The organism is Natrinema sp. CBA1119 (assembly GCF_002572525.1).
Taxonomy (GTDB): Archaea; Halobacteriota; Halobacteria; order Halobacteriales; family Natrialbaceae; genus Natrinema.
This window is the reverse complement of record NZ_PDBS01000001.1, coordinates 566,614-793,914: the sequence shown is the minus strand read 5'-3', so window position 1 is coordinate 793,914 and position 227,301 is coordinate 566,614. Positions and strand designations below refer to the sequence as shown.

The following is a 227,301-nucleotide window of genomic DNA, read 5'->3' as shown; positions in this document are numbered from 1 at the left end:
TGGTTTCACCCTCGTTCGCCCCGATGACGACCGGCTCTCGGATCTCGAGGGCCGTCTCGAACTCGTCCTCGCGGTCCGTTCGCCGACCGATCCGCAGCAACTGCTCCTCGTGTGCCCGGCGGATGGCGGACAGTTCGCGGTCGGTCACGTCGATCTCGTCGCCGATCTCCTCCCAGTGGCCCCAGTCGACGAGAAAAATCTCGAGGTCGTCGCCCGCGTACAGCCGTTCGTACTCCCGGCGGTAGCGCTCGAGGCTCGGTCCCAGCGCGACCTGCGCGCGCTCGATCAGGTCGGGTAGTCGGGTACCCGGAACGCTCGCCTTGGCGGCGGTGAGGAGGAGTACCTGTCCCTCGATCGGTTCGCCCGCCATTCACCCACCCGCGCGCATCGCCTTCTGTGCGAACCGCTCGACGAGCGGTTCGAGGGTGTCGTCGTCGCCCTCGAAGACGATCGTCACCTCGGTCAGTTGTAACGAGGGGCCGATGCCGACTGTCTCCGACGAGAACGTTGCCGTCCAGTCGTCGCCCGCGACGGTGTCCTCGGCGACCTGCTCGCCGCCGAGATTCGTCAGATACCGGATCACGAGCCGTTCGGAGATGCCGCGAAAGGAGCGCTCGACATGCGTTACCATACCCGTGATTCGACCGCCGAACGGATAAAATCGCGTTCGGCGGTACCGGGAGAGCGGACCCGTCAGATGAGTGTGCGAAACAACACGACGGCTCCGACGCCGCCACACAGCGATAGCAGGATGCTCTCCGTTCGCCACATAACCAGCAGGACGACGCCGGCCGCGCCCCACTCCGCCGGCCCGCCGGCCGCCAGCTCCGGTCCGAGGATCGCGATCACGATCGCGCCCGGCAGGACCGAGAGCCCGGCCTCGAGTCGCTCGCTCACGTCGATCCGCCGCAGGAGCCAGAAGCCACCGACTTTCGTAACGGCGGTCACGAGTGCCATCGCGAGGATGGTCCCGACGATGAGGGGGTCGAGCGCGAACGCTCCCTCACCGATCATAGCGGACCACCTCCACCGCGGCAGCCGCGAAGCCGCCGAGCAGGATATACCACTGGCCCGGAACGAGTTCCGCGGCGAGGACGGCGGTCGCGAGCGCGACGAGCCACGGCACAAGCGTCGAGCGCCCCTCCCAGAGTTCGGCCGCGAGCGCGACGAAGACCGCCGCGAGGACGAAGTCGATGCCGTACCGCGTCGGATCACCGATCGCGCCGCCGGCGGCCGCGCCGACGATCGTCGCCCCAACCCAGAAGACCCACATCGCGATGCCCGTCCCCAGCAGGAACGCGCCGCGACCGCTGCCGGATTTGAGTTCGCGCATCGTCAGCGCCCAGTTCTCGTCGGCCATGACCAGGAGGCTCCCGTAGCTTCGGCCTGCCGAGAGTCGCTCGAGCCACGGTCCCAGCGCCGCGCCCATCAGCGAGTAGCGCAGGTTGACTGCGAGCGTCGCGAGGACGATCGTCGCGACCGGGATCGGCTCCGCCCAGAGTTCGACGGCGACGATCTGGGCGGCACCGGCGAGCACGGTCGCGCTCATCAGCGTCGCTTCCGCGACGCTCAGCCCGGCCCGGCGGGCGAGCATCCCGAACGCGATCCCGTAGCCGCCGACGCCGATCGCGACCGGGAGACAGGTGAGAAAGCCGGCGCGGACCCCCTCCCGATCGAACGTCACGGCCTCGCTCTCGTCGTCTGCGGTGATCCGCGTCTCCTCGGCTCGCCCGTCCGACGACCGGGCAGCGGATTCGCTGCGGCCAGGGCCGGAACTGGAACCGCGATCAGGGGCGCTACCGTCGATTTCCGTCACGGTCGTCTCGAGGCGAACGAGGCGTAAAGCGTTCTCGAAATTGCCCGCGGACGCCGTGATTCTCGCCAGCGCTTCGCACGAATGACCGGCGGCTCACCGTCCGTAGACGATCAGTGCGACGCCGACGAGAGCCGCGGCGAGTCCGTACCACGGGCCGCCGGTGACCGCGAGGGCGACCGCGAGTAGGACGACCACGACGCCGACGAAGAGACAGCACTGCTGGGCCGTCGTCCGGTCGTCGCCGCTACCGACGAATCGGTCGAACCCTAACTCGAGTAGCAGTTCGGCGACGACATCGAGCATACGCGATACTCTTACTACTCTGATAAAAAAGTGTAGGGGTGCTCTCAGCCTCCCCTGAGGGTCTCCACGCTGTTACCCGCCGGCGACCGGCGGAAACACCGACACCACGTCGCCCGCTTCCAGCGACGTGTCCACTCCCGCCATGTGCACCACGTTGCGGCCGTTTTTCAGCACGCTCAACTGCGGCCGGATCGCTCCGTCCTCGAGTAACTGCCCCTCGAGGCCGTCGTACTCGGTCTCGAGGTCGGTGAGCACGTCGCCGACGGTCGCGTTGTCGTCGACGGTTCGCGTTCGCTCTTTCGCGCCGACGGCTTCCCGAAAGGTGGCGAAAAATCGGAGATCGATGTCCATACCACATACTCGTGTTCGGACGCCATAAGTGCGGGCGGTGGGTCCGATCAGGCGGCCGAGGTCGACGGCGACGACGTGTACGTAACCGACCCGATGTCGGCGTTCGCGAGCGCGTCGTCGATGGCCCTCGCGCCGCGCTCGCTCGCCGCGTCGGCGTCGTCGGCCTCGACGGTGACCGTCACCGAAAACTTGAGGGTGATCGTGTACGGGTCGAACGGGGCGTTCGGATGTTCGTACACGTCCGCGTCGGCGATTTCCCAGTCCGTGATCGTCCCCGCGGCCGCGAGAGACTCGAGGGTATCGGCGAGCGTCGACGTTGCCTCGTCGCAGGCGGTGGTATCGGATCCGCCGTGTAGCGTCACGAGCGTCGTCCCCGACCGAGAGACAGCGAACTCCATACTCCCTCTAGTCTGGCCCGGAATTTCAACGCTTGGGATGGGTGTGCGCCGGCCGTGGCTGGGGAGACGCTGGCCGTGGCGTGGGCGACGGCGACCGATCCGTCCCGCTGTCGAGTCGGTCTGTTGGTACCCCAGTTCATCGCCCGCTATTCGATTCGGAACGGGACGCCGTGGGTCGAGAGCATCGCCCGCATCCGTTCGACGCCGCCGCGGCCGTCCCACCCCGCCTGCGTATAGTGTTTGTACGGGTGGCGCAGCCACGAGTACTCGCGATGGGCGAACACCTCGACGGTTCCCTCGCCGGTTCGAAACAGCGTGACGTGCAGTTGCCACGGTGCCAACGTCGACTCGCGCCGGACCCAGCTCCCCGCCGAGCGTCGCCCGTCGTCGTGGACCTTCAGGGAGGCGATCGGCTCCGGTTCGAACGTCAGTTCCTCGAGGATCGATCGGACCGCGTCCAGCCCGCGCTTGACGATACCGACGTACTCCTCGGGATGTTGCCGACAGATGGCGTAGCCGCCCAAGGGCTCCTTGACTCGGTGAAGCGCCGGCAGGAGCCGACGGCGCACGCGGGTGGTCAGGTCGATCGCGTCCGTCCCGTCCGGTGTCGTCGAGTCGGTCGTCGACACACGGTTCACTCTCGAATACAGCCTCAAAATCGTTACTATAAGATATATTTTGTTTATATTGGTGAAGGGAGGAGAAGCTGGTGTCTGGACGGTATTAGGCGACAATAGGGGGATATACCACTATATACCAAACTGATAGATGTCGCTTCTGGCGGATCGATCGGCGGCCTCGCCGCCGGCCGTCACAGATCCTGTAACCGAATGCCGTCCGCCACCAATCGCGCGTTTCGCTCCCGATCGAGGTGGTCGCCGAGTTCGTCGTGCTCGTGCAGCTGGGCGATCACGTCGGCGTACAGCGTCCGCCACGCGATCGCGTAGATCGGCGACTGCCCCCACGCTCGCAGTTCGGGGACGAACGCGTCGTACGTCTCGTAGCGCTCCTCGAAGCGGTCGATCGCCTCGAGCACTTTGCCGGCGGCCTCACGCTCGTCGTCGTCCTCCGCGATGACCCGGTTGAGTTGCTCTTCCCAGCCCGCAACGGCCTTCTGCATGTCCGCGGCCGCGCTCTCGTCGTCTTCCGGCAGTCGCTCGAGGATCGGTTCCGGCACGCCGAGGGATATTTCGTCCATGTGACGCTGTATGCAGTCGACTGGCAAGAACGTGGTCCCCGATTCGGTGGCACTGATCCGGATACGTTTGCCAGTTCACACTGTGTCTGTGCCGGTCGTCCGACGAACAGCAGACCGACTCATTGGGAAATCAACGTCTCTGCCTGACCGATCAACCGACATGCGGTGGCGCGCGCTGTCAGCGAGGCGCGACCAGCGGGAGCGCCTCGAAAGCGAACGGAGAGCGAAGCGATCCGTGAGCAGGTCGTCCGAGTGATAACGAGGGCGAGCGACGACTCCGTGCGAGGGATGAGCGAGTGAGTCCTGCGAACGAGCGAATCGGCTGGGGAGGGCGTGGCGATTCCTTGTTGCCACGATAGCAGGACATTTCTCGTCTCTACGGCTGTTTTTACACTCTCCGAAACAGGCCTCGCGACTAGGGCCACGTTGCCAGCATGATCTCGTCGACGAACTCGCCCTCGAGACAGTACTGCCCCTCGTGTTCTCCCTCGCGCTGCCAGCCGTTCTCCTCGAGGAACTCGATCGCGGCCTCGTTGGTCGCCGGCAGGTTCTGGTAGAGCTTCTGGTAACCGGCGTCGGACGCCCACTCGAGGCCGTACTCGAGCAGCGACGAGCCGATCCCCTGCCGCCGATACCGGGGATCGACTCCGACGGTCACTTCGGCCGTGTGTCGGAGCGGTTGGAGCTCGGGAGCGTCGAGATGGAGCCAGCCGACGACCTCGCGGTCCGCTGTCGATGCGTCCTCTTCCGGCTCGGTGCTCACCGCCGATTCGTCGTCCTCGTCCGCCTTGACATTGTCTGTAACTGATTCTTGCCCGCGGACCGCGACGAACACGATCCGAGAGCCCTCCTCGTTGGCCCGGACGAGCGCCCGCTCGCGCTCGAGTTCCGTCGCGACGTTCTCGGCGACGACGTACGTTCCGTCGTCGGCGACCGTCCGCATCGTCTCGACGACGCCCGCCCGGTCCTCCTCGCGCGCCGGTCGGATCGCGACGATTTCGTCCTCGCACTCGAGACTCGTGGTCGTGGCCGAGAGCGCGACTCGAAGCTTGCCGTCAGTTTCGGTCAGATACCCGTCTGCTCGCAGCGCCTCGAGCGCCGCTTGGAGGTCGTCCGGTGCGGGCGGTACCGTTTCGGTATACGCACCCGATCGGGCGGGTTTCGAGTGGGCTCGACCGCCGTCGATCTCGATCGACCTGACCAACTCGGCCGGCGTGACGGCACCGTTCCGCTCGACGTACTCGTACACCCGCCGCTGGATATCGCTCTCGAACGAGTCCGTCGGATACATGCTCATACGGACGACCCCGCCGACTGACGGCATTAGTATGCGATCCGTATCGATCGCCGCCCGCGAGCACCCGCCGCGAAGTGACCCATTGATCGTCAGCTCGAGTCGTTTCGACGCTTCCTCACGCCGGCCACGTCGGGCCAATCTCGCGTTAGCCGTCCCGGTCTCTTCGACCGAGGGTGACGGTCGAGCAGAGCGATTTGATATAGCTGTATAAAGTTCATCGATGGTGAGAGACCGGGTAGTACTGGACTCGAGTCACAGCTGGACGACCGGTAGGAGACCGCAACAGGTTCGTCGATTCCGGGAACGGTCCGTCCGAGCACCGAACCGAGCGCTCGAGCGCCTGTCTCCGAGACGGATGCTGTGTTCCGTCCGACCGAGATTGCCCCAACCCGATATCGGCCGTTCGCGTTCGATGGTCCAGTGAGTATTCGCCTCGAGCCGGCGTCACCGACTCCCACCTCTCGAGGGTGGTACTCGGGCTCAACACGAGGAACGGTTCCCGTCTCGTGCGGGTGAACATTCGTTCTCGTTTTCATTCCTCGAGAACGGATCGCAGTGACGCAGTCGACTGATAGTCATCCCCTCACACGGCTGTCGATTTCAGAGGACGGCGTCGCGACTGGCCGGCGGCGCGCTCGAGTATCGTCTCACTGCGAGGCATCCACAGTCGAGACCCCGTATCCGTGCCCGAGAACCCGGCACTTTCACGGCCACAAACCGGGGGTATACGCGATCAACAACCTGTTCGCGATCGGCTGATCAGTCGGTTATCGCTCGTTCCGGCTCGGTTTCGGCTCCAAGCGATTCGCGATGGTCCCGTTCTATTCTCGGATACCTACCCGCGACCGACCGATAGCGTGGACACTCGTCGGGCTCGCAGTTCGTTCCGCTCTCGCGTCTCGTCCCGATCTGGCAACGCGAGCATTCGGAGTGATCGGATACCATTTCGACCGTGAGATCGTTCCCACTCGTCGACTCACCGTATCATCGGTGACCGGTCTGTCTGTTCGTCGGAGAACGTATCGGATTTCGACGACCGCCGCTTTGGCAACCGCCATTCCGGTGACCGCAAACTCCGGTGTCGATCGATGAACGAACTCGCTTTGTTTCCGATACGACGGCCCACCAGGGTGACGCGCCGAGGTTCCCAGCACCGTTTAGGATGGTGCCGAGTTCGTGACGGACGGACGGCAACGCGGCGACAATCCGCTGATTCAGGCCCGTACACGCGGTGTATCCGCAGTGTACCGCCAGCTCCCACGCGTGCTACCGTTTACGCGATCCCCTCGCTATAAATGATATACTGCGATACCGAATCGGGGCCGGTTTCGGAAGTTTCGGAACCGGCCCGGCGTCGTTTAATATCCTCGAGACCCAACCGATTCGCTGTGATCGTCGACGGCCGCGTCCTGCGCGAGGATTTCGTGCCGAGCGAGGTGGTCCACCGCCACGACGAGGTGAACCTCCTCTCGGAAACCCTCGAGCCGCTGCTGTCCGACGGCCGACCGGATCCGGCCTTCCTCTTCGGGCCGACGGGCGTCGGCAAGACCTGTATCGCCCGGTACACGCTGGCCCAGTTGCGCGAACAGGAGCCGGCGGTGCGGGTCGCCTACGTCAACTGCTGGCAGGAGTATACGCGGTTTCGAGTCCTCTACCGGATCCTCGAGGGGGTCGATCGAGCCGTCGACGTCCACCGCTCGACGCCGAAAGACGAGCTGTTCGAGCGGCTCTCTCGGACCGACGACGAGCCGATCGTCGTTATTCTGGACGAGGTCGACCAGTTAGAGGAGACGGCCGCGTTGTACGATCTCCACCGATTGGGCCACGTCTCGCCCGTGTTGATCGCCAACCGCGAGGAGGAACTGTTCGCGAGCTTCGACGATCGGGTGCGCTCGCGGTTTCACGCCGGTACTCGGGTCCGCTTCGACCGGTACGGCACCGACGAACTCGCGGCGATCCTCGCCGAACGAGCCGAGAAGGCCCTCGAGCCGGGCGTGGTGACCGACTCCCAGCTACGGACGGTCGCCGACGCCGCCTCGGGCGACGCCCGCGTTGGGATCGGCGTGTTGCGATCGGCTGCCCGCCGCGCGGAGCGCCAGGGCCTGGCGTCGATCACCGATGACGCGCTCGAGGCGGCGATCCCGGATGCGCGGACGGCGATCCGCCGGAAGACCGTCGAGGGGCTGATCGAACATCAGCGGGTGCTCTACGACGTGATCGCTGACGCGGGCGAGATCGAGCCCGGTGACCTATACGAGGAGTATGAGCGCCGGGTCGACGAGCCGAAGACGAACCGCACCCTGCGGAACTACCTGACGAAGATGGTCCACTACGATCTGGTCGAGGCCGTCGGCAAGCGCCGGGGCCGGACCTATCGGCTCGTCGATGAGGATACTGAGGACGACGAGAACGACGAGTGACGGGTACGGATGAACGACGACGAGTAGACGGCGGTGAACGACCGACAGAGGTGGACCGATCGCAGGTCGACGGCGGCCGATTCGGTGTCAGCAGTCCAAAGCGCCACTCACGGGGATCGCTCCCGACGAGGTATCTGAGCGGTTTCGGAAATCGTAACGGAAACTGAACCTTCCCTCGAGCAGCCCGAACGCCGCCGTTTGGGGCAGTCGACGGAGTATCGGAACTATCGGAAACGGTGTTCCGCCGCTTATGGGGCGCTCGCTCGAGGCTGCACGTATGCACCGACTCGAACTCGAGCCCGGCGTAACGCTGTTACAGGTTCCGTCACCGCGGTCGGGGATCGTTCACCGACTGGTCTGCGATCAGCTGGCCGACGGCGCGACTGGCGGCGACCGCCCCGGGCGGGCCTACTGGATCGACGCGCGAAACGCGGCCTCGACCCACGCACTGTACGACGCCGCGTCGAGTCCGCGCGTCCTCGATGGGCTGCGTGTCGCGCGGGCGTTTACCGCCTACCAGCACCACTCGCTGGTGCGGACCGTCGCGCGGCGGGCGGCGCCGACGACCGAGTTGCTCGTCGCGCCGAACGTCGCCGCCCTCTACCGGGACGATGACCTCGCGGCGTGGGAGCGCGAGGACCTGCTGGCCGCGACCCTCGAGATCCTCTCCGAACTCGGGGCCGTTCTCGACTGCCCGGTGCTCCTGACGAGCGCCGGCCACGGGAGCGATCGCGACGGTGCCGCCGCCTCGGAGACGGTCGCCGACTACGCCGACACGGAACTCGAGTGTACGCGCACGCGCGAAGGGCTCCGACTCGAGGCCGCGGGCGACGGTTCGAACGCGGCGAGTGCGACGGCGGGCTACTGGCACGGCGACGTCTGGCAGACGACGATCCCCTACTGGGTCGAACTTTGTGGTGCCGTCGACGCGATCGACCCCGTCGTCGCCGCCCACGATCGGGGGCTGCTCGAGGTGAGTCCCTGATGGGGCGAACGAACCCGACCTACCGCGACGCGCTCCGGCGACTCGAGTCGGAGTGGGAGCCGATGGGCCGCGCGCTGCGCCGGGAGCACCAGGGGGACTTCGACCGGCTGTTCGACCGGGCCCGGGCGTTCGCCGACGCGGCGGGGTACGCCAACCCGCCCGAGCCCGAGCGGGCGTTCGTCCTGTCGCTGTTGCTCGCCCACGAGGCCGAACTGCGTCGGTTGCGCGAGGAGCTCGCGGCGCTCGAGGACGAGCCGGATCGCGACCCTCGCGAGCCACGAGCGCGTGATGCCACCGGGGAATCCGACGAATGAGCCCCTACACCGTCGAGTTTGAGGACGGCATCGTCCGCGAGTGGACCCTGACCGAGTCGGGTGCCGAGCCCGCGGTTGTCGAGGACTACGCCCCGTCGGTGTTCGCCTCCGGTCCGAACGACGCGCTCGCGGACCTGCGAGAGCGTCTCGAGGCGGATCCCAAAGTCGTCGCGACCCATTCCGAGCGGCGGCCGACGAGCCTCCACGAGGCCCACGCGGGCGAGCGAAGTCGGGTCCTGCGAGCCGACCTCGAGCGCGTCGGCGAGGTCCGGACGCTGGCCCGCGAAATTCGGGGCGTCCACGCGCGCGAGGCCCACGCCCCCGGCGCAGTTCGGCTGTTCGACGTGGACCTCGCGCCGGGGTTTCGCTATTGCCTCGACCGCGGGCTCGATCCGACGCCGACGCGCGACTTGCGGACGCTCCGACTCGCCCTCGACGAGGCCGCGCTGGCCGACGACGACGTGTCGGCGCTGGAAGTCGGGGGCGAGTCCGTCGACGGCGATGCGACGCGCGCGCTACGGACGTGCCAGCGCCGCCTCGAGCAGCGAGACCCCGACGTCCTCGTCGTGAACCACGCCGATTTGATTCCGCTGCTCGAGCGCCATGCCGAGGCGCTGGGGCTCGCGGACGTTCACCTCGGACGGCTACCGGGGTGGACCGCGCTCGCGGGCGAGAACACGTACGCGAGCTACGGGAAAGTGGGTCACTCGCCCGCGCGGTACCGGATTCCGGGGCGGGCGATCGTTGATACGTCGAACAGCTTCCTCTGGCACCAGTCGGGGCTGGCGGGGATCCGCTACATGGTCGAGCGGACGGGTCGCCCGCTACAGGAAGCCGCGTGGGGAAGCATCGGCACGTTATTGACCTCGAGACAGGTCCGGCTGGCCCGGCAAAAGCGGGACGTGCTCGCGCCGTGGAACAAGTGGGAACCCGAGCGCTTTACCGACGTCGAGACGCTGCACGCGGCCGACCGCGGCGGCTTCACGTTCGCTCCTGAGGTCGGCTTCCACGAGAACGTCCACGAGATCGACTTCGCGTCGCTGTATCCGCGAATCATCTGCGAGCACAACGTCAGTCCAGAGACGGTCGGCTGTGACTGCGGGGCCGCCGACGGGACGGCTGCGACCGACGAGTCCGCCGACGGGACGCATCGCGTTCCCGAACTCGAGTACGAGATCTGCGAGACCGACGGATTTCTCCCCGCCGTCCTCGAGCCCCTGATTGCCGACCGAGCCGAGAGCAAGCGGCGACTCGAGACCGATCTCCCCGAGGAGGAGGCCGCGCGACTCCGGGCCGAGTCGGGCGCGATTAAGTGGGTCCTCGTCTCCTGTTTCGGCTATCAGGGCTACCGAAACGCCAAGTTCGGTCGGATCGAGTGCCACGAGGCGATCAACGCCTACGCTCGGGAGATCGCCCTGACTGCCAAACGCCGGCTCGAGGACGCGGGCTGGCGGATCGTCCACGGCATCGTCGACAGCCTCTGGGTGACGCCGCGGGTCGACGAGCCGGAGCCGCTCGAGGCCGTGATTGGCACGGTTTCCGAGACGACCGGGATCCCCCTCGAGCACGACGGCAGTTACGAGTGGGTGTGTTTCGTGCCGTTGCGCGACTCGATCGGGGGCGTCGGCTCCGGCGAGGGGTCCAGCCCCGATTCGACGCGTGCTGGTGAGGGGACGAGGACACGCGCACGAGGTGCGTCCGCGGGCGCGTTGACGAAATACTTCGGCAAGCGAACGAGCGGCGAGTACAAATTCCGCGGGATCGAACTGCGCCAGCGGAGTACGTCGGCGGTCGTCGCGGACGGGCAGCGCGCGTTCGTCGAGGCGCTCGACCGCGAGCGCGATCCCGAGGCAGTCTGTGACGTGCTCGGCCGACGATTGAACGAACTTCGGGAGGGACGCGTCGATCCGGCGGCGCTCGCGATCACGAACCGCGTCTCGAAGTCCCTCACCGACTACGACCGACGGACCCACACCGTGGCTGCGCTCGAGCGGTACGACCGCCGCGGGATCGATCGCCACCCCGGCCAGTCGGTCGAGTACGTCGTCGCGGACGACGATTCGCGCGGCCCCGAGCGCGTCCGACTCGCGCTCGAGGAGCCCTCGGAGTACGACGCCGACTACTACGCGACGCTGCTCGTGCGGGCCTGCGAGAGCGTCATCTCGCCGCTGGGTTGGGACCGCGCCCGGATCCGGCGGTCGTTGCGCGACGGCCGGACGGTCCGGCTGTCGACGTTCGTCGACTGACCGCGGGAACCGGCGAGTGCCGACTGCGGAGACCGACGGCTATCGATCATCTATACGGATTTCACTAAAACGTGAGAAAACGACTCGAGATGAGTTTCAGCGCTAGGTTTACACCGTCTGCCCGTGTGTTGATCGTACATGGTTGTTTCCGATTCTACAGCAGATGTTCTCCGTTCCCCCGTCTGCCGGCAGGCCCCCCTCGCGGAACTCGGTCAGCGGGCCCTCGAGTCGACCGATCTCGACGGGCTGCTGGCCGACGACCTCGAGGTACGGATCAACGAGGCCGACGCCGAGATCAGCGTCGACTCGCTGCTGCGGGTCTACGGTGATCCTGGACAGCTCCGCCAGCTGTTCCAGAACCTACTCGATAACTCGATTACATATTCTGGCGATAGAGCCCCACGTATATCCGTATTCGACGAGAATACTGGGGCTATATGGAGGGGTTCAGTTCACGGTCGGGGGATCGACTCGAGCGACACGGATCGCATCTTTCAGGTGTTCGATCGACACCTCAGTCGCGAGGAGTACGACGGCACCGATATCGGACTCGCGCTCTGTCAGCGAATCACCGAGCGCCACGGCGTCCGGCCGAACAGCGTGAGGCCGGGCTCGACGTTTACGATCGAGCTGCCGACGGTGCCCGACGCGGACGACGCGGTGGAACGCGCGCCGGCCAGCGAGGCCGACACCGAGACCGATTCGACGACGGAACCAGTGACCGATGAGTAAGCCAGAGCGACCCGGGTCCGAGCCGGCACAGATCCTGTTGGTCGAGGACAATCCCGGCGACGTCCGGCTGACCAAGGAGGCGTTCAAACAGGGTCGGATCGAGAACGACCTCCACGTCGTCTCCGACGGCATCGAAGCGCTGGCGTTTCTCTCCCAGGAGGGCGAGTACGCCGACGCACCGCGCCCGGACCTCATCCTCCTGGATCTCAATCTGCCCGGCAAGGGCGGTGCAGAGGTTCTGGAGGAACTCAAGGAGGATCCAGTGCTGCGATCGATCCCGGTGATCGTGCTGACGAGTTCGCGCGCGGAGGAGGATGTCGTCAAGTCCTACGAACTCCACGCCAACGCCTACCTCACGAAACCGGTCGATCCGGACGAATTCATTCAGACGGTCCGCGCCTTCGAGAAGTTCTGGTTCTCGGTCGTCCGACTCCCACCGGAGGTCGACAACTGATGACCGAGACGAACACCCGGACCGCCGATGCGGAGAGCGCGGACCCCGAGGACGCACTTCACATCCTCCTAATCGAGGACAACCCCGGTGACGCCCGTCTCATACAGGAGATGCTCCGCGGAACCGAGGAACTCGCCCAGCGGGTCAGCCCCACCGAGACGGCAAGTCAGACGCCCGAGATCACCCGAAAAACCCGTCTCGAGGAGGGCCTTGAGACGATCGAATCGGCGTCCACCGATATCGTCCTGCTCGACCTGAACCTCCCCGATAGCGAGGGGCTCGACACCCTCGAGACGGTCCACGAGGAGGCGGGAGAGACGCCGATCGTCGTCCTGACCGGCGTCCGGGACCAGCAGGTCGGCGTGGAGGCGATCCAGCGCGGTGCCCAGGACTTCCTCGTCAAAGACGAGGTGACCAGTGAACTCCTGGTGCGAACGATCCACCACGCGATCGAGCGCGCCCGCCAGCAGCGCGAACGCCGCCAGCAGCGCGAGCAACTCGAAGCGCTCAACCGGCTCAACCGGATCGGCCACGACATCACCCACGCGGTGATCACGACCGAGACGCGCGCGGAACTCGAACAGGAGGTCTGTGACCGACTCGCCGAGTCCGACGCCTATCGATTCGCGTGGATCGGCAGCGTCAACCCCGGCAGCGACCGCGTCGTCCCGAACGCGGCGGCCGGCGTCGAGGACGGATACCTCGAGGAGATCGACGTCACCGTCGACGAGGACGACGAGAGCGGACGGGGGCCGGCGGGAACAGCGATCCGAACCGGGGAGGTTCAGGTGATGAACGACGCCGGCGCGGATCCCGAGTTCGGACCGTGGCGGGAGGCGGCACGCGCCCGCGACTACCGATCGTCGGTCGCGATTCCGATCACCCACGAGGATCTCGTCTACGGCGTGTTGAACGTTTACTCGTCGTCACCGCGATCGTTCGAGGGGCCCGAAACCGACGTTCTCGGCCGGATCGGCGACGTCATCGCCCACGCGATCACCGCGATCGAACGCCGGGACGCACTCGTCAGCGACGCCGTCATCGAACTCGAGTTCCGCGTCGAGGCGATGGCCGAGGAACTGATCGAACTCTCGACGACCGAGTCGTGCACGATCGAGTTCGAGCAACTGGTCGGCAGCGACGAGACGCTCCTGGCCTACGGCTCGGCACACGGCGTCTCCCAGGAAGCGTTTCTCGAGGCCACCGACCGGACCGACGGCATCCGCGACGTTCGGTTGCTCGCGGCCCGACGCGACGAGTTCGAGTTCGAACTCGTCGCACCCGCCGCCGTCAGCCTGTTCGAGACGATCGCCACCCACGGCGGCCGCGTCGCTGAGGCGACGATCGCCGACGGGGAGTTCCGGTTCGTCGTCGAACTTCCGCGCGGCCGGGACACCCGCCAGATGATCGAACTCATCAGGACCCAGCGCGACGACGTCACCTATCTCGCACAGCGGACCACCGAACGCAGCGAGCGCAGCGACAGCGGCTCGTCGTCCGTCCTCGAGGACGAACTGACCGAGAAACAGCGGGCGGCCCTCGAGACGGCCTACTTCGCGGGCTATTTCGACTGGCCGCGGGGCAGCACCGGCGAGGAGATTGCCGAGCGCCTCGGCATCGCGCCCGCCACCTTCAACCAGCACCTCCGAACGGCGGAACGGAAGTTCTTCAATTCGATGTTCGGCGAATAGGAGTCGGGGTCTCATTCGACGAGCGGGTATCACAAGAGGCCGTAATTTCGGAGCGGTTTCCGCTGTCTCGCTCAGTACAGGCGGAGCAGGTGCCGAATCCGTTCTTCATCGCAGATACTGCCGATCAGGTTTCAAACGGAAGGGCTCCCAAGAAATCGTCACTCTGGTAATCGAGGTGATCCAGTCGAGGGCCGAGCAGTTCACGGACGAGGACCACCAGGGGATTGGTCGTTCCCTCACCGGTCATCGCGATCTCCGTTTTCGTCCCGTCCGCGTCTTCGTCCCAGAGACCGACGACGACCGTCTCTCGATCGGCGACGATCAGTCGACTCACCCTGGGGTGGCTCGACTGTTCGTACATCCAGTCCATCTGTGGCTCCCATATCGTCGCGTCGGGAAGCCGATCCCGAAAGAACTCTCGGGTCTCCCGGTCTTTCGTTCCGGCGTGTAACGAGACTCCTCGATCGATGGCATTCTCTGCGTGCGGGAGACACTCTTCGTCGAGTAACTCGTCAGAGGCATAGATCAGAAACAGTTCGTCCGTCGCTCTATCGGCCAATTTCCGACAATACTCGTACACGGATTCGCGACCCTCGAGTCGTCCAACAGTCCGCTCGTCTGCTCCGCGTCCCGTTCCACACTGTGAGAGCAGTTCGTCGAGCACGTCGACGTTCATCCATTCGGTATCGGCCGCCGAGTAGCTCCCCTCGGTGACGACGTTTTCGTCGCGATCGTACTCGATCAATCCCGCTTCGTCGAGGCGGGGGAGATAGTTGTGATGGAGCGAGATGACCGTCTGGTCGAATTCCCCCTCGTCCTCCGAAACGAGTCGTTCGGAAAGTTTGGTCACAGAGAGCCCGTGAGAAGCGTTAGCGAGAACGGTCAAAATCGCTCGATTAGCGGTGTCCGTAAGCAGCCGAATAAGTGTTTCCTCCTGCAAATCCATTACCGACTAATACCCCCGTGGAGTAATAAATAGAATGTATCAGTCCATACACACAGTTCCCGAATTGTAATCTATTTCCCCCCGTTGAATGTCGGTTCTTCCCACCGTTCACTTCGCGCACGGACACTTCGGGGCGATCCGCCGAAACTCGAGTGACACTCCCGTCCGAGTGTGGCTCGCATCAGTCCGTTCGAACGGGCAAAACGGATTACGCGCCGCGAGGCTCGGTTGCGGGCGGGGTCACGTCGTCCATCGGACGACGAGCGGCCATCGCGACGGCCACCATCGAGAGCCCGGTCACGAGGAGGTTCGCGCCCACGAGCAGGCCGACGGCCCACGCCGCGGTGGCCGGGAAGCCGATCCAGAGGAATCCGGCCAGGACGAGCGCGATAACGCCGCTGACGGCGACCGATGTTCGACCGCGGGACCCGGACATTCGTGCGGCCGTCGCGAGCTCCGCGATCCCGTCGATCGCCAGGTACGCCACGAGCGCGAGCGTCAGCGTAACGAGCGCGATCGCGGGGGCCGCGAGGACGGCCAGTCCGGCGAGCACCGAGACGGCCGCGAGCGTCGTCTGCCAGATCGATCCGCGCCAGCCGCGCGCCGTGAACGCGTGGACGCCGTGGACGATTCCGCTGACGACGAGGAGCGCTCCGAGCGCGATCGATACCGAGAGCCCGGTGACGGCCGGGGCGGCCATCGCGAGGATCCCGATCAGCCCGACGATCCCGCCCGCGATCGCGAGGGGTCGCCAGTCGTTCTCGAGGGCGTAGCCCCCGTCGGTTCCGGTGGTTGCTGTGATACTGTTCATCTGCGTCACCGGTACTACGTACGTCGTGTAGGTATATAATACAACTATACGATTTGACAGTCGGTCGCGGAAACGGACCGGTCCGAAACCGGGATGAACGGCGTCTTGGGTCTCCTCGAGGCCGTACCGAACGCCGCTCACACGACGGAGCCCGGACGAAGCACGACAGTTATTCCGATGAGGATGAAACCACTGATCGTGACCGACGATCGCGATGGCGGTGACCGCGAGTGTGACCTCTGCGGGGAACGGGTCCCGGCGGCCGCCTATCACGAGCACCTGCTCAAGTCGTGTCCCGGCCGTTCCGGGGAGTGACCCGTCTCGAGCGACTCGGCTTTCCGGCACGGCTCCGGGTCGAAGGCGCACGATGGCGGCGTTTTCGAGAGTGCGATCTTAGACGCCGGCGTTCGAGGACGACTCCGTGTCGCGCTCGAGACGTTCGTAGAGATAGTACGAGTACGCGGTAGTGATCGCGGCCGTCAGGAGCGCGGGCACCACGAGGAAGTAGACGGCGTACTCCCCGAAGAAGAGGCCGATCAGCGAAACGACCGCGGTGAGCTTGAACAGCCGGCCGCCGAGTTCGTGCGTGCGCTCCCAGACTGCCTCGCTACTGAGCGTCCACGGCGTGCGGATACCGACGAACCAGTTGGGCTCCGCGCGGGTGAGCAACGCGCCGACGCCGTAGAAGAGGACGGCGACCGAACCGAGGACGAGGAGCGTAAAATCGAACTCGTAGCCGAGGTTGAACGCGAGGATGCCGGCGTGGAGGACGAACATGAACCCCGCGAAGGCGACGACGAACCAGTCGTACGCGGCTCGGAACGCGTCGACGTTCTCACCGAGCGGGTCGATGCGAGGGACCGCTGCGAGGAGCGCCACCAGCGCCGCCGAGAGGACGGGAACGAACGCGAGACCGAGCGTCTTCGACATCGTCCCGTCCGGCTCACCGGCGGCGTTCCAGCGGGTCACGAGCGGGTCGGACAGCTCCGGTGCAGCGAGAAGACTGGCGACGCCGGCGAGGACGACGAACGCGCCCGCGAGCGTCAGTCGGTGCGTCGTCTTCACACTCGTTACTACGGCGCCGCTCCGTATCAATGAACGGGGCCGAGCGGCGGAACGAGACCGGCGGGGCCGTCCGTCGCTACCGACGACTTCGGCGTTGGATCGTTTCTCTCGAGCTGAGACGATGGGAAACACCTTTGCGTCTCGTCGGAATCAGGGTCCGACAGTGACGGGAACGTCGAATTCCAGCATCTGGGAGTGTCCGGAGTGTGGCCGTTCCGTCAACCGATTCGTGAACGGCTGTCGGTGTCCGTCCTGTCGAGAGAACGTCTCCGAGCGCTGTGGCTGCGGGTCCGACGCGACGAACCGCTAATCCACCGCTGGCTCAGGAGGAGTATCGGAGACGGGCAGAGAGTCGGCAGATAGGTCCGAGAGAGACGACCGAGTCGAGAATCACGAACCGCTCGGGTGGCGACGATATTCTCTCGTTCACTTCTCCTCGACGTGGCGGATTTCGGAGGCGATACCGCGCGTGCTCTCGACCATTTCGCGGCCGAACATCTCGGCGCGGCCGACGGCGAACGCCTTCGGTCCCTCGACGACCACCTCGTCGCCGACGCGGATGTCCTCGTCGGCGTCGACGACGCCCGGCGCGAGCACGCTGCCGTGTGGGACGAAGCCGTCGATCTCGACGCGCTTCGTCGGCGCATCGCTCTCGAGCCACCGCCTCGCCCCCGCGAGCGTAAAGGACAGGGTGCCGTACTGGGGAACCATCGTCGCGAGCTGGGTCTCCTCGCGATCGCGAACCTGGATCTTGGGGTAGCGACCGGTCGTCTGGATGTCCTCGAAGAGGTCGTCGCCGGCACCGTCGCCCAGCAGGTAGTCCGCGAGGGCGCGGACGGTGTTGTGCTCGCGCTCGCGCTTCGGGTACTTCAGTTCGCCCGACAGCGCTTGCGAGAGGTTCGCGAGCGACTCGTCGTCGGTCGGGTGTTCGGCGACCGTGTAGGTGATATTGAGGTCGAGTCGGTCCTCGACGCGTTCGACGATGTCGCGGTAGCCCTCGTCGGGAACGTGGGCGATGATCTCCGGATACTCGTTGCGCTCGAGGTAGCGCTGCAGGACATCGGCGACGAATTGCTTTTCGTCTTCGGACCAGCGGCCGGTCACGACAGTGTCGTAGTGCTGGGCGGGGTAGGTCGTCTCGAGTTCCTGCGGGACGACGCCGATGGGGCTGGTCATCGAGACGAGGTGGGCGCGCCACTGAATCGCGTCGTGGAACTGGCGGTGGCTCTGGGACTCGCTGTAGGGTTTGGCGGCCGAACACGGGACCAGCACGAGCGGATTCTGGAAGCGGTTCCGGTACCGCGTCGTCACTCGATCGGCGAAGCGCTGGATCTCCACCCGGCGAAGGGTGTCCGCGGACGCGGCGTCGATCTGGGCATCGCGGAGGATGGGCGTGCGCTCCTCGAGATACCCCCACTGCGAGTCGAGTTCGCGCATCGCGGCAGTGAGCCACTGGTCGTGGCGGGCCTGTCCCTCGACGTAATCCCGGAGGCGGCCGTCCCGGATCCGACGGCGGACGATCGCCAGTTCTGCCTCGAGGACGTTGCCGTTGTGGTCCGCACAGTCCTCGCGCGTAAACTCCTCGCGGGGCTGTTGGCAGGCGGGACACGAACAGGGGAGCTCCTCGAGGTCCTCGAGGAAGTACGCCTCGTCGGTCGTCAGATAGCGGCCCTCGGTGCCTCTCACGACCGCGGCGGTCTCGTCGAACAGATCGACGCCGGCGTAGGCCAGCAGGGCGACGTTCCGCGGCGTCGCGACGCCGGAAAACAGCAGGGCGGTGTCGGCGGGGATCGCCTCGCGGGCGGCCACGACGGCCTCGACTAGCGCAGCGCCGTGACCCATCACCGACTGGACGTTCGAGAGGGCGTAGGCGTCCGTCCCCTGGGATTCGACGCTCTCGCTCGAGACGACAGCGACGCTGGGATACTCGACGTCGGGGGCGTCGACGGCGAAGGATTCCTGGACTTCCTCGGCGGTGCCGCCGGGGAACGCCCGGTGGGGAAGCACCGTGAGCCGCGACTCGTCGCCCGCGGGAATCTCGCGATCCTCGCTCCAGAGCGAACCCGCGTCCTCGAGGACGTCGTCTACGAGTGCGGGCGTCGTCACCGGCGAAGAGAGGCGGAGTTCGCCCACGCGCGCGGCCCCGTCACGCTCGTGTACTTCGAAATAATCGGTCATACTCGATATGACCGCGGCGAGCGAAAGAGGTTGTCGATAGCGAGCGGTCCCCACGGCCGGATTCCGAGCGCGCTCGAACTGCCGGCGAACGCCTCGAGGCGACGGATCTGGGTACTCCTACGAGCGATTCACGGGCCACATACCCGTCGTTTATCGTGAGAATTTTGGTGCGGATTACTGATAGCGAGAGCTGAATCCATCGATGCATGGTTTAGAAAATTAACCTTTAAGCACTTCCAGTTGGAGGTCTACCTATATGTCATCGGAAACAAAGCTGCGATCGACGGACGGGTTCAGAGCGTTTCTGGCCGTGTTTCTGGTCGCAGTCGTTGGGGTAGCGACGATCGGGCTGCCGATCGTCTTCGGGGGAATGACGACGACCGTCGAAGCGACCGAGCCGGAGCCCGAATTCGAATCGTACGACTCGATCTCGCAAGCCGAATCGCAACTCGGTTCGGCCGACGAGATCTACCTCGGGGAGAACGACAGCGCCGTCCTTCGCTACGACGATGAAACGGACGTCGACACGCTCGAGATGGGCATGGACGTCAGCGAAGGACTGGTCCACATGCTGGTGGTCGACGACATCGAGAACCCCGACGACGAGCTGGAATCGGCGAACGTCTCGGCGATCCTCGATCAGCAGGGTCTCTCCGGGAGCGGTTCGATGGTCATGCAGCAACCCGAGGACCTCGAGAACTTCGAACTCGACGTCTCCGGCGAAGTCTCCGAAGAGACGAACGAGTTCGAGGGATCCGCGTCCGGTACGTTCGACAGCGAGGCGACGACGACCGGAGCGGTCAGTACGAACGGTCACGTCACCGCGACGGCGGACCGACTCGAAACGAGCGGGAACGTGTCGGTCGACTCGCCCGGAGCGTCGGGTGCCGACGGGGCTGACGAGTATCTCGACGCCTCACTGCAGGAGACGAACAACGGCTACGAAGTCGGTGTCAGCCAGGAACGAACCGTTACCAGCTGGACGGCTGATCAGTGGGAGACGCGCGAACAGGCCGAGCAGACGCTTCAACAGCAATACGGCGTCTACGCCGCGATGCTGGGCGGGACCAGCAACATCGAGCTCACGAGCTACGACTTCGAAGAACGATCCGACGGCCAACACCGACTCGACATCGCATTCACCGTCGAGTACACTGGCATCGACGACGGCATCGAAGAGCAGCTCACGGATCAGCTGGCGAACGATCCGACAACCGATCTCAGCCGATCGGACGCACAGGAGGTCGCAACCAGCGTCACCGATCTCGAGATCGAGACCCTCTCGTTCACGATGGACGCGAGCGGTAGTTCGATGGATGTCGAGTGGGACGTCGCGCTCGAGAACTACAACGAACTCACGGTCGCGATGTTCGACCTCGCGGAAGCGACCGCCACGGACGACCAGCTACCGGAGGACCAACTCGAGAACGCACGAACGGCTATCGAAGCCCAGCAGGCGGCGGATCTCGATACGAAACTCACCTGGGACGGCTCGATCGAACAGACGTCGTCCGACGAGATGACGCTCGACGCCTCACTGACGAGCGACACCGATAATTGGGACGCCTACATCGACGAACTCGAGTCTCGAGGCGTCGACCGTCCGAACGACGTCACGTTCGACCTGTCGGCCGAAACCGACGGTGACCAGCTCGCGATCGACGGCGAGTTCGAACTCGGGGCCGAGGATCTGGCCAGTCAGGCGGTCAAAAACTGGGCGCAGTCGGCCCAGACCGGACCGACGTCGCCGACGTCCCCGGAAGCCGACCAGTTCGTTTCGGCGCTGGCAGAATCCGAACTCGAGGTCGCCCGCGTCGATGCGGGTATCGACGACGGCACGGTGCGCGTCGAAGGCGGGGCGCGGTTCGACGACATGAGTACGCTCACCGAGACGGTCAGCGAGAGCATGGCTATCAGCGGAATCGCGACCGAACAGGACGGAGACACCGCGTCGATGTACGTTCACGTCGACGATATGGGCGAAGTCGACACCGCGTCGGCGTCGAAATCCGATCTCGAGCAGTTCGACGTGGTCGACTCCGAGACCACCGTCCACCGGGCCGGCGAGTGGGACGACGAGCTGCCGACGATCGAGACCGACGAAATGAGCGAGTTCCTCGAGACGCAGGACGACGAAAACACGGCGGAAAGCGGCGACGAGGACGAAGACGACGGTTCCGATAGCGTTCCCGGCTTCGGAATCGGGATCGGACTCGCGTCGATCGCCGGGTTGCTAACGGCGCTCGTGCTTCGACGGCGAGCGTAACGCATCGGCGATCAGTGTGTGAACCGTTTCAGTTGGCACTTTAGGCGGTCTCGAGGAACGTCGCGGTCGCCGACGTGTGCCCGCGGTTGAACGAGAGGACTTTGATCCGGATCACGTCGGTCGGCTCGCAGCCCCCGGGAACGTCCTCGACGAAGACGACGAACCCTTCGATCTTGCCGACCGCTTGTCGCTCGCCGGAGTGGTGGTCGGTAAACTCGCTGATAGCGACGGTCTCGACGTCGCCGATCTCGACCGGTGGGTCGCGTTTCTGGGCCGCTTTGTGACGGTCCCGAGATTGCCGCTCGTCCGCGGAGCCACCGCGGATCCGTTTGACTACCCACGAGCCGATCACGAGGACGACGAGCAGGCCGATACCGAGCACCGCTTGATCGAGCATACTGAAACGGGCCGGCGCGTGGGGCTTCCATGTTCCGATTCCGCCGGTGCGTCGGTGACCGGGGGCGATCACCGCGTGTCGGAAACGCTTTTCCCCGACGGCGCGACGGACGAGCACGGCTCTCGAATCGCCGCTGCCCTTTTATCTCCCCGTCCGTTCGAATACGTCGTGACTTCCTCATTCAGCGGATCGACCGGCGACGACATCGACGAGCCGCTACACATCGCCGTCATTCACGCTGTTGCAGCGCACCGGGGCGCGGATCCGATCGAGTTGCCGCCCCTCTACGAGTGGATCGACCCCGATTCGCTGGACGCCCTCTTCGAGCCGACCCGACGCGGCGGCCCCCGACGCGGCCGGCTCGAGTTCACCTACGACGGCCACGCGGTCGCCGTGGACTGCGCCGACGACGTCACGATTTCGGTCGACGGCTCGCCAGCCGTCGAGGCGATCACGGCCGGATCCGACCGCGGGTCTCCCACCGGCGCGTAACTCGAGTTGTCGGTCATCCCCGCGTCAGACTGACGGACGACGATTTTCATTTTGCACCGGAATCCGCCCGACTGGAATGGGTTTTTCCGCCGCGTGATTCGATCCGAGCGCTGCGCTCAGCTCGCTTCGAGCGATGCCGATCGACCGAACGACGACTGACGCTGTATCCGTCACCGTACCGACGGAAGTTTGGCAGTGGGAACCCGTCGCCACCGGCCGTCGTCGTCACCGGCCGTCGGTACTCCGGAGATCGACTAGGTCGACGGAGTCCGGAACGCGCTCGAGGACGCCCGCGGGCCATCCCCGATGTGCGAGCGTGAGCGCAGCGTCCGGATTCACCTCGACGAGCCGAGCGACGCCGTCGGCCGCGGCCTCGAGCGCCGCCCGATCGGTCCGCTCGGGGACTTCCGCGGTGAGGGGATAGCTCCTCGAGAGCGCCCGGGGGAACGGTCCGAACGGCGGCTCGACGCGCCAGGAATCGTCGAACTCGTCGCTTCGCGGGGAATCTCCCTCCGTGAGTAGCAGGGAGTCGGGGACGGACAGCCGCTCGAGGCGCTCGTGGTGGCGGACGACTTCCGGGCGGCGCGCGCTCTCGTGGGAGGTGTAGAAAAACGAGCCCTTCGAGACGGGATCCGAGCGCTCGAGTTGGGCGGCGTGGTCGAGTAGCGTGCGGTAGCCGTCGAGCATCGTCGGGTGGGCGCGGGCGCGCTGCTCGACGAGTTCGAGCAGGTTGCCGGCGCGGATCGCCTCCTTGATCCGGCGGATTTCGGCGAAGGTGACGTGGAGGTTGTGGGCGGCCAGTTCCGACTCGCGTTCGTCGTCGGGCAGCGCGCGGAGTTCGTCGGGCGAGTGAGCGGTACAGACGGCACACGAACAGGGGAGATACTCGAGATCCGCGAGCTGGCGGGTTCCCCGCACCGTCAGATAGCGGTCGTCGCGGGCGTAGAGCGCGTAGGCCGCCGAGTCGAACAGGTCACAGCCCGCGGCGACGGCGAGCGCGAACATCATGGGGTGGCCGGCACCGAAGAGGTGGACCGGCGCGTCGGCACCGAGCCCGCGCTTGGCGGCGGCGACGACGTCGATCATGTCGTCGTACCGGTAGTCGTTCAGCAGCGGGACGACCGCGCCGACCGGAAAGACGTCGAGATCGGTCCCGTCGGCGTGTCGACCGGCGCGCTCGCGGAGGTCCGGATAGGTCGACCCCTGCACCGGCGCGCTGATGAGCATCTCGCCGGTGTCGGCGGCCTCGGCGATCTCGAGTCGCTTCTGCGTGGTCTCGAGGTCGGTTTCAGCTCGTTCGTGGGAGACGTCCGGTGGGGTCGGAATGTCGACCGGCGTGGCGATATCGGAGCCGATCTCGTGCTGGAAGGCGAGGATCTCCTCGGTCGTCACGTCGATGGAGCCGTATTCCGACAGCTGAAAGGAGCCGGAGTCGGTCATGATCGCACCCGGGAAATCCAGGAGGGCGTGCAGACCCTCCTCGAGGGCGCGTTCGTGAAGGGTATCGTCGCCGTGGATGATGTAGGAGTTCGTGATCAGGATCTCCGCGCCGAACTCCGTGGCGAGCCGGCGAGGGCTGATCGTATCCAGATTCGGATTAATCACCGGCAGCAGCGCCGGGGTCTCGACGGTGACGTCGGCACGGGGGACGGTGAGTTCCCCGATGCGACCGCCAGCGTCGGTGTCCCGGACTTCGAAAGACTCGCGCATTATCTGCGGGTTGGACCGTCGGACGTAAGTCGTGACGGTTTTTGCCTGACTGACCGGAGCGGCGCGACTCGTTTCGGACCGTTTGCGCGAGGCTTCCGAGACGAAGAGAGCCGAGAGCGATCCCGTGATCAGTGAGGAGGGGAGACGAAGGCGCTTTACGCTGCGGGCCGCTTTCGTCCCCTAATGAGTAAACCCACGCCCGACGTCTACGAGCAGGGCAAGGGCATGGACGCCCACAATCAGGCGATGCGGGAGATCCGCTCTCGCAAGGAGGCCAGCTACGATCCCCACGAGCCCACGCGCGTCTGGCTCGACGAGGACAACACTCCCGACGGCGTCAAGACGAGTCTAACGATCATTCTCAACACCGGCGGCTGCCGGTGGGCCCGCGCCGGCGGCTGTACGATGTGTGGCTACGTCGCCGAGAGCGTCGACGGCGGCTCCGTGAGCCACGAGGCCCTGATGGACCAGATCGATATCTGTCTGGAACACGAGGAAGACAACGCCGACGAGACGGCCGATCTCATCAAAATCTACACCTCCGGATCCTTCCTCGACGAGCGCGAGGTCGGCGCGGAGAGCCGACGGGCGATCGCCGACACCTTCGCCGACCGGGAACGCATCGTCCTCGAGTCCCTGCCCGACTTCGTCGACCGCGAGAAGATCGGCGACTTCACGCAACACGGCATCCACACGGATATCGCGATCGGCCTCGAGACGGCCACCGACCGCGTGCGACACGACTGCGTGAACAAGTACTTCGACTTCGCGGACTTCGAGGACGCCTGTGCGGAAGCCGCCGTTGCAGATGAGAACGCTGTCGGCGACACGGCGGCCGGGATCAAGGCCTACCTGCTGATGAAGCCGCCCTTCCTCACCGAGTCCGAAGCCGTCGCGGATATGATCTCGTCGGTCGAGCGCTGTGCCGATGTCGACGGCTGCCACACCGTCTCGATGAACCCGTGTAACGTCCAGCGCTACACGATGGTCGACGACCTCTATTTCAACGATGGGTACCGCCCGCCGTGGCTCTGGTCGGTGGCACACGTGCTCGAGGAGACGGCGGCCGTCGACGCCATCGTCGTCTCGGATCCGGTCGGCCACGGCTCCGATCGCGGCCCGCACAACTGCACGGAGTGCGACGACCGCGTCCAGAAGGCGATCAAGGACTTCGACCTGCGGCAGGATCCGTCGGTGTTCGAGCAGGTCTCCTGTGAGTGCGAACTGACGTGGGAGACCGTCATCGAGCGCGAGCGGAGCTTCAATCAGCCGCTGACTCGATAGCGAAAACACCGACAGTTGCCGACCTGATGGCTTCAGGTTGTGGAAGCCGGGTGCACTTATTTCACTCCCGTCCCGGTACCGTTGCGTATGGCACTTCCGTCGTTCTCGGACTACTGGAACGAGATCGAGCCCACGCTGTTGATCCTCGTCGGATTCCTCCTGTTCGTCTTTCCCGAGCCCGCGACCTCCGCGCTGGGTGCGGGGCTCATGCTACTCGGTGTCAGCTGGTGGTTCTACGAGTGGGGCCGCTGAGCCCTAATCGCCGGTCGCCGGTTCGTCCACTAACGCCCGAACCGATTCCGTGTCGGCGCGGGGCACCTCGAGCGTGACGACGGTGCCGCGAGGGTCGTTGTCCGCAAAGGAGAGCCGCCCGCCGGCCTGTCTGACGATCCAGTTGACCAGCCAGAGCCCGAGGCCGCTCCCGTGGCGAAGCTGCGTGATCTCCCGGTCGCCCTCGAGCAGTTCTCGCTCCTCGCTTGGCATGCCGGGACCGTCGTCTGCGATCGACACGGTCACGGTCTCGTCGTCCGGTCGATCCCGGAGCGTTACGTCGATCGCCGGTCGCGCCCGATCGCTGTGCTCGACGGCGTTTTCCAGGATCTGGAAGACGGCCGTCTGGAGGTACTCGTCGGCCCGGGCGAACGTTCGGTCCGGCAGCGAGCAGTCGATGTCCACCTCGTGGGCGCGCTCGAGGCGGTCGGCTGCTCGTTCGACGGCCGCGGAGAGATCGATCGGTCCGGCCGGGGTCTCCTCGCGGTCGAGCACCCGCTCGACGGCGCGAGTCTTCTCCGCGAGGCCGGTGAGTTCGCTCGCACGATTTCGGATGGTCTCGACGTACTCGTGGTCCGCGCCGTCGATGCTGTCGGTGAGCATCTCGGCGCAGCCGTTGATAATGTTCATCCCGTTGCGCAGGTCGTGGCGGAGAACGCGATTGAGGATCTCGAGGCGCTTTTGGCGCTGCTTCTGGGCGGTAATATCGGTATAGAGCCCGAAGGCGCGATCCGACGATCCGTCCATCTCCATCGGAACGACGCGAAGCCTGAAGTCGCGCAGTCCGTTCGCGGTTCGCCGTTTGACCTCGGCGTCGCCGATCTCGCCTCGACTTCCGCGGCGATTGAGCGTGTCGGCGTCGGCCGTTCTCTCGGTTGGAACGACGTACTGATCGAGCGGGCTACCGACGAGTTCATCCTCCTCATAGCCGAAGATTCGCTCGAACGCCGGGTTGACTTCCTCGACCACGGGGCCGTCCTCGAGTTGCGTAACGCTGACGACGGCGTCGGGGACGTTCTCGAACAGCGCCGCGAACCGGTCGCGCTCCGTTCGGAGACGCTCTTCGAACGCGATCCGATCGAGCGAGTCGGTGACGTGCGAGAGCAACAGCTCCGCCAGTTCTTCGTCGGCCGGCGTGAACGAGTCCGGCTCCGTCGAGGCGGCCAGAAATACGCCCCGCTCGGTGATTGGAACGCACAGGACCGACTGGCAGTCATCCGCGTTCGGAATCGAGTCGGCCGCGTCGATCTCATCGATCCGTGCGGGTCGCTGTGTGCGGTAGGTCCTCCCGGCGACGGTATCGTCGAGCGGTATCCGCGCGTCGAGATCGATCTCGAGGGTCGACGAAACTGCCTTTGGAACGAGTGATTCCCCTTGAGACAGCGCGACCCAGCAGGCGTCGAAGTCGAGGACGTCTTCGGCCGCTTCGACAGTCAGGTCGTAGATCTCCGCGTGGCTCTCGCAGCTGTCGAGCCGGGAAGCAACGTCGTGGAGCCCTTCGATCTTCGACTTGCGATCGACGAGCTTCCGTTCCATGCGTTTGCGGTCGCTGATATCGCGTGCGATCCCGACCGTCCCCCCGACCTCGCCGTCGGAGCGCAACAGCGCCATGTTGACCTCGCTCGGGATCCGCTCGTCGTCGGGACCAGTCAGCGTGACCTCGTAGGTCGCGACGCGTCGGGAATCGTCGGACAGGAGCGCCCGAGCGTGTCGTCTGCCGCGCTCGATGCTGGCGTCCGTGAGGATTTTCGAGACGTGCTCGCCGATCAGTTCGTCGCGGTCGTAACCGGTCGCGCCCATCATCGTCTCGTTGACGGTGACCAGATACCCCTCGGTATCGAGCTGGTAGACGCAGTCACCGACCGTCTCGACGACGGTCTTCGTCCGCTCGAGTTCGCGCTCGCGAGCCGCCCGGTCGAGCGCCGCTTCGGCGGTCGTGGCGAGGACGCGGATGAGGTGTCTCTCGGCGTCGTCGAGTTCGTCGCCGCCCGAGGACGCGACCGTCAATAGCCCGTGCTCGCCGAGCGGCTGGATGACCGCGTTTCCGACGCTGGCCTCGATGTCGTACGGGATACGGCCCGTCGAGACGGTGTCGACGACAGCCGGCTCGCCATCGGTGTAGGCGTTCCAGAGGGTGGTGTACTCCGGACCGATCGTCGAGATGTCGTCGGTGGACTCGTCGAGCGCCGCCGTCGTCCCGGCGAGTTCGAGCGTCTCCGTCTCCTCGTCGTAGAACCTGATCGCGGCCAGGGACCGATCGATCACGTCCTCGGTCGCCGTCATCACGATGTCGGCGATTTCGTCGGTCGATTCCGCTCGCAGCAGCTCGTGAGTGGTCTCCTGGAGCGCCTCGAGCGCGTTCGCGCGCTTGCGCTCCGCGGTGACGTCCTGTCCGAACGAGAGGACGCCGACGATTTCCCCGTCCTCGACGAGCGGCGTGTTGACCCACTCGCAGGTTATCGGCGTCCCGTCCCTGTCGACGTTGCGATTCACCTGTCGGGACGGCAGTCCGTCGGTGTCGCCGCCGGTGAGGGCGTCCCAGTACTCGAGTACCTCTCGACGTTCGTCGTCTCGAACGAGCAACTCCATTGCCGATTTACCCCTGGCCTCGTCGGCGGTGTAGCCGAACAGTTCGGTCGCCGCGGGGTTCCAGTTGCGGACTTCGAACGCGAGGTTCCACTCGATGATCGCAAGCGGCGACTGCTCGACGAGTAGTTCGAGGCGGCTCGAGGGGTCCTCCGCCAGCTCCGGCATGGTGGTATCAACCGCGTCGATTGTCGATCGCGTCCCGGATAACCGGTCGTCGAGTACCGCTTCCAGCCGCGTCACGAGCGTTTCGACGCCCTGATCGCGAGGAACGTAGCCGTCGGCCCCCGCGGCGACGACCGCGCCCGCGAGCGCTTCGCTGCCGTCGGCGGGAAACACGACGATCGGAACGTCGGATCGCTCTCGGACCGCCCGACAGCACTCGACGGGGTCAGCGTCGCGGGCCGATCCGGCGATCACGACGCAGTCGACGCGCTCGAGGCGCGCCAGACACGCATCGGTCGACCGAACTGTTTCGGTCGCGACGCCGCGCTCCTCGAGGGCGCGTTCGACGGTGGCTCCCGCATCGGCAGTAGCGCCGATAATGCGGGCGCTCGGTCGGCTATCCCGTCCCATTCCCTGTATTCCAGTCGACTCTAACGAACGCCGACACTATTACTGTTCGACTCGACTCAGATTCTGAGTCGTCGTTCGCTACCTACGGTGTGTATATCGAAAATAGGCTCCTCAGTGGTTCTCTACCGTGTTATGGAGATTCAAAACCCCGGAGGACTCCCTGTCCGTCGGTCGGACCGATGTCGGGAAGAGTCGCGCGCTCGGGGTGGGGCATCAACACTGCGACGGACTTGCGCTCGCCGAGGATGCCGGCGACGTTGTGTTTGGACCCGTTCGGGTTCACGTCGGAGCCCGTTTCACCGTTTTCGTCGCAGTACCGAAAGAGGATTCGTCCCTCGTCCTCGAGTTCGGCTAGCCGATCGTCGTCGATTTCGTAGCGCCCCTCACCGTGGGCGATGGGAACTTCGATGACCTCGCCCTCGTCGTAGGCGGCGGTCCAGGGCGTGTCGTTGCGTTCGACGCGCAGGGAGACGTGTTCGCACTGGAAGCGAGCGCTCTCATTGGTCGTGAACGCTCCCTCGGTCAGGCCGGACTCGCAGCCGATCTGTGCGCCGTTACAGACGCCGAGCACGGGAACACCCTCGGCTGCGGCCTCGCGGACCTCGGCCATAATCGGCGAGCGGGCCGCCATCGCCCCCGCACGGAGGTAGTCGCCGTAGGAGAACCCGCCCGGAAGGACGATCCCGGTTGTGTCCGCAGGGAGACCGTCCTCGTGCCAGACGATCTCGGCGTCGATCTCGAGGTGTGCGAGGGCGCGTTCGGCGTCGCGGTCGCAGTTCGAGCCGCCGAACCGAAGTATTGTGACGGTCATCTACCGCTCGTCGACCTCCACGTCGTAATCGTGGATCGTCGGGTTCGCAAGCAGCCGTTCGGCCATCTCGTCCGCTCGCTCGCGCGCGCCGTCCGCCGAGTCGGCCTCGAGGTCGACCTCGAACCGGTCGGCCGCCCGCAGCTCCTCGAGTTCGAAGCCCAGCCGCTCGAGGGCTTGCTTCGTGGTCTCGGCCTCGGGATCGAGAACGCCCCGTTTGAGTCGAACCGTCACCGTCGCGGTGTAGGCGGTCATTATCTGATACCCCGTAACCGTGCTCAAAAACGCTTTCGCCTTGGCACCGCAATACACGTTCGTGGATACCGATGAGCCGCTGACGGCGAACGGGTGGCGTCGCCGGTTTCCGGTCGGCAGTCGCACGGCGGCCGATGGGAGTCGCCCGACGGCCGCGCTACGTTACTCGCGCGACGACGATGTCTCCCGTCGCGTGAACGGTGACCGTGTACGCGTCCAGCTGGAACGATACCTGTCCGGTGTTGCGGCCCGCGGTTCCGTTCGTCGGCTGGAAGAGCGTCTCGAGACTTTCCGGGTTGATCCGGTCGTAGAGCCGTTCGACCTCCGTCGGGTCGATTTCCGAAAGCTCCGCGACTGTTGAGACGATCGTGTTGGTAAGCGAGTCCGTTCCCGTCCAGTCGTGTGAGACGAACGCCGTCTCCCGGTCGCGATCGATACGTGATCGGCCGTGGTCGTGTGGTGTTACCGTCATTGTGTTCACCCTTCGGCTGGCGACTGTCACTAAGAGTGACTGGAAAATCGTTCCACAGTAACCGGCATAAAACCCTGTCAGACATGTTACAGCGCGTTGTACGACAAAATAAACGAATTCAGGAGACGGGCGAGGGACTGATAGCGACCGTCCGTCATACGTCTGACGAACGCGATGTCGTAACCGAGAACCGTGCCTCCCGTGGCGAGTCGTCCGGGGTGAACCGGTGCGATGACCGGCCGCTCGATGACCGGCCGCTGATCCGTGTCTGACGACCGTTTCACCGCTCGAGCGGTCGGAATCGATTGTCGACACGCTGACGACACGGTGCTCGGGGCCCGTTGTCGACACCTCGCTACCGCACTGTCCGCAATCGAACCCCGTCAGCGTCACGGACTCTCCGCATCATTACAGGGACGATTGTGCCGTCCGAAGCACGCCTCGCGGGCGATTCTCACGGACCTCCACGGAAAGCAGGACTTTTAGCCGCTCGTGGACTGAGTTTCGTCGTGATGACGCGACACTCGCTCGAGCGGAGGTGGCAGCGGTGACGACCGACGTGACTGAAATCACGGTAATCGGAGACGACGACACCGGGCTCATTGCCCGGGTGACCAGCCTCCTGTTCGAGCGCGGGATCAACATCGAGGACCTCGATCAGGCGGTTCGCGACGACGTCTTCCGGATGTATCTCGCCGTCGACACCGCTGACATGGTCTGTACGGAGGACACGCTTCGGGACGACCTCCGCGACCTCGGCGACGACCTCGGACTCGACGTGCAGGTCCGATTCCCCGCCGACCGCGAGAACCAGCAGATCGCCGTCCTCGTCACGAAGGAGAGCCACTGCCTCGAGGCGCTGTTCGAGGCGTGGGCCAACGACGAACTCGGCGCGGACATCGGCGTCGTCATCGGCAACCACGACGACCTCCAGCCGCTGGCCGAGCACTACGACGTGCCGTTCCACGACATCGGCGACGAGGGCGGCCAGCAAAACGAAGACCAGTTGCTCGAACTCCTCGCGGAGTACGATGTCGACCTGATCGTGCTCGCGCGATACATGCGGATTCTCAGCCCGAACGTCGTCTTCCGCTACGAGGATCGAATCATCAACGTCCACCCCTCGCTACTGCCGGCGTTCCCCGGCGCGGAAGCCTACCGGCAGGCCGTCGAGGAGGGCGTCCGGGTCGCGGGCGTCACCGGTCACTACGTGACGACCGACCTCGATCAGGGGCCGATCATCACCCAGCGCGCGTTCGACGTCCCCGACGACGCCGACCTCGAGGAGATGAAACGCCGCGGCCAGCCCCTCGAGGCCGACGCCCTGCTCGAGGCCGTCCAGCTTCACCTGAACGGCGACGTCTCGGTCCACCGCGGCCGAACGTCGGTCCGGGAGAACGGCACCGACTACCAGCTCGGTCTCCCCGAGGAGATCAAGGAGTTCACACCCGACAGGCCGGTCGACGGGATCGGTAGCGTGGTCGCGAAGGATCAGTAGCTGAGCGGGGATACCGCCGGTCGTCCGCCGGTGTCCCGAATTTCTCTCTCGTTCTCCGCGACTGCGACGACGAGCGCTGGCTGATCGTCTCGGGGCTCATCGATAGTCGCACACGAGGCGGATAGCTGATCACGTCCCAGCGGTAAAGCCCTGTTCGCGACACGACGCTCGAGGGGACGTGTGACGGTGACGGGACTCGGAATCGGCGTCCGAGGATCAGGCGCCGGACGACGCCTCCCAGATATCCCGGCAGTCGTCGCTGCAGAAGTGTTTGTAGACGGTCGTCCCGTCTTCGACCGTCGTTATCACGCGCTGTTCGGCGGACGATCCAACGGAATCGCCGCAGTGTCGACATTCGGGTGTGTCCTCGTCCGTCGAGTCAGTCATCGGTTGACAGGTGGGACGTGACACACTTTAACGAATCCATTTCGGCCGTATCGGCCACGGGCGGCCAAATTTGCCGGTGCAGGTTCCGCGTGAGCGGACCCCGTCCGATCGCGTGGTTCGCTTTCGGCGTCGCGACGCGTTCTCCAGATCGATCGCCACAAGCCCCGGTTCGGCCACCTCGCGATCGGTGACGAGGGCTCGAGTCGTCGGGCCATCACAACTATTTTCGTTCCGTACTATCGGTCGTTCGAGACTGTACAGGCGCTTGTAGTCGGTTCCGGGAGCAGTACGCTTATCGCCGGCAACGGCATACATTGGTATGTTATGGCACAGCAAAACGTCGACCAGGAATTGTTCGTCGACCAGTACACGCTCGGCCTCGTCGGTCCCGATCAGGAATGGGCGGGGACCGTCGCGGACGGCGGGACGATCGAGACGTACACGCCGCCGGGTTGCTGGGGGCCGATGGTCACGCCCGAGTTCCACGGCGGTCACGAGGTCACTCGACCGATCCGCGTCGAGGGGGCGTCCGTCGGCGACGCCGTCGCGCTTCACATCCGGGACATGTCGGTGACGAGCATGGCGACGAGCACGGGGTCGATGGCCGAGCGGGAGGGTGCGTTCGGCGACGACCCGTTCGTCGATCACCGCTGTCCGGAGTGTGGCACCGAGTGGCCCGAGACGATCGTCGAGGGTACGGGGGAAGACGCGATCAAGTGCGCCGAGTGCGGCGCGAACGCCTCCTCCTTCGGCTTCGAGTACGGCTACACCGTCGCCTTCGACGACGATCACACCGTCGGAATCACCCTCGACGAGGACGCTGCCCACGAACTCGCGAACGACGCCAGCGAGGTGATGGACATCCCCGAGAATTCCCGGCAACACCCCATCTTGCTGTACGAACCCGACGAGATGCCCGGTACCCTGGGACGGCTACGTCCGTTCATCGGAAACATCGGAACGACCCCGCCGATCACGATGCCCGACTCGCACAACGCCGGCGACTTCGGCCAGTACCTCATCGGTGCCGAGCACGATTACGGCGTCGAGAGCGAGGGCGATCTCGAGGATCGAACCGACGGTCACATGGACATCCCGCAGGTCCGACCGGGTGCGACGCTGATCTGCCCGGTCAAAATCGACGGAGCCGGCGTCTACGTCGGCGATCTGCACGCGAACCAGGGCGACGGCGAACTCTCCTTGCACACGACAGACGTGAGCGGGACCGTCACGATGGACGTCGAGGTCATCGAGGGCCTCGAACTCGACGGGCCGGTCCTCCTTCCCAACGAGGACGAACTGCCGTTTATCAGCAAACCCTACAGCGACGAAGAGCGCGAGGCGGGCCGCGAACTCGGCGCGGAACACGGCGTCGACGTCGAGGACGATATGGGCCCGATTCAGGTCGTCGGCTCCGGTGCGACGGTCAACGACGCCACGCAGAACGCCTTCGACCGCGCGACGAAACTGCTGGACATGAGCGAGGGCGAGGTCCGCTCGCGGTGTACGTTCACCGGCGGCGTCCAGATCGGCCGCCTTCCCGGCGTCGTCCAACTCGACATGCTCGCGCCGATGGCCGTCCTCGAGGACCGCGGCATCGACCACCTGGTGCGCGAGCAGTACGATCTATAGGCTCACCGAATTCCTTCTTTTGCGGTGGCGCGCGCTGTGGCGCGGTGAGCCGACGGCGAGCCGCGCAACGAAATTGTGCGAGGGATGAGCGAGCGGTGCGAGGCGCGAACGGAGCGAGCGCCTCGGAAAGCGAACGGCGACCAGCGGGAGCCGTGAGCAGCGAGCGAATCGGCTGGGGAGGGCGTGGCGATTCCGTGTCGCCACGATAGCAGCGAACTCTGACCGTATCGTCCACTACACCGTATGCCTGTTGGGCAGCCCGATATGATCATCGTTCGTCTATATTTCGCGTCCATCGTAGGCCGCGAGCAACTCCTGCAGATGCGCTTTGACCGCCGTTGCTCGAGCGACCGTCTCGCAAGGCAGTGCCGGTGGCGGATTGTACAGTTTCTCCCCGATCCACGAGAGCAGCTTCCCCACGGCATCGTCCGGTAGGTCTCCCGGCTCCCAGGCGAGCGCGAGCACCGTCCCGTCCTCCTCGAGCGTCGCCCGCTCGAGATTCGTCAGCCCGTAGCACGTCGCTTTCCGGCCGTCGAGCGTCTCGATGCAGAGCGACCCGCCCTGTATTCTCCACCGCCGATCCTCGGCGGCCCACTCGAAGTAGGTCTCTGTGGGAACCAGACACGCGTCGTGCCCGTTCAGCCCGACGATTTCACCGGGCTGGATCTCCGCTCCGAGCAGCGTCGCATCGACTCCTGCATCCGAGTGATGGGGGATCGCCTCGAGTACGGGCGTTCCGCCGGCGTGGCACTCGAGTTGAAACACGAAGTGTGCGCCGACGATGCCGTCCGTAAGCGACGCCAACTCGAACAGGACCGCTCGTCCGGCTTCGGTCGTCGTTGGAACGCGCCACGCGGTAGTCTCGTTTCGATCCTTCTCCGGGAGTCGTTCCAGTCGATCCCGAACGCCATCCCACACTCGCCGACAGTCGTCGCCGTCCGGGTCCATCCCCATCTCCTCCTCTCGAACTCGGACGACCGCAGCCGTCGTGTCGGGAAGGACCAGCTCGAGGAGGGCTCGGAACTCCGCGGCGAAGCCCTCGCACTCGAGGTGGTGTGTTCGGCTCAGCTCGGCGGACATATCCTGACGTCTATTTCCGGCTGAAATATGGCTTGTTCGGACTCTCGGCTCGTTCGGACTCTCGGCTCGTTCGGACTCTCGGCTCGTTCGGACTCTCGGTTCGTGTCTCCCCGCTCCGCAGATCCACCCTGTACGGCGGGAACCAACGACAGCGATGCTCCCTCCGGAACCCGATCCTCGAACTCCGCGCGCTCGCCGTCGATCGAGACCCTGACGCTCGCCCGAATCTCCTCGCGGTCGTAGAGGTGTGGCTCCGCTCGCGGGTACGACTCGACGAGGGCCGCGATGGCGTCGGCGACAGTGTCGCCCGACCACTCGAGGGTTACCGTCTTGTCGCCGGTCGCGCTCCGGACGGGCCCATACACGGTAACTACCGTCTCCATGGTTGATCAGCGGTACGACGGGAGAAGAACCTGACTACTGGGTCGCCGTCGAGGGATGAAAAACGAGCCGCTCGAGACTCAGTCGTCGCTCGGTTCGTCACTGCGCGCGGCAGTCGAGGCCGCGTCTTGGTCCCCGATCCACTTCGAGGAGTAAAGCGGTGCGACGGCGAACCCGACCAGCGCGAACACGAACAGTGCCAGCATGAGGCCTGCGACGGCCGTGATCCCGGTTGTGAGAGTGAATAGGACGATACTCGCTGTGATTCCGCCGGCGATAGCGGGGGTCATTTGCTGTCATCCGGTCCTAGCTTGGCCCCCAATATGAGGGTTACTCTGTCCGACCGGTTTGTGGATCGATACCACCGTTCGCGGTTCGACGGGGCTGGATTCGCGGTTCGAATCTCGGAACGGGGTCCGCATCACTCAGAGTCGGCGCACTGCACCGATCGCGCTCGAGAGCGGCGGCGCGTCGAAGAACTCCTGACCGGTGTAAGCGTTGGCACCGGCACAGTACAGGTCGCTGGCGGTCTCGAGGACGTCCGAATCGAGCGGCTCGGGGGCTTCGTCACAGAGGGACTTCCAGTCAGCGACGTCTTCTTGCTTCGCTTGCGCCTTGGCGGCGTCGACGGCTTGCACCCACTCGGGCTGGGTTCGCTTGTGGTACTGGCGGAGCACTTCCTTCGAGAGCTGGGTACCCTCGTAGCTAAAGCGGTTCTCGTCGAAGGTGCCGACGACGTCGGCGACGCGGATCTCGCCGTTCGCGGGCCCGCTGGCCCGCTCACCATCGGCGGCGGTCGCCGCCCCATAGTACAGACACTCGATCTTGCCGTCCTCGTGGACCAGTCCGGCGGAGTCGGCCTGCTCGGTGACGATCCGGTTGACCTCGCGGGCGAGCGACTCGAGGTCCTCGATCGACGCCGTCCCGGCGATCGAATCGGCTTCCTCGCGCTCGAGGTGGCGGTCCCCCTCCTCGTACTTCGTGGTGAACTCGACGATCGGCTCGTCGAGGTCGACGGCCTCGTCGGGCCAGCTATCGAGCGCGAGGCCGTGATCGGCGGGCTCGGTCCGACTGCGCAAGCTCGAGCCGACGGGGACCCGGTTGCGGAAGACGATCTCGAGGGGGATCAGGTAGTTCTCGCCGGCCGCGTCGTGGTAGCGCTCGTAGTCGTACTCCCGACCGTCGTTGGGGAGGTCGGGCACCTGCGTGAGGTCGATGGCCATCTCCCAGGGCGGGTGGGTCGCGTCCTCGAGCCCGACGACATCACCGTTCTCGACCACGCCGCGGTAGTGAGTGGGAACGCCTTCGGCCTCGAGCAGTTCGAAGTTGAACGCGCCCATCGTACAGAGACTCGCGCCCTTCCGGGGAATCTGGTCGGGCATCTTCCCCCAGTCGAACACGGAGTAGTCGTCGGTGAAGACGAACGACCCGCGACCGAGCTCCTCGTCGGTCGCGTCTTCCTCGATGCGGAACTCTTTGACGCTCGTCACGCGAGACACCTCAGGACGTGTTCGCCGCCGTCGATCATACTCCAGTTGCCGTGTCCGGACCGTAAGAAGGTTTCAGTATCTGGTCGATGGCCCGTGAGCGGTGACGCTCTCTCTCGTTCAGACCTCGGTTTTCGCACACTCTCAACCGTCTTCGACGGTCGCGAGCAGTTCTTCGGCCTCCTGATGCAACGGCCCCTCGAGCGGGTCGTCGTGGACGAGTTCCCGGAGGGTCGAGTCGCACTGGGGCGTCGCTAACTCCTCGAGGGCCTGGCGACGATACCGCTCGCCGATGCGCTCCGTTCGGACGAGCGCCTCGAGTTCGTCGCACTCGTTCGCGGTTCTCAGTTCCCGAATTGCGCCCACCCGCTTTTCCTCGGCGGCTTCCTCGTCGTGGGCGAGATCGACGCATTCCTCCGGCGTCCGTGAACTCATGCGTGAGCGTTCGCGGTCCACGCCGATAATTCCGGGACCTGCGTTCGACGGACGGGCGGACCGTGACCGAAGCGGCGGTTCGACGGCAGGGAGCGTCCGGTCGGTGTATTTTCCGACTCGAGACCGAACGCGATTGCGTGCAGATACCGATTTCGGCCCGGGACGCTGCGTCCGACCGCCGCTCATCCGCGGGCCGACGATCGCGACGAATCGGCGACTCGTTCGGTCTCGAGGTGGCGACGAGATGAATCCGATCCTGTTCGGTCTCGGGATACTCCTGCTCGCCGCCGTCGTCGCGGATCTCCTGTGGACGACGCTCTGGGTCGAGGGGGGTGCCGGGCCGCTCACCTCGTGGCTGATGGCGGCGACGTGGAGCGGGTTCCGGCGGGTCGGCGATCGGGGCTCTCGCTTGCTCACCCTCTCGGGGCCGTCGATCCTCGTCGTCGGTCTCGTCACTTGGCTCGTCCTCCTCTGGGCCGGTTGGACGCTCGTCTTCGCGAGCGCCGAATACCCCCTCATCGATACGGTCGACGGGAGTCCGATCTCCTGGTCGGACCGGATTTACTACACCGGCTACACGATATTCACCCTGGGAATCGGCGACCTCGTTCCGCGCGAGGGACCGTGGCAGATCGCGACGACGCTCGCGACGGCCAGCGGGATGCTCTTCGTCACCCTGAGCGTCACCTACGTCCTCTCCGTTCTCGACGCCGTCACGCAAAAGCGGTCGTTCGCGAGCAGCGTGAGCGGTCTCGGGGACCAAAGCGACGGGATCCTCCGAACCAGTTGGAACGGCGAGGAGTTCGACGGACTGGCGCTGTCCCTGAACGAACTCACGTCGCAGCTGAACACGCTCACGGCGAACCACAAGGCGTACCCGATTCTCCACTACTTCCACAGCGGGCAGACCGAACGAGCGCCGGTGACGAGCGTCGCTCTCCTCGACGAGACGCTCACGCTGTTGCGGTTCGGGGTTCCCGAGCGGGACCGTCCCAGCGACACGATCGTCAGAAACGCGCGGGCGAGCGTCGATAGCTATCTCGGAACGCTCGACGACGCGTTCATCGACCCCGCCGATCGGTCTCCGCCGGCCCCGTCGCTCGAGCCGCTGCGCGATGCGGACGTGCCGACCGTTTCCGACGGGGCGTTCGACGCGTCCGTGGCGGACCTGCGCGAGCGCCGCCGACTGCTGCTCGCGCTCGTCGAATCGGACGTCCGACAGTGGCCGACCGCGGAATCGGCGTGACCGTCGTCTCGCCTCGAGACCGATCCCGGACAGTTCGTCGGGTCCGCTCCATGGCCGACCTGACGGTGCGCCTCGAGCGACGGCTGTATCGTCGTCCCCGCGATTCCGCATTCACCATGCTTTTCTCGCTGTACGAGTATCGTTTCCTCGATGGAGCGACCGGTGACCGAGGCCGACTTGACGTTCGATCACGTTCCCGAGACCGACCAGTCGTTCGAGAACGCACTGACAAAGGCACGCGACGGCGACCGGCTCACGGTCGACGACGCGATCGAGTTACTCACGACGGGAACCGAGAGCGAGGGGATCGATCGAAAACGCAAGGAGCGCGTGCTCGAGGCGGCCGACCGACGCCGCGCCGAGCAGGTCGGCGAGGAGGTCACCTTCATCGCGAACCTGAACAACAACGTCACGACGGCCTGTAACGTGGGCTGTCTCTTCTGTAACTTCAAGGACGCCGCCCACACCTTCGAGCGCGAGACGGAGATCGAGACCGCCGGGTTCACGAAGACGCCCGCGGAGTCACGCGAGATCGTCGCCGACGCCGTCGATCGCGGTATTTACGAGGTTACGTCGGTCTCCGGGCTTCACCCCGCGTTCGCGCTCGACGAGGAACACCGGGAGATCCTCGACGATCACCCGAACCCGAAGGAAGTCAACTACAAGCCCCCGAACTGTACGACACCAGTCCCGGCACCTACGCGGACCAGCTGTCGGCGATGAGCGTCGACGGGGTGCACGTTCACTCGATGACGCCCGAGGAGGCCTACCACGCCCGCCGCGGTACCGACTGGTCCTACGAGGAGGTCTACCGACGGCTGAAGGAGGCGGGGCTAGATACCGTTCCCGGAACCGCAGCGGAAATCCTCGTCGAGGAGGTCCGCGACGTAATCTGCCCCGGCAAAATCGGTACGGACGACTGGCTCGAGGCCATGGAGGCGGCCGCGAACGTCGGCCTCGGGATGACGGCGACGATCATGTACGGCCACGTCGAGAACGAGGCCCACCGCGCGATGCACCTGAAGCGGATCCGGGAGCTGCAGGATCGGACCGGAAACATCACCGAGTTCGTCCCGCTCTCCTTTATCCATCAGAACACGCCGCTGTTCGAACACGATGTCGTCTCGGGCGGCGCGAGCATCGACGAGGACGAACTGATGATCGCCGTCTCGAGGCTGTTCCTCGATAACATTGACCACATCCAGTCCTCGTGGGTCAAGTACGGCGACGAACAGGGGCTGAAACTGCTCAACTGTGGGGCCGACGACTACATGGGAACGATCCTCTCCGAGGAGATTACGACCCGTGCCGGCGGCGAGCACGGCGAGTTCCGCTCCTTTTCGGACTACGTCGAGATGATCGCTTCGATCGGTCGAGTCCCGGTCGAGCGCTCGACCGACTACGAGCAACGCCGCGTCATCGACCCCGACGACCCGCCCTTCGGCCCCCGGCTCGGGCCGAAAGCCGACGGGACGGCGCTGCTGACTCGCGAAGAACGGGACGAACGCGATACCGTCCCCGCAGACGACTGATCGGAGAGCCGCGTCGATTGGTCTCGAACAGCTCTCTGACGCTCTAAAGCCGTTGCTTCTGTACCGAAGTGCGAATTTAGCACGGCAGGGATCGGTGCAGACAAGCGGCGTATCGCTCGAGACTGATCAACCGCTATGTGGTGGCGCGCGCTGTCGGCCGTCCGAGCGTCGCGAGGTGCGAACACAGTGAGCACCTCGGAAAGCGAACGGTGACCGGAGGGAACCGTGAGCCAAGCGAGGGCGGCCGATGACACTGCGCGAGGTTGTCGCGAGTGGAACGAGTGACAGCTTGGAAGACGCTTTGCGTCTTCCAGTGGATGAACGAGAGAGCGGAGTGATCGAGCGTTAGCGCGGGACCAGAGGTCCCGCGAACCATGCGAATAGTGCGAGACCGGAGGTCTCGCATACCATGCGAACGGCGGCGGAGCCGCCGTGAGCAGACGGGCGCTGCGCGCCCGTGAGCAGCAATCGGCTGGGGAGGGCGTGGCGATTCCCTGGTGCCACGATAGCAGGACATCCTTCCTGTTCACAGTTACTCGTGACTCATTCCTGATCTACTCAAGCCCGGAATCACACACGGTCGCGCTCTTCATTCATGTCCGTGACGCCGACGGCCCGAACCGGTGCACCATCCCCCTCGAGCGCTAGCGGATACGCCCGGAGCTCGAACCGCTCCCCGACCGCTTCGAGTCCGATCAGATTCTCGAGGATCAGCAACTCGTCGCCCAGCAGCGCGTGGTGGGCTTGGACTCCCTCAGGCTCGTCCGTACTCGCATTTTCCGTCGGCGTCGGATCCGGATTGAGCGCGTCCACGGCGACATCGAACCCCCGTTCGACGCAGATCTCGGCCGCCGCCGGTGAGAGATAGGGGTGCTCAAGGTAGCGGTCGGTCCCCCAGTGTGCGTCCCAGCCGGTCCAGTACGCGACGAGATCGGCGTCGCTGTCGGGCACTCGCGATGCGGGAATCGGCTCGCGAGCCTCGAGGTCGCGACAATCGACCCGGACGGCGTCGAAGACGAACCGCTCGAGGGGTAGCCGTCGAGCGTCTTTCCGTCGGGTTCGGTGTGGGCGGGCGCGTCGACGTGGGTCCCGGTGTGGCTGCCGCACTCGAGGGCCGAGACGCGAGCGCCGTCTGCCGCGTGGGTCGAATGGGGGCGGACGGCGACCTCGGGGTCACCGGGATAGGTCTGCATCCCCGTCTCGATCGGCTGGGTGAGATCGACGTGCATACGTGATCGCCGTCGCCGGACGGATATAACGCTGTGCGAACGCGTTCACCGAGCGGCGACCGTTCCCGACCCTGGACGGCCGAACGCGGGTCACCGGATCATATATCATGATTTATGCCACCGCTCGACAATGTATGGGCATGCGACTCAAAGGCAAGACAGCATTTATCACGGGTGCAGGTTCCGGCCTCGGCCGGGAAGCAGCGCAGTTGTTCGCCGAGGAGGGCGCGACGATCGTCGCGGCCGATATCGACCTCGAGGGGGCCGAGGAGACGATCGACCGGGTCGAGAGCGCGGGTCAATCGGGGACCGCACTCGAGTTAGACGTTCGAGACGCCGATGCGGTCCACGCGGCCGTCGACGAGGCGGTCTCGGAGTTCGGCCTCGATATCATGGTGAACAACGCGGGCGTGAGCCACGAGCGCGCGACGGTCGAGGAGATCGACGAGGGCGAGCGTGATCGAGTGATCGACGTCAACGTCAAGGGCGTCTGGAACGGCTGTCACGCCGCGATTCCACACTTCAGGGGGCAGGGGTCGGGAGCCATCGTCAACACGGCGTCGCTGGCCGGCGTCATCGGCGCGCCGCAGTTGGGAGCCTACTCGCTGTCGAAGGGTGCAGTCGTCAACTTCACGCGGACGGTCGCGGCGGAGGTCGGGCCGGCCGGCGTTCGGGCGAACGCGGTCTGTCCGGGCGTGACGGACACCGCGATGCCCCGGAAGAACCGGACCGAGGAGGAGTGGGAGGCGACCAAAACGGAGATGTCCCGCCACTATCCGCTGAAGCGTCTCGGGGAGCCCGAAGATATCGCGAACGCGATGTTGTTCTTGGCGAGCGACGAGGCCGACTGGATCACCGGCCAGGCGCTGGTCGTCGACGGCGGCTTCTCCTGTACATAGACGGTGCGTTCGAACTCTCCTGCGAGGCGGTCGTCGGTCCAACTGGGGAGAACTTCACGAAGATACCGTCTCGTCGACGACGGCAGCCGAGCGGTTTCGGCAGTCGGTTTGAGGCCGATCCCGTGGGCTATAGTCACCACTGAAACGGATTACATACTGATCGCAACGCCATCGTCACTGCTGAATATTATTTGATACAAAGCGTCCTGCTATCGTGGCGGCAGGGAATCGCCACGCCCTCCCCAGCCGATTCACTCGTTCCCTTCGGTCACTCGTTCATCCCTTGCACGGCATCGACGCCCGCCCTCACTGTCGTTCGGACGGCCGACAGCGCGCGCCACCGCACGCCGGCTGCCCAGTCTGAACGAGACCGAGATCTCTGCTACTGAATTGGTATCAGACCACATCGAGGCCACACCGTGTGCCGACGCCGCGTCTAGTCCGCCGCGGGAGCCGTCCCGTCTCGAAGCACCGACCGATAGCGCTCGCCAGCCGAGTCCTCGGCCTCGAGCGCGTCCCGGATCGTCGGCGAGATCCACTTCCGGTCGTCGTCCGCGCCGTCGGCCAGCCGGCCGTCGAAGCCGTCGGTCCGGAGGTCGGACGGCAGGAACCGCTCGTAGACCGGCAGCCGCTCTCCCAGTGGAACGCCCGCGTGGGCCGCGATCTCCTCGAGTTCGCGCAGCGCGGGCCACTTGTATTCGGGGTTGATGTGGTCGTCAGTAACTGGCGAGACGCCGCCGAGGTCGTCGACGCCGCAGTCGATCAGGTCTTTCGCGGGGGCGAGATTCGGCGGCACCTGGACCGAGATTTCCTCGGGCAGGGCGACGCGGGCCATCGCCGTGACCTGCCGCATGGTCGCGAGGTCGGGCGAGCCCCCCGACCAGCGTTCGTTTTCCACCACCGGCTGGACGATCACCTCCTGGATGTGGTCGTACCGGTCGTGCAGTTCGCGGATCGCGAGCAGGCTCTCCGCGCGATCCCGCCAGTCTTCGCCGATTCCCACCAGAATCCCGGTCGTGAAGGCCACGTCCAGTTCGCCGGCGTTTTTCAGGGTCCGCAGTCGCTGGCCGGGAACCTTGCGCCGCGGACCGGCGTGGGCCCCGACTTCCGCGGTCGTCTCGAGCATCACGCCCATGCTGGCGTTGACGTCTGCAACGGTCGCCAGCTGCTCGCGGGTCTGGTCGCCCGGGTTCGCGTGGGGGAGCAGCCCTTCCTCGAGCGCCACCTCGCAGGCCTCGCGCAGATAGGTGTGAATGGAGTCGTGGCCCCACTCCTCGAGCTGGTCGTGTATCTCCGTGTAGCGGTCGTCGGGATCGTCGCCGAACGTGAACAGCGCTTCCGTACAGCCCGCGTCGGCCCCGCGCCGGCAGATATCACGGATCTCCTCGAGCGAGAGCAGGGAGGCCTGCCCCGGCGGATCGAAGTAGGTGCAGTACGTACAGGTGTAGCGACAGGCCGTGGTGAGCGGGATGAACACGTTTCGCGAAAACGTCAGCGCCGGCGGTGCCTCGACATCGTTCGGGCTGACCTGCAGGAGCTCCTTGACGGCCCCGTCGTCGACCGCGATATCGACGCCGTACTCGCTCGCCCCGGGAAACATTACCTCTGGATGTCGTCCCTTGGCACATAAGGACTGCCTTCCTGTACGGCGGGCTGGCGGGCAACCACCGCGTTACTTCGTTGTGACGTTCTCGTCGCGAACGATGTCGACGCGTCCGTCACGATCGTCGAGTTCGAACCCGAACGCCCGGAGACGGGCGGGTGCGCGATTCGTCTCGAGCCCGTGGACGAGTACCTCGACGAGATCCGTCGGTTCGTCGATGTCGGTCGCGAGTCGGAACGAGTCGACCGTTTCGAGGCTGGCACCGACGTCGCGAGCGATCTCGCGATGGTCGAGATAGGAGGTTCCGTGGTAATCCACAAGGAATTCGGGATGTCGAACGACGAGCGCGTTCGTCCCGCCGCCGCGTCCCGGCGCGATCGCGATATCGGCCTCGGTGGAGAGGAGCGTCTCGAGCGCGTCGGGGGTCGCCAGCGCGAGGTCGGCCATGACGACGGCGACGGCGTCGGGACCGTCGTCCGCACGGTCGCAGCGCTCACTTCCCGGGAGTCGCGCGTTGACCGCGTCCGTCAGCGATCGATCGTCGACCGTACCCGATACCGACGCGGCGACCTCGCCCGGGAGATCGAACTCCTCGAGATCGAGTGGCGCAGTCGAGACGATCCTCGGTTCGTGTCCCGCGCCGACGATCGCACAGAGGACGTCTGCGAGCATGGCGCGGGAAAGCGCCCCGCGCTCGGCCGGCGTGAGCACGGACTCGAGGCGAGTCTTCGGCATCTCGGCGGCGAACGGGACCAGAACGCGCATCTGAATCTGGTTGCGGTAGTTCGGGCACGCTCAAAAACACGTCGGAGTGTACCCGTTTGCCGTCGCGGAATACACGTCGAAAAACACACACCGCGAACAGTCCGCACTGCGAGCGCGAGTGTGCTCCCGGCCTCGTGCCCCCCGACACGAATCCGGTCGCTCGCGAGTTTTGAACGAACGACGGCCTAGAACAGCGGCTCGAGTTCGTCCTCGTCGTCCTCGACGAGTTCCTCGAGGTTCTCGCTGCTGTCCTGCTGGATGTCGTCGATGTTGTCCTGGGCCTCGATCGCGACCTGTTGCAGCCGTTTGATCCGCGGGACGTTCGTCACGCCGGAAAGCAAGATCGCCGCAGCCACTTCGGGCTCCCCGCGCGGGAAGTCGCCGCCGCGAACTTCCATGCTTCCCGTTTCCTCCTCGAGCCACTTCCGCCCGCGCTCGATGCCTTTCCGGTTCAGATACTCCGAGGGTCCGGAGAGCACGAGCAGGGCGCGCTCGGTGCCTTCGATCTCACACGGGAGCGTGAGTCGGCCGAGTGCGGCCTTGCGGACGAGGCTCGTGATTCGGTTCGTCGTGTTCGCGGCGTCGAGATTGTCGTCGCCGCCGTCGTCGCCGGTGAACCGGGAGAGCAGGCCGCCGCTCGAGTTCACCTCGACGTCCTCCGAGGCGAAGCCGACGGTGGAGACACCACCGCCGGAGAGCGTGTTGATGATCTCGGAGGAGTCGACGACGCTCTCGGCGACTTCCTGCCCCTCTCCGACCTCGCCGGCGCCGAAGAGGATGCCGAAGCGGCGGACGATTTCCTCGTTGATCTGGTCGTAGCCGCCTTCCATGGACTCGCCAGTCTGTCGCCACGAGTCGTTGTCGAAGACGAGCAGGTTGTCGACCTCGCGGACGAACGTCTGAAACGATCTGGCCGCGTTGAGCGTGTAGATCCCGCCTTCGTCCGTCCCCGGCAGGACGCCGAGGCCGTAGACCGGGATCGTGTAGATCCGTTTGAGGTGTTTGGCGAGGACGGGCGCGCCACCGGAACCGGTGCCGCCGCCCATGCCGGCGACGATCAGAAAGGCGTCGACCTCGTGGGTCGGGATCGAGTCGATGGCGTTCTGTACCTCGTCGATGTCCTCCTCGGCGACTTCCGCGCCGAGTTCGTTGTCAGCACCCACGCCGTGGCCCTTGACGCGGGCCTGGCCGATGAGTACGCGATTCTCCTGTGGTATATTATCGAGACCGATGAGGTCCGCCTTCGCGGAGTTGACGGCAATCGCCGCGCGGACGATTCCGCTACCCGTCCGATCGTCGTAATCGAGGAATCGATCGACGATTTTGCCACCGGCCTGTCCGAATCCGATCATCGCCAGCTTCATTGTTTGTTTGGGGGCTCCGTTGAATTGGTACCAGTGCAATGGAGGATATAAGTCTTGTGCTGAACTGAATTTCACGTCTTCTTTACTATTCCTCCATATCGGATGACTGGAGTGGTATTTGCGCCGATTCTCCGAACTCGAAAACGCCGCGTACTGCGTCCCGTACTGTTTTTTAAGTTAGGTGTTTTCTCGACCCCGGTCGCGACGTAATCAGTTGCTATGGGCGACGACGACTCCGATCTGGAAGTCAGATCGTTTTCGCCGATCGTTCCTGACGGTCCGTCCCGTTGTGGCCGAGATACGCGCCGAGTGTCGTCATCGATGCCGGAACCCGGCCAAAGACGGTCACGTCGTTATCGTCGACGGTGTTGTCGAACTCGAGCGATCGAGCCTGATCGAGGCCGAACGGAACGAACGGCAGCGGACCGATCGCCCAGAGCCCGAGCTTGGCCACTCCCATCGGGATCGTTCCGATTCTGACGTCTTTTCCTTCGGCGCCGTAAGCGAGCTCCGTCACGTCCGCGAGCGTGACGATCTGCGGGCCGGCGAGCTCGTAGGTCTCGCCGATATGGGCGTCGTCTTCGAGCGCGTCGGCCAGCATGGGGACGAGATCGCCGACCCAGATGGGTTGAAACCGCGTCTTTCCGCCGCCCGGCAACGCCGTCAGGTACGGTGTCGTCAGCGTCTTCGTGAAACCGACGAACTCGTCGCCGTCGCCGAAAACGACCGACGGCCGAACGATCGTCCACTCGAGCGCGGAGTCGCGGACCACCGCCTCCGCCTCGCCCTTGGCGCGAATGAACGCGGTCGCGCCGTTCGGATCGGCCCCGAGCCCGCTCATCTGTAGGAATCGGTCGACGCCGCCGGCTTCGGCGGCGCGAACGAGGTTCTCCGTGCCCCGGAGGTGGACTTCCCGGTGGCTCGTCCCGCGGGGCGGGTCGAACAGCGGCGAGAGCGAGACGAGGTTGACGACGGCGTCGTGGCTCGCGACGGTGTCGACGATCGAGTCGTAGGCGCCGACGTCGCCCAGCGCCGATTCGACGCCGTCGGGGAGCCCGTCGTCGTCAACCGGTGACCGGGAGAGCGCCGTCACCTCGTGGCCGCGCTCGACCAGTTCCGCACACAGGTTCGTGCCGATGAAGCCGGTGCCGCCGGCGACGAGGATCTTCATGGCCGAAACGTGACTTCGCAGCGATAAATAGATGGGCGGCGACACCGCGTGGCCCGTTCGCGGCTCTCGACAGATTGTAGTAGCCGTCACGACGAGGGGCGACCATGCTCGTCACGCTCGAGGGACTGGACGGCAGCGGCAAGACGACGGTCTGGGAGGCCCTGCGCGAGCGGTATCCCCAGGCCACGTTCACGCGCGAACCCACGGACGATTCCTGGTACGGCGAGGCCGTCTACCGCTCGATCGAGGACGACGACGCCGACCCGCTGGCGGAACTCTTCCTCTACACCGCCGATCACGCCGATCACCTCTCGCGGGTGATCGAACCCGCCCTCGAGTGCGGCGACCTCGTGGTCTCCGATCGCTACTCTGACTCGCGCTTCGCCTATCAGGGCGCGACACTCGAAGCGGCCGAGGGCTACGACCTCGAGGACCCACTCGAGTACGTCGTCGACGTCCATCGGCCGTTCTCGATCGATCCCGATCTGACGATCTATCTCGATATCGACCCCGAAACCGCCGCCGCTCGCGCGGGGACGACGAACAAGTTCGAACATGCCGAGTACCTCGCGTCGGTTCGGGACAACTACGAGCGGCTGCTCGAGCGCGACCCCGATCGGTTCGTCTGCGTCGACGCGACGCAGTCGCCCGAGGCGGTGCTCGAGGCGGTGACGGACGCGCTGGCCCAAGCGGTCGACGAGTCGCGCTGACCTCGTCCATCGATTCGTCCCTCCACCGTTCCACCGCGACAATTCCCGTCGGAGACGGCGGCTTCGGGCAAAGGCTTTAGTCGTGCCAGAGTGTACCACACTGGCGATGGTCCACGCGTTCATCATGGTGAAGACCGCCGCCGGGAAGTCCGAGGGCCTGCTCGCGGAGATTGCCGATCTGGAGTCGGTCGCCGGCGCCCACATCGTCGCGGGCAACTACGACATCATCGCGGAGGTCGACGCGTCCGAGGTCTACGAGGTGCTCCAGACCGTTTCCTCGAGCATGCAGGGACTCGACGGCGTCACCGAGACGAAGACGTACATCGCGATGGGCTAACGGTACCGGATCTGGTGCGCATTCTCCGCAATCTCCGTTGTCTCGCGTGTTCTCGCGGACCCGTTAGCCGCCGGACGCGACCATCGTGGAAATTCACTCGAGTCTCCGAACTCGAGCGTCACGCCGAACTCGAGCGTCGGTCGACTCTCGACCGAACGAATACCATGCTAGTCGGGGGCAAACTTATTCACCGGGGCGAGCGTACCCCTGTCCATGCGGTTCGTCATTATCGGGGCCGGACGGGTTGGGCTGCGGACGGCGCGTGTCCTGCGCGACGAGGACCACGAGGTAACGGTGGTCGAACGCGACGAGCCGACGCTCAAACGCGCCCGCGATCAAGGGTTTCCCACCGTCGAGGGCGACGGCTCTCGCGAGGATATCCTCGAGGAGGCCGGTATCGCGGCGGCCGACGCCGTCGGTGCGCTGACCAGCGATCTCAACGTCAACTTCACCGCCTGCATGATTGCCAACCACTACGGCTGTCGGACGGTCATGCGGATCGACGAGGCCTACCGCGAGGGGATCTACCGGAAGTACGCCGACCAGGTCGACGAGATCATCTACCCCGAGCGGCTGGGCGCGATCGGCGCGAAAAACGCCCTGCTCGGCGGGACGATCCGCGCCATCGCCGACATCGCACCGCACCTGCAGGTCGTCGAACTCACGATCACCGACGCGGCCCCCGTCAACGGCTACACGATCAGCGAACTGCAACTGCCCGCGGACGCGACCGTCCTCGCCTTCGGCAAGCGCGATCAGGCGCTCGGGATCCCCGACGAGGACCTCTCGCTCGACGACGGCGACCGACTCGTCGTCCTCGCGGACTTCGACGTCCTGAGCGAGGTCCGCCAGCTTCTGGTCGGCGAGACGCCGAACCGGGCGGCCGCCAACGCCGACGGCGGCTCGAGTTCGGCGGCGACGAAGCTCCAGCGCGGGACGGAGACGGATTCGGATTCGGGAGGTGTCAACTGATGGTTACAGCATTCGTCATGATCAAAGCGAACACGGGCGAGGCGGATCGACTCAGAGACAGCATCGAATCGATCGACGGCGTTCGATCGGCCCACATCGTCGCCGGCGACGTCGACCTCATCGCGAAAGCGCAGGTCGAGTCGCCGGCCGCAGTCAAGGAAATCGCGGCGACCCGCATTCAGGCTATCGAGGGCGTTGAGGATACGCAGACGTATATTGCGATGGACTAAGAACGAAGTTTTGCGCTGTCGTTCGAGAGAGCGAAGCTCTCTCGTGACTGAGCGAATCGGAGATTCGCGAGGTCCGCAAGACCAAAGGTCTCGCTTGATGACGAAAGGCGCTACGCGCCTTTCGAACTACGGGCGCGGCAAAGCCGCCCCCTCGGCAAAAACTCGATTAAAAGCACTCCTTCTTCCATTCCGCTCACTTCGTTCGCTCGCGGCGACTGTCGGTGAATCGCCTGCCCTCCCCCGAGTCGCGCGGCTCTCGCATCTGCTCGAGCCGCGCTCCCGGCCACCGCAGTCGCGTCTCTCTGGTATGGTTGCGCTCGGACGCGATCGATATCGATCGAATTTATCACTCAAGTAGACTATCGGACGATATGGCCCAGAAACGACACAAAGCGATCATCGGGGTCGCGATGATCCTCCTGGGACTCGTTCAGGTGGGTTCCTACGCCGTGCAAAGCGACTTGGTATTCGCGATCTTCGGACTTCTCTACTCCTGTCTCGGAATCGGGTATCTCTGGGCCGAGGTCTATACCGCGGATCAGTGATTGCAGAACGGCCGATCGGGTGGATACGATCCCATCTCCAGTGAAGCAAACGGTACCGCAATTACAGTGGCATGCCGCCACTGTTCCCGTCTCCGTCCCCGTTCGCAGCCTGCTGGCCCCTGCTCTGGGCGTTCTCGAGCAGCGTCGCCGCTTCGCCGCGATAGTCGTAGCCGGGGATGATCCCCTGGGCGAAGGTGCCTTCGACGAACTCGATCAGTGCCTTGGCGTCGTCGGCACCCTCGCCGGCGTCCCACGCGGTGTACTCGAGGCGAACCCGGACCTCGTCGGCGTCGCGTTCGATGACGGGTTCCTCGTGCGTGCTCGTTCGGGCGACCGTGAAGACGTCCTCGAGACGGCGCTCGAGGGTCTCGAACCAGCCGTTTTCGACGGGGGCCGCGACGACCTCGTCGGCGACGGCGGCGTCGAGCGTGGGGAGGACGACGGTGACCAGAAAGCGGCCGTCGCGCTTTCCCTCGGCGTCGTCGGCCGCGACGGTCGTCTCGAAGACGGTCGTCGTGAGGTCGTAGCCGTCGTCGGTCCGGGCGAAGGCGTCATGGGACTCGAGTTCGCGTTCGACGGGAGTCGGGAGATCAGTCATTGTCCGTATCACGGGCGTGGCGGAAAAGGATGTTACGTTGTGGTGATCGCACTGGCCGAACGAGAAGTCACTGTGCAGTGCCTGGCGTCGGCAACTCCAGTAGTCGTTGGAACCGTTTCACGGGAAGTAATCCGTTGTTGTCGAAAATGAACTGCATAACTACAGGGGAAACCGGATACTGTCCGGGGTATGAGTCTGGATAAACACGCGGCAGAACGTCGTCGCTTCGCTCATCTCCTCGGCACGGACGGCGACCGCGGCTCCGGCCTGCCGATCGGTGGCCGAGACGCCGACGACGAGCCCGAGGCGGACGACGATGACGACCGCGATCTCGAGCGCTCGAGCGACGGCGACGCTACGAAATCTCGCGCTCGTTGAGGAACGCGTCCAATGCCGTCGCGACCTCTTCGAAGTCTTTGACCGTCAGTCCGTCAGTGGTGACGAAGACGCCCTCGCTGTCGTTCGTCACGCGGATCAGAAAGCCGTTCTCGAACACGCGGATGGTGTAGTCGTACGCACCGAGCTCCGAGCCCTCGTAGGCGGTCTGGGTGGTCTTGAACCCGCGCCACTCGTGGCCGATAAACGTCGAGAGGTCGGCGTCGCGCTCGAGGTCCTCGCGGAGGTAAACCTGCTCGTAGTCGTCGCGCGTGAAGTAGGTGACCGAACGGAGGCTGTCGCCGATGGCCGTTCGGCAGGTCGCGACGATCTGCTCCGACGCCTCTGACGTGAGTATTCCGGTCGGCATAGCTGACCAGTCGATCCCCGCGACCTTAACGACGAGGGATAGTCACAACGAGGTGAAACCGGCGGCGGCTCCGTCCTACACCTGTTCGATCGCCCGATCGAGGTCCGCGATCACGTCGTCGACGTCCTCGATCCCGACCGAGAGGCGCACGAGGTCGTCGGTGACGCCGCCGGCCAGCTTCTCCTCCTCGGTGAGCTGTTGGTGGGTCGTGCTCGCGGGGTGGATGATCAGCGTTTTCGCGTCGCCGACGTTCGCCAGCAGGCTCGCGAGGTCGACCTCGTTACAGACCGTCTCGGCGGCGTCGTAGCCCCCCTCGAGGCCGAACGTGATCATGCCACCGTAGCCTCCCTCGAGGTACTCGCTGGCTTCCTCGTGGGTCTCATGGCTCTCGAGGCCGGGGTAGTTGACCCAGTCGACCGCCGAATGTTCCTCGAGGTACTCCGCGACGGCCATCGCGTTGTCGCAGTGCTTTTCCATCCGCAGGGGTAGCGACTCGAGTTTCTGCAGGGTCGTCCAGGCGTCGAACGGCGACTGCTGGTTGCCCAAATCCCGAAGCCCGCGGGTCCGGGCGACGACCGAGAAGGCCATATCGCCGAACGTCTCGCGGAAGTTGACGCCGTGATAGGCCGGGTTCGGCTCGGTGATCTCGGGGTAGTCGCCCTCCTCCCAGGGGAACGAGCCGCCGTCGACAAGGATCCCGCCGACGGTCGAGCCCGCGCCGTGGATCCACTTCGTCGTCGAGTTCCAGACGAGGTCCGCGCCGTGCTCGAGCGGCCGGCACAGATACGGCGTCGCGAACGTGTTGTCGACGAACAGCGGCACGTCGTGCTCGTGAGCGATATCGGCGATCCGCTCGATGTCCGGCGTGATGAGCGCGGGGTTGCCGATCGTCTCGAGGTGGACGAACGCGGTGTCGTCGTCGATGGCCTCCGCGTAGGCGTCGTAGTCGAGCGTGTCGACGAACTTCGTCTCGATGCCGCGCTTGGCGACGGTGTGGGTGAGGTAGGTGTACGTCCCGCCGTACAGCGCCGACGAGGAGACGATGTTATCGCCGACCTCCGCGAGGATGAAGGTCGCGAGGTCGAACGCGGCCATTCCCGACGAGGTCGCGAGCGCGCCGACGCCGCCCTCGAGCGTCGCGATGCGTTCCTCTAACATCGCGTTCGTCGGGTTCATGATCCGCGAGTAGATGTTGCCCATCTCCTCGAGACCGAACAGCGCGGCGGCGTGGTCCGTGTCGTCGAAGACGTAGGACGTGGTCTGATAGATCGGCGGCGCGCGGGCACCCGTGGCCGAGTCCGGTTCCTGGCCGGCGTGGACGCTGTTCGTTGCGAAGCGGTGCGTGTCCGAATCGGGATCGTCGCTCATACCGGGTATAGAAACCGGTATACGGTAAAGTTACTGGACGAACTGGTTCGGTGAACCCCCCTTTCGGTGGGGTGCTTTGCGTCCCGGCCGGCGAATCGGGCGCTCGATCGAACGGACGAGACCGATCGCTTTCGGCGTCTCGAACGGCGTTCAGCAAACGAACCGATCGAGGGACGTCAGCGAGACCGTGCGAGCAGGGCGGCCGCCAGAACGGCCAACGCACCGATCGCCGATCCGGCGGCGAAGCCGGGAACCGGTTCCGACGAATCCGATCTATCGGATTCGTCTGCTCCATCGGATGCAGTTTCGTCCGCCGATCCGGTTCCCTCACTCTGTGCCGAGGCGGCTTCCGGTCCGTCCTCGCCGACGGTGAGCGTCCCCGACTCGAGCGTCGGCTCGACGCGGCTGCCGTCGTCGGCGTCGACCTGGGACTCCGCCACTCGCAGCGTCGTCGAACCGGTCGCGGTCTCGGTGGCGTTCACCTCGACGGTCGCGAGGGTGACATCGGTCGCGCCCGACGTCACTTCGTCGGTGAGGTCGGCGGCCTCGACGGTCACCGATCGGCCGTCGGCGCTCGTGATCGGGTCGGTCGTCAGCCCGTACGCGTCGGGATAGCTGGCGTTCGAGACCGTCGCGGCGTCGCCGGACAGCTCGAGCGTGAACTCGAAGCCGGCGAGGCCGTCCGGCGCGTCGGTGAGCGCGATCCGGTGCGTCGCGGTGGTCCCGGGCTCGACTGTCGAATCGCTGACGACGAGCGTGCTCTCGGCCGCTGTCGTCGCTGTGGTGTCCACACCGGAGACGGACGGCGGGCCCTCGCTGGCGGCCGCGATCGGAGCCGGAAGGGCTGCCAGACAGACCACGAGCCCGACGACGAGCGCCGTCACCGTCCGTCGCCGTGATCTCGGCCACCTGATCGAAGCCGACTCGTCAGTTCGGCCCCGCCGTGCGGTCGTGGCCGAATCGGTGTCCGGTCGTTCCATCCGCCTCACAGCTCGTCGTACAGTTCGTCGATGTCGTCGTAGTCGATGCGGCCGTTCTCGTTGAAGTCGTAGGCGTCGGCGTTGAGCGTCACCGAGTCGTCCTCGATGTGATCGAACAGCAAGACGACGTCGTTGTAGTCGAGTCGGCCGTTGCCGTTGACGTCCTCGAATCGGCCGTCGCCGTCCGGATCTGTCGGTGCCCTGCTGGAACCGCCCGGCCCGCCGATCGGTGGTGGCCCGGTAACCACCACGCCGGGACGGCGCTGAGGTTCGATAGCGACTCCGTCGTCGTCTAGCGCCTGCACGTCGACCGTGATATCCGTCGTTCCGGTCCCGACCCCCTCGAGTTCGACGCTCGCCAGCGTCACGTCCATCGCGCCGGGTTCGATCTCCTCGTCGAGATCGGCGAACTTGAACGCGACCGCCGATCCGTCGTCGCTGATCGTCGGGCCGGCGGTGAGTTCGAGCGCGTCGTGGTACGTTGCACCCGCGATTTCGGCGACGTCGGTGTGCTCGAGCGAGACGGTGACGCGACCGCCGGCGAGGCCGTCCGGAACCGACGAGAGCGTCAGATCGACGGCTCCTGTCTCCCCCTGACCGACGGCGACGGAGTCGACGTGCAGCGACGTCGGCGGCTCGTAGACCCACAGCGCGTCGTTGGGATACGAGCGGCCGAAGCTCCCCTTGTCCTCACAGAGGAGGACGCGGCCGTCCGCGAGGACCATCACGTTATCGACGTTGATCGGCGCGGCGTCGAGCACCGACGCCGAGTCGGTCGCATCGGGACCGACGACCGCCGGTTCGAGCGTCGACACGTCGTAGTCGGACTCGAGTTCGGCCCGGTAGACGACGCCGCCGTCGACGCGGTCCAGCCGAATATCGCCCTCGTCGTCGGTCATGCCGTCGTTGAGCTCCGAGATACCGATGTAGAGGAAATCACCGGGCTCGGCGTCGTCGAGCGAGTCGATCCCCTCGGCCTTGCGGAACTCGATGGTGGCACCGATCTCCTTGGCAGCCGCACGCGTCTCGAGGAAGGGGACGCGGCGCAGGTCCTCGTCGACGCCGTCGGGGCCGCGTTCCTCGTACTGTCGAGCCCACTCGAGAACGTCCTCGTCGGTGATGTAGTCCCGATTACCCTCGATCGCGACCGTCTCGTCGGCCTCGGCGAGAGCGGTCTCGAGATCGTCTTCCCAGTCGGTCTCGGCGTGGGTCTCGAGGTAGTCGATCTGCGTGACGTCGTCGTAGTCGGCGATCCAGGACTCGACCTCGGCGTTGCTCGCGGTGCCGAGTTCGACCCACTCGATCTCGAGGTCGACCTCGGCCGGCGGGCGATTCTTCGCGGCCTCGTCGTTGGTCACGCGGGCGGCGGACAGCGTCCCGCGGACGTCCATCCGGTCGTCGTAGCTCGTGATCGGGTCCTCGGCGACGAATTTGTAGAGGCCCTTGTTCGCGCCGTCGGACGAGAGGTAGACGGTCCGCTCGTCGGGCATGAACTCGGGACACTCGAAGGCGGCCCGGCCCATGACGTGGTGTTTGACAGGCGTCGGTTCGTCGTTCGCGGGTTCGGTGATCTCGACGATGTGTCCGTACCGGTAGCGGTTCGGGTAGCCCTCCCCGATCGGCTCGAGCGTGTTCATGTCGCCGTCCTGATCGACCGGATCCGCCCCGAGGTAGTAGGCCAGCATTTCGACGCCACTGAGGGCCCAACTTCCCTGCGGACTCCACCCGTCGTCGAACAACTCGTCCAGTTCGCCCGCGATCTCCGTCGGGTTCGGTCGGTTCCAGAACGGCGCTGCACCGCGAATCCCGACGCCGCTCTCCGCGTCGACGACATCGCTCACGGTCGCCGGTCCCGACACGCGCGGGTGACTGTAGTCCTCCTCCGCTGACATCGGGGTCTCCCAGGGGCTCAGATCGCCGTAGCAGTTGATCCGAGTCCCGCCGATCTCGCGGAACGCCTCGAGGTTCTCGAGGTTCGTGGCGTTCTCGGGATCGGCCTCCCAGCCGTCGTCGTCGCGGCTGATCGGCGTCCGCGTGATCGCGCCGGGACTCGTCTCGTTGTTCGTGAAGAGGTATCCCTCGAGTTCCTCGCCGTCGGTCGGAACGAAGAAGTTCATGTCGGGGTTGTAGCCGACGTCGCCGTACCGGCTGCCGGCGAACTCGGCGATGTCCGTCCCGTCGGGGGTTTCGGGATGGCCCCATTTCGCGTCGCCGTCGCCGATCGGCTCTCCCTCCTGGACGAGGATGTCGTACTCGCCGCCGGCGACCTGTACCCGCCCCCGTGCGTCCGCAGATCGGGGTGGCTCGAGTTCGTCGAACTCGTCGTTTTTCCCGTTGAACTCGAAGCGGTGTCCCGCGAGGACGCCAACAGCGGCCGTGTCGTACGGACCCGGGTTGTCCCGGCTCGGATGCTGGAGGCTGAACAGCACTTCGCCGTTCTCGAAAACGAACGGACCGGTGACCTCGGCTCCGCGAGCCGTGGTCGCGAGCCGTTTGAGATCTCCGCGTATCGTCGGCGCACCCGGGGTGTCGCCGTCGGCCCCGCTCGCCGTTCCGATCGCTCCGATGCCGATCGCAGTCGCCGCTGACGTCGCCATCAGCTTCCGTCTGGTAAATTCGACCATGCGAGTGGCGCAACTCACCGTCGCATAGTCAGATTTTATAATAGTAATATGGTGGTGAACTAACGGATTTTATATAATACTATATCTAGGAGTACTACGAATAGTATGTGGGTCTATTGATTCATATAGTGACGATCGGACGGTGCTGGTAGCTTCGGTAACCGTCCTCGTCCGTCGGGAGCGGTGGGACCCAGCCGCTATGAACGCGATCGATCCGTCGCTCGAACGATCGGTACCCATACCACTGATTCGAGGACGAGTCTCCGACGGCATCGCGGCGAGAAACGTAAGGATCGATTCGCAGTCGGGACGACTCGAGGCGGCGCCTACTCGAGACCGTGTTCTTCGGCCTGCGCTCGGATCTCGTCGGCACGGTCGCGAACCCACGAGCAGTAGCGCTCGATGTCGTCCGGCGTGGTGCCGTAAAACGAGGCGACCCAGTTGACGTCCGCCCAGGCGCAGGTGACGAGGTACGCGGCGAGGGTGTCCTTACCGGCCTGGACGACTTCCGGCGGGACGCCGCGCTCGCCGGTGCCCTCCTCGACGAAGCCGTTGACGTCGAAGTAGACGTCGGCGTAGAGGCGGGCCGTCTCGAGGTCATCGAACGCGATCTCGGTGTGGTCGGGTGCCTCGAATCGGTACCGCGGCCCGTCGTCGGCCGGCTCGGACTCGATGATGCGAACGCCGAGAACGTACGTGTCGACAACTGACTCGTCCGCGTCGGTGGTGGAAGTACTCTGGGACATCTGAAGCGGTTCGGACGGAACAACTCCGATCTGAATAGTGAATCTTCGTATGTGTGGTATATACCACTCGTGACTCCATCGGTCCGGTACCGAGACCCACGGTCGGTCGGCGACGACCGCGGCCGGGTCAGGCAAATCGGTCGTCCGACACCACCGCCTCGGATCGATCCGCCGCTTCCGCTGACTGCCCTTCTGTGGCCCCCGGGACGCGAACGGCGACGGTCGTCCCGTCCTCGTCCGTCTCAAACGTGAGCTCTCCGCCCAGCGCCGTGATAGCCCAGGAAACGATCCACAGTCCGAGCCCGCTGCCGTGTTCCAGCGACGTCTCCTCGCCGCGCTCGAGGACGGCGAGTTCGTGGTCCGGGATTCCGGGTCCGTCGTCACTGACGGTGAGAACGGCCGTTCGGTCCGGCCCGATGCCGTCGAACTCGACCCGAACGAGTGGGTCTGCGGCGTCGCTGTGATCGATCCCGTTCTCGATGAGGTTCGCGAACGCGAGGACGAACAGGTCCTCGTTCGCCCGTACCGCGAGGTCTTCGGGGACGTCGATCTCGACGCGTCCCTCCCGCTCGGCCTCGAGGTCGGTTGCGATCGATTCGAGCGCGTCGCGGACGGAGAGCGATGGGGGCGAATGGCCCGTCGTCTCGATCGCCCGTTCGAAGTTGCGGGCCTTTTCGCTCGTTTCGATCACACCGTTGACGGTGTTGCGAGCCGTTTCGAGCATGTCTCCGAGTTCGTCGTCGTCGGTCCGGTCGGCGACGATGCCGACGTAGCCCCGGACGGCCGTCAGGTCGTTTCGGAGGTTGTGACGCAACACGCGGTTCAGGATCTCGAGGCGCTGTTCGCGTCGCCGCTGGTCGGTGATATCCTGCAGGAGGAGGGAGTGTCCAACGACCCGTTCCGACTCGTCTCGGAGCGGGGACGTCGAGACCGCGAGCTCCCGTCGGTCGCCGCGATCGGCGTGCGTGCGGACGGTCGTCCCCCCGTCGTCGATGGTCAAGCCGGTCGCGGACTCGAGCGGCTCGCCGAGGACGGCGGGTTCCGCCACGTCGAACAGGGCCTCGCCCGCCGGGTTACAGTCGACGATCCGCTCGTCCGGATCGACGACGAGAAACGGGTTCTCGAGGTCTTCGACGGCCGATTGGTCCGCCGTGCGCCGGACCGACGGGCTGTAGGTAAACATGCTGCCGCCGACGAACGCGTAGGCGTCGAGGACCACGTGCGGGAGGAACAGAACGGCGGAGAGGTTGAGCTGGGGAACGGGGCCGAGTTCGAAGAGCCAGACGAGCAAGGCGACGCCCGGCGGCAGCGTGCTGAGACCGACGGCGAGGGCCTCCCGTCGGTAGAGCGGGCCGTAGCTGACGACCGTATCGAACAGGAGCATGGTCCCCGACGCCGCGAAGACCGCGCCGATCATAATCGCGAAGAACGCCCACGCGTTGGGTTCGTACGCGACCGTCGCCGCACCGAAGACCGGGTCGATCCGAAACCCGCTCCAGACGAGTTCGTGCAGCGGGTTCGTGACGACCAGCCCCGTCGTGAGCGCCGGGACGAGTACCAGCAGGCCGAACCACGGGCTTCTGACGAGGCTCCCGCGACCGGTGTACTCGAGGCCGAAGGCCAGAAACGGCACGCCGGTCCAGACGATCCCGATCCACGTCAGGACCTCGAAGACCCAGCGGAGCGCGGGGTCGAAGACGAACAGTCCGATCCCGTAGGCGAAACACCACAGCGCCTGTGCGACGAGCGCCAGCAGAAACCAGTTCGCCCCGGGTTTTCCGCGGTGCTCGCGGAGATACCAGAGCAACAGCAGGGTTCCGATTCCCGACAGGAGAGAGCCGGCTGCCGGCCACGGAACCGTCCACATCTACTCGAGAGTACGAGTACAGCGCCTTCGGTGTTTCGGCCAGTCGGTTCCGCGAGCCGCGCTCGTTTCGCGTCGAACCGGAAGCGATCGATGCGCCCGCTCCGCTCACTCGAGCAGCGACTCGCCGGTCATCTCGGGGGGCTGGTCGAGGTCGATGACCTCGAGCATCGTCGGCGCGATGTCTGCGAGGGTGCCGCCCTCGCGGACCGTCCGCCCCCCTGCGGTGCCGTCGGGAGCGAGGTAAACCAGTGGAACCTCGTTGTACGTGTGCGCGGTGTGGGGATCCTCCTCGGTTCCCATATCGTCGGCGTTGCCGTGGTCTGCGGTGATGAGGACGTGTGCGCCGGCGTCCTCGAGCGCCTCCACCAGGCGACCCAGTTGCGCGTCGACGGCTTCGACGGCCTCGATCGCGGCCTCGTAGTCGCCGGTGTGGCCGACCATGTCCGGATTGGCGTAGTTGAGAACGAGCACGTCGGGGTTGTCCGACTCGATAGTCTCAACGGCCGTGTCCGTCACTTCGGGCGCGCTCATCTCCGGCTGCAGGTCGTAGGTCGGCACATCGGGGCTCTTGACGATTTTCCGGATTTCGCCGTCGAACTCGACCTCGCGGCCGCCGTTGAGGAAGTAGGTGACGTGGGCGTACTTCTCGGATTCGGCGATCCGGAGCTGGGTCCGGCCCGCGTCGGCCAGCACCTCGCCCAGCACCTGGTCGGGCTGGTTCGGCGGGTAGGCCACGGGGAGGTCGAACGTCTCGTCGTACTGGGTCAGCATCACGACTTCTGCGTCCGGCGGGTGCGTCTCGAGTTCGTCGGCCCAGTCTTCGGGCCGGATATCGGCGAGCATCCGAGTCAATTGCCGCGCCCGATCGGAGCGAAAGTTGAACCAGACGACCGAATCGCCGTCCTCGAGCGCCGGCCCGCCCTGCTCACGGCTTCGCCGTTCGCTCTCCGAGGCGCGTAGCGCCTCGCTCTCTATCACGGTGGGCTCGACGAACTCGTCGGTCTCGCCGCGGTCATACGATTCCTCGACGGCGTCGACGGCCGACTCGGCGGTCCACTCGGCCTCGCGGTTCACGATGGCGTCGTAGGCCCGCTTCGTCCGCTCCCAGTTCTGGTCGCGGTCCATCGCGTAGTAGCGGCCGGAGACCGTCGCGACGTCGCCCGTGCCGTGGTCGGCGACGACCTCCTCGAGCGTCTCGAGATACTCTCGACCGCCGGTCGGCGAGGTGTCCCGCCCGTCGGTGATCGCGTGGGTGACCGCCTCGACGTCCCGGTCGGCCGCCAGTTCGATCAGCGCGTGGAGGTGCTCGTGATCGGAGTGGACGCCGCCGTCGCTGACGAGCCCGACGAAGTGGACGCGCCCGTTATTCTCGCGAGCCCGCTCGAACGCCCCGTTTATCGCGTCGTTCTCCCGAAAGGAGCCGTCCGCGATCGAGTCCGAAATCCGGGTGTACTCCTGATAGACGACGCGCCCCGCACCGATGTTGAGGTGGCCGACCTCGCTGTTGCCCATCTGGCCCTCGGGCAGTCCGACGCGTCGGCCCGCGACCTCGAGCCGTCCGTACGCGCCCGATTCCGACAGTCGATCGAAGACCGGCGTCTCGGCCGCGGCGACCGCATCTCTGCCACCGTTACCGAGCCCCCAGCCGTCGAGGACGATCAGCGCAGCTTCCATGTCTGTTCGGATTCCGGCGCGGCCTAACTAGCTGTCGTTGTCCGCAAGATGGCAGTCAGTCGTTCTGAATGAACTCGCCCGAGCAGTCGTACTCGAGCAGTTCGTACTTCGCGATGTCCGGGTCTTCGGACGGGCCGGCTCGATCGGTCAGTCCGTAGATGGTGAGCCGATCGACGCCGGTCTCGTGGGTGGCGTTCCAGCGCCCGCACAGGTGGTTGGCGAAGTACGAGCGGTGGTTCTCGTTGCTGGTGTAGCGCATCGTCGCGATATACTTGCGCCACCGCGAAGTCTCGTAGGTCTCGTCGACCGACGGCGGTCTGTCCCAGTCGACGGCCGACCCGTGGAGGACGTCGGTTTCCGTCCCGTCCTCGAGTTCGCCCGGTACGACGAGCCACCGGGCGTTGGAGATCGGGTCCGGGGCGAACATCCGCCAGCTCTGCTCGGCGTGGGTCGTCTCGAGGACCTGTTCGGCGGGGTCCGGCACCTCGGTGTAGTCGACCGCCTGGGCGTTGGCGAGGACGACGAGAACGAGGAAGAGCCACGGCACGACCGTCGAGAACAGGACCCGACCGCGAGACGTGATCGCGGCGGGGGAGGGGACGATCTCCCGAACCGATCGGAGCAGTGGGAGCGAGAACTGCGGGAAATCTCGCTGGAGCCGGATCAGGCCGCCGTGGAGTCGCGGCGTGATCCCGACTCGAGTCGCGATCGCGGTCAGGTCGTCCCAGACGGCGGACGGATAGAACAGGAGGAGTCCGGCGACGGAGATCAGTGGGAAGAGGCCGACCTGAATCGTGACGAACATGCCGAGGTGCATGCTGACGAAGAGCGACGCGAACACCGCCCGCCGGTAGCCGACCAGTACGATGAGCAAGGGCGAGAGCAGGATGAGTACCATCCAGAGGTGGGTGAACGCGCGCAACAGCGGCACCTGATCCGCGATGGCGTTACCGAGCAAGATCGTGAACTGATCGGCCTGAAAGATTTCGACGACCGCGTTCCCCGACATCCACGCGTCGCTTCTGCTCTTGTGAATGGCGTTGGTCGCGTACATGAGCAACACCTGCGTGAGGACGGCCATCGTTCCGACCGAAGACACCGTCGCCCGGTCCCGTTCGATCCGGCGAGCGTCGATCGACCACCGTTCTCCGAGCGGGAGGAAGACTCCCCAGAGGAGGAGCATCCGCAACATGATGTCGCCGCCGTTGAGGATCATCGGATTTCGGACGTGCAACGAGATCAACAGGAGCCACGAGACGATCGTCGCGAGCCTGGTCCGATAGCCGACGAGCACGGCGAGCGCGAACGCGCCCGCGACGAAAAACAGGAGAATCTGTGCCCACGCCTCGCCGGAAATCGCGTGGAGGGAGTAGACCGACGAGTAATCGGAGAACAGCGCCTCTCGAGGAAGGACGCCGTTGTCGGTATAGAACGCCGTGAGGCTCCGTGAGCGCAACAATAGATCGACGATCAGCAGCGTCCCGACCGCGATCCGGAACGCGGCTATCGCTCGGAGATCGATCTCGAATCGCCGCTCGATCGCACCTGCGGCCCGATCCAGTGTATCCGTCACTCGATCACGCGCGTTCGTAGAGGAGGCCTGAGACATCGTCTACTATTGACCGTTCGCTCTCGGGTCTCGTACCGACCGGCATAAGTTTGTTGTTAACTGAAACTTCGATTCTGGTCGCCGTCACGCTCGCCGCTGTCGGTCGAAGACCGAAAATAGTCCGGCCGCCGTGTTCCGTTAGTGCGACGACCGAGTTGCGTCCTCGTCGTGTTCGAACGTCGCACCGCAGTCGCCACATGTCGTTCCGTTTCCGGGCTTTACTCGCTGTGCGAACACGCCACCGCACTCGTCACAGATCATGTACAGCCGGTGTTCCGGCGTGATGCCGGCTTCGAAGTCGGCGCGGATCCAGGCGTCGCGATTCCCTTCTTCGTAGAGAGTGACGCCGGAACTATCCTGTCGCCAGTTGGTCGCGCGATCGTCGCGGGTGACGGCTGCCGGTTCTCGCTCGGACATCGAGATAGTTCCGGACTCGATGCGCCCATACATACGTTTTCTGATAGTAATTTACTCGGTCTCGAGTTCCCGTTCGCTCGAGCGGCGACCACTGGCTTTTTGCGGGTCGGGTGGGAGCCACCTGTCATGACGCTCGATCCGGTCCACTTCGACGGCATCGCGCGGCTCGCAGGGCGGATCGATCACGGGACCGACGAGCGCGACCGCCGCGCATTCGCCGAGACGGTCTGGGCGGAGTTCCTCGACCCCCTAGTTTATGACGGACGGACGGTCCTTGAGCCGGTCGACGAGCAGGCGCGACGGCGGGTCGACTGCGAGGCGGTCGCATTGCGCGACCGTGAGTTCCCGACCGAACACGGCCTCGATGCGGGGACGATCAACCCGACGACGTTCAAGAACGGACTCGTCATCGACATCGCGCAGGCGGCGATGAGCACAACCCCGAGCGATCTCGACTGCCACCGGTCGCGAACGACCGTGATGACGGTCCACTCCAACGACGAGACGATGACCGTCGACGAGACGTGGGGGAAGTTCGACGAGGGGTATAGCCGAAGCCGCGCGGTCAAGATCCCGCCGCTGCCCCGCTTTGCCGAGGGCGTCGTCCACGCGCTGGCGCTGTACCTCGCCGAGAGCACCCACGCTCTCGATCACGCCGAAGCGGTCTCGGACCTGCTGGTCCTCGACGGCCCGCTGTACCCGCGGGGCCTGCTGCGCTGGGCGGACCAGCACCCCGACCTCGCCGACTTCCTCCTCGACGATCCGCGACCGACAACGGTCCTCGAGAACTACGTCCGGCTGGTCGAGAACTTCGTCGAACGCGGCGTCCCGCTCGTCGGCTTCGTCAAGAACCCCGCGACGCGCGTCCTCACGCGGACCCTGAAGTCCAAACGCGATATCGATGTGAGCGTCCCGTGGAGCGACGACTCGGCGCTGTTCACTCGCCTGCTCGAGCGCGGCGAGTACGTCGACGATATCGAGGGAGATCGCTGGGAGCGGGATACCTCGGCACTCACGTATACGAACTGGTTCCGGTCTCGAGGCGGCGTCGACCGGCCGCTGTCGGCCGAAGGCGACGCGCTGGGCGTCGAGCGACGCCTCGAGCGCGAGGCCTACGAGGTCACCTTCTTCGTCCTCTACGATCCTCGCGACGATCTCTGCTATCGGATCGAGGCACCCTATGCGTTCACGAAGGATCCGGAGATACGCGAGCGGCTGACGATGCAACTGTTACAGAACGTTGCCGTCGCCCACGGGCCACCGACGATCGTCGCGAAAGCCGACGAACTCGCCCGGATCAGCAACGCCGAGAAGGCGTCGCTCCGCGAGACGCTCGAGGAGCGCTTCGACGCGGCACAGGATCGGACCTACGACGATCATCGGTGGGACGAACAGCCCTACTGAACGACGCGGGTTCTGCGATCGGCGTTCAGTTCGACCCGACCGATCGAGTACCGAAAAAGCGGACGGGCCACTAGGTCTCGGTGTTCCCGCCGGTTTCCGCCGTCCGAGACTCGGATTGCACTCCCCGGAAAGCGAGTGCGGCCCCCGCCACGAACACGATCGTCGCGAGGTAGATCGGCCCGAGGTGCGTCACCCAGTCGTGGGCGAAGAGATCGGCGTAGTGCATCGGGAGCGCCAGGGTCAGCCCGACCACCGCGGCGACGATCGCCGTCGCCCACGCCCACAGTTGCCCGCTCCGGACGCCGTACCACGCGAGCGCCGCGATGGCGATCCCGGTGGCGATGATAAACGCCGCGGTCGCGACGTGAAGGTGGTTGATGTAGTGCATGATCGCGGGATCGATCGCGTCGAGCTCCGCCGGGGTTACTCCGTTCAACGTCGCGACGCCGAGTTCGAACCCGGTGCCGAAGAACGTCCTGGCGAGGAAGACGACTCCGTACCCGACGAACGCGACGCCCGCGAGCGCCATCATGAGGGACCCGATCCGTAGCCCTCGTCCGGGCACGTAGTCGGTCCCGTGTCGCTCAGTCGTTGTTCGTTTCAGACTCATTCGTCTCCCCCATCTCGAGTTCGACCGCGACCTCGTTCACGTGTTGGTCGTCGATCTCCTCGAGCGAGTACGTTTTCCCGTGCTGTTCTTTCACGTGCTCTCGCGTGATTTCGAGCAAGCGTTCCCTGTCGTCCGCCTCGGTACGCATGCGGAAGACACAGCCCGAAACCGTCGTGTCACACGCTACTTCTAGTGCTGTCGTCCCGTCTTCCGTTTGCAGATCGTTTGCCATAGTCTCGTTTCGCCTCCCGGCGAGAGAGACTACGATGCGGAGGGTCGTGTAGGCATCCGATGGGTTTTTCGCAACCGGTGACCGCCGCGCGGACGCTGACCGGCGGTCACTCCGCGGTCGGTTCGGGAACGAGCGGCCGAGAGTCGCGCCGGTAGGACTCGTACGTCGATTCCGCCCATTCGAACGTTTCCGGTGCGTCGGTATCGATCAACGCCCGAACCGTCCCGCTGACGGGATTGTGGCCACTGATCCCGATTCGCTGATCGAAGAGAGCGGTTCCGTACGGCGGCACGTCGTCGTGGACTCGAACCGCGAGATCCCCGCTCTCGAGCGGCTCGGAACAGTGCTCCGGGTAGGTCGAGAGGATATGTCTGGCGGCACGCGGCGGATCGATGATCCGAGCGCGCGAGAAACTCGATATCGTCGAGCGGCGAGTTTTCGCCTCTACTAATTGGCATTTATACGCACGCGAGTGGCAGAGCTATGGCCCTCGATACGCAAGCGACGGTATCACTCTGGAACACCACGCATCGCTCGAGGACGCCGCCAGGAGACGAAAATCGGACTCCACGGCCGAGTATTAGTCGTCGTTTTTCTCGACCTCGAGGGTGACGTCGTCGGGGTCGATTCCGATTCGGGCGAACTGCGTCCGGACGTGTTCCTTGGCACCCTCGACGGCGCGTTCGCGGGTGTCGAAGCCGCGGGGCATGGGTGACTCGAAGGCGAGATTCACCTCCCGGCCGTCGACCAGCTGGGTCGACCCCCCGCTGTCGACCTCGTAGAACTCGTCACAGACCCAGACGTACGCGGCGTCTTCGTCGGGTGCGCCGCGGAACGAGGGGGCTCGTTCGCCCCGTTCGTACAGCGTACCGGTGAGCTCCGTCCCGCCGGCACAACCGCGTATCATAAGCATACGTTAGTGTACGGCTCGCGGGCGCAAAAACACCGTGCTATCACTCGAGCGACGAGAATCATCGCGGCGGCCGAACGGCGGCACACACCCGTCGTACAGCTGTCGGTCGATCAGGCGTGCAATGACTTTCAGTAGCTACTATATCTGTAATCGGTGTCTCCAGCCGACAGCGAGGGTTCTACGGGGTAGCCGACCCGCGGTCGTTCGCTCGGTTCGGTCAGGACTCCCTCGGAACCGGTCACGATGATCGAAGCACCCGACTATGCGCTCGGATTTCCGATGGCGGTCGACGCCGAGTGGTCGGTATCCTGATCGTACTCTACGGTACAAGACGACGGGAGCGGTATTCGAACGTATGTGTATTCCTATAGTATAAAATAACTCATAAAATGCCGTTTACGTAACCAATGGAAATTTCCTTTGTTTGCTGTTGACGGGCAGTTCACTGCGTTACCCAGTTGTTAAGCGAGTAACCGTCGATTTCCGACCCAAATTGTTTTGGAAAGGATCTTATGCCCATTGCAGAGGTTGGTAGGGTAATGAGTTCGGACGCACACCTCGGCGGCGACACCGTGCCCGATCCACTCTCTGACGTTCCGACGGAGTGTTACGAGATTCTTCGCCATCCCCGCCGACTTCGGATCCTCGAGGTCCTCGGAACCCGGGGAGCGCGGCTCTCCCTGCCGGAACTGACGACTGAACTGATCGACCGAACGGACCCCGCTCGCTCGAATGGACGGGCGCGACACGACGTTCGCATTACCCTCGTCCACAATCACCTGCCGCGACTCGCGGACGACGAGATCGTTGACTGGGACGACGACGGCGTCGCGCTCGTGGACGAATCGCCGGTTCACCCCGCGGACCTCTCCGTCCTCCTCGAGCTATGTGAGACGGACCGCGCCGAGGGGCTGCTCGAGACGATCGTCGACCCCGTCCGGATGCGCCTGCTGGCCGCCCTCGAGGACGACGGCCGCCCGCTCTCGCTCGAGCAGCTCGCGGCTCGTCTCAGCGCACACGATGGGGGGCCGTTTCGCGATCCCGATCGGGCGGCGGTCGCGCTGCACCACTCCCACCTCCCCGCACTGTCGGACGTCGGTGTCGTCGACTACGATCACGAGTCGAAGCTAGTCACACGGTCCGACGACATCATCTCGATCGTTCAGTAGCCGTCGACTTCGGGAACCTCGACCGTTCGATCTTCTCCCGCTGTGACTCGAGCCGCCAGTCTGCACGCTGGTCGGGGGTCGGTCGCCAGAACGGTACAATGTTCCCGTTCCCCCGCGTAGGAAGAATGCAAAATGGCTCCCGAAGGCGAGGCCAGTGACCGCGATCTCCCGACGAGCGTGGCTTGCATCGCTGTCAGTATCGGTCTCGCCGTCCTGCTCGTTCTCTCGCTGACGGGGGTCGCGGGAACGGCTGCCGCGATCGATCAGGTCGCGATCCTCTCGCCGGAGCAGCGGACGGTCGAGACCGCGCCCGGCGAGACGATCGAGATCGACGTTATCCTCCGGAGTCAGGGCGGCCACGGTGGCGAGGGCGTTTCGGGAGTCGCGCTGGTCGCTCAGTACCATCCCGACTACGTCGAGATCACCGGTGTCGAACGGGGACCGTGGCTCGAGGGCGACGGGACCGAAATCCGGACGACGGAACGGATCGCTCACGAACGGGGGACGGCGGTCCTCGAGCAGCGCCGCGATCCGGCCGCGGGCGGGACGACCGGAGCGGGGACGATCGTGACCCTGACCGTCCGAGTCGCCGACGACGCACCCGCCGGCGAGACGACGATTTCCTTCGACGAGACCGACGTCACTCTCACGGGCGACTGGCCGATCGCCGTCGTCGACGAATCCGTGACCGTCTCGATCGACGGTGGCGACGAACCGCTCGAGACGTTCGACCACCCCGATCCCGACGAGCTGAACCTCGAGGCCGAGGGGGGTGAGAGTGAGAACGACTCGAGTGGCGGCGCTGAAGCGGCCGATAGCGGGGATGATCTGCCCGTTTCCGGCTTTACGATCGCGATCACGCTGCTAGCCATTGCGCTCGCGGTGCTCCGGTTGACAGCCGCTCGTGACGGTCCCCCCAAATAAACACTCCGCCCAGCTGGAGGGAAACGGGTTTCAGTGATGGGCCGGATGGAGTCCATATGAGCGATCTGGGAGACTTCGGCGATTTCAACGGCGACGTCGACTCCGGAGACGGCGCGGCAGCCGACGGAGCCGGCTCGTCGACGTCGTCTTCGGGATCCGTCGAATCCGGAAGCACGAGTTCGACCGTCGACGAGACGGTCGACGAGTTCGAACCGACGACCGTCGAACCGAGCGGCGACGACGTCGGTATCGGCGCGATCTGCGTCTCCCAGGGGTTGCGCGTCGACGAGGACGGCGAGGAGACGACGCTACGCGCCTACGTCACCCGGGGCAACCGCTCGTCGATTCGTATCGGAAGCTACCTGCTCGCACCCTATCCCGACGGTGAGACGCTGTTCTGTCGCATTACGGGCCTTGAGTATTCCCAGCAGTACCACGCCGACGACGCGACGGAGATCCACGCCCGACGGGCGATGCGTACCGACGAAATCGACGAATCCGATTACAAGTTCGTCGCGAGCCTCGAGCCCGTGGCAGTGCTCTACGACGATGATGGCGAACTCAAACGACGGATGACCGACCGCGTGCCGAAACCGCAGACGGTGATCCGGCAGGCCGACGACACCGAGGAGATCAAGACCGGGCTGAAGATGCCCGACGACGGCGTCTTTCTGGGCCACCTCTCTGTCGGCGGCGAGAAGGTGCGGACCGCGGCCACCCCACCGACCATCGATTACCGGCTGAAAGACGATTACGACGCGGGCGATCCCCTCGTCTTCCGGCACTCCCTGATCGCCGGCGGGACCGGCTCGGGGAAGACCCACGGCGCGAAGAACATTCTCCGTCAGTACCTCGACGACGAGCGGACCTATCCGATGGACGACGGCCGCGAGGTCACCCCCGCCGTCGTCCAGTTCGATCCGCAGGACGAGTACGCCCAGATGCACGACGACAACCCCGATCTGGACGACGAGTTCGCGCGTCGCCTCGAGCGCGAGGACATCGCCTACGGCGGCCACGACGACACGACCGCCTTCGTTCCGAAGGTCAGTTCGGCGTCGTACGCCGCGGGCCACCACCGCGCCCAGCAGGTCGAGTTCACGATTCCGTTCGCGATGGTCCACGACAATCCGTGGCTGGTCGCGGGCAGCGGCTTGAACGATAACCAGTACGGCGCGCTCGTCAGCGTGCTCCTGCCGCGGTTCCGCAAGCAGTACGGCCCCGAGGGAACGTACGAGGAGTTCACCACCTTCCTCGACGACCCCGCGCTGCGCGAGGAGCTCGACGAGTCCGGTCGGGTCCACGAGGCGACCTTCGACGCGGTCCGGCGGCGCGTGCTCGGCTTCGGCCACGTCTTCGATCAGGACGCCCGGCCGATCACCGACCTGGTCCACGAGTTCGTCCGTCCCGGCGGACTCACCGTGGTCCCGACCTATCACATCAACGATACTCGAGCCACGGAGGCCATCGTCCTCGCGGTCTCCTCGCTCATCATCGACCAGAAGCTCTCGAACGACCCGGACCACGACCGGATCAAGGAGACGCCGCTCGTCCTCGGGATGGATGAGGCCCACAACTTCCTGACCGACGCCGACTCCGTGCAGGCGGGGAAGGTCATCAACAAGTTCACCGAGGCCGCCAAACAGGGCCGGAAAGAGCGTCTCGGCCTCTTTCTCATCACGCAGGACCCGCAGGATATCCACGACGCGGTCTTCAAGCAGATCAACACCACCGTCGTGTTGAACCTCGGCGACAAGGAGGCCATCAAGAGCGTAAACATTCCCAGCAACCTCGAGTCCAAAGTTCCCTACATGGAGAAGGGGCAGATGGTCGTCTACTCGCCCGATAATTCGGAACCGGTCGAACTGATCGGGCTTCCGAAGTGTCTGACCCGGCACGGCCGGGACTGAGTGTGTCGGCGCTGTCGAGAGATCCTTCGGACGAACACTCTCCAAACGGCCGCTCACAACGGCTGGTCGTTGACAACCCAGCTTCAGCCCGCTCCGGGATGTAGTCTCGGAGTAGCAAATACACCATCCAACTCTCGTGAACGCTCCCGTTTCGCTGGTCGATCAATATGTGAATACCGTCAGAATGCTTTTCGCCGCCTGAATTGTATACGCGAATATGGGTCAGGAAACGAATCTCTTGTCATCGTCCAGAACGGCCTCCGACAGGGATATCGCGCTATCGGGGGCGGTAGCGCTCGTCCTGTCACTGCTGATCAACTGGCTCATCGTGTTTGGAGCGAACACCGGCGGCATTGCCCCGGAGCTGATGGCACTGAATTACGCCCCCGTCTCGCTGTTCACGACCCTCGGCGTCGTCGGTGCGACCGTGACCTATGGTGTCCTCACGCGAGTCGCCGACGATCCCAATCGACTGTTCGCAGCCGTCGCGGCAATCGTCCTTCTCCTCTCGCTGGTACCCGATTTCACCGTTATTCCCAGTGAGCCCGGTGGCAGCCTCGTTGCCGGTGCGATCCTCGGCGCGATGCACGTCGCGACGGCAGTCGTTTGCGTAGGAGCGCTAACCGATCTCCGGAACTAACGGTACTCTCACCGTTCACCCACCCGAGTCGCTCTCCCGACTGCGGCTGCTACTACTACTCGAGCCAGGTCGCCACTCCCTCGAGGACGGGGAATAACGTTCAGTAAGTGACCGGTCGTCGCGCCGTCACGCCGACTCGAGCAGCGTCCGCTCGAAAAACCCACCGACTGCGCCCGCGATTTCGTCGTGCTCGCCGCCGAAGAAGTGATCGCCCGATAGCGCGGTGACCGCGTCGCCGCGCTCTCGCGCCCGTTCGACGATCGGTTCCCAGTCGACGGTCGCGTCCCGTTCGCCGTAGCAAACGTGGACGGGGGCCTCGAGCGACTCGAGTGCCGCGAGCGCGTCGAGGTCGGCGGCGAGTCGCGCGGTCGGCGCGAGGACGGCGACGGCGTCGGGGTCAGTGTCGGCCGCGGCGAGCAGGGCCAGGGACGCGCCGAAGCTGTAGCCGAAGAGCCCGACCGGAAGCCCGTCGTCGCCACCGTTGTACTCCTCGCGGGCCCACCGGACGGCGTTGCGAACGTCTTCCCGCTCGCCGTAGCCCTCGTCCCACGAACCGTAATCGAACCGCAGGCAGACGATGCCCACCTCGGAAAGCGCCCCCGAGACCGCACGGAGCCGCTCGTCGCTCCGCGAGCCGCCCTGTTGGGGATGAGGCGGACAGGCGACGACGATCGCCCGCGGCTCGTCGGTCGGTTCCTCGAGCGTCCCCCGGACGTCGCGACCGCCGGGTATTAGGACGTCGCTCATGTCTGGTCGTTCCGAACCGGCGCTAATCAATCCCCGCCGTCGGGGGCGGACTCGAGCCGGCGGCCCGAGCCGCGTTCAGGTCCGGACCCGAACGGTCGGGAACGACTCGCGCATGCGGTGCCGTTCGTACTCGCCGAGGACGGCGTAGGCGACGAAGCCGGCGAGGAGAGCGAGGGCACCGAGCGTCTGGGTTCCGATCTCGAGGGACGCTCCGGCCCCGGTGAACCGGACGGTCGCCGCGACGAGCCCGAGGCCAATCGCGATGCCGAGGCCGCCGGGACGCCGCTCGGCGGCGTTCCAGCGGACTGCGACCCAGCCGCGCCAGCCAACCGCGAGCGCGACCCCGGCGACCAGCAGGAGCGCAACGGCGGACCGGGACACGAAGATCGGCCCCAGGACGGCGACGGCGCCGCCGACGCAGGCTCCGAACGCGGCGCGTTGCGTTGCGGCGAGTCGCCCGCCGCTACCAGCGGTCGATTGCGCTGCGTCGCTCTCGGCCGTGATATCGAGTGTGTCGTCCCGCTCCGGACTCGAGGCCCCGTCGGTCGGTTCGACGTGTGCGACGCGTTGGCCGGCCGTGAGGGACGTGCGGCCGGCGTCGGGGGCGTCCTCGAGTGGAGCGTTAGTAGTGTCGCCAGCCCCGCTGGGCTGCGGGTCGTCGATCGCCGCTTTCGCGCCCGGCCACTCGGCGTCGACGCCGTCGAAGGCGATCGGGAGCCCCGCCGCGAGTTCGAAGCGGGGGTGGTCCTGTAGCTGGAAGTGGAGATGTGGCTCCGAGGAGTTCCCGGAGTGGCCACAGCGGCCGATCTCCCGTCCGCGTTCGACGCGGTCCCCGGTGGAGACCGCCACGCTGCCGGGGACCAGATGGGCGAGACAGCTGTACTCGTCGGGGGCGTGCTGGATCACGACGTAGCTCCCGCGGATGTCCCGTTTCAGCGGATGGGAGAGGCCGCCGCCACGGGGCGACTCGAAGTCGGTATCGAAGACGTCGACCACGACGCCGTCGGCGGGAGCGAGGATCGGTTCGTCGTAGCAGTAGTACGAGTCCACCGCCGATCCGGAGCTGTCGGGGGAGGTCCGCCGGTCCGCGTCGGTGATCACGAAGTCGTAGGCGTAGCGCTGGGTCACCGGGAGCCACGAGTGGGAGTAGTCGTGGTCGTAGCTCCCGTTGACGACGGTCCAGGTGCCGTCGAACGGGAGCCGGTAGGACACCTGCTGATCGTAGCTTTCGACGTCGGGGAACGTCCCGCGGTGGCGGACGAACGCGACGGCGGTCCCGAGCCACTGCGAGAGGTCCTGTGCCAGTACGAGCGGGTTGAGAATCGTCAGCGGCATCGTCAGGAACCACGCCGCGTACTCCCGCCAACTCCCCATGTGGAGCCAGTCGGTCGGCTCCTCGCGCCCCTCGTCGGTCCCGCGTCGCAGCGCCAGATCCAGCAGCGGCGAGACGAACGGCCAGAGGAAAAAGAGGAAGAAGATTTCGAAGACCTCGAGTACGGCCAGCGAGTCGAAGACGTAGCTAGGAAGGGCCAGCACCCCCAGTAGTGCGAGGTATATCGGCTCGAACGAGCGGAGGCGGCCCCGAAGCCGAGAGGCGAGCGTTGATTCGGCTATCGTCCTCCGTTCGGTCATTGATACAACCATGGGGCGAAAGGCACGTAATCGCTTTGTGAACTGCAGTTCACCAGCTATGTTAGCACACCTCTATTGTCGCACGCCCGTCCGGAACGATCAATGGGCCGTCGGGACTACGGTACCGCATGGAACCGGACGACCGGACGGAGGCCGCAGTTCGGGAGGCGTTCTCGCTGCTCGACCACGAGATCCGTCTCGAGATCCTCCTGGCGTTGCTCGAGGACTGGCACGCGGTGTACACGGCCCCGAAATCGTACGCGGAGCTGATGGACGCGGTCGGGATGCGCGACAGCGGGAAGTTCAACTACCACCTCGACAAGCTCCGCGGCGTGTACGTTCGGCAGGTCGAGGACGGCTACGTTCCGACGGCGAGCGTGACGGCGCTGTACCGGGCCGTGCTCGCGCATCGCCCGACCGAATCCCTCGAGTACGAACCGACGGCGATCGACTCGACGTGTCCGCGGTGCGACTCGGCGGCGATCCTGCGGTACGACCGGGGATTTGTCTCCGTCGAGTGTACGGCGTGTGATGACTGGCCCGGCTTCACGTATCCGTTCCCGAAAAACGGGTTCGCGGGGCGAAGCGCTCGGGCAGTCGCTCGAGCGACTGCCCGCCGCGCCAGATACCATATCGGACTGGCTCGCGACGGTCAGTGTCCGTTCTGTGCGGGAACGACAACCGTCGACGTTCCTCTCGACGACATTGCAGACGATACTCCAGTCGAGATCGCGTGCGACACCTGCACGTTTCTGGTCGGCGTGGAACCGCTCTCACCGTTGCTGTTCGAGGATCGCGTCGCCAGTGCACTCGGCGATATCGGCGTCGATCTCGAGCGTCCAGACTGGGAGTTGCCGACGCCGACGACGTGGGTCGAATCCCGGGACCCCGTTCGGCTCGCGCTCGAAGTCGAGGACGAAGCGGGAACGGCCACGATCGTCGTCGACGAGGCGCTTGCCGTTCGGTCGGTCGCCGTTGACTGATAACTATAGTCGCCACTGAAACGATACACACTGATCGCAGCGCAGTCGTGCGATTAGGTGTGCAGTAACTTTCAGTGGCGACTATATCACCTCGAGCGCGACGTGAGTCGCCAGCGTCTCAGGTGCTTCGGAGACGAGATCGAACCGGGACAGCGCCGGGCTCTCACTGCGGGGTTCGTTCCGTTCGTCGCGGACTGTTACCGAAGTGATGTTTTTAAGGCCGGGGAACGATACGTTGCGAGTATGGGCATCCTCTCTCGGACTTCCTACGTCATCCGGTCGAAGCTCAACTCGGTGCTCAACCGGGCGGAGGATCCGACCGAAACGCTCGACTACTCCTACGAGCAGATGCGCGACCAGCTCCAGCAGGTCAAACGGGGCATCGCCGATCTGACCACGCAGAAAAAGCGCCTCGAGATGCAAAAACGCCGCCTCGAGGAAAACGTCGAGAAACACAACGGACAGGCTCGAACGGCGGTCCAGCAGGGCCGGGAGGATCTGGCGCGACAGGCCCTCGAGAAGAAGAAGACGAAGATGAACCAGATCGAGGACCTGGAGCGCCAGATCTCGGACCTGCAGAACCAGCAAGATCGCCTGATCGAACAGAAAGACGAACTCCAGAGCCGTATCGAGGAGTTCCGGACGAAAAAGGAGACGATGAAAGCCCGCCACGAGGCTGCCAAGGCGAGTTCAACGGTTTCCGAGGCGATGACGGCTACCGGCGAGGAGTTCGAGGACGTTGGCCGCGCCATCGAGCGCGCCGAGGAGCAGACCGAGGATATGGAGGCCCGCGCCGCCGCGATGGACGAACTCCACGAGTCCGGCGCGTTCGAGGACGTCCTCTCCGACAAGGACACCATCGACCGCGAACTCGAGCAGCTCTCGACCGACAGCGGCGTCGAAGCCGAACTCGAGACGCTCAAATCCGAGGTCGGAGCGGGCGAGTCCGAAGCCGCCGGCGAGACCGACGCGGCGGTCGAATCCGAGGGTGGGTCCGACGCCGCGGCCGATTCCGATGCCGGAGGAGAGGTCGACGAGGAGGAACTCACGGAACTCGAGGGCGAGGATCGGGAAGACGTCGAGGCCGAACTCGCGGAGTTACAGGACGAAGAGAACGCCTGAACGGGATTCGTTGACGATGCTGATCCCGCGGACGGGCCGAGAATCGATCCGCCGGACACCGGGGCGTACACCCGTTCTCGACTGGGAACTGCGATTCTGTCTCTTTGGGAGGGAGAGAAACGGTTACCATCGTTCATGATATAGTGTGCACTATGAGCAACGAGTCGCCGTTCGAATCAGTCTCGCTGACCAATCAGATAATCCTGCTCGCGGTCACCGAACTCGCCAGCGAGAACGAGACGCCGGTTCAGACGCACGAACTGCGACAGCACTGCCAGCGGCACCTCCCCGAGGTCGACACGGAGGTCGTCGGGACGATCACCGAGGCCGACGTGATCCGATCGCTGTACCGTCTCGAGGACGAGGGCCTCGTCGACGAGGTCAGTCCGGCGGAAACGTCGCCGACGGGGAAGGGGCGACCAGCGTACACGCTCGCTGTCAGCGCCGAAATGGTCTACGAGGAAGTCGCCGACGAACTACTGAACGGGTCGCCCGAGTGATCCGATTCGGGCCCCTCGTGCGCGATAGCTCAATGAGACCGTCCCGCTGTGGGCGACTCGAGGCCCGGCTCAGGGCCGTCAGGAGGGCGTTCCCAGAACGGTAATATCGTAGCTGGCGACGTCTGACGGTGCCTCGAGGACGATCACCTGAAACTCCCAGGTCGAGCCGCCGTTGAGGTCGCCGGTGCTGGCGAGATAGCGGCCGAGCATGTTGCCGCCGTCGTCGTAGACGCGCGTTCGTACTTCGACGGTCTGGATCCGATCGGTTCCCGTGTTTTCGACGGTTCCCTGAATCGTCGAGCCGAGATAGCCGTTCTCGACGACGAACTCGTGGCCGCGCAGCGAGATTGGATTGAGCGGTGTCACCGCGCTGCTGGGCTGTTGTTGGGCGAGCGACGCTGCCGTGGACATCTCGCTCGCCGACCGATTGGAGACGTTGCTCTCGTTGATCCCGCTAACGGTGCCGTCCTCGTAGGTCGGTTGGCCGCCGAGACCGCCGTTACCGCCGAGACAGCCCGCGGCCGCGGCCGCGATACCTGACCCCAGTGTCGCGAGTACTCGCCGCCTGCTCGTCGGTTCCGCCCCGGTCATCGCCGCCGAGCGCTCGTCCGCGAGTTCGTTCCGTCACCGTGCATGTATCGGTTCGACACCGTGGACGCATTTCAGTGTAGGCCTTGAAGCGCTCGAGTCACCAGCCGTCGATACCGGACCGGTCGTTCACGGATACTGCGCGTCTCGTATCGAGCCGACGAAGCGTGTCCCGCTGGCGGTGTCTGCAACGACGGCTCTTATTGTCGGGTCGGTTGAACGTGTCGCTATGGGGTCCTCCGAGACCGATGAGACGCTCGAGTCCTACGGTGCCGATATCGGGACGCAGTCGGGGTTGTTGACACGGTTCCGCGAGTGGTTTCTGGTCGAGGGCAATCGGTTAACCGTCGCGGCGACAGTTTTGATCGGTATCTTCGTTCTCCTCGTCGGGTTGTACGAACTCGGCGTCATTACCTTTGTCAACCCGAACTCCGTGACGCGCGTCGCGAGCGGGATGATCGCGGGGACGTTCTCGCTCGTGACGCTGGTCGTCTCGGTCAACCAGCTCATCCTCTCTCAGGAGTTCAGCGCGGCGGGCAAGGCCCGCGAGCGACTCGACGCGGTCATCGAGTTCCGGCAGGCCGTTGCGGACGACGCGGCCGTTCCCGCGAGCCCAGCGTCGCCCACGCGGGTGCTCGAGTTGATCGTCGAATCGATCCATCACGACGCTGCCGGGTTCGCCGACGCCGTCGCGACGCACGATGACGATGAGCTGCGCGAAACGGTCGTTCGATACACGAACGGCGTTCGGGAACGGACGGACCGGATCGAGGACCGAATAGAGAAATCCAAATTCGACACGTTCTCGGCCGTCTCGGCGGCGATCACGTACGACGAGTCCTGGCATCTGTACGTCGGAACCCACCTGCGCGGCGAGTACGCGGACTCGCTGTCGCCGGCCGCGATGGCGCAACTCGACGACCTGATCGAGTCCCTGGAGCTGTTCCACGTGGCTCGAGAGCAGTTCAAAACGACCTACCTGCAACAGGAACTCACCCGGTTCTCGCAGCTCACGGTGTACTGTGGCGTGCCGTCGATCCTGTCGGCGATCCTCGTCGGCTTCCTCTACGCCGACGTGACCGGACCGAGCGTCAGCGCCGTCGTGCTCCCCTACGTCGTGAGCGCGCTGATTCTCATCGTGCTCTCGCCGCTCGCCTTGCTCGTCTCCTACATTCTCCGGACCGCGACCATCACGCGCCGGACCGCGTCGGTCGGCCCGATGGTCCCCCAGAAGGATCCCGATGAGGGACCGTTCGACGTGAGTCACGGTGACCAGCGATAGCCGCTGTTCGGCCCGTCGCCGTCGTGCGACACGCTTTTGTCCACCGTTGTGGTCGATTCCGATCGCCGGATGGATACTTCGGATTCGAACGTCGACGAGAGCGGCGTATCGGGCGAACACGATCAGTTGAACGGTCCGCGCCTCTATCTCCTGTTGCGTCTGAACCGCTGGCTGTTCACGGGGATCGTGCTCGCGATCGTCTACGGCGTCCTCGTCGGACTCAGTCAGGTCGGCCTCACGCCGCTGCGCGTGATCGTCGCGTCCAGCAACGGCACCTTCTGGATCTTCTCGGCGTTCATCGGCGCGATCATCACCGGCACGTCGATCGTCGTCACGATCAATCAGCTGGTGCTCTCCCAGGAACTCGGCGCGGTCGGCGACCAGCGCGAGCGCATGGAGGAGGCGATGACCTTCCGCCGGGATACGGAGGACAAGCTCGAGGAAGACGTGACGCCGCCGGAGCCCGCCGGATTCCTCTACGAGCTCGTCGATGGCATCGAGGATGAAGCGACCGACTTCGAGTCGGCGGTGGCGGGCGACACCGACCTCAGCGACGAACTGCAGGAACGGATCCGCGACTACGCCGACGACGTGATCGGCAACGCCCGGACGGTCAAGGAGAACCTCGAGGACGCCCAGTTCGGCACCTTCGAGGTGATCTGGAACGCGCTCGCGTTCAACTACTCGCGGAAGATCTACGACGCCCGCCGGATCCGTGCCGATCACGGCGAGGTGCTCTCGGACGAAGCCGACGAGGAGATCGACGAGATGATCACCGTACTCAAGCTCTTCGGCCCGGCGCGCGAGCACTTCAAGACGCTGTACTTCCAGTGGGAGCTGATCAACCTCTCGCGAGCGCTGCTGTACGTGGCGGTGCCGGCGCTGACGGTGATGGGGGTCATGCTGATGTACGTCGACGCCAACGCGCTTCCGGGGACGACGCTGGGGGTCGACAACCTCGTCTGGCTGACCAGCGCGGGCTTCGTCGTCGGGATCGCGCCCTTCGTGATCTTCATCGTCTACATTCTCCGGATCGCGACCGTCGCCAAGCGGACGCTCGCGATGGGGCCGTTCATTCTCCGGGAGTCCGCGCGCGACGATGATCTCGGGTGAGGCCGACGATCCGTATCGAGCACGCTTGCACACGGTAGCCCAGCGGCTATCCCCCTCCAGCCCTAAGCGGCAGGTATGGCCACTTCATCCGAACAGACGAAGCGACAGCGGTGTTCGGTCTGCGGGACCGAAAACGATTCCTTCTACTCGTACTGCCAGCAGTGTCTCGCGGACCTCGAGGCCAAGACCACGGGTTCGTCGATCGTCTGAGGGTTCCGGGCGGTCTCTCCGCCGCGAATCCCACGACGGATATAGCCCCGGCCGCTACCGGCGTGCGTGATCGTCGCCATCTGCGGGCCGCCGGGGGCCGGAAAGACCACCGTCGCGACCCGCGTTCGCCGCCGACTCGAGGAGCGGGATCGCCCGGTTCGGCTGTTCCACTCCGACGACTTCTCGAGTCGGACCTACGAGCAACTGGCCGAACGAGTCGACGAGGCTCCCGCGGACGCGATCACGCTCGTCGACGGCACGTTCTACCGCCGGGAGTGGCAGACGCGGTTTCGGACGCTCGGTACCGTTCGGTTCGTCCTCATAACTGCGAGTCTCGAGACCTGCCTCGAGCGCAACCGGGAGCGGGCGGATGCGATCGACGAACAGGGCGTTCACGTCGTCTTCCGGGAGTTCGAGGAACCCGACCCCGACCTCGAGATCGATACCGAGCGGTGCGGACCCGACGAGACTGTCGATCTGGTGATGGCCGGCCTCGAGTCGTGGCTGAACTGACGGCTCCTCGCGGCCGAGTGCGCCACTGTCCGCGGGAGTCCTCGACGGCTCGCTGCGTCGCTACGGTTTTCGACCGACGCTCACAGCCCGAGATCGATGCCGAAGGGAGCGGGCAGGGAGAACTCGTCGGGGGTTCGCTCGGGGACGAGGCCGTTCGGAAGCACGTCCCAGCCGAGTTCGTCCTCCCCGGGGACGGCGTCGGTGTCGAACTCGGGATCGGCGGCCGGTGACAGCTCGCGATTCTCCTGTGGCGGCGCGTCGTGTGCGTAGACGCTCTCGGGGTGATCGACGGTCCAGACGTGGAGCATACAGGGCGTTCGACAGGGGAACTCGAGGTCGCCGTCCGCGAACTCGCGTTCGTAGGCCTGCTTGTAGTACCACCAGCCGAATCGCCCCGGAAGCCCGGTGTGGGTGTGCCACGGCGAACACCGGTCTGTGGACTCGTCCTCGCCGTAGGCCGCCGGCGGCTCGACCGGCTCTCCGCCGCGCGTCGCGATGAACATGACGCCCATCGAGCGCCACGATTCGTTGTCGACGAGGACCGATTCCGGCCGCTCCGGGTTCAGAATATCGTCGTCACCGATGAACTCCGGACTGAGCCAGTGCGACCAGCTGTCGTCTCCCGTCTCGAGCGTGTCGAAGTACGGCTTGAACCCCCCGTCGATCAGCGCGTTCACGTCGGGAAACCGGCTCTCGAGGCTCTCGGCGACCCCCGACCGGAGTTCGGTCGTCGCCGGATGATCGTCCGCACACCCTTCCATACTCGTCCCCTCGCAGTGGGTCATCCCGGGCTCGAGGGTCGCGTCCGGGCATCCCCGATCGAACCGCGGTGCGACCGCTGGCTCACCACCACCATCCCCACCGGCTTGTGCACTCCCAACCGCCGAGAGCCCCATTGTCCCGGCCGACGCCCGCAATAGCGCCCGACGGGATACGGGTCGATCGCCGTCGCTGTCGTGCATACCAGCACCTCCCACACCGACGACCGATATGAAACCCCGTCGGTGGTCGCGCTGACAGTCGTCAGGAGTGACCACTCGATCGGTCTCGGAGGCGGCCGCGCGGACTCCAGAACTCAGTCGAATTCGGACTCGAGGACGGCACCTGTCCCCGGTCGCTCGAGGCCGGCGATATCGATCCGGCCGTCGGGCATCGGGACGCCGTCCGCGGGGTCGTCGGCCAGCAACAGCGAGCCGTCGAGGTCGGCGTAATCCAGCAGCGGCGCGAGGTGACAGGCCGCCGCGATCGAGGCGTTCGATTCGGTCATACAGCCGCACATAACCTCGAGGCCGTGGGCGCGGGCCGCGTGGATCATCCGTTTGGCCTCCAGCAGCCCGCCGCACTTCATGAGTTTCAGGTTCGCGATGTCACAGCGGTCGGCGATCCGCGGGATATCCGCGAGCGTCACGCAGGACTCGTCGGCGGCGATCGGCAGCGCCGAGTGCTCGTAGACGAACCGGAGCCCCTCGGGGTTCTCCGCGGGAACCGGCTGTTCGACGAACGAGAGATCGAACTCGGCGAGCCGTTCGATCTTCGCGACCGCCTCGCGGGGCGTCCAGGCCTCGTTCGCGTCGACGAACAGGTCGACGTCTGGGGCGACCGACCGAATCGTCCGGACGATCTCGAGATCGCGGTCGGTGCCGAGTTTGACCTTCAGCGTGCCGTACCCGCGTTCGAGCGCCGTCTCGGTCTTCTCGCGCATCGTCTCGCGGTTGTCGAGGCCGATGGTGTACGACGTCTCGAGCGTCTCCGCCGGATCGAGTCCCCAGTAGCGATACAGCGGCTCCTCGAGTCGTTTCGCGACGAGGTCGTGAAGCGCGATGCTCACCGCGGTGCGGGCCGACGAATTCCGCCGAACGGTCTCGCGCAGCTCCCGCTCGATTCGCTCGAGTTGGTGTGGATCGCCGACCGACTCGACGACTGCCAGCAGGTCGGGCAGGACGGCTTCGACCGTCGCGGCGGTCTCGCCGTAGTGAGCGGACGGCGCGGCAGCGCCGATGCCAGTCAGACCGTCGTCGGCCGCGTCTCCGATCCGAACGAAGACGACGTCGGTCTCGGTCGTCGTCCCGCGGGCGATCCCGAAGGGGTACTCGAGGGGCAGCGAGCGCCGTTCGAACGAGGTCTCGAGGGTCATCTCAGCAGAGCTCCTCGAGTAGGTCGTCCGTCCCAAAGCGGATCACGTCGCTCGCGGGCGCGCCGAGCGCGTCGGCGTACGCTGCGACCGCCTCGCGGGCGGCATCGTCGCCCTCGAGAGCGGACGTGTTGAGCGCACCGGCGACGACCGTACTCTCCGCGACTGGCTGAGCGACGCTCTCGTAGAGATCGACGTAGGTGGGGATCGACGGCAGCGAGAACGACTCGTAGCCGTGGATTTCCTCCCGGCCGGCCTCGTGACAGAGCACGAGCGAATCCGCCATCGAGCCGTGGAGGATTCCGAGGGTGACCGGCGAGTACGCCGGATGGACGATGCTACCCTGGCCCTCGACGAAGAGGTAGTCGTGGTCGTTGCCCTTTTCGAGAATCATCTCCTCGACCGCGCCCGCGGTGAAGTCGCTGACGACGCGGTCGATCGGATTGCCCCAGCCCTCGATCATGATTCCGGTCTGGCCCGTCGGGATCACAGCTGCGTCGTGGCCGGCCGCGCGGGCGTCGCGGGCCAGTTCCATCGTGGCCGTCATCTTGCCGACCGAGCAGTCGGTGCCGACGGTGAGGATCACTTCGGCGTCGACCTCGCTCGCGACGCTCTGACTGACCGTGAGATCCGCCGGCGGCTTCCGAACGTCTCGAATCTCGCAATCGTTTTCGGCCGCCAATCGGGCGAACTCCTCGTCGTCGGCGAGGAACGTGTGCAGTCCGGATATCACGTCACAGCCGTCCTCGAGGGCCGTCCGAACGTCTTCGCGCCAGCTCTCGTCGAAGCCGCCGCCGATCGGGGCGATGCCGATCAGCAGGGCGTCGACGGCGGCCGATTCGATGTCGGCCATCCCGGCGACGATCGGGGCGTCCTGCACGTCCGCGACGAAGTCGGAGACGCGCCGACCGCCGTTCTCCCGGTCGAGGACGGCGACGATGTCGTGGTCGGCGTATCGGAGGACGCCGAGGGCGGTCTTGGCCCGGTCAGGGAACTTCTCGTGGGCGAGGATCGCGATTCGCATACCCAGAAATGGACGAGGGAGTACTTGAACGTCCGGCTGACGGCTCCGAAAGCGGTGGGTCGAATCGACGCCGGGCGGGATCGACGACCGCCACAACTTACCTGTTCGCGTCCAAGAGACGCGTCATGGCGGATCGCTGGCTCGGCGCGTGGGGACTCGGCTCGGTCGCGTTCGGCGGCGCGTCCCTCCTGGTACCGCTCTACATCGTGGAACTCGGTGCATCGCCGATCCAGCTGGGAGTGCTGGCGGCGACGGCCGCCGGCGTCGCCGCGCCCGGGGCGATCGCGTTCGGCCGCCTCGCAAACCGGGTCGCCCACCGCCGACTGCTGGTGCTCGCGACCCTGATCGGCGTCGCGGTTTCGCTGGCCGCGATCCCTTTTCTCACCTCGATTTCGGCGGTTATCGCCGCAAACGCGATCCTCTGGCTGTTCGCCTCGTCGATCGGGCCGGTCCTGACCATGCTCGTCGTCGACGACGTCCCGGAATCCCAGTGGAACGAACGGATCGGTCTCGTGAACAAGTATCAGGGCTACGGCTGGGCCGGCGGCCTCGTCATCGGCACGGTCTGGCCGGCCGTCGGGAGTCGACTGCTCGCGGCCGACGAGATCACGCGGACGCTGTACTGGGTGCTCGCGGCTTGCGCCGGTGTGAGTGCGATTCTGGCCGCGCGAACGCTCCCGCGTCCCGCACCGTCGACTCACGTCACGGACGGGCGCGCCGCTCGTCGGATCGGTCGGCTCCTCGCGAGTTCCAGCCGCGGTATCAGGGGGGCCACGGTCGCGTTCTCACCAACTCGGCTCTACTGGTCGACGCGCGGAATCGATCCCCGACGACTCGCGACCCACCTCGAGCCGGCGATGGCCACGTACTTCGTCGCCGGGGCGTTCTTTTTCACCGGCTCGGCCGCCTTCTGGGCACCGCTCCCGCTGTTTCTGACCGACGCCGGCTTCGATTCGGGACAGGTGTTCGCGCTCTATCTGGCCTCGAGCCTCGGCTCCGCGGTCTGTTACGAGGCCGCCGGACGGCTTTCCGGGCGGTACGACGTTCGGTTCCTGCAGACGGGCGTTCTCGCCGCGAGAGGGGTGCTGTTCCCGGCAACCGTCGCCGTGGCGGGGCTGGCTGCGACCGTCGCTTTCGGCGCTGCTGGGCTCGTGCTCGCCCTAATAGGTATCACGTGGGCGGGGATCGCCGTCATCGGGACGGCGATCGTCACCCGGCTCGCGCCGCCGGGCCTCCGCGGGGAGGTACTCGGGGCCTACGTCGCGCTGGGGGCACTGGGCGGCGCGCTCGGCGGCGTCCTCGGCGGGTGGACCGCCACCCTCGGCTACGCCGTGGCGTTCGGCGTCGCCGGCGGGCTCGTTATAATCGGCGCGGCGCTGGTCGTCTCGCTCGAGGCGCTTTCGGGCGGCGGTCGCGCCGTGACAGCGCCGCCGGAACCCGAGGGCGGGACCGAGACGGGTGGCGAGGAGATTCCGACGCGGGCGGCGAACCGCGACGAGTAGCGGGTCGATAGTCGCTACGCTGCCGGTGAGACAGCTCGGTCACGCCGCGGCTCACGGAAAGGGGGGCGACGTTCGTCGGCGGTCAGTTCGCCTCGAGAGCACAGGCGGGACGACAGAAACCGCGCTGGGCGGCGTTGGCGTCGGGGTACGCCCTGAACGCGTCGCCACACTGTTCGCACGTGACGGTTTCGAAGTCGGACATTCTCGGTTCGAACGGACGTTCGCAGTGCAGAAAACGTCTCGGATCGACACGACCTCTCACGTCGCTATCGCGATGTATCGGACCGCTCTCGTCCGATTGTTTCGCCCTCGCCATCTCTTGGCGGTACTGTTTCACTGCCCGCAACGACTACCGGGAGCCGACCGACCCGAGAGACCGAAATCAACGGTCGGTGCGCTTATGTGGCCGCCCCGTGTTAATCGATACCATGAATGGTGTCCTGAACGAGACGACGAACAAGATTCACCAACACGAATCCGGCCGTTCCGACTTCCAAACGACCTGCGGGGCGACCTCTCACGTCGCTCACGACAACCTCCGACTGGTTCCCGTCGAGCGCGCGGTCAGTGACGCGGACGCGAACAGATGCGGTCGCTGTTTCGACGACGGCGGCAGCTACTGACGGGCCGCTATCGTCCGAAGCGCGAACTCATACGGTCTCCTGTAAGTCATTGCCGGTGCGACCGCAGGGCGGTCGCGGTCGCACCGGTAAATCGTTACAGCAAACCGTATCACAGCACCCGGAGCTCCGTCGTCCAGAACGAGCGGACGGCGTCCGCGAGCGCCGCCTTCGGTTCGCCGGTCGCGTCGACGGCGGCCGTCGCGGTCGGCTCGAGCCCCGATTCGTCGACGAGCGTGTCGACGGTGCCGCGCTGGCCGACGAGATAGAGCGGCGTGTCGGCCCGTTCGCCCCCTGGTTCGTACGCCGCCAGCGCGTCGCGACAGCGCTCGAGGTGGTCGTCGATCTGCCCGTCGCGAATCCGCTCGAACCTGGCCTGCGAGAACCCGCCCTTCGAGTGGCTCCCCTTGACGTCGCTCTCGAAGCCGCGATAATCGACGCGCTCGTCGTCCTCGTAGACGCCGAGGGCGAACAGATCGGTCCGGACCAGCGCAACGGCGTGTCGGCCGGTCGGCAGGAACCACTCGCGCTCGAGGGCGAACCGATCGCGCCAGGCCGCGTCGACGTCCGGCGTGAGCGGCGGCTCGAGCGTCACGGCGAGCAATCCGGCGTCGTCGACGCAACACAGACACGGCGCGGCCTCGTCGACGAGCGCGACCCGATCGCCGAGCACGTCGTCCAGATCCGCACGGACTGAATCTGGCACCGCGTCGTCCACGCTGGCGGTCAGCGCACCCTCGGCTCCCGTTCGGAGGGACGCCAGCCGGTCGAGGACCGCCTCGAGCCGGGGGCCGCGCAGCTGGTCTCGGCGGCGAACTGTCAGCGCGCTTTCGTTCGCATCCACTCGCTCGAGTTCACCCTCGAGTTGGGCGATCCGATCCTCGAGCCGGTTGACCCGCTCTTCGGCGTCCTGTCGTGCCGTAGCGGCGTCAGCTCGGCGCTCGGATTCGGCCTCATAGCGCTTTCGCAACCGCTCGTTTTCCGCTTCGAGTTCGTCGATGCGTGCGTTGAGCGAGGCGCGGCCGAGCAACCTATCGAGCATCCGGCCGAAATCGGGAAGCGAGGCTACTTCTAGGTTCCGGCGTTCGGCGGCTCGTCACCGGTCGGCCCCGCGTCGTCGGCTCGCAAGCCGCCGGCAAACGAGAGCAGCTGACGGGCGCGCTCGCGCCTGGCCAGAAACACCTCTCGGAGCGATGGCGGGTTCCGGACGTCGATCCCCTCGAGCATCGATTCCGGCAACGCGAGCGTGTTCGTCGGGACGGCGTCCGCCCCGTGAACCGGGAAGTGACTGGTCTCGAGTTTCATCACCAGCGGCGCGTCGAGTCGCTCGACGCCGTCGCCGGTGGCGTACACTTCCTCGTTGATGCGTTCGTGCTGGTCGCTGTGCATGAGTGCGTGCTCCCCGTTGGTCGGGGTCACATAGAGACGTCCGAGATAGTAGCTTCGCGAGAACACCTCGAACATGGTACTTGATACCATGGCTCGAAGTGATATAACTGTTGGCAGGTAGGTTTAAGACGACCCGCTATCAGCGTGTTCTCCGATCGGCGGTCGCTCGTGCGATGTTCGGAACGATCGATCCCGGATCGATCCTATTAGATCTCAGATACTGTCCGGTCAGCGGCCGCTTCGCGCGAGTCCTCACCACAACGGGGGAGATGTCACGATTGTCCCCGTTGCAGTAGCGGTGATTGTGACATCTCTCCGATCACGGTATCGGCGCTCATGACGCCTCGCCGGACGCAGTAGCGACCAATCGTGAGACACCTCCGACCGGAGTAGCGAGTGATTGACACCCCGCTCTCCGAGTGAAACGATTTGAACCGTCCGCTAAACACCGGTGAACCGGGCCCGTAAACCGTCAGCTGATCGAGTCCGCTGACGGATACTCCAGCCGCCTTGAACGCTCAAAACGAATCTCAGTGCTCGGCCGGGGCGATTAAACGATTCGAACGAAGCTCCGTCTTTTTAGTACATTCACGCGGAGAAGAAAGACGATGAGACGCACGCGATCGGTTGCTCTCCTGGTGAGCCTCACCGTCGTCGCTCTGACTGTTACGCTGCTCGCGAGCGGTGCCGTCGCGAACACGTTCGCGGCCGACGCCGGCGGTGCCCAGTCCGACTCGACGAACGCGTCCGTCGGGACGGTCATGCAGGCGAGCGCAGCCGATACGGAAAACGGGGTCGAGTCGGGGATGTTCGATGCGGCCTACGAGCGCGCTGACAACGAGAGTCGGGCAGCGGTCGTCAGCGAGCGGACCGACGATCTCGAGGCGAAAGTAACTGCACTCGAGAACGAACGCGAGACGCTCGAGTCTCGACGCGAGGAGCTCTCCACTGGGGCCTACCGATCGCAAATGGCCCGACTGACGGTTCAAATCGCTAGCCTCGAGCGGACGATCGAACGAACGGAGTCCCGTGCCGACGAGGCCGGCATCGGCAGGGATCGGCTCGCGGAACTACGAGGGAACGCGACTGCGATCCGCCAGGCCGCTTCGGAGCACGCCGGACCGGATGTCGCGGCGGTCGCCCGGGGCGTGGCCGGCGGCGGACCCCCCGACGGTGATGCAGGGCCACCGGCCGATCGCGGCGGCCCCGATGACGACGTGTCGCCGAACCCCGGTCCCGAGACCGGCTCGCCGGGATCCGCACCCGGTGAGACGGCGACGGGAAACGGTTCTGACGCATCGAACAGTTCGGATGCGGGAACCGATCCCAACGGTCGCTCGTCGGGAAACGGCGCTGATGAGCGCTCGCCCGGCGCGACGTCGACCGACCCTGACGAACCGGACGGCGAATCGAACGATGGGTCGGATACCGACTCAGGGACGCCCAGCGGGGCCGACGCCGACAGCTGATCCACTTCACCCGGGCTCAAACCACGTCGATCAGTCGCGTATTGCGAGCAGACACGCTTTTCAGCGCCGATCACTAACGCTGTCTCGATGGATTCCGCCGCCCTGTTGGATTTACTCGGGAACGAAAACCGGAGGCGAATTCTCCAGTTACTCGCCCGGAAGCCGTGTTATGTTACTGAAATTTCTGAATACCTCGGCGTGAGTCCCAAGGCGGTCATCGAGCACCTGCGAAAACTCGAGGAGGCAGGGCTGATCGAGAGCCGCGTCGACGACCAGCGGCGGAAGTACTTCCATATCGCCCGGAACGTCCGACTCGAGGTGAACGTCTCGCCGTACGGGTTCGCGAGCAAGAGCGCCTATCCGGCCAACAGTAGTTTCGATATCACGACCTGTCGACACCTCTCTCTCGATATCTCGTGGGACGAAACCGAGAATCTCGACGAGTTACTCGCCGTGTTAGAAGATCTGGAACGGCTCGAAAACGAGCTGTCGCTGGCCCAGCGATGGGTGCAGGGCCGGCTCTACGACGTGCTCGAGAACATTTCCGAGACCGTCGGTGCCGGCCCGGAGAGTCGAATCTACGCCGACCTGCTCGCCAGCGTCCGCTCGGAACCGAAATCGGTCGGCGAACTCAGCGAAGACATCGACGCTCCCCGCGAAGTCGTCGCTGACTTACTCGAGGTGATGGCCGACAACGGGGTCGTTCGCCGGACGGAACGCGGCTGGGAACTGACGACGAACGGCTAACTCAGTCGATATCCTGCGAGAGCCCGTCGCGGAGGTCGCGACCGAAGTAGTAGCCCACGACGGACGCGAGGAGTCCGACGGTCGCGCCGACAGCGATGAGCGGCTGTCCGGAGCCGACGGCGATGAGGACGGTGTTGCTGATGACCGCTGCGACGCCGCCGACCGAGACGCCGGCCGCGCTCATCTCGAGATAGCGCCGCTTCGACGCGAGGAGCCCGATTATGAAGGCGACGGCGAACATGCCGATCATGCGGCCGGCAAACGGCAGTACGGTCGCCCCGGCCAGGACGCCGGCGCTGAGCACGCCGACGAGCGCGACGTACTCCTTCGGCGAGAAGTATCGCCCGAGCGAGAGTCGCGACGTGATCGGTGAGAGCCACGATCGCGACGAGTCGGTGTCGGACCCGGAGTCGGCTGTACTGTCGCCTTCGAGGCCTGCGTCTTGCGTCGGATCGAACCCCCTGAGAGGATCCACGTCGGTGTCGCCGCCCGCTGTGCTCCCCGCGGTCTCGGACGGCCCGTCGTCGGCCGTGGAGGCCGACTCCGAGAGCAGGCGATCCGTCTCCTCGAGGAGGTCGTCGGTCGCGGGGGCGTCCGGCTCCCGACTCTCGGTCACCTCGTCCGAACGGTCGCTCATACTCGAATCCAGGCCGGCCTCCATCATGGACCTTTCCCCGTCCGGACGCAGACTATTCCCTGCCCGGCCGCAGGCTATACGAGGGCGGCACCCCCATCGATCCTATGACCTGGGCTGTGACAGCTACGTTCGGCCTCTGTTCCATCGGGGCCGGCGCGTTCATCTACGTGCTCGTGGCGAACCTCGAGCCCCAGCCCGAGTATCCGGAACTGATGACGGACCTGCTTCGACTCCTCGGTCTCGCGATCGCGGTTGCGGCACTCGGGATCGGTCTGGTCTTTCTCGTCGCCGCCGGCTCTGCATACACGTGGTGACAGTGTGTGAGCATGTAGCGACAGTATATGCACATGTGGCGACAGCATGTGTACACGTGGCGACAGCGTCGAACGCTGCTCGTCCGAAAAATCAGTGAACGCGACCGTTAGCGAACCGAGTCGAGCAGGAGCTTCTGTTCGACCCGTTTGACCTCGTGTTGGACGTCGCGGACGGCGTCGATGTTCGCCGAGATCGAACTGATCCCTTCGTTGACGAGGAACCGGGCCATCTCGGGTTTAGAGCCGGCCTGTCCGCAGATGCTCGTATCGACGTCGTGTTCGCGACACGTCTCGATGACGTTACCGATGAGTCGGAGGATGGCGGGGTGAAGCTCGTCGAAGCGGTCGGCGACGTGCTCGTTGTTGCGGTCGACCGCGAGCGTGTACTGGGTCAGGTCGTTGGTCCCGAAGGAGGCGAAGTCGATGCCCGCTTCGGCCATTCCCTCGACGGACAGCGCGGCGGCCGGCGTCTCGATCATGGCGCCCCAGCGGCGCCTCTCGGGATCGATTCCCGCCTCCTTCATCAGCTCCTTGGTCTGGTAGATGTCCTCGGCGTCGTTGACCAGCGGGAGCATGATCTCGACGTTGTCGTAGCCCAGCTCGTAGAGGCGACGGAACGCCTCGAGTTCGTGGGCGAAGACGCCCGGCCGGTCGAGCGAGCGGCGGATGCCCCGGTACCCGAGCATCGGATTGTGCTCGTCGGGCTCGTCCTCGCCGCCCTCGAGCTGGCGGAACTCGTCCGTCGGCGCGTCGAGCGTGCGGACGCGGACGGGCCGCGGATAGAACTCGTCGGCGACGCCGCGAATTCCCTCGACGAGTTCCGTAATGTAGGCGTCCTCGCCGTTCTCCGCGATGAATTTCGCGGGCGTCTGGTTCAGCGAGAGGATCATGTGCTCCATACGGAGCAGGCCGACGCCGTCGGCACCTGTCGCGGCCGCTCGTTCGGCGGCTTCCGGGATGGAGACGTTGACCTTGACCTCCGTCGCGGTCATCGGTTTGACCGGCGACTGCGGGCGAACCTCCTCGACCGGTTCGGTTTCCTCATCGGGTTCGACTTCGGATCCCTCGAGCACCGCGCCCTTGTCACCGTCGAGCGTGACGACCTGACCGTCCTCGAGGGTGGTCGTGGCGTTGGTCGTCCCGACGATGGCGGGGACGCCCAGTTCGCGCGAGACGATGGCGGCGTGGCTGGTCATGCCGCCCTCATCGGTGATGATGCCCGAGGCCCGCTTCATCGCGGGCACCATGTCAGGCATCGTCATTTCGGTGACGATGATGTCGCCCTCGCTGACCTTATCGAGGTCGTCGAGCTTGATGACGATCCGCGCGGGACCGCTGACCGTCCCCGGACTCGAGCCGAGCCCGTCGACGAGCACGTCGCCAGTGCTACTCGAGTCGGTCCCGTCAGTACTGCCGCCTTCGGCGGCCTGCACGCTCCCGCTGCCGTCGGTCAGGCCCTTCGCGGCGTCGACGCTCCCGGTCGGATCCGCGACATCGCTTCCGTCCTCGTCGATCGTCGTGATCGGCCGCGACTGGAGCATGTAGACGTCACCGTCGACGATCGCCCACTCGACGTCCTGGGGTTCGCCGTAGTGGTCCTCGACGCGCTCGCCGAGGTCCATGAGCGCGTCGATCTCGTCGTCGGAGACGACTCGTTGGGTCCGCTTGTCCTCGGGCACTTCGCGCTCGATGGTCTGGCCGGTCGCCTCGTCTTTCTCGTGCATCACCTTCTTCTCGGCGATGGTGACGTCCATGGACCGGTCATCGCGATCGATGACGTAGTTATCCGGCGAGACGGCACCGGAGACGACGGCCTCGCCCAGCCCCCACGCGGCCTCGATGATCATCGTCGCGTCGCCCGTCGAGGGGTGGCTCGTAAACATCACACCCGACTTCTCGGCGTCGACCATCTGCTGGACGACGACCGCGATGTTCACTGCGGAGTGATCGAACCCCTGTTCTTGCCGGTAGTAGATCGCTCGCTGGGTGAACAGCGAGGCCCAACACTCCCGGACGCGGTCCAGCAGGGCTTCCTCGGTCACGTTGAGGAACGTCTCCTGTTGGCCCGCGAATGAGGCGTCCGGCAGGTCCTCGGCCGTCGCCGACGACCGAACGGCGACGAACGCCTCACCGTTGCCGACCTCGTGGTAGCTCTCGAGGATTTCCGTCTGCAACTCGTCGGGGAACGGCGTCTCGAGGATGAGTTCCTGTGCGCGGTCGGCCGCGTCGGCCAGCGCGGCCGAGTCGTCGACGTCGACGTCGACGGCCGCGAACAGCTCCTCGTCGATTTCGGCCTCTTCGATAAACGATCGATAGGTCCCAGCGGTGACGACGAATCCCGGTGGAACGGGCAGCCCCGCGCCCGTGAGCTCGCCCAGGGAGGCACCTTTACCGCCGACCGTCTCGAGGTCGCCGGCACTGATCTCGTCCAGCCAGAGTACAGCCATCTCTAGTGAGGTGGTCACTGGAACGAATAAAGAAGGTTGCGAACGGCCGCTATCAATTCTAACTCGAAACTGAATGATCCTTTCTCGTTTCTATCGTCAGACGGGTCGTTCCGATCGGGGTCGGCTGCTCGCGAATCGCTTGATTTTTCGAGATGGCGGCCTCGTACATCCAGATTCGATCGTCATACTCCGGTACCGCCGACTGACCTGTTTCTTGTGGCGAATATACGGTCTCGGAGACGGTCACCGCTGTCAGTCTCTCTCTCTCTCTCCGTCTCTCTGTTTCCCTGTCTGCCTGTGAAATCCGTTCCCGCAGCTACTCGGCTCCCGAGCGAGTATGGACTGGTGATCCGTCGCACGATCGAGGAAGCCGATATCAAGCCTCGAGAATCTCGTCCTCGGCGTCTTCGGGGACGACGATCGAGCCGTCGAGGACGGTGACGCCCCGGCCGCCGACCCGTACCGCGTCGTCGAGCCGAACGCGAACCAGACCCGGCCGGTCGACGTAGTGGCCCTGCTCGAGCCGGAGTTCATCGGGCAGGTCGTCGTCGAACGCCCCGAAGCGATCGAGGTACGCACAGACCGCCCCGCTGGCGGTGCCGGTGACCGGATCTTCCGGGACGCCGGCTCCCGGCGCGAACATGCGACCGTGGAGCGTCGACTCGGGCTCGAGCGCGTCGAACGAAAAGAGGTAGACGCCCGCGGCGTCGACCGCGTCGGTGAGGTCCTCGATCGCGGCCATGTCGGGCTCTGCATTCCCGACGTCCGAGAGGTACGTGATCGGCGCGATCAGGAACGGGAGGCCGGTCGAGGACACCGCGAGCGGAATGTCGGCGCTCGCGCCCTCGAGCGCGGCCGCATCGACGCCCAGCGCGTCCGCGACGCGGTCGTAGCCCACGTCGACTTCGCGGATCAACGGCTCGTCCTGCGTCATCCAAACCGTGCCGTCTGCCGCGACCTCAATGTCGAGGACACCGACGTTCGTCTCGAGCGTCGTCGCTCCGGGCTCGAGGCCCTCGTCGTGAAGGTGAGCGAAGCTCCCGATCGTCGCGTGACCGCAGAGATCGACCTCCTGGGTGGGCGTAAAGTACCGCACGCGACGGTCGGCGTCCTCGCTCGAGCGGAGGAACGCCGTCTCGCTGACGGCCATTTCGGCGGCGATCGCTTGCATCTGGTCGTCCGAGAGCCCGTCCGCGTTCGGAACGACGCCCGCCGGGTTCCCGGTGAGCGGTTCGTCGGTGAAGGCGTCGACCTGCAAGACTCGAATCGTCTCCATACGACGTGCGTGGTGCGACCGGCGTATGAATCCTCGGTCCCGCCGTCGGCGGACGGCCTACTCACAGCTCGCCGATCCACGAGGCGATGTCGTCGACGACCTCCTCAGCGACGTTGTTTCGAACGGCGTACGCGAACGCCAGCGACTCCCCTTTGCCCGGCATGAACAGGTGGTTGAGTCCCTCGTACGTCTCGAACGTCGTCGCCGACTTCCCGTCGAGTTCGCGCTCCCACCGCTCGAGGTCATCGGTCACGGTCACCTGAAAGTCGCGCTCGCCCTGCAGGAACCGGAACGGAACGTCGACCTCGGCCGCAGTCTGGACGTGGTCGTACGCCGTGATGCTGTCCCAGAAGGCCCCTGGTTTCCCGAGCAGCTGTTCGTCGGGCTCGTACTCGCCCTCTCGGACCCGGTCGCTCTCGTCGACCCAGGTCTCGTACGTGGCGCGCATATCTTCCCACTCGTGGCTTCCGACCGTCGCCTTGTGCTCGAGTTGCTCGAGGGTCAGTTCGAGATACGGCCGCGCCGGTGCGGCCAGCCCGACGACGCCGGCGAGATCACCGTCTCGAGCGGCGATCCTTGGCGCGGCTCGGCCGCCGAGTCCGTGCCCGACGACGACGATCCGGTCCGGGTCGACGCCATCGACGGCCCGGAGCCGCTCGATCGCGACCGCGGCGTCGTCGACGGTGACGCGATCGAGCGTGTACTCGTCGAGCGCGACCTCGCAGGCAGTATCGCGTTTGTCGTATCTGAGGGACGCAACGCCCCGCGTGGCGAGCCCCTCGGCGAGGTCCGCGAACGTCCTCGTGGCGCCTCGAGGAGTGTCCGCGGTCATCGGACCGTCATCGTGAACGAGGACGATGCCGGGAACCCCATTGCCGTCCGTGGGCGTCGCGACGGTCCCCGACAGCGAGCAGTCCGGAACCGAGAGCGAGACGTCTCTCTCGTCGAACGCGTTTGAATCGACGTACGTCGGTCGTTCGTACTCGTCGGCGATGCCACAGTTGCGGATCCGCGACTCGGTATCGACGATGACGCCGCAGTCGTGGTCGTCGCGGTCGAACGCCAGCGTCACGGTGACCACCTTGCCCCGGTTGCTCGCGGTCACGCTCGTCTCAACGACTTCCTCGAACGCGCCGCCGACCGTCTCGAAGGCCAGCCAGACTCGTTCGAGCCGACCGGGATCGCCGTACCGGTCCCGTTCGTTCTCCACGAATCGTTCACTGGCCCGTTCGAACCGCCCGTTCGCGAGGTCGTCGACGAACGCCGTCGCTACCTCGTCGGCGGACGTTGAGCCGTCGGTTTCGTCGTCAGCGCCGGTCCCGAGCAGATTGGTACAGCCGGCTGCCGCCGTTGCTGTCGCCGTCGATACCGCTGCCAGAACGGTCCGTCGTCGAGGTGCCATCGATACCGACTCGACCACGGTCTGTCAGATAAAGACGAGGTCGATTCTCTGTGACTGTGTTTGGGTTTGATATACGAAGGGGCCGCTTTAGGCGCGGCGCTCGATCAATCGTCGCTCGCTTCCTCGAGTGGACCGCCGTGCTCGTGGTCGGCCATCGGCGGCAGGTCGCCGGACTCGTGGGTCCCCACGGGCGGCCGGTTCACGTCCGCAGCGGGCGAGGACTCGAGGTCCGTCCGCTCGTTCCCCTCGATGGCCGTCATCTCGCCGCCTTCCCTCGCATCTTGATCGATCCGCATCGAGCAGAACTCCGCGCCGCACATCGAGCAGAATCGGGCTTCTTTGTAGTTATCCTCGGGGAGCGTCTGATCGTGGAACGACCGGGCGCGGTCGGGATCGAGCGCGAGGTCGAACTGCTCGCGCCACTCGAACTCGTAGCGGGCCTCCGAGAGGGCGTCGTCCCAGTCGCGAGCGCCGGGGCGTTCGTTCCCCACGTCGCCGGCGTGGGCGGCGATCCGGTAAGCCGCGAGACCGTCGCGGACGTCTTCCTCCTCGGGGAGGCCGAGGTGTTCCTTCGGGGTGACGTAACACAACATCGCGGCACCGGCCTGGGCAGCCATCGCGGCTCCGATGGCACTGGTGATGTGGTCGTAGCCCGGCGCGATATCAGTGACGAGCGGCCCGAGCACGTAGAAGGGCGCGCCGTCGCAGACTTCCTGCTGGCGCTCGACGTTCTCTGCAACTCTGTGCATCGGAACGTGGCCCGGCCCTTCGACCATCACCTGGACGCCGCGGTCCCAGCCGATGCGAGTGAGTTCGCCCAGCGTGTCGAGTTCGGCGTACTGGGCTTCGTCGCAGGCGTCGGCCAGACAGCCGGGGCGCAGGCTGTCCCCGAGGCTGAAGGTAACGTCGTGCTCGGCGAATATCTCGCAGATCTCCGGGAATATCTGGTACAGCGGGTTCTGCTCGCCGTTCTCTTCCATCCACTTGGCCATGATCGAGCCGCCCCGCGAGACGATTCCCGTCTTCCGCCCGTCGGTCAGCGGCAGGTGCTCTGCGAGAATTCCCGCGTGGATCGTCATGTAGTCGACGCCCTGCTCGGCCTGCTTTGCGATGATCTCGAGCAGCAGTTCTTTCGTCACATCTTCGGGGCTCCCGGCCTGCTTGACCGCTTCGTACAGCGGCACCGTCCCGATCGGGACCGGCGAGTGCTCGACGTGGGCTTCTCGGATCTCGTCGAGATCGCTCCCGGTACCCAGATCCATCACCGTATCCGCGCCGTAGTGGACCGCGGTGTGGAGCTTCTCGAGTTCCGTCTCGAGGTCGCTGGTCGTCTCGCTGTTGCCGATGTTGGCGTTGACTTTCGTCGCGAACTCGCGGCCGATGATCATCGCGTCGAGCGCGTCGTGGTTGACGTTCGCCGGAACGACGGCCTGTCCCTCGGCGACCTGCTCGCGGACGAACGCCGGATCGCGGTTCTCTCGTTCGGCGACGCGTTCCATCTCGGGCGTCACCGTCCCCTCGCGGGCGGCTTGAATCTGTGTCTGCGGCATCGATAACTAGGTTGTACTACTTGATTATAAATTGCCGGATGCCGGTCCCTCGCCAGTGACGGCGAGTTCGCTGGACGAGGACTTGCTCCCCTCGCTCGAGGTGTGCGAATCGTTTCAGCCGACTTAAGGGGGCCGCGCTCGAGAGACCGGGTAGGTGGCCATCAGATGTCCGACCTACCGGACGATTTCGACTGTACGATAACCAACTGGGAGTATATTTACGGCCTGTGTCGGGATGTCGCCGACGACGTGCGCGACGACGCGTTCGAGCCGGACGTCGTCGTCGCGCTGGCCCGGGGCGGCTGGTTCGCGGGGCGGTGTCTCTGTGACTTCCTCGGACTGAACGACCTGACGAGCCTGAAGATGGAACACTACGTCGGCGCCGCCGAGAAGACCGGCGAGCCGACCGTTCGCTACCCGATGCCCGAGGGCAGCGTCGAGGGCAAGGACGTCCTCATCATCGACGACATCGCCGACACCGGCGGCTCGATCGAGCGCGCATACGAGTACGTCGACGACCGCGACGCCGGCGAGGTCCGCACCGCGACCCTCCAGCTGCTCGGCACCAGCGAGTTCCAGCCCGACTACGTCGGCGAACGCCTCGAGGAGTGGACCTGGGTCGTCTACCCGTGGAACTTCATCGAGGACATGGTGGACCTGATCACCAGTGCGATGGAGAAGGCCGACCAAGAGAGCTTCACGAACGACGAGATCCGTCACTTCCTCACCGAACACCACGGTATCGAGCGCATCGAGATGGAAATCGCCCAGCCCGACCGGCTGTCGGAAGTCCTCAGCGAGATGGAACGCCGCGAGGTGCTCGAGTCGGCCGATTCGGACGAGTGGGCGCTCGTCGAGAACTGACCGTCCGACTCGTTCTCCGCTCGAGGTAGCTCCTCGTCTCCCCATCCGCTTGTCACTCCGACGTGGACTCGGTATCCGCCGTTTTCGTCGCCCCCTCAGTCGATCCCTCGGTTTCGTCGTCCCCATCGACCAGCGCGCCCTTCCACGTGCCGCGCGAAAACCACGCGACGGCGGCGATCGCACCGACGATATCGCCGATTACGACGCCCGTCCAGATACCGGTCGGTCCCCAGTCGGCGACGAAGACTAGGTAGGCGGTAACGGGGACGCGCACGATCCAGAGCCCGAGCACGGCGAACGCGAGCGCCGTCTTCGTGTTGCCGGCCCCGCGGAACGCGCCCTGGACGACCTGTAGGACGCCCATGAAGGCGAAGCCGACCGCGGCGAACCGGAGGTAGGTCACGCCGTAGTCGATCGTCGCCGCTTTCCCCGCCGCGTCGGCGGTGACGAACACCGAAACGAACGGCTCCGGAAAGAGGAACGCGAATATACTGGCCGTGAACATGACCGCGCCGATCACGCTCGCGGCGATCCGGACCGCCCTCGCCGCCCGATCGGGGTTCCCCGCACCCAGATTCTGGCCGACGATCGAGTCAGTCGCCTGTCCCAATCCCAGCGCCGGCAGAAAGGCCAGCGAGATCAGTCGATTTCCCAGGCCGTAGGCCGCGACGACCGCCGGCGGGAAGGTCACGACGATCGCCGTCATCGCGACCAGGGCCAGGGCCGTCATCGACTGCTCGAGCGCCGTCGGGACCCCCAAGCGGGTGATCTTCGCGACGTACTCCCATCGCGGCCGGAGGTGGCTCGGCTGGATGTCCGGACCCACGTCGGTGTAGTACAGCAAGTAGAAGCCGATCGCCGTCGCGAGCCCCCGCGAGATGAGGGTCGCGACGGCGGCTCCCTCGACCTCGAGGCGGGGGAACGGACCGACGCCGAAGATGAACAGCGGATCGAGCGCGAGATTGAGGACGACGCTGACGAGCATCACGCGCATCGGCGCTCGAGTGGTGCCGTAGCCGCGCATGAGCGCGACGAAGACGAAAAAGCCAAACAGGAAGGGAAGCCCGAGGAAGAAGATCCGGAGGTAGCCGGCCGCGAGCGGGATGATCTCGGCTTGCGTCGCGGCGTCGGCGGGCAGGGCGGCGAGGAGCGGCCCCGTGGCGAAAAAGCCCAGCGTACTCAGTCCGACAGCGACCAGCGAGACGAACGACAGCGTCTGGCCGGCGATCAGTCCGGCGTCGCCGCTTTTCGCGCCGGTGTGCTGGGCGATCAGGATCGCGCCGGCCGTCGTGAAGCCGCCGCCGATCGCGATCAGCAAGAAGAGGATCGGAAACGCGAGGCTCACGGCCCCCACCGCGTCGGGCGAGAGCGCCCCCAGCCAGAAGGTGTCGCCCACGTTGTAGGCGACCTGTAACAGCTGAATGACCACGAGCGGCCACGCGAGCCGGATCATCGGTCGAACGAGAGGGCCGTCCGTGAGCGTTCCATCGTCCGATTCCGCAACCATAGCGAAACATGACGGCGGCGCTACTTGGGTTCTCGTGAGCCGTGGTAGCGACAGCCATCAGTTTCGACTACCGGCACGGATCACCGCTTCGCGACGAGCCCGGGAGGAACCAGTCCGTTTACGGTTCTGCTCGGCCCATCTCTCGCCATGACGATCGGCGTAATCGGCGGCAGCGGCATCTACGACGCACTGCCACTCGAGAACACCCGCAAAGAGGAAATCTCGACACCGTACGGCGAGCCGAGCGAGGCGGTCACCCGCGGTGAACTCGCTGGGCGAGACGTCGCGTTCCTCCCGCGTCACGGCGAGAACCATCAGCATCCGCCGACCGACGCGGCCTATCGGGCGAACATCTACGCGCTCAAATCGGTCGGCGTCGACCGTGTCATCGCCACGAACGCGGTCGGGAGCCTGCGCGAGGACCTGCCGCCGCGAACGCTGGTTATTCCCGACCAGATCTTCGACCGAACCAAACACCGCACGCCCACCTTCTTCGGCGACGGCATGGTCGTCCACATGGGCTTTGCCGATCCGTACTGTCCCGAACTGGTCTCCCACCTCGCGGAATCGGCACGGGAAGCGACCGACGGCGGAACGAAAACCCAGGAAGACGGCACGTACGTCTGCATCGAAGGCCCGCAGTACTCTACCCGGGCCGAGAGCGAGTTCTACCGCGACCAGGGCTGGGACATCGTCGGTATGACCGCCATCCCGGAGGCCAAACTCGCCCGCGAGGCCGAGCTGAGCTACGCCACCGTCGCCGGCGTCACCGATTACGACGTCTGGAAGCAAGACAGCGAGGTCACCCTCGAGGAGGTCCTCGAGAACGCCGCGGCCAATCAGGACGCGATCAACGCAGTCGTCGAACGCGCCATCCGAACGATGCCCGAGGACTTCGAGAGCGAGGCCTGGAGTGCCCTCGAGGGGACGATCAACACGCCACAGGAGGCGATCCCCGAAGAGACGCTCGAGCGCGTCTACCTGCTGGCCGGCGACTACCTCGAGTGAGTCTAGTCGAACGCGCGCCTGAGCTCCAGCGCGGTCGTCTCGTCGCTTCGGTCGATGCGCTGGGCCCGCTCGAGGCGCGGCGGTTCTTCGTCCGACCGCATCCCGTCGCCTGACGGCGATCCCGTTGCTCGTTCTCGTTCCCGTTCCCGTTCCTGTTCTGCATTTCGACTTCGGCCCGGTTCACGCGCCGTCGATTGGGTCGGCGACGGATCCGGTACCGCGGTTCGCTCGGCCTCGGGACGCGAGTCGATGGCGTCCCCGAGCGCGACGCAGTCGCCACAGAAGTCGTTGCTCCCCCACTCGAGGGTGTGAAGCGGCACGCCGAGGACGACGATCTGTCGAGCGTAGCGGCGGTGCGTGCCGGATTCGGCCAGCACGCCACAGCGGACGCACTGTCGCCGACCGGTGTCGAACGGCTCCTCCTCGAATCGGTACTCGATCCCGAAGGTGTGAGCCGGATACAGCGGGAGGCGGCTTACGAGGAGGAGACCGACAAGGACCACCAGGAAACTCACGGCAGAAATCCACATCGCGACCGTCGGCTCGAACCGGTACAGCGGCCCGACCAGGGCCCCCGCGAGGAGGGCGATTGGCAGCAGCTTCCGAACCAGCGCGAACGTCTCGACGCGACTCCGAAAGAGGACATCGTCCGGCCTCGTCATCGACTCGAGGTTTCGCCGGTGCGGGCTAAACGCTTGTGGGCGCTCGAGGAGACCGAATCGGGAGTCAGTACGACTGCCGGTCGATAGCCGAGCGCGGTATCGAATATCCGGCGTTCAATGGGGTACGAACCGTCGAAGTCACGAACTGACGCTCTTTCACTCACTCGACCCAGAACGCTCGTTGCCGGTCTTCGATTTCCGCGAGTACCATCGAGAGGATATCGCGCCAATCTGGCGGGTGTGACGAGTCGGTCCCCGGTGTCGGCGCGTCGGGACCTGGGTGCACGTGGTCACGTGCGTTGTGGTCGGACGGATGTCGATCCCACCGATGATCGAACGTTCCCTCGTCATGCGTTTCGTGGTACTGAAGCGAACAGTCCCCGTTCTCGAACCACACGATCTCCAGGCGGGCCGTGTGAACGCTGCGCGGGTAGAAACTGGAATCGTATACGCCCACCACCCGATCCGGTGCGAACGACGGCTGTACCCTAATCTCGTCGAATCGTTCGTCAGTAGACAACCGTTCCGCGATGACCTCGAGCCGGTCGAAATCAACCGGTGCTCCGCCGCTGTCTTCAGGTGTTCCCATCCCGTCGTTTCGGTCGGTCATACGGCGGTTCGTTCCGTAGCTGAATCGCCGGAATCAGTCGTCAACGCCCGCTCGAGAAGGCTGATCCGACGACGAGTCGTCTTCCACGCGGAAACGTCTTCCCAGACCTCCTCGACCGAGCGACCGGTCTCCGAGGCGCGAGCGGCGATCGAAACCGCGTTCGGGGAGTCGACCTTGAACATCTCACCGTACTCCTCGTCGCGCTCCGTCTCCGCGGCCAGGTAGTCCAGGAGTTCATCAGTCGTGTGTCGATCCCGGAGTCGCTGGACGCGCCGCCAGTTCAGGTACTCCTGATTCCGCTCATACGTCGCTGGCGACTCGGTGACCCGTGTGACGATTCCCATCCGGTGGAACCACTCCAAGTACTCCCGTGCCGCGTCTACCCCGTGACCGGCGTACTCGGCGACATCACCGACCGTCGCTGGACTATCCAGTCCGAGAACCGCATCAAAGAAGTCGTCGCGCGTGCGATCACCGTGAACGACTTCCGCAGTCGGCGTCAGCGAATCGAACTCCGGCGATTCTGCGCGTTCCTCAGCACTCGCCGTCAGTTCCGAGTTCGGTTCGTCCATAGCTACTGCGTCGAGCCGAAGCGGAATAAATCTTCTCTCGACGGAATATCTCTCGACCTTCACGGTCGGTGAACGGACGCACGGTATCATCACCTGCGGAACAGCCGATCGGTTCCGACGGTCACTCGTGGACGGCGCGCTCGTGATTCAGCTAAATCGGTATCGCCTGCACGAACGGCGTCTACAGATGCGGCGACCGTATCGGACCGCTCCCGACTATCCCGGTCTCCGATCATCGTCCCGATTCATCGAGCGGACAGTTGAGCGGCCGGCAGACGTGGCGCTGTGACAACCGTCACGTAGCGCTACTCGAGCCGAACAACGAACCGGTTCAGAACACTCAGTCGGCGATCGCTTCGCTTGCCTCCGCCTCCACTGTAGCCTCCTTGACCCAGAGGTCGCCGAACAGTTCGTCCTGCTCGAGCGTCACCGTCCCCCGATGGGCCAGAAAGAGCAGCGCGAGGTAGGTCATGACGCGCGTCCCGCCGACACCGTCGATTTCGGCGTACAGCACCTCGTCGCGGCCTCGCTCGTAGCGGTCTTCGAGTTCCGTCTCGACGTCGTCGATGACCGCCTCAATGTCCTCCTCGTGGGTCGTGTGGGTCACGTCGTCGCTGGTCGGCTCGTCGTCGACCCGGAAGTCGTCGCCCGAGTGGTAGTTCAGCTCCTGCACGCCACGATCGTACCCCTTCGGCGAGTCGCTCGTATCGTAACTTCGCGACTCCTTCCACCAGGTGTCGCGCTCGGCGGTCCGAAGCTCGCGGACCAGTTCGTCCAGCGTCTCCGGCTTCCCGCGGGCGTGCTTTCGCTCGAGGCGGCGCTCCATCTCCTCCTCGAGGTTCTCGACGGGATCGAATCCCGGCGGATACTCCCGTCCGTCATCGTCTGCCGGGTCCATCGGCCCGTCGTCGGCGAAGGGCGCTTCCCACGGCGGGAGCTCCTCCTCGTCGGGCTCGTCGGTGGCGAACAGCTCGTCGCTTTTCATCCGCAGGAGGACGCTCGCGTAGAACAGCGCCCGCCCGGAGGTTCGCAGGTCGACCTCGTCGATCGCCTCGAGGAACTTGTCGGTGACCGCGACGATGTCGATGTCCCACGGGTCGATGTCGCCGTCCTTCGCGAGCTGAACGAGCAATTCGACGGGCTCGACCGTCTCCTCCTCTTCGCCGTTTTCGTCGCCTTCGGACGTCTCCGTGGCCGTTTCGACGTCCGCGAACTCGAGGACGGAACCGTCGGCCCCGACCGGTGGGCTCTCGTCGTCGGAATCGTCGTCCGTGCTCGAGTCCGCGTCCCCGGGGCGCTCGCGGTCCTCGTGGCCCGCGATGTCGAGGGGGATCTCGTCCCCCCCATCAGTATAAAAGTCGTCGTGATTAGTCACTGACCGGCACCTCCTCCCCGCTGCCGTCGCCGCCGTCGCTCAGATCGATTCCAGTAACAGCGCTCACGTTATCCTGTTGCATCGTCACACCGATCGCCCGCTCGGAGCGATCGAGCATCGCCGACCGGTGGGAGACGACGACGAACTGGGCCTTGTCGGAGAGTTCGTCGACCATCTCGCCGATCCGATCGGCGTTGACGGCGTCGAGGAAGGCGTCGACCTCGTCGAGCGCGTAGAACGGGGCCGGGTTGTGCCGCTGGATCGCGAAGATGAAGGCGAGCGCGGTCAGCGACTTCTCGCCGCCGGACATCGCGTCCAGGCGCTGGATCGGCTTGTCCCCCGGCTGTGCCTTCATCGTCAGCCCGCCGTCGAACGGATCGTCCTCGTCCTCGAGGTGGAGCGTCCCCGTCCCCTCCGACAGCTTCTCGAAGATCTCGGTGAAGTGGGCGGCGATCGCGTCGTAGGCGTCCATGAACGTCTGCTTCTTCTGGGTCTCGTACTGCTCGATCCGCTCGCGAATGCCGTCGGCCTCTTCGACCAGCGTTTCCCTGCCCTCCTCGAGCGTCTCGAGATCGCTCCGGACCTCGTCGTACTCGTCGATCGCGAGCATGTTCACCGGCTCCATCGCCTCCATATCCGCCTGCAGGTAGTCGATCATCTCGAGGACGGTGTCGTGATCCGGCACGTCCTCGGGGTCGTAGTCGCCGACCTCCGATTCGAGGGACTCGATCTCCCACTCGAGGCTGCTCGCGCGCTCGCCGGCGTCCTCGAGTTTGCTTTCGACGGTGTTGACCCGATCCTGCTGTTTGTCGCGGTCCGTCCGAGCCTCGGACAGTTCCTCCTTGAGGTCGCTGCGCTCGGATTTCAGTTCCGTGAGCTCTGCTTCGAGTTCCGCGACGGCCTCGTGTTTCGCCTCGAGCGTCTCGCGTTTCCCGTCGATTTCCGCCTCGTACTCATCGATTCGGTCTTCGTGCTCGGCCGTCCGGTTTTGCGCGGCCTCGATGTCGTCGTGGAGGTCCTCGATGGCGTCCTCGGCGTACTCCTTCTCGAGGCTCAGCTCGTTGAGTTCATTGTCGAGTTCCTGAATGCGGTCCTCGCGCTCGTCGATCTCGGCCTCGAGCGCCTCGATCTGGTCGGTCAGCTCGGGGATCTTCGAGTCCGCGAGCTCGCGCTCGAGATCGGAAATATCCGCCTCGAGTTCCTCGACCGTCGCCGTCTTCGCGTCGATATCGTCGGAGATCTCGTTCATCCGCTCGTCGACCGATTCGCGCTCCTCGCGGAGCTCCTCGAGGTCCGACTCGAGGGATTCGATCTCCGTCTCGATCGCCTCGCGTTTCTCCTCGAGGCCCTCGAGTTCGGACTCGATCGACCGAACTTCGTCGGCCGCGTCGCTCTTGCGGTCGCGGGCGTCGTCGAGTCGCTCCTCGACGCCGCGGGAGTCCTCGCGAAGCGACTTCCGTTCTTCCTGCAGTTCCGTGATCTGTTTTGCGACGCGCTCGAGTTGGCCCTCGCCGCCGCCGGTAAAGGAGTAGCGCGAGCCGCCGCCGGAGCCGCCGGTCATCGCCCCGCTCTTCTCGACTAAGTCGCCGTCGAGCGTGACCATCCGATAGTCGCCCATGTACGAGCGGGCGGTCTCGATGTCCTCGACGACCAGCGTGTCACCGAGGACGTAGGAGAAGACCCCCGAGTACTCATCATCGAAGTCGACGAGGTTGTACGCGAAGTCGACGATCCCCGGATCGCTCGGCGCGTTGGGGAGTCGACGCTGGCTCATGTCCGTCAGCGGCAGGAAGGTCGCTCTCCCCGCGTTTCGGGACTTGAGGTGCTCGATACATTGCTGGCCGATGACGTCGTCGTCGACGATCACGTTCGCCAGCCGACCGCCGGCGGCGGTCTCGCAGGCGACCGCGTACTCGCCGGGGACGGTCCCCAACTGGGCGACCGCGCCGTGAACGCCATCGATCCCCGAGTTGAGGATCGTCGTCACCGCGCGACCGAACGAGGAGTCGCCGCTCTCGCCCGCGTTGGCCTCGAGTTCGGCGTACTCCTGTTGTTTGGCCTGGATCTCGTCGTCGAGCTCGTCGATATCGGACTGCAGCCGTCGCTTCTCGCTCTTGAGGTCGTCGACGACCTCCGCGATGTTCGCGCGGTTCCGCTCGGCCTTCTCGAGTTCCCGCTCGAGGTCGCCGCGCTGGCTCTCGAGTTCGGGGAGCTCCTCGCGTCTCTCCTCGATCGTCTGCGCTTTCTCGCTGATGTTGTTCGACCGTCGCCGGGCCTCGTCGAGCAGGCGGTCCTGTTCGCGCTGGAGGTCGTTCCGCTCCATCTTCACGTCCTCCAGTTGCTCCTTGCGCTCGGCCAGATCAGTCTTGAGTTCGTCGAACTCGGTATCGACGGCATCGATTTCGGCCTCGAGTTCGTCGCGTTCGGCCTCGCGTTCCTGAATCTCGCTCTTGATCGAGGCCTTCTCGAGTTTGTGCTCGCGCATCTCGTCGGTGAGGTCGTCGATCGTCTCCTGCTTGCGGTCGATCTGGACGAACGCCTCGCGGCGCTTGGATTCGGCCTCCTCGATCGCCTCCTCGCTGGCCTCGATCTTGTCCTCGAGCCGCGAGATGTCGCCTTTGATCTCCTCGATCTCGCTTTTGATCCGGAGCTGTTCGTCCTCGCCCTTGCGCTCGATGTCCGCGTTCAGGTCCTCGAGGTCTTCCTGGAGGCGGACGACCGTCCCCTCGCGCTCGTCGAGTTCGCGCTGGAGCTCCCGGAGTTCGTCCTCGAGGTCGTCGACCTCGCGCTCGACCGACGCGAGTTCGGCGCGTTTCTCCTCGAGTTCGCTGGCTTTCTTGTAGCCCTCGTACTCCTCTTTTTCGCGGCGGAGCCGGCGGTATCGCATGGCCTCCCGGCGTTCGTCCGCGAGTTGGTCGAGGCGGTCGCGTTTCTCCTCGATGCGGAGTTCGGCCTCGTCGATCCGTTCCTGGACCGTCTCGAGTTCGCCGAAGGCGTCTTCCTTCTTGGCGTCGAACTCCGCGACGCCCGCGATCTCGTCGATGATCTCTCGGCGGGCGTGAGGCGTCATGTTGATGATCTCGGTGACGTCGCCCTGCATGACGACGTTGTACCCCTCCGGGGTGATCCCGGCCTGTGCGAGCAGGTCCTGAATGTCAGAGAGGTTGACCGAGCGGTCGTTGAGGTAGTAGTAGGAGTAGTAGTTGTCCTCGGTCTCTTTCACTCGCCGGCGGATGCGAATCTCGTCGACGTCGCCGACGTCGTCGCTGCCCGCGGCGTTGACGACCTGCGATCGATCGAGGGTGCCCTCGGAGTTGTCGAGAATCACCTCGACGGTGGCTTCGCGGGGGCCGCTCGCGGTCTCCTCGCCCTCGTGACCGGGGTTGTAGATGAGGTCCGTCAGCTTCTCGGCGCGAATCCCGCGGGTGCGGGCCAGTCCGAGCGCGAAGAGGACGGCGTCGATGATGTTCGACTTCCCGGAGCCGTTCGGACCCGTAACGACGGTGAAATCCTCGTAGAACGGGATCTTCGTCTTTCTACCGAAACTCTTGAAATTGTCGAGGACGATCGCTTTGATATACATTCTCTTTACGCGACCTCCATACCGTCAGTAGCTGCCGAAACGAGGGAATCAATCCCTCCGCAGCACCCCCTTCCGTTGTGTCGGCCGCAGTTATGCGACGATAATGTCGTCGCTACCTGAGTCTTCCGCTTCGTCATCGGTCGCTTCTTCCTCGACCTTCCCTTCGGCGTCTGCCGCCGCTTCGGCGACCTCGTCGGGTTCCGCTTCGGGCGTCTCGTCTGCCGTCGCTGCAGTCTCCTCGCTGCGACGTTCGGGGACGCGCGTCGGCGTGTCGGCGTCCAGCTCGGCCTCGAGGACGCGGATCCGCTCTTTCGCCTCGATAAGTTCGTCCGTCAGACCCTCTACCGTCGACTCGAGTTCCGCAACCGTCGATTCGAGCGTCTCGACGCGGTTGTTCGACATATCAACTAGGGGCCCGTCCGGCCACATAAACGTACGTCAGACGTACATAATAAATTTTACATATATCGGCCATGCCGCGTTTGCACTGGCTGCAGATCCGGTACCGACCGCCCGCTGAAAGGGATGACTGTAGAGACTGTGACGGCCAGTGTGAGAGGTAGACAGACTGTGGCGGCGGGAAGGGACGTGACGAATCGCGAGTGAAAACGAGACGATCGGTGGACTTACGGCTCGAAATCGTCCGCCGCGGGAAGCGTGAAGGAGAACGTCGCGCCCTCACCCGGTTCGGAGTCGACCCAGATCTCGCCGCCGTGGCGTTCGATGATTCGCTGACAGAGCGCGAGGCCGATCCCCGTCCCGGAATACTTCTCGCGGCTGTGGAGGCGCTGGAAGACCTCGAACACGCGCTCTTGATCGTCGGGATCGATCCCGATGCCCTCGTCGTGCACCGAAATCACCCACTCTCGTCCCCGGCGTTCGGCGTCGACGGAAACCTGCGGCGGCTCGTCGCCGCTGTACTCGAGGGCGTTACTCAGCAGGTTCTGGAACACCTGTCGCAACTGGGCCGCGTCGCCCTCGGCGCGGGGGAGCGTGTCGGTCGTTATTTCGGCGTCCGTCTCCTCGATCTGGAGCTGGAGATCCGCGAGCACGCTCTCGAGGACCGAATCGAGGTCGACGGGTTCGATCGGATCCCCTTGCGTCTCGACTCGAGAGTACGCCAGCAGTCCATCGATCATGTCGCGCATTCGGTCGGCACCGTCGACCGCGAACGCGAGGAACTCTTCGCCGTCCTCGTCGAGTTCGTCGGCGTAGCGGCTCTCGATGAGCTGGAGGTAACTCGAGACCATCCGCAGGGGCTCTTGCAGGTCGTGGGAGGCCGCGTAGGCGAACTGTTCCAACCGACGGTTGGACTCCTCGAGCCGGTCGATCGTCTCCTCGAGCCTGCGCTGGTACTCCTTGCGTTCGGTAATGTCGTGGGCCATCGTCACGCCGGCGAAAACGTCTCCTCGGGTGTCGGTGATCGGAACCGAGTAGATCACCCACTCCCGGCCGGCGTACTCGAGTTCGACCGTTCGCTCCTCTCCCTCGAGTGCGGCCCGAAGCGCGGGCTCGAGCATCTCGCTCGTTTCTTCGGGCCAGACGTCGTCGAACTGTTCCCCCTCGGCTTCTGCCGGATCCACGGGTATCTTGTCGAAGCCCTGCCCCGCGACCAGCGTGTACTCGAGGTCGTGGTCGAAGAGGGTGACGACGCCGTTCGGGAAGTGCTCGGCGAGGGTACGGTAGCGCTGCTCGGACTCCTCGAGTTCGCGTTCGCGCTTCTTTCGCTCCGTGACGTCGCGGTCCGAGACGACGATCGACACGACGTCACCCTCGTCGTTCGTGACGGGCCTGAAGACGCCGTTGAGCGTGTACTGTTCGCCGTCCGGTCGCGTGAGGTCGGCCTCGAAGTTGACGTATTCGCCGGCCGCCGCGCGCTCGGTCCACTCCCTGACCGAAGACCGAACGTCCTCGCCCTCTCCCCACCACGGCGTCTCCCAGAACGGCTCGCCGGTCACGTCCGCGAGGTCGGCGTCGATGTACTCCATCGCCGTCCCGTTGATATCCAGCACAGTCCCGTCGGGCTCGAGCAGCCCGACGAGGATGTTCGGATCTTCGAAGATCGCTTCGAAGCGCCGCTCCGTCTGCTCGAGTTCCTGCTCGCGCTCTCTGCGTTCGGTGACGTCGCGGAAGTACACCGAGATCCCGGTCTCGGAGGGGTAGAGGTTCGCTTCGACACGGAAGTCAAGCGTGTCGTAGTACAGTTCGTAGCTGGTCGGCTCCTGCGTCTCCAGTGCCGTGTGGAAGGCGTCCCAGACCTCGTCGAGGTCACGGAGATCCGGAAACACCTCCCAGAGCTGTTCGCCGAGTAGCTCCTCCTCGGTATGCTGGAGGAGTTCGGCGGCGCGCTCGTTGACGTGCGTGAATCGGAACTCGTCATCGACCGCGTAGAAGGCGTCGGAGATCCGCCCGAGAATGCGCTGGAGCTCGCTCTCGAGTTCCTGCTCGCGCTCCCAGCGGTCCGTCATATCGCGAGTTACCTTCAGATAGCCCCGATGGGTGCCGTCACCGTCCCGAACCGGCGTGATCGTCACGTTCGCCCAGAACCGCGTCCCGTCCTCTCGGACGCGCCACCCTTCGTCCTCGGCGGAGCCGGTCTCGAGCGCTCGCTCGAGGTTTCGTTCGGGAACGTTCGCCGCTCGATCCGCATCGGTGTAAAACGTCGAGAAGTGCTCGCCGACGATCTCCTCGCGGTCGTAGCCCTTGAGAGTCCGCGCACCCCTGTTCCAGGTGAGGACGTGACCATCCGCGTCCAGCCGAAAGATCGCGTACTCCTCGACGGCGTCGACCAGGGACTGAAACGCTTCCCTGTTCTCTTCTAAGTCCTCCTCGGACTGCTTCTGATCGGTGATATCGTAGTAAAATTCAACTCTGCCGCCGGAGAACTCCCCCGATTCGATCGGTTTACTCTGGTATCGGAGCCATCGGTCCTCGAGGTCGGTCCCGTCGTCCACGACCCGACACTCGAGGCGGTCGACGTAGTGATCGTCGTCGTACGACGAGAGGACAGTCTCGGCGAACGAATCGGCATCGGCAAACCTGTGTTTGAGGGTCTCGTCGATGACCGTCCGGTTGTTTCGCCCGATGAGACGCTCGTGATCGAGAGCGAAGTACTGCTCGATGGTCTCGTCGGCCCACGTGATCTCGCAGTTCTCGTCGAGGATACAGACGCCGATATCTGCTTTGTCGATGATGCTCGTGATCGAATCGTACGATTCCACCGCCGATGCGAGCGACTCCTGTCGGCACTGTTCCTCGGTACGGTTGCGGGCGACGCCGATGGAGCCCCGGAACGTGCCGTCTTCCAGAAGGAGGTTGATCCGCAGTTCGTAGGGTATCGTGTCACCGTCGACAGTTCTGACGGTGATATCGAACGTCGCGATGTCGTCGTCGTTGGGTGCGTCGATTCGGCTCGAAATCTCGCGCTCGATTCGTTCGATATCGCTATCGGCGAGCACGAGCGAGACGTGCTCGCCAAGGAGTTCGTCGCGCGTATAGCCGGTCGCCTCGACGATGACGTCGTTGACCGCGACGAAGCGTCCGTCCGTATCGACCTGGTAAATGCCGTCGTCGATCGTGTTGACGAGTGTCCGATACCGGTGGAGCGCAACGTCGTCGTCGGCATCCCCCCAGAATGCCCCGCCGTCCGCGCCCGCTCGAGTACTCATGACTTTTCGATAAGCACTGAGAAAGAAAAAACCCCTCGTCGCTCTGGGGTGGTTATACACGCCACGGTCACACCGCCGCTCTGTCACCGAGTGTCACCACCGACCCTCTCGCGACTATCCCGGTGCGACAGCACGTCGATTCGAAGCGCCGTCGTGATTCGTGGACCTATAGTCGCCACTGAAACGATTCACACACAGATCGGACAGCTGTCGGTCGATCAGGCGTGCAATGACTTTCAGTGGCTACTATATTGAGTTCGATATGACAGCTGCGTTGTTAACATGTACACATTCGCCTATTTGGATTGGTAGTGAGTGTCATATGTATGGCGCAACAGCCAGTGAACGGTGTATACTAGCTATGATAAGTAGATCAACCGCAGGTACGGAGTCGGGTGGTATCGATAGACGAACGCTACTGAAAACCGTCGGCGGCTCGGCGCTCGCGGTCGCACTGGCCGGCTGTACGGAACTGCTCGAGGGCGAGGACGATTCGCTGGCGAACGCGGACGTTCCGGACGAACCGGTCGAATCCGGGCTACAGACGTTCACCGAGGGCGCACCGGCGGTTCTCGGTGTCCAGGCCCGGTATGGAGCCGAAACCGCGGTTCGTCGGATCAACGAGAACGACGGGATCGCCGGCCGCGAAATGAATCTCGATGTCGTTGAGGAGGGCGGGGCGTACCTCACGAACTACCAGCAGTTCGTTGACGAGGGGAAAGACGTTACCTTCGGCCCGATCTCGAGCAGCGGCCACGCGGAGATGGTCCCGGAGATCGAGGCTCAGGAGGTCATCAACGTCTCGACGGACGGGACGGTGACGACCCTCTACGAGGAGGACTTCCCGGACGTGACCTACTCGTTCCGGTTCCAGAACCACGACGTGATGGAGGCGCTCGCGGCGGTCGAGCAGGCGGTCGAAGTCCTCGGTGCGGACTCCATCGACACGTACGCGGGCATCAACCCCAACTACGCGTTTGGGCAGGACGAGATGAAGCTGTTCTCGCAGGGGATCGAGAAGCTTACCGGGGCGGAACAGGTGTACAGCGGGTTCCCGGAGCTGGGTGCCAGCGACATGTCCACTCACATCACCGAGGTCAACGGGCAGGCACCCGACGTCGTCTTCTCGAGTTGCTGGGGCGGCGACGCGACGCTGCTGCTCGAGCAGGGTCACGCCAACGACATTTTCGACAACGTCGACCTGCTGGTCGGGCCGGTCCTCTACGGCTCGGCCAACGACATGAGCGAAGACCTGGTTCAGGGGCCGATCTACTCGGGATCGCGGAACTTCTACTGGGGCGAACCGTCGACCGACCGGTGGAGTCCGGCCGCGGACCTGGTCGACGAGGTTCAGAGCGAGTACGGCGTCGTTCCGACGGCCCACTTCATGAGCGGCTACGGCGCGGTGACGGCGTGGGCGACGGCCGCCGAGAAGGCCGTCCGTCTCCTCGGCCGCTGGCCGGAACAGGAGGAACTCGCGACGATCCTCGAGAATCACGGCTTCTTCACGCCGGCGGGGTACCACACCATCGGCGCAGACCATCAGGGCTATTCCAACGCCCACTTCGGCGAACTGGCCTGGTCGGACGAACACGACGCGGCGGCGCTCTCTGACGTGAGCGTCTTCGCGGCGAAGAACGTCTCGCCGCCGCCGGGCGAGGTCTCTGCCGACTGGATCGGGAGCTGGTGAACGCCGTGCGAAACCGCTTTCAGTAACTATGCTCGAACACGTACTCAACGGGCTCTACTACGGCTCGGTGCTGTTCATGATCGCGTCGGGGATGACGATCATCTTCGGCGTCCTCGGCATCCTCAACCTCGCACACGGTGAACTGTATGCACTGGGTGCGTTCTGTGCCTTCAGTATCGTCGGCTTCTTCGCCGGACAGGTCGCGGCCCCGACCGGCCCCGCGACCGCGATCGTCTTCGGGCTCGTCGTCCTCGCCGGCTCGCTCGCGGCCGCGGCCGTGTTATTGCCGGTCGGCGGCGCGCTCGAGGCGACGTTCATTAGACCGATCTACGATCGGAACGAGGTCTATCAGCTCCTGCTGACGTACGGACTGCTGCTTGTCCTCACCGACGTGATGAAGTTCGTCTGGGGACCGTCGCCGGTCGACATGGGGGTCTTCAGCGGCATCAACAAGATTCCGACGACGGAACTCGTCGGCTTCAGCTACCCCTCGTACAACGTCCTCGTCATTCTAGTCGGCGTCGCGGTGTTCGTCTGGCTCGTCTGGTTCTTCGATCGGACGAAGACCGGTCGCATCGTGCGGGCGACCGCCATCAACCGGGAGATGTCGACGGCGATCGGCGTCAGCACGGACCGCATGTTCACGCTCGTGTTCGCCATCGGCGCGTTCTTCGCCGGCTTCGGCGGCGCGATGGTCAGTATCGGGCCGAGTAGCGCCTCTCTCGGGATGGGCCTCAACTGGCTTGTACTGTCGTTCGTCGTGATCGTTATCGGCGGGCTCGGGAGCCTGAAGGGGGCGTTCGTCGGCGCGATTCTGGTCGGCGTCTCCAGCCGCGTCGTGACGTCGGAATACCCGCAACTCGAGTTGGCGGTGCCGTTCCTCCTGATGGTGCTCGTCCTGTTGGTCAGGCCCGAGGGCCTGTACGGAACATGGGGTGAGATCCAGTGAGTCGCTTCTTCGTCGAGCGGGACGGTGAGACCCGCGTGCGCCTCTCGGAGGGCATGGAACTGACGAAAAGTCAGTCGATCCTTGCGGTCGTCGGACTCGCAGTCCTCTTTGTGGTCCCGGACATCGCGCGGTTGACCAGCCTCTCGTTCCAGGCGATTCACCGCGGGATCCTGTTCGGTCTCGCGGCGGTCGGACTGAACCTGCTGCTTCGCCACACCGAACTCGTTTCGTTCGGTCACGCGGCGTTCTTCGGCGTCGGTGCCTACGGCGCCGCGGTGCTGGCGTCGCACTTCAACGTCTCGAGCGGCCTCCTGTTGCTCCTCGGGGGCGTTCTCGCGGCGACGACGATCTCGGTACTGATCGGCTACTTCGTGGCCGGCTACCTCGATATCTACTTCGCGCTGCTGACGCTCGCGTTCAACCAAGTGCTGTACGCGTTCGTCCTGCAGAGCGGCTACTTCAACTTCAGCGACGGGCTCAGCGTCCGTCCCGACGGGCTGAACCCGCCGACGCTGTTCGGCCTCCAGTGGACGTCGACGGGGTACGACCTGATCCTGTACTACTTCACGGTGGTCGTGCTCGTCGTCTCGCTGCTCGTGATGTGGAAGCTCGTTAACTCGCCGTTCGGCCGGGCGCTGGACGCCATCGGACAGAACCGCACGCGAGCCAGATTCGTCGGCATCCCGGTCGAGAAGTACGTCTGGGTTGCGTTCGTGATCTCGGGTATCTACGGCGGGCTCGCCGGCGGACTGTTCGCGCTCCTGCAGTTGCACGTCAGTCCGGAGCCGACCCTCTACGCGTTCGTGTCGGGGGAGATCCTGTTCATGGCGATCCTCGGCGGATTCGGAACGCTCGTCGGCCCGGTCGTCGGCGGGGTCGTGCTCGTCTACATGCTCGTTCAGGCCCCGTTCTACGTGGAGTACTACAACGCGCTGACCGGGCTGTTGTTGCTCGCGGTCGTGCTCTTCCTGCCGGAGGGGATCCTCGGATCGATCCCGAAAATCGGCACCGGATTGGCGCGACGGCGTCGCGAGCCCGAACTGTTCCGAGAAGACGTCGCGACGATCGGCTCGTCGCTTCGACAGGGCGTGACTCGCGCCGTAACTACCGTTCGAATCATCGTTTTCGGGGTCAACTGATATGCTCGAAGCACGAGATCTTCGCAAGGAATTCGGAGAACTGCGCGCTACGGACGACGTCTCGCTGACGTTCGGCGAGACCGCCGGCGAGATGGTGTTCATCGTCGGCCCGAACGGGGCCGGCAAGACGACGCTCATCAATCTGCTGACCGGACTGCTCGAACCCGATCAGGGGTCGGTTGTCGTCCACGGGAGAGAGAACGGCTCGAGCGTCGAGGAGGACATCACGGAGATGGCCACCGAGGACCGCGTCGAGGCGGGGCTGGTCAGGAGCTTCCAGATCGTCCACGTCTTCGAGGAGATGACCGTCCGCGAGAACCTTCGTATCGCGGTCCTCTCCCGACACGGCAAGACGCTGAGCATGCGCTCCGTCGACGACGGTCACGAGGACGTCGAACGCGAAATCGACGACCTCCTCGCACAGTTCCGCCTGACGGACGTCCAGCACGAGATCGCCGAGACGCTCCCTCACGGCGACCGGAAACTGCTCGACGTGGCGATGTCGTTCGGACTCGACCCGACGTACCTGCTACTCGACGAGCCGACGGCCGGCGTCGCCACTCGCGAGAAGGAGTACGTAATCGAGACGATCGTCGAGGCCGGCGAGGCCGACGACGTGACGACGGTGACGATCGAACACGACATGGACCTCGTCAAGGAGTACGCGGATCGTCTCGTGGTCCTCCACGAGGGGGCGGTCTTTCGAGAAGGCGACCCCTCCCTACTCGAGACCGACTCGGAACTCAGACGAGTCCTGTTGGGGGTGGACGAATGAGCACACTCGGACCCGGGTCCGACGCCGGTGACGGCGCGTCGGGTCCGTTGCTCGAGGTGTCGGACCTCTCTGCGACGGTCGAGGGGTTCGAGGTCACTCGCGGCGTCGATCTCGAGGTCAATGAGGGCGAGGCCGTTGCCCTTGTCGGCCGTAACGGTGCCGGCAAGACATCGACGTTCCGGTCGATAATGGGGCTCACGCCGGTTACGAACGGCTCGATTCGGTTGAACGGGAAAGAATTACTCGAGATGCGGCCCGAACTGATTCCCAAGCGGGGAATCGGCTACCAGCCGGAGAACCGAGATCTATTCACCGGGATGACCGTCGAAGAGAACTTTCGGCTTCCGATCTGGACCGCCGGGGACGCACGCGGGGTCGAAGACGAGGACGCCGTCGTGGAGGACATCTTCGACCTCTTCGACGAACTCGAGCATCGGCGCGACGCCGAGGTGCAGAACCTGAGCGGCGGTCAGGGGAAGATGACCGCGATCGGGCGGGCGCTCGCGCTTAAGCCGGATCTGCTCATCCTCGACGAACCGCTCGAGGGGCTGGCTCCGGTGGTCGTCGAGAACGTTAAATCCTACATTCGCGAGATCATCGATCGGGACATCTCGGTGTTGATCGCCGAGTCGAATGCGAGTCACGTCCCGGAGATCGTCGACCGGATGTACGTGATCGAACGCGGCGAGATAGTCGCCAGCGGCGATCCCGCGGAACTCTCGTCGGACGAAGAAATCCAGATGCTCATGCAGGGCGGCGGCGAGTAATCGGTCCCGTCGACCGCGACTTCTTTTCTCGAACATCACCCGGCGTCTGAGACGCCAGCCGCATTCCCGTGGAGGCGCGTTCCCGGAACTCGGAGGTTTTCGGTAGCGTAAGAGAGTTTCACTCTCACGGATGTCGCTGAAAAAGGGCCGTAGTCGCGCGGTTTCACCTCGCTCTGGTGGAGAACGCCTCACTGCGCTTGCGGATAGGTACTTGGTAGCAGTCGTTCCGTCCGTGGAGAGAACAGCCGCGTACGAAATGCGGCCGAAGAATAAGAGTATAGAGCACCGATTCGTCGTTCTACCCGCCGATCTCAGAGTTGGTCGTCGTCCTCCATTCGATCGATCGCCCCCAGTGCCGCCCGAAGGACCTTTCGCTCGCTCCGGCGCAGATTCATCGAAACGGCTGTCTTCGAGATATCGAAGTGATCCGCGAGTTCGTCGAGCGTCGTCGCCCGTGGCGTCTCGTAGTAGCCGTTCCGTGACGCGACCTCGAACGTTTCGCGTTCGGTTTCGGTCAGCGACCGACAGCCTTCGAGAAGTTGCGTTGCGCTCTCGGAGTTCTCGAGGAGATCAAACAACGTCGATGGGCCGAACTGATCGCGGTCCTCGACGCTGAAATCGTTGTGTCGCTCGAGTTCGGCGAGTGCGTGATCCTCGTCCTCGTCCTCGTCGAAGCCGATGTGCCACCGTTCGCGGCCGTTCTCGATTCGGAACGGGCCGGTGATGTAGCCGCCGTTCCGCTGGATCGACTGCATCGCGTTCGTCTGCTCGATTTTCGTCCCAATCTCGGCGACGCCGTCTCGCTTCGAGAGGATGTAGCAGTCCCGCATGTTGGGATGCTCCCGAAGGACCCGCAGGCCATCGTCGAGCGTGCCTCTCGAGTCCGCTCTGGCGATGAGCCTCGTCTCGAGCTTTTCAGCGCCGGTATCGAGCTGCCACTGGACAGCCGAAAACGCGATATCGACGTCGTCGGTCGTATCGATAAAGGGACAATCGTACTGTCGCATATCGATATCGAGGTCGATCATCGCTACTGAGAGGAACACTGCCATACAATGTATTAATAGTTGTTATTATACATGGGCTGTATAGGTAGACATACTGGGTATCTGATTGTTCGGTACGACCGGCGAAACGAGCGCACAGCCGCTCTCTCGCACTCTCACTCGTGCTCTGTCGGTCGAGGTAGATGTCGCCGTTTATATGTTAATAGAGACGTTTTAGGGCGTCTCTACCGAACGAGTACCCGAAGGAGAATGTCTCAGAACAACGTCACGCCACCGACGGTGGCACGCGACGACATCTATCCGTTCCCGGACGACTCGTTTACCGATCGCAACGTCTGTCTTGTGACGGGCGCCGCCTCCGGCATCGGCCGGGCGACCGCGCTGGCCGCCGCCGGCAACGGACTGACCGTCGCGGCCACGGACATCGACGAGGACGGTCTCGCGGGGACCGTCGACCGCGGCGAGGAACTCGGCCTCGAGGGGGCAATCGAGCTGATCCCCGGAAACCTGACCGACGACGACGACATAGAGCGGGTTGTCGAGGAGGGCGCCGAACTGGGTGATATCAAGTACCTCGCGAACGTCGCTGGGATGCAACACATCGATCCGATCGACGAGTTCCCGATGGAGACGTACGATACGATGCACCGGATTATGCTCCGGGCACCGCTCTATCTCTCGAAGCTCTGTATTCCTCACTTTCGGGAGACCGAGGACGGCGCGGGCTGCGTCGGAAACATGGCCTCGGTCCACGGCCACTACGTCACGAGCGACAAGGTCGCCTACAACGTCTCGAAGTTCGGCCTGCGCGGGCTAACACAGTCGATCGCCGCCGAGGGCAACGGGCAGATCCGCGCGTTCTCGATCAGCACCGGTTACGTGAAGACACCGCTGGTGACGGCCCAGCTCGAGGACACCGCCGAACAGCGCGGTATCAGCGTTAACGAGGTGATCGAGGACGTGATGCTCGGCCAGTCCCGCGTCAAGGAAATGATGGAACCGATTGACGTCGCTAACCTCTACCTGCTCGGCTTCTCCGATCTCGGCCGACACCTCGACGGCGGCGACCTGTTGTTTGATGGTGGTATGACGCTTACCTACGAGTAACAATGCCCGGAAACACCAGCCCGAGTCTCGAGGATATCGACGAGATCGCTCACGAACCGAGCCAGGAGTTCGTCGAATCGACCAACGTCGCCGAGTTCATGCAGACGTACGGGATCGACGACTACGACGACCTCATCGAACGGACGACGACCGAACTCGAGGGGGAACCCGAGAGCGGCGTCGACTGGTTCTGGGACGAACTGGTCGACTACCTCGGGATCGAGTTTGACGAGGAGTACGACGAGGTCCGCGATAATAGCGACGGGCCGCAGTTCACCGACTGGTACCCCGGCGGCGAACTCAACATCGCCCACAACGTCGTCGATCGCCACGCGGCCGTCGACGAGGAGCGCCGGAACAAAGTCGCCACCATCTGGGAGGGCGAGCATGGCGAGGTCCGGGAGGTGACCTACCACGAACTCCACCGGCAAGCGAACCGGGTCGCGAACGCGCTCGAGGAACGCGGTATCGGAACGGACGATACCGTGGGGCTCTACATGCCGATGGTCCCCGAAGTCGTCTCGATCCTCTATGGCTGTTTCAAGGTCGGTGCGATCGCCGTGCCGATCTTCTCCGGATTTGGCGTCGACGCAGCCGCTACCCGGATCGCGGATTCCGAGTGTTCCGTGCTCTTTACCGGCGACGGCTTCTACCGTCGCGGCGACCCGGTCTTCCTCAAATCCGCCGCCGACGAGGCGATCGAGGAGGCCGGGCACGTCGAACACACGATCGTCTTCGACAGATTAGGGGCCAGCTCCGCGACCAGCGAACCTGAAATTCCCTGGATCGACGATCGCGACGAGTGGTGGGCCGACGCCGTCGAGAGTCAGGACGACGAGTACGAGACGAAATCGCTCGACTCGAGTCAGGAGTCGATGCTCCTCTATTCGTCGGGGACGACGGGGAAGCCGAAAGGAATTGTGCATACGCACGCGGGTGTCCAGGTCCAGTGTCCGAAGGAGGTCTACTTCGGCATGGACCTCAAGCCCGCCGACCGCTTCTTCTGGGTGTCCGATATCGGCTGGATGATGGGGCCCTGGAGTCTGATCGGGACCCACACCTTCGGCGGCACCGTCTTCATGTACGAGGGCGCGCCGGACTATCCCGACCCGGATCGGTTCTGGGAGATGATCGACCGCCACAAGCTCACCCAGTTCGGCATCTCACCGACCGCCATTCGGGCACTCCGCAAGCACGGGGACGAGTGGCTCTCCGGCCACGACCTCTCTTCGCTCCGGATCCTCGGCTCGACGGGCGAGCCCTGGGACCCCGAGTCCTGGCACTGGTTCTACGAGAACGTGGGCGGCGGCGAGTCGCCGATCATCAACATCTCCGGGGGGACCGAGATCTGCGGCTGTTTCCTGACGCCGCTGCCCACTGAACCGCTGAAACCCTGCACGCTCGGTGGCCCCGGCCTCGGCATGGACATCGACATCGTCGATCGCGAGGGGAACTCCGTCCGGGAGGACAACGAGCGGGGCTATCTCGTCGCCCGCGACTCCTGTCCGTCGATGACCAAATCGCTCTGGTCGGGCGACGAGCGCTACCTCGAGGAGTACTGGTCGACGTTCCGGGACCCGCCCATGTGGGACCACGGCGACTGGGCCCAGAAGGACGACGACGGCTTCTGGTTCCTCCACGGCCGCGCCGACGACGCCCTCAACGTGGCCGGCCGCAAGGTCGGTCCGGCGGAGGTCGAAGGCGCGCTCATCGACCACGAGGCAGTCAATCAGGCCGCCGCGATCGGCGCGCCCGACGACACCACCGGCACCGCCGTCGTCGCCTACGTCGTCCTCGAGGCGGGCGTCGAGGAAACGGACGACCTCCGCGAGGAACTGCGCGCCCAGGTCGGCGAGGAGCTGGGCAAACCGTTCCGCCCGCGCGAGGTGCTGTTCGTCGACGAGTTCCCCAAGACCCAGTCGGGCAAGATTATCCGACGGGCCATTCAGGCGGCCTACACCGGGGAAGATCTCGGCGACATGAGTAGCATCGAGAATCCGGCAGCGCTCGAGGAACTCGAGGACGCGCGGTAGTCAGCGCGGGTCGTACGGATTGGTCGCCGTCTCGAGGCGAGTGATGTCGTCGATGCGATCGAAATCGTCGTCGAACGCGTACAGATATTCGATGTCGTTGGCTTGCATATACGCGACGATGCACGCGTCGACGAACGAAAGGCCTCTGTGCCGGCGAAACAACGATTTTGTTATCGGCAACGTATCCGCTGCTGGCGAGACGATGTGGAATCTGTCGTTTTCTTCTATGCGGTCGAGAAAATCAACGGACGGATCGTGACCAGCGTACGTCGTCAGTCCGTTGAGCGTCTCTGCGAGAACGAAATCGAGTATGACGGCTTCGGGTAAGGACTGATCGTCCATCCCGCGAAGAATCGGAAGCGCGTCTTCGTATGCCCCGTCCCGACGGTAACTCGCAGTGAACAGTACCGACGTATCGACGACCGCACGCGGCATTTATTCGACTCCCCATGCGTCGTGATCCGTCGTTGCGTCAGTCTCCTCGTCACCGTCGTATCCCGTGAAATCCGCGAACGAACCGCCACGACGGTGAACGACCTCTACCCGGACCGTTCCATCGTCCTCGACGTTCCATCGAAGTCGGTCGCCGTCATCGATGTCGAGTCGCCGCCGGATTCGCGCGGGAATATTGGCCTGATTTCCGGAGACCTTGCTTTCGGCGTCGATCCGATCGGTACTCATACTCGACGGTAGGTGTCGAAGATACAAATATAGTGTAGTGGCACACTATTTGGTTGAGACCAAACGAGCGCGTCCCGTTACGTTTTACCCCCGCGGGGCCGAATCGGTCTTCAATGACTGCCCAGACCGTCCAGCAGGGCGACCTCGTGACCGTCATCGGGCTCGAGGTCCACGTCCAGCTGGAGACCGACACGAAGATCTTCTGTGGCTGTTCGACCGAGCCGAGCGACGAGCCCAACGACAACGTCTGCCCGGTCTGTCTCGGCCTGCCGGGGGCGCTGCCGGTGCTCAACGAGGGAGCCGTCGAGGCCGCCGTCAAGATCGGCAAGGCGATCGACGCCGAGATCCCCGAAGAGACCCGCTTCCACCGGAAGAACTACTACTACCCCGACCTGCCCAAGAACTTCCAGATCACCCAGTACGACGAGCCGATCTGTCAGGAGGGCGAACTCGAGATTTCCGTCGAGGGTCAGCGCCGAACCGTCGCGATCGAGCGCGCCCACCTCGAGGAGGACCCGGGAAGCCTCCAGCACGTCGGCGGCGGTGGCGGCATCGATTCGGCGGAGTACACCCTCGTCGACTACAATCGCGCGGGGACGCCGCTGATGGAAATCGTCACCGCGCCGGACTTCCGCAGTCCCGGCGAGGTGCGCGCGTTTCTGGCCGAACTCGAGGAGGTCCTCGAGTACCTGGGCGTCTTCGACGCCGAACGCGACGGCAGCCTGCGGATCGACGCCAACCTCTCGATCATCCCCGACGAAGCGATCGACGGCGACGATACCGACGAGATCGGGACGGACGCGCTCGAGGCAGCCAACCGGACCGAGGTCAAGAATATCTCGAGTCACAAGGGCGCGGAGAAGGCCCTGGCCTATGAGGAGACTCGCCAGAAGAACGCCATCCAGCGCGGGCGCGCGGTCGAACAGGAGACCCGCCACTGGGACGAGTCGCGGGGAATCACCGTCTCGATGCGCTCGAAGGAAGAGGAGAAGGACTACCGCTACTTCGAGGAGGCGGACCTCCCGCCGCTGCGGGTCTCGGACTGGAAAGACGAAATCGAGATTCCCGAACTCCCCTCGGCCCGCCGCGAGCGGTTTCAGGCGGAGTACGATCTGAGCGAGGAGGCCGCCTCGAAGCTCACCTCGACGAAACAGGTCGCGGACTTCTACGAGGACGTCGCCGGCGAGTTCGATCCCGACCTCGCCGCCACGTGGGTCGCGGACAACCTGCTGGGCGAACTCAACTACCGCGACATCGAGATCACCGAGATCGAGGGCCGCCTCGAGGAGATCAAACGGCTCGTCGAACTCGTCGCGGAGGACGAGATCACGGCGAAGAACGCCCGCGAGACGGTTCTGCGATCGATGCTGGACGACGGCCGAACGCCGGAGGAAGTCGTCGCCGAGGAGGGACTGGGCAAGACCGGCGAGGACGAAGTCCAACAGGCCGTCGTCGACGCAATCGACGAGAACCCGGACGCCGTCGACGACTACGAGTCGGGCGACGACGGCGCGATCAACTTCCTCGTCGGCCAGGTTATGCAGAAGACCGGCGGGAGCGCGGACCCCGGTGACGTGAATCAGTTGCTGCGGGCCGAACTCGAGAGCTAATTGGCGGTTTCGTGGTCACGTTCCGCTTTTGCTCTCTCGCTCAGCCTGACCAACCGACGTGCGGTGGCGCGCGCTGTCGGCTGGCCGAACGAGAGTGAGGTCAGCTGACGATATTGCGCGTGGGATGAGCGAGCGACTGCAGGGAGTGAGTGAATCGGCTGGGGAGGGCGTGGCGATTCCGTGGTGCCACGATAGCAGGATATTTCTTCTCACTCCTTTCCATCAGAACTCTCTCTATCCGCACTGTACTTGAGCAGTTACTGACGTTTTATCGAGCCGAGCGGGACCGTCCCTTCGCCTCGTCCAGTTCCGCTATCGCGCGAATTATTAGCGGACAACATGTGGGTAGCCGATATGGACCGCATCGTACTCGGAAACGAGGAGTTCGAGGGCCGGAACAACGCCTACGTCCTCGCCGACGACGACGCCGACGAACTCGCACTCGTCGATACCGGCATCGCCACCGACGACATCCGCCGAGACCTCCGCGAGGGGCTCGCCGAGCGCGGCTACGAGTTCACCGACGTCGACGACATCGTCCTCACCCACTTCCACGTCGACCACGCCGGACTGGCCGGCGAAATTCAGGCCGAAAGCGACGCGACCGTCTACGTCCACGAGGCCGACGCCCCGCTGGTCGCACAGGATCCCGCCGCCGTCGCCGCCGTCGAGGAGCGGCGTCGGGAACTCCTCGAGGAGTGGGGCGTCCCCGACGATGCACGAGCCGAACTCCTCGCCTTCTTCGAGTCCGCGGAGATCGAGGGATCACCGGCCGACCCGACCCCGATCGAGGACGGGGAGAGACTCGCGGTCGGCGGTCGAACGCTCGAGACGGTGCACGCGCCGGGACACGCGGCGGGGCTGTGCTGTTTCGAAACCGAGAGCGGCGACGAGGCGTTCGTCGGCGACGCTATCCTGCCGGTGTACACGCCGAACGTCGGCGGCGCGGACGTCCGGGTCGAGCGCCCGCTCGAGCGCTACGTCGCGACGTTGGATCGACTCATCGACCGCGACTACGAGCGGGTCTGGCCCGGCCACCGTGATCCGATCGCGGAGCCGACCGCCCGCGCCGAGGCGATCCTCGAGCACCACCGCGAGCGAACGGACACGATCCTCGCGTTTCTGGATGACCACGGCCCGGCCGACGCCTGGACGGTCAGCGCCCACCTGTTCGGCGACCTCGAGGGGATCCATATCGTCCACGGACCGGGGGAGGCCTTCGCCCATCTCGATCACCTCCGCCACGACGGCGTCGTCGCGTTCGAACGCGGCGAGTATCGACTCCTCGAGGAGCCGGCCGGGATCGAGGACGAAGTCCGTTGAACGGCAGTTGATGGCCGCTCGGGCTCGAGCGGCGCATTCCTCCGTCACCTGTTCCTCCGCGTAACTCGAGAGAGAAGTAAAACACAACACTCGTGTATAGTTCACGAGATCCTTGCTAACTTCCCTCACCTTTATTACGGGTGACTCAAAACTGGAGACTGAGAATCGGTAACTCACTGATACACAATGGCTAACGAAGATAATAATAATCTTAACTTGGGTAGGAATGGTAAGGGCACACTCGGACGCCGAACGTTTCTCGGAGCGGCCGGTGCCGGTGCCGTGACGACGACGCTGGCCGGCTGCCTCGGCGGCGTCGGCGGCGATGACGATGATGGAATATTCAAAATCGGTCACCTCGCACCGACCGGTATGGCGATGGGGGTCGGCTCGGAACGAAGTGCCGAGCTCGCCGTCGATGAAGTCGGAAAGGTCCGCGACCAGGAGATCGAACTGATCTCGGAGAACACCGAAACGGATCCGGGCGGAACGTCCGAGATCGTCGAACGGATGATCGTAGAGGACAACGTCGATCTGATCGTCGGCACGTTCTCGAGCGAGGTCACTCAGCGGATCACCGGGACCATCGCCGACGAGGACGTTCCGTTCATTATCACGGGATCAGCGGACCAGAGTACGATGGCGAACACGACCGGTGATGACTACGAACACAACAAGAATATCTTCCGAACGGGACCGATCAACTCCGAACTGCAGGCCGAAGCGATGGCCGATTACGCGGAGTTCCTCTCCGACGAACACGGCTGGAACACGTTCGGTCATCTGTCCGAGGAAGCTGCTTGGACCAAGTCGTTTCAGGAACTGCTTCCGGATGAACTCAGGAGCCGCGGATTCGATGTCCCCTACGACGATACCGTGAGCCTCAGCACGGATAATTACACGTCGATCCTGGACGATCTCGAGAGTGCAGGAGTGGACGCAGTCCTCCGTTTCTTCGCGTCCGGTGGACAGGGGAAGCTACTCAAGCCGTGGATCACGAACCGGTACCCCTTCGCAGTGGAAGGTACGCACGTCGCATCGATGAATCCGGAGTTCTGGGGACAGACGCAGGGAATTTGTCGCTTCGAGACGACGGCCCAGTCCGGCGGTGGCGGGGTTACAGATATCACTGACAAGACGCTGGAGTTCGTTGAAGCCTACGAGGACGAGTACGGTGACGATGGTGCGCCGACCAAGCCCATGTACATGGGGTTCAACACCTACGACGCGATCCACTTCTACAGCAAGGTCGCCGAAGAGGCTGGCACCATCAATTACAACGACGACCTCGACGACATCGTCGAAGCGATGCACAGTGTCGAGTACACCGGTGCTGCCGCAGAGATTTCGCTCTACGGCGAGGACTCGGATTATCCGAACGACGCCAAGGAGACACGAACCGACGGAAAGATCTCGAACTATCCGGTCACCCAGTGGCAGGCAAACGAGGACGACGAGGGTGGACATCAGGAACTCGTCTATCCCGCGGCCAATTCGTCTGGCGACCACATCGCGCCCCCCTGGATGTAGCAAGACATGCTCGATCAAATTCTATCAGTCTTGCTCCTGGGGGCAGTGGTAAGTGCGATCTATGCACTGGTCGCGATCGGATTTACGATGATATTCGGCGTTGGCGGAGTCCTGAACCTCGCCCACGGCGGGCTGATCATGTTCGGTGCATACGCCTACATGGTCCTCACCTCGTCGTCGGTTGTCGGCGCGATTGCGGTTCCGCCAGCCGCGGGGTTCGTCATCGCGGTTGTCGGTACTGCACTGGCCTCGTACGCGCTGTACGCGGGTCTCGTCAGATACATCGAAGACAACGTCGTCATCACGTTCCTCTCGACCGTGATGGTCGCGCTCCTGTTGACGAATCTCATTCACTATCGATTCGGGGCGAATCCGCAGGGGACTCCGAGCGTTCTGAGCGGCAGTCTTCATCTGGAAGGGTTCGGAACGCGAATCGGCTACATGTACATCCTCGGGTTCGTTCTCTCGTGGATTACGATCGGATTACTATGGTACTACGTCACGCAAACCGACGAAGGGCGGTCGATCCTCGCGACGTCGATGAGCGAACGCGGTGCACAGTTGACCGGTGTCAATCTGCTGTCCGTCAAGTCTCGCACGTGGCTGATTGCCGGCGCGTTCGCCGGTATCGCCGGTGTCATTCTAGGGACAGTCGAACCGACGACGCCGCAGATGTGGCTCAATCCGCTCGCGAACGCGTTCATTATCGTCGTGATCGGCGGCATCGGCAGCATCAAGGGCTCCGTCGTCGCCGCCTACCTGATCGGCTATCTCCAGCAGTTTACGACCGAGTTCATCGGACAGGGATACGTCGGAATTCCGTCACTGATCGTCCTCGTGGCGGTCTTGCTCCTCTTACCGGAGGGCCTCTACGGGAGGGAGTTCGCCCATGAGTAGCGAAACCGGCCGCCCGAGCGGAATCGCTTCCCGAATCAGCGGTGCAGCCGGCCGCGCCGGCGGCGCCGCTCTCGATCGGCTCACGACCGTCACCGGACCGATAAACCGCGCGTTGCAGCCGCTCGCCAACGTCTACAACCGTCTGATCGGCGGTTACTTCGGCGAGATGAACGGCCTGCAGTTCGTGTTGGTCATCGGCACGCTCGTCGGGCTGCTGACCGCGCCGTTCTGGGGGAATTACGCCCTCATTCAGGCGATGATCGCGGCCAGCATCTGGGCCATCCTCGCGATGGGATGGGACATTCAGAGCGGATACACCGGCTACATCAGCTTCGGTCACTCCGTTCTCTCCGGCGGTGCTGGATATACGACAGCGATGCTGATACACAACGTTAACCCGGAGTTGCCGATGCTGGTGACGATACCCGTCTCGGTGCTCGCAGCGTTGGGAATCGGGCTGCTCATCGCGTTGCCGTCGCTCCGATTGAGCGGTCCGTACTTCTCGTTGATCACGTTCGTCGCCGTGTTGATCTTCTACCGGATGATGAACCCGCTCAGCGAATACACGGGCGGTGAAACCGGTCTCGCCGGGGTCGAGAAGATCTTCGACATCACTGAACCGGTCCAGAGCTACTACCTCTTCTTGCTCCCGATGCTCGCGGTCGCAGTCGCCCTTTTGATCGTCGCACGATCGAACATCGGACTCATCCTGTTGGCGATCAGAGAGAACGAGTCAGCGGTGGAAGCCGCCGGCATCAACGCGACCAAGTTCAAGATCTGGTCGTTCATGCTCAGTTCGATCCCGATGGGGATCGGCGGCGTTCTCCTCGCACATCGATTCGGCGGCGTCGATCCCGGCTCGTTCATCGTCGTCGATAACAGCATCGAGATGATCGCGATGGCCGTCGTCGGCGGGATGGGTTCGATACTTGGCCCGCTCGGCGGCGCGTTCTTCATCATCCTGATGGAGGACATCGTGTTGCACGCGTTCGGACTCGATGCCCAGCTCCGGTGGGCGATCCTCTGGATAATCGTCCTGCTGATCCTCGTCTTCGCCCGCCAGGGCCTGTTCCGCAAACTGTGGTACGGGCTCGAGCGGCTCGGAGGTGATCGCCGATGAGCGTGCTAGAAGTCGACGGACTCACGAAGAAGTTCGGCGGCCTCGTCGCCGTCGACGACTTCTCGTTCGAGGTCGACGAGGGCGAAATCGTCGGCCTGATCGGCCCGAACGGCTCGGGCAAGTCCACGGTGTTCAACTGCATCATGGGCATCTACGGCGTCACCGAGGGGTCGATCCGGTTCAACGGTGACGACATCACCGACGATTCGACCCACCAGGTCGTCAACAAGGGACTCTCGCGAGTCTCACAGGAATCGAACCCGATCGACTCGATGTCGGTCGCCGGAAACATCAAGCTGTTCACGCTGCCGAACAGCATCGTCTCGCTGCGCGGCGGTGCCACGCAGGAGGAGATATACGACTACGCATCCCGCATCGATATCGAAGACGATCTCCAGGAAATGCCGGACGAACTACCCCACGCGGACGTTCGCCGCCTCGAGATCGCCAAGGCGCTGGCGACCGAGCCCGAGCTCCTGTTGCTTGACGAGCCCTTCGCCGGGATGAACCAGGCGGAGATCGGGGAGCTTGCCGCCCAGATCGAACGCTTCCGCGAGGAAGGCATGACGATGGTCGTCGTCGACCACAACATGGGCGGGTTGATGGAGCTCGTCGACCGCGTCGTCGTCCTCAACAACGGCGACTTCCTCGCGTCGGGAACGCCCGAGGAGATCGCCGAGGACGACGCGGTCCAGGAGGCGTATCTCGCTGGGGAGGGACTATAATGACTGATCCGATACTCGAGGTCGAGGACCTCAACGTCTACTACGGCAAGTCACACGCACTGAAAGGCGTCTCGCTGTCGATCAACGAGGGCGAAATCTACGGCGTGATCGGCCCGAATGGGGCTGGGAAGACGACCATGCTCAACGCCATCGCGGGGTTCGTCGAGTACGACGGCACGATCCGCTACGACGGAACGGATCTCGCCACCGTGAAGCCACAGCAGATCGTCAGGGACGGCCTGATCTACTGCACCGAGGATCGGGACCTGTTCCCGTACTTCTCGGTCCACGAGAATCTGTTGATGGGCGCTCAGTTCCGCACCGATCGCGACGAGGTCACAGACGACCTCGACATGGTCTACGACCTGTTCCCGCGGCTGGACGAACGCCGCGAGCAGGAGGCTGAGACCATGAGCGGCGGCGAACAGCAGATGCTCGCCGTCGGTCGCGCGCTGATGAGCGACCCCGACGTGTTGATGCTCGACGAACCGACGCTCGGGCTCGCACCGGTCATCATCCAGGACATCGGGGACGCCCTCGAGAAACTCCAGGCGGAGACGGGGCTGACGATCCTGCTCGCCGAGCAGAACTCGACGTTCGCCCTGACTCACGCCGAACGGCTCTCGCTGATCGAGACCGGCGAGATCGAGCTCTCGGGGACGCACGATGAGTTCCACGACAACGAGTACGTCCGCGAGGCGTACGTCGGCGTCCACTAAGCGACGATCTCGGTTCGCATTTTTCGGTGCCGAACTGACCGCCGGAGCCGCGGCGCTACTCGCCGGACTCGAGGCCTCCCTGAAACGCCGCGACGGCGTCGCGGAACTCGTCGGGGATTCGAGTCGGTTCCTCGGTTTCGAGATCGACAGCGACCTGCGTGACGGTGCCGTCGGCCAGGATCTCGTCGTCACCCTTCCGCGTGGCTCGATACTCGTACTCGAGACTCGCCGTTCCGATGTCGGCGACCCGCAGCTCGTTGACGATCACGTCTTCGAACGCCGCGCCGGTGTAGTAGTTCAGTTCCGTGTTGACGACGTGGATCTGCCAGCCGTCCTCGAGCATGTCGTCGTAGCCGTAGTCCACTTCTCGGAAGAACGCGGAGACGGCCTCGTCCTGAAACGTGAAGTACTCGCCGTAGAAGACGATCCCTTGCTGGTCGGTCTCGGCAAAGCGGACGCGATTCTCGAAGACGGGCCGGAAGGTGGGGCCGTCGGAGTCGCGTTCGGAATCGCTCGGAGCGTGGTCTCCCATACCGACACCGTTACCGCGACGAGCAAAACCGTACCGGCCACGGCAAGCGGTCGCGCTCCGACCACGGCCGCCGGTCAAATTGCTGTGAATGCCTGCCGACGCGGTATGTCTCGAGCTATCGGCCACGGTGCATGGTCCGAGTATCGACGGTGGTGATGATCGTCGGCGTCGGATTGCTCCTCGTCCCGATTCCACCGCTCGCGACCGGGGATACCGGTGATTCTCCTCGGTATCGGTCTTCGACTTTTCGCGAACCTGTGACGGCGAGAGTCGACGCGGAATCCAAAGGTACGGCCGGTCGAACGACCGCTATCCGTTCGGATCGCGGGGGGAGCGGGGATCGCGGGATGGGTGTGAAAGCCGTGACGGTTTCCGTTCGGCTGTCGTGACTCACGGCACGGGTGAACGAATGCCGGTCCTCCAATCGCTCATCGATAACGAACGGGTGAACGCGGCGCTCGCCTGGCCGATCGTGTGCTCGATCGCCGTCGTGGCCGTCCTGACCGCCAGCCGGGGATCGTTTCTCTGGGCTGCCCTCGCGACGGCGATCGTCGTCCTCGCGTTCGTGCCAACGATCGTTCGGTGGGATGCGCTGGTCATGCTCCCGTGGGAACTGCTGGCGCTCGCCGCTGCGCCGATCTGGGCGCGGTTGTTCGGAACGCTTCCCATCGCCGGCTTCCTCACGGTCGCGACGATCGCGTTACTGATCACTGTCGAACTCGACGCCTACACGCCGATCGAGATGTCGCCGCGCTTTGCCGTCGCGTTCGTCGTGCTCGCGACGATGGCCGTCGCCGGGCTCTGGGTGATCGCCCAGTGGCTCTCCGATACCCTCCTCGCGACGTCGTTTCTCACGACGAAGGGTGAACTGATGTGGGATCTGGTCTACGCGACCGCGTTCGGCGGGCTCGCCGCCGCGCTCTTCGTCGTGTACTTCTATCGCCACGATACCGCAAGCGTCGGTCGCCGCGAACGCTCGGGTGATCCGTCGTGACGGAAGACAGCGACACCGTTCTGGGGCTCTCCGAGCGCCGGTGCTGGCACGCCGTTCGAGTAATTCAGGGGCTGCTGGCGCTTGTCGTCGGCTACGCGCTCGTCACGGTCGATTTCGGTCTGGTCGTAAACGCCGGCATTCCGCTGGCTCTCACCTTCCTCCCCCGTCTCGTTCGTCGCGAGTTCGGCCACGAGATGGGGGGTGGACTCGCCCTCTGGATCGCGGCGGCGGCGTTGCTCCACGCGGTCGGCACGCTCGGACCCTACGAACGGTTCGGCTGGTATGACTCGGTAACGCATACGGTCTCGGCGACGCTCGTTGCCGGCGTCGGCTACGCCGTCGTCGACGCGCTCGATCAGTCCGCCGAGTCGGTCGACGTTCCCAGCGAATTCCGCTTCCTGTTCATCCTCATATTCGTCCTCGCGTTCGGCGTCCTCTGGGAGATCAGCGAGTTCGCCTCCGCCGGTCTGGCGAGCGTCGTGGGCGGCGAACCGGTGTTGGCCCAGTACGGGACGAGCGACATCGTCTTCGATCTCCTCTACAACGCGTTCGGTGCGCTGCTCGTCGCGCTGTGGGGGACCGGCTACTTCGACGGCGTCTCGAGGCTCGTCGGCCGTCGGGTCGACCGAAGCGACGGGACGTCGTGAGCGCCCCCGTCGGTGCCGGCGTCCCGGCCGCTGCCGTTGCTCCCGTCGCCGTTAGGTCCGCCACTTTAGTCGCTTCCGCTCGAGCAGCCACTATGCCCTCGCCCCCGCACGTCCTCGTCGTCGGCGGTGGTCTCGCCGGTCTCGTCGCCGCCCGTCACCTCGCCGGCGGCGGTATCGATGTCGCGCTACTCGAGCGCCGCGACACGGTCGGCGGCCGCGTCCGCACGCTCGAGTGGGACGGCTATCGATTCGATCGCGGCTTTCAGGTGCTGTTCACCGCCTATCCCGCGGTACAGCGCGAACTCGATCGCGAGGCGCTCGAGTTGCGCCGGTTCTCCCCGGGTGCCACCGTCGCCGGTCCCGACGGCCGATCGACGCTCGCGGACCCGCTCCGCGAGCCCGGAACGATCCCGTCGACGCTGTCCAATCCCTCCGTCTCCGTCGGTGACGCTCTGCGGATCGCGCGACTCTGGTGGGATCTCCGGCGAACGGATCCATCGGCGTTGTTCGCCGGCGATGACGCGACCATCGCCGAGTTCCTCCGCGAGCGTGGCTTCTCGAGGCGATTCGTCGAGGAGTTCGTCGCCCCCTTCTACGGTGGGATCACCCTCGATCGGTCGCTGTCGACCTCGAGCCGCGTCTTCGAGTACACCTTCAAGACGCTCGCAGCGGGCGAGATCGCCGTTCCCGCAGCGGGGATGGAAGCGATTCCGACGCAACTCGCCGACCGCGTTCGCGAGGTCGGCGGCCGGATCGAGACCGGGGTCACGGTCGAGTCGGTCTCGGGGGCTGCCGGAGACTCGAGCGGCGGTGGCGAGTGCGGATCGGACGCCGGCGGTGGCAAGCGCGGACCGGACGGAGGCGTCGGCGGGCGCGGATCGGACGCGAGCGTCACAGTCGAGACCGACGCCGGAAGCGTCGCGGCCGACGCGGTCGTCGTCGCGACCGATCCGCCGTCCGCTCGCGAGTTGACCGGCGTCGACGCGATCCCCACCGAAGCGCGCGGCTGTGTCACCCAGTACTACGCGCTGCCGGCTGGCTTCGACCTCGAGACGGGACGCCGGCTGCTGCTGAACGCGACCGAGCAGGGGCCCAACCACGTCGTTCCCCACAGCGCGGTTGCGCCGGAGTACGCGCCGAGCGGAACGACCCTCATCAGCGCGACCTATCTCGGCGAGCGGACGGAGCACGATGCGGAACTCGCTGCGCTAACGCGACGAACGCTCGAGTCGTGGTATCCGAATAAGGGGTTCGACGGGCTCGATGCGGTACACACTGCACGGGTTCCGTTCGCCCAGTTCGCGCAGCCGCCGGGGTTTTTCGAGGAGCTGCCCGATGTCCGCGATCCCGCGGGACCGGTCTATCTCGCCGGTGACTACACGCGGTGGTCGTCCATTCAGGGTGCCATGGAGAGCGGCCGGCAAGCCGCGAAGGCGGTCATCGACGATCTGTCGGAATGAGTCGTTTTCTCGGGTCGTGATTCGGTCTCTCGAGTCGTTCGTGCGTTCAGTAGACGTTCGAATGGTGCAGTGGCCGCTGATGGGAATGCGCAGAAGAAGTGTCCTGCTACCGTGGCAACGAGGGATCGCCACGCCCTCCCCAGCCGATTCGCTCGTTCGCTCCGCTCACTCGCTCATCCCTCGCACAATGTCGTCGGCCGCTCTCGCTAGCGCTCGTCCGGCCGACAGCGCGCGCCACGGCACGTCGATCGATCAGTCTGAGTGATACGTAGATCACTGTTACTGAACTCGTAGACGGCAATCACAACAACCGGCGCAACTCGCCCAGCGGCGGGAACCAGAGCGTTTCGCCGCTCGAGTCGTCCCTGACCGCGGGGTAGAACCCGTCGACGTTCCGGACGAGCGGCGTCTGGAAGTCGCGGCCGTCCATTCCGTTGACGGTCGAACCGGCGGCCAGCCGGGTGAATGCCGGGAGCACGAGCACGTCCGCTCCCTCGAAGGCGTCGGGACCGTAGAGGAAACACGGCCGTTTGCGCCCCTCGATCGCCAGCGCGGGGTGGTCGTGACCGACGATGTATCGCTCGGCCGTCGCGTCGGGTCGCTCGTGGCCGTGACAGACCACCGTCTCGCCGTCGGCCAGTTCGCATTCGACGGCCGTCTCGCCGCCGAAGGCCTCCTCGAGCATCGTATCGTGGTTGCCCGGCGTGACGATCAGATCGGCACCGGCGGCGTCGACCGCTTCGAGCAGCCGGTCGAGATCCCGCTCGACGCCGCGCGGGAGTCGCGAAAACGAGTGCAGGAGGTCGCCGGCGACGACGACCGTCGCCGGCTCGGTCGCCTCGAGCAATCGCTGCAGTCGCTCGCGGACGTCGCTCCCGTCGTTGATCGGGGCGTCGACGCTCGAGGCAGCCGCTTTGCCGAGGTGAACGTCCGAGAGTACGAGCGTCTCCGCGGCGGGAACGTAGACGGACCGATCGCGGACATCGAACGGGACGTCGATGTCGACGTCAGTCATCGTTCGGTTCCGATCCCGACGTGGACTCGGGATCGACATCGGGGTCGGTGACACCAGGATCGGGCGTGTCACCGGTGTCCGAAGCCGATTCGGACGTGGCGACCGCGTCTGAGCCACCGACGGGACGCGATTCCGTGCCGAGCGCGTCCGCGAGGTCGTACTCCGTGCCCGTCAGGATGTAGAGGACCTCCTCGAGGGGCTCGAAGACCTCGGGGAGGAGGCGAACGACCAGGTAGGTGATCCCCAGCAGCGCGACGATCGACAGCGACTGGGCGATGAAGTTGTGGGCGACGATGTAGGAGGTCCGGTCGGCTGGCGCGCCCATGAACTCCGTGGCGACGTAAACGAGGACATCCTGCTGGAACCAGCCCCATGGCGACGCAAGGCCGATGAAGACGTTGCGGACGAGATTCAGGAACCAGATGACCCCGATGGCGAGCGCGAACGGGACGACCTTCCGTTTGAGCGGTGCCTTGACCGACGCGATCAACCCGCCGAAGATGGCCATGCTGCCGATCCCGGTACAGGACATGATGATGTAGGTCGTCCGCCCGGTGACCGTCTCGTCGGGATCGAAGGCGAAGCGGCTCTGGTAGCCGTTCGAGCCCTCCTCGATGCCGGGGCTGTGCCCCAGCAGTTCCATCCCGAAGTGGGTCTGGGACGCGGTCGTCTCGATCAGCCAGGTGCGAACGAACGGGATCGTCTCGGCCGGCAGATAGATGAGTCCCATAAACGCGATCGCTTTCGAAAGCAAGAGCAGCGACTCGCGGCCCTGAACGAGCAGGTAGCCGGCGTAGGCACACAGCGGCAACGCGGCGACCGTCAGCAGCGTCTGGATGGGGCTCTTGACCTCGAGGTAGTAGTGGGGGGTCATCGTCAGCCAGAAGACGCCGAAGACGACCCAGGCGCCCGCGGCGAGGTATCGCGCGGGGTCGACGGCGCCGTACCACTCGAGGACCATCGCCACGACGAACGCGCCGATCGCGATCCACGCGAGCGAGTCCGCGAACGGAATGGATCCGGCGGTCGAAGCGAGGATTGTCGCAGGTCCCGTCGCAACGGGATCGGCGACCCCCGTGCTCGCGACGGTCGTCGCTGGTAGGGCCGGCATACTCACGTGAACCCGACGGACTCTCCCGCTATCAACTTGACGCCTCGGCCCGAGGGCCGCGATCGCCGCCGTCGGATCGTCCCGGACTCGACGCCGGTTCTCGCTGGACTATGCGATCGTGCGATCGCGTACCTTTTTGCCGTTCTCACGAAACACTAGCCGTATGGTCGACGTCCTCGACAACAAACGGGCCGCAACGCGGTTTCGGATCCTCGTGCAGATCGCCGAGCGACAGCCCGCGGTCAGCCAGGGGGAGATCGCCGAGGAAGTCGGCGTGACGAGCCAAGCCGTCAGCGAGTACATCCGCGATCTCGTCGACGAGGGGTTCGTCGAGAAGGAAGGCAGGTCCAGATATCGCGTCACCAACGAAGGTGTCGATTGGCTCTTTCGAACCGCGGACGACGTTCGCCGCTTTGCCGACCACGTCACCGGCGACGTTCTTGGCGCGATGAGCGAGGCCGCCTATATCGCGACCGACGACATCGACGACGGGGAGACCGTCTCGCTTTCGGTCGAGGACGGATTACTCCACGCGACTCCCGGTGATGAGGGACCGGCCACCGGCGTCGCGACCACCGACGCCGAGGCCGGTACCGACGTCGGCGTCACGAGTTTCGAGGGCGTCATGGAACTCGAGCCCGGTTCGGTGACGGTACTGCAGGTACCTGCGGTACGCACCGGTGGCAGCCGAGCGGTCGATTCGACGCTCGTCTCCGAGCACTGCGAGGACGCCGATCTCGTCGTCGCAGCCGGTGTCGAGGCAGTCGTCGCCTGCCGAGAGGTCGGAACCGATCCGGCGGTCACGTTTGCGGCCGGTGCAGTCGCCGCCGACGGCGCTGAACGCGGCCTCGAAGTGACCGCAGTTGCCACGACGAACGAGGTCGGCCGAGTCACGGACGCGCTCCGAGACGCCGACGTCTCCTACGAAGTACTCGAGGGCTGATACGGTCCGCTGTCACTGGATTGACCGACCGCCGACGGACGGGAGCGACCGCTGACGGAACTTGATCGTAACCGAGTGCAACTTCGATAGAAAGCGGGGCCGTTAGCCGATGTAGCGCAGATCGTCGTCCGTCGGCACGTCCATCTGCTGTTGCTGTTCCATCTCCTGGATCTTGCCGATGACCTCCTCCATCTCGTCGGCCCGTTCGTCCAGGGACTCGTACTCGAGGTCGAAGCCGAGCACCGCTTCGAGCACTTCGAGCACCGCTCGCGCGCTCTTGGGATCGACCAGATAACCGCTGGTTTCGCCCATCAAGCAACTCGCCTCGAAGCCGCGGCGTTCGCCCAGCCCGAGCAGGAGCCCGGAGACGCCGACGATACCCCCCGCCGGCTCGTCTTCGCGGAACTCGACGCCCGCGTCCTCGAGCGTCTCGAGCATCGATTCGTCGCTGACGGCCCCGACGACGGCGTACTCGTCGATGAGTTCGCCGGTCGGAACGCCGCCGAGTGCGTACACGTCGGTCGCGCCGAACTCCTCGGCGATATCGAGGAAGGCGTCCGTGAGCGTGTAGTGGCCGTCGTTACTCTGGGCCTGATGATCTCCGGTCAGAAGCAGCAGATCGCGACCCTCGGGAACATCGACGGCGTAGATCTCGGCACAGGTCAGTTCCGAGATGCCGTCCTCGACGCTCACCTGCGGCGGGAACTCACGGGAGTAGATGCGCCGCACGAGCGTGCTCTCGCCCTCGAGTTCCTCGAGCAAGTGCTCGACAGCGAGGGTGCCGACGTGTCCCACTCCCGGCAACCCCTCGACGAGAACGGGGTCGTCCAGTTCGACCTCGGCGACGACGTCGATCTCGAGTTCGTCCATACCGTATCAGCGGTTGCGACGTTTAAGAGCGCGTCGGTACTCGCCGTGTGGATCCGTCGGATCGAACGGCGCTGGCGCGCTGTTTACCGTCTCGGCACCGCAGTCGGGGCAGCTGTCAGAAAGGGTATACACCGGGCGGTCGTGGACCTCGCGCCACGCCGAACACACCCGGATATCGGATTTCATCGGTCCTTATTCGTCGTCAGTTCGGCGCTCGCGGTGGTACTGACCGGTCCCACCGTGGCCTTCGATCGCGGTGACCGCTCGCTGTGCGCTCTCCTCGAGGTGGGATTCGGCGGTCTTGTAGTTCGGTGCCTTCACTTTGATCCGGTACTCGGGTGCGCCGACGTAGCTCACCTCGAGATCGACCTCTTCGGGGATCTCGCCGTTGCCTTCGGCCGCTTCGAGTGCCTCGCGGATCCCGTCGACGCCGGTGTCGGTGGGGTTCGAGAGGTCGACGTAGCCGGTGACGTTGACGTACGGCACCGAGACGTTCTCGCGGGCCGTCTCGACGATCGATTCGATCTCGTCGTCGTCCAGATCGGTGTCCTCGAGCGCCGCTTCGCCGTGGATCGCGGCCTGCTTGAAGCCCTCGTAGAGCCCCCCGTGGATGGCGATCAGTTCGTTGGCGATCGCGGTGTAGTCTTCGTCCTCGATCTCCTCGCCGAAGGCCAGTTCCATCCAATTGTCGGCCTTCTGCTCGTTTTTCCACTCCTGAATCTTGTCGGAGCGCTGGTGGTCGTTGACGTCTTTGAGCGAGAGATCGATCTGCTGGGAGCTCTTGTCGACGTCGAGGACCTTGCAGACGGCGATCTGACCCTCGCGGACGTGATCGCGGACGTTTTTGATCCAGCCGCTCGCGACCTCGGAGATGTGGATCAGTCCGCGCTTGTCCTCGTACTCCTCGAGATCGACGAAGACGCCGAAGTCTTCGATTTCGTCGATCTTGCCGACGACGAGTTCGCCGGGGTCGGGCCAGCCGCTGTACTTCATCGTGACTCGACTGTTTCGAGGATCTCGTGTTCGATCTCGGCTTTGCCGCCGGTCGGTCGCACGAGCGTCGTGCCACAGACGGCACAGGCGACCTCCGAGGAGGCCTTGCCGAAGACGGTCTGTTCGTTCTCGCAGTCACTGCATCGAACGCTGTAGAAATTTCCTGCCATTGGTATCACTCCTGGAACTCGAGTCGGCCGGCGCGCCATCCCTCGCGGAGGTGGGCCTTGCCGCACTCGCTGCATCGGTATTTGAGGTCGGTCTTCTTGGTCGGCTTCTCGCCACCGGGTACCTTCGAGAACCGGCCGGAGTTCCCGATCGAGGAACTGTTCCGTCGGGTACGGCGAGCGTCCCACTTCATGCCGCTCGAGCGGCCCGTTCGGGACTTCTCGACTTCGTGTTCGTGATGTTCGTTGCAGTGCGGACAGTACGTATTGAATCGGCGTGGCATCTGCATAGTTATCTCACTTGCCGTGGCCTAAGATAGCGCCGTTTATAACCCGTTTGGTTCGCCGTCGTTCGGACGGCCAGTTGTCGTCCCAGAGGCCTCCGAAGCGTTTAATCCGCTCTCCTGTGAAGCTGAGCGCATGAAGCAGCTCATCATCCACGGGGACCCCGGGATCCGAAACGGGGCCATCGTTCGATACCAGGGAGACGACGGGGACGGGGAATCGGAGGTCGTCTGTTTCGGTATCAATCGCAACGGCGAGTACCACGGTCCCGATGAGGTCCAGCTCTGGTGTACCGTCGGTGCCGAGGACGAGTACGAGGACTACGAGAAACGGAACTTCACGCCGCACTTCCTCGACGTCGACCGCGTCGACGCCGAGGACGTCGAGGTCGTCCGAGCGAAGAGCGATCTCGCGATCTAACGGTATTCCGTCTTCGTAATGGTGCAATCGTGGGCTCGTATCCGAACGCTTTGTGACTCCTGTCAGTACCGGACGAACGAGTCGGACATGCAAATTGACTATCTAGGATTGATATCAGCGTGTTGTCTGCTTGAGACGGCGACCGGAAGATGGAAACCGGTGCCCTCGTCAGTCATCGGTACGCTCGAGATCGAACACGACGATGAGTAATTCTCTGTCAGAGGCCGTCCGAATGCGAATTCGCGCGCTCTGGTCGACGACGCGGTTCGGCCAGTTCGTCGGCGTCGGTACCGTCGGTGCGACCGTCGATAACGTGGTCCTCGTGTTACTGGTTGAGGCGACGGTTCTCGGCCCGATCGTCGCGAAGGTGCTCTCTTGGGAGCTCGGAATTGTGGTTATCTTCGCGATCAACGAACGGTGGACGTTTTCGGAGTACGGAAAGGTCGGACTTCGACCGTTAGGACGGCGGTTTCTGCGTTCGAATCTGGTCCGGCTCGGCGGGTTTCTGGTGACGCTCGCGGTACTGGCGATCCTTGTCCGCCGGTTCGACGTCTGGTACGTGGCGGCGAACGTGGTCGGGATCGGCGTCGGCTTCTTCGTCAACTACACCTGTGAGAGCCTCTACACGTGGCAGGTCCATCAGGAGTAGCGGTAGAAACCCGCATACGGCAACCGAATCACAACCCTTAACTAGCGCACTCGGATATGATGTGATAGCGGGATGGGATAGCCAGGAGATTCCGGCGGGCTCATAACCCGCAGACCGGTAGTTCAAATCTACCTCCCGCTACTTTTCACGGATTCAACGACGACCGACGAGTGTGACGAGAAGGGAGTACTGAATCCGTGAAATAGTTTAGTGGTAATTTGAACCAGACGGCACCCGAGCGTAGCGAGGGTGACGGCGTGGTTCAAATCTACCTCCCGCTACTTTTCGACATGAACAAGCCCGTGAGCGAAGCGAGCAGCCGTCGCGTGGGTCAGCAGAGACGAGAGCGGATAGCTAGTTCAGATCAGCTCGTTCGAAGCGCCGATAGCCGATCGCGATCGGGACGACGATCCACGCGAGCAGGATGACGGCGGCGAACCACTCCGTCAGGTAGAACGGGACGTCCCCGGCGATGCGGTTCGACACCATGAGCGACTCCTGTCCCTGAAACGCCGACGCCGGAACGTCTTCGACGATGTTCTCCCACCCGACAAGCGCCGGCACGAACCCGTCGATCAGCAGGCTCATAGCCTGCCTGTACGCCTCGAGCGGGTTCAGCCGGAGCGCAAAGAGGTACCACGCCGGTGCCTCGAGTCCGACGAGTTCTCCCGCAAGCAGGTAGTGGACGCCGGCGACCAGCGGGTGCCACACCATGGTAAACAGGATGTAGCTGCCGATCGCGCCGCCCATCGCCCGCATTCGGGTGTCGGTCATCGCCGAGACGCCGACGGCGATGGCGGTGAAGGCGGCTCCGAGCAGGAGCGTCAGGGCGACGAATCCCAGCACCGTTCGGACGGGCAGCGAGCCGAACAGGGCGACCATGAGGGCTACAGCGAACGCACAGGCCACGAGCGTCGCGACGACGATGACACCGGTCCGACTCGCGAGTTTTCCGAAGAGCACGTCGCGGCGGTTGTGCGAGAGCCCGAACAGGATCCGGAGGCTGCCGGACTGGCGCTCCCCGACGATCGCCATGTAGCCGACGACCAGCGCGATGATGGGGACGAATATCTGTCCGCCGACGTTCGTGAAGAAGAAGATGACGTCCGTCGCGCTCGGGTCCTCGATCTGGGCCGACGCGCCGAGCGTCACGATCCCCATCAGGAACAGGAAGACCGCAATGATTCCCCAGACCATCCGCGAGCGCACGACGTCCTCGAAGTCCTTGCGCGCGATCGCGACCCAGGTCATCGGTCCACCTCCTCCGATTCGGCCTCGAGCGCGGGCCCATCATCCCCGGTTTCGATCCGCACGTCCCGCTCGGCTCGGTGATCGGCCTCGCGGCTCGAGTCCGATCCGGTAAACGCCGCGAACAGGTCCTCGAGCGTCGCTTCCTCGATGTCAAAGTCCAGCACCGCCGCGTCTGAATCGACGAGTCGGTGGACGACCGTCGCCTTGGCGCGCGGATCAGTGTAGGAGACGTGCACTCCGTCTTCGGCGCGGCTGACGTCGGTGACGCCCTCGATCGTCGTCAGATCGGTGACCGGCTCTCCGGGTTCGCCGGCGACCTCGACGACGAGTCGCGATCCTACGCCCGCCGCGTCGCGAAGCCCCTCGATGGTGTCGACGGTGACCAGTTCGCCGTCGTCGAGAATGCCGACCCGGTCGCAGACCGCCGCCACCTGCCCGAGGATGTGACTCGAGAAGAAGACGGTCGTTCCGGTCTCGGCCTCCTCGCGGACGATCTCCTGCATCGTCCGAATCCCGTTCGGGTCGAGCCCGCCCGACGGCTCGTCGAGGATGAGCACGTCGGGGTCGCCCGCGAGCGCCATCGCCATCGCGAGTCGCTGGAGCATTCCCTTCGAGTAGTCCCCGACCGGCCGTTGCCCGTCGTTCCGATCGAGTCCGACCCGCTCGAGCAGGGCGTCCGGCTCCCGCTCACCGTCCTGGGACTCGATCGCGAACTCGAGGTGGCGATAGCCCGACGAGCGGTCCCAGAGATCGAATCCTTCCGGCAGTACGCCGACGCGGTCGCGGACCGCGTCCGTCTCGTCCTGTGCGTCGTAGCCGAGGACGGTCGCTGATCCATCGCTTGGCCGGACGAAATCCAGTAACAGGTCGATCGTGGTCGTCTTTCCGGCGCCGTTCGGTCCGAGAAAGCCGAACACCTCCCCCTCCGCGACCTCGAGGTCGAGCTCCTCGAGCGCAACGACGGCCTCGTCGCCGGCACCGTAGCGTTTCGTGAGTCCCCGCGTTCGTATTGCCGGCATGTGCCTGACTCACACGAAGAGACGGAAATAACGTTCGGGTTATCAGATCGTCTGAACGTGTTCTAGAGGTATTATAGGTACCTCTCATACCGCTATTTTCGGTCCTCGGAAGCAACCGCTCGAGAAACGCGTATTGGGGATCGACGCGCGTCCGGAGCGGCGCGTTAGCCCTCGATTTCGATCGCGGTTCGATCGACGAGACCGCGGGCTGCAGCGTCCGCGCAATTGAGCCGCACCTCGATCGCGTACGTGCCCGCGTCGACCGGCTTCCACTCGTCGTCGGAAACCCGAATTCGCTGGGACCACCGTCGGCGGAAGCGTTTGCGCTCGCGCCGGGCGAAGGAGAACGCGGCGGGCCGGTCGGGAACCGTCCGCGGTACCTGCGAGGCCTCCCTGTAGCCGTCGACGGCCCAGACCCAGCGCTTTGGCGACTCGGTCCGGATCCGAATCGGGAGCGGGAGCCGGTTGCGAAACTCGACGGTGATCTCGACCGGCTCGCCGTGCTCGTATCGGCGGTTATCCGTCGAGACGCTGATGTCGATCGCGCGGTGACGCAACGCCCGCGGCGTGAACGCGTGGCTGAACGCTGTCCAGTCGATCGTGCGCCCGCCCCCGCCCCCGCCCCCGCCCCCGTTACCGCTCTCCCGCCCGGGCGCGAACGGATCGTCGGTCGACCGCTCGAGCGCGTCGAAGTCGTCGTTTCCCGTCATCGGTCGGTCCCTCGCATACGGCGTTTCGTTCCGGCGATCGGTTCGGGTTCGCCCTCGAGTCGATCATCGAACCGGTGGCAGGCGATCGGATGGTCGGCCGTCCCCGGTTCGAGCGCCGGCTTAGTCGTCTCGCAGGGCGTCTCGAACGCCGACGCGAGCCGATCCCGTGCGGCCTCGAAATCGCCGGCCGAAGCGACCTCGAGCGCGTCCGCGAGAGCCGCCTCCGCGTCCGGATCGGAGAGCTGGTGGGGGATCCCGTTGGCGTCCCGGATCGCCGCGGTGGCGTCCCCGCTGGCGTCGGTTCGCGGGAGGAGCGCCTCGAGTCCCGCGTCGGCGTCCGCCTCGGCGAGTCGCGTTCGAAGCGCCATGATCGAGCGGAACGAGTCCGTCTCGAGGTCGTACTCGGCGGGCGGGATGACTTTCGGACAGCGCGTGTGAAATCGACAGCCAGAGGGCGGATCGGTGGGGGAGGGAACCGATCCCTCGAGGACGATCCGATCGCCCGCCCAGCAGGGGTCGGGTTCGGGGATCGCCGACAGCAGCGCTTCGGTGTAGGGGTGAGAGGGCGCGTCGAAGACCTCGGTAGTCGTCCCGGTTTCGACGAGTCCCCCGAGATACATCACGGCGACCCGGTCGGCGACGTGCTCGACCACCGAGAGGTCGTGGGTGATAATGAGATAGGAAAGCCCGAACTCCTTCTGGAGGTCGGCGAGCAGATTGATGATCCCGGCCTGTACGGAGACGTCGAGCGAGGACACCGGCTCGTCGCAGACGAGGAACTCGGGTTCGACCGCGAGCGCGCGTGCGATGCCGATCCGCTGGCGCTGGCCGCCCGAAAACTCGTGGGGGTACCGGCTCGCGTGATTGGGTTGCAGCCCGACCGTCTCGAGCAACTCCCGAACGCGCTCGTCGCGGTGCTCCGGCGGAACGACGTCGTGAACCGCGAGCGCCTCGCCGACGATGTCGGCGACGGTCAGCTGCGGGTTCAGGCTGGCGAGAGGATCCTGAAAGACGTACTGAATCTCGGATCGCAGCGCCCGGAGTTCGGACCGGGAGCACTCGGTCAGTTCGGTGTCGCGGTAGGTGATCGAGCCCGCAGTCGGCTCGAGCAGTCGGACGAGCGCCCGGCCGAGCGTCGTCTTGCCGCAGCCGCTCTCGCCGACCAGCCCGAGCGTCTCGCCGGCGCGAATCTCGAGGTCGACGCCGTCGACCGCCCGAACCGTTTCGCGCCGCCCGAGCAGTCGATCGAGAAAGCCGTCAGCCGTCGTGTAGCGTTTCTCGAGCCCCTCGGCGCGAATCAGTGGGTCGTCGGTCGTCGTCATCGCGGCTCACCCCTCCGGTCGCGTTCGCGGGTCGGTTCTTCGCCGTCGTCCCCGCCGAGATGGCGTTCGTCCGGTTCGTTCGACTCGGTCGATTCGTCCGCTCCGTCCCGAACCTGCACCTCGTAGTCCAGCCCCTCCTCGAGGTCGCCGGTGTACTCGAGACAGGCGGCGACGTGGGTCTCGGGGTGGCCGTCGTCCGGAGCTCCCGATTCCGTCTCGACGAGCGGCGGGCGACGTCTGGCACAGACGCCCTCCGCGTACGGGCAGCGCGGGTGGAACCGGCAGCCGGTTGGCGGATCGACGAGGTCGGGGGTCGTCCCGGGGACGGTCGCGAGGCGCTCACGCCCGTCGCCTACTCGGGGAATCGAGGCCAGTAACCCCACGGTATAGGGGTGTTTCGGGTCGTAGTACAGCTCCTCGACCGGCGCGCGCTCGACGATTTCGCCCGCGTACTGCACCAGTACCCGATCGCAGATCTCGGCGACGACGCCGAGGTCGTGGGTGACCAGCTGGATCGCCGTCTCTGACTCCCGCGCGAGATCCGCGAGTAACTCGAGGATCCCTGCCTGAACAGTGACGTCGAGGTCGGTCGTCGGCTCGTCGCAGACGAGCAGGGCGGGATCGCAGGACAGCCCCATCGCGATGACGGCCCGCTGTTGCATTCCACCGGAGAACTCGTGGGGGTAGTCCGAATATCGGGCGGCCGGGTCAGAGATTCCGACCCGCTCGAGGAGCGCAATCGCGCGGTCGCGAGCCGTCTCGTCGGTGACGGCCTCGTGTGTACGGATCGCCTCCGATATCTGTTCGCCGACGGTGTAGACTGGGTTGAGCGCCGCGCCCGCGTCCTGAAAGACCATCGCGATCTCGTCGCCTCTGAGCCCGCGCATCTCGTCGGCCGATAGCTCGAGAACGTCCCGCCCGCGAAACCTGATCTCGCCGCCGACGATCTCGCCGGGGGAGTCGATTAGCCGGAGCAACGCGAGGCTGGCGACGCTCTTGCCGGCTCCGCTCTCGCCGACGAGTCCGAGCGTCTCGCCCGCGCGGATCTCGTAACTGATGCCGTCGACCGCCCGGACGACGCCGTTTTCGGTATAGAACTGGACGACGAGATCATCCACCTCGAGCAGCGACATCAGCGCAGCCGCCTCCGTTCGTCGCTCACGTCCCGGTGGGGGTCCAGCGCGTCGTTGATCCCGTCACCGACGAGGTTGATCGCCAGCACGAACAGGAAGATCGCGAGCCCGGGAAAGACGGTGATGTGCCAGCGGCCCTGTACGAGCGAACTCCGGCCCTGGGAGAGCATCGCACCCCACTCGGCGCTCCCGGGCTCGAGGCCGAGGCCGAGGAAGCCGAGCGCCGCCGCGGTGAGGACGACCGTGCCGACGTTGAGCGTCGCCTGGACGACGACGGGGGCGACGGCGTTCGGGACGACGTGTCTGCGGATGACAGTCCGATCGGGGACGCCGAGCGCTCTCGCGGCCGTGACGTACTCGCGTTCTCGGACCGAGAGAACCTCGCCGCGCAACAGGCGAGCGTAGCCGATCCAGCCGGTGACGGCCAGCGCCAGCACCACCGTCCAGAAGCCGCCGCCGAGGATCGGCACCGGCTCGAGGATCGGGACGATCGCGATCGCCAGCACCAGAAACGGGAAGGCGTACAGCACGTCGACGAGTCGCATGATCGCCTCGTCGATCCAGCCGCCGAAGTAGCCTGCGATCGCCCCGAGGGGGACGCCGACGCAAAGCGCCAGTGCGACGGCGACGAGCCCGATTCCCAGCGTGTACCGGCCGCCGACGAGGACCCGCGAGAGCTGGTCGCGGCCCGCCCAGTCCGTGCCGAAGGGATGCGCTCGAGAGGGCGGCGCGTTCGCCGGGCCGACGAACATCGCGGACGGATCGTACGGTGCCAGCGAGAACGGCTGGAGCGTGATCGTGACTTCCGCCGTCGACACCTCGATCGGTCTGGCGAAGACGGCCAGCACCGCCATGACGACGATCACTCCCAGCCCGGCCATCGCCGTTCGGTTCCGTCGGAACCGACGCCACGCGTCCTCGAGGCGACGTCTCGGCCGATCGGGTTCTGACTCTGTCTCCGTTGTGGTCTCCTCGGGCGTCGTCGAACTGGCGATGGATCCCGCCGCTGTTGTGGCGTCGATATCGTCGTCGTCGTCCCGATCACCCGCTTGCTGGTCCGCGACGGCGTCGTCGAAGCCGACGATGCGAATCCGGCCGCGCTGGGTGGTGGGATGTCGGTCGCTCATTGGTCAGTATCGAATTCGCGGATCGAGGATCGCGTAGACGATGTCGACGAGCAGGGTCGCGAACACGATCGCGACGCCGATGACGAGGACGGTCGCCTGGATGACGGTGTAGTCGCGCCGGAGGATCGACCGGACAAGTAGCCGCCCCATGCCCGGCCAGGAGAATATCTGTTCGACGACGACGGCACCGTCGACGAGAAAGGCGAGCTGGAGGCCGGCGACGGTGACGACCGGAAGCAGGGCGTTTCGCAGGACGTGTTTCAGAATCACCGTTCGTTCGGAGAGCCCCTTCGCGCGTGCGGTCCGGACGTAGGCCGCCTCGAGTTCCCGGCGCATCGACGACCGCAACAGGCGCGTGATCAGTGCGGCCGACGCGGTCCCGAGCGTGATCGTCGGCAGGAGCATGAACTTCGCCATCGCGAGGCTGGCGAGCGGCGCGTCCGGCGGGATGACGCGAAACCAGCCCAGCCGGACGCTGAAGACGAACAACAGGATGAGGCCGAGCCAGAAGTTCGGCGTCGCGATCCCGGCAAGCGCCGCGATCCGCCCGAGTTCGTCGGCCGGCTCGCCCGCCCTCACGGCGGCGACGATTCCCGCGGGGATCCCGACCGCGAGCGCGAGCAGCCACGCGGCCCCGCCGAGCGCGAGCGTCGCTGGGAGTCGCCGACCGATCGTCGCCGAGACGTCGCGACCGGTGATCGGCGACTCGCCGAACTCGAGGGTCGCCGCGTCGCCCAGCCATAGCACGTACTGTTTCCAGACCGGCTGGTCGAGGTGGTACTCGGCCCGGATCGACGCCTCGACCGCCGGGCTGACGTCCTGAAAGCCGATTATCGCGTCGACCGCGTCGCCCGGCAACAGGTGGACGAACGAAAAGGTCAGTGCGGTGACGCCGAAGAGGACCGGCGCGGTGACCAACAACCGCGTCCAGACGTATCGGCCGAGCGTCATTGGTAGGAGTAGAGTGTGATGTTAGTTCGGACGGACGTACTCGTCGGCGACCATCTCCTGAAACGATCCGCTCGCATAGTCCTCGAGCAGCGGTGAGATCGGCGTATACGCCAGTTGGCCGATGCCTCGGTAGACGTTCTCGAGGATTCGTTCGCGCGGAATCAACATGTTACAGCCGCGACGGACCGACCGCTCGGAAAACGGCGCGCGGTAGGTGGGGTAGATCACCATATCGAACCCGCCGCCGACGTGGCGACCGACGTCGTAGGCCGCGTCGCTCTCGAAGTCGGCGATGCTCGCCGACGGTACGCCGTAACTGAAGTGGATGTTCCCGGCCTCGAGTGCGCCCTGTCGGGACGACTTTTCGGTGATAATCTCGAGCGTGACGGTTTCGATCGGTGCCGTGTCGGGGACCGCTTTGGTGCCGCCCTCGTACCAGTACTCGTCGAAGCGCTCCATGCGCCAGTGGTCGTCGCTCTCGTGTTCGACGAACCGGTAGGGGCCGGTTCCGATCGGTTCCGACTCGAGGTCGTGTTCGCCGTCGATTACCGCCATCGGAACGATCGAGACGTTGAACAGCGCGCTCTCGAAGGGGCCGTACTCCCGCGAGCAACTGATCTCGATCGTCTGATCGTCGATAACCTCGCTGCTCTCATACCAGTCGTAGACATCGTTCTCTCGCGGCGTTCCCTCGTAGCGCTCGAGCGAGCCGTTGACGTGGGCCGCGGTGAGTCGCTCGCCGTTGTGAAATCGGACGCCCTCGCGGAGGGAGAATCGATAGGTCATCTCGTCAGTTTGCTCGTCATCGATTCGCTCCCAGTCGGTGGCGAGCATCGGTCGAATCTCGCCGTCGAAGTCGACGCCGACGAGTTGCTCGTAGAGCAGCGCCGTCGCCTGACTGGAGACGGTCCCGGTTATCGTGACGGGATCGTAGTTCGTGACATCGCTCCCGAGGTCGCCGACGAACTCGGACTCCTCCTCGAGTTCGGTGTAGACGCCGGCCCAGGGCGCGTATATCGCGTAGTACGTCCCCGGTCGAAGCGGATACGTCTGCCAGCCACCGACGACGTCGTCGTCCCAGACGTGGGTCGCTTCGCGGAAGCGAACGAACGACGCCGGCGAATCGGCGACCAGTTCTTCCTGAAGATTCTGGTAAATCTCGACGCGGTCCTCGTGATCGGTTTCGGTGAGGCCGGCGTCGATATACTCGTCGACGGTCTCACTGGAGTAGTGGCCGATGTTGGACCCGTTCGGCGTGTGATCGTCCGAGTGAAAGAGCATGTCGACGTAGTTGCTCGGATCCCAGCCGCCGGTCCAACTCGAGACGAACATGGCGTTTTCGTTCCGCTCGGCCGCGGCGAACATCATATCGATATGGGAGCCGAAATCCTGAGCGGTGATCGAGACGTCGAAAAAGCCGGTTCCGTTGAGTTCGCTCCGGAGAAGCTGTGCGACCTTGTTCCGTTCCTCGTCTTCGGTAATAGCGATCGTGGTTTCGAACGGCGGCTCGACGCCCGCCGCCTCGAACCCCTCCTGTATTAGCTCCTCGGCCGGGCCGTCGGCCGTGACGCTGTTGAACCTGATACAGCCCGCAAGTCCCGCAACCCCGGCCGCCCCCGCACCCTTCAGGAGTGAACGCCGTCGCAGACGACCGCGTTCACTCGGCCCGATACTATTCCCTGACATAGTCGTAGAGTTCTGATCCGGCGAACATATTCCTTGTGTTGGGGAGACACGCAGGGGCTCGAAACCCCGAACACGAGTCCCCGGTCCCGGCCGCAATTTGTTGGCCGGCCGTCGGTATCGAGATTCGACGGACCGTCGCGAGCGATCGGACGAAGACGGTCAGCAGGACACTTCACTCGATTCCGTTCAATTCGTATGATACGGGCCGTTCGACGACCCGCCCGCCGGCGGTCGCTTACTGATCGCCTTCCTCGTCGACGATGACGACCTCGCCGTCGACGACGTCGACATTAATGAGCGTCTTGACGTCGTAGCCGGCGTCGTCGACCTTGTTCTCGCCGCCGACCTTCTTGATCACGGCGACCGTATCGACGACCTCCGCACCGATTTCGTGGAGCGCCGTGAGCACCGAGGCGAGCGTACCGCCCGTCGAGAGGACGTCGTCGAGGACGAGGACGCGCTCGCCCTCGCGGACGTCGTTGATGTACATCTCGTTTTCCGAGTAGCCGGTCTTCTGGGAGATCGCGACCTCGTCCTCGAGGCCGTACTCGCGCTTTCGGATGACGGTCAGCGGGATATCGGTCATCAGCGAGACGGCGGTGGAGATGTGAATGCCCATCGCCGCGGGGGTGACGATCCGATCGACCTCCTCGAGTTCGGCTTTCCGGATGATTCGGATGACGATCTCGCGGAGTAGCCCCGGATCGAGTTTCGGGAGCCCGTCGCTGATCGGGTGCACGAAGTAATGATAGCCGTTCTTCTCGATGATCGGCGCCTCGAGGAGGGACTGCTTCAGCTGATCCATGCTGTGGGTCGAACCGTCGCGGAGTAAAAGTTGACGATCCGAACGAGTGAGCCGCGATATTTCTTGACCGGACGATTGCCGCCCGTTTCGGGCTGCCAGACCGTTCGAGGACCGATCAGTCGTCGGCGCTGTAGCTCAGTTCCGGTGGCTGGTCGCCGTGACCGAGACGCATGTTTCGCTCGTGGTAGATGTGGACGACCGCAGTGAGCGTGAACGTCCCCGCGATGGCGGCAGTCCAGGTCAGTTCCGAGAGATGCGTTAGCGGATAGATCTCCAGCCACAGTGCGGCGACCAGCGCACAGCTGATCGCGCCCAGCGAGAGGTACAGCTCGCGCCACGCGAACTCCCGGCCGGGGACGATCTCGAGGTAGACGCTGATGTCTCCGGTTCGCTCGGTCCCCTCGATGACGCCTCGATCGGCGTCGAAGCAGAGAATGCCGGTTGCGTCCATCTTCGGAAGATGGGTCTGTTGCAGCGTCGTGTAGACCCGCTTTCGCTGCTCGGGGGTGACACCCTCAAGGGTCGTGTCGTACTCCCAGGCGGCGATCTGCTGGGCGAGATCGCCGAGTTCGACGGGTCGATCGTCCTGTTTGAGGTACTGCAGGATATAGCGACGCCGCTGATTCCGCAACACCTCGAAGACCTCGCCTTTGGAGAGCGGTTCGTCAGGCGCGTCGTGATCGTCGTCGGACGCGTCATCGCCGTCGGTGTCGTCGGTGGTGGGGGTGTCGTCGGTTCGGTGTATTTGCGCCACGTCGGTCACCTCGGGGGCCCGGACGACTCCGGTCGTTCGATCGCGTTCAAACCAGGTCGAATACCCATTAGTTCGGTCGGATGAACCCCACCCATATAATTCTCCTGACGGGCGCGCTGAACGCTCAGTCCGTTGTCGGCCTCGCCCCGAGCACCGCCGCGATCGAATCGGCGATCTCGCCACCCAGCCCGGCTTTCGTCCCCTCGTAGCGTGCAACGTCGCTAGCGTGGACGAGCAGCGCGCTCGTCGTCTCCGCCCCCATCACGCTCGCGTCGTTGGCGACGACGAACGCGAGATCGGCTCGCTCGAGGGTTGTTCTGGCCTGCTCGATCATCGCCCCGTCGTCACCGGAGGTCTCGGTCTTGAAGCCGACGATCGGCAGGTCGGGGTATTCGGTACGAATCTCGTCGATGAGCTTCGGCGTGGGCTCGAGTTCGAGCGTGAGCTCCCGGCCCGAGCGGATCTTCTCGTCGCTCCCCTCGACAGTGTAGTCGCTGATCGCGGCCGCCGAGACGAGCGCGTCGGCGTCCGTACAGGCCTCGCGCGTGGCCGCGAGCATCTCGCTTGCGCTCTCGACCTCGCAAACGTCGGCGTAGGGGACGTCGGTCCCGTCGTGAACGAGCGTCGCGTCGGCTCCGCGGACGTAGCAGGCTTTCGCGACCGCTCGCCCCATCTTGCCCGACGACCGGTTCGTGATAACCCGGACGGGGTCGATCGACTCGCTCGTCGCGCCGCTCGTGACGACGACGTGCTCGCCCTCGAGCGGCCGGTCGCCGGCCGCGCGGGCCACATCACAGACGATCGCTTCCTCGCTCGCGATCTTGGCTTTCCCCTCCTCGATGCGGGGATCGACGAAGTCAACGCCCCACTCGGTGACGGTGTCGATGGCCTCGAGCACGCCGGGGTGGTCGTACATCGGTTCGTGCATCGCGGGCGCGATGACGACTGGTGTGTCGGCACCGAGCGCGGTCGTGGCACAGGTCGTGACGGGCGTGTCGTCGACGGCACCCGCGATCTTGCCGACGGTGTTCGCCGTCGCGGGTGCGATCAAGAATACGTCGGCCCAGCCCTCGTAGCCGCAGAGATCGACGTGTTCGACGCCGCCCGTGATCTCCGTGACGACCTCGTTTTCGGTGGCAAATTCGACCGCCCAGGGGTGGACGATCCCCTGTGCGCTGCCGGTCATCACGCCGCGAACCGCCGCACCGTGGCGTCGCAGCTCGTGGGCCAGTTCGACCGTCTTCACGGCCGCGATCGACCCCGTGATCCCGAGCGCGACGTTGACTCCCTCGAGCATTCGTCTGCTAGTCTCTCTCGGGGTATGTTAAGCGTAGCGAGGCGTCGTCGCGGGTCGGGTTCGCTCACTCGCTCACGTCGAGGTCGACTCGTTCGGCGAGCCACTCGAGCGCCGCGTCGACGGTCTCGGGATCGGTGCCGGTCACCTTCAGCCGGTTTCGCCGCTCCGTGTCGGGGTAGCTGCCGATCGTCACGTCGAACCGCTCGCGGACGCCATCGATAGCCGCGGCCATCGAACCCTCCGGCTGGGGCGTGTACGCCACCCGCGAGACGGCGTCGCCGCTGAACTCCGCGTCGACGCGCTCGAACAGCGCCCGCATCTCCGCGGGCACGCCCGGGAACGCGTAGACGTTCTCGAGCACGCAGCCGGGACAGAGCCCCTCGGGATTGAGTACCGGCCGACTGCCCTCGGGCAGCGCCGCCCAGGCGTCGACGTCGAAGTCCAGATCGTCGGCCGTGACCGTCTCCGGATCGAGGTCCCGGTAGTCCGCGACGGTCTCGAGGACATCCCGGCGGACGGGCTCGTCGACGGTCAGCTCGCGGTCGAAGGCATCCGCGAGCGCGTCGGCAGTGACGTCGTCGTGGGTGCCGCCGAGCCCGCCGGTCACGATCGCGGCGTCGAGGGCGGTCGTCCACTTGCCGAGCGTCGCCGCGATTCGCTCGCGGTCGTCCGGGATCGTCAAGATCCGATCGACGGTTGCACCGCTGTCGGTCAGCCGGGTCGCGAGCCACTGGGCGTTCGCGTTCGCGATGTCTCCGGCGAGCACTTCGTCGCCGACGGTGAGGATGGCGACCTCCATCGACTGACTCGACGCGGGCAGCCGGCAAAAGGATACGGCCCGGTGCTCCTCCCCCTGACACAGCCGTATTGGTAGCGCGTTTTTATGCAGACTGACCGTGTGGCGGGCGCTTGATGAAGAAGATTAACGCATCACTCCAGACCAGTAAACCGGCGGGCGGTGGCGCGCGCTGTCGATCGGTCGAACGAGAGTGAGGCCGGTCGATGACACTGCGCGAGGGATGAGTGAGCGACGCCAGGAGCGAGCGAATTGGCTGGGGAGGGTGTGGCGATTCCGTGTTGCCACGGTAGCAGGACGTTTCGTCTCACTTGACTCAGCCCGGATACACCGTTCCATTCGCGGGAAAAATGAACAAAACTGCCACTTTCCGTTCGGGTTGTTGGTCACCGACTGTCGGTCGGGAACTACCTACTGCTAGTCTTCCGCGACGCTCGGGTGCATCGTCGGCACCTCGTCGAGTGGTTCCTCGAAGGCCTCGAGCATACGATTTCTCGCCGTTTCGTCGCGCTCGAGTCGTTCCCCGTCGCCGATCTCCTCACACCCCGGCGGCACCTCGCGGTCGCGGCCGGTGAAGTATCCCTCCGGCGCGACCCAGTCGTGATAGAAGTTCGCGTCCGAATCGTGGATCACGGCGAGGGCGACCTTCGCGCCGTGGCCCGCGGCAACGATCGCCTGATGGGGCTCTTCTGCGAGTCGGCCCGCGGCGTAGACGCCGTCGACGGCCGTCCGGCCGGCCTCGTCGGTATCGACGAAATGCTTGCTCCCGCGCTGGATGCGCCCTACATCGAGCGGGACGAGATACTCGCTGTCCGACCACGAGGCCGCGATCACCCGCCGCGCCTCGAGGGGCTCGCCGCCCTCGGTCTCGAGGACGAAGCCGGCCTCGAGGTCCGTCTCGTCGACCAGTTCCGTGCTCGTGACCCGACCGAGTTCGAACTCGACGCCCGCGTTGCGGGCCTGTTCGTGGCTCAGTCGCAGATACCTGCGGGCGTCGACGCCCTCGGGAAAGCCGGGGTAGTTCTCGAGGCTGGCGTTGCGCGCGAGGATCGATTCGCCCCCGTCGTCGCCGGACTGCGTCCGGCTGCTCGAGGGACTTGGTCCCTCGCTGATGACGAGGGTATCCAGTCCCGCGCGTGCGGTGAAGATCGAGGCGGCGAGGCCGGCGACGCCGCCGCCGACAATACAGACGTCTCGCATGCTCGCTCGTTGGCGGCCGCGGGTATAGAAGGTTGCCGTCTTCCGTCTGTTCGTGCACGGGCAGTTGTGAATGGAGCAGTGGATTTTGGCGAGAATGAGTGAGACGAATCGTCCTGCTACCGTGGCAACAGGGAATCGCCACGCCCTCCCCAGCCGATTCGTTCGCTCCTATTGTCGCTCACTCATCCCTCGCGCAGTTCCGTGCCGCGGTTCACAGTGGTTCGCGGCTCCCTCCGGTCACCGCTCACACCATCGAGGCCTTCACTTCGTTCATGCCTCGCAGTTCACCGCGGCCCAGCGCGCGCCACCGCTGCCGGGTGACCGGTCTGGAGCAATACGTAGATTACCTCTACTGAGCGGATGTCGCCGACAGATTCTGGCTACAGACCCACAGCAGGGATTACGGTTCCAAGTCGTGTATGAATCCCAACACTATTTTGATCCGTGATATCGAATTGATGACTATGCTCGTCGGTGCCGCATTCGTCCTCGTCCTCGCAGTCGGGCCGTTCCTCGGGTTTCGGGCATACGCCCGCCGCGTCGAGGCGATGGACGAACCGATCGAAGACCGCTTGCACCGACTCAATCGAGTTCAGCAGGTCGGCGGATTCGGACTGCCGGTCGTCGCCGTTCTGGTCGGCTACACTCTCGGGCTGATAGACCGATCGACTGCCGCCGTCGAAACGGGCGGCGTCGAACTGTTCGGCATCGCGATCCTCGAGTTCGCAGTCCTCATCCTGGTTATCTTCGGAATCGTCACCGTCCCGATCGTGTCGATGGCGCTCGGCACCTACCCCGCGGTTCGATCGCTGCGGGAGACGTCGGCATCGATGTGGCGGGTCGCGAAAGGTGTGCTCACCGTGATGGCGGTCGCCGTCGGCTCGGCCATGATCGGGGTCGGGGGCTTCCTCGCGGTCATTTCGGTCGTCGGGTCGTCGACCCTCGTGCTCGTCGCCACCCTCGGTGCGATCGTCTTCGCCAGCTTCGGTCTCTCGCCGTATCTGATCGTGGTTTTTCGGGATCGCGTCCCGCTCGAGGGGCAGCGCCGCGAGCGCGTCGAACGGCTCTGTACGGAGTTGGGCTACAGACCCCGCGGACTCTTCGTGCTCGAGGGCGAGTCCACCAAGACCGCGAACGCGCTCGTCGCGGGCACGGTCCCCGGCCTGCGATACGTCTTCCTGACCGACTACCTGCTCGCGGAGTGCGACGACGACGAACTGCGCGCGATCCTCGCTCACGAGTTCGGCCACGTCGCCGGCCGCCACCTCTGGCAGCGCGGCCTGCTGACGGTCGCCGTCTTCGGTGCCTGGATCCTCGTCGTCCAGCGGTTCGGACTCGGCGGGCTCGAGGAGCGCTATGGTTTCGTCGGCTTCTTCGTGCCGTTCATGGCGCTGTACGCGCTTTACCACGTCGTCTTGCTGGGCGGGCTCGCGCGCTGGCAGGAGTTCCGTGCGGACGCGTACGCGGCCCGGGAAGCCGGTCGCGAGGCGATCAGCAAGGCCCTCGAGACGCTGGCCGACGCGAACGACACTCGCCGCGAGGCGGGCCTGCTCTACAGCCTCGCGACCCAGCACCCGCCGATCGCCGACCGAATCGATGCGCTTCGGGGCGACTCCGAGGGGGAGGGAGTGCGGGCGACGCCGAGCGATTGAGCGGCAATCGGTGGGATGGAAATCCTTACTTTCGGATCCGTCGTACGGCGGGTGTGGACAGGATTCTCCTCAGTACGCTCGCCCATCGGTCGCCCGAGGAGGTGTTTCCGTACGTACAGTCGTTTGCCGACTACCCGCGGTACACGGACCACCTGAAGGAGGTTCGCGTCAACGGGGACGGGGGTGTCGGCTCCGTCTACGACCTCAAACTGGCGTGGTGGAAGCTCAGCTACACCGCCCGCTCGAGGGTGACCGATATTTCCGCGCCCGAGTCGATCGCGTGGGAACTGATCAACGATCTCGACGCTCGCGGCGAGTGGCGCGTTGAACCGGAGGCCGAATCCGCGCCGACGGACGTGGAGACGGCGAGCCGGATCTACTTCGAGGCCGTCTACGATCCCCACTCGGCGGACGAGAACGCGATCTCGTTACCGCGGCTCGTCTCGCTGGACTGGGTCGTTCGGACGGTGGAACCCAAACTGCTCGCCGAGGCCGAGACCGTCGTCGAGCGGCTGGTCGCGGACATCGAGGGGCGGCCGCGGGACGTGGAGTTGACGGTTCACGAAATGCCGTAGACGTACCTTTTTGCGCCTCGGGATTCCTCGTAGTTCGAGAGACCGAAGGTCTCTTGTCACTGAGCCGAGCTTCGCTCGGCGAGGTCCAAAAGAGCGCAAGCGCTCTTTTGAAGGGCACGAAAGACGCTTTACGTCTTTCGAACGACTTCGCTCGGAACCGCTCTCTGCTCGCGGGCCTTCGGCCCGCTCGGACGGCTCGAGGGACGCCTCTCGTCCCTCGTAAGCCGCAAAAATCTACGCTACAAAGGGCGCGCTCCCGTTGGTCGCTCGCGGATGCACTCTTTCCGATCCCGAAGCGGTCATTCCTTGGTCCGTACCGTCCAATCCGCTACGTCGGGCTCATTCGCTCGAGGACCCGCTAACGACACCCCTGCCTTACTCATGCCAAACCCACTTACTGCTCGGTGACGACACAAGTGATATGAGTAGCGGGAGCGTCAGGTCGCGTCCGCGACCCTCGCGGGTGGTCCGCCGGTGCGAGTGATCATCGTCGGTGCGGGCCAAGTCGGCTCGAACATCGCTGCCAGCCTCGACGACGAGCACGATGTCGTCGTGGTCGACACGGATCCCGATCGGGTCGAGTCGGTCACCTACTCTCACGATGTGCTGGCGATCCAGGGCGACGGGACCGCCATCGGGACGCTCGAGGAGGCCGGCATCGAGGAGGCAGGTCTGGTCATCGCGAGCACCGACATCGACGAAACGAACATCGTCATCTGTGGGGCGGCGAAGGCCGTCGCCGAGCCGTTCACGATCGCTCGCGTCACGAAGACGAATCTGTTGCGGACGTGGGAGCAATCCATGGGGGCGTTCGGCGTCGATTTCATGGTTTGTACGGATCTCCAGACCGCAGAGACGATCGTCCGGATCGCCGGCTTGCCTGGCGCTCATGACGTGGAGACGTTCGCCGACGGCCTCGTCCAGATGGCGGAGTTCGAAGTCGGTCCAGACAGTCCGATTGCCGGTGAGACGGTCTCCGAGGCCGACCGCTTCGAGTCGCTGACCTTCGCGGCGCTGTTGCGCGACGACGACATCATCGTCCCACACGGTGAGACGGTCATCGAGGCTGGCGACGCCGCCGTCGTCATCGGTTCCGTTGAGAACGTCCGCGAGTTTGCGGGCACCCTGACGCCGGAACCGGGCCTCGAGGACGCCGAAGAGATCGTTATCGTCGGCGGCACCGAGATCGGCTACCAGACGGCGCGGCTCTTCGAGGCCGAAGGGCTCGAGCCGCGGCTCGTCGAACGGGATCCCGAACGGGCACGGGAGCTGGCCGAGAAACTGCCGAGGACGCTGGTACTGCAAAGCGACGCGACGGACATCGACTTCCTCGTCCGCGAACACGTCGATGAGTCCGACATCGTCGTTGCTGCGGTCGAGGGCGACGAGAGGAACCTGCTGATCTCACTGCTCGCGAAACGGATCGGCGTCGAGCGAACCATCGGCATCGTCGAGGCCGGCGAGTACGTCGACCTCTTCGAGACCGTTGGTATCGACGTCGGGGTCAACCCGCGGCTCGTCACCGCCGAGGAAATCACCCGCTTTACCCGCAAGCGACAGACCGAGAACGTCGCCATGCTCGAGTCCGACCGCGCCGAGGTCCTCGAGATCGAGGTCGGTTCCGAGAGCGTGCTCGCCGGAGCGCGGATCCGCGACGCGATGGCCGGCCTCCCCGACGGGATCGTCATCGGGGCGATCACCCGCGACGGGGAGTTGATTACCCCGCGGGGGGAGACCAGAGTCGAGAGCGGCGATCACGTGGTCGTCTTCGTCGATACTGCGGTACTGAACGAGGCCACTTCGGCCCTGTAACCGCCCGTCTCACCCGGCGTCGGCGACTCGATCGCCGACCGCGAGCCCATTGCGAAGCGCCGCGTGGAGTCGGGCCTCGCCGGCGACCCAGTCGCCGAGACAGTACAGCCCCTCGCGCTCGGCGCGGTCCAGCGCTTCGCCGGGGACGCCGGCCTCCGGGAGCGCGTTCCGCCATCCCTGAAAGTCGGTCCAGTCGGGTTCGCACAGGCGATCGTCCCCGACGAGGTCAGCGGTCATCGCCGCGAGTCGCTCGCAGTTCTCCGCTGGGCGTTCGTCGTAGCGGTCGACCGACCACTCGTGGTTAGCCTGAACGATCAGCACCGACTCGCCGTCGGGGACGTGGCCGGGTTTGCACTCCTCGCGGGCGACCCACCCGATCTCGTGGGCCTTGTCCGTGTTGACCAGCGCGTAGTAGGGGCGCTCGAGTTCGAACGGATAGTGGAAGATCCCGGTCCAGATCGTCCGGAAGGGGACCGCGTCGACGGCGTCTGCGAGCGATTCCAACACGTCGGTGTCACCGGCCCAGTCGGCCGACCGCAGTAGGTCGGCCGTCTGGGGTGCCGGCGGATTCAGGAGCACGGCGTCGAAGGGACCCCAGCGGGCTCCGGACGCGTCCTCGAGCCACCAGCTCTCGTCCCCGCCGTCGGGTTCACGAATCAGCGTTTCCACTCGCGTCTCCCGGTGGACGCTCGCGTCGGTGCGGGCGAAGAGTCGCTTCGCGATCTGGGTCAGCCCCTGTCGGTAGGTCCACTTGTGATCGTCGCGGTCGTCTCCCGGTGATACCGTCCCCGCGCGACCGAACGTCCAGATCGGGTCGGTCACGTCCACCAGTCCCTCGGTATCGAGCGTCTCCGTCAGTAGTTCGACCACCCGCTCATCGTCCGAGGTAACGTAGTTCGCGCCGTACTCGTAGACGACGTCGTCGCGACGCCTCGTCGCAGCCCGCCCGCCGAGTCCGCGGGACTTCTCGAGGACCGTAATCTCCGTCTCGGTCGGCGTTCCGTCGATGGTGTGGGCCGCGGCCGCGGCGGCTGCCCCGGCACCGACGATCCCGATTTGCATCACGCTCGCAGTTCGGTCTCGAGGGATCAAGTAATCCGGCCCAAACTGCGGTGGTCCGAACGCTCGACGGCCCGTCGACCACGCCGCTCGCCGGTCATCGATGTCGGCCGACGTGTGGAAGTTACCGCCTCGTCTCGAGCGATCGAACGGTCACGCGAACCGTCGGATCGAACGGCTTTTGCAACGTCGGCAGGTAGGGGCGGGCGATGGACGTACTGATCGTCGGCGCGGGGTCGATGGGGACGTGGTTCGGGGACGGGATCGACGCCCGGGTCACGTTCGCCGATCTCGACCGAGACGCGGCGGCGACCGCGGCCGAGACGGTCGGAGGGGATGTCACCGACCTCGAGGGGGAGACGACGTTCGACGTCGTCTGTCTCGCGGTGCCGATGGCCTACGTGACCGATGCGATCGCCGCGCAGGCCGACCGCGCCGAGCGAGCGATCGTCGATGTGTCGGGTGTGATGGAGCCCGCGATCACGGCGATGGAACGTCACGCTCCGGAGCTGGAACGCGTGAGCCTGCACCCGCTGTTCGCACCCGAGCGGGCACCCGGCTCGATCGCCGTCGTCCGGGCTCGCTCGGGGCCGGTAACCGACGAGCTACTTACGGCCCTCGAACAACGGGGGAACGAACTGCTCGAGACGACGGCCGTGGAACACGACGAGGCTATGGAAACCGTCCAGGCGGCGACCCACGCCGCGGTTCTCTCTTTCGCCCTCGTGGCGGAGTCGGTCCCCGACGGGTTCGAAACGCCGATCTACGAGGAGTTGCGGCGACTCGCCCGCCAGATGACCGCGGGCACGCCGCGTGTCTACGCCGATATTCAGGACACGTTCGACGGCGCGGATGCCGTCGCCGACGCCGCCGCCGAAATCGCCGCTGCCGGACCCGAGGAGCTCGAGGCGCTGTATCGGGAGGCGGCCGCGAACTGGCACGACGAACGCGACGAACGCGACGAACACGACGAAGGTGACGAACGCGACGAACGACGCGATACCGGAGGGAACACCACGTGAGCGACCATCGAGACGCCGTTCGATCGAACGCGAAGTATCTGCGCAACGTCCGGCCGATCGACCCCGAGGAGATCTGCGAGTACGTCGAGGGGGCGCCCCATCCGGCAGTGGTCAGACAACTCCTCCGCGAGGAGGCCGCCGACCTCGGACTCCTCGAGCGGGACGACGGGCTGTTCGTTCCGGTCGACGACGAGCCGGTTCAGCCCCTGGGGGGACCGATCGAACGGCTTCCAGCCGACTACGAACGCCGGCTCGAGGACCTGCTCGCCGATCGGTATGGCCCGAACTGGGAGGGCGGCGCGTCGGGGGACCTGCTCCGCTCGACGATCCGTCGGTTCAAAGCGAGCTACCTCGACGGGCGACCGGTCGAGTACGACGACGACGTGGCCGCGGGGTACGCGATCTACCACCTTCCGGCCTATTACGCGGCGGTGCAGTACGCGCTCGACGATCTCGCGGAACGGGGGCTACTGGGCCGGAAGCTTCGGGTCCTCGATATCGGCGCTGGCGTCGGCGGCCCCGCGCTCGGCCTCTGTGACTACCTCCCCGACGATTCCCTGCTCGAGTATCACGCGATCGAGCCGAGCGCGGCCGCGGACGTGCTCGAGGAACTGCTCGCGGAGACGGGGCGGAACGTCCACACGACGATTCACCGGACCACCGCGGAGGCGTTCGATCCGAGCGAGGCCGTGAACGGTGGCGGTTCCGGCGATGGGTTCGATCCCACCGCACCGGACGACGGCTTCGATCTCGTCCTCGCCTGCAACGTCCTGAGCGAACTCGAGGATCCCGCCGAAGTCACGCGATCGTTCCTCGAGACGCTCGCGCCGGAGGGGGCGCTGCTCGCGATGGCGCCTGCGGACAAGAACACCAGCGTGGGACTGCGCGAGGTGGAACGGGACCTCGAGGGTGAGCGTCTCTGGGACCGAGCGGCCGTAGACATCGACGCGTCTGGCGATTCCGACTCGGCAGCCTATCGTCGCGGAGCGGTGACCGTTTACGGTCCCGCCGTCAGGCTCTGGCCCGGTGAAACCCCGTCGGACCGGGGCTGGTCGTTCGACGTCCGCCCGGATCTCGCCGTTCCGGACTTCCAGCGGCGTCTCGACGAGGCCGCGCCGGCCGACGACGACGATCACGCACCCGGCGAGTTCGTCAACGTCGACGTCCAGTTTTCCTACTCGCTCCTGCGCCTCGACGGTCGTCGACGGATCGATATGGCGCTCGAGACGAACAAGTGGGCGAAGATGGCCGAGATGGGACGCCACGTCACGAACCGGATCGATATCGTGGCGGCGAAGCTTAGCCGGTCGTTAAGCGGGGACGGCGACGGGAACGGCGGCCGCGGCGGCCGGTCGAATCCGCTGTTCAAGATCAGCGACGGCAGCGAAGCCGTCGATCACTACGCCGTCGTGACGAACGAAACGTCGCTCAACAGACCGCTACTCGAGGCCGACTATGGCGAGGTCTGCACGTTCGAACGCATCCTCGCGCTCTGGAACGACGACGAGGAAGCCTACAATCTGGTCGTCGACGAGGAGACGGTCGTCGATCGAATCGGCTGAGGCGGTTACTGGTAGTCTGTTTCGGCGCGCCCGTCTGGCAGGTCGCGGTGCGCCGGGACACGGTGACAGCGGATCGCCTAAAACGGTCGACCAACCCACCCGAGACAGCCGACCGAATCGCACGAGACGGAAAAGCGGTGGGCTTTTCGTACCGCCGACCGACCGGCGTGACATGAGCGACGACCTCGAGATCCTGTTGACCAACGACGACGGGATCGACAGCACCGGTATCAGGGCGCTGTACGACGCCCTCTCCGAGCACGCCAACGTGACCGTCGTCGCGCCGGCCGACGACCGAAGCGCCTGCGGCCGGTCGCTTTCCCACGAAGTCGAGGTCGACGACCACGAACTGGGCTATGCGGTCTACGGGACCCCTGCTGACTGCGTCGTCGCCGGCCTCGCCGAACTCGGCCCGTTTCCGGACCTCGTCGTCGCCGGCTGTAACAAGGGAGCGAACCTCGGCGAGTACGTCCTCGGTCGTTCGGGAACGATCAGTGCGGCCGTCGAGGCCGCCTTCTTCGACGTCCCCGCGATCGCGACCTCGCTGTACGTCCCCGTCGACGACACGCCGTTCGCGGAGACCGAGGTATCCGACGACGACTACGCCGAAGCGACCCGCGTCACGAGCTATCTCGCCGAGCGCGCGCTCGAGGCCGGCGTCTTCGACCACGCCGCCTATCTCAACGTCAACGTTCCGCTGCCGGACGGCGAACCCGCCCCGATCGATGTCACGCGCCCCTCGAAACGCTACGAGATGGACGCCGAACGCGACGGCGCACACGTTACCCTTCACGACCGCGTCTGGGAGGACATGACCCCCGACGGGCTTCCCGATCCCGAGGGCACCGACCGCCGCGCGGTCGTCGAGGGCCGTATCAGCGTCTCGCCGCTGACCGCGCCTCACTCGACGAACCACCACGAGGCGCTCGACGCGCTCGCTGACACCTACAGCAGTCTCTGAGACGGCTACATTCGCTTCTCCTGGCAGCGCGTGATCGGATACAGCGACGGTCACGTCTCGGCTCGCTTGGGGGTAAGGCGACGCCGCTGACAACTGTCGGCGCGTCACTCGGTGCGAGCGAGTCGCGTCGACACCCGCTCGAACGGACGGCGCGAACCGCGTGTCGCAAGTGGTAACAGTGTTCCCGTGTTACGACCGGTAACAGGGCTCGAGACGCGGAAATCGGTGACTACCGCAGTATCGACCGAGTGGTAGATGAGCGCCTCGGTCGGAATCGCGTTGTCGGCGAGCCTGTCGGTCGCTCAAAGTGATAACTGGCTTGCGGGTCGCAAGGAAGCGGCTATTCGACGACGGAACCGTCACGATAGTCACGCCGTAATCGCCGGCTTGCAACCATGTCATTTCCAAAACATAAAACCAAGGTAGGTGGGCGTTCAACTTATGATAGTTCCAATGGAGCGTGATCAATAGATGGTATTCAATACACTCTGGACTCGCATCTCGTCTCTCTGGAGCGGGTCGTCCGACGAGTCCCGAGCGAGCGAGTCTGCATCGACATCGAGCGAGAAAACGAGCGAGGAATCCGACGACGAAACGTTAAGTTATGCCGAAGAAATCGAGTACGGCGTCGACGAACACGACCTCCCGGACGAGGACAAAATTCTCCGATTGCTCGTCAAACGCGGCGGTCGCGTCGACCAATCGACCATTCGCGAGGAAACGGGGTGGTCGACGGATCGACTCGAAGACGTTATCGACCGGATGGAGGACGACGACCAGGTCAGCGCCATCACCGTCGGTCGCAAGCGCGTGATCTGCCGACGCGGGTTCGAACCGAAAGGCTATCGCGGTCACCTCAACGAATAACAGCCCGGTCTCCCGCCCCAAACGACGGCACAGTTCCCCTCCCCCGAAACGACGGCGACGTTCGATCCCCACCGAGCCGGCCTTCGACTCGAGAGCGGCGGGTTCGATCAGTACGTGTCATCCGTTCTCCGTTCCGACGAACGCTGTCACCCAGCCATCTCCCGCCCCATCTTTATACGCGGCGTCGGCGTACGCGGAGCCGATTCCGATGGATCTCACGATCGAAGACGCACGGGTCGTCGTCGACTACGAGGGAACCGACTACGCTTTCGAGGTCGTCGGCGACACCGAACTCGAGTACGCGGAGACGAGCGCGCCGGAGGCGACGGTCCCCGACGAGGTGCTCGAGGAACTCGAGGCGCAGGGGTACATCGTTTATCGGGACTGATGCCCCATAGCGTCGGCCCGGTGTGTAACCGGTCCGCTTTCGTGACACTTCCCCTCGAGTGGAAACCTTGATTCCGGTGTTTTTCCTACGTCACGATGGGGATGGCGCACAAAGACGATGTAACGAGGGTGCTCGCAGCGTGTACGGCGTGTGGATCCGCCTACGCGGCGCGACGGTGGCCGGACGGCGAGATTCAGATCATCGGGCAGGACGGCTGTTCGTGCGGTTCGACCGACTTCGAACCGGTTGACGATTCGAATGACGGTCTCGGGCCCGACCCCGACGGCGACTGATCCGAGTAGTGCTGCCGGGGAGAAATACGCGCAGGGCGACAGTGGCTACTCTGGTCGTCGTTCAGGGTACTCGAACTCACGGGATCCCACGGTGTTCGAAACGGTATCACCGGTCCGAATCAACGGCGACGCTCCTCGTCATTCAGGCTCTGAGCGGGGGCATTTGTCCCATTGAAACGGCTTTATGATCCGTATAGTGAACCGCCGAACAGCGAAAGTATCGCGTAATGAAATCTCGCATACTCGTCCGCGACGAGCGGTACGACCAGTACAACGCCTCCAACGGCCGTCTGAATCGACAGTCGACCGAGAGCGTGGTCGTTTCGACAGCGGAAACTGATCGCTCGAGGGCGGAGACGACCGACTGGCCGCCCGCGGCCCGACGACGACTGACGGTCGCAGCGGTCAGCGAGACGACGAGTGCGTAACCCACTGATCACCGGATTGCAATCCCTCAATTACCGATAATGAGCCGCAACACCCAACAACACGGCACGAAGACCCGATCGATTCAGCGCAGCGTCCAGGTTTTACTCACTATCAGTGGCATCGTCTTCCTCCTGGCCGGACTGGTACTCGCTGCGAGCGGGGCATCCGTCAGCAGCGCCATCGGATCGGTCACCGACCGATTTGACGACTCGAGCCAACCGGCCGACGATATCGACTCGTCGGACGGCGACGCCGCGGACGCTGGCAGTGGGAACGAAACCGATGATACCGACGGCAGTGACGGCGATACCGGCGATAGTGGTGATGGCGATACCGACAGTGGTGACAGCGATACCGGCGACGGTGGGGACGACAGCGACGGCGATGGCGATAGTGATGATGGCAATACTGACGGCGATGACAGCGACGGTGGTGACAACGGAGATAGTAACGACGGCGACGACAGAACACACGCGTTGACAGTGTCCGTGATAGACCAAGACGGTAACGCGATCGACGGGGCCGACGTGAGCCTCGATGACGCCTCCAGCGACGAGAAAACGACCGGCGGAGACGGCGAGGTCGAGTGGGAGGTCGAGGACGGCACCTACAGCGTCACCGCGAACACGGACGGATACCAGTCCGCTGAAGACAGCGTCGAGATCGACGGCGACGACGAATCGATCGAGCTGACGCTCGAGGAAGAAGACGACAGCTCGGACGATGGCGACGGCTCGGACGGTGACGAGTCGAGCGACGATAGTAGCACGGTGACGTTCATCGTGCAAGACCAGAACGGCGACACGCTCGACAATGCGACCGTTGCGCTCGAGCGGGAAACGTTTGGAGACGTTCGAGGGAAAGAGGAGAAAACCGTCGACCAGAACGGCGAGGTCGACTTCGAGCGCGAGAACGGCGAGTATTCGTTGACCGTGACTGTGGACGGGAACGAGTCGGAGGAACAGACAGTCGAGTTCGATGGTGACGACACAATGCGGTTGGAATACGAGATAGCTGACAACTAGCACCGATTCGGTTCAGCTACGATTTTATCATTCGTTTTCACCGTTTCTCAGAATCGATCGCACCGGTACGTTCGCCGATCGACTGGTTGTTCGAGCGTCGACGTGACCCGGACTCTTTCTCGTGCCGGTAGGGACACCGCTCAGCGACTCGCTCGCTGATCGGACCTCAAACGCGAACAGAGCCACGAAGCGTGCAAAGCCCTTCGACACTCGTTTTACGATTCCGTACTATCGGCCTCGGTTCATCATCCGATCACCTGTCCCACCATCGATCACCGTGTTCACTGGAATCGATGGCAGGGAGCAGTGCAAATGCGGTGGCAACGAGCGTCCCTCTCCTCGAGGAATGCCCGTGATCGATCGGATATCGGAGTCACGTGAAACGACTACTCGTGACTACTCGAGAGGAGTGGTATCCTGTACCTGGCGCGTACCACGCCTGCTGCGGCGTAGTTCCGGAGATCACCGACGTATTCGGGTGAGAACGGAGTGAGCGAGGACGGGATCGTTCCGCCATATCGCCTCGATACTCGGCTCGACAGCACGTCGAGTATCGCTCGTCTCGCTGCGGGCGATCGTGGCTGCCAACGCTCGAACCTCGGCAGTCCGAGTGTCCGTGATCGCTCAGCGTTTCGGGTGTGTATGGCTGCCTGCTGTTATCGGTGTGCGTGACCGCTCGATGTCCAGGTTCGTGTGGTCTCTGCCGTCGTCTCTCGATCGCTCGAGCGGACGGACGAGCCCTGTGATCCCGTCGCTCCGAGCGATGTGGCTCACCGTTCGCTGGATACACGCGACCGGTTCCGTCCGGTATCGGTTCGAGAACTGCCGCAGTCGGTGTCGAACGGACGCGTCGAAAAGACGTTACTCGAGAAACGAGACGATCATTCGACTGTGACGCTCTTCGCGAGGTTGCGCGGTTTGTCGATCGGGCGGTCGAGTTGTCTCGCGGCGTAGTAGGAGAGCAACTGGAGTTGGACGTTGGCGAGCAGGCCGGCCCAGACGGGGTGGGTGTCGGGCACCGACAGGTGGTCGTCGGCGACGTCGACGAGGGACTGATCGTCCGGTCCGACGGCGACGATCGGCGCGCCGCGGGACTGGGCCTCGATCGCGTTCGTCTTCGTCTTACTATCACTGTCACTACCTGTCGAGACGGCGAACACCGGCGTCTCATCGGTGACGAGGGCGAGCGGGCCGTGTTTGAGTTGGCCGGCAGCGAACCCTTCCGCGTGCTCGTAGGTGATCTCCTTGAACTTCAACGCGCCCTCGAGGGCCACCGAGTGGCCGAGTCCGTGACCGATAAAGAAGTACGACTTGCTATCGAACACGTCTTGGGCGAGCGCTTCCGCCTGACTCGTCTCCAGGACGGCCTCGACGTGTTCCGGGAGGTCCTTGAGCGCCTCGAGCATCCCCGCTCGATCGTCGGCGGGAGTCCCCTCCGGGACGTCCGCCGCGATTCGCTGGGTGAGCAGCGCGAGCGTGACCGCCTGCGAGGAGTACGTCTTCGTCGCTGCGACGCCGACTTCCGGGCCGGCGCGGATGTAGACCGCATCGTCGGCTTCGCGCGCGGCTGTCGAACCGACGACGTTCGTGACGGCGAGCGACCGAGCACCGCGCTCGGCCGCTTTCCGGACCGCATCGAGGGTGTCGGCGGTCTCGCCGCTCTGGGTGACCGCGATGACGAGCGTGTTCTCGTCGACCGGCCCGGACGTGGACCCGTACTCGCTCGCGCGGAGCACCTCGGTTCGGAGGCCGGCCTCTCGCACTAGCTGTGCGCCGTACATCGCCGCGTGATAGGACGTCCCGCAGGCGACGAACTGGACGGTGTCGATATCGGCGAACGAGCCGGGCGGGAGACTCTCGAAGGCGACGTCGCCGTCTTCGATCCGTCCCTCGATCGTATTGGCGAGGGAGGTCGGCTGGTTGTTGATCTCCTTGAGCATGTAATGGTCGTACTCGCCTTTGCCCGCGTCCTCCGGATCCCAGTCGACGGTGTCGGTCGATCGCTCGATCGGGGTGCCGTCGAGATCGGAAATCTGGTAGGAGTCCGGGTCGAGAACCACGATATCGCCGTCCTCGAGGTAGATCACCTCGTCGGTGTGTTCGAGAAACGCCGGCACGTCGCTCGCGAGGTACCACTCCTCGTCGTCGAGGCCAAGGACGAGCGGCGAGCCCTTCCGTGCGGCGTAGACCGCTTCCTCGCCGTCGACGATCGCGGCGATCGCGTAGCTCCCCTCGAGCGTGTCGACGGCCCGGCGGACCGCCTGTTCGGTGTCACCGGTTTCCTCTCGGTATTCGTCGATGAGGTGCGGGATGACCTCCGAGTCGGTGTCGCTGTCGAACTCGTGGCCCTTCGCCCGGAGTTCAGCCTTGAGTTCGTCGTAGTTATCGATGACCCCGTTGTGGACGACCGCGACGTCACCCGCCGTATCCGTATGCGGATGGGCGTTTTCGTCGGTCGGCGGCCCGTGGGTGCTCCATCGGGTGTGGCCGATCCCCATGTTTCCGTGCGGTTGTCCGTTCAGGCTCGATTTGAGGCGGGACACCTCACCTGAACACTTGTGGACCTTGACCCCGGAGCCGTTCTGGACGGCGATCCCCGCCGAGTCGTATCCCCTGTACTCGAGGTTCTCGAGCCCCGTGAGGAGCGACTCCGCCGCGTTTCCGTGACCGATCCGCGCGATAATACCGCACATCAGCCGATCACCGCCGTTTGAGCGGTGGCCAGTGACCACGCTACACTATCAGAACGGTGGTCGGCGGAGCGATCGGCGGTTGTGACGGCTGTCGCAAGTCGGTTCGAGACCGCTGCCTTCCGTGGAGGACTGTTTCGTGTCATTGGTATCATCGAGCCCATCCGTTCACTGCCGACGGATCGGGCGCTACTCCTACCACGGGCAACAGCGGGCATTACTATACCACGAATAAGACCGTACTGCGAATATCATGCGAACTATCGAGTGCATAACACCCCATTCGTTTTTCCAACTTCGGCTTCACGTCTCACTCCGCCCGTTGTCACAACAGAGCATGACATTCGTACAGTTTTCCCGTGCCGCGGTGAGAGATCGCTTCGAGACGGGTAAACCGAGTGCACTGTCGGCCGTCGTCGGTCGAATGGGTGACCGAGACCGGTCCGCTGATACGATGCACTGACTTGCAGCCACGGCCCTGTCGAAGTACAAACTGCCACGCGAGACACTCTCGTAGCCATTGAACGATTCACATATCGATCGCACAGCCTGCGGTTCTCGCTCACGGCTCGCTTCGCTCACCGTTCGCATTCCCGCGGCTCAAAACCCGCGTCGTTCGGGGACCGAGTTCGAAACCGGATCGCTACGGCAGCGATGCAGTCGGTGGAAACTGATTCGGTCCGTGAAACAACGATATCCCCGGTCGAACACCGCTATAGTCGCCAAGAACACTGCTGTAGTCGTCACGGATACTGCTGTGGTCGTCAGGTGCTTACGGGTGTGGGTTCCCAATCTCAGTAGACCGCGTCTCGTCGTCGGGCAGTGGTTCGGAGAAGACGATGACGTTCTCTCGACCGACCGATTGCTTTTCGATCGTCCCGTCAGCGTGCATCTGCGAGCAGATCCTGCTGACTTTTGACTTCGACCAGCCCGTTTCGTCCGCGATCTGGTGCTGGCGAATGCGACCGTCGTTTGCGACGAGCAGCCGGACGACCTTGCCCTCGTCGCTCAGGAGCTTCGGCGGCGTTTCGGGCGACAGATACGATTCGGACGCCCAGTGATCGTCCGCATGCGTGTGGACTGATTCGTCCGTGTTACCCGCTGCGTTCACGACGAACGGGAGCGACGACATCTCGAGTTCGCGTTTCGACAGCACGTCGCCCATTCGAATCCCGATGAGTGCGCTGATCAGCAGGAATAGAACCGCGATCAGGGCCGTTTCCCAGAACGACGACACGCGAAGCAGTTGTATCGCGGACAACGGTCCATCGGGGTGATCGCCAGCCCCGGGGACAATCGCCCTCGAGGGAATCGCGTAGGCACCCTGGTGGTGAGTCGAAGCCGGACCCGTTCCGATCGAGACGGCGCTGTGAATCGATGCGAGCTGGGCTCCGACTCCGATCTGGGGATTGGACACCATGATTACGCGGTTCTGTGGCGGCCGGTGCGTGATCCGAGTCACGATGACGTGAACTCGCCGACCGTACTGATACTCCGGCTTTGGGGACCTTCATTATGAGTTCGTATAGGAGCGTTTAACAACGGTTTAAGCTCTCATCCTGGCACCGAGCCGTTGACTGGCCATTGCCGTCGATAGCGCCCGCCCGTTCCCGGTTTCACTGCGTGGAACGCTTGCAATCGTTTATCCGGGGTATAGTAAACCCCCGACGGCGGCTTCTCGATTATTACGGCGCGCCCCGCCGATGGCGGGCGTCCACTTTCGAACAGTCACCGTCGCACTCGGTCGTGTGACGGTCACGCGATAACGATCACTCATGACCACGATAATTGGCGATACGGAAGAGCGAGCGGACGAGCGAGCGAGCGGTCAGTACGCGCTCGAATCGAGCGGTGAGGGAACCACCCTCGAGCACACAACGGAGCAATCGACCCGCGAGGCGACGATCTGCGTCGTCGGACTGGGATACGTCGGCCTCCCGCTCGCGGTCGGATTCGCGCAGTCGGACTACCGCGTGATCGGCTACGACGTCGACGACGTGACGGTCGACCGACTACAGGAGGGTATCGACACGACCGGTGACCTCACGGACGACGCCATACAGGACGGCGATATCTCCTATACGACCGACGCGACCACGATCACCGAGGCCGACTACGTCATCATCGCGATTCCGACGCCGATCGACGACGACGAGCAGCCGGACCTCGGCTACGTGGAGAGCGCGGCGACGACCGTCGGGTCGAAACTGGATCCCGGAACCACCGTCGTCCTCGAGTCGACCGTCTACCCGGGCTCGACGCGCGAGATCCTCGTCCCGGCGCTCGAGGACGCGTCCGGGCTGAGCGCGGGCGAGGATTTCTTCGTCGGCTACTCGCCCGAACGCGCGACGCCGGCCGACAACGACCACGGGCTCGAGGACGTCGTCAAGGTGGTCGGTGCGCAAAACGACACGGTCCTCGAGGACGTCGCGACGCTGTACGAATCGGTCGTCGACGCGGGCGTCCACCCCGCCCCGTCGATCGAGGTTGCCGAGGCCTGCAAGGTCATCGAAAACATCCAGCGCGACGTCAACATCGCGCTCGTCAACGAGCTATCGATGGCCTTCGAACAGATGGGGCTCGACACGCGAGAGGTGCTCGAGGCGGCGCGGACGAAGTGGAACTTCCACGACTACCGGCCGGGGCTCGTCGGCGGGCACTGCATTCCGGTCGATCCGTACTTCTTCGCGCATCGCGCGAAGCGAGACGGTGTGGATCCGGAACTGATGCTCACGAGCCGGAAGGTCAACGAGTCGATGCCGAACCACGTCGCCGAGTTGACGATCAAGGCGCTCAACGAGTGTCATAAGACACTGCGAGAGAGCCGCGTGCTGGTGCTCGGACTCGCGTACAAGTCGGACGTGGGTGACATCCGCAGTTCGAAGGTCGCGAACGTCGTCGACCACCTCCACGAGTTCGATATCGATGTCGCGGGATACGATCCGTACGCCGACCACGACGAGATCCGAAACTCGTTCGACATCGACATTCAGGAATCGCTCTCGTTCGACGGATTCGACGCCGTCCTCCTCACGACCTCGCACTCGGAGTTCGAGGATATCGAACTCGACGATGTCGCGGCAGACCTCGACGACGACGCCGCACTGATCGACATCGCGGGCGCGTTCGAACCGAACGATGCAGCCGACGCCGAACTCGTCTATCGCAGTTTATAATGTACCGAAGACACACGATCGGCGTGATCGTCCCGGCGTACAACGAGGAAGATCACGTCGGTGACGTCCTCGCGACGATGCCCGACTTCGTCGACCGCATCTACGCCGTCGACGACGACTCGACGGACGACACCTGGCGGATCATTCAGACGTACGCGGCCGCCTCGAGGGAGGGAGATCGAGTCGAAAGCGACGCGCTCGAAAGCGGCCGTCCCGAGACTGGGGCGTCCGAGAACGATGCGCTCGAGGACGAGAGCGAGCAACTCCGCGCGTCCCTCCCGGACGGCGGTGCAGTCGTGGACCCGGAAATCGTCCCCATTCGGCACGCGGAGAATCAGGGTGCCGGCGGCGCGTTGCGAACCGGTTATGTTCGCGCACGCGACGACGACGACATCGATATCACGGTCACGATGGACGCTGATGGACAGATGGATCCGGATCAGCTCCCGACGCTCCTGGATCCGATCGTGGAGGGCGACGCCGACTACGCGAAGGGGAACCGACTCGCCGATCGGGCCTCGCGTCGGGAGATGCCACCGTTCCGGTTGTTCGGTAACTGGGTCCTGACCCAGCTCACGAAGATCGCGAGCGGCTACTGGCGCTTGCAGGACCCCCAGAACGGGTACACTGCGATCTCTCACGACGCGCTGTCGGCGATCGATATCGAGGCGCTTCCGGACGATCACGAGTATCCCAACGACCTGCTCGTCCGACTGAACATCGCGGAGATGCGCGTCGCTGACGTGTCGATGCCGGCCGTCTACGCCGACGAGGAGAGTACGATCGAGTACAAGACCTTTATCCCGGTCACCTCGATCACGCTCCTGCGTGGCTTCTGTCAGCGGATGACGGCTCAGTTCGCCGTCGATAGACTGCACCCCACCGTCCTCTGTTACGCGGCGGGGATGGCCGTGCTGGCGGCCGCAGCCGCGATCGCGACCCTCGGTGGCGTGAACGCAGTCGACGGCGAGGCGTCGGTGCGCGAACCGACCGCGGCCGCGTTCGCGTTCCTCACCAGCGTCGGGCTGTTCCTAGTCGCGATGCGAACCGACGCGAGGGACAACGCCGAACTGGGGGTGCGTCGCTGATGCGTGCGATCGTGACGATCCAGCATCCGGGTCACGTCCACTTCTTCAAGCACGCGATCCGGGAGCTCCAGTCGCAGGGCCACGAGCTCCACATCTTCGCCCGCGAAAACGAGGTGACGGTCGAACTGCTCGAGCGCGCGGGAATCGACCACGAGGTGCTGGCCGGCGAGTCGAACTCGCTGTTCTCGCTGGCGGCCGTGCAGGCGACCTACGAGACGCGGCTCCTGCGACGGGCGCGACGGATAGAGCCGGACGTGATCACGGCGATCGGCGGCGTCGCCGCGGCTCACGTCGCGTCGGTGGTCGGTGCGAAGAGCGTCGTCTTCTACGACACGGAACACGCGACGATCATCACGAAACTCGCGTATCCGTTCGCCGATGCCGTCTGTACGCCCGAGTGCTATCAGGGAGACATCGGCTCGAAGCACCGCACGTACCCCGGCTATCACGAACTCGCGTACCTGCACCCCGACCGGTTCGACCCCGATCCCGCCGTCCTCGCGGACGCCGGGCTCGAACCGGACGACACCCTGGTGGTGATGCGGTTGAGCAGCTGGGACTCCTCGCACGACGTCGGGCAGGGCGGATTCGACGATCCCGTCGACGCCGTCGACCGTCTCGAGGACGCCGGCGCGACCGTCTTGCTCACGTCGGAAGTCGATCTTCCGGCCGAACTCGAGTCCCACCGGTACGCGCTGGCGCCGGACCGAATGCACGATCTGCTCGCCTACGCGGACTGTTTCGTCGGCGAGGGTGCGACGATGGCCGCCGAGGCGGCGGTCCTCGGGACGCCGGCGGTGTACGTGAACTCGCTCGCGCTCGGGTACGTGACCGAACTCGACGAGGAGTACGATCTCGTCTTCAGCTACAACGGCGAGGATCGCCACGTTCGATCGCTCGAGCGGGCGGTATCGATCGTCGAAGACGGCGATCGATCGACGTGGCAGCGCCGACGCGACCGGCTCCTCGCCGACCGGACTGACGTCACCGACGTCATCGTCCGCGAGGTCGAGACGGCCGGCTCCGGAACCGATCCGAACAAATCGACGCTCGCGTCGAATCCTGGCTAACTATGCACGTCCTTCATCTCATCACCTCCACGCGATCGTTCTTCGAACAGCAGATATCGGTCCTCGAGGACCGCGGTATCGAGTGTACCGTCGTCGGCGTTCCCGGGGAGTACAGTGCCGACTCTCCACGGACGCCGCTGGATTACCTCCGCTTTTACCCGCGCGTTCTCTCCCACGTCCTGTCGGACGAGTACGATCTCGTCCACGGCCACTACGGCCTCGTCGCGCCGTTCCTCCTCGCTCAGCCGACCCGTCCCGTCGTGTTGAGCCTCTGGGGAACGGACCTGATGAGCGACATGGGGTGGCTCCGTCGGATCAGCCGGTACGGCGCTCGGTTCGCCGACGCGACGATCGTCCCGAGCCCGGCGATGTCCCGCGAACTCGACGCCGAACACGTCGAGATCCCGTTCGGCATCGACACGGAGCTGTTCAGACCGATCCCGCGCGAGGAGGCTCGCAATCGAATCGGGTGGGACACCGACGCGCGGGTCGCGCTGTTTCCGTACGACCGGAGTCGGGACGTCAAGGACTTCCCGCGAGCCGAACGCGTCGCCGACCGCGCCGACGTCGACCTCGAGGTACGGACGATCGACGACGTCCCCTACGAAGAAATGCCCTACTACATGAACGCGAGCGACGTCCTCCTCGTGACATCGACGCGTGAAAGCGGGCCGCTGGTCGTCAAGGAGGCCGCCGCCTGTACCGTCCCGATCGTCTCGACCGACGTCGGCTTCGTCCGCGAGACGATCGGCGACGTCGATGACTGCGTCGTGGGGACGACCGACGACGAACTCGCCGCCGGCCTCGAGCGCGTCCTCGACGGCGCTCGTCGGTCGAACGGGCGCGACGCGATCGACGGGCTCGGGCTCGAGGCGATGGGCGACCAGCTCCTCGACGTGTATCGTCGCGTCCTCGAGCGGCCGACCGGGACGACCCATCGAGCGGGGGTCAGTCATGAAGTTTAGCTCGTTGTCGGAACTGCGGCCGCTGCGACTCGACACGCTCGCGGCGATCGCTGGGTTCCTGTTCGCAGCGCTGCTGTTCCCGCTCCGATTCCTCACGTCGCAGCTGTACATCAATACCGTCCCGCTGGTACTCGGAACCGCGTGTGCGCTGTATCTTCTCTCCTTGTACCAGCAGCGGGACGACGCGCAGACGTTCCCGACCCTCCCGTCCGCGGTGACGATGGCGCTCCCGAGTGTCGTGCTGGTCGGACTCGCCGCGCTCGTGACGCTCACTGTCATACAGGGGGAGCGAACCCTCCTCTTCTTCGGACTGGCGAGCGTCGTCGGGACGCTCGTTATCGGCCAGGTCCTCTTCGCGAGCGACCGCGACCTCCATCCCGGACTGCTGGTGTTTCAGATCGTCTGCTTCGCGTTCGTCTTCCGGTTTACCGCACTGTACGCGACGCCGGGGTACGTCGGGATCGATATCTGGACGCACCAGGGGTTCGTCGACGCGATTCTAACGGAGGAGTCCCTGAGCGCGATCTCTCACGACAAACACTACGGATCGCCGTTCTACCACCTGCTGGTGGCCACCTCGTCACTGCTGTACGACGTTCCGATTCGCGCCGCGTTGTACCTCTCCGTCGGAATCGTGATGCCCCTGGCAGCCCTGCTCGTCTACTCGACGACGAACCTGCTCGTCCCGGTGCGGTGGGCGGTGCTGGCGACGGCGCTCTACGCGTTCTCGAGTCACGTCGCGAGGTGGGGAATGCATATCATCCCGACGAGTCTGGGCTTGGTCTTCTTCCTCGGGATGCTGTACGCGCTGATCCGGGTGATGCGGATCGAGTACACGATCCGGGACTTCTCCCTCCTCCTCCTGATGAGCGTCGCCGTCATCCTCACGCACCAGGTGTCGACGTTCATCATGCTCGTCTTGCTGCTCGCGGCGTTTCTCGCACAGGTCGTGTTCGTGATCGGTCCGCTGGGGCTGACGCGGCTCGATACGAGCGTCTTCCGGACGAAGAAACCGGTCAACCTCGTCGGGCTCGTCGTCTTCAATCTGGGGCTGACGATCTTCGTCTGGTCGCTCACGCCGTACCGACAGGAGTCGTTCCTGGCCACGGTTCTGAGCTACTTCTCACAGACACTCGAGGAGAGCGCCGGCTTCCTCAATATCGCGAGCGCGTCCTCGTCCGACGGCGGTGAGGCAGGGGCCGAGGCCGCACCGTCGCTGATCGATCAGGTGGTTCCCTACGTGGACGCGCTCGGCTTCCTACTCTTGCTCGGAGTAACGTTCGTCGGCTGTCTGTACGTTGTCCACAGGCGACGCGCCGAACAGTCGGTGTTCACCCTCCTGCTTGCGGCGGCGTTCATGCTCGTGTTCGTCCTCGGATTGCCGATGTTCGGCATCCGGAACTTCATCCCCACGCGCTGGTTCGCGTTCCTCTACGCGCCGATGGCCATCCTCGGTGCGATCGGACTGCAGACGCTTCGGGGGAGCCTGACGCCGGCACTCGCCGTCACCGTGTTGATCCTGTTCTCGCTCGTTTTTCCCGGCGCGATGGTCCTCGCTCCCGGGAGCAACGCCGACAACCCGGTTTTCTCGGATCACCACGAGCGCCTCGCGTACGACCAGACGGAACTCGCCGCGGCCCAGGCGATCGGCGAACTGACTGGCTCACCCTCGGGTGATGAAATTCGGAGGGATCAGCAACTTCACACTGACCACCCGTATCAGACGCTGATCGATCGGACTGGTGCCTATCCATCGACGACGACCGCGACGGTTCCTGAAGGCGGTGCAACGAATCACAGCTACACGGTCTACCGAACGGAGCAATCGACCGACGCGGTGTTCTTCCCGGACGCCAACGGGAACGCGCAGATAATGAACCCCTCTCGAGCGCAACTCTGCCGTCCGGATCAGGGGACGGTCTACACGAACGGTGATGTAACGTTCTGTACGCCGTCTCCGGCTGGAAACTGATCCTCGCTCTCGTCGGCGGTTTCAGTTCGCTGGCGTTCGAATCATCGAAAGTATAGTAGCCACTGAAATGATTCACACACTGATCATACAACTGTCGGTCGATTAGGCGTGCAATGACGTTCAGTGGCTACTATAGATCTGACGACGAATCGACCCAATCGCTTCTTTCTGTCGCGTCTCACCGGTATCGGAACGGTCAGTACCGCTTGTTCGACCAGCCCGCGTATTTACCCCGCATCGTTTCGAGGGCGAGAAGCCACGCTGCCGCGGCCACTGTGTCGACCAGCGGTTCGCTCGAGCGAACACGTAGCGGCACAACTGCGACCCGTGGTCACGGCTGACGGTTCGGGTACTTGCTCGTCGTTCGCCCGGTCGACTAACGGACAACGCGGCCAAGAGAACAGCTGCAGTAGTGAACGCAGCGTCTCGAGAACGAACACTGTCGAATATGTCGTGGCTCGCTCGAGACACTTCCGACGCCGTTTGATTGCCGCTCACTGCTGTCTTTGGGCGTGCACCCCTCGCCAGATGTCAGCAGCGACCGGCGCACCGTCGAACAGCCAGAGTGCCAGAACGGCGAGAGCGAGCAGCGACTGAAAGACGACCTGCAGCGTCAATCCGCCGGCGACGATCGCGTTCACGTACTGGATGAAGTAGCGGGCAAAATGATCGATGAACCCGCCCTGCGTGGCCGGTGGCGGCGATTCGATCGGCCAGAGAACGATCCGCAGGTCGACTGCTCGTCCGCTGAGTATGCGGTTGAGCAGATCGGCAACCGGGTGCGAGAGGTGTGCGAACGCGAACGCACCCGCGAGGATTCGGTCCCCTCGACGAGCGGCCACCGCGTACGCTACAAGAATGATGAACGGCGCGGCAAAGATCGAGTGGCCGACAGCGTATCCGGTCTCCATAACTCCGAACGTCCAGGCGAGCGGTTTGTCGAGCAGATCCGGAAACTGTGAGCCGACAGCGACGGCGATCGTTTCCTGGGTCGAGGGTGCTGTCCGAGAGAGCACGTTCCTGGTCAGCGAGTACAGGACGTACGCGAACGCGAGATGCTCCCACGGCCACATCTATGAGACCTCGATCGGCAAGTGAAGTTTGCGATAGGCGTTCTCAGCCGTCGGCTCCGCCGGCGCTTCGCCGTCATAGAGTAACAGGGTCAGTCGAAGGTCGTCGCCTCGCATCGTCGGCGTGACCTCGAGGGTCTGCTGGTGAGAGTCGCCATCGGAAACTGTCGCGCTCTGCCTGTCCATCTCGACCGACTCGTTGACGGTCACGGTCTCACCGTCGGAACTCACCCGCTGGAGCAGTACCACGGTCGTGTACTGTCGCTCTTCGTGTTCCTGATTCGTGATCGTCGCCTGCAGCTCCTGGCTCTCCCCCGCGGTATACGTCGAGTCGTAGATCGTGTCGGTGTCACCGGTGACGTTGTCCGTTTCCACGGAAATCTCCGTATATCCATCGTGCTGTGGTGGGTTTGCGAGGGCGAACCCGGCGCTCGCGAGCAACAGGCCGATTCCGATCACGATGGCGATGTTGTACGGGCGAACGTTAACTCGCTCGTACGGACTCGGTCGTCCCCGGGAAAAGAACGGGGATATCGACGAAACGGCGGGAACGAACCGTCTATCGGGCGGACAGCGATATCGAGAACCAATCGCAAGCAGTGCCAGGGCGACGGTGACAACTGCCAGTCCGAGGAGCACCGGCTCGAGCGTCAAACCCCTAGGGGTTACGCTTGCAAAAAGGGTAATCGCGGGGACGAGTGCAACGCTAAAAACCACTGACAGGATGGTTCGTTCGATCGCCTCGAGTCCGCCACTAACTAACAGCGGATTCCCGAGCCCGGTTTTCTCCTGATCGAAGGAGCGATAGTCGTCGTTGGGCTTGTCCGGAAAGAGGGCAGAGACAAGCGCATACCCGGGAAGAAAGAGAATAAGCGGAATCGATACTACAATTCGTATCGCGCCGGATACTCCTGAAAGAATTCCGAGCGTGAGGGCGCCAGTGACTGCGACGACGGCTGCCAGATCCAGATACCACAACTGGTTGTCGCTCATTGTCTCGTCACGAGGGGACGGTGGCGGTTTATTATCGCCAATATAAGCCCGATATAACGGGTTGGTCTGACGGTCGTCTGACGCTGAGTTATAACGATCTCGACAACAAATCCCCTCAGTTTTCGTGCGCCGATTCTTGCGCGCCATAGGAGCGTGAATGATCTGAAAATCGGGATAAGTTTCCGAAATCCACATAGAGTGTGTCCTCGAAATAAATACCCTATCCCCTATTCAAATATGGCTATTTAGGAGCTCTACGCCTGTTTATGTGGGTATAAAAATAACTAAAAGATAGATCGGCGGTTGTGAAATCACGTGAATCAAGTAATTCTCAGATACACGATTTCTATCCTTTATTACCCTCTCCTGAATAGGGATGATTGTCGAAATGAAAGCGAAACATATCAGCTCCGATGGGAATGATGAGCAGGGTGTGATCGATGACGCTCAGGTCGAGGTTGACGAAGCTGATTGTCCCTCCGAGGAGCAGACGTTTTCGAAAGACGATGTCTTTCATCTTCTCCAAAACGAACGGCGTCGGATGGTTCTCCGCTACCTCCGCGGCTCTGACGGCCCCGTACGCATGCGCGACGTTGCAGAACAGGTCGCAGCGTGGGAGCACGATACGACCGTCGAAGAACTCACGTCCACGCAGCGCCAGCGCGTCTACATCCCGCTCTATCAGTCGCATCTCTCGAAGCTCGACGAAGCTGGCCTGATCGACTACCAGCAGAACCGTGGCATCGTCGAGCGAAAGCCCCTCGCTGATCGAGTCGACAAATACCTCGAATTGGATTCGACCGACGAATCGGTCGACGAAACGGGCGTTGAGAGCCCGGAGTGGGAGGACTACTATATCGGCGCAACGGTGCTCTCCTATGCGATCCTCCTCGGTGCAGTGATCGAGCTGCCGTTTACCTCGTTCCTCTCGGGGATCGGCCTGAGCGCACTCATCCTCTCGCTCTTTACGGTGCTCACGATCAGTCGGCTCGTCAACTGACGACAGTTAGTGAACTGTTCTGCGACAGCGTGACCGATACAGGAACGAGGCTCGTGGCTCTCTCCGTTATGCAATGAGAACAAACGCCGAGACGAACACGATGAGCACGAGCAGTATCCCGACCGAGATCACTGCAAGCTTCGCTCGTGAGAGTGACCGACCTACGCCCGATTGATCCGTGGACCGTTCGATCAACCCCTGTGTTTCGTCGAACTCGATGGCACCCTTCGCGTCGAGTGCCGGCAAGCGGTTCTGATGGAGTCGTTCGTGGATAGTCGCCCACGTTTCGATCGATGGGCGAGCCGGTTCGACCAGCGTATCGGTGACTTCATCGACGGTCACTGGGGTACTCATCTCGTCAAGGACGGCGACGAGGGCGGCATCGGATTCCGGAATGAAGTCCCCGATACGGGTGTCGATCGTACCGTCCCCCGAAAAATCGCTTTCCGGAGCATAGACCATCGTCACTCCGGAAAGCGCATCAGAATCCTCGAACTGCTCTTCGGCGGAATCCCCCGACGAAGAGCGCAGCCAAGACGGCGTCAGACGCATATTCCGCGCTAAAACCCCGTGGTATATAAGGCTTCTCACGATTTAACGGTTGGGAACGGAATAAAGGGGTGTTAGAGCGTTTTCAACGGTGGCTGTTAGAGTCGAAATCTATTCGTCCCCGTCACTCGTCGGGGCGAGTCGAACGGTTACGCGACTACCGGAGCCGGTGGTCGGAGCCACGGGAGTAGTTGCTCCCGTAACTCCGACTTGCACTCGAGCCACCCGTGGAGATCAGTGAGCCTGAGTTTGTGTCTGGCTGGCAGGCCGTGGACGTGCTCGAGGTCGCCCAGTAGCCGCCGATCGAAGTCGTGGCGTTCGAAGAGCGTTTTTCGGTCCGGCCAGGGCGGTTCGAATGACGAGAGAAACGGCGTCTTCCGGCGAACGAACCCTTCGACCTCGTTGAGTAGCGTCGCATCGTACGGTCGATCGGGGGGTCTGTGTCGCAGGATATCGTTGTCGACCCGCTCGCACGCGCGGAGGAACGTTTCCGTCGTTCGGTGTTCCGGCGGCGTCCGGAGATGCCAGTCGATCAGTTCGCGATCCGTCGCCAGAAACGACGTCACGAAGTGATCGGAGAGGTGGTTGTGAAACGGTATCGACGGCTGGTTCGCGATGCCACAACAGGACAGCGCGTTCTGTATTTGATCCGCACGCGACCGTCTCGAGTCGAATTCGTCGGCGATGGCCGCCCTGACGAACGCGTCCGGATCGACATCGAAGGACGTTCTGTCGGCCAACTCGAGGCTGGCGTCGTGGTTGTACCCGAACTTCTCGAGGAACACCTCGACGGGGTCGGGATCGGACTCGAGTCCGCCGGTCGGGATACGCTTGTCGAGGACATCGACGGTCTTCGAGGCGGTGAAATGCCCCCGGAAGAACGTGTCACAGAGGAGGCCGTGATACATCGTATCGACGCCGATCTCGTCCGTATAGCCGGCGTGGTGGATGTGCAATGATTCCTTGATTCCCTGTGAGTACGGGATCTTCGACTCGTCGGGCCGGAGATACCGCTCGTCCGGTGGGAAGGCGGTGTGACTCGTGCCGTACTGAGCAGCGAGCGATCTCGCAGCCTGGACCTCCTGTGCGTCCAGTGAGCCGACCGTGTAACTGCAGTCGATATCGTCGACCTGTGAGAGGACGATCCGCGAGTCGTAGCCCGCCGAGAGGAGAATGCCCTTTTGTCCGGGCAGCGACGACCGCCGTTCGATCGCTCGTTCGAGGCGATCGGCGAGTTCGTCGACCACGTTGAATTCCGAAGACGACTGTGGGTCGTAGACGAACCGTTCGAGCGAGTCGACCGACGCGGGCGCGAGTCGACTGTCGATCGGGAGTCGGTGTAGTCCCGTGACGGCCGTCTTTTCGCCGAGCGTCACTCCCAGGTGCAGGAACTCGAGAATTCCGTTCCGATGCAGCGTCGGATCCGTAATCGTGCGTGCGACTTCGGCGGAATCGGTTCCGAAAACGCGAGTTCCGGACTCGTCGGTGTAAAAGCACTCTCGGGATCGAATCGGATCCGTCGCGACGAATGCCTCATCGCTCGCTTCGGTGTCGATCACGGCCAGATACGATCCGTTGAGGCGCTCTAGTGCGTCGATTCCCGCCGACTCGTAGTGTTCGAGGAGCCAGCGAGCGGTGTTGGGCTCGTCGTCGGGAACGTACGCTTCCCCCCAGATGAGGCAGTAGCCGTCGTCGCGAGAGTATGTCGCGCTCCAACCGGGCGTCCCGAGATCGGAATCCCTGATTCCGACCGTGACGGTCGATCCGGTGAGTACTTCGTCGAAGTCATCACTGGATCTGAACCGTTCGAACGCGTCAATACCGCCGAATACACCGAAGAGTTCCCTGTTCATCGTCGAAGACCACCGCGTAGACGGCGTCCGGTCGGAGCGTGGAATACGCCTCTCCCCACACCCCCATGTACGGACGCCTTCGTAATCTCCTCCGCAGGTGTTCTCAATAACTATGCGACTGTTAAGTACTGAAACGGCCGTCGAGCGCCGATACGAGCGGCCCCCGATCCCGACTATTAGATCTATAATAATAGGATTGCTGGCAGTACCATCGGATCGCTAATGTCACGGAAACGCGCGACACGACGACGGTTCCTCGCACTGTCGGGTGCAGCCGGTCTCACCGGAATGGCGGGCTGTGCAGATCAGATCAGGTCTGCGACCGGCACGGGGAACGGGGACTCATCGGACGAAACGACGGACGATTCGGACGACTCGGTACCGGGATTGGCTGACGGCGTTCCGCCGCTCGAAACGGAATTCAACAGCAGAGAACGGCTTCGCCAACCCGGAAAGTCGTTCGACGACTTCAGCGATCTCGAGCCCTGGACCGTCGAGCAGGGGTCGGGCGAAGCGGACACGGACACCGTCTTCGCCGGCGAGCAGAGCTTCAAGCTCCAGTCGAACGGTAGCGAGAATGTCGTCGCCCAGCGAAGTCTCGGGGGCGAGGACATGACGGAGACGGACCTGTCTTTCGCCATCCGGACGACGACGCCAGAGAGCATCACGGTCAACCTGCGTCTCGTCGACCGGTTCGGAAGCTCGAAAGTGTACTCGCTCCGCGAAATCACGTACCGTTCGCCCGACATCGGCTGGTTCCGGGCGAGCCCCGGGGTATTCCAGCAGAGCGAGTACGAACCCGACCTCGATAACCTCGATCGGCTCGAGATTCAGTTGCTTCACTCCATGCCGGAGGCCGAGGTCTGGATCGACGACCTGCGCACGCACGAGACGCCCGATCAGGGGTACGTCATGCTGAGCTGGGACGACGGGATGCTCGACTACTACGAGACGGCCGCGCCGCTCCACGACGAGTACGGGTTCCAGACGGTGCAGGCACCGGTTCCGCGGTGGGTTGAACAGGGCGAAGACGGAACCATGTCGCGCTCGGAGCTCATAGAGCGCCAGGAGGCGGGCGATCAGATCGTCGTCCACGGGACACACGATCCGATAGCTGAAACCGACGGATCGGAAATCGAAGGCAGACTCAAGGCGGACAAGCAGTGGTACATCGACAACGGGTTCGAAGGGGCGAACTACATCGTCTACCCGCACAACAGCTACGATAAGACGAGCCTCGAGCAAACCGCTAAATACCACTACTGCGGCGGCTTCAATCAGGCCGGCGACGTCAACACGACGAACGTCTACGGCTTCGATCCGCTCGCGTTACCGCGGACGATCGGGCACGACCTCGAGATCTCGAAACGGTGCGTCGATCTCGCCGCAGCGCACAACCAGTGTACGATCCTGAACTTCCACGCCTTCGATGCCAACAACACGATGCCAGAGGGCGACTACGAGACATTACTCGAGCACATCGATAGCGCCGACGTCGAGGTCATCACCTTCGACGATCTCTGGAAGATGCGAACAAGCAATCGCTGATCGGCGACGATCGGTTCACCCGCTCGGTGCGCGCGGACTACTTCTCGAAACGGATGGTGTCAGGGAGAGATTGCCGCTGTTTCCGAGCCGGAAGCAACGGTGCTCCGGCCGTGGCCGCCATCGGTGCGGTCGGCCCGACACCCAGCGGCTCAGCAGTTCGTCGCGAGCGTAATCCGGTCAGTGTCAGTCGAGCCGCCGCCGTCGACGACGCGCAACACGACCGGGTGTTCGCCGGGTGCGCTGACCGTCACCTCGATCGTCTCGCCGGTCTCGTCGAACGAGCCGTCGTTGCCGACGCACCACTCGTAGTCAACGAGTTCGCCGTCCGGATCGGACGACCTCGACGCGTCGAGCGTGACCGTCTGACCCGGCTCGAGCGCCGTTTCGCTGGTCCACGTCGGACGGACCTCGATCTTCGCGGTCGGTGACTCATTGCTTGTGCTCGCACTATCGTCGCCCGAGGACTCGTCGCCGTCCTCGTTCGAGGCCTCATCGTCGGCCTCGTTTCCGGACGCTTCGGTATCGTCGTCAACGTCGTTGTCCACGGGCTCGGGTTCAGGTTCGGGCTCGGGTTTGGACTCCGCCGGCTCCTCGTCAATCGGCGCTTCAGGAGGACTGCCGCTGTCGGAGTCCTCGAGGAGCAATTCGCCCTCCAAAAGCCGCTCGACGATAGCCGTGTGCCACTGGACACGGGTCTCGAGTTCCACATCGGTTGAAACGGTCTCGGCGAGGAACCCGTCGGCGTTCAGATCACGCGCGGCCTTGTGAGCGAGCAAGCCGCTCGGGTCGGTGTCGGGCATGGAGAACGGGCCGGTCTGGAACGCGCGAGTGGGGTTGTCTACGTAGTTCCGAGTGACGTAGTCGGCCGCATCCGCGGCGGCAGCCGCCTCATCACCGCTGGAGTGGAAAATCGCTTGCCCGACCCCGTCCATGGGGTCGCCCGCGTAGATCCCCGTCGATTCGTGGAGATCGATCAGGATGTCCGGGTCGTACTCGCTGACGACCTCCCAGATAGCGCGTGCGAGTGCCGTCCCCGGCGTCTCCCCCTCGGAGAACTGCCGATTGAGGTTGTTCCCCTCGTCGTCGTTCCTGGTCCCGCGCTCGATCGCAACGGCGTTCGCCTCGGGGATCGCCACGAGCGTGCCGGCGTCGATCGTCCAGTCGGCGATCCGGCCCGCGGCCGTATAGCCCGCAGTCTCGTTTCCGTGCATTCCGCCGACGACGATCGCTGTCGGCCCGTCGGTATCCGCAGTCGTCACGTACGCCGTCGTCTCCTCGTCCGTTCCCTCCCGGATGACGATGGAGTCTCGACTGACGCTTCCCTCCTCGTTTTGGATCGCACCGCCGACGACGCCGGCAGCACTTGCACTCGCGAGTGCAAAACCGGCTGTCGCGCCCAGTACAGATCTTCGTGAAAGTGAATCGCGTCTCATCCGTCCGGCCCGTCGGTTGCGGTCGGCTTTACTACAGGTGCGATAACCGATGAAAACGGATCCGTTTCGGTTCTGCAATGGTTCGCGTCGAGAGAACGCGCACGCTGCGCTCGTCCCGAATCGAAAACGATCGGCCGCGAACGGGCGCGTTCACTGAGAACGTGCGCGCTGACCGAATATGAGAGCGACAAGCAGGAAGCCGAGGGTGAAAACGACTGGAAGCGGTCGCCGTCGAACCCCGGTGCCGGTGACCCAGCAGATACCGGGGTACGACCGCGGCGACGTGGCGGCGTTCCGCAAGTGCCACGCCCCTCGCAGGAATCGTCCCTCTGCGAGGTATCGCTTCGCGAGGATGAGTTCGTGGCTCGAGCGAATCTCATACCCCTCGTTCTCGAAGCGTTCGACCTCGTCTTCGTACGCCGAGAGATACTGCCTGCTCGCGTTTTTAATGACGTCGGCTGATGGGTGGCCGGTATCGTCACGGTGGACGAGAACGTCGTCGACACAGGCGAGCTTCCCCTGCTCGAGAACGCGTAGACAGAACTCCGGGTCCTGAAACCGATCCAGTTCCTCGTCGAAACCGCCGGCGTCCCTGGCGACCGCCGTGCGGACGAGCAGCGTCGAACCGGCTCCGGGCTGGACATTGTCCGCAAGGATCTCACCGACCAGCTCCTCGCCGCCCTCTTTCGTGGGATCGTCGTCCCCTCGAGCGAGCGCGGACGCGGCGGTCGACCGGAGCCAGCCGCTCGTTCCCGACAGATCGTACGTCGTGTCACAGTAGGCCCCGACCCAGATGCTCGAGCGGTCTTCGAGGGCCGCGAGCTGGCGCTCGAGTTTCGCGGGGTGCCAGACGTCGTCCGAGTCGAGGAAGGCGACGTACTCCCCGCGTACGTGTTCGAGTCCCGTGTTCCGGGCGACGTTTGCACCCTGGTTGGTCGCGTGGATGATCGTCCGAACTCGCGGATCCTCGTACCCGGCCAGCACTGACTCGGTGTCGTCGGTCGAACCGTCGTCGACCACGACGACCTCGAGGTCGTCGATTGTCTGTTCGAGCGCGCTGTCGATCGCGCGTCCAAGCGTCGCCGCTCTGTTGTACGTCGGGATGATGACGCTGACTCGAGTCATTTACCGGTCGTACCTCTCCCGATCGGTTTATTATCACGTGGATAAACGCCGTTGGCCGTCGGTATCGTCTCTCGCGGTGGCGTGCACGCAGCGCCGTCGGTACCGACACGCTGAGGCGAATCGGTAGAGCTGCAGCAACCGGTCGTCGTCCGGGGACAGCCGATCGGTCTCATCGGTTGACAGGGGCCGGCTAACAACTGTATAAGAAAGATCAAACGATCCGTCGACGTGGGTGATGACGAACAGAAACCGACGATCGTTTGTGACGACCGTTGCAGCGGCTGGAACGCTCGGACTCTCCGGTTGTCTCTCTCAGTTGCGGGAGTGGCGTGGCAACGATACCTCGTCGCCGGCGGGGTCGACGCCGAACGGAGACGACGGTCAGTCGGGCACTGACGGACTGCCGGCGCTTCCTGGGGAATCGATCGATGACTTCGAGTCCCTCAACGACTGGATCGCGATGATCGACGGCGGCACCCTCGAGGCCGGGACCGACGATCCGTACGGCGGATCGCAGTCGGCTCGCCTCACCGCGAGCGAGGACACGGAGCACGCGGCGATCTACAAGGCCGTCGACGGATTGGACCTGCGCGGTTCGAACCTCTCGCTCGCCGTGAAGTTCACCGGCCGCGAACAGCTCCGGCTCTCGCTCGAGCTGTTCGCACCGAACTCGCGAAACGCGTACGTGCTGCAACGAACGCTCATCGGACCGTCCGATCGATGGGTACGCGTCGACTTCGGCACCGGTCAGATCGAGGGGGAGCCGGATTTGACGGACGTCAGTGAGATTCGACTGACCGCTCGCCGGCGCGGTGACACGTCCGGCTCGATCGACTGCCAGGTCGATGACCTTCGCGTCGTCGATCGTCCGGCAACGGGCAAGGTAATGCTCCTGTTCGACGGGATGTTCGAGAGCCACTACGCGGAGGCCTTCGAACGGATGGATACCTACGGCTACGCGGGCGTCGAAGCGGTCATGCCCGAAGCAGTCGGGCAGGGCGATCGGCTCACGATCGACAGGCTCGAGGAACTGAGCGACGCGGGCTGGGACATGGCGGCCCGGCCGCGAACCGGCGCTCACTTCCTCCACGAATACCCCTCTAAAGAGCAAGCGCGGATGATTCGAGACACGAAACTGTATCTCGAGAGCCGCGGCTTCGAGGACGGCGCGAAGCACTTTATCACCCCGCGGAACGTGCTCAGCCCGACCGCTCGCGACCTCGTCGAGGAACACCACGAACAGGCGTTTCGGTTCGGCGGCGGTCCGAACGGGCTGGCGCTCACCGACCCCTACAACGTGGGATTCTTCGCCGGCGGTGCCGGAGACGAGACGAAAACGTACGTCGACTACGCCGCCAAGTACGGCCAGCTCGCGGTGTTGCAGTTCGATTATATCGGGACCGAAGACGGCATCAGTGAACGCGAGTTCGAACGCGTCCTCGAGTACATCGACGGGCAGAACGTCGAGGTCGTGAGCGCGACCGACCTGTTAGAATCGTAACGTGGACCGATGGTGGCTCGAGGAGTGTCTCCATCGACCGCTGAACAGCCCGAAGTTCTGCTTGTGTTGCCAGTCAGTCACATTGACATCCTCTCCGCCCTTCTGGACGGGGTTTTCTCCTCGCATTTCCGTAACACAGCCACGGCTCACTGTGAGACGAGCGAGAAGCCCTTGTAGATGACGCTCACGGGGGTTACAGAGTTGGAACTCTTTCTTTGCGTTCACCAAACCGAAGGTCTCGGGCAGCCGGTTGGAACCGACGAGTCTGGAGACGACGACTGACTGGTATTCTCCATGAGGGGACGCCTCGCAGTCGTCGGGCTACGCTCGACTGCGTGAGGGAGCATTGCTCCCTCCGTTTACGGCGAGGAGACTGTCACATTCCGGGATCAAGGATCCCGAACGCGAGCCCCGAGAGTAACAACGACAGTCCAGCGAGGAACAGCAGACTCTGCAACCAGTTACGGCCCGAGCCGTCGGTCTCTCTGTTCACGAGACGGGTGGTAATGCCGTCCGCTTTCGCGCCGATCGGATCGGGAAATAGGGACAGTATCTCGAACGGTTCTGCTATATCGATCGCTCCGACCAGCAAGGCGAACGTGATGAAGATTCCGAACCCGACGGGTGGAACGACTGCGAGCGCAATCCACGGATTCGTGATTGCCGTCGAGAGGGCAACGATAGGGACGGCTGCCAGGAGCGTTGTCAGTGCTGCCCGACTGAGCCGGGCATCCGCGAGTGGGTCGAAGCCGACGAGTCGGGCGCTCCAGCAGTGGAAGACGAACATCGACCCGTATCCGATGCTGGTCGCGACGGCCGCGCCTCGCATTCCAAACGGTGGAATAAGGGCGAGGTTGAGCACCAGGTTGACCAGAGCCGCGCCGCCGGTGGCTATGACCGGATACCGAAGCGTTCCTTCCCCCTGTGAGACCGCGAGAATCGGTCGCGCGATCGCGAACCCGAGCGCGCCGGGGAGCAACAGCAACAGGGGCGTGATCGCCGGTTCGGCCTCAGCACCGAAGTAGATCGGGACGGCGACGTCTGCCAGCGCCGCGAGTCCGACGGCCATGACGGCCGTCAGCAGAAACGTATAGCGCGTCGTCCGAGAGACGAGTTCCGAAATCTTTTGATAGCGGTTCTGCGACCACAGCTCTGATGTCGAGTGGACGAACACCGTCTGGATCGCCATCGGGACGAACCAGAGGAACTCGGCGATCGTCAGCGCTGCCTTGTAGTTACCGACCGCCGAATCCGACTGAAACCGGTTGAGCATGATGATATCGATGTGATAGAGCGACATCATCAGGAAAATCAGCGCAATGCTCATCGAGTTGAACGTGAGCATCTCCGTCCGGGGAAACCGTTCTGTCGGGCTAGAGAAGACGGACGACAGCGAAATCCGTCGGTGAACGAGGAGGAGTCCGACCACGCCGACGAGGAGACTCGCGAACAGATGCCCTGCGAGCGCGCCCATCACACCGACGCCGAGGTAGGTTAGCGGGATTGCGACTGCGACGAAGCCAACTTTGTCGAGAACCTTGAGCGGTTCCGAGTATCGCTCGAGGCCGAACCCCATGAGCGTCTTCCGTCCGAAGTCACGGAACTGTGCCGTAATAACGAGCGCCGCGAGGACGTAGAAGTAGATCGTCAGCTCGGAGCCGAAGGCGAAGCCGACGAGCCCGAACTTGGTCGCGAGTACCAGCAGGAGCGCCCCGAGACCGGCCAGCAAGATCGCCAGCCGGAAATAAAAGCCGACGACGTGTTCGCTCCAGTTCGCCACAGTGCGGTCCTCGGCGAGGAACTTTCGGACACCGTCCGTGATCCCCGAACTGACGAAGATCATGTAGATCGCGAAGATGGACAGCAAAAACGCGTACTCGCCGAACGCCGACGCACCGAGAAATCGGTACAGCAGCGGCGTCGAAAGCGCAGTGACGACCAGTGCGACGATTTTCGCGCTGACGACCGAGACGACGCCGCTCGTAATACTCCTGTTCACGGTTTCCCCCTGATTCCTTCGAGCTGCCAATCGACAGCCATCCCTGCCGACGATCGGTCACGATCCGACGTACTCACTGTACGAAGACGGTGTCCACAGCGTGGCGTTATTATACGGGGGCTAAATGGCCTCGAGAGCCGTATTCACGGAGATATAGTTGTGGATGCGCAACGGAGAAATGGCGAGAGTCAGCGATGAAGAAACGGGAGAACGGGGAGAAGAATCGACGGAAAACGGATACCAATAGCGGCCGCGCGTCGCCGACTACTGGTACGTGTTCTTCCAGGTCGTGACGTCGCTCGCACCGAAGTTACGGATCCCGTTGACCAGTCTGTTGTCCTTGAACGCCGGGCTATCACACGACGCGTAGAGACAGGCGGCCTCGAGACCGGACGACGATTCGAGGTCCGAATCGAGAACGAGGGATCCGGAGCCGATATCGATGTACGGATACTTGCTGGCACGCAGGTTGGATCGGTAGACCGTCAGGTCCGCACTCGTGTTGACGATCGCGTTCCGGTCCACACCGGCGCGACCCTGTTGCTTGATGTCGACGACGTTGAATCGGCAGTTGTCCCGTTCGCAGCGAATTCCGTCGCGGAAACCGCCGTCCTCGCCCGCCTGCCCGTCGATCGTGAGGTACTCGGCGAGAACCCGTCCGCTGCTGTCACTGTCCTGTATCCACAGCGGATAGCCGCCCGAGGCCTCGTGGGTGATCGTCGTGTCGACGATCGTCGTGTCTCCAGAGACGGGTGAGCAGACGATCCCGTGGTTCACGTCTTCGCCACGGATATCGAGCGTTGTTCTCTCGATACGGGCGCTCTCACAGGTGTTCATTACCGAAATCGCGTGACTGGACGGCATGGGGGAGGTGATATTGACGGCTGCACCATGAATCTTGAAATCGCGACCGTTTTCGACCCGAATCCCCCGCTGGATCGTGTCCTCCGGTCGACTCGATTTGATTTCGACTGTCGGCCACCGAATTTCGCTGTGGGTGCCGCCGACGCGAACGTTTGCCCCGTTACTGTCCCAGTACCAGCCGCCCTCGACGATGATCTTGCCGTTGCCGCCCGACGCGTAGAGTCCGTTGCTCGGGAACGGCCCGACCCAACAATTCTTGAACGTGAGCGTCCCCTCGTTCAGCGTGGCCTCGATACCGATCGGTCCACGCCAGTTGTTACCCGCGTTCGGGGTGTTGTTGATCCACGCGGCGCCGTCCGGAACGCGGAATCGTTCGACGATACCTCGGCCGTCGGGATCGGTAATGTTGAACAGTCCGGGTCCCCAGGTCCCGCTATCGTGTTGGCCGTGGACGGTGATGTCCCGCACTTCGAGGCGCTCGGAGGCGTACGTCTCGATCGTTCGGATCCCCGTGTCGGGGGCCCGCTGGTCGACGTCGAACCCTTCGAATCGAACGCGACCACCGGGTCTTGACGACACGCCGAGCCGGAAGAGACGATACCGCGGGCCATTGAACTCGTGAAAGTCCGCCGGAACCAGCGTCGCGTTCTCGCCGACGACGCCGAAGTTATCGAAACCGGTGAATCTGAACTGCTCGTCCATGAAGTATTCCCCTTCGGGAAACACGAGCAGTGTATCGTCATCTCGGAGTTTCTCGAGCACGGGCGTGATCGATTCCGAGCCGGTATCGTCCGCGCCGGCCTCGGTCACGTCCACGACGGTCGCGTAGTCGTCGTAGTAGTGTCCATACCGATCTGCGGACGCGGTGGCTGTTGACGTCAGTCCGATTCCGGCGGCACATGCCGCCACTGTTCCTCCCAGAAACCGACGTCTCGACTGTGTTTTCGAAGGTCCTCCCTCGGAAGACGGCTGACCGTCATTCCCCTCGACTAACCGAGAGCCACGAGAAACGTCACGATTCGAGCGCTGCATACCACTTCTATCCGACATTGAAAGTCACTTCGTTGTGAGTGATGATGGGGTCCAGTATCTATGGATTCGGATAGCAAGCTTTTAAGTAAGAATGTGATTCCTGTTATCGATAGGGGCATACAAGTCCTATTTTTGAAATGGTTGACCAACATACAATTAGGAACGGGAATTAGCTGGGTGCAGACGACTCTTCGCCGTTAGATGGACTTTAACAGCTCTTTAAATGCCGATATCGGACCTGATCATTATACTGTACTGCAGTTATTTATCGTGAATTATCAATTATCAGTATATTTAGTGTCGACCGATCTATCCGTATTCGTCTGGCGCGCGATCGTTCTCGAGCGTCGCGGCGATCAGTTCGGAAACGGCGCGCCGTATCCGCTGGGAGACCGCCGAATCCGAGATATCGAGCCGACCAGCGAGATCGTCCTGCGTCGCCCCGCGTGGGACCTCAAAGTAGCCGGCGTAGTAGGCCATCGTGAGGATCTCGTGTTGTCGTTCGGTCAAGAAGTAGGTCTGCTCGTCGGAGACCGACGAGTCGTACAGGTGGTTCACGTGAAACGAGATGCCCCGATCGAGACACTGGCTCCGGAACGCCGACAGCACGTCGCGATCGGGGAGATGAACCCGTGCGCACCAGCCACCCTCAGCGCTCGTGATTCGAAAGGCGAACAGGCCGGCTTCGGCACAGCGATCGGGAACGATCTCGAGATCGGTCTCGACGACGACGCGATAGATCGACCGATTCTCGAACGTCGCGACGCACGTCGCATTCGCGATGGTCGGATCCGCAGCCATTACCTCCTCGAGGGCCTCGTGCTCGTCGCCGAATGCGGAGACGAACTGGAGGCGTTGCTCGCCGGTCATCGCTCCGTACTCGTAGCGGAGCGTCACGCCCGATCGGTGCTCGATCGTCGGCACTAACGGAAGCTCGTCGTGGACGAGGCGGATCGCTGCGATAAATCCCATTGAGAGATCGATGTCGTACACCGATATTGGCCCCAGTAACCCATACTTATAACGCGGGTAAGTGGGTTGTCGTAGGCCAAATCGACCCGCTCGGCTCGGTAGAGCAGACGAATTCTGCCAGTCAGTGCCGGCGCACCTGCGACTCACCGTGCGGGTGCGTCAGTACACCGTTCCAGCGGACCGTTCCGTGACATCATCCCGCCGTAAACGGCGGGATTCTCTCGCTGTTTAAAGATAGGAAGTATCGGCGCCGTTCAGAGCGTCGGCATACAGGACCGAGAGACGCGACCGAGTCGACAATCACGAACCGTCCGGGTGGCGAACTCCGTCTCAGTTCATGTATCCGAGATCGGCCAGCCGGTCCGTCACGTCTCCGTCAGCTGCCGGTCTGTTCGTCTCCTCGCCCTCCTCGTACTCCGGATAGGACGTCGACTCGCCCGAATCGACGACGGGGACGACGGTGCCGTCCATGCGGTCGCTGTAGGGGACCCCCATCGCAGCCATGATCGTCGGCGCGACATCGAAGAGGTGCGCCCGCTCGAGCGCGGCGTCTTCGTCGATTCCCTCGCCCGCCGCGATGAAGACCCCGTCGAGCTTGTGGTTCCAGGGTTCGGCCGGGCTGAAGTAATCGCCCTCGCCCAGCTGCTCGGAGAGCATGTGTTCGAAGTCAGCGGGGATCGTGACGACGTCGACCGTCTCGTCGATTTCGTCACCGTGGAAGTACTGCTCGCGCGGCGCGACCGTCTCGAAGAACGGCTCGCCATCGGGCGTCTCGACGGCCTGTAGCATTCGAATGAGGCTCTCTCGGAGTTCCTCGTACTCCTCCTGTGGAACGACGCCGTTTGGCTCCCGACCCTCGAGATTGATCCGAACGCCGAGTTCGGTCCGGGCACGAACGTAGGCCTCCGATTCGGCAAAGTCGACCTGTTCGTTCGCCGTTCGAGTGATTCCACCCGGCGCGTGCTCGATGGCGACGTCCGCAAGCCCGACCCGCTCGAGCGCGGTCCTGACCCGCCGGGCGGTAACGCCGAATCGCGCGGCGACAGACGCCGCGCGTGCGACCGTTCCCGGCTCCCACGTGTCGTACTCCTCGCCCTCGCGCAGGCGTCTGCGCATCGGCGTCCAGGACGGCATTCCCTTGCCGCCAGTCGTCGTCTCGAGGAATCCCACGTCGCGAAGGTACTCGTTGATCCGGAACTCGTAGCCGTCGTACGACCCCATCCCGTGGTCGCTCACGAGGAAGACGCGGTCCGGATCGCAGGCCCTGAGGATCGACGCGATCTGTTCGTCAGCCGCCTCGTAGACGGGATCGATGTGCCGTTTCTCGCCGCTGAGCTCGTGGAAGACCGTGTCCGTCTTCTGGAACTGGACGAACCCGAAGTCCGGGTCGAACTCGTCGGTGAGATAGCGAAACGCCTCCCCGCGCATTCGGATGAGATTCCGATACTCCTCGATCTTCGCGTCGTCCGAAAGCGAGTCGTCGTCACGCGTGTAGTTCGGATAGACGCGATACTCTCCGATCGCGTCGCGGACCTCCTCGAGGAGCCCGTCGGGATGGCACGGCGGGTCCTCGGGGCCGAGGAATCCCGGGATGACCGCACCGTCGAACTCGTCCGGCGGGTGGGTGACCGGGGCGTTGACGACGACGCTCGAGCGGTCGTGTCGATCCAGCAGCGTCCACAGCGGATGCTCGTGGACGTCGTCGTTGCTCGTCACGTGCCAGTCGTACCCGTCGTACCCGACGAAGCCGACCACGCCGTGTTTGCCGGGATTGACGCCGGTATAGATCGACGGCCAGGCGCTCGGCGTCCACGGCGGGATCTGCGACTCGAGGGGCGCGGCCACTCCCGCCGAGCAGAGCCCCTCGATGGCCGGAATTCGATCGTCTTCGAACAGCCGTTCGAACACCGATAGACAGCCCGCATCGATGCCGATGAGCAGCGTGTCCAGCCCGTCCGATTCGCTCACGGTACTCCCCGTCGATGTCGCGTCGTCACGACGAAACGCCCGAGTCATCGTTTCTGTTGTCCGTTTATAACCAATAGTTTCGTTCGACCGCTGCCGTCGTCCCACGGCAGCAGTGTTGTTCGTTGCACCACGTATCTACACTCGACATAGGATACAGCACACTTCATTATCGATGCGTTAAACCCGACACAGAGGCCTGAATGCAGCGTATTTGACAACTTAACTAATCGATAGTCACGATCGGATTCCGGCCATGGTCGCGATCGCGGTCTCGAGGATGCCGACGGCATCGGCTTCCAGTCGTTCGGCTCTTGACTCGTCCCGTGCTTCGACCGTGAGCCGGACGACCGGTTCGGTACCGCTCGCGCGCAAGAGGATCCAGCCGTCGTCGACATCGACGTAGACGCCGTCGAGCGTGTCGACATCGTCGTATCGTTCACTGACGCGATCGCGAACCTGATTCATCACCGCGATTTTCTCCTCGACGGAAACCGACGCGCGGCGGATCGGGTACGTCTCGACGCCGTCAACGAGCGACGAGAGCGGCCCGAGATCGGCAACGAGTTCCACGAGCTTGCACGCGGCGAGGGGACCGTCCGGACACAGCGTTTCGTCCGGCCAGATCCAGGCGCCGCTCGGTTCGCCGCCGAAGACCACGTTCGGCTGCGTCGCGCGGTCGGCAACGAACGTGTCGCCGACCCGCGTTCGGCTCACCGACGCGCCGACGGCCGCCAGCGCGTCGTCGACCGCCATGCTCGTATCGACCGGCGCGGCGACCACGTCGCCGTCCGTCGCGGTCTCGCGTGCGAACAGGGCCAGGAGCACGTCTTTCGGGACGAACGAGCCGGTCTCGTCGACGGCCAGCATCCGATCGGCGTCGCCGTCGTGAGCGATCCCGACGCTGGCGTCCGTCGCTTCGACGAGCGCGGAGAGGTCGCCGAGGGTCTCTCGAGTCGGTTCGCTCGGTCTCCCGGGGAAACGTCCGTCCCGCTGTCCGTTCAGCGTGACGACATCACAGCCCAGCTCCGAGAGCACGCGTGCGGTTATCCCCCCGGTCCCGTTCCCGATGTCGACGGCGACGCTCGGCGGGTCGTCGATCGACACGGACTCGGTTATCGCCGTCGCGTGTTGATCCGTCGAATCCTCGAGCGACTCGAGCGAGCCGTGTCCGTCCCAGGGCCGCAGGTCGTACTCGTCGGACTCGACTCGCGTCGCGATCGCGTCCCGCTGGTCGGAATCGAACGCCTTGCCCGACGCGGCCCAGAGTTTGATCCCGTTGTCCGGCGCGGGATTGTGCGAGGCCGTGACGACGATCCCCGCGTCCGCGTTCTCCCGCGGGACCGCCCTCGCGATCGTCGGCGTCGGCGCAACCCCCGTCTCGAGCACGTCCGCGCCACACTCGCGCAATCCAGCGGTCAATGCACCGGTCAGGACCCTGCCACTCTCTCGAGCGTCCCGCCCGACGACGACCCGATCGTAGCCGTCGGACGCGACGGCCCGACCGACCTCGAGCGCGAGCTCGGCCGTTACCTCCTCACCGACGGTTCCGCGGATACCACTCGTTCCGAACATAGTGACTATCCTCGAGACAGGAGGGATTACTATAGAGGTGTTAGACGAGTACGGTGTGTTCCCGTAAACGTTCTTGAACAATATCGTCTCTCGGTATACTATCGACGCGATGTCTGTGACGACGGCGATATACAGTCAGTCGTGTGGTGGACTGAGAAGGTATCCATGTGACTCCCGGTCAAATAAATATAAAATATATGTCATAGTCCCGGGCGGATTCGAACCGCCGTCATGGGCTTGCTTCCGTGACGGAGCGTACCGAACACGTCCAAAGGCCCATATGATTGGCCACTACACCACGGGACTCCTCGTTTCACTCGTCGTCCCGTGTCGTTCGCGAACCCAAAGGATTCGCTTACCACCACGGGACTTCTCACTGCGTTTGAAGCCCCGTGAGGATCGCAGTTCCAGAGGAACTGCTCACCACCACGGGACTTCTCACTGCGTTTGAAGCCCCGTGAGGATCGCAGTTCCAGAGGAACTGCTCACCACCACGGGACTTCCTGATAGGGAATAGACGACGGCATCACAATAGTGTTACTTTTCGGCGTGAGGGGAAACGGCTATCTGTCCCTCCTCGGCTCGTCGATGACAGCTCCGGCAGAGGGAAATCACGTTCTCCATCGTGTGTGCGTCCTCAGGGTCGTCGAACGACCGAACGGGCTGGGGATGATGCACATCCGGGTTCCGCTCGAGTTCCGCCTTCTCTGCGCCACAATGCTGACACGTGTACGCGTCCCGCTCGAGTGCTCGCCGGCGAATACGCCACCACGTACGGCCGTATTCGATCCTCCCGCCCTCCCACTGATGGTGGTCCGGGCCGACGACGTTCTCCGAAAGCCAGTCTCCATAACAGTCCAACGTACAGAAGAAGCCCCGTTTCTGTTCGTCGACCCTCGCCGGACGAACCTCGAGGCCGTTCCCACAAGACTGGCACCGTACCGTTATTCTATCGCCTTTTACAGCGTAGTTGTCCGGGAGGAGGCCCTCGGCAGCTTCGACACACTCCGAACAGTAGACGCCTTTCTTGGACGACGGATAGTACGAAAACGTCGAGCCACAGCGTTTACAGTCCGCAGTTTCCGTGGCATCGCTCCAGTTTCCGTTGTGTTCGCCACCGTTCGGATTACAGCTCTCGCAGTAGTCTCGCTGTGCTTTCGGATCGTAGAATTCGGTTTCACAGCCGCTACACGTTCGGTTCGGAAGCGGATCACCGTGTACCTTCGTGTGATGCTGTCGCATTCCTTGCGTCGTCCGGAGAGATTTCCCACACGTCGGACAATCCATGCAGGGGGTGGCCCCGGTATTGAATATAAACCTGCGGCTGGTCGTAATTGTGACGGCGCGCTGCGGCAGCGAAAACACGGGATACCGGAAGTGACGATACTGCCGATAACTGCCGGAAATCGGTTACAGGTAGCCTTCCTCGGCCAGCCGCTCGAGCCCCTCCTCGAGCCGCTCCTCGCTCGCCGCGTACGAAATTCGCGCATAGCCGGGCGTCCCGAACGCGCTCCCTGGCACGGTCGCGACGTGGGCGTCCTCGATCGCGCCCTCGCACCACGCCTGATCGTCATCAGCAACGGGGAGCATCATGTAGAACGCGCCCTCCGGCACTGCGACATCGACATCGTGCTCGGCGAGCAAGTCGACGACCAGATCGCGGCGCTCTTCGAACGCGTCGGTCATCTCCGTGACGGCGTCCTCGGTCTCGAGGGCCTCGAGACCGGCGTGCTGGACGAAGTTCACCGCGGAGGAGACCGAGTGGCTGTGGAGCTTCCCGGCCTGGTCGATCAGTTTCTCGGGGCCGGCGAAGTAGCCGAGCCGCCAGCCGGTCATCGAGTAGGCCTTCGAGAAGCCGTTGACCGTGACCGTGCGGTCGGCCATCCCCTCGAGCGTGCCGAGGCTCGTCGGGTCGACGCCGTAGGTGATCTCCTTGTAGATCTCGTCGGAGATGACGGTGATGTCGTGTTCGACGGCGAGGTCGCGGACGCCCTCGAGCGCGGCGTCTGAGTAGACCGCGCCGGTGGGGTTCGACGGCGAGTTGACGATCAGCAGTTCTGTTTCGTCGGAGACCGCGGCCGCGAGGTCGTCGAGTGCGGGCTCGAGCTGGAAGTCGGAGTCCGAAAGGTCGACGCGCGTGAGATCCCCACCGGCCATTTTCACCATCGCCTCGTAGGAGACCCAGGCGGGATCGAGCAGGGCGACTTCGTCGCCCTCGCCGACGAGCGCCTGGACGATTTCGTACAGTGCCTGCTTCGCGCCGGGCGTGACGATGATCTCGTCCGAGTCGTGATCGAGGCCGTCGTCGGCCAGCTTGTCGGCGATCGCCTCGCGCAGTTCGAGGATGCCGGCGGAGGTGGTGTAGCCGGTGTGGCCGGCATCCATCGCGTCCTTGCCGGCCTCGACGATGTTCTCGGGTGTGGGGAAGTCGGGTTCGCCGACGCTCAGGTCGACGACGTCTGCGCCGTCGGCCTCGAGTTCGGTGGCGAGCGCGGAGATGGCAAGCGTTGCGGACGGTTCGACTCGGCTGACGCGGTCGGTGAATTCCATCGTCATTGTGGATCTAGTCTGAATCGGCAGCGGGACTGGGGTCGGGGAGTTCGTCGACGAGATCGAGCGCGCCGTCGACGGCTTTCGCCGCGTTTGCGACGCGTTCGCGCGCCTCGGCGGCGGACATCCCGGGCCCGGTCACGCCGAGGGTCACGGGCGTATCGCGCTCGAGACTCACGTCGGTGAGTCCCTGGGCGGTGGCGTCCGTGATCACCTGGTCGTGGTCGGTATCGCCGGTGATGACCGTCCCGATGACGGCCACGGCGTCGACGTCCTCGCGGCGCGCGAGCCGGTCGGCCGCCAGCGGCGCGTCGTAGACTCCCGGGACGCGGACCGTCTCGTACACCTCGGCGCCCGCGGCGGTGGCTGCCTCGAGCGCTTCCTGCTCCATCTGCTCGGTGATCGGACGGTTGAATTCCGCGACCACCAGTCCGAGCGCGGTCATAAGCGAGCGGTGGAGAGGGCGGGTAAAAGAGGTACCGTTCTCGGGTGGCCGCGTGCCGACACGCCGCCACCGGATGAGTGTTCAGTCCGTTCAATTGCGATGTCGGCTTCCTCCCGTTTGGCGACCTCACCCGCCGTTTTCGCTCTGCACCACGACGTCGCCGTTGGTCGTGTCGACTCGCAGCCGACGTGTCCCGTCACCGAGCGTCACCTCGATCGAATCCTCGCTCGTGGCCTCCGAATCGTCGAACCCCTCGAGCGAGACCTCTCCGTTCGTCGTCGAGAGGCTGACGGTCGCGTCGAGCGAGGGAGGTGCGCGAACGGTGACCGCGCCGTTGGTGCTCTCGGCCGTCAAATCGCCGTCGCCATCCGCGACCGTGATGTCGATATCGCCGTTGGTCGTGTCCGCGCGAACGTCGCCGTCGACGCCGGTCACCCGAACCGATCCGTTGGTACTGTCGGCGACCAGTGCCCCGTCGACCCCCTGGACGTCGATCTCTCCGTTGGTCGTGTCAGCCGTCAGCTCGCCGGTCACGTCTCGCACCTCGACATCACCGTTCGTCGTCGCCGCACGAGTCACCCGAACGCCGTCGGGAACCGTCGCCTCGAGATCAAGTTTCGGGTCGGGACCGAACAGGAACGGGACGTCCTCCTGTCGCGTTTCGACCGCGAGACGTCCGTCGTCGCGACTGGTCTCGATCGACAGCGACTCGAGGGCGTCCTCGGTGGGGGCCGCTTTGTGACCCCGAAGTTCGACTGTGTCACCCTGTTCACCCTCGACGGTGACCGAACCGTTCTCGGCCGAGAGCGAGAGCGAACTGAGATCCTCGGTCTCGTACGTTTCCGTTACGGTCTCCGTTTCACCTCGTCCCGTCGCGAGGCAGCCGGCGAGCGACGCGAGTACACTCAGTCCCCCTCCGGCGAGCACACGACGTCGCGAGACGCTCGGTTTCATATTCCTCTCTGTAGCTTGCCACATAGATATATAATACCGTCCGATTTCCGAGGTGGGCACTCTGCACGAAGGTTTTTATAGGAAAACGAAGCCGCTACACCGTCTCTCGAGCGACGGCCCATTTGAGAATTCTTAAGCGCGGGCGACGAGAACCGGCGCGCATGACGACGCTACGGACGCCGGGACCCACGATCGGCGTAGTCGGCGGAGGACAGCTCGGGCGGATGCTCGCCGAAGCGGCCGCGCCGCTGGGCATCGAGGTGGTCGTGCTCGATCCAACGCCGGACTGTCCCGCCGCGCCGGTGGCTCGCGACCAGATCGTCGCCGGGTTCGACGACGAGGCGGGAATCCGCGAACTCGCCGCGCGCGCCGACGTCCTCACGTTCGAAATCGAACTCGCGGATCAGGACGTGATGGACCGTGTGAGCGACGACACTGACACACCCGTTCACCCGAAGCCGTCGACGCTCGAGACCATTCACGACAAACTCGTTCAGAAACGCGACCTCGAGGACGCCGGCGTTCCGGTGCCGCCGTTCCGCGCGGTCGAGGACGCCGACGACGTCCGCGAGGCGATCGACGACTACGGCGCGCCGGTGATGCTCAAGGCCCGCACCGGGGGCTACGACGGGCGCGGGAACGTCCCCGTCGAGTCGAAATCCGACGCCGAAGACGCCCTCGAGTCGGTTGCCGGCCCCGCGATGGTCGAGTCGTTCGTCGACTTCGAGCGCGAGGTGTCCGTCATCGCGGTCAAGGGCGAGGGCGAAATCGCGACCTTCCCGATCGGGGAAAACATCCACGAGGACGAGATCCTTCGGGAGACCGTCGTTCCGACGCGCTCGAGCGAGGCCGTGACCGAGCGCGCTCACGCGGTCGCGCGCGACGTGCTCGAGGTGATGGACGGACGGGGCGTGTACGGGATCGAGCTCTTTGAGACGCGCGAGGGAGACGTTTTACTCAACGAGATCGCGCCGCGCCCGCACAACTCGGGCCACTGGACGATCGAGGGCGCCCAGAGTTCGCAGTTCGAACAGCACGCGCGGGCGGTGCTGGGGTGGCCGCTCGGGTCGACCGAGCTGCGTTCGCCGACCGTTCTGACGAACCTGCTGGCCGACGTCGACGAGGAACGGCGCGCGGAGTTGAGCGACATCGACCGCGTCCTCGAGACGCCCGCGGCGCATCTCCACTGGTACGGCAAGCGGCAGGCCCGACCGCTGCGCAAGATGGGCCACGTCACCGTCTCGGGCGAGACCGAGGGCGCCGACGTCGAAGCGTTACTGGAGGCCGCCCGCGACCTCGAGGAGCGCGTGACGTTCCGGACGTAGCCAGCCGACTGCAGGTCGTCCCGGTCGCTCGGTCCGTTTGCCACTGTTTCAAGTCGCTCGCCCGCCCACCACTTGCCATGAGCGACAGCGTCAGCGAACTGATCGAGCGCCTGGACCGCGAGGCCGAACAGGATCGCCCGTCCGAGGAAACTCCGGACGTCGGGATCGTCATGGGTAGCGACTCCGACCTCGAGACGATGATGACCGGCGGGACGCGCCGGGGTGCCTACGACGCGTTCGTCGACGAACTCGGCTTTGCCGAGCAGACCGACTTCGAGAACCCGCCCGCCGAACGGTTCACGTTCGAGACCTACGTGACCTCGGCTCACCGAACGCCGGACTTAATGACGACTTACGCGGAGACGGCCGAAGAGCGGGGCCTCGACGTAATCATCGCCGGTGCGGGCGGGAAATCCGCGGATCTCCCGAACATGACCGCATCGATCGCGTATCCGCTGCCGGTGATCGGCGTTCCGGTCCAGGAGAAGTCCGTCGACAGCGTCATCGGGATGCCCACGGGGGCGCCGCTGGTCGCGGTCGACGCCGGCAAGTCCTTTAACGCCGCGCTGTCGGCCGCCCAGATTCTCGCCCGCCAGCACGAGTCGGTTCGTGACCGACTCGTCGCCTACCACGAAGAGCTGCGCGAGGGCGTCGGAGACGTCTCTCGAGAACTTCACGACTCCGGGACGCCGGCGTTCCGGGACCGAGATCGGTAAGCCTCGGGACCGGTATCGGTGAACTCCGAGACCGGGATCAGTACCGTCGCCCGTACCGAGGGGAGGATATTCCGCGTGTCTCTGCCACTGTGAGCGGTGCTCCCGGTCGTGCTTCCAGTCGAGCGACACTCGGCTGTATGGCAGAAATCACCGCCGTACGCGGCGCGTCGTGGTCGATTTCGGCCTCGAGTAATGCTGTATTACCGATCCGTTCACTCTACACATAGCTATATATAGTATAAGGTGATTATTTACGAGGATCTATTCGCTCTGAACCCCCTCTCTGGCCCGTGTTTCCCCGAAAAACGAAGAATCAACCCTTATGTGCGTGCGGTTTGAAGCCTCGAACGTTACCGAGATGAATGATTGGATCGCTATCGGGGCGCTGGCACTCGTCGGAGTACTGATACCGTTCAGCATGATGGCGGTATCGTACCTCCTGCGACCCACCGTGCCCGAAACGAGCAAACGCGCCACCTACGAGAGTGGCGAGATTCCGACCGGCGGAACGCGCATCCGGTTCAATATTCAGTACTACATGGTTGCGCTTCTGTTCGTCATCTTCGATATCGAGGCCGTCCTCCTGTTCCCGTGGGCGGTCGCCTATCAGGATGCGCTCGCGGCGGAGGAAATCTCGCTCGTCAGTGCGCTCGGGCCGATGCTGTTGTTCGTCGCCATCCTGCTCGTCGGACTCGCGTGGGCATGGCGCAACGGCGCAGTACAGTGGGCACAGACCGCTCGCCAGCTGGAAACTGACAGACAATGAGTAGCGAACAACCACGCCAGCAAATCTACGACAGCACCGCACCGTCGTCGGACACCCGCGACTCGCGGATCGGTGAGGGTGCCGACGACCGCTTCAACTCCAAACTTCGCGAGGCCTTCGGTTCGACTCCGTTTATCCTCACGAAGTTCGACAAGTTCATGAACTGGGTGCGGGGCAACTCCATGTTCATGCTCCAGTTCGGAATCGCGTGCTGCAGCATCGAGATGATGCACACGTACGCGATCAAACACGATCTGGATCGCTTCGGAGCCGGCGTTCCCCGCGCCTCGCCGCGGCAGGCCGACGTGATGATCGTTCCGGGGACGATCGTCTCGAAGTTCGGCCCCCGAATGAAGCGGGTCTACGACCAGATGCCCGAACCCAAGTTCGTGGTCGGCATGGGCTCGTGTACCATCTCCGGCGGCCCCTTCCAGGAGGGCTACAACGTCGTCAAGGGTGCCGAGGAGATAATTCCCATCGACATCCACGTCCCCGGCTGCCCGCCACGGCCGGAGGCCCTCGTCTACGGCATCGTCAAACTCCAGGAGCGGATCCGCAACGGCGAGTCGACACCAGTCGTCGTCAAACCGTACGAACTCGAGGAGTTCGGGGACCTGCCGGAGGACGAACTCGTCCAGAAACTGGCAAGCGAGATCGACGAGGACGACCTCGTCATGCGCTACAACTGGGCTGATTCGCCATGAGCACGGGACTCGAGCGAGGACAGCAGCCGCCGGTCGAGGTGTCGGAAGACGACCTCGCGGCGCTGATCGGTGACCGCGCGCTCGCACGCGACGATCACCTGAACGCGCCGGGATTCGTCATCCGGCCGGACGACGTCCAGAGCGTCCTGAGCGACCTCCGGGACGAGGCGGGGTTCGATCACCTCGCAAATCTCACCGCACAGGAGTACGCCGATCGGTACGAATCGATCTACCACCTCCGGAAGTATGCGGATCCGACCCAGGAGGTCTCGATCGTCGTCCCGACGACCACCGATAACCCGGTCAGTCAGACCGCCGAACCGGTCTTCCGGACGGCCGACTGGCACGAGCGGGAAGCCTTCGACCTCGTCGGCATCGACTACGAGGGCCACCCCGATCCGCGTCGGATCCTCCTGCCCGAAACCTGGCAGGGCCATCCGCTGGGGCGGGACTACGATCAGGAGAAACCGCAGCTGGTGACTCTCTCGGAACACGCCAACCCGGTCCAGCCGGACCACCACGACGACGAGTCGGATACGATGTTCCTCAACATCGGTCCACACCACCCGGCGACCCACGGCGTGCTCCACATCGAGACGGTGCTAGACGGCGAAACGGTCGTCGACGTCGACCCTGACATCGGCTATCTGCACCGCTGCGAGGAACAGATGTGCCAGCAGGGGACCTATCGTCACCAGATCATGCCCTACCCGGACCGCTGGGACTACGTCTCGGCGGGCCTGCTCAACGAGTGGGCCTACGCGCGCACGGCCGAGGACCTCGCGGATATCGAGGTCCCCGAGTACGCCCAGGTCATCCGGACGATGAGCGCCGAGATGTGCCGGATCGCCGCGCACATGCTCGCGCTGGCCACGTTTGCGCTGGACGTCTACGGCGACTTCACCGCCATCTTCCAATACGGCATGCGCGACCGCGAGGTCATTCAGGACATCCTCGAGGACCTGACCGGCCAGCGGCTCATGTTCAACTACTTCCGACTGGGAGGGGTCGCCTGGGACCTTCCGGAACCACGCGAGGAGTTCTTCGAGAAGACGCGAGACTTCCTCGACGGGCTCCCCGCGAAGGTCGACGAGTACAACGACCTGCTGACCGGCAACGAAATCTTCCAGATACGGTGCCACGACACCGGTATTCTCGAGCCAGAGGTCGCCAAACAGTACGGCTGTACGGGTCCAGTCGCGCGGGGCTCGGGCATCGATTACGACCTCCGTCGCGACGACCCCTACGGCTACTACGAGAACCTCGAGTGGGACGTCGTCACCGAGGACGGCTGCGACAACTACAGTCGCGTCCTCGTGCGGATGCAGGAGGTCGAGGAGTCCGCGAAGATCATCGAGCAGTGTGTCGACCTGCTCGAGGACTGGCCCGAAGACGAGCGGACGGTCCAGAGCAACGTCCCGCGGACGCTGAAACCCGACGCGGACACGGAGGTGTATCGCGCCGTCGAAGGGGCGAAGGGCGAACTCGGCATTTACATTCGCTCGGACGGGACGGACAAGCCGGGCCGGTTCAAGATCCGGAGTCCGTGCTTTCACAACCTCTCGGCGCTGCCCGAGATGTCTGAAGGCGAGTACGTTCCCGACCTGATCGCGTCGCTGGGCAGCCTCGATATCGTGCTCGGGGAGGTGGACCGGTAAGATGTCCGGCGTGGCGTCCGTCCCGCTGCAGGATACGGTCTTGCTTCCCGAGCGGTTGGGGAACCTGACGGGGCTCGACCAGTTCGGGCTCGCCGGCGAACTGCTGGCGACCCTCGTCGGGGCGATATTCGTCGGCTCCCTGATGCTCACGATGACCGCCCTCGCTGGCCCGTGGGCGAAGCGGAAGATTACCGCCTCCTTCACGGATCGAATCTCGATCAATCAGATCGGTCCCGCCGGAATCGGGATCATCATCGCCGACGCCGTTCGGATGCTCTCGAAGGAGTTGATCGTTCCCGAGAACGCGGATCGACCAGCGTGGGATCTCGCGCCGATCGTCGTCGTCTCCTCGGCCCTGCTTGGCTTTGCCGTCATTCCGATGGGCAACGGGATCCAACTCGCGGACCCCGAAGTCGGACTCGCGTACGTCTTCGCGATCTCGGGAATCGCGAGCCTCGGACTGGTGATGGCCGGCTACGCGTCGGCGAACAAGTACTCCCTGATCGGGGGACTCCGGGCGGTGGCACAGAACATCGCCTACGAGATCCCGCTGGTCGTCACCGGGATGTCGGTCGTGATCTTCGCCGGCACGCTGCAGATGGGCGAAATCGTCGCGGCCCAACACGAGACGCTGATCGAGATCGCCGGGATATCGATTCCGACGTGGTACGCGTTCGTCAACCCCTTCGCGTTCGTCCTGTTCCTCGTCGCGAACTTCGCGGAAGTCGGCCGTAATCCCTTCGACACGCCGGAGGCACCGACCGAGATCGTCGCTGGCTACCAGACCGAGTACTCCTCGGTCTACTTCGTGCTGATCTACCTCGGGGAGTTCCTCCACATCTTCCTCGGCGGCGCGATCATCGCGACGATCTTCCTCGGTGGACCCGCCGGACCGATCCTCCCGGGCATCGTCTGGTTCCTCATCAAGATCTGGGCGGTGTTCTTCGCCACGCAGTGGCTTCGTTCGGCGGTGCCACGCGTTCGGATCGACCAACTGATCGAGATCGGCTGGAAGGGGCTGTTGGTCCTCTCTTTCGCCAATCTCGTCCTGACCGCGGTAATCGTGGGGCTGCTAGCATGATCGGGATACTCAAATCGATGGCAACGACAATGAAGCACGCATTGGACGGCTCCACCTTTACGGTGGAGTACCCGGAGACCGCACCCGACGTTTCGCCGCGCTTTCGGGGCGTTCACAAGTTCAGTCAGGAACGGTGTATCTGGTGTCGCCAGTGCGAGAACGTCTGTCCGAACGACACGATTCAGATCGTGATGGACGACCAGCGAAACGGTGAACAGTACAACCTCCACATCGGGCAGTGCATCTACTGCCGGCTCTGCGAGGAGGTCTGTCCCGTCGACGCCATCCTGCTCACGGAGAACTTCGAGTTCACCGCGGACACGAAACACGATTTCGTCTACAACAAAGAGCAGCTGAAAGCGGTACCGTGGTACAAGGACATCGACCCGCTCGCCGCACGCGAACCCGACCGGGGCGCGTGGGTCGGCGAGGGTGAGGGGGAGGTCGACTACCAGTAACGGGTCCGCCCGTCCCGCAAACGGGCACTATCAACAACCATGAACTACGAGCTGATCGCGTTCGCGCTGTTCGCCATCGTGACGCTGGCCAGCGCGGTGGGTGTCGTGCTCATGCAGGACCCGTGGCATTCGGCGCTCCTGCTTGGCGTAGCGTTGCTCAGCGTGGCGGTCCACTACGTGATGCTGGCGGCCGAATTCGTCGCCATGATGCAGATCCTCGTCTACGTGGGCGGGGTCCTCGTCCTCATCACGTTCGCCGTCATGCTGACCGAGCGCGACGACGCCGACGCAGACGAGGTGGTACAGGCATGACGACCGGTCCGAAACTTCGACTCGGCAAGACGCTGGTTCCGGGGTTGCTCGCTGTCGGTCTATTCGGCGTGATGGCGCTCATCACGCTGAACACGGCCTTCGAGCCGATGACCCAGGCCGCGGGGGCCGGCTTCCCCGACGACGTCTCGATCACGGCCGAACTCGGCTACGCGCTGTTCGGCTTCGACTCGCTACAAGAAATCGGCGGCACGGAACCGTTCCTCGCCGCCGTCTTGCTCGTCGCGATCGCACTCGACGCCGCGCTCGACGCCTCGCTCGTCCTCGCGAAACGCGAAGAAGAGGGCGAGCCCGTCGCCGCGCTCTCGAGCACCGGCGAGGCCTCGAGCAGCGAGACGGGACCGGAGCCGGCCGTCGCCGACGGTGGCGCTGACGCCGGCTCAGCCGAGACGGGAGGTGCAGATCGATGACCGTCGACGTGCAGTACTACGTGCTGCTGTCGATGGCAGTGTTCTGTATCGGTCTCTTCGGCGTGCTGACGCGTCGCAACGCACTGTTGTTCCTGATGTCCGTCGAACTCATGTTGAACGCGGCGAATATCAATTTGATCGCGTTCGCGTTCTATCACGGCAACCTCACGGGGCAGTTGTTCGCGCTCTTTACGATGGCGCTCGCCGCCGCCGAGGTAGCCGTCGGACTCGGGATCATTCTGGTGTTGTACCGTAACTTCCGTGACGTCGACGTCACGGTTCCGACGACCATGAGGTGGTAAGATGGCCGCAATAGCAACAGATCCGTTCGGATTCGCACCGGCGATCGCAGTGTTCCCGCTCGTGGCCTTCGCGGTCACGCTCGTCTTCGGGAAGTACATGCCGAAGAAGGGCGCGTTCGCGGGCATCATCGCGACGGCGGGCTCGCTCGTCGTGTCGCTCGTCATGTTCGCAGCCGTCGCGGGCGGCGACGTCCATCAGGCGACGCTGTACGAGTGGACGGCCGGCGCGGCCGCGAGCGCGACCGGTGCCGAGGAGATTGCTTTCACGTTCGGGATCCTGATCGATCCGCTCTCGGCGCTCATGCTGGTGATCGTCTCGCTCGTCGCCTTGCTCGTCCACGTCTTCAGTCTCGGGTATATGAACGCCGAAGGGGAGACCGGGCTCCGGCGGTACTACGCCGAACTCGGCCTCTTTACCTTCAGCATGCTCGCGTTTGTCTTCGCGGACAACCTGCTGATGGCGTTCATGTTCTTCGAGCTCGTCGGGCTCTGCTCGTACCTGCTGATCGGGTTCTGGTTCCGCACGGAATCGGCCCCCTCGGCCGCGAAGAAGGCGTTCCTGGTCACCCGCTTCGGTGACTACTTCTTCCTGGTCGGGGTCGTCGCCATCGCCGCGACGTTCGGCACGGTCGGCTTCGCCGGCGAGGAGTCGTTCGTCACCGCCGCCGAGACGGCGATCGACGACGGCGCGACGCTGTTCGGCTTCGACGCCGAGACCTGGGTGACGATCACCGGACTGCTCGTGCTCGGCGGGGTGCTGGGCAAGTCCGCGCAGTTCCCCTTCCACACCTGGCTGCCCGACGCCATGGAGGGCCCGACGACCGTCTCCGCGCTCATTCACGCAGCGACGATGGTCGCGGCTGGCGTCTATCTGGTCGCTCGCATGTTCGGATACTACGCGCTTTCCCCGACCGCGCTGGCGATCATCGCCTTCGTCGGCGGCTTCACCGCCTTGTTCGCCGCGACGATGGCCGTCGTCAAAGACGACATCAAGCAGGTGCTGGCGTACTCGACGATCAGCCAGTACGGCTATATGATGCTCGGACTGGGCGTCGGTGGCTACGTCGCCGGGGTCTTCCACCTCATGAACCACGCCTTCTTCAAGGCGCTCCTGTTCCTCGGTGCCGGTGCTGTCATCATCCTCATGCACCACGAACAGGACATGTGGGAGATGGGCGGGCTGAAGGACAAAGCGCCCGTCGTCTACTACACCTTCCTCGCTGGCGCGCTCGCGCTCGCGGGGATCGTCCCCTTCTCGGGCTTCTGGTCGAAAGACGAGGTGCTGTTCGACGCATTGGCAGTCGGCCTGGCGGAGCCGGTCATCCTCGCGGCCTACGCGATGGGACTGCTCGCCGTCTTCTTCACCGGCTTCTACACCTTCCGGATGGTCTTCCTGACCTTCCACGGCGAGCCCCGCTCCGAGACGGCTGAGGAGCCTCACGCGGTCGGCTGGGCCGTCAAGGTCCCGCTGCTCGTACTCGGGACGCTCGCGGCCGTCGTCGGCTTCGCGAACCTCGCGCCCGTCGCGAACCTGCTCGACGTCAATATCACCTATCTCGAGTTCTGGCTCGACGGCGAGTACGGCTCCATCGAGGGGCTGACCTACCACGCCTACCACGAGACGGTGGCCTTCGAGGAGAGCTACGTCGGCTCCGAGACGACGACCATGCTGTTGAGCGCTGGCCTGTCGCTCGGCCTCGCGCTGGCTGGCGCGTTCACGGCACACACGCTGTACAACGTCCCCGAACCGTCGCGTCACACGCAGAAGCTCGGCGGCGCGTACCGCGTCCTCAAGAGCAACTACTACCAAGACGAGTACCAGGTCTGGCTCGCCGAAGGCTTCACGCTCCAACTGGCTCGAGCGGCCGATCGGTTCGACCAGACCGTCATCGACGGGGTCGTCAACGGGACCTCGACGATCAGTCTGTTCGGCAGCGATCGGATGAAACGGCTCCAGACGGGTATCGTGACTAACTACGCGGCGCTGTTGGTGGGCGGGTTCATCGGCTTACTACTCGTCCTCGGCTATCTCGGAGGGTGGTTCGCATGATGATCGAAACACTGATCGCAGTCGCACTGATCGGCGCGCTGGTGACGTTCGTCGCGCCGAATCGCATCGCCGGCAAACTCGCCTTCGCCATCAGCCTCGTGCCGGCGGCTCTGTCCCTGTGGCTGTTCGCCGCCTTTGACGGGAGCGGGAACGCCCTGCTCGACGGGGAACTGGCGTTCGAATCGCAGGCGGCGTGGCTCGAGATCGGCGGACGGTCGATCTCGTGGTTCGTTGGCGTCGACGGGATCAGCATGCCGCTGGTCGTCCTGACGACGATCCTCTGTACGCTGGCGATCGTGAGTTCGTGGACGCCGATCGACGAGCGCGAGTCCCAGTTTTACGGGCTTATCCTCTTCATCGAGGCGATGCTGCTCGGCGTCTTCACCGCGCTCGACTTCTTCCTCTGGTTCGTCTTCTGGGAGGCGGTCCTGATCCCGATGTACCTGCTGATCGGGATCTGGGGCGGCCCGCGCCGGAAGTACGCCGCGATCAAGTTCTTCGTCTACACGAACGTGGCGTCGCTGGTGATGTTCGGTGCGTTCATCGCGCTCGTCTTCGGGCTCGGTGACTCGGTCACCTCCTTCGCGCTGCCCGAAATCGCGACGGCGATGCTCGAGGGCGGTCCCGAGGGGCTCTTCGGCCTCGGCGGGACGGCGCTCGCCTCGGTCGTCTTCGTCGCGATGTTCCTCGGTTTCGCGGTGAAAGTTCCGATCGTGCCGTTCCACACGTGGCTGCCCGACGCCCACGTGGAAGCGCCGACACCGGCCTCGATACTGCTGGCTGGCGTTCTGCTGAAGATGGGAACCTACGCCCTGCTCCGATTCAACTTCACGATGTTCCCGGAGCAAGTCGAGATCTACGCGGTCCCGATCGCTGCGATCGCCGTGATCAGCGTCATCTACGGCGCGATGCTCGCACTGGCCCAGACGGACCTGAAGCGGATCGTCGCCTACTCCTCCGTCTCGTCGATGGGCTACGTCATCCTCGGCCTGGTCGCGTACACCCAGTTCGGGGTCGGCGGGGCGACGTTCCAGATGGTCTCCCACGGCCTGATCTCCGGGCTGATGTTCATGGCCGTCGGCGTCATCTACAATGCGACACACACTCGCATGGTCACCGACATGTCCGGGATGGCCGACCGGATGCCGATCGCGGTCGGCATCCTCATCGCCGGTGCCTTCGGCTACATGGGATTGCCGCTGATGAGCGGCTTCGCCGCGGAATACTTCATCTTCTTCGGCTCTTTCGGCTCCGAACTGCTCGAGTACTCGGCCGTTTTCACGTCGCTCGCGATGTTCGGCATCGTCCTCGTCGCGGGCTACCTGCTATTCGCGCTCCAGCGGACGGTGTTCGGCCCGTATCAACTCGAGACCGACTACGAGGTCGGCCGCGCACCGGTCCACGACGTCGCGTCGATGGTCGTCCTGCTGGGACTCATCATCGCCCTCGGCGTGGCCCCCGACCTGATCTTCGATATGATAACCGACGCAATCGATCCGATCGTCCAGGGAGGTGATCTCTGATGGCGGTCCTCGAACTTCCCGAGTGGACCGCGCTCGCACCGGCACTGATCCTGGCGGGGACGGCGCTCGTCTTGTTCCTGTTCGACAGCATCAACCCGCGCTCGACGAACCGGACGCTGCTCGCCGGCACCGCCGTCGCCGGCTCGCTGTCGTCGCTGGCCGTCGCCGTCTGGTTCACCGCCGCCGGCGTCGGGGCGACCGGGATCGACAACTACGGCGTCATCGATATCATGGACGGCCAGTTCGTCGTCGATCAGCTGGCGCTGTACTTCATGATTATCATCGCGGTCGTCACCGCCCTCGTCACGGTGGCGAGCTACGATTACCTGCGAGATCACACCTATCAGGCCGAGTACTACTCGCTGATCATCCTCGCGGCGACCGGGATGTCGATGATGGCCGCGTCGAACAGTCTCGTGACGATCTTCATCGCGCTCGAGCTGACGAGCCTGCCGTCGTACGCGCTCGTCGCGATCTTGAAGGACAACCGCGGCAGCATCGAAGCGGGCCTGAAGTACTTCCTGATCGGGGCGCTCTCGTCGGCGATCTTCGTCTACGGCGTCTCGCTGGTCTACGGCGCGACCGGCTCGCTGCAACTCGAGGCGATCGCGGCCAACCTCGGTGATGCCGGCGAGATGGGCGGCCTGCTCGGACTGGGTATCCTCATGCTGATCGGCGGGATCGCGTTCAAGACCGCGAGCGTTCCCTTCCACTTCTGGGCACCCGAAGCCTACGAGGGCGCGCCAGCACCGATCTCGGCGTTCCTTTCCTCGGCCTCGAAGGCCGCCGGCTTCGTGCTCGCCTTCCGCGTGTTCACGACGGCGTTCCCGCTCGAGGCGACGACCGCCGTCATCGGCGTCGACTGGACGTGGGCGTTCGTTATCCTCGCGATCGTCACGATGACGGTCGGAAACTTCGCGGCGGCGACCCAGGAGAACGTCAAGCGGATGCTCGCCTACTCCTCGATCGGTCACGCCGGCTACGTGCTGATCGGATTGGCGGCCCTCTCGACCGGGGCCGGCGAACGAGTCATGGGCGCGGCCATGATGCACCTGCTGGTCTATGGCTTCATGAACACGGGGGCGTTCCTGTTCGTCGGCTTGGCGGAGTACTGGGGCGTCGGCCGCACCTTCGAGGACTACAGCGGCCTCGCGAAACAGGCGCCGTTCGCCTGCGCCGCGATGGCGGTCTTCATGTTCAGCCTCGCGGGCATCCCGCTGTTCGGCGGCTTCTGGAGCAAGTACCTCCTGTACACCGCGACGATCGAGGCGGCCGCGGACAACACGGCACTGCTCCTCGTCGCCGCTGCGCTCGTCGTCAACAGCGCGCTCTCGCTGTACTACTACTCGCGGCTGGTCAAGGTGCTCTGGATCGAGGACCCGATCGTCGATCGGGATCGACTCGCCCAGCCGACCGGGCTCTACGCGGCGATCATCGTCGCCGCAGTGATCACAGTTCTCATCCTGCCGGCGTTCGACCCGATCGCCGACGCTGCGACCGAGGCGGCGGCCGCGGTCATCGCGTAGTCGCCCGACGGGAGACCCGGTAGCTTTTAGCCCTCGGGGTTGCAAGCCGCGGCAAATGGTTTTTCGGCTCGTGCTCGGCTGCGGAACCGTCTGCCGTCAGGTGACCGATCAGGTCGCCGAGCGCGACGGCCGCATGCTCGTCATCACCAACGACGAGAGCGTCGTCGAGACGTTGCGCGACGAGAGCGTACCGTCTCGGAGCGCGGATCCGGCCGATCCCGACACTATCGCGAACGTCGACACGCCGGACGTGATCTTCGTTGGGAGCGACCGAACCGACGTCAATCGGGCCGCGCTCGAGGCCGCGCGCGAGCGATTTCCCGATACCATGATCGTGGCCTATCTGGGCGGTAACGCGACGGCCGCCGACCGCGACTGGTTTGCGGCCCGCGCGGATCGGATCATCGATCCCACGGACGCGATGGCCGACCGCGCGGTCGACGGGACGGCGAGCCCGTCCGCCGAAGCGGCGATCGAACTCCGGGAGCAATTGGGGCGGATCGACGGTCGGCTGGCGGTCGTGGCCCACGACAATCCGGACCCGGACGCGATCGCGAGCGCGGTCGCGCTCGTCGGCGTCGCCGAGTCCGTCGGCGTCACTGCCGACGCCTGCTACTTCGGCGACATCTCCCACCAGGAGAACCGGGCCATGGTCAACTTGCTCGAGTTGGATCTGCGAAACATGGCTCCCGACGACTCCCTCGCGGAGTATTCGGCGTTCGCGCTGGTCGATCACTCCCGTCCCGGCGTCAACGATCAGCTTCCGACGGACCTCCACGTCGATATCGTCATTGACCACCATCCGCCGCGCGGGCCGGTCCCCGGCGAGTTCGTCGACCTCCGAGAGGGTGCGGGTGCGACCAGCACCGTCCTGACGGAGTACGTCGATCGCTTCGATCTCGCGTTCGACCCCTCGACGGCGACGGCGCTGTTGTACGGCATCCGAGTCGACACGAACGATTTCACGCGGCAAGTCTCGCCCGCCGACTTCAGGGCCGCCTCCACCCTGTCTCCCCACGTCGATACGTCGATCCTGCGCCAGATTGAACAGCCCTCGCTCGAGGGCGAAACCCTCGAGACGATCGCGCGGGCGATCAAGAACCGCGTCCAGCGCGATTCGGTGGCCGTCGCCAGCGTCGGGCGGATCGGGGATCGGGACGCGTTACCTCAGGCGGCCGATCAGCTGCTCGCGATGGAAGGCGTCGAGACGACGCTCGTGTTCGGGTTCGACGACGAGATGGTGTTCCTGTCGGCCCGCTCGCGAGCCGCCGACGTCGACCTCGGCGAAACGCTCCGGGACGGGTTCGATCGGATCGGCAGCGCCGGCGGCCACGCGGACATGGCCGGCGCGCAACTCGAGATCGGGATTCTGGGCAGCGCCGACCACGAAGTGGAGGTCGAATCGATCGTCAGCGTGGTCGAGGAGGTGATCACGAACCGGTTCTTCGAGGCGATCCAGACGCGACCCGGGGTCCCGGTGGGCGCCTACACGCAGACAAGCGAGTGGCTGTTCACCCAGCGAGGCGAGCCGGAAGGCGGCGAGTCGGCGTGAGCGGTGTCGAGGGCCGAGAGTAGAAATTCGGCGGGCGGCGTCAGTACCAGTACTTTTGCGCGCGGCTCTCGTGTCTCCGTGTATGGATGTCGTGTCGGACCGGACGAAACCCAAGGTCAAAGAGTATATGACGCGCGACGTGGCGACGGTGTCGCCGGACGAGACCGTCAGCGAGGTCGCGACGCGGATCGCCGAGAGCGAGGAGCACAGCGGCTTTCCGGTCTGCGAGCGACGTCGCGTCGAGGGCTTCATCAGCGCTCGCGACCTGCTGCTCGCCGGGGACGACGACCTGATCTTCAAGGTTATGGCGACCGATCTGCTGGTCGCCCACCCCGACATGAAGATCAATGACGCTGCTCGAGTCATCCTCCGCTCGGGCATCCAGAAACTCCCCGTCGTCGACGACGCGGGCAATCTGGTGGGAATCATCTCCAACGCGGATGTCATCCGCAGTCAGATCGAGCGCGCGACCCCCGAGAAGGTCGGCAAGCTGATGCGAACCCTCGAGCAGATCCACGAGATCGACTTGGCGGAGGAGCGTCGGACCGTTCCGCTCTCGGACCTGACGCCCACGCAGGGACGGGTCTACGCCGACGAACTCGAGGGCAGACGCTACGAACTCGAGCGGGGGCTGGCCGAGCCGCTGGTCGTTATCGACAACGACGGCACCCTCCTGCTGGCGGACGGCCACCACCGCGTGCTCGCGGCTGACCGGCTTGGAATCGACGAGATGGACGCCTACGTTATCGTCGTCGACACCGAAATCGATCTGGGGATGGCACGCACGGCCGAAAAGGAGGGCCTCGAGCGGATCGACGACATCGATGTCGTCGACTATGCCCGCCATCCGCTGGTTCAGACGACGAAGCGGCTGCAGTCCGAGGGCGGTGACGGCAGGGAAACGGAGTAACGCCGTCGGTAGCCCGCCGTTCGCGACGGTGTCTTACACTCGTCGGACGCTGCCGGTCGGAGCCAGCGGTCGTCTGACGATCGGCCCCTTCTCCCGTCAAATCGACTCGTGGCGGTCCCCGAACACTGGCCGTCTCTCCCACCGACCCGTTTCTCTCTTCGATTCGTTTCGCACGCCGATCCGTCCTTCCCGAACCTTCATTGCGCCGTCGGCAAATATTACGATCATGTACGACGACGAGGATCTCGAGGAGATCCGCGAGGAAGGCCGACGATGGGAAACGGAGTCGCTCGATCCGGTTCTCGAGCGCCACGGCGAGCGGAAGGACCGGTTCGCGACGGTTTCGAACCACGAGGTGGATCGGCTCTATACCCCCGAAGACGTCTCGGAACTCGACTATCTCGAGGATCTGGGGTTCCCGGGCGAGGAACCCTACACTCGAGGCCCGTACCCGACGATGTACCGCGGGCGGACGTGGACGATGCGCCAGTTCGCCGGATTCGGCACCGCCGAGGAGACCAACGAGCGCTTTCACTACCTGATCGACGAGGGCCAGACCGGTCTCTCGGTGGCGTTCGACATGCCGTCGCTGATGGGACTCGATTCGGACGACCCCATGAGCGAGGGCGAGATCGGTCGGGAGGGGGTCGCCGTCGACACGCTCCGGGACATGGAGATCCTCTTCGACGGGATCGACCTCGCGGACATCTCCACGTCCTTTACGATCAACCCCTCCGCGCCGGTGATCTACGCGATGTACGTCGCGCTGGCTGATCAGCGGGACGTTCCCCGCGCGGAGCTTCGCGGGACCCTCCAGAACGACATGTTCAAGGAGTTCATCGCCCAGAAGGAGTGGGTGATTCCGCCGGAGCCGTCGCTCGATCTCGTGACGGACGTCCTCGAGTTCAGCACGCGGGAGACGCCGAAATTCCACCCGATTTCGGTGTCGGGCTATCACATCCGCGAGGCGGGCTCGACGGCGGTTCAGGAACTCGCCTTCACCCTCGCGGACGGCTTCGGCTACGCCGAGGATGCGCTCGAGCGCGGGCTCGACATCGACGAGTTCGCGCCGCGACTGTCCTTTTTCTTTAACTGTCACAACTCCTTCTTCGAGGAGATCGCGAAGTTCCGGGCGGCCCGGCGAATCTACGCGCGGGTGATGGACGAGTGGTACGACGCCGAGGCCGACGAGTCAAAGCGGCTCAAGTTCCACACCCAGACGGCGGGCCAGTCGCTGACGGCCCAGCAGCCGCTGAACAACGTCGCCCGAGTGACGATGCAGGCACTGGCCGGCGTCCTCGGGGGTACCCAGTCGCTCCACACCAATAGCTTCGACGAGGCGCTCGCGCTCCCGGGCGAGGACGCGGTCCGCGTCGCGCTGCGAACCCAACAGATCATCGCCGAGGAGTCCGGCGCGGCGGACATCGTCGACCCGATGGGCGGCTCCTTCGCCGTCGAGACGCTCACGAACGAGATCGAAGAGCGGACGATGCGCTACATCGAGGAGATCCGGGCGATGGGCGACGGCTCGGTCCGCGACGGCATCCTGACGGGGATCGAGGACGGTTACTTCCTCCGGGAGATTCAGGACGCCTCCTACGAGTATCAGGAGCGCGTCGAGCGCGGCGAGGAGGTCGTCGTCGGCGTCAACGAGTACACGCTCGAGGAGGACACCAGTCCCGACATCCTCCAGATCGACGAGACCACGGCCGAACGCCAGCTCGGCCGCCTCGAGGACGTGAAATCTGACCGGGACGACGCGGCGGTCGCGGACGCGCTCGAGGCCCTGCGCGAGGCCAGCGAACGCGGTGAGAACGCGATGCCGTACATCGTCGACGCGGTGAAAGCCTACGCGACGATGGGCGAGATCATGGCGGTTTTCGAGGACCAGTACGGCGCGTACAGCGAGAACATCGGGCTGGCCTGAGACGGTCTGACGGACCGATTCCGGTAGCGGGGGAATGGCTGGGACGACGACTACACGGCGTCGTCGTCGAACTGAGAGAGGATGCCGACGACGACCCCGAGCGATACCAGCAGAAGACTGACGGCGACGGCACCGTAGGCGGCGAGTGAGAGCGGCGAGACGGCCACCGCGACCGTCCCGATAGTGATCGTCTCGAGCCCGGTGTAGTCGGGGAGGGTCGCACCGAGCAGCGCCCCGAAGGCGGCGGTCGCGATGACCAGTGCGAGGCCGAGGCTGGCGACGGCTTCCCTGCCGGCGATCGTTCGATCGTCGGTCACGGCTCCCGATACATCGTCCCGGATGGTGGAGTTTGTGCTGTGGTGATGGCCGGTCGACGATCGAACCCACGCTCGGACGGATACTGATGGAACGGACACACTATCGTTTCAACTAACAAATTTGAAACGGAGTCTGTCGATGACACAAGACGCGTATTCTCCGGTGTCTCCTATCGACGGGGCAGAGCCGCAAAACATATAGCCCCTTTCTTGTCTTATTGGTGTATGGTTCGATATCCTGATGGAAACTGTCCTGATTGCGGTGAACGGCTGTTCGATCGGATCGACGGTCCCGCTCGGTGCTCAAACTGCGTCACCCCCCGCTCTGGGGCGCGGACCGATCGGGAGCCGTCGACGATCTCGCAGTAGTTTTCAAGGGAGACCGCGTCTGCAGTGGTGATACCGCCCGGTGTGTTCTTCCATCGTTTCGGCCAGCGCGGACCTCGACTCACTCCGTGCCCGAGTCTCGGTCGGTGGCACCTCCGCATGGAACCGGTGACACCCCCGCATGGCCCCGGTAGCTCCCCAAGGGCACCGGTCGCTTCCTCGTCTGCTGACCAAAGCTGGGAAACGCTCTTGCCCGTCTGTCGTGTATCTTGCCGATAGTGGTCGTCTATGAGCTCCGATAAGGCCGAGTCCGATCGACCGACACCGCAGCGCCGGCTCTCCGAAAAGGAACTGTTCTTGCTCCTCTTGGTCGGAATTTCGGGTATGATGGCGGTGACCGGGTTCGTGCTCATCATCAACTGACCGCGACCACGGTCGACTCTCGGCCGCAATCAGGGCTCGCCGGTGTCGTATCGCGTCCGGTCGTCAGTTTCGATCACTCGAGCCGCGAGGTAGGTCACGAACGCGAGCGTTCCCATCGTCGACAGCAGAACGGCGAACTGAATCGTCGACTGGAGCGGATCGAACCCCCACGGGTTGAACACCGCGAAGACCGCGACGAAGAACGCCATGATCAGGAAGGGGACCGTGTTGACTGCGAGGTCGAGCGCTACTTCCGCGTCGAAGGCAGGTCGGCTCATCGGTAGCTGTTAGATTCGTGGTGTCTCGAGCGAGTCGTTCGGTGAACGGTTTCGATTCACGATTCGATTCCCCGGCTCTGGCCGCGCTCGGTTCGGCGGGACCGCACGAGGCCGGCCCCGCCGATCGTTACCACGCCGGCGACGACGAGCGCCGCGCCGCGACTCGCCAGACCGGTGAGGGGCTCGAGCGGGGCGATCGGCAGGGTTCCGGTGCCGTGGGCGGCCAGTACCGCGCCGACGACGACGAACGCCGCGCCGAACGTGGCCGCGAACGCGAGCGGTCGGTCCACGTAGTTGGCGTCCGCGAGGATGCCGGCGACGCTCGCGGCGAAGACGACGAGTCCGCCGACGGCGATCGGGACGAGATCGACGACGATGCCGACCTCCGAGCCGACGAGTCCGAGGGCCACGAGGATCGGCCACGGTCTCGCGGCGTCCGTGCGATCTGTCTCGCCCCGCCTCGAGTGGTCGGCCATACCCGGGGTTCCACACCGAGACTGTAGTATCTGGCCCTACTGTTCATCGTTCGTGACTGTCTCGCGTCTCGACTCGAAGAATCAAATTATCGCCCGCCGCGACCGCGCGAACGAATCGTTCGAGTCCCGCGGGGCGACTACTCGTCGCGCTCGATGACGAACTCCGTGAACTCCTCGAGCTTCCGAGTGGTCTCCGCGTCGAAGTCCACACCGTCGATCGCCGCGCGCGCATCGGCGGCCAACTCGAGCGCGCGCTCGCGGGCGTACTCGATACTGCCGGCGGCCTCGAAGAGTTCCAGAGCCTCGAGGATCTCCTCGTCGGTATTGTCGTCGGCCTCGAGGATCGCCTGCAGCCGTCGGGCGCGCTCCGGCTCGCTTGCCTCGATGGCGTGGATGACCATGAGGGTCTTCTTCCCCTCGCGGATGTCGTTGCCGAACTCCTTGCCGAACTCGCCGGCCCGTCCCAGCGAATTTTCGACGTCGAGAATGTCGTCGCCGATCTGGAAGGCGACCGCGGTCAGTTCGGCGTACTCGGCGATCGCTGCCTCGATGTCGTCGGGCTGGTCGGTGATAATCGCGGCGAGGCGAGCCACGATCCGGCCGAGACAGCCGGTCTTGCACGCGCACATCTCCAGATACTGTGCCGTGTTGATCCGGACATCGCGTTCGTTGTGCCAGCAGATGTCCATCCCCTGGCCGAGGTGGGTGCGATTGAGTTCGTCCATCAGCATCTCGTAGGCGGCCAGTCGCCGATCGGCCGGGAGGTCGGCCGGATTCCGGCTGATGACCTTCAACGGCAGGAAGTACATCGCGTTGCCGGCGTTGAGCGCGATATCACGGCCGTAGAGGCGGTGAAGCGCCTGTTCGCCGCGTCGAATCGTGGCCCCGTCCTCGACGTCGTCGACGATGATCGTCCCGTTGTGCAGGATCTCCGGAATGCAGGCGTAGGGCAGATACTCGGCCGGATCCTCGCCGAACCCCTCGACGAAGACGAGGAAGAGTATCGCACGCCACCGTTTACCGCCGCGGTCGAGCAGATCCCACAGCGGCGTCGCTAGCGCGCGCTGGATGCCGTGGGGATCGTACTCGTACGTCGGGGACCCGAAGAACGATTCGAGGTAGTCGGCGTCGATCTCGCGCGGAACCAGGTCGGCGATCGCTTCGTCGATGGCCGGCCGCCAGTCGGCTAGCGTCTCCCGCATATCGAGTCCGAGAGGGAGCGGCGTGAAAAAGATTCGCAGTTTGTCGTGTCACCAACTGTTGAAAACCGTCGGACAGTTCCCGGTATCCGTCGCGATCGAGCGGTACAGTTACCAGTCCATCGGTCCACGTTCCAGTCATGACCGCCTGGATCGGCTCCGTCTTCGAGAGCGACGTCGGCTGGGACCACCTCGAGGCCCTCGTCGACGTGGGGAATCGCATGGCCGGCAGCGAGGGCGAACGCGAAGCCGCCGAACTGACGCGGGACGCGCTAGCCGACGTCGGCGCGCGAGACGTCCGACTCGAGCCGTTCGAGATTCAGGGCTGGACCCGAGGCGACAGCGCGATCACGGCCGGCGACACCACGCAGGACTGCATCGCGCTGCCGCGCAGTCCGTCCGACCGCGTCGTCGCGCCGCTGATCGATCTCGGTTACGGCCTCCCCGCGGACTTCAAGGAGAGCGACGTCGAGGACGCCGTCGTCATGGTCCGTAGCGACGTGCCCGACTACTACGATCGGCATCTCCACCGCCGGGAGAAGTACTATCACGCCGTCGAGAACGGCGCGGTGGGGTTCGTCTACCGAAATCACGTCGAGGGCTGTCTTCCCCCGACCGGTAGCGTGGGAACGGACGAGGAACCCGTCGGCGAGATACCGGCCGTCGGCGTCTCGAGCGAGGCCGGGTCGCGGCTGGCCCGCCGGTTCGACGGCGAGTCGATCACGCTCTCCGTCGAAGCCGATATCCACCCCGCGGAGAGCCAGAACGTCCGCGCCGAACTCGGTCCCGACACCGCCGAGCGCGTCCTCGTGACGAGCCACGTCGACGCTCACGACATCTCTGAGGGAGCGATGGACAACGGGGCGGGAACCGCGATGATCGTCGAGATCGCGAACGCCCTCGCGGATCGCGAGGCGGAACTCGAGACCCGTGTTGAGTTCGTCGCCTTCGGCGCGGAGGAGGTCGGACTGGTCGGTTCCACGCGGGCCGCCGAGCGGATCGATCACGAGTCGATCAAAGCAGTGGTCAACAACGACGGCGTCGTCCGCGATCGGACGCTCTCGATCGTTACCCACGGATTCGACGCACTCCGGGACGTGGCGAACGACGTCGCGGACCGGTACGATCAGCCGATCGGCACCGTGCCGAAACTCGGCCCCCACAGCGATCACTGGTCGTTCGTCACGTGGGGCGTGCCCGGCTGTCACGTCAAATCAATGTCGGACGGTGCGGGGCGGGGCTGGGGTCACACCTTCGCCGATACGATCGAGAAACTCGAGCCCCGGACCCTGTCCGAACAGGCGATCCTCCTGACCGAGTACGTCGTCGCACTCGCTCGCGAGGACGTGACGATCGACCACCGGGATCCAGACGCGATCGCGACCGACCTCGAATCACAGGACCTCGCCGAAGGGATGCGGATCACCGGCGACTGGCCGTACGACGAGTCTGGAAGCAATTGACCGGCAGCGTACGCCCGATCGAACGAGGGATGCGCGGTTCTCGCTCACTGAGCGAGAACCGCGGGAATGCGAACGGTGAGCGAAGCGAGCCGTGAGCGACCACCGTGAGCGAGAATCAGGGGGATGCGAACGGTGAGCGAACACCGCGAGCGAGGACCGCGGACTGTGCCATCGGCCCGTGAACGCTTTTCGCTGCGATGTGGCCATCGCCGCCGACTCCAATCGACCGCCGGAACGCGGTCGGCGACCGACAACCGTACGCTTTTGAGCGGGCCGCGTGAACTGCCGGTCATGGATGCCGCGTGGAGTGCGGGCGATTCACCCGTTGTCGGCGTCGTCGACCGCGAAGCGGATCCGAGCGATGCCAGAGAGACCGTCGAGGAACTTGAGTCGGTGCTCGCCGATGCGGACGCGACCATCGTCACCGGCGGCCTCGATGCCGTTCTCGCGGCGGAGCCGTCGGTGCTCGTGACGGTCGACGAAGCGGCATTGTCGGCGGTCGCTCGCACCGGCGTCGAAACGCCCGTTCTCCCGGTCGGCCCCGTCACAGGAATGGAGACGGTCGACCGCGACCGCGTTCCGGACGCGGTCATGGCGATGCTCGAGGGACGCGCCGTTCACCGTTCTCGCCCAGTTTTCGGCGTCACCCTCGAGCCGAGATCGAGACCTGAAACGGAATCCGGGACCGAACCGGAGACCGATCGAACGGAATCGGGGACCGATCGGTACGATATCGGCGGCGGAGAGCGCGCGCTGTTCGACGTGACGCTGGTCACCGACGAACCGGCGCGGATCTCCGAGTACGGCGTCCGAAGCCGGGACGCATCGGTCGCGACCTTTCGCGCCGACGGGGTCGTCGCGGCGACGCCGGCGGGAAGCCACGGCTATGCGAGCGCGGTCGACGCGCCGTCCCTCTCGGCGGGCGTCGACGCGGCCGCGGTCGCACCGATCGGCCCCTTCGTCACGCAGACCCGTCGGTGGGTACTCCCGAACGACGACCTCGTGTTCACGGTCGAACGCGAGGAGAGCGACGTCACCCTCGTCGTCGACGGCCGAGCGGTCGGCACGGTCTCCGTCGACTCGCGGGTCGTCGTCTCCCTCGCCGGAACGCTCCCGACGCTGGTCGTTCCGGACGATCGGCTCGAGGGCTAAGTCGAGGAATCGGCAGCATCGAGGGCGAAAGCGCCGGTATCGGCAGTTGTCCGCGGGACAGTTGTCTGCGGTTGTCAGCGGGCGGAACCCGGATCGCTTCGACTCGAGCTTCGTTCAGCTATTGTACGGCTCCTCGTCCCGGTGGTGATCCGGGTTCGCGTTCTCGAGGGCGTCGTCGACTCGGTCGTCGGACTTGTGTTCGATGTCCTGCCGGCGCTGCTCCTCGTCCTGTCGCTCGCGGGCTTCCTTCTCTTCCTCGGTGAGTTCTTCCTCGTCCCGCGCTTCCTCAGGATCCGTTTCCTCGTGCTCGAGTTGCACGTCCCGCCCGTGTTCGTCCGTGCCGGTGTTCTCGCGCTCGTCAGTGTTGTCGGACATAGTGATCCCGGATGGGGATACCGGCGGTCGCTGAAAAGGAATTAGGCTTGCGACAGTCGGCATGTCGGTTATATCACCATCTCGGACGGTTACCAGGGCTCCCCGGAGGCGAGGTCAATCTCGCCGTCGCCCTTCTCCGAGGGGCAGATATCCGCCAGTACGCAGTCGGCACAGTCGGGGTTCCGAGCCGTACAGGTCGCCCGCCCGTGATCGATACAGAGGTGCGTGAACTGCTGCCAGTCGTCCTCGGGGACGATCTCCATCAGGTCGGTCTCGATCCGTTCGGGCCGTTCCTCTTCGGTGAGTCCCAGCCGCCGCGAGAGTCGCTGGACGTGCGTGTCAACGACGATTCCCTCGACGATGTCGTGAGCGTGCTGGAGGACGACGTTCGCCGTCTTCCGACCTACGCCCGAGAGCTCGGTCAGCTCATCCATCGTGTCCGGCACCTCGCCGTCGTGTTCCTCGAGGATCGTCTCGCAGGAGGTGCGGATGTATTCGGCCTTGCTGTTGTAGTAGGTGATCGAGTTCAGATCTTCCGCGAGTTCCTCCTGGTCTGCGTTCGCGTAGTCTTCGGCCCCGTCGTATTTCTCGAAGAGGTGTTTCGTCTCCTCGTTCACCCGCTCGTCCGTGCACTGCGCCGAGAGGATCACCGCGATCAGCAGCTCCAGGCGATTCGCGTATCGCAGCGAAATCGTCGAGTCCGGATAGGCGTCCTCGAGGCGGTCGACGATCGCCTCGGCCTGGTCGGCGCGGGTCTCGAGGGGTGTTCCCATGCTGAAACCGTTGCGAGAGCGCGCATTTGAGCCGTTCGGTTCGAGGCGGTCCGTCCGCGCCGCGGTGATCCGTCAGCACTCTCGATTTCGATGGCCGTCGGTACCGGTGCCGAGCAGAGACGCGCGAATTGGATACGTCTGGGGAGTTACTGAAGGGACATTATTATCATGCGTCGGTATACTAGTATGAAGGGAGTTCGACCGGGGTCGAATTTCGATAATGACAGGGGATGATGACACTCGTGCGCGGTTCGATCGGACAGTGGAGGGGCGGGCTACCGGCCTTCTCGACGTATTGCTCGCAGAACTCGAGGCCGACGACGGACCGAACGCGGCGACGCTCCGTCGGGCGCTCGACCTGGAGCGAACGGCCAGTGCGGACCGAGTCGCGGATATCGAGGACGATCTCGAGACGCTGCGGGCGGACGTCGACGACCGCGCGGCGGTCAACGCGGAGTTGCGGACCGCGATCGAGAACGACCTCGAACCGCGGCTCGATTCCCTCGCGCGTCGGTTGCAGGGATTCGACGACCGATTGACGGCCCTCGAATCCGAGACGAGGGGGCTCCGATCGGAGCTCACCGCTGTCCGTGATTCCGTTACGGACGCGTATGCCGACACCGGCACCGACACCGATGCCGCCCAGTTGGACGCGCTCGCGGACGATCTCGAGACCCTCGAGCAAACGGTCGCGACCGCCTTTGACGCGGTCACGTCGGAACTCGAGGCCGATCTCGAACGGCTACAGATCGACCTGCGGGACGATATCGCATCGCTCGAGCAGCGACTCGAGACGCTCGAAGAAGAGACGGAGGTCGACACGAAACTCGAGACCGACGCGTAGTATCGTTCGCCAGCGCACCGTGGCATAGTATAGTAACAACTGCAACTATTTACACACCTGATCGCACGATAGCTGTCCGATCAATGTGTATTGACTTGCAGTGGCTACTATTCACTGAAACGATTCATACGCCGATCGCACAGTCCGCGGTTCTCGCTCGCTCCGTTTGCTCACGGCTCGCTTCGCTCGCCGTTCGCATTCCCGCGGTTCTCGCTCACTCCGTTCGCTCCGAACCGCGCTCCCGTCGTGCGGTCGTGTGTGCAGCCACGAATCGGATACCCCGCCCACGGTGGATATCCGACAAACCGGTGAATGCGCCGCCGCCATCCCAGACCTGTGGAATCGATAGGATGCCGTGAACTTTAAGCGGCCTTCAGCCACCTATCTGGGTATGAAAGCCACGGCGATGGCCCACCCCATTCAGGGGCTGGTCAAGTACCACGGGATGCGCGACGATATCAAGCGGCTCCCGTATCACGACAGCATCAGCGTCTGTACGGCCCCCAGCCACACCCGAACGACCGTCGAGTTCTCGATGGACTACGAGGAGGACACCTTTGTCGTCGACGGCGAGGAACTCGACGGCCGCGCGTACGAACGAGTCGAGGCCGTCGTCGAGAAGGCCCGCTCGCGCTCCGACGCCGCCCATACGGTGTATCCGGTGCGCCTCGAGAGCGAGAACAGTTTCCCCTCGAACGTCGGTCTCGGGTCGTCGTCGTCCGGCTTCGCGGCGGCGGCGATGGCGCTGGCAGAGGCCGCCGAACTCGACGCCAGCAAACAGGAGATCTCGACGATCGCCCGCGTCGGCTCGGCGTCGGCCGCGCGCGCGGTCACCGGTGCGTTCTCCCAGCTCTACACCGGGATGAACGACGAGGACTGCCGCTCGAAGCGGATTCCGTCCGATCTCCACGAGAACCTCAAGATCATCGTCGGACTCGTCCCCTATCACAAGGAGACCGAGGACGCCCACCGCGAGGCCGCAGACAGTCACATGTTTCAGGCGCGCAACGCCCACATTCACGGCCAGATCGCGGAGATGCGCGACGCGTTGCGAAACAACGACTTCGAGGGCGCGTTCGAACTCGCCGAACACGACTCGCTCTCGCTCGCGGCGACCACGATGACCGGCCCCTCCGGCTGGGTCTACTGGCAGCCGGCCACGCTCGCCGTCTTCAACAAAGTGCGCGAACTCCGTGAAGAAGAGGACATTCCCGTCTACTTCTCGACCGACACCGGTGCCAGCGTCTACGTCAACACCACCGACGAGTACGCCGAAGAAGTCGAGGAAGCGGTCTCTGACTGCGGCGTCTCCACGACCACCTGGAACGTCGGCGGTCCCGCGAAACTCCTCGACGAAGACAAGCATCTGTTCTGAAACCCGACGGCTTTCCGCCGGCCGTTCGTTCCACGTTGACAACCGTTCCCGCGCTGTCGGAGCGACCGCCGAAGACGCGTCACGCCAGTTTTCCATCGCCGAAAAAGCCTATATGGACCGTTCCCCATACTGTGTTTGTACTGACACCGATGGTCGATCTCGACAGAGGCGACATGGCGATCCTTCATGCCCTCCAGGACGACGCGCGCAATGCGACGACAGAATCGATCGGCGAGCGGGTAGATCTCGCGGCGAGCACCGTCGCAGCGCGGATCAAGAACCTCGAGGAAAACGGGGTTATCACGGGCTACGAACCCGAAATAGACTACGAGACAGCCGGGTTCGAACAACGGATGCTCCTCGTCGGGTCGATTCAGGGTAACGACGAGCAGATCGTCACGGCCGTCAGCGACCTCGAGAACGTCATCAGCGTGAGACGGTTGCTGACCGATGAAGACGATCTGCATATCGAACTCGTTTCCCGCTCCCAAGAGCGCGCGGAAGCGGTCACCGACGAGTTACACGAACTCGGCATCGAGATCACGAAAACGAGCGTCATCGTCGAAGCGGCCAGGCAGTCGTTCGACCACTTCGGGGAGAAGTATACGACCGACGGCTGAGTTTTCGTTCGTTTCATCGACGGTGGGCCGCTTTACGACTCGGTTGCCGGCAGGCCCCCAGTCTGGTGTAAATTGTACAATATACGAAAGCGTTTAACCCCTCCTCGGACTAGAGGCGGCCAATGCCGCCAGCACCCCAGCAGTCCAACGGACGGAGTTCGCCCAGCGAAGACGTCGTCACGGCGGTCGCAACCGTGTTCGATGAATCACCGATAGAGCTGACGCCGCCGCTTTACGAAGCGGTCGATCCGGAAGCGCTCGATTCTCTCGTCGATTCGGGACCGACCGAACTTCGAATACAGTTTCGGTACAGGGGCTGTGACGTGTCTGTCGACGGAAACGGCCGCGTCGAGGTGTCTCCATTGGGTGAGGGGACGCCGTCTCACGAACACACGCTACGGGACGAGTGAGATTGTCTGCTGTAACTGAGTCAGCAGTGCACCTGCGCCCCATCGTACAGGTACGCCGGAACTGACTGACAGTTGTCCGTATGAGCGGGACACGACGGTCCGAGAGACATCCGCCGTCGACTCGTCTGGCCGTCCGGGATCCGTCACGTCCAGCGGTCTAACCCCGTCTGCGTGACGCTCTCCTCGATCCGCTCGAAGCCGCGGGCGACCTCGTCGTCGTCGACCGCCCACTCCTCGCAGACGAACTCGCGGGCCGCCTCGAGATCCGGATCGATGGCCGCGTCGAACTCGTAGTCGTCGGTCACGTTCGGGTCGCGGAACAGCTGCCGGACGCGGTCGCCGTACTCGATGTGTGCGCCCCGCGCCTCGAGCACGCTCCAGAGGTCGCCGTGTTCGGTAATCGCCGAGATGGCCGTTTTCGGGCCGATGCCGGAGACGCCCTCGTTGAAGTCCGTCCCGATAAGGATCGCCGCGTCGATCAGCTGCTCGAGGGTCAGCTCGTGGTGTGCGAGGGTGGCCTCGAGATCCATCAGTTCGGGATCCCCCTTGCTCGTCAGCTGGCGAAGAGTGAGTGGGGAGCCGAAGAGCAGGGCGTCGTAGTCCTCCGAGCCGACGTAGTCGGCGTCGCCCCGCTTGACCATGTGGGCGGCCTGGGCTTCCCCCTCCGCCGGCGCTTCGACGATCGGCACGTCGAGAAGTCGCAGCAGTTCCCGGCTAGTCTCCTGAATCGTCGGCGTCAGCCGCTGGGTTCGCGACTCGAGTTGTGCGATGGCGACCGCATCACCCTCCTCGCGGGCCGTCTCGAGTTGCTCCTCGTAGCTCCGCCGCTGTTCGCGGCGGGATTCGATTTCGTCGTCTTTGAGTTCGGAGGGGCCGCCGTCGAAGACCATCACCGGCGTCACGTCGTTCTCGAAGAACTTGGGGAGTCCCTGGACGATTCCGACGAGGTTGGCGACCTCGGTTCCGTCGCCGGTCGTATATTTTGCGCTGTTGGTCCACTTGACCGTCGTGGTCAGATAGCGGTAGAGCCAGTTATGCGCGTCGACGGCGACGACGCCTTCGATGTCATCGAAGGGAATCTCCTCGATGACGGCGATATCCCGTAGTGCAGCATTTCCCATTGGGGGTAGTTGGGCGGACTGGGATTTGAAACGTTGCCTTCTCGATGTACGCGAGTGGACCGTCTCCGTCCACGGCTCTCGGGCCTCGAGCAGTAGGGTCCGAGCGACGCTACGCTTTTGCACAGCGAGAGCCACTCACCTAGTGACACGTGGATCCGAATCACCGACTCGACCGACGGACAGTGCTGCTGGGAACTGGCGCAGTCGCCAGCGGACTCTCGATCGCGGGCTGTCTCGGCGCGAACGGCGAGGCGGATCCGGACCTGTACGCGACGCCGGCAGCCGACGAGTTCGAGGCAGTCGTCGATAGCATGTGGCTCGAGGAGCACCTCAGCGACGTCGAACTTCTCGATATTCGGGATAATACGTCGTTTACCGAGGGGCATATCGCCGGCGCACATCGACTTCCGGAGACGGCGATGCTGGAACAGCACTACGAGGAAACGACGGACGGATACGAAGCCACACCGGACGCGATCGCGGACGTCGTCGCGGACGCCGGCATAACACCCGCCGATGACGTGGTCGTCTACGGTGCAGGGTCGAATCTGTGGGAAACCTACGCGATCTACACGCTTCGTGCGATCGGTCACGACGGAACCGTCTCCTTGCTCGATGGCGGGTTCTCGGTCTGGACGGCCGCCGACGGCGAAACCGAAACCGGAACCCCCGAACCCACCACCGCGAGCTACGATCCCGAACTCGAGATGGACGTGATCGCGACTCGCGACCGCGTCGCTGCTGCCGTTGACGAGGACGGAGCGAACGTCCAACTTGTCGATAATCGGTCGCCGGCGGAGTACCGCGGCGATCACGGGAACGACGATGTCAGTCGACGCGGCCATATAACCGGTGCAGTAAATATCGAGTTCACGCAGAATCTCATCGACAACGGAGACCGGCTTCGCTCGCCGGCGGACCTCGAAACGCTGTGGCTGGACGATGCCGGTCTTGATCCGGCTGAGGAGGCGATATCGTACTGCTCGACCGGTGTCCGCGGCTCCGTCGGCTGGTTTATTATGGAGCAACTCGAGTGGGAGACCGTCCGGAACTACGAGGGGAGCTGGCAGGACTGGGGAACCCTTTCCGAAGCCGACGGCTACTACTACACGTCCGGTCCAGACACGGGGACAGTGGTCGATACCTTCGCGTGACGATTGGTGCGTCAGTTATAGTACCAATTGAAACGATTTACACACCGATCGCACAGTCCGCGGTTCTCGTTCGCGGTTCTCGCTCACTTCGTTTGCTCACGGCTCGCTTCGCTCACCGTTCGCGTTCCCGCGGTTCTCGCTCACTCCGTTCGCTCCGAACCGCGCTCGCTCCGAACCGCGCTCGCGTCGTTCGATCAGGTGTGCAGTGACGT

General features: G+C 64.5%; 216 protein-coding genes, 2 tRNA genes and 3 pseudogenes (1 of these 221 only partly in view). 105 read left to right on the top strand and 116 right to left on the bottom strand.

Annotation, left to right across the window (positions count from 1 at the left end):
• The 10 genes from CP556_RS03810 to CP556_RS03765 form a co-directional block, all read right to left on the bottom strand.
• A protein-coding gene (locus CP556_RS03810; protein ID WP_098724415.1) for a DUF8048 family protein crosses the window boundary here: on the bottom strand, window positions 1-370 show its 5' portion. Its footprint begins 65 nt before the window's first position; the window shows 370 of its 435 coding nt (coding positions 1-370); it begins with the start codon at window positions 368-370; its stop codon lies off the left edge, out of view.
• Entirely contained in the window at window positions 371-631 is a 261-nt protein-coding gene (locus CP556_RS03805) for a MoaD-like domain-containing protein (RefSeq protein ID WP_098724414.1), read from the bottom strand.
• Window positions 632-693: 62 nt separating this feature from the next.
• Window positions 694-1,014 carry an AzlD family protein gene (locus CP556_RS03800; protein WP_098724413.1) on the bottom strand — a complete coding sequence of 107 codons (321 nt, stop codon included), beginning with the start codon at window positions 1,012-1,014 and terminating at the stop codon, window positions 694-696.
• Window positions 1,004-1,816, bottom strand: a complete 813-nt coding sequence (locus CP556_RS03795; RefSeq protein ID WP_176548112.1) for an AzlC family ABC transporter permease — start codon at window positions 1,814-1,816, stop codon at window positions 1,004-1,006. Before CP556_RS03795 ends, CP556_RS03800 begins: the two co-directional genes overlap by 11 nt.
• Window positions 1,817-1,909: 93 nt before the next feature.
• Window positions 1,910-2,119 (bottom strand): hypothetical protein, encoded by a 210-nt coding sequence (locus tag CP556_RS03790; RefSeq protein WP_098724411.1) that lies wholly within the window; start codon window positions 2,117-2,119, stop codon window positions 1,910-1,912.
• Window positions 2,120-2,191: 72 nt separating this feature from the next.
• On the bottom strand, window positions 2,192-2,470 hold the full coding sequence (locus CP556_RS03785) for a ubiquitin-like small modifier protein 1 (protein WP_098724410.1): 279 nt from the start codon (window positions 2,468-2,470) through the stop codon (window positions 2,192-2,194).
• Window positions 2,471-2,517: 47 nt separating this feature from the next.
• A complete protein-coding gene (locus CP556_RS03780) occupies window positions 2,518-2,868 on the bottom strand; it encodes a hypothetical protein (RefSeq protein WP_098724409.1) in 351 nt (116 codons plus the stop codon).
• A gap of 146 nt (window positions 2,869-3,014) precedes the next feature.
• Window positions 3,015-3,497: a hypothetical protein gene (locus CP556_RS03775; protein WP_098724408.1), complete on the bottom strand. Its 483-nt coding sequence runs from the start codon at window positions 3,495-3,497 to the stop codon at window positions 3,015-3,017.
• A 182-nt stretch (window positions 3,498-3,679) separates the two neighbouring features.
• The gene (locus CP556_RS03770) at window positions 3,680-4,066 is read right to left on the bottom strand and encodes a DUF7971 family protein (RefSeq protein WP_098724407.1); all 387 of its coding nucleotides are present in this window, start codon (window positions 4,064-4,066) and stop codon (window positions 3,680-3,682) included.
• A gap of 415 nt (window positions 4,067-4,481) precedes the next feature.
• Complete coding sequence (locus CP556_RS03765) at window positions 4,482-5,363, bottom strand: GNAT family N-acetyltransferase (RefSeq protein WP_098727273.1); 882 nt, start codon at window positions 5,361-5,363, stop codon at window positions 4,482-4,484.
• A 1,388-nt stretch (window positions 5,364-6,751) separates the two neighbouring features.
• Here CP556_RS03765 and CP556_RS03760 point away from each other — a divergent pair.
• The 7 genes from CP556_RS03760 (at window position 6,752) to CP556_RS03730 (ending at window position 14,205) form a co-directional block, all read left to right on the top strand.
• A complete protein-coding gene (locus CP556_RS03760; protein WP_098724406.1) occupies window positions 6,752-7,783 on the top strand; it encodes a Cdc6/Cdc18 family protein in 1,032 nt (343 codons plus the stop codon).
• Between the two features lie 277 nt (window positions 7,784-8,060).
• Window positions 8,061-8,768 (top strand): RecA family protein, encoded by a 708-nt coding sequence (locus tag CP556_RS03755; RefSeq protein ID WP_141551626.1) that lies wholly within the window; start codon window positions 8,061-8,063, stop codon window positions 8,766-8,768.
• On the top strand, window positions 8,768-9,082 hold the full coding sequence (locus CP556_RS03750; protein ID WP_255291399.1) for a DUF8156 family protein: 315 nt from the start codon (window positions 8,768-8,770) through the stop codon (window positions 9,080-9,082). The genes CP556_RS03755 and CP556_RS03750 overlap by 1 nt, the downstream gene beginning before the upstream one ends.
• Window positions 9,079-11,328, top strand: a complete 2,250-nt coding sequence (locus CP556_RS03745) for a DNA polymerase domain-containing protein (RefSeq protein WP_255291398.1) — start codon at window positions 9,079-9,081, stop codon at window positions 11,326-11,328. Before CP556_RS03750 ends, CP556_RS03745 begins: the two co-directional genes overlap by 4 nt.
• Window positions 11,329-11,466: 138 nt before the next feature.
• A complete protein-coding gene (locus tag CP556_RS03740) occupies window positions 11,467-12,060 on the top strand; it encodes a sensor histidine kinase (RefSeq protein ID WP_098724403.1) in 594 nt (197 codons plus the stop codon).
• Window positions 12,053-12,514, top strand: a complete 462-nt coding sequence (locus CP556_RS03735; RefSeq protein WP_098724402.1) for a response regulator — start codon at window positions 12,053-12,055, stop codon at window positions 12,512-12,514. Before CP556_RS03740 ends, CP556_RS03735 begins: the two co-directional genes overlap by 8 nt.
• A complete protein-coding gene (locus tag CP556_RS03730) occupies window positions 12,514-14,205 on the top strand; it encodes a bacterio-opsin activator domain-containing protein (protein WP_098724401.1) in 1,692 nt (563 codons plus the stop codon). Before CP556_RS03735 ends, CP556_RS03730 begins: the two co-directional genes overlap by 1 nt.
• 124 nt (window positions 14,206-14,329) lie before the next feature.
• Here CP556_RS03730 and CP556_RS03725 read toward each other — a convergent pair whose 3' ends face one another.
• From CP556_RS03725 to arcS, 4 genes are all read right to left on the bottom strand, one after another.
• Complete coding sequence (locus CP556_RS03725; RefSeq protein ID WP_098724400.1) at window positions 14,330-15,151, bottom strand: DUF7344 domain-containing protein; 822 nt, start codon at window positions 15,149-15,151, stop codon at window positions 14,330-14,332.
• Between the two features lie 208 nt (window positions 15,152-15,359).
• Window positions 15,360-15,962: an HdeD family acid-resistance protein gene (locus CP556_RS03720; protein WP_098724399.1), complete on the bottom strand. Its 603-nt coding sequence runs from the start codon at window positions 15,960-15,962 to the stop codon at window positions 15,360-15,362.
• 393 nt (window positions 15,963-16,355) lie between these two features.
• A complete protein-coding gene (locus CP556_RS03710) occupies window positions 16,356-17,027 on the bottom strand; it encodes an SdpI family protein (RefSeq protein WP_098724397.1) in 672 nt (223 codons plus the stop codon).
• 426 nt (window positions 17,028-17,453) lie between these two features.
• Window positions 17,454-19,205, bottom strand: coding sequence for an archaeosine synthase subunit alpha (gene arcS / locus CP556_RS03705; protein ID WP_098724396.1), 1,752 nt, complete (start codon window positions 19,203-19,205; stop codon window positions 17,454-17,456).
• Window positions 19,206-19,461: 256 nt separating this feature from the next.
• Between arcS and CP556_RS03700 the strand changes: the two genes are divergently transcribed.
• Window positions 19,462-21,471 carry a hypothetical protein gene (locus CP556_RS03700; RefSeq protein ID WP_098724395.1) on the top strand — a complete coding sequence of 670 codons (2,010 nt, stop codon included), beginning with the start codon at window positions 19,462-19,464 and terminating at the stop codon, window positions 21,469-21,471.
• 40 nt (window positions 21,472-21,511) lie between these two features.
• Here the strand turns inward: CP556_RS03700 and CP556_RS03695 are convergent, their stop codons facing one another.
• On the bottom strand, window positions 21,512-21,868 hold the full coding sequence (locus CP556_RS03695) for a TRAM domain-containing protein (RefSeq protein WP_098724394.1): 357 nt from the start codon (window positions 21,866-21,868) through the stop codon (window positions 21,512-21,514).
• A gap of 168 nt (window positions 21,869-22,036) precedes the next feature.
• On the opposite strand from CP556_RS03695, the gene CP556_RS03690 reads away from it, so the two are divergent.
• The gene (locus CP556_RS03690) at window positions 22,037-22,360 is read left to right on the top strand and encodes a HalOD1 output domain-containing protein (protein ID WP_098727272.1); all 324 of its coding nucleotides are present in this window, start codon (window positions 22,037-22,039) and stop codon (window positions 22,358-22,360) included.
• Between the two features lie 225 nt (window positions 22,361-22,585).
• Here the strand turns inward: CP556_RS03690 and tgtA are convergent, their stop codons facing one another.
• The gene (gene tgtA / locus CP556_RS03685) at window positions 22,586-24,070 is read right to left on the bottom strand and encodes a tRNA guanosine(15) transglycosylase TgtA (protein WP_098724393.1); all 1,485 of its coding nucleotides are present in this window, start codon (window positions 24,068-24,070) and stop codon (window positions 22,586-22,588) included.
• A 183-nt stretch (window positions 24,071-24,253) separates the two neighbouring features.
• Here tgtA and CP556_RS03680 point away from each other — a divergent pair, with 183 nt between their 5' ends.
• Both CP556_RS03680 and CP556_RS25775 read left to right on the top strand, forming a co-directional pair.
• Window positions 24,254-25,354 carry an archaeosine biosynthesis radical SAM protein RaSEA gene (locus CP556_RS03680; protein WP_098724392.1) on the top strand — a complete coding sequence of 367 codons (1,101 nt, stop codon included), beginning with the start codon at window positions 24,254-24,256 and terminating at the stop codon, window positions 25,352-25,354.
• A gap of 87 nt (window positions 25,355-25,441) precedes the next feature.
• Window positions 25,442-25,606 carry a hypothetical protein gene (locus CP556_RS25775; protein WP_176548111.1) on the top strand — a complete coding sequence of 55 codons (165 nt, stop codon included), beginning with the start codon at window positions 25,442-25,444 and terminating at the stop codon, window positions 25,604-25,606.
• Window positions 25,607-25,609: 3 nt separating this feature from the next.
• On the opposite strand, the gene CP556_RS03675 is transcribed toward CP556_RS25775, so the two are convergent.
• The 4 genes from CP556_RS03675 to CP556_RS03660 form a co-directional block, all read right to left on the bottom strand.
• On the bottom strand, window positions 25,610-28,786 hold the full coding sequence (locus CP556_RS03675) for a PAS domain S-box protein (RefSeq protein WP_098724391.1): 3,177 nt from the start codon (window positions 28,784-28,786) through the stop codon (window positions 25,610-25,612).
• A 130-nt stretch (window positions 28,787-28,916) separates the two neighbouring features.
• On the bottom strand, window positions 28,917-29,597 hold the full coding sequence (gene purQ, locus CP556_RS03670; protein WP_098724390.1) for a phosphoribosylformylglycinamidine synthase I: 681 nt from the start codon (window positions 29,595-29,597) through the stop codon (window positions 28,917-28,919).
• Window positions 29,598-29,849, bottom strand: coding sequence for a phosphoribosylformylglycinamidine synthase subunit PurS (gene purS, locus CP556_RS03665; protein ID WP_098724389.1), 252 nt, complete (start codon window positions 29,847-29,849; stop codon window positions 29,598-29,600).
• 157 nt (window positions 29,850-30,006) lie between these two features.
• The gene (locus CP556_RS03660) at window positions 30,007-30,321 is read right to left on the bottom strand and encodes a HalOD1 output domain-containing protein (RefSeq protein ID WP_098724388.1); all 315 of its coding nucleotides are present in this window, start codon (window positions 30,319-30,321) and stop codon (window positions 30,007-30,009) included.
• A 538-nt stretch (window positions 30,322-30,859) separates the two neighbouring features.
• Here CP556_RS03660 and CP556_RS03650 point away from each other — a divergent pair.
• Window positions 30,860-31,819: a formyltetrahydrofolate deformylase gene (locus tag CP556_RS03650; protein ID WP_176548110.1), complete on the top strand. Its 960-nt coding sequence runs from the start codon at window positions 30,860-30,862 to the stop codon at window positions 31,817-31,819.
• Between the two features lie 216 nt (window positions 31,820-32,035).
• On the opposite strand, the gene CP556_RS25770 is transcribed toward CP556_RS03650, so the two are convergent.
• Complete coding sequence (locus CP556_RS25770) at window positions 32,036-32,206, bottom strand: DUF7576 family protein (RefSeq protein WP_176548109.1); 171 nt, start codon at window positions 32,204-32,206, stop codon at window positions 32,036-32,038.
• A 324-nt stretch (window positions 32,207-32,530) separates the two neighbouring features.
• Here CP556_RS25770 and CP556_RS03645 point away from each other — a divergent pair, with 324 nt between their 5' ends.
• The gene (locus CP556_RS03645) at window positions 32,531-33,838 is read left to right on the top strand and encodes an acetamidase/formamidase family protein (protein WP_098724385.1); all 1,308 of its coding nucleotides are present in this window, start codon (window positions 32,531-32,533) and stop codon (window positions 33,836-33,838) included.
• A 279-nt stretch (window positions 33,839-34,117) separates the two neighbouring features.
• Here the strand turns inward: CP556_RS03645 and CP556_RS03640 are convergent, their stop codons facing one another.
• From CP556_RS03640 to CP556_RS03620, 5 genes and pseudogenes are all read right to left on the bottom strand, one after another.
• Complete coding sequence (locus CP556_RS03640) at window positions 34,118-34,918, bottom strand: hypothetical protein (RefSeq protein WP_098724384.1); 801 nt, start codon at window positions 34,916-34,918, stop codon at window positions 34,118-34,120.
• Window positions 34,919-35,037: 119 nt separating this feature from the next.
• Window positions 35,038-35,301, bottom strand: a pseudogene (locus CP556_RS03635) (MoaD/ThiS family protein); the annotation flags it as partial.
• Between the two features lie 78 nt (window positions 35,302-35,379).
• A complete protein-coding gene (locus tag CP556_RS03630; protein ID WP_098724382.1) occupies window positions 35,380-35,589 on the bottom strand; it encodes a hypothetical protein in 210 nt (69 codons plus the stop codon).
• Window positions 35,590-35,724: 135 nt separating this feature from the next.
• A complete protein-coding gene (locus CP556_RS03625; RefSeq protein WP_098724381.1) occupies window positions 35,725-36,789 on the bottom strand; it encodes a phosphoribosylaminoimidazolesuccinocarboxamide synthase in 1,065 nt (354 codons plus the stop codon).
• 141 nt (window positions 36,790-36,930) lie between these two features.
• On the bottom strand, window positions 36,931-37,221 hold the full coding sequence (locus CP556_RS03620; protein ID WP_098724380.1) for a hypothetical protein: 291 nt from the start codon (window positions 37,219-37,221) through the stop codon (window positions 36,931-36,933).
• Between the two features lie 244 nt (window positions 37,222-37,465).
• Here CP556_RS03620 and CP556_RS03615 point away from each other — a divergent pair, with 244 nt between their 5' ends.
• Both CP556_RS03615 and cofH read left to right on the top strand, forming a co-directional pair.
• On the top strand, window positions 37,466-38,467 hold the full coding sequence (locus tag CP556_RS03615; protein WP_098727271.1) for a potassium channel family protein: 1,002 nt from the start codon (window positions 37,466-37,468) through the stop codon (window positions 38,465-38,467).
• 150 nt (window positions 38,468-38,617) lie between these two features.
• A pseudogene (gene cofH, locus CP556_RS03610) lies at window positions 38,618-39,999 on the top strand (7,8-didemethyl-8-hydroxy-5-deazariboflavin synthase subunit CofH).
• A gap of 852 nt (window positions 40,000-40,851) precedes the next feature.
• On the opposite strand, the pseudogene CP556_RS27215 reads toward cofH, so the two are convergent.
• Window positions 40,852-41,192, bottom strand: a pseudogene (locus tag CP556_RS27215) (cyclase family protein); the annotation flags it as partial.
• A 176-nt stretch (window positions 41,193-41,368) separates the two neighbouring features.
• On the opposite strand from CP556_RS27215, the gene CP556_RS03600 reads away from it, so the two are divergent.
• On the top strand, window positions 41,369-42,127 hold the full coding sequence (locus CP556_RS03600; RefSeq protein WP_098727270.1) for an SDR family NAD(P)-dependent oxidoreductase: 759 nt from the start codon (window positions 41,369-41,371) through the stop codon (window positions 42,125-42,127).
• Window positions 42,128-42,563: 436 nt separating this feature from the next.
• On the opposite strand, the gene cofG is transcribed toward CP556_RS03600, so the two are convergent.
• The 4 genes from cofG to CP556_RS03580 form a co-directional block, all read right to left on the bottom strand.
• Complete coding sequence (gene cofG / locus CP556_RS03595) at window positions 42,564-43,727, bottom strand: 7,8-didemethyl-8-hydroxy-5-deazariboflavin synthase subunit CofG (RefSeq protein ID WP_098724379.1); 1,164 nt, start codon at window positions 43,725-43,727, stop codon at window positions 42,564-42,566.
• 72 nt (window positions 43,728-43,799) lie between these two features.
• Window positions 43,800-44,495 carry a 2-phospho-L-lactate guanylyltransferase gene (cofC, locus tag CP556_RS03590; RefSeq protein ID WP_098724378.1) on the bottom strand — a complete coding sequence of 232 codons (696 nt, stop codon included), beginning with the start codon at window positions 44,493-44,495 and terminating at the stop codon, window positions 43,800-43,802.
• A 185-nt stretch (window positions 44,496-44,680) separates the two neighbouring features.
• The gene (locus tag CP556_RS03585) at window positions 44,681-45,859 is read right to left on the bottom strand and encodes a tubulin/FtsZ family protein (protein ID WP_098724377.1); all 1,179 of its coding nucleotides are present in this window, start codon (window positions 45,857-45,859) and stop codon (window positions 44,681-44,683) included.
• Between the two features lie 247 nt (window positions 45,860-46,106).
• Window positions 46,107-47,030 carry a complex I NDUFA9 subunit family protein gene (locus CP556_RS03580; protein WP_098724376.1) on the bottom strand — a complete coding sequence of 308 codons (924 nt, stop codon included), beginning with the start codon at window positions 47,028-47,030 and terminating at the stop codon, window positions 46,107-46,109.
• A 104-nt stretch (window positions 47,031-47,134) separates the two neighbouring features.
• On the opposite strand from CP556_RS03580, the gene tmk reads away from it, so the two are divergent.
• The 5 genes from tmk to CP556_RS25765 all read left to right on the top strand — a co-directional run bounded on the left by tmk (window position 47,135) and on the right by CP556_RS25765 (window position 49,824).
• Window positions 47,135-47,740, top strand: a complete 606-nt coding sequence (gene tmk, locus CP556_RS03575) for a dTMP kinase (RefSeq protein ID WP_098724375.1) — start codon at window positions 47,135-47,137, stop codon at window positions 47,738-47,740.
• A 106-nt stretch (window positions 47,741-47,846) separates the two neighbouring features.
• The gene (locus tag CP556_RS03570; RefSeq protein WP_098724374.1) at window positions 47,847-48,077 is read left to right on the top strand and encodes an Lrp/AsnC ligand binding domain-containing protein; all 231 of its coding nucleotides are present in this window, start codon (window positions 47,847-47,849) and stop codon (window positions 48,075-48,077) included.
• Between the two features lie 213 nt (window positions 48,078-48,290).
• Window positions 48,291-49,049, top strand: a complete 759-nt coding sequence (locus tag CP556_RS03565) for a potassium channel family protein (protein WP_098724373.1) — start codon at window positions 48,291-48,293, stop codon at window positions 49,047-49,049.
• Complete coding sequence (locus CP556_RS03560) at window positions 49,049-49,279, top strand: Lrp/AsnC family transcriptional regulator (RefSeq protein WP_098724372.1); 231 nt, start codon at window positions 49,049-49,051, stop codon at window positions 49,277-49,279. Before CP556_RS03565 ends, CP556_RS03560 begins: the two co-directional genes overlap by 1 nt.
• Window positions 49,280-49,650: 371 nt before the next feature.
• Entirely contained in the window at window positions 49,651-49,824 is a 174-nt protein-coding gene (locus tag CP556_RS25765; protein WP_176548108.1) for a hypothetical protein, read from the top strand.
• Between the two features lie 61 nt (window positions 49,825-49,885).
• Here CP556_RS25765 and CP556_RS03555 read toward each other — a convergent pair whose 3' ends face one another.
• On the bottom strand, window positions 49,886-50,422 hold the full coding sequence (locus CP556_RS03555; RefSeq protein WP_098724371.1) for a DUF5813 family protein: 537 nt from the start codon (window positions 50,420-50,422) through the stop codon (window positions 49,886-49,888).
• Window positions 50,423-50,611: 189 nt separating this feature from the next.
• Between CP556_RS03555 and CP556_RS03550 the strand changes: the two genes are divergently transcribed.
• Entirely contained in the window at window positions 50,612-50,800 is a 189-nt protein-coding gene (locus CP556_RS03550) for a hypothetical protein (RefSeq protein ID WP_098724370.1), read from the top strand.
• Here the strand turns inward: CP556_RS03550 and CP556_RS03545 are convergent.
• The 9 genes from CP556_RS03545 to CP556_RS03505 form a co-directional block, all read right to left on the bottom strand.
• Entirely contained in the window at window positions 50,778-51,167 is a 390-nt protein-coding gene (locus CP556_RS03545; protein ID WP_098724369.1) for a DUF7522 family protein, read from the bottom strand. The genes CP556_RS03550 and CP556_RS03545 overlap by 23 nt on opposite strands.
• A 75-nt stretch (window positions 51,168-51,242) precedes the next feature.
• On the bottom strand, window positions 51,243-52,535 hold the full coding sequence (locus CP556_RS03540; RefSeq protein WP_098724368.1) for an O-acetylhomoserine aminocarboxypropyltransferase/cysteine synthase family protein: 1,293 nt from the start codon (window positions 52,533-52,535) through the stop codon (window positions 51,243-51,245).
• A 176-nt stretch (window positions 52,536-52,711) separates the two neighbouring features.
• Entirely contained in the window at window positions 52,712-53,515 is an 804-nt protein-coding gene (locus CP556_RS03535; RefSeq protein WP_098724367.1) for a hypothetical protein, read from the bottom strand.
• A 5-nt stretch (window positions 53,516-53,520) separates the two neighbouring features.
• Complete coding sequence (locus tag CP556_RS03530; RefSeq protein WP_098724366.1) at window positions 53,521-56,139, bottom strand: alkaline phosphatase PhoX; 2,619 nt, start codon at window positions 56,137-56,139, stop codon at window positions 53,521-53,523.
• A 326-nt stretch (window positions 56,140-56,465) separates the two neighbouring features.
• On the bottom strand, window positions 56,466-56,885 hold the full coding sequence (locus CP556_RS03525) for a hypothetical protein (RefSeq protein ID WP_098724365.1): 420 nt from the start codon (window positions 56,883-56,885) through the stop codon (window positions 56,466-56,468).
• 127 nt (window positions 56,886-57,012) lie between these two features.
• The gene (locus CP556_RS03520) at window positions 57,013-58,752 is read right to left on the bottom strand and encodes a sensor histidine kinase (protein WP_098724364.1); all 1,740 of its coding nucleotides are present in this window, start codon (window positions 58,750-58,752) and stop codon (window positions 57,013-57,015) included.
• A gap of 105 nt (window positions 58,753-58,857) precedes the next feature.
• Entirely contained in the window at window positions 58,858-60,426 is a 1,569-nt protein-coding gene (gpmI, locus tag CP556_RS03515; RefSeq protein WP_098724363.1) for a 2,3-bisphosphoglycerate-independent phosphoglycerate mutase, read from the bottom strand.
• A gap of 55 nt (window positions 60,427-60,481) precedes the next feature.
• Entirely contained in the window at window positions 60,482-62,035 is a 1,554-nt protein-coding gene (locus CP556_RS03510) for an HTTM domain-containing protein (RefSeq protein WP_098724362.1), read from the bottom strand.
• Window positions 62,036-62,173: 138 nt separating this feature from the next.
• Window positions 62,174-62,452 carry a hypothetical protein gene (locus CP556_RS03505; RefSeq protein ID WP_098727269.1) on the bottom strand — a complete coding sequence of 93 codons (279 nt, stop codon included), beginning with the start codon at window positions 62,450-62,452 and terminating at the stop codon, window positions 62,174-62,176.
• Window positions 62,453-62,578: 126 nt separating this feature from the next.
• Between CP556_RS03505 and CP556_RS03500 the strand changes: the two genes are divergently transcribed.
• Window positions 62,579-63,856, top strand: coding sequence for a DNA double-strand break repair nuclease NurA (locus CP556_RS03500; protein WP_098724361.1), 1,278 nt, complete (start codon window positions 62,579-62,581; stop codon window positions 63,854-63,856).
• 70 nt (window positions 63,857-63,926) lie between these two features.
• Here CP556_RS03500 and CP556_RS03495 read toward each other — a convergent pair whose 3' ends face one another.
• From CP556_RS03495 to CP556_RS03480, 4 genes are all read right to left on the bottom strand, one after another.
• Window positions 63,927-64,466: a hypothetical protein gene (locus CP556_RS03495; RefSeq protein ID WP_098724360.1), complete on the bottom strand. Its 540-nt coding sequence runs from the start codon at window positions 64,464-64,466 to the stop codon at window positions 63,927-63,929.
• Complete coding sequence (locus tag CP556_RS03490; RefSeq protein ID WP_098724359.1) at window positions 64,441-64,698, bottom strand: DUF1059 domain-containing protein; 258 nt, start codon at window positions 64,696-64,698, stop codon at window positions 64,441-64,443. Before CP556_RS03490 ends, CP556_RS03495 begins: the two co-directional genes overlap by 26 nt.
• 106 nt (window positions 64,699-64,804) lie before the next feature.
• On the bottom strand, window positions 64,805-65,095 hold the full coding sequence (locus tag CP556_RS27520; protein WP_486187779.1) for a transcriptional regulator FilR1 domain-containing protein: 291 nt from the start codon (window positions 65,093-65,095) through the stop codon (window positions 64,805-64,807).
• 183 nt (window positions 65,096-65,278) lie between these two features.
• A complete protein-coding gene (locus tag CP556_RS03480; protein ID WP_098724357.1) occupies window positions 65,279-65,611 on the bottom strand; it encodes a DUF7113 family protein in 333 nt (110 codons plus the stop codon).
• Window positions 65,612-66,150: 539 nt separating this feature from the next.
• Here CP556_RS03480 and CP556_RS03475 point away from each other — a divergent pair.
• From CP556_RS03475 to CP556_RS03460, 4 genes are all read left to right on the top strand, one after another.
• Window positions 66,151-66,780, top strand: coding sequence for a DUF7344 domain-containing protein (locus CP556_RS03475; RefSeq protein ID WP_098724356.1), 630 nt, complete (start codon window positions 66,151-66,153; stop codon window positions 66,778-66,780).
• Window positions 66,781-66,912: 132 nt separating this feature from the next.
• A complete protein-coding gene (locus tag CP556_RS03470) occupies window positions 66,913-67,704 on the top strand; it encodes a cohesin domain-containing protein (RefSeq protein WP_098724355.1) in 792 nt (263 codons plus the stop codon).
• Between the two features lie 56 nt (window positions 67,705-67,760).
• Window positions 67,761-69,614, top strand: a complete 1,854-nt coding sequence (locus CP556_RS03465; RefSeq protein WP_098724354.1) for an ATP-binding protein — start codon at window positions 67,761-67,763, stop codon at window positions 69,612-69,614.
• Between the two features lie 217 nt (window positions 69,615-69,831).
• Complete coding sequence (locus CP556_RS03460) at window positions 69,832-70,254, top strand: DUF6069 family protein (protein WP_098724353.1); 423 nt, start codon at window positions 69,832-69,834, stop codon at window positions 70,252-70,254.
• A gap of 126 nt (window positions 70,255-70,380) precedes the next feature.
• Here CP556_RS03460 and CP556_RS03455 read toward each other — a convergent pair whose 3' ends face one another.
• Window positions 70,381-71,001, bottom strand: a complete 621-nt coding sequence (locus CP556_RS03455; RefSeq protein WP_098724352.1) for an alpha/beta hydrolase — start codon at window positions 70,999-71,001, stop codon at window positions 70,381-70,383.
• A 75-nt stretch (window positions 71,002-71,076) separates the two neighbouring features.
• The gene (locus tag CP556_RS03450; protein ID WP_098724351.1) at window positions 71,077-72,633 is read right to left on the bottom strand and encodes a M23 family metallopeptidase; all 1,557 of its coding nucleotides are present in this window, start codon (window positions 72,631-72,633) and stop codon (window positions 71,077-71,079) included.
• 128 nt (window positions 72,634-72,761) lie between these two features.
• Here CP556_RS03450 and CP556_RS03445 point away from each other — a divergent pair, with 128 nt between their 5' ends.
• The 3 genes from CP556_RS03445 (at window position 72,762) to CP556_RS03435 (ending at window position 75,238) form a co-directional block, all read left to right on the top strand.
• Window positions 72,762-73,616 (top strand): winged helix-turn-helix domain-containing protein, encoded by an 855-nt coding sequence (locus tag CP556_RS03445; protein ID WP_098724350.1) that lies wholly within the window; start codon window positions 72,762-72,764, stop codon window positions 73,614-73,616.
• A gap of 243 nt (window positions 73,617-73,859) precedes the next feature.
• On the top strand, window positions 73,860-74,738 hold the full coding sequence (locus CP556_RS03440) for a PspA/IM30 family protein (protein ID WP_098724349.1): 879 nt from the start codon (window positions 73,860-73,862) through the stop codon (window positions 74,736-74,738).
• 152 nt (window positions 74,739-74,890) lie between these two features.
• On the top strand, window positions 74,891-75,238 hold the full coding sequence (locus tag CP556_RS03435; RefSeq protein ID WP_098724348.1) for a hypothetical protein: 348 nt from the start codon (window positions 74,891-74,893) through the stop codon (window positions 75,236-75,238).
• A 78-nt stretch (window positions 75,239-75,316) separates the two neighbouring features.
• On the opposite strand, the gene CP556_RS03430 is transcribed toward CP556_RS03435, so the two are convergent.
• A complete protein-coding gene (locus tag CP556_RS03430) occupies window positions 75,317-75,829 on the bottom strand; it encodes an FxLYD domain-containing protein (protein ID WP_098724347.1) in 513 nt (170 codons plus the stop codon).
• A gap of 226 nt (window positions 75,830-76,055) precedes the next feature.
• Here CP556_RS03430 and CP556_RS03425 point away from each other — a divergent pair, with 226 nt between their 5' ends.
• The 4 genes from CP556_RS03425 to CP556_RS03415 all read left to right on the top strand — a co-directional run bounded on the left by CP556_RS03425 (window position 76,056) and on the right by CP556_RS03415 (window position 78,944).
• The gene (locus CP556_RS03425) at window positions 76,056-77,108 is read left to right on the top strand and encodes a DUF7972 family membrane protein (RefSeq protein WP_098724346.1); all 1,053 of its coding nucleotides are present in this window, start codon (window positions 76,056-76,058) and stop codon (window positions 77,106-77,108) included.
• A gap of 69 nt (window positions 77,109-77,177) precedes the next feature.
• The gene (locus CP556_RS03420; protein ID WP_098727268.1) at window positions 77,178-78,221 is read left to right on the top strand and encodes a DUF7972 family membrane protein; all 1,044 of its coding nucleotides are present in this window, start codon (window positions 77,178-77,180) and stop codon (window positions 78,219-78,221) included.
• Window positions 78,222-78,296: 75 nt separating this feature from the next.
• A complete protein-coding gene (locus CP556_RS26535) occupies window positions 78,297-78,431 on the top strand; it encodes a DUF7577 domain-containing protein (RefSeq protein WP_255291397.1) in 135 nt (44 codons plus the stop codon).
• Window positions 78,432-78,497: 66 nt separating this feature from the next.
• On the top strand, window positions 78,498-78,944 hold the full coding sequence (locus CP556_RS03415; RefSeq protein WP_098724345.1) for an ATP-binding protein: 447 nt from the start codon (window positions 78,498-78,500) through the stop codon (window positions 78,942-78,944).
• A gap of 80 nt (window positions 78,945-79,024) precedes the next feature.
• Here the strand turns inward: CP556_RS03415 and CP556_RS03410 are convergent, their stop codons facing one another.
• The 3 genes from CP556_RS03410 to CP556_RS03400 all read right to left on the bottom strand — a co-directional run bounded on the left by CP556_RS03410 (window position 79,025) and on the right by CP556_RS03400 (window position 82,099).
• Complete coding sequence (locus tag CP556_RS03410) at window positions 79,025-79,906, bottom strand: hypothetical protein (RefSeq protein ID WP_098724344.1); 882 nt, start codon at window positions 79,904-79,906, stop codon at window positions 79,025-79,027.
• A gap of 113 nt (window positions 79,907-80,019) precedes the next feature.
• Window positions 80,020-81,078 carry a dipeptide epimerase gene (locus tag CP556_RS03405; RefSeq protein WP_098724343.1) on the bottom strand — a complete coding sequence of 353 codons (1,059 nt, stop codon included), beginning with the start codon at window positions 81,076-81,078 and terminating at the stop codon, window positions 80,020-80,022.
• A gap of 1 nt (window position 81,079) precedes the next feature.
• Entirely contained in the window at window positions 81,080-82,099 is a 1,020-nt protein-coding gene (locus tag CP556_RS03400; protein WP_098724342.1) for an N-acetyltransferase DgcN family protein, read from the bottom strand.
• Window positions 82,100-82,224: 125 nt separating this feature from the next.
• Here CP556_RS03400 and CP556_RS03395 point away from each other — a divergent pair, with 125 nt between their 5' ends.
• Window positions 82,225-83,601, top strand: coding sequence for an MFS transporter (locus CP556_RS03395; protein WP_098724341.1), 1,377 nt, complete (start codon window positions 82,225-82,227; stop codon window positions 83,599-83,601).
• A gap of 428 nt (window positions 83,602-84,029) precedes the next feature.
• A complete protein-coding gene (locus CP556_RS03390) occupies window positions 84,030-84,224 on the top strand; it encodes a hypothetical protein (protein WP_098724340.1) in 195 nt (64 codons plus the stop codon).
• A gap of 109 nt (window positions 84,225-84,333) precedes the next feature.
• Here the strand turns inward: CP556_RS03390 and CP556_RS03385 are convergent, their stop codons facing one another.
• A complete protein-coding gene (locus tag CP556_RS03385; protein ID WP_098724339.1) occupies window positions 84,334-85,263 on the bottom strand; it encodes a Vms1/Ankzf1 family peptidyl-tRNA hydrolase in 930 nt (309 codons plus the stop codon).
• 29 nt (window positions 85,264-85,292) lie between these two features.
• Window positions 85,293-85,685: a DUF5802 family protein gene (locus tag CP556_RS03380; protein WP_098724338.1), complete on the bottom strand. Its 393-nt coding sequence runs from the start codon at window positions 85,683-85,685 to the stop codon at window positions 85,293-85,295.
• Window positions 85,686-86,218: 533 nt separating this feature from the next.
• On the opposite strand from CP556_RS03380, the gene CP556_RS03375 reads away from it, so the two are divergent.
• Both CP556_RS03375 and CP556_RS03370 read left to right on the top strand, forming a co-directional pair.
• The gene (locus tag CP556_RS03375; RefSeq protein WP_098724337.1) at window positions 86,219-87,079 is read left to right on the top strand and encodes a hypothetical protein; all 861 of its coding nucleotides are present in this window, start codon (window positions 86,219-86,221) and stop codon (window positions 87,077-87,079) included.
• A gap of 87 nt (window positions 87,080-87,166) precedes the next feature.
• A complete protein-coding gene (locus CP556_RS03370; RefSeq protein ID WP_098724336.1) occupies window positions 87,167-87,826 on the top strand; it encodes an ArsR/SmtB family transcription factor in 660 nt (219 codons plus the stop codon).
• A gap of 1 nt (window position 87,827) precedes the next feature.
• Here the strand turns inward: CP556_RS03370 and CP556_RS03365 are convergent, their stop codons facing one another.
• A complete protein-coding gene (locus tag CP556_RS03365) occupies window positions 87,828-88,463 on the bottom strand; it encodes a DUF456 domain-containing protein (RefSeq protein WP_176548107.1) in 636 nt (211 codons plus the stop codon).
• Window positions 88,464-88,567: 104 nt separating this feature from the next.
• Between CP556_RS03365 and CP556_RS03360 the strand changes: the two genes are divergently transcribed.
• On the top strand, window positions 88,568-88,777 hold the full coding sequence (locus CP556_RS03360) for a hypothetical protein (protein ID WP_098724334.1): 210 nt from the start codon (window positions 88,568-88,570) through the stop codon (window positions 88,775-88,777).
• 107 nt (window positions 88,778-88,884) lie between these two features.
• Here CP556_RS03360 and ppsA read toward each other — a convergent pair whose 3' ends face one another.
• The 4 genes from ppsA to thiC form a co-directional block, all read right to left on the bottom strand.
• Window positions 88,885-91,224: a phosphoenolpyruvate synthase gene (gene ppsA, locus CP556_RS03355; RefSeq protein ID WP_098724333.1), complete on the bottom strand. Its 2,340-nt coding sequence runs from the start codon at window positions 91,222-91,224 to the stop codon at window positions 88,885-88,887.
• Between the two features lie 376 nt (window positions 91,225-91,600).
• Window positions 91,601-92,500 (bottom strand): PhzF family phenazine biosynthesis protein, encoded by a 900-nt coding sequence (locus CP556_RS03350; protein WP_098724332.1) that lies wholly within the window; start codon window positions 92,498-92,500, stop codon window positions 91,601-91,603.
• A gap of 61 nt (window positions 92,501-92,561) precedes the next feature.
• Window positions 92,562-93,902: an alpha/beta hydrolase gene (locus tag CP556_RS03345; protein WP_098727267.1), complete on the bottom strand. Its 1,341-nt coding sequence runs from the start codon at window positions 93,900-93,902 to the stop codon at window positions 92,562-92,564.
• A 104-nt stretch (window positions 93,903-94,006) separates the two neighbouring features.
• Window positions 94,007-95,452 (bottom strand): phosphomethylpyrimidine synthase ThiC, encoded by a 1,446-nt coding sequence (gene thiC / locus CP556_RS03340; protein ID WP_098724331.1) that lies wholly within the window; start codon window positions 95,450-95,452, stop codon window positions 94,007-94,009.
• Between the two features lie 165 nt (window positions 95,453-95,617).
• Between thiC and CP556_RS03335 the strand changes: the two genes are divergently transcribed.
• Window positions 95,618-96,316 (top strand): phosphoribosyltransferase, encoded by a 699-nt coding sequence (locus CP556_RS03335; protein WP_098724330.1) that lies wholly within the window; start codon window positions 95,618-95,620, stop codon window positions 96,314-96,316.
• A 52-nt stretch (window positions 96,317-96,368) separates the two neighbouring features.
• Here CP556_RS03335 and CP556_RS03330 read toward each other — a convergent pair whose 3' ends face one another.
• The gene (locus tag CP556_RS03330; protein ID WP_098724329.1) at window positions 96,369-97,823 is read right to left on the bottom strand and encodes an MATE family efflux transporter; all 1,455 of its coding nucleotides are present in this window, start codon (window positions 97,821-97,823) and stop codon (window positions 96,369-96,371) included.
• Between the two features lie 147 nt (window positions 97,824-97,970).
• Here CP556_RS03330 and mtnP point away from each other — a divergent pair, with 147 nt between their 5' ends.
• The gene (gene mtnP / locus CP556_RS03325; protein ID WP_098724328.1) at window positions 97,971-98,831 is read left to right on the top strand and encodes an S-methyl-5'-thioadenosine phosphorylase; all 861 of its coding nucleotides are present in this window, start codon (window positions 97,971-97,973) and stop codon (window positions 98,829-98,831) included.
• 2 nt (window positions 98,832-98,833) lie between these two features.
• Here the strand turns inward: mtnP and CP556_RS03320 are convergent, their stop codons facing one another.
• The 7 genes from CP556_RS03320 to CP556_RS03290 form a co-directional block, all read right to left on the bottom strand.
• Window positions 98,834-99,493: a DUF8108 domain-containing protein gene (locus tag CP556_RS03320; RefSeq protein ID WP_098724327.1), complete on the bottom strand. Its 660-nt coding sequence runs from the start codon at window positions 99,491-99,493 to the stop codon at window positions 98,834-98,836.
• A gap of 160 nt (window positions 99,494-99,653) precedes the next feature.
• Window positions 99,654-100,103 (bottom strand): toxin-antitoxin system TumE family protein, encoded by a 450-nt coding sequence (locus CP556_RS03315; RefSeq protein ID WP_098724326.1) that lies wholly within the window; start codon window positions 100,101-100,103, stop codon window positions 99,654-99,656.
• Window positions 100,100-100,675 carry a DUF7342 family protein gene (locus CP556_RS03310; protein WP_098724325.1) on the bottom strand — a complete coding sequence of 192 codons (576 nt, stop codon included), beginning with the start codon at window positions 100,673-100,675 and terminating at the stop codon, window positions 100,100-100,102. The genes CP556_RS03315 and CP556_RS03310 overlap by 4 nt, the downstream gene beginning before the upstream one ends.
• A 340-nt stretch (window positions 100,676-101,015) precedes the next feature.
• Window positions 101,016-102,050 carry a segregation and condensation protein A gene (locus CP556_RS03305; protein ID WP_098724324.1) on the bottom strand — a complete coding sequence of 345 codons (1,035 nt, stop codon included), beginning with the start codon at window positions 102,048-102,050 and terminating at the stop codon, window positions 101,016-101,018.
• The gene (gene smc, locus CP556_RS03300) at window positions 102,043-105,633 is read right to left on the bottom strand and encodes a chromosome segregation protein SMC (protein WP_098724323.1); all 3,591 of its coding nucleotides are present in this window, start codon (window positions 105,631-105,633) and stop codon (window positions 102,043-102,045) included. Before smc ends, CP556_RS03305 begins: the two co-directional genes overlap by 8 nt.
• A 90-nt stretch (window positions 105,634-105,723) precedes the next feature.
• Window positions 105,724-106,035, bottom strand: coding sequence for a DUF7518 family protein (locus CP556_RS03295; RefSeq protein ID WP_098724322.1), 312 nt, complete (start codon window positions 106,033-106,035; stop codon window positions 105,724-105,726).
• Window positions 106,036-106,259: 224 nt separating this feature from the next.
• Complete coding sequence (locus CP556_RS03290; protein ID WP_098724321.1) at window positions 106,260-109,301, bottom strand: PAS domain-containing sensor histidine kinase; 3,042 nt, start codon at window positions 109,299-109,301, stop codon at window positions 106,260-106,262.
• Between the two features lie 361 nt (window positions 109,302-109,662).
• Here CP556_RS03290 and CP556_RS03285 point away from each other — a divergent pair, with 361 nt between their 5' ends.
• From CP556_RS03285 to CP556_RS03265, 5 genes are read left to right on the top strand one after another with little or no spacing between them, the layout of a single operon-like run.
• On the top strand, window positions 109,663-110,991 hold the full coding sequence (locus CP556_RS03285) for an ABC transporter substrate-binding protein (protein ID WP_176548106.1): 1,329 nt from the start codon (window positions 109,663-109,665) through the stop codon (window positions 110,989-110,991).
• Between the two features lie 28 nt (window positions 110,992-111,019).
• The gene (locus tag CP556_RS03280; protein WP_098724320.1) at window positions 111,020-111,940 is read left to right on the top strand and encodes a branched-chain amino acid ABC transporter permease; all 921 of its coding nucleotides are present in this window, start codon (window positions 111,020-111,022) and stop codon (window positions 111,938-111,940) included.
• The gene (locus tag CP556_RS03275) at window positions 111,937-113,079 is read left to right on the top strand and encodes a branched-chain amino acid ABC transporter permease (protein WP_098724319.1); all 1,143 of its coding nucleotides are present in this window, start codon (window positions 111,937-111,939) and stop codon (window positions 113,077-113,079) included. Before CP556_RS03280 ends, CP556_RS03275 begins: the two co-directional genes overlap by 4 nt.
• A gap of 1 nt (window position 113,080) precedes the next feature.
• The gene (locus CP556_RS03270) at window positions 113,081-113,854 is read left to right on the top strand and encodes an ABC transporter ATP-binding protein (RefSeq protein ID WP_098724318.1); all 774 of its coding nucleotides are present in this window, start codon (window positions 113,081-113,083) and stop codon (window positions 113,852-113,854) included.
• The gene (locus CP556_RS03265) at window positions 113,851-114,621 is read left to right on the top strand and encodes an ABC transporter ATP-binding protein (RefSeq protein ID WP_098724317.1); all 771 of its coding nucleotides are present in this window, start codon (window positions 113,851-113,853) and stop codon (window positions 114,619-114,621) included. Before CP556_RS03270 ends, CP556_RS03265 begins: the two co-directional genes overlap by 4 nt.
• Before the next feature lie 311 nt (window positions 114,622-114,932).
• Here the strand turns inward: CP556_RS03265 and CP556_RS03260 are convergent, their stop codons facing one another.
• Window positions 114,933-115,649 carry a helix-turn-helix domain-containing protein gene (locus tag CP556_RS03260; RefSeq protein WP_098724316.1) on the bottom strand — a complete coding sequence of 239 codons (717 nt, stop codon included), beginning with the start codon at window positions 115,647-115,649 and terminating at the stop codon, window positions 114,933-114,935.
• Between the two features lie 228 nt (window positions 115,650-115,877).
• On the opposite strand from CP556_RS03260, the gene CP556_RS03255 reads away from it, so the two are divergent.
• Both CP556_RS03255 and CP556_RS03250 read left to right on the top strand, forming a co-directional pair.
• Complete coding sequence (locus tag CP556_RS03255; protein WP_098724315.1) at window positions 115,878-116,735, top strand: SDR family oxidoreductase; 858 nt, start codon at window positions 115,878-115,880, stop codon at window positions 116,733-116,735.
• Between the two features lie 2 nt (window positions 116,736-116,737).
• On the top strand, window positions 116,738-118,768 hold the full coding sequence (locus CP556_RS03250) for an AMP-binding protein (RefSeq protein ID WP_098724314.1): 2,031 nt from the start codon (window positions 116,738-116,740) through the stop codon (window positions 118,766-118,768).
• Here the strand turns inward: CP556_RS03250 and CP556_RS03245 are convergent, their stop codons facing one another.
• Both CP556_RS03245 and CP556_RS03240 read right to left on the bottom strand, forming a co-directional pair.
• Window positions 118,769-119,203, bottom strand: a complete 435-nt coding sequence (locus CP556_RS03245) for a type II toxin-antitoxin system VapC family toxin (protein WP_098724313.1) — start codon at window positions 119,201-119,203, stop codon at window positions 118,769-118,771.
• Complete coding sequence (locus CP556_RS03240; RefSeq protein ID WP_098724312.1) at window positions 119,204-119,449, bottom strand: AbrB/MazE/SpoVT family DNA-binding domain-containing protein; 246 nt, start codon at window positions 119,447-119,449, stop codon at window positions 119,204-119,206. It lies immediately after the preceding gene.
• 113 nt (window positions 119,450-119,562) lie between these two features.
• Between CP556_RS03240 and gatB the strand changes: the two genes are divergently transcribed.
• The 7 genes from gatB (at window position 119,563) to CP556_RS03205 (ending at window position 127,373) form a co-directional block, all read left to right on the top strand.
• A complete protein-coding gene (gatB, locus tag CP556_RS03235; RefSeq protein WP_098724311.1) occupies window positions 119,563-121,059 on the top strand; it encodes an Asp-tRNA(Asn)/Glu-tRNA(Gln) amidotransferase subunit GatB in 1,497 nt (498 codons plus the stop codon).
• A 354-nt stretch (window positions 121,060-121,413) separates the two neighbouring features.
• Complete coding sequence (locus CP556_RS03230) at window positions 121,414-122,382, top strand: MBL fold metallo-hydrolase (protein ID WP_098724310.1); 969 nt, start codon at window positions 121,414-121,416, stop codon at window positions 122,380-122,382.
• 282 nt (window positions 122,383-122,664) lie between these two features.
• Window positions 122,665-123,912 (top strand): ABC transporter substrate-binding protein, encoded by a 1,248-nt coding sequence (locus CP556_RS03225; protein ID WP_255291396.1) that lies wholly within the window; start codon window positions 122,665-122,667, stop codon window positions 123,910-123,912.
• A 6-nt stretch (window positions 123,913-123,918) separates the two neighbouring features.
• Window positions 123,919-124,809 carry a branched-chain amino acid ABC transporter permease gene (locus tag CP556_RS03220; protein ID WP_098724309.1) on the top strand — a complete coding sequence of 297 codons (891 nt, stop codon included), beginning with the start codon at window positions 123,919-123,921 and terminating at the stop codon, window positions 124,807-124,809.
• Window positions 124,802-125,929 carry a branched-chain amino acid ABC transporter permease gene (locus CP556_RS03215; RefSeq protein ID WP_098724308.1) on the top strand — a complete coding sequence of 376 codons (1,128 nt, stop codon included), beginning with the start codon at window positions 124,802-124,804 and terminating at the stop codon, window positions 125,927-125,929. The genes CP556_RS03220 and CP556_RS03215 overlap by 8 nt, the downstream gene beginning before the upstream one ends.
• Window positions 125,926-126,654 (top strand): ABC transporter ATP-binding protein, encoded by a 729-nt coding sequence (locus CP556_RS03210; RefSeq protein WP_098724307.1) that lies wholly within the window; start codon window positions 125,926-125,928, stop codon window positions 126,652-126,654. The genes CP556_RS03215 and CP556_RS03210 overlap by 4 nt, the downstream gene beginning before the upstream one ends.
• The gene (locus CP556_RS03205) at window positions 126,654-127,373 is read left to right on the top strand and encodes an ABC transporter ATP-binding protein (RefSeq protein ID WP_098724306.1); all 720 of its coding nucleotides are present in this window, start codon (window positions 126,654-126,656) and stop codon (window positions 127,371-127,373) included. Before CP556_RS03210 ends, CP556_RS03205 begins: the two co-directional genes overlap by 1 nt.
• 55 nt (window positions 127,374-127,428) lie before the next feature.
• On the opposite strand, the gene CP556_RS03200 is transcribed toward CP556_RS03205, so the two are convergent.
• On the bottom strand, window positions 127,429-127,905 hold the full coding sequence (locus CP556_RS03200; protein ID WP_098724305.1) for an acyl-CoA thioesterase: 477 nt from the start codon (window positions 127,903-127,905) through the stop codon (window positions 127,429-127,431).
• 409 nt (window positions 127,906-128,314) lie between these two features.
• Here CP556_RS03200 and CP556_RS03190 point away from each other — a divergent pair, with 409 nt between their 5' ends.
• From CP556_RS03190 to CP556_RS03180, 3 genes are all read left to right on the top strand, one after another.
• Complete coding sequence (locus CP556_RS03190; protein WP_098724303.1) at window positions 128,315-128,899, top strand: DUF2238 domain-containing protein; 585 nt, start codon at window positions 128,315-128,317, stop codon at window positions 128,897-128,899.
• Window positions 128,896-129,546, top strand: a complete 651-nt coding sequence (locus CP556_RS03185; RefSeq protein WP_098724302.1) for a DUF2238 domain-containing protein — start codon at window positions 128,896-128,898, stop codon at window positions 129,544-129,546. The genes CP556_RS03190 and CP556_RS03185 overlap by 4 nt, the downstream gene beginning before the upstream one ends.
• 92 nt (window positions 129,547-129,638) lie before the next feature.
• Window positions 129,639-131,006 (top strand): NAD(P)/FAD-dependent oxidoreductase, encoded by a 1,368-nt coding sequence (locus CP556_RS03180; protein ID WP_098724301.1) that lies wholly within the window; start codon window positions 129,639-129,641, stop codon window positions 131,004-131,006.
• Between the two features lie 301 nt (window positions 131,007-131,307).
• On the opposite strand, the gene CP556_RS03175 is transcribed toward CP556_RS03180, so the two are convergent.
• Complete coding sequence (locus CP556_RS03175) at window positions 131,308-132,021, bottom strand: metallophosphoesterase (protein ID WP_098724300.1); 714 nt, start codon at window positions 132,019-132,021, stop codon at window positions 131,308-131,310.
• A complete protein-coding gene (gene artA / locus CP556_RS03170) occupies window positions 132,014-133,132 on the bottom strand; it encodes an archaeosortase A (protein WP_098724299.1) in 1,119 nt (372 codons plus the stop codon). The genes CP556_RS03175 and artA overlap by 8 nt, the downstream gene beginning before the upstream one ends.
• A gap of 163 nt (window positions 133,133-133,295) precedes the next feature.
• Here artA and CP556_RS03165 point away from each other — a divergent pair, with 163 nt between their 5' ends.
• Window positions 133,296-134,075 (top strand): DUF7839 domain-containing protein, encoded by a 780-nt coding sequence (locus CP556_RS03165; protein ID WP_098724298.1) that lies wholly within the window; start codon window positions 133,296-133,298, stop codon window positions 134,073-134,075.
• Window positions 134,076-134,177: 102 nt separating this feature from the next.
• Here CP556_RS03165 and CP556_RS03160 read toward each other — a convergent pair whose 3' ends face one another.
• The 5 genes from CP556_RS03160 to CP556_RS03140 are packed head-to-tail and all read right to left on the bottom strand — an operon-like array spanning window position 134,178 to window position 136,395.
• Entirely contained in the window at window positions 134,178-134,945 is a 768-nt protein-coding gene (locus tag CP556_RS03160) for a proteasome assembly chaperone family protein (RefSeq protein WP_098724297.1), read from the bottom strand.
• A 6-nt stretch (window positions 134,946-134,951) separates the two neighbouring features.
• The gene (locus tag CP556_RS03155) at window positions 134,952-135,131 is read right to left on the bottom strand and encodes an RNA-protein complex protein Nop10 (RefSeq protein WP_098724296.1); all 180 of its coding nucleotides are present in this window, start codon (window positions 135,129-135,131) and stop codon (window positions 134,952-134,954) included.
• Window positions 135,132-135,137: 6 nt separating this feature from the next.
• A complete protein-coding gene (locus CP556_RS03150; protein WP_098724295.1) occupies window positions 135,138-135,938 on the bottom strand; it encodes a translation initiation factor IF-2 subunit alpha in 801 nt (266 codons plus the stop codon).
• Window positions 135,935-136,108 (bottom strand): 30S ribosomal protein S27e, encoded by a 174-nt coding sequence (locus tag CP556_RS03145; protein ID WP_097378458.1) that lies wholly within the window; start codon window positions 136,106-136,108, stop codon window positions 135,935-135,937. The genes CP556_RS03150 and CP556_RS03145 overlap by 4 nt, the downstream gene beginning before the upstream one ends.
• A gap of 5 nt (window positions 136,109-136,113) precedes the next feature.
• Window positions 136,114-136,395, bottom strand: a complete 282-nt coding sequence (locus tag CP556_RS03140; protein ID WP_098724294.1) for a 50S ribosomal protein L44e — start codon at window positions 136,393-136,395, stop codon at window positions 136,114-136,116.
• Between the two features lie 130 nt (window positions 136,396-136,525).
• On the opposite strand from CP556_RS03140, the gene CP556_RS03135 reads away from it, so the two are divergent.
• From CP556_RS03135 to CP556_RS03125, 3 genes are all read left to right on the top strand, one after another.
• Complete coding sequence (locus CP556_RS03135; RefSeq protein ID WP_098724293.1) at window positions 136,526-136,810, top strand: HAH_0734 family protein; 285 nt, start codon at window positions 136,526-136,528, stop codon at window positions 136,808-136,810.
• A gap of 202 nt (window positions 136,811-137,012) precedes the next feature.
• On the top strand, window positions 137,013-137,459 hold the full coding sequence (locus CP556_RS03130; protein ID WP_098724292.1) for a GtrA family protein: 447 nt from the start codon (window positions 137,013-137,015) through the stop codon (window positions 137,457-137,459).
• A gap of 66 nt (window positions 137,460-137,525) precedes the next feature.
• A tRNA-Met gene (locus CP556_RS03125) sits at window positions 137,526-137,600 on the top strand.
• 213 nt (window positions 137,601-137,813) lie between these two features.
• Here CP556_RS03125 and CP556_RS03120 read toward each other — a convergent pair.
• From CP556_RS03120 to CP556_RS03060, 13 genes are all read right to left on the bottom strand, one after another.
• On the bottom strand, window positions 137,814-138,710 hold the full coding sequence (locus CP556_RS03120) for an ABC transporter permease subunit (protein WP_098724291.1): 897 nt from the start codon (window positions 138,708-138,710) through the stop codon (window positions 137,814-137,816).
• Entirely contained in the window at window positions 138,707-139,729 is a 1,023-nt protein-coding gene (locus CP556_RS03115) for an ABC transporter ATP-binding protein (RefSeq protein ID WP_098724290.1), read from the bottom strand. The genes CP556_RS03120 and CP556_RS03115 overlap by 4 nt, the downstream gene beginning before the upstream one ends.
• 164 nt (window positions 139,730-139,893) lie before the next feature.
• Complete coding sequence (locus tag CP556_RS03110) at window positions 139,894-140,439, bottom strand: DUF7974 family protein (RefSeq protein WP_098724289.1); 546 nt, start codon at window positions 140,437-140,439, stop codon at window positions 139,894-139,896.
• Window positions 140,436-141,761 carry an ABC transporter ATP-binding protein gene (locus CP556_RS03105; RefSeq protein ID WP_098724288.1) on the bottom strand — a complete coding sequence of 442 codons (1,326 nt, stop codon included), beginning with the start codon at window positions 141,759-141,761 and terminating at the stop codon, window positions 140,436-140,438. Before CP556_RS03105 ends, CP556_RS03110 begins: the two co-directional genes overlap by 4 nt.
• Window positions 141,758-142,894 carry an ABC transporter ATP-binding protein gene (locus CP556_RS03100; protein WP_098724287.1) on the bottom strand — a complete coding sequence of 379 codons (1,137 nt, stop codon included), beginning with the start codon at window positions 142,892-142,894 and terminating at the stop codon, window positions 141,758-141,760. Before CP556_RS03100 ends, CP556_RS03105 begins: the two co-directional genes overlap by 4 nt.
• Window positions 142,894-144,021: an ABC transporter permease gene (locus CP556_RS03095; RefSeq protein ID WP_098724286.1), complete on the bottom strand. Its 1,128-nt coding sequence runs from the start codon at window positions 144,019-144,021 to the stop codon at window positions 142,894-142,896. The genes CP556_RS03100 and CP556_RS03095 overlap by 1 nt, the downstream gene beginning before the upstream one ends.
• A 3-nt stretch (window positions 144,022-144,024) precedes the next feature.
• Window positions 144,025-144,972, bottom strand: a complete 948-nt coding sequence (locus tag CP556_RS03090) for an ABC transporter permease (protein WP_098724285.1) — start codon at window positions 144,970-144,972, stop codon at window positions 144,025-144,027.
• A gap of 21 nt (window positions 144,973-144,993) precedes the next feature.
• Window positions 144,994-146,658 carry an ABC transporter substrate-binding protein gene (locus CP556_RS03085; RefSeq protein ID WP_098724284.1) on the bottom strand — a complete coding sequence of 555 codons (1,665 nt, stop codon included), beginning with the start codon at window positions 146,656-146,658 and terminating at the stop codon, window positions 144,994-144,996.
• A gap of 235 nt (window positions 146,659-146,893) precedes the next feature.
• Window positions 146,894-147,463 (bottom strand): hypoxanthine/guanine phosphoribosyltransferase, encoded by a 570-nt coding sequence (gene hpt, locus CP556_RS03080; protein WP_098724283.1) that lies wholly within the window; start codon window positions 147,461-147,463, stop codon window positions 146,894-146,896.
• A 115-nt stretch (window positions 147,464-147,578) separates the two neighbouring features.
• Window positions 147,579-148,226 carry a DUF7344 domain-containing protein gene (locus tag CP556_RS03075; protein WP_098724282.1) on the bottom strand — a complete coding sequence of 216 codons (648 nt, stop codon included), beginning with the start codon at window positions 148,224-148,226 and terminating at the stop codon, window positions 147,579-147,581.
• 115 nt (window positions 148,227-148,341) lie between these two features.
• Window positions 148,342-149,514, bottom strand: coding sequence for a bifunctional phosphopantothenoylcysteine decarboxylase/phosphopantothenate--cysteine ligase CoaBC (gene coaBC / locus CP556_RS03070; protein ID WP_098724281.1), 1,173 nt, complete (start codon window positions 149,512-149,514; stop codon window positions 148,342-148,344).
• A gap of 64 nt (window positions 149,515-149,578) precedes the next feature.
• The gene (locus CP556_RS03065; RefSeq protein WP_098724280.1) at window positions 149,579-150,313 is read right to left on the bottom strand and encodes a competence/damage-inducible protein A; all 735 of its coding nucleotides are present in this window, start codon (window positions 150,311-150,313) and stop codon (window positions 149,579-149,581) included.
• Window positions 150,314-150,727: 414 nt separating this feature from the next.
• Window positions 150,728-151,510 (bottom strand): NAD(P)/FAD-dependent oxidoreductase, encoded by a 783-nt coding sequence (locus CP556_RS03060; protein WP_098724279.1) that lies wholly within the window; start codon window positions 151,508-151,510, stop codon window positions 150,728-150,730.
• 458 nt (window positions 151,511-151,968) lie between these two features.
• On the opposite strand from CP556_RS03060, the gene CP556_RS03055 reads away from it, so the two are divergent.
• The 3 genes from CP556_RS03055 to trkA all read left to right on the top strand — a co-directional run bounded on the left by CP556_RS03055 (window position 151,969) and on the right by trkA (window position 155,549).
• Window positions 151,969-153,162 carry a M48 family metalloprotease gene (locus CP556_RS03055; RefSeq protein WP_255291395.1) on the top strand — a complete coding sequence of 398 codons (1,194 nt, stop codon included), beginning with the start codon at window positions 151,969-151,971 and terminating at the stop codon, window positions 153,160-153,162.
• Window positions 153,163-153,215: 53 nt separating this feature from the next.
• Window positions 153,216-153,737, top strand: a complete 522-nt coding sequence (locus tag CP556_RS03050) for an SRPBCC family protein (protein ID WP_098724277.1) — start codon at window positions 153,216-153,218, stop codon at window positions 153,735-153,737.
• A 474-nt stretch (window positions 153,738-154,211) separates the two neighbouring features.
• The gene (gene trkA, locus CP556_RS03045; protein ID WP_098724276.1) at window positions 154,212-155,549 is read left to right on the top strand and encodes a Trk system potassium transporter TrkA; all 1,338 of its coding nucleotides are present in this window, start codon (window positions 154,212-154,214) and stop codon (window positions 155,547-155,549) included.
• 9 nt (window positions 155,550-155,558) lie between these two features.
• Here the strand turns inward: trkA and CP556_RS03040 are convergent, their stop codons facing one another.
• Complete coding sequence (locus CP556_RS03040) at window positions 155,559-156,614, bottom strand: NAD(P)/FAD-dependent oxidoreductase (RefSeq protein ID WP_098724275.1); 1,056 nt, start codon at window positions 156,612-156,614, stop codon at window positions 155,559-155,561.
• Window positions 156,615-156,817: 203 nt separating this feature from the next.
• Between CP556_RS03040 and CP556_RS03035 the strand changes: the two genes are divergently transcribed.
• The 8 genes from CP556_RS03035 to CP556_RS03000 all read left to right on the top strand — a co-directional run bounded on the left by CP556_RS03035 (window position 156,818) and on the right by CP556_RS03000 (window position 163,155).
• Window positions 156,818-157,630: a prephenate dehydrogenase/arogenate dehydrogenase family protein gene (locus tag CP556_RS03035; protein ID WP_098724274.1), complete on the top strand. Its 813-nt coding sequence runs from the start codon at window positions 156,818-156,820 to the stop codon at window positions 157,628-157,630.
• Window positions 157,627-159,192, top strand: a complete 1,566-nt coding sequence (locus CP556_RS03030; RefSeq protein ID WP_098724273.1) for a small ribosomal subunit Rsm22 family protein — start codon at window positions 157,627-157,629, stop codon at window positions 159,190-159,192. Before CP556_RS03035 ends, CP556_RS03030 begins: the two co-directional genes overlap by 4 nt.
• A 172-nt stretch (window positions 159,193-159,364) precedes the next feature.
• Window positions 159,365-160,153 carry a 5'/3'-nucleotidase SurE gene (gene surE, locus CP556_RS03025; RefSeq protein ID WP_098724272.1) on the top strand — a complete coding sequence of 263 codons (789 nt, stop codon included), beginning with the start codon at window positions 159,365-159,367 and terminating at the stop codon, window positions 160,151-160,153.
• 471 nt (window positions 160,154-160,624) lie between these two features.
• Window positions 160,625-161,020 (top strand): helix-turn-helix transcriptional regulator, encoded by a 396-nt coding sequence (locus CP556_RS03020; protein WP_098724271.1) that lies wholly within the window; start codon window positions 160,625-160,627, stop codon window positions 161,018-161,020.
• 208 nt (window positions 161,021-161,228) lie between these two features.
• On the top strand, window positions 161,229-161,408 hold the full coding sequence (locus CP556_RS03015; RefSeq protein ID WP_098724270.1) for a hypothetical protein: 180 nt from the start codon (window positions 161,229-161,231) through the stop codon (window positions 161,406-161,408).
• Between the two features lie 101 nt (window positions 161,409-161,509).
• Window positions 161,510-161,701, top strand: coding sequence for a hypothetical protein (locus tag CP556_RS03010; protein ID WP_098724269.1), 192 nt, complete (start codon window positions 161,510-161,512; stop codon window positions 161,699-161,701).
• A gap of 227 nt (window positions 161,702-161,928) precedes the next feature.
• Complete coding sequence (locus CP556_RS03005) at window positions 161,929-162,129, top strand: hypothetical protein (protein ID WP_098724268.1); 201 nt, start codon at window positions 161,929-161,931, stop codon at window positions 162,127-162,129.
• Between the two features lie 39 nt (window positions 162,130-162,168).
• Window positions 162,169-163,155: a carboxypeptidase regulatory-like domain-containing protein gene (locus CP556_RS03000; protein ID WP_098724267.1), complete on the top strand. Its 987-nt coding sequence runs from the start codon at window positions 162,169-162,171 to the stop codon at window positions 163,153-163,155.
• 881 nt (window positions 163,156-164,036) lie between these two features.
• On the opposite strand, the gene glmS is transcribed toward CP556_RS03000, so the two are convergent.
• A complete protein-coding gene (glmS, locus tag CP556_RS02995) occupies window positions 164,037-165,848 on the bottom strand; it encodes a glutamine--fructose-6-phosphate transaminase (isomerizing) (RefSeq protein WP_098724266.1) in 1,812 nt (603 codons plus the stop codon).
• A 769-nt stretch (window positions 165,849-166,617) separates the two neighbouring features.
• Window positions 166,618-167,265 carry a helix-turn-helix transcriptional regulator gene (locus CP556_RS02990; protein ID WP_098724265.1) on the bottom strand — a complete coding sequence of 216 codons (648 nt, stop codon included), beginning with the start codon at window positions 167,263-167,265 and terminating at the stop codon, window positions 166,618-166,620.
• 355 nt (window positions 167,266-167,620) lie between these two features.
• Between CP556_RS02990 and CP556_RS02985 the strand changes: the two genes are divergently transcribed.
• Genes CP556_RS02985 through CP556_RS02965 form a run of 5 tightly spaced genes read left to right on the top strand, consistent with a single transcriptional unit; the run spans window position 167,621 to window position 174,116 of the window.
• Window positions 167,621-169,021 (top strand): nucleotide sugar dehydrogenase, encoded by a 1,401-nt coding sequence (locus CP556_RS02985; RefSeq protein ID WP_098724264.1) that lies wholly within the window; start codon window positions 167,621-167,623, stop codon window positions 169,019-169,021.
• The gene (locus tag CP556_RS02980; RefSeq protein WP_098724263.1) at window positions 169,021-170,109 is read left to right on the top strand and encodes a glycosyltransferase family 2 protein; all 1,089 of its coding nucleotides are present in this window, start codon (window positions 169,021-169,023) and stop codon (window positions 170,107-170,109) included. Before CP556_RS02985 ends, CP556_RS02980 begins: the two co-directional genes overlap by 1 nt.
• Window positions 170,109-171,179 carry a DUF354 domain-containing protein gene (locus tag CP556_RS02975; RefSeq protein ID WP_098724262.1) on the top strand — a complete coding sequence of 357 codons (1,071 nt, stop codon included), beginning with the start codon at window positions 170,109-170,111 and terminating at the stop codon, window positions 171,177-171,179. The genes CP556_RS02980 and CP556_RS02975 overlap by 1 nt, the downstream gene beginning before the upstream one ends.
• A 2-nt stretch (window positions 171,180-171,181) precedes the next feature.
• The gene (locus CP556_RS02970) at window positions 171,182-172,144 is read left to right on the top strand and encodes a glycosyltransferase (protein WP_098724261.1); all 963 of its coding nucleotides are present in this window, start codon (window positions 171,182-171,184) and stop codon (window positions 172,142-172,144) included.
• Window positions 172,134-174,116: a hypothetical protein gene (locus tag CP556_RS02965; RefSeq protein WP_098724260.1), complete on the top strand. Its 1,983-nt coding sequence runs from the start codon at window positions 172,134-172,136 to the stop codon at window positions 174,114-174,116. The genes CP556_RS02970 and CP556_RS02965 overlap by 11 nt, the downstream gene beginning before the upstream one ends.
• A 494-nt stretch (window positions 174,117-174,610) precedes the next feature.
• On the opposite strand, the gene CP556_RS02960 is transcribed toward CP556_RS02965, so the two are convergent.
• Together CP556_RS02960 and CP556_RS02955 are read right to left on the bottom strand one after the other, a co-directional pair.
• Window positions 174,611-175,189, bottom strand: a complete 579-nt coding sequence (locus tag CP556_RS02960; protein ID WP_098724259.1) for a metal-dependent hydrolase — start codon at window positions 175,187-175,189, stop codon at window positions 174,611-174,613.
• Window positions 175,190-176,179 carry a DUF1616 domain-containing protein gene (locus CP556_RS02955; RefSeq protein WP_098724258.1) on the bottom strand — a complete coding sequence of 330 codons (990 nt, stop codon included), beginning with the start codon at window positions 176,177-176,179 and terminating at the stop codon, window positions 175,190-175,192.
• Between the two features lie 388 nt (window positions 176,180-176,567).
• On the opposite strand from CP556_RS02955, the gene CP556_RS02950 reads away from it, so the two are divergent.
• Window positions 176,568-177,179 carry a DUF7344 domain-containing protein gene (locus tag CP556_RS02950; protein ID WP_098727264.1) on the top strand — a complete coding sequence of 204 codons (612 nt, stop codon included), beginning with the start codon at window positions 176,568-176,570 and terminating at the stop codon, window positions 177,177-177,179.
• A 66-nt stretch (window positions 177,180-177,245) separates the two neighbouring features.
• Here CP556_RS02950 and CP556_RS02945 read toward each other — a convergent pair whose 3' ends face one another.
• Entirely contained in the window at window positions 177,246-177,731 is a 486-nt protein-coding gene (locus CP556_RS02945) for a hypothetical protein (protein WP_098724257.1), read from the bottom strand.
• A gap of 146 nt (window positions 177,732-177,877) precedes the next feature.
• A complete protein-coding gene (locus CP556_RS02940) occupies window positions 177,878-179,581 on the bottom strand; it encodes an asparagine synthetase B family protein (RefSeq protein WP_098724256.1) in 1,704 nt (567 codons plus the stop codon).
• 222 nt (window positions 179,582-179,803) lie between these two features.
• On the opposite strand from CP556_RS02940, the gene CP556_RS02935 reads away from it, so the two are divergent.
• On the top strand, window positions 179,804-181,129 hold the full coding sequence (locus CP556_RS02935) for a polysaccharide deacetylase family protein (protein WP_098724255.1): 1,326 nt from the start codon (window positions 179,804-179,806) through the stop codon (window positions 181,127-181,129).
• 149 nt (window positions 181,130-181,278) lie between these two features.
• Here CP556_RS02935 and CP556_RS02930 read toward each other — a convergent pair whose 3' ends face one another.
• Together CP556_RS02930 and CP556_RS02925 are read right to left on the bottom strand one after the other, a co-directional pair.
• Window positions 181,279-182,562: a PKD domain-containing protein gene (locus CP556_RS02930; RefSeq protein ID WP_098724254.1), complete on the bottom strand. Its 1,284-nt coding sequence runs from the start codon at window positions 182,560-182,562 to the stop codon at window positions 181,279-181,281.
• 150 nt (window positions 182,563-182,712) lie between these two features.
• Window positions 182,713-183,687, bottom strand: coding sequence for a glycosyltransferase family 2 protein (locus tag CP556_RS02925; protein WP_098724253.1), 975 nt, complete (start codon window positions 183,685-183,687; stop codon window positions 182,713-182,715).
• A 235-nt stretch (window positions 183,688-183,922) separates the two neighbouring features.
• On the opposite strand from CP556_RS02925, the gene CP556_RS02920 reads away from it, so the two are divergent.
• Window positions 183,923-185,188, top strand: coding sequence for a polysaccharide deacetylase family protein (locus CP556_RS02920; protein WP_098724252.1), 1,266 nt, complete (start codon window positions 183,923-183,925; stop codon window positions 185,186-185,188).
• Window positions 185,189-185,564: 376 nt separating this feature from the next.
• Here the strand turns inward: CP556_RS02920 and CP556_RS02915 are convergent, their stop codons facing one another.
• The 10 genes from CP556_RS02915 to CP556_RS02870 form a co-directional block, all read right to left on the bottom strand.
• Complete coding sequence (locus CP556_RS02915; RefSeq protein ID WP_098724251.1) at window positions 185,565-187,187, bottom strand: oligosaccharide flippase family protein; 1,623 nt, start codon at window positions 187,185-187,187, stop codon at window positions 185,565-185,567.
• A 264-nt stretch (window positions 187,188-187,451) separates the two neighbouring features.
• Entirely contained in the window at window positions 187,452-188,960 is a 1,509-nt protein-coding gene (locus CP556_RS02910; protein ID WP_176548104.1) for a right-handed parallel beta-helix repeat-containing protein, read from the bottom strand.
• A 432-nt stretch (window positions 188,961-189,392) separates the two neighbouring features.
• Entirely contained in the window at window positions 189,393-190,055 is a 663-nt protein-coding gene (locus CP556_RS02905; protein ID WP_098724250.1) for a helix-turn-helix domain-containing protein, read from the bottom strand.
• Between the two features lie 330 nt (window positions 190,056-190,385).
• Window positions 190,386-192,071 carry an alkaline phosphatase family protein gene (locus tag CP556_RS02900; protein WP_098724249.1) on the bottom strand — a complete coding sequence of 562 codons (1,686 nt, stop codon included), beginning with the start codon at window positions 192,069-192,071 and terminating at the stop codon, window positions 190,386-190,388.
• 186 nt (window positions 192,072-192,257) lie between these two features.
• Window positions 192,258-193,595: a phosphoglucosamine mutase gene (glmM, locus tag CP556_RS02895; RefSeq protein ID WP_098724248.1), complete on the bottom strand. Its 1,338-nt coding sequence runs from the start codon at window positions 193,593-193,595 to the stop codon at window positions 192,258-192,260.
• A gap of 203 nt (window positions 193,596-193,798) precedes the next feature.
• Window positions 193,799-193,901 (bottom strand) — tRNA-Gln (locus CP556_RS02890).
• A gap of 231 nt (window positions 193,902-194,132) precedes the next feature.
• Window positions 194,133-194,882 (bottom strand): HNH endonuclease, encoded by a 750-nt coding sequence (locus CP556_RS02885; protein WP_098724247.1) that lies wholly within the window; start codon window positions 194,880-194,882, stop codon window positions 194,133-194,135.
• A 123-nt stretch (window positions 194,883-195,005) separates the two neighbouring features.
• Window positions 195,006-196,151 carry a pyridoxal phosphate-dependent aminotransferase gene (locus CP556_RS02880; protein WP_098724246.1) on the bottom strand — a complete coding sequence of 382 codons (1,146 nt, stop codon included), beginning with the start codon at window positions 196,149-196,151 and terminating at the stop codon, window positions 195,006-195,008.
• Between the two features lie 7 nt (window positions 196,152-196,158).
• Window positions 196,159-196,590, bottom strand: a complete 432-nt coding sequence (ribH, locus tag CP556_RS02875) for a 6,7-dimethyl-8-ribityllumazine synthase (RefSeq protein WP_098724245.1) — start codon at window positions 196,588-196,590, stop codon at window positions 196,159-196,161.
• Window positions 196,591-196,716: 126 nt separating this feature from the next.
• Complete coding sequence (locus tag CP556_RS02870) at window positions 196,717-197,517, bottom strand: DUF4097 family beta strand repeat-containing protein (protein WP_255291394.1); 801 nt, start codon at window positions 197,515-197,517, stop codon at window positions 196,717-196,719.
• 188 nt (window positions 197,518-197,705) lie between these two features.
• Between CP556_RS02870 and CP556_RS02865 the strand changes: the two genes are divergently transcribed.
• The 16 genes from CP556_RS02865 (at window position 197,706) to CP556_RS02790 (ending at window position 214,782) form a co-directional block, all read left to right on the top strand.
• Window positions 197,706-198,869: a 5-(carboxyamino)imidazole ribonucleotide synthase gene (locus CP556_RS02865; protein WP_098724243.1), complete on the top strand. Its 1,164-nt coding sequence runs from the start codon at window positions 197,706-197,708 to the stop codon at window positions 198,867-198,869.
• Between the two features lie 77 nt (window positions 198,870-198,946).
• Window positions 198,947-199,585, top strand: a complete 639-nt coding sequence (locus tag CP556_RS02860) for an AIR carboxylase family protein (RefSeq protein WP_098724242.1) — start codon at window positions 198,947-198,949, stop codon at window positions 199,583-199,585.
• Window positions 199,586-199,943: 358 nt separating this feature from the next.
• On the top strand, window positions 199,944-200,351 hold the full coding sequence (locus tag CP556_RS02855) for an NADH-quinone oxidoreductase subunit A (protein WP_098727262.1): 408 nt from the start codon (window positions 199,944-199,946) through the stop codon (window positions 200,349-200,351).
• A complete protein-coding gene (locus CP556_RS02850) occupies window positions 200,348-201,055 on the top strand; it encodes an NADH-quinone oxidoreductase subunit B (protein WP_098724241.1) in 708 nt (235 codons plus the stop codon). Before CP556_RS02855 ends, CP556_RS02850 begins: the two co-directional genes overlap by 4 nt.
• Complete coding sequence (locus CP556_RS02845) at window positions 201,052-202,713, top strand: NADH-quinone oxidoreductase subunit D (RefSeq protein WP_098724240.1); 1,662 nt, start codon at window positions 201,052-201,054, stop codon at window positions 202,711-202,713. Before CP556_RS02850 ends, CP556_RS02845 begins: the two co-directional genes overlap by 4 nt.
• A gap of 1 nt (window position 202,714) precedes the next feature.
• Window positions 202,715-203,794, top strand: coding sequence for a complex I subunit 1/NuoH family protein (locus CP556_RS02840; protein WP_098724239.1), 1,080 nt, complete (start codon window positions 202,715-202,717; stop codon window positions 203,792-203,794).
• The gene (locus tag CP556_RS02835; protein ID WP_098724238.1) at window positions 203,791-204,252 is read left to right on the top strand and encodes a NuoI/complex I 23 kDa subunit family protein; all 462 of its coding nucleotides are present in this window, start codon (window positions 203,791-203,793) and stop codon (window positions 204,250-204,252) included. Before CP556_RS02840 ends, CP556_RS02835 begins: the two co-directional genes overlap by 4 nt.
• 39 nt (window positions 204,253-204,291) lie before the next feature.
• On the top strand, window positions 204,292-204,564 hold the full coding sequence (locus CP556_RS02830) for an NADH-quinone oxidoreductase subunit J (RefSeq protein WP_098724237.1): 273 nt from the start codon (window positions 204,292-204,294) through the stop codon (window positions 204,562-204,564).
• Window positions 204,561-204,992, top strand: a complete 432-nt coding sequence (locus CP556_RS02825; RefSeq protein WP_098724236.1) for a hypothetical protein — start codon at window positions 204,561-204,563, stop codon at window positions 204,990-204,992. The genes CP556_RS02830 and CP556_RS02825 overlap by 4 nt, the downstream gene beginning before the upstream one ends.
• Window positions 204,989-205,294, top strand: coding sequence for an NADH-quinone oxidoreductase subunit NuoK (nuoK, locus tag CP556_RS02820; protein ID WP_006181260.1), 306 nt, complete (start codon window positions 204,989-204,991; stop codon window positions 205,292-205,294). The genes CP556_RS02825 and nuoK overlap by 4 nt, the downstream gene beginning before the upstream one ends.
• Window position 205,295: 1 nt before the next feature.
• Window positions 205,296-207,344, top strand: coding sequence for an NADH-quinone oxidoreductase subunit L (gene nuoL / locus CP556_RS02815; RefSeq protein ID WP_098724235.1), 2,049 nt, complete (start codon window positions 205,296-205,298; stop codon window positions 207,342-207,344).
• Entirely contained in the window at window positions 207,341-208,867 is a 1,527-nt protein-coding gene (locus CP556_RS02810; protein ID WP_098724234.1) for a complex I subunit 4 family protein, read from the top strand. Before nuoL ends, CP556_RS02810 begins: the two co-directional genes overlap by 4 nt.
• Complete coding sequence (locus CP556_RS02805; protein ID WP_098724233.1) at window positions 208,867-210,393, top strand: NADH-quinone oxidoreductase subunit N; 1,527 nt, start codon at window positions 208,867-208,869, stop codon at window positions 210,391-210,393. Before CP556_RS02810 ends, CP556_RS02805 begins: the two co-directional genes overlap by 1 nt.
• A 55-nt stretch (window positions 210,394-210,448) precedes the next feature.
• The gene (locus tag CP556_RS02800) at window positions 210,449-211,945 is read left to right on the top strand and encodes a DHH family phosphoesterase (RefSeq protein WP_098724232.1); all 1,497 of its coding nucleotides are present in this window, start codon (window positions 210,449-210,451) and stop codon (window positions 211,943-211,945) included.
• 82 nt (window positions 211,946-212,027) lie between these two features.
• Window positions 212,028-212,855 carry a CBS domain-containing protein gene (locus tag CP556_RS02795; RefSeq protein ID WP_098724231.1) on the top strand — a complete coding sequence of 276 codons (828 nt, stop codon included), beginning with the start codon at window positions 212,028-212,030 and terminating at the stop codon, window positions 212,853-212,855.
• A 226-nt stretch (window positions 212,856-213,081) separates the two neighbouring features.
• The gene (locus tag CP556_RS02790; protein WP_098724230.1) at window positions 213,082-214,782 is read left to right on the top strand and encodes a methylmalonyl-CoA mutase family protein; all 1,701 of its coding nucleotides are present in this window, start codon (window positions 213,082-213,084) and stop codon (window positions 214,780-214,782) included.
• A 50-nt stretch (window positions 214,783-214,832) separates the two neighbouring features.
• On the opposite strand, the gene CP556_RS02785 is transcribed toward CP556_RS02790, so the two are convergent.
• The gene (locus tag CP556_RS02785; protein WP_098724229.1) at window positions 214,833-215,099 is read right to left on the bottom strand and encodes a DUF7520 family protein; all 267 of its coding nucleotides are present in this window, start codon (window positions 215,097-215,099) and stop codon (window positions 214,833-214,835) included.
• 615 nt (window positions 215,100-215,714) lie between these two features.
• On the opposite strand from CP556_RS02785, the gene CP556_RS26525 reads away from it, so the two are divergent.
• Window positions 215,715-215,849: a hypothetical protein gene (locus tag CP556_RS26525; protein WP_255291393.1), complete on the top strand. Its 135-nt coding sequence runs from the start codon at window positions 215,715-215,717 to the stop codon at window positions 215,847-215,849.
• A 29-nt stretch (window positions 215,850-215,878) separates the two neighbouring features.
• Here CP556_RS26525 and CP556_RS02780 read toward each other — a convergent pair whose 3' ends face one another.
• The 3 genes from CP556_RS02780 to CP556_RS02770 all read right to left on the bottom strand — a co-directional run bounded on the left by CP556_RS02780 (window position 215,879) and on the right by CP556_RS02770 (window position 217,805).
• On the bottom strand, window positions 215,879-216,127 hold the full coding sequence (locus CP556_RS02780) for a DUF6684 family protein (protein ID WP_098724228.1): 249 nt from the start codon (window positions 216,125-216,127) through the stop codon (window positions 215,879-215,881).
• Window positions 216,128-216,183: 56 nt separating this feature from the next.
• The gene (locus CP556_RS02775) at window positions 216,184-216,603 is read right to left on the bottom strand and encodes a DUF7541 family protein (protein WP_098724227.1); all 420 of its coding nucleotides are present in this window, start codon (window positions 216,601-216,603) and stop codon (window positions 216,184-216,186) included.
• A 137-nt stretch (window positions 216,604-216,740) separates the two neighbouring features.
• Entirely contained in the window at window positions 216,741-217,805 is a 1,065-nt protein-coding gene (locus CP556_RS02770) for a polyprenyl synthetase family protein (protein ID WP_098724226.1), read from the bottom strand.
• A 137-nt stretch (window positions 217,806-217,942) separates the two neighbouring features.
• Between CP556_RS02770 and CP556_RS02765 the strand changes: the two genes are divergently transcribed.
• Both CP556_RS02765 and CP556_RS02760 read left to right on the top strand, forming a co-directional pair.
• A complete protein-coding gene (locus CP556_RS02765) occupies window positions 217,943-219,265 on the top strand; it encodes a M28 family peptidase (protein WP_098724225.1) in 1,323 nt (440 codons plus the stop codon).
• A gap of 291 nt (window positions 219,266-219,556) precedes the next feature.
• Window positions 219,557-220,417, top strand: coding sequence for an NAD(+)/NADH kinase (locus CP556_RS02760; RefSeq protein WP_098724224.1), 861 nt, complete (start codon window positions 219,557-219,559; stop codon window positions 220,415-220,417).
• A gap of 114 nt (window positions 220,418-220,531) precedes the next feature.
• Here the strand turns inward: CP556_RS02760 and CP556_RS02755 are convergent, their stop codons facing one another.
• Both CP556_RS02755 and nth read right to left on the bottom strand, forming a co-directional pair.
• Entirely contained in the window at window positions 220,532-220,792 is a 261-nt protein-coding gene (locus CP556_RS02755) for a hypothetical protein (protein ID WP_098724223.1), read from the bottom strand.
• Window positions 220,793-220,881: 89 nt separating this feature from the next.
• Window positions 220,882-221,565 carry an endonuclease III gene (gene nth / locus CP556_RS02750; RefSeq protein ID WP_098724222.1) on the bottom strand — a complete coding sequence of 228 codons (684 nt, stop codon included), beginning with the start codon at window positions 221,563-221,565 and terminating at the stop codon, window positions 220,882-220,884.
• Window positions 221,566-221,785: 220 nt separating this feature from the next.
• On the opposite strand from nth, the gene CP556_RS02745 reads away from it, so the two are divergent.
• From CP556_RS02745 to CP556_RS02730, 4 genes are all read left to right on the top strand, one after another.
• Window positions 221,786-222,409: a hypothetical protein gene (locus CP556_RS02745; protein ID WP_141551625.1), complete on the top strand. Its 624-nt coding sequence runs from the start codon at window positions 221,786-221,788 to the stop codon at window positions 222,407-222,409.
• Window positions 222,410-222,800: 391 nt separating this feature from the next.
• Window positions 222,801-223,784, top strand: a complete 984-nt coding sequence (mvaD, locus tag CP556_RS02740) for a phosphomevalonate decarboxylase MvaD (RefSeq protein WP_098724220.1) — start codon at window positions 222,801-222,803, stop codon at window positions 223,782-223,784.
• 149 nt (window positions 223,785-223,933) lie between these two features.
• Entirely contained in the window at window positions 223,934-224,404 is a 471-nt protein-coding gene (locus tag CP556_RS02735) for an Lrp/AsnC family transcriptional regulator (protein WP_098724219.1), read from the top strand.
• Window positions 224,405-224,526: 122 nt separating this feature from the next.
• Window positions 224,527-224,814: a HalOD1 output domain-containing protein gene (locus CP556_RS02730; protein WP_098724218.1), complete on the top strand. Its 288-nt coding sequence runs from the start codon at window positions 224,527-224,529 to the stop codon at window positions 224,812-224,814.
• Between the two features lie 143 nt (window positions 224,815-224,957).
• Here CP556_RS02730 and fen read toward each other — a convergent pair whose 3' ends face one another.
• On the bottom strand, window positions 224,958-225,935 hold the full coding sequence (fen, locus tag CP556_RS02725; RefSeq protein WP_098724217.1) for a flap endonuclease-1: 978 nt from the start codon (window positions 225,933-225,935) through the stop codon (window positions 224,958-224,960).
• A gap of 149 nt (window positions 225,936-226,084) precedes the next feature.
• On the opposite strand from fen, the gene CP556_RS02720 reads away from it, so the two are divergent.
• A complete protein-coding gene (locus CP556_RS02720) occupies window positions 226,085-227,089 on the top strand; it encodes a sulfurtransferase (protein WP_255291392.1) in 1,005 nt (334 codons plus the stop codon).
• Window positions 227,090-227,301 lie beyond the last annotated feature (212 nt).

Coding starts and splice junctions, on each gene's coding strand:
- CP556_RS03805 (WP_098724414.1), bottom strand. CDS start 631: ATGGTAACGCATGTCGAGCGCTCCTTTCGCGGCATCTCCGAACGGCTC.
- CP556_RS03800 (WP_098724413.1), bottom strand. CDS start 1,014: ATGATCGGTGAGGGAGCGTTCGCGCTCGACCCCCTCATCGTCGGGACC.
- CP556_RS03790 (WP_098724411.1), bottom strand. CDS start 2,119: ATGCTCGATGTCGTCGCCGAACTGCTACTCGAGTTAGGGTTCGACCGA.
- CP556_RS03785 (WP_098724410.1), bottom strand. CDS start 2,470: ATGGACATCGATCTCCGATTTTTCGCCACCTTTCGGGAAGCCGTCGGC.
- CP556_RS03780 (WP_098724409.1), bottom strand. CDS start 2,868: ATGGAGTTCGCTGTCTCTCGGTCGGGGACGACGCTCGTGACGCTACAC.
- CP556_RS03770 (WP_098724407.1), bottom strand. CDS start 4,066: ATGGACGAAATATCCCTCGGCGTGCCGGAACCGATCCTCGAGCGACTG.
- CP556_RS03765 (WP_098727273.1), bottom strand. CDS start 5,363: ATGAGCATGTATCCGACGGACTCGTTCGAGAGCGATATCCAGCGGCGG.
- CP556_RS03755 (WP_141551626.1), top strand. CDS start 8,061: ATGCACCGACTCGAACTCGAGCCCGGCGTAACGCTGTTACAGGTTCCG.
- CP556_RS03750 (WP_255291399.1), top strand. CDS start 8,768: ATGGGGCGAACGAACCCGACCTACCGCGACGCGCTCCGGCGACTCGAG.
- CP556_RS03745 (WP_255291398.1), top strand. CDS start 9,079: ATGAGCCCCTACACCGTCGAGTTTGAGGACGGCATCGTCCGCGAGTGG.
- CP556_RS03740 (WP_098724403.1), top strand. CDS start 11,467: ATGGTTGTTTCCGATTCTACAGCAGATGTTCTCCGTTCCCCCGTCTGC.
- CP556_RS03735 (WP_098724402.1), top strand. CDS start 12,053: ATGAGTAAGCCAGAGCGACCCGGGTCCGAGCCGGCACAGATCCTGTTG.
- CP556_RS03730 (WP_098724401.1), top strand. CDS start 12,514: ATGACCGAGACGAACACCCGGACCGCCGATGCGGAGAGCGCGGACCCC.
- CP556_RS03725 (WP_098724400.1), bottom strand. CDS start 15,151: ATGGATTTGCAGGAGGAAACACTTATTCGGCTGCTTACGGACACCGCT.
- CP556_RS03720 (WP_098724399.1), bottom strand. CDS start 15,962: ATGAACAGTATCACAGCAACCACCGGAACCGACGGGGGCTACGCCCTC.
- arcS (WP_098724396.1), bottom strand. CDS start 19,205: ATGACCGATTATTTCGAAGTACACGAGCGTGACGGGGCCGCGCGCGTG.
- CP556_RS03700 (WP_098724395.1), top strand. CDS start 19,462: ATGTCATCGGAAACAAAGCTGCGATCGACGGACGGGTTCAGAGCGTTT.
- CP556_RS03695 (WP_098724394.1), bottom strand. CDS start 21,868: ATGCTCGATCAAGCGGTGCTCGGTATCGGCCTGCTCGTCGTCCTCGTG.
- tgtA (WP_098724393.1), bottom strand. CDS start 24,070: ATGCGCGAGTCTTTCGAAGTCCGGGACACCGACGCTGGCGGTCGCATC.
- CP556_RS03680 (WP_098724392.1), top strand. CDS start 24,254: ATGAGTAAACCCACGCCCGACGTCTACGAGCAGGGCAAGGGCATGGAC.
- CP556_RS25775 (WP_176548111.1), top strand. CDS start 25,442: ATGGCACTTCCGTCGTTCTCGGACTACTGGAACGAGATCGAGCCCACG.
- CP556_RS03675 (WP_098724391.1), bottom strand. CDS start 28,786: ATGGGACGGGATAGCCGACCGAGCGCCCGCATTATCGGCGCTACTGCC.
- purQ (WP_098724390.1), bottom strand. CDS start 29,597: ATGACCGTCACAATACTTCGGTTCGGCGGCTCGAACTGCGACCGCGAC.
- purS (WP_098724389.1), bottom strand. CDS start 29,849: ATGACCGCCTACACCGCGACGGTGACGGTTCGACTCAAACGGGGCGTT.
- CP556_RS03660 (WP_098724388.1), bottom strand. CDS start 30,321: ATGACGGTAACACCACACGACCACGGCCGATCACGTATCGATCGCGAC.
- CP556_RS25770 (WP_176548109.1), bottom strand. CDS start 32,206: ATGACTGACTCGACGGACGAGGACACACCCGAATGTCGACACTGCGGC.
- CP556_RS03645 (WP_098724385.1), top strand. CDS start 32,531: ATGGCACAGCAAAACGTCGACCAGGAATTGTTCGTCGACCAGTACACG.
- CP556_RS03640 (WP_098724384.1), bottom strand. CDS start 34,918: ATGTCCGCCGAGCTGAGCCGAACACACCACCTCGAGTGCGAGGGCTTC.
- CP556_RS03630 (WP_098724382.1), bottom strand. CDS start 35,589: ATGACCCCCGCTATCGCCGGCGGAATCACAGCGAGTATCGTCCTATTC.
- CP556_RS03620 (WP_098724380.1), bottom strand. CDS start 37,221: ATGAGTTCACGGACGCCGGAGGAATGCGTCGATCTCGCCCACGACGAG.
- CP556_RS03615 (WP_098727271.1), top strand. CDS start 37,466: ATGAATCCGATCCTGTTCGGTCTCGGGATACTCCTGCTCGCCGCCGTC.
- CP556_RS03600 (WP_098727270.1), top strand. CDS start 41,369: ATGCGACTCAAAGGCAAGACAGCATTTATCACGGGTGCAGGTTCCGGC.
- cofG (WP_098724379.1), bottom strand. CDS start 43,727: ATGTTTCCCGGGGCGAGCGAGTACGGCGTCGATATCGCGGTCGACGAC.
- cofC (WP_098724378.1), bottom strand. CDS start 44,495: ATGCGCGTTCTGGTCCCGTTCGCCGCCGAGATGCCGAAGACTCGCCTC.
- CP556_RS03585 (WP_098724377.1), bottom strand. CDS start 45,859: ATGAAGCTGGCGATGATCGGATTCGGACAGGCCGGTGGCAAAATCGTC.
- CP556_RS03580 (WP_098724376.1), bottom strand. CDS start 47,030: ATGAAGATCCTCGTCGCCGGCGGCACCGGCTTCATCGGCACGAACCTG.
- tmk (WP_098724375.1), top strand. CDS start 47,135: ATGCTCGTCACGCTCGAGGGACTGGACGGCAGCGGCAAGACGACGGTC.
- CP556_RS03570 (WP_098724374.1), top strand. CDS start 47,847: ATGGTCCACGCGTTCATCATGGTGAAGACCGCCGCCGGGAAGTCCGAG.
- CP556_RS03565 (WP_098724373.1), top strand. CDS start 48,291: ATGCGGTTCGTCATTATCGGGGCCGGACGGGTTGGGCTGCGGACGGCG.
- CP556_RS03560 (WP_098724372.1), top strand. CDS start 49,049: ATGGTTACAGCATTCGTCATGATCAAAGCGAACACGGGCGAGGCGGAT.
- CP556_RS25765 (WP_176548108.1), top strand. CDS start 49,651: ATGGCCCAGAAACGACACAAAGCGATCATCGGGGTCGCGATGATCCTC.
- CP556_RS03555 (WP_098724371.1), bottom strand. CDS start 50,422: ATGACTGATCTCCCGACTCCCGTCGAACGCGAACTCGAGTCCCATGAC.
- CP556_RS03550 (WP_098724370.1), top strand. CDS start 50,612: ATGAGTCTGGATAAACACGCGGCAGAACGTCGTCGCTTCGCTCATCTC.
- CP556_RS03545 (WP_098724369.1), bottom strand. CDS start 51,167: ATGCCGACCGGAATACTCACGTCAGAGGCGTCGGAGCAGATCGTCGCG.
- CP556_RS03540 (WP_098724368.1), bottom strand. CDS start 52,535: ATGAGCGACGATCCCGATTCGGACACGCACCGCTTCGCAACGAACAGC.
- CP556_RS03535 (WP_098724367.1), bottom strand. CDS start 53,515: ATGGAACGACCGGACACCGATTCGGCCACGACCGCACGGCGGGGCCGA.
- CP556_RS03530 (WP_098724366.1), bottom strand. CDS start 56,139: ATGGTCGAATTTACCAGACGGAAGCTGATGGCGACGTCAGCGGCGACT.
- CP556_RS03525 (WP_098724365.1), bottom strand. CDS start 56,885: ATGTCCCAGAGTACTTCCACCACCGACGCGGACGAGTCAGTTGTCGAC.
- CP556_RS03520 (WP_098724364.1), bottom strand. CDS start 58,752: ATGTGGACGGTTCCGTGGCCGGCAGCCGGCTCTCTCCTGTCGGGAATC.
- gpmI (WP_098724363.1), bottom strand. CDS start 60,426: ATGGAAGCTGCGCTGATCGTCCTCGACGGCTGGGGGCTCGGTAACGGT.
- CP556_RS03510 (WP_098724362.1), bottom strand. CDS start 62,035: ATGTCTCAGGCCTCCTCTACGAACGCGCGTGATCGAGTGACGGATACA.
- CP556_RS03505 (WP_098727269.1), bottom strand. CDS start 62,452: ATGTCCGAGCGAGAACCGGCAGCCGTCACCCGCGACGATCGCGCGACC.
- CP556_RS03500 (WP_098724361.1), top strand. CDS start 62,579: ATGACGCTCGATCCGGTCCACTTCGACGGCATCGCGCGGCTCGCAGGG.
- CP556_RS03495 (WP_098724360.1), bottom strand. CDS start 64,466: ATGAGTCTGAAACGAACAACGACTGAGCGACACGGGACCGACTACGTG.
- CP556_RS03490 (WP_098724359.1), bottom strand. CDS start 64,698: ATGGCAAACGATCTGCAAACGGAAGACGGGACGACAGCACTAGAAGTA.
- CP556_RS03480 (WP_098724357.1), bottom strand. CDS start 65,611: ATGCTTATGATACGCGGTTGTGCCGGCGGGACGGAGCTCACCGGTACG.
- CP556_RS03475 (WP_098724356.1), top strand. CDS start 66,151: ATGAGTTCGGACGCACACCTCGGCGGCGACACCGTGCCCGATCCACTC.
- CP556_RS03470 (WP_098724355.1), top strand. CDS start 66,913: ATGGCTCCCGAAGGCGAGGCCAGTGACCGCGATCTCCCGACGAGCGTG.
- CP556_RS03465 (WP_098724354.1), top strand. CDS start 67,761: ATGAGCGATCTGGGAGACTTCGGCGATTTCAACGGCGACGTCGACTCC.
- CP556_RS03460 (WP_098724353.1), top strand. CDS start 69,832: ATGGGTCAGGAAACGAATCTCTTGTCATCGTCCAGAACGGCCTCCGAC.
- CP556_RS03455 (WP_098724352.1), bottom strand. CDS start 71,001: ATGAGCGACGTCCTAATACCCGGCGGTCGCGACGTCCGGGGGACGCTC.
- CP556_RS03450 (WP_098724351.1), bottom strand. CDS start 72,633: ATGACCGAACGGAGGACGATAGCCGAATCAACGCTCGCCTCTCGGCTT.
- CP556_RS03445 (WP_098724350.1), top strand. CDS start 72,762: ATGGAACCGGACGACCGGACGGAGGCCGCAGTTCGGGAGGCGTTCTCG.
- CP556_RS03440 (WP_098724349.1), top strand. CDS start 73,860: ATGGGCATCCTCTCTCGGACTTCCTACGTCATCCGGTCGAAGCTCAAC.
- CP556_RS03435 (WP_098724348.1), top strand. CDS start 74,891: ATGAGCAACGAGTCGCCGTTCGAATCAGTCTCGCTGACCAATCAGATA.
- CP556_RS03430 (WP_098724347.1), bottom strand. CDS start 75,829: ATGACCGGGGCGGAACCGACGAGCAGGCGGCGAGTACTCGCGACACTG.
- CP556_RS03425 (WP_098724346.1), top strand. CDS start 76,056: ATGGGGTCCTCCGAGACCGATGAGACGCTCGAGTCCTACGGTGCCGAT.
- CP556_RS03420 (WP_098727268.1), top strand. CDS start 77,178: ATGGATACTTCGGATTCGAACGTCGACGAGAGCGGCGTATCGGGCGAA.
- CP556_RS26535 (WP_255291397.1), top strand. CDS start 78,297: ATGGCCACTTCATCCGAACAGACGAAGCGACAGCGGTGTTCGGTCTGC.
- CP556_RS03410 (WP_098724344.1), bottom strand. CDS start 79,906: ATGCACGACAGCGACGGCGATCGACCCGTATCCCGTCGGGCGCTATTG.
- CP556_RS03405 (WP_098724343.1), bottom strand. CDS start 81,078: ATGACCCTCGAGACCTCGTTCGAACGGCGCTCGCTGCCCCTCGAGTAC.
- CP556_RS03400 (WP_098724342.1), bottom strand. CDS start 82,099: ATGCGAATCGCGATCCTCGCCCACGAGAAGTTCCCTGACCGGGCCAAG.
- CP556_RS03395 (WP_098724341.1), top strand. CDS start 82,225: ATGGCGGATCGCTGGCTCGGCGCGTGGGGACTCGGCTCGGTCGCGTTC.
- CP556_RS03390 (WP_098724340.1), top strand. CDS start 84,030: ATGAATGGTGTCCTGAACGAGACGACGAACAAGATTCACCAACACGAA.
- CP556_RS03385 (WP_098724339.1), bottom strand. CDS start 85,263: ATGCTCGATAGGTTGCTCGGCCGCGCCTCGCTCAACGCACGCATCGAC.
- CP556_RS03380 (WP_098724338.1), bottom strand. CDS start 85,685: ATGTTCGAGGTGTTCTCGCGAAGCTACTATCTCGGACGTCTCTATGTG.
- CP556_RS03375 (WP_098724337.1), top strand. CDS start 86,219: ATGAGACGCACGCGATCGGTTGCTCTCCTGGTGAGCCTCACCGTCGTC.
- CP556_RS03370 (WP_098724336.1), top strand. CDS start 87,167: ATGGATTCCGCCGCCCTGTTGGATTTACTCGGGAACGAAAACCGGAGG.
- CP556_RS03365 (WP_176548107.1), bottom strand. CDS start 88,463: ATGAGCGACCGTTCGGACGAGGTGACCGAGAGTCGGGAGCCGGACGCC.
- CP556_RS03360 (WP_098724334.1), top strand. CDS start 88,568: ATGACCTGGGCTGTGACAGCTACGTTCGGCCTCTGTTCCATCGGGGCC.
- ppsA (WP_098724333.1), bottom strand. CDS start 91,224: ATGGCTGTACTCTGGCTGGACGAGATCAGTGCCGGCGACCTCGAGACG.
- CP556_RS03350 (WP_098724332.1), bottom strand. CDS start 92,500: ATGGAGACGATTCGAGTCTTGCAGGTCGACGCCTTCACCGACGAACCG.
- CP556_RS03345 (WP_098727267.1), bottom strand. CDS start 93,902: ATGGCACCTCGACGACGGACCGTTCTGGCAGCGGTATCGACGGCGACA.
- thiC (WP_098724331.1), bottom strand. CDS start 95,452: ATGCCGCAGACACAGATTCAAGCCGCCCGCGAGGGGACGGTGACGCCC.
- CP556_RS03335 (WP_098724330.1), top strand. CDS start 95,618: ATGTCCGACCTACCGGACGATTTCGACTGTACGATAACCAACTGGGAG.
- CP556_RS03330 (WP_098724329.1), bottom strand. CDS start 97,823: ATGGTTGCGGAATCGGACGATGGAACGCTCACGGACGGCCCTCTCGTT.
- mtnP (WP_098724328.1), top strand. CDS start 97,971: ATGACGATCGGCGTAATCGGCGGCAGCGGCATCTACGACGCACTGCCA.
- CP556_RS03320 (WP_098724327.1), bottom strand. CDS start 99,493: ATGACGAGGCCGGACGATGTCCTCTTTCGGAGTCGCGTCGAGACGTTC.
- CP556_RS03315 (WP_098724326.1), bottom strand. CDS start 100,103: ATGACCGACCGAAACGACGGGATGGGAACACCTGAAGACAGCGGCGGA.
- CP556_RS03310 (WP_098724325.1), bottom strand. CDS start 100,675: ATGGACGAACCGAACTCGGAACTGACGGCGAGTGCTGAGGAACGCGCA.
- smc (WP_098724323.1), bottom strand. CDS start 105,633: ATGTATATCAAAGCGATCGTCCTCGACAATTTCAAGAGTTTCGGTAGA.
- CP556_RS03295 (WP_098724322.1), bottom strand. CDS start 106,035: ATGTCGAACAACCGCGTCGAGACGCTCGAATCGACGGTTGCGGAACTC.
- CP556_RS03290 (WP_098724321.1), bottom strand. CDS start 109,301: ATGAGTACTCGAGCGGGCGCGGACGGCGGGGCATTCTGGGGGGATGCC.
- CP556_RS03285 (WP_176548106.1), top strand. CDS start 109,663: ATGATAAGTAGATCAACCGCAGGTACGGAGTCGGGTGGTATCGATAGA.
- CP556_RS03280 (WP_098724320.1), top strand. CDS start 111,020: ATGCTCGAACACGTACTCAACGGGCTCTACTACGGCTCGGTGCTGTTC.
- CP556_RS03270 (WP_098724318.1), top strand. CDS start 113,081: ATGCTCGAAGCACGAGATCTTCGCAAGGAATTCGGAGAACTGCGCGCT.
- CP556_RS03265 (WP_098724317.1), top strand. CDS start 113,851: ATGAGCACACTCGGACCCGGGTCCGACGCCGGTGACGGCGCGTCGGGT.
- CP556_RS03260 (WP_098724316.1), bottom strand. CDS start 115,649: ATGATCGACCTCGATATCGATATGCGACAGTACGATTGTCCCTTTATC.
- CP556_RS03255 (WP_098724315.1), top strand. CDS start 115,878: ATGTCTCAGAACAACGTCACGCCACCGACGGTGGCACGCGACGACATC.
- CP556_RS03250 (WP_098724314.1), top strand. CDS start 116,738: ATGCCCGGAAACACCAGCCCGAGTCTCGAGGATATCGACGAGATCGCT.
- CP556_RS03245 (WP_098724313.1), bottom strand. CDS start 119,203: ATGCCGCGTGCGGTCGTCGATACGTCGGTACTGTTCACTGCGAGTTAC.
- CP556_RS03240 (WP_098724312.1), bottom strand. CDS start 119,449: ATGAGTACCGATCGGATCGACGCCGAAAGCAAGGTCTCCGGAAATCAG.
- gatB (WP_098724311.1), top strand. CDS start 119,563: ATGACTGCCCAGACCGTCCAGCAGGGCGACCTCGTGACCGTCATCGGG.
- CP556_RS03230 (WP_098724310.1), top strand. CDS start 121,414: ATGGACCGCATCGTACTCGGAAACGAGGAGTTCGAGGGCCGGAACAAC.
- CP556_RS03220 (WP_098724309.1), top strand. CDS start 123,919: ATGCTCGATCAAATTCTATCAGTCTTGCTCCTGGGGGCAGTGGTAAGT.
- CP556_RS03215 (WP_098724308.1), top strand. CDS start 124,802: ATGAGTAGCGAAACCGGCCGCCCGAGCGGAATCGCTTCCCGAATCAGC.
- CP556_RS03210 (WP_098724307.1), top strand. CDS start 125,926: ATGAGCGTGCTAGAAGTCGACGGACTCACGAAGAAGTTCGGCGGCCTC.
- CP556_RS03205 (WP_098724306.1), top strand. CDS start 126,654: ATGACTGATCCGATACTCGAGGTCGAGGACCTCAACGTCTACTACGGC.
- CP556_RS03200 (WP_098724305.1), bottom strand. CDS start 127,905: ATGGGAGACCACGCTCCGAGCGATTCCGAACGCGACTCCGACGGCCCC.
- CP556_RS03190 (WP_098724303.1), top strand. CDS start 128,315: ATGCCGGTCCTCCAATCGCTCATCGATAACGAACGGGTGAACGCGGCG.
- CP556_RS03180 (WP_098724301.1), top strand. CDS start 129,639: ATGCCCTCGCCCCCGCACGTCCTCGTCGTCGGCGGTGGTCTCGCCGGT.
- CP556_RS03175 (WP_098724300.1), bottom strand. CDS start 132,021: ATGACTGACGTCGACATCGACGTCCCGTTCGATGTCCGCGATCGGTCC.
- artA (WP_098724299.1), bottom strand. CDS start 133,132: ATGCCGGCCCTACCAGCGACGACCGTCGCGAGCACGGGGGTCGCCGAT.
- CP556_RS03165 (WP_098724298.1), top strand. CDS start 133,296: ATGGTCGACGTCCTCGACAACAAACGGGCCGCAACGCGGTTTCGGATC.
- CP556_RS03160 (WP_098724297.1), bottom strand. CDS start 134,945: ATGGACGAACTCGAGATCGACGTCGTCGCCGAGGTCGAACTGGACGAC.
- CP556_RS03155 (WP_098724296.1), bottom strand. CDS start 135,131: ATGAAATCCGATATCCGGGTGTGTTCGGCGTGGCGCGAGGTCCACGAC.
- CP556_RS03150 (WP_098724295.1), bottom strand. CDS start 135,938: ATGAAGTACAGCGGCTGGCCCGACCCCGGCGAACTCGTCGTCGGCAAG.
- CP556_RS03145 (WP_097378458.1), bottom strand. CDS start 136,108: ATGGCAGGAAATTTCTACAGCGTTCGATGCAGTGACTGCGAGAACGAA.
- CP556_RS03140 (WP_098724294.1), bottom strand. CDS start 136,395: ATGCAGATGCCACGCCGATTCAATACGTACTGTCCGCACTGCAACGAA.
- CP556_RS03135 (WP_098724293.1), top strand. CDS start 136,526: ATGAAGCAGCTCATCATCCACGGGGACCCCGGGATCCGAAACGGGGCC.
- CP556_RS03130 (WP_098724292.1), top strand. CDS start 137,013: ATGAGTAATTCTCTGTCAGAGGCCGTCCGAATGCGAATTCGCGCGCTC.
- CP556_RS03120 (WP_098724291.1), bottom strand. CDS start 138,710: ATGACCTGGGTCGCGATCGCGCGCAAGGACTTCGAGGACGTCGTGCGC.
- CP556_RS03115 (WP_098724290.1), bottom strand. CDS start 139,729: ATGCCGGCAATACGAACGCGGGGACTCACGAAACGCTACGGTGCCGGC.
- CP556_RS03110 (WP_098724289.1), bottom strand. CDS start 140,439: ATGACGGGAAACGACGACTTCGACGCGCTCGAGCGGTCGACCGACGAT.
- CP556_RS03105 (WP_098724288.1), bottom strand. CDS start 141,761: ATGACGACGACCGACGACCCACTGATTCGCGCCGAGGGGCTCGAGAAA.
- CP556_RS03100 (WP_098724287.1), bottom strand. CDS start 142,894: ATGTCGCTGCTCGAGGTGGATGATCTCGTCGTCCAGTTCTATACCGAA.
- CP556_RS03095 (WP_098724286.1), bottom strand. CDS start 144,021: ATGAGCGACCGACATCCCACCACCCAGCGCGGCCGGATTCGCATCGTC.
- CP556_RS03090 (WP_098724285.1), bottom strand. CDS start 144,972: ATGACGCTCGGCCGATACGTCTGGACGCGGTTGTTGGTCACCGCGCCG.
- CP556_RS03085 (WP_098724284.1), bottom strand. CDS start 146,658: ATGTCAGGGAATAGTATCGGGCCGAGTGAACGCGGTCGTCTGCGACGG.
- hpt (WP_098724283.1), bottom strand. CDS start 147,463: ATGGATCAGCTGAAGCAGTCCCTCCTCGAGGCGCCGATCATCGAGAAG.
- coaBC (WP_098724281.1), bottom strand. CDS start 149,514: ATGCTCGAGGGAGTCAACGTCGCGCTCGGGATCACGGGGTCGATCGCG.
- CP556_RS03065 (WP_098724280.1), bottom strand. CDS start 150,313: ATGGAGGTCGCCATCCTCACCGTCGGCGACGAAGTGCTCGCCGGAGAC.
- CP556_RS03060 (WP_098724279.1), bottom strand. CDS start 151,510: ATGCGAGACGTCTGTATTGTCGGCGGCGGCGTCGCCGGCCTCGCCGCC.
- CP556_RS03055 (WP_255291395.1), top strand. CDS start 151,969: ATGACTATGCTCGTCGGTGCCGCATTCGTCCTCGTCCTCGCAGTCGGG.
- CP556_RS03035 (WP_098724274.1), top strand. CDS start 156,818: ATGGACGTACTGATCGTCGGCGCGGGGTCGATGGGGACGTGGTTCGGG.
- surE (WP_098724272.1), top strand. CDS start 159,365: ATGAGCGACGACCTCGAGATCCTGTTGACCAACGACGACGGGATCGAC.
- CP556_RS03020 (WP_098724271.1), top strand. CDS start 160,625: ATGGTATTCAATACACTCTGGACTCGCATCTCGTCTCTCTGGAGCGGG.
- CP556_RS03015 (WP_098724270.1), top strand. CDS start 161,229: ATGGATCTCACGATCGAAGACGCACGGGTCGTCGTCGACTACGAGGGA.
- CP556_RS03010 (WP_098724269.1), top strand. CDS start 161,510: ATGGCGCACAAAGACGATGTAACGAGGGTGCTCGCAGCGTGTACGGCG.
- CP556_RS03005 (WP_098724268.1), top strand. CDS start 161,929: ATGAAATCTCGCATACTCGTCCGCGACGAGCGGTACGACCAGTACAAC.
- CP556_RS03000 (WP_098724267.1), top strand. CDS start 162,169: ATGAGCCGCAACACCCAACAACACGGCACGAAGACCCGATCGATTCAG.
- glmS (WP_098724266.1), bottom strand. CDS start 165,848: ATGTGCGGTATTATCGCGCGGATCGGTCACGGAAACGCGGCGGAGTCG.
- CP556_RS02990 (WP_098724265.1), bottom strand. CDS start 167,265: ATGGTGTCCAATCCCCAGATCGGAGTCGGAGCCCAGCTCGCATCGATT.
- CP556_RS02985 (WP_098724264.1), top strand. CDS start 167,621: ATGACCACGATAATTGGCGATACGGAAGAGCGAGCGGACGAGCGAGCG.
- CP556_RS02980 (WP_098724263.1), top strand. CDS start 169,021: ATGTACCGAAGACACACGATCGGCGTGATCGTCCCGGCGTACAACGAG.
- CP556_RS02975 (WP_098724262.1), top strand. CDS start 170,109: ATGCGTGCGATCGTGACGATCCAGCATCCGGGTCACGTCCACTTCTTC.
- CP556_RS02970 (WP_098724261.1), top strand. CDS start 171,182: ATGCACGTCCTTCATCTCATCACCTCCACGCGATCGTTCTTCGAACAG.
- CP556_RS02965 (WP_098724260.1), top strand. CDS start 172,134: ATGAAGTTTAGCTCGTTGTCGGAACTGCGGCCGCTGCGACTCGACACG.
- CP556_RS02960 (WP_098724259.1), bottom strand. CDS start 175,189: ATGTGGCCGTGGGAGCATCTCGCGTTCGCGTACGTCCTGTACTCGCTG.
- CP556_RS02955 (WP_098724258.1), bottom strand. CDS start 176,179: ATGAGCGACAACCAGTTGTGGTATCTGGATCTGGCAGCCGTCGTCGCA.
- CP556_RS02950 (WP_098727264.1), top strand. CDS start 176,568: ATGAAAGCGAAACATATCAGCTCCGATGGGAATGATGAGCAGGGTGTG.
- CP556_RS02945 (WP_098724257.1), bottom strand. CDS start 177,731: ATGCGTCTGACGCCGTCTTGGCTGCGCTCTTCGTCGGGGGATTCCGCC.
- CP556_RS02940 (WP_098724256.1), bottom strand. CDS start 179,581: ATGAACAGGGAACTCTTCGGTGTATTCGGCGGTATTGACGCGTTCGAA.
- CP556_RS02935 (WP_098724255.1), top strand. CDS start 179,804: ATGTCACGGAAACGCGCGACACGACGACGGTTCCTCGCACTGTCGGGT.
- CP556_RS02930 (WP_098724254.1), bottom strand. CDS start 182,562: ATGAGACGCGATTCACTTTCACGAAGATCTGTACTGGGCGCGACAGCC.
- CP556_RS02925 (WP_098724253.1), bottom strand. CDS start 183,687: ATGACTCGAGTCAGCGTCATCATCCCGACGTACAACAGAGCGGCGACG.
- CP556_RS02920 (WP_098724252.1), top strand. CDS start 183,923: ATGACGAACAGAAACCGACGATCGTTTGTGACGACCGTTGCAGCGGCT.
- CP556_RS02905 (WP_098724250.1), bottom strand. CDS start 190,055: ATGGGATTTATCGCAGCGATCCGCCTCGTCCACGACGAGCTTCCGTTA.
- CP556_RS02900 (WP_098724249.1), bottom strand. CDS start 192,071: ATGACTCGGGCGTTTCGTCGTGACGACGCGACATCGACGGGGAGTACC.
- glmM (WP_098724248.1), bottom strand. CDS start 193,595: ATGTTCGGAACGAGTGGTATCCGCGGAACCGTCGGTGAGGAGGTAACG.
- CP556_RS02885 (WP_098724247.1), bottom strand. CDS start 194,882: ATGGATTGTCCGACGTGTGGGAAATCTCTCCGGACGACGCAAGGAATG.
- CP556_RS02880 (WP_098724246.1), bottom strand. CDS start 196,151: ATGACGATGGAATTCACCGACCGCGTCAGCCGAGTCGAACCGTCCGCA.
- ribH (WP_098724245.1), bottom strand. CDS start 196,590: ATGACCGCGCTCGGACTGGTGGTCGCGGAATTCAACCGTCCGATCACC.
- CP556_RS02865 (WP_098724243.1), top strand. CDS start 197,706: ATGACGACGCTACGGACGCCGGGACCCACGATCGGCGTAGTCGGCGGA.
- CP556_RS02860 (WP_098724242.1), top strand. CDS start 198,947: ATGAGCGACAGCGTCAGCGAACTGATCGAGCGCCTGGACCGCGAGGCC.
- CP556_RS02855 (WP_098727262.1), top strand. CDS start 199,944: ATGAATGATTGGATCGCTATCGGGGCGCTGGCACTCGTCGGAGTACTG.
- CP556_RS02850 (WP_098724241.1), top strand. CDS start 200,348: ATGAGTAGCGAACAACCACGCCAGCAAATCTACGACAGCACCGCACCG.
- CP556_RS02845 (WP_098724240.1), top strand. CDS start 201,052: ATGAGCACGGGACTCGAGCGAGGACAGCAGCCGCCGGTCGAGGTGTCG.
- CP556_RS02840 (WP_098724239.1), top strand. CDS start 202,715: ATGTCCGGCGTGGCGTCCGTCCCGCTGCAGGATACGGTCTTGCTTCCC.
- CP556_RS02835 (WP_098724238.1), top strand. CDS start 203,791: ATGATCGGGATACTCAAATCGATGGCAACGACAATGAAGCACGCATTG.
- CP556_RS02830 (WP_098724237.1), top strand. CDS start 204,292: ATGAACTACGAGCTGATCGCGTTCGCGCTGTTCGCCATCGTGACGCTG.
- CP556_RS02825 (WP_098724236.1), top strand. CDS start 204,561: ATGACGACCGGTCCGAAACTTCGACTCGGCAAGACGCTGGTTCCGGGG.
- nuoK (WP_006181260.1), top strand. CDS start 204,989: ATGACCGTCGACGTGCAGTACTACGTGCTGCTGTCGATGGCAGTGTTC.
- nuoL (WP_098724235.1), top strand. CDS start 205,296: ATGGCCGCAATAGCAACAGATCCGTTCGGATTCGCACCGGCGATCGCA.
- CP556_RS02810 (WP_098724234.1), top strand. CDS start 207,341: ATGATGATCGAAACACTGATCGCAGTCGCACTGATCGGCGCGCTGGTG.
- CP556_RS02805 (WP_098724233.1), top strand. CDS start 208,867: ATGGCGGTCCTCGAACTTCCCGAGTGGACCGCGCTCGCACCGGCACTG.
- CP556_RS02800 (WP_098724232.1), top strand. CDS start 210,449: ATGGTTTTTCGGCTCGTGCTCGGCTGCGGAACCGTCTGCCGTCAGGTG.
- CP556_RS02795 (WP_098724231.1), top strand. CDS start 212,028: ATGGATGTCGTGTCGGACCGGACGAAACCCAAGGTCAAAGAGTATATG.
- CP556_RS02790 (WP_098724230.1), top strand. CDS start 213,082: ATGTACGACGACGAGGATCTCGAGGAGATCCGCGAGGAAGGCCGACGA.
- CP556_RS26525 (WP_255291393.1), top strand. CDS start 215,715: ATGAGCTCCGATAAGGCCGAGTCCGATCGACCGACACCGCAGCGCCGG.
- CP556_RS02780 (WP_098724228.1), bottom strand. CDS start 216,127: ATGAGCCGACCTGCCTTCGACGCGGAAGTAGCGCTCGACCTCGCAGTC.
- CP556_RS02775 (WP_098724227.1), bottom strand. CDS start 216,603: ATGGCCGACCACTCGAGGCGGGGCGAGACAGATCGCACGGACGCCGCG.
- CP556_RS02770 (WP_098724226.1), bottom strand. CDS start 217,805: ATGCGGGAGACGCTAGCCGACTGGCGGCCGGCCATCGACGAAGCGATC.
- CP556_RS02765 (WP_098724225.1), top strand. CDS start 217,943: ATGACCGCCTGGATCGGCTCCGTCTTCGAGAGCGACGTCGGCTGGGAC.
- CP556_RS02760 (WP_098724224.1), top strand. CDS start 219,557: ATGGATGCCGCGTGGAGTGCGGGCGATTCACCCGTTGTCGGCGTCGTC.
- CP556_RS02755 (WP_098724223.1), bottom strand. CDS start 220,792: ATGTCCGACAACACTGACGAGCGCGAGAACACCGGCACGGACGAACAC.
- nth (WP_098724222.1), bottom strand. CDS start 221,565: ATGGGAACACCCCTCGAGACCCGCGCCGACCAGGCCGAGGCGATCGTC.
- CP556_RS02745 (WP_141551625.1), top strand. CDS start 221,786: ATGACAGGGGATGATGACACTCGTGCGCGGTTCGATCGGACAGTGGAG.
- mvaD (WP_098724220.1), top strand. CDS start 222,801: ATGAAAGCCACGGCGATGGCCCACCCCATTCAGGGGCTGGTCAAGTAC.
- CP556_RS02735 (WP_098724219.1), top strand. CDS start 223,934: ATGGTCGATCTCGACAGAGGCGACATGGCGATCCTTCATGCCCTCCAG.
- CP556_RS02730 (WP_098724218.1), top strand. CDS start 224,527: ATGCCGCCAGCACCCCAGCAGTCCAACGGACGGAGTTCGCCCAGCGAA.
- fen (WP_098724217.1), bottom strand. CDS start 225,935: ATGGGAAATGCTGCACTACGGGATATCGCCGTCATCGAGGAGATTCCC.